Origin of the sequence: Microlunatus elymi, from assembly GCF_007362775.1 — a bacterium.
Classification (GTDB): Bacteria; Actinomycetota; Actinomycetes; order Propionibacteriales; family Propionibacteriaceae; genus Microlunatus; species Microlunatus elymi.
In genome coordinates, this window is the sequence record NZ_CP041692.1 from 4090022 (window position 1) to 4315810 (window position 225789).

228 protein-coding genes, 1 other RNA gene and 6 pseudogenes (2 of these 235 only partly in view) are annotated in these 225789 nt (G+C 66.7%); 103 read left to right on the forward strand and 132 right to left on the reverse strand.

Annotated features, from left to right (window positions below; all coding sequences use genetic code 11):
- A protein-coding gene (istA, locus tag FOE78_RS18415) for an IS21 family transposase (RefSeq protein ID WP_210414660.1) crosses the window boundary here: on the reverse strand, positions 1 to 1077 show its 5' portion. Its footprint begins 618 nt before the window's first position; the window shows 1077 of its 1695 coding nt (coding positions 1-1077); it begins with the start codon at positions 1075 to 1077; the stop codon falls past the left edge of the window.
- Positions 1078 to 1314: 237 nt separating this feature from the next.
- Between istA (FOE78_RS18415) and FOE78_RS18420 the strand changes: the two genes are divergently transcribed.
- Complete coding sequence (locus tag FOE78_RS18420; protein WP_168207584.1) at positions 1315 to 2217, forward strand: phosphotransferase family protein; 903 nt, start codon at positions 1315 to 1317, stop codon at positions 2215 to 2217.
- Between the two features lie 20 nt (positions 2218 to 2237).
- Here FOE78_RS18420 and FOE78_RS18425 read toward each other — a convergent pair whose 3' ends face one another.
- Positions 2238 to 4220: an elongation factor G gene (locus FOE78_RS18425; RefSeq protein ID WP_143987577.1), complete on the reverse strand. Its 1983-nt coding sequence runs from the start codon at positions 4218 to 4220 to the stop codon at positions 2238 to 2240.
- Positions 4221 to 4506: 286 nt separating this feature from the next.
- Here FOE78_RS18425 and FOE78_RS24915 point away from each other — a divergent pair.
- A pseudogene (locus FOE78_RS24915) lies at positions 4507 to 5454 on the forward strand (protein kinase domain-containing protein); the annotation flags it as partial.
- Positions 5455 to 5943: 489 nt separating this feature from the next.
- The gene (locus FOE78_RS24920; RefSeq protein WP_456082855.1) at positions 5944 to 6711 is read left to right on the forward strand and encodes a PASTA domain-containing protein; all 768 of its coding nucleotides are present in this window, start codon (positions 5944 to 5946) and stop codon (positions 6709 to 6711) included.
- Between the two features lie 4 nt (positions 6712 to 6715).
- Here the strand turns inward: FOE78_RS24920 and FOE78_RS18435 are convergent, their stop codons facing one another.
- The 4 genes from FOE78_RS18435 to FOE78_RS18450 are packed head-to-tail and all read right to left on the reverse strand — an operon-like array spanning position 6716 to position 10408.
- Positions 6716 to 7384 carry an MBL fold metallo-hydrolase gene (locus FOE78_RS18435; protein ID WP_143987579.1) on the reverse strand — a complete coding sequence of 223 codons (669 nt, stop codon included), beginning with the start codon at positions 7382 to 7384 and terminating at the stop codon, positions 6716 to 6718.
- 34 nt (positions 7385 to 7418) lie between these two features.
- The gene (locus tag FOE78_RS18440) at positions 7419 to 8771 is read right to left on the reverse strand and encodes a class II 3-deoxy-7-phosphoheptulonate synthase (protein ID WP_143987580.1); all 1353 of its coding nucleotides are present in this window, start codon (positions 8769 to 8771) and stop codon (positions 7419 to 7421) included.
- A gap of 9 nt (positions 8772 to 8780) precedes the next feature.
- Positions 8781 to 9644: a lysophospholipid acyltransferase family protein gene (locus FOE78_RS18445; RefSeq protein ID WP_143987581.1), complete on the reverse strand. Its 864-nt coding sequence runs from the start codon at positions 9642 to 9644 to the stop codon at positions 8781 to 8783.
- A complete protein-coding gene (locus FOE78_RS18450; RefSeq protein ID WP_168207585.1) occupies positions 9644 to 10408 on the reverse strand; it encodes a lysophospholipid acyltransferase family protein in 765 nt (254 codons plus the stop codon). Before FOE78_RS18450 ends, FOE78_RS18445 begins: the two co-directional genes overlap by 1 nt.
- A 108-nt stretch (positions 10409 to 10516) precedes the next feature.
- On the opposite strand from FOE78_RS18450, the gene FOE78_RS18455 reads away from it, so the two are divergent.
- Positions 10517 to 11371: an alpha/beta hydrolase gene (locus tag FOE78_RS18455; protein ID WP_143987583.1), complete on the forward strand. Its 855-nt coding sequence runs from the start codon at positions 10517 to 10519 to the stop codon at positions 11369 to 11371.
- Between the two features lie 262 nt (positions 11372 to 11633).
- Here the strand turns inward: FOE78_RS18455 and FOE78_RS18460 are convergent, their stop codons facing one another.
- Positions 11634 to 12362 carry an SDR family oxidoreductase gene (locus tag FOE78_RS18460; protein WP_143987584.1) on the reverse strand — a complete coding sequence of 243 codons (729 nt, stop codon included), beginning with the start codon at positions 12360 to 12362 and terminating at the stop codon, positions 11634 to 11636.
- Between the two features lie 86 nt (positions 12363 to 12448).
- Entirely contained in the window at positions 12449 to 13081 is a 633-nt protein-coding gene (locus FOE78_RS18465; RefSeq protein WP_143987585.1) for a TetR family transcriptional regulator, read from the reverse strand.
- 94 nt (positions 13082 to 13175) lie between these two features.
- Between FOE78_RS18465 and FOE78_RS18470 the strand changes: the two genes are divergently transcribed.
- The 3 genes from FOE78_RS18470 to FOE78_RS18480 all read left to right on the forward strand — a co-directional run bounded on the left by FOE78_RS18470 (position 13176) and on the right by FOE78_RS18480 (position 16925).
- On the forward strand, positions 13176 to 14816 hold the full coding sequence (locus FOE78_RS18470) for an MFS transporter (protein WP_168207586.1): 1641 nt from the start codon (positions 13176 to 13178) through the stop codon (positions 14814 to 14816).
- A 59-nt stretch (positions 14817 to 14875) separates the two neighbouring features.
- Positions 14876 to 16357 (forward strand): peptide MFS transporter, encoded by a 1482-nt coding sequence (locus FOE78_RS18475; protein WP_143987587.1) that lies wholly within the window; start codon positions 14876 to 14878, stop codon positions 16355 to 16357.
- A gap of 76 nt (positions 16358 to 16433) precedes the next feature.
- Positions 16434 to 16925, forward strand: a complete 492-nt coding sequence (locus FOE78_RS18480; RefSeq protein WP_143987588.1) for a hypothetical protein — start codon at positions 16434 to 16436, stop codon at positions 16923 to 16925.
- A 62-nt stretch (positions 16926 to 16987) separates the two neighbouring features.
- Here the strand turns inward: FOE78_RS18480 and FOE78_RS18485 are convergent, their stop codons facing one another.
- The 4 genes from FOE78_RS18485 to FOE78_RS18500 all read right to left on the reverse strand — a co-directional run bounded on the left by FOE78_RS18485 (position 16988) and on the right by FOE78_RS18500 (position 21941).
- On the reverse strand, positions 16988 to 18154 hold the full coding sequence (locus FOE78_RS18485; protein ID WP_143987589.1) for an ROK family glucokinase: 1167 nt from the start codon (positions 18152 to 18154) through the stop codon (positions 16988 to 16990).
- Positions 18155 to 18300: 146 nt separating this feature from the next.
- Positions 18301 to 19422, reverse strand: coding sequence for a glycosyltransferase family 4 protein (locus tag FOE78_RS18490; protein WP_143987590.1), 1122 nt, complete (start codon positions 19420 to 19422; stop codon positions 18301 to 18303).
- Between the two features lies 1 nt (position 19423).
- Complete coding sequence (locus FOE78_RS18495; protein ID WP_143987591.1) at positions 19424 to 20776, reverse strand: peptidase MA family metallohydrolase; 1353 nt, start codon at positions 20774 to 20776, stop codon at positions 19424 to 19426.
- Positions 20777 to 20792: 16 nt separating this feature from the next.
- Entirely contained in the window at positions 20793 to 21941 is a 1149-nt protein-coding gene (locus FOE78_RS18500; RefSeq protein WP_143987592.1) for a C40 family peptidase, read from the reverse strand.
- A 493-nt stretch (positions 21942 to 22434) separates the two neighbouring features.
- On the opposite strand from FOE78_RS18500, the gene FOE78_RS18505 reads away from it, so the two are divergent.
- Both FOE78_RS18505 and FOE78_RS18510 read left to right on the forward strand, forming a co-directional pair.
- Positions 22435 to 24156 (forward strand): DEDD exonuclease domain-containing protein, encoded by a 1722-nt coding sequence (locus FOE78_RS18505; RefSeq protein WP_143987593.1) that lies wholly within the window; start codon positions 22435 to 22437, stop codon positions 24154 to 24156.
- A gap of 2 nt (positions 24157 to 24158) precedes the next feature.
- Positions 24159 to 25019, forward strand: a complete 861-nt coding sequence (locus FOE78_RS18510) for an aminoglycoside phosphotransferase family protein (protein WP_143987594.1) — start codon at positions 24159 to 24161, stop codon at positions 25017 to 25019.
- 38 nt (positions 25020 to 25057) lie between these two features.
- Here the strand turns inward: FOE78_RS18510 and FOE78_RS18515 are convergent, their stop codons facing one another.
- A complete protein-coding gene (locus tag FOE78_RS18515; protein WP_210414661.1) occupies positions 25058 to 25726 on the reverse strand; it encodes a class I SAM-dependent methyltransferase in 669 nt (222 codons plus the stop codon).
- Positions 25727 to 26020: 294 nt separating this feature from the next.
- Here FOE78_RS18515 and FOE78_RS18520 point away from each other — a divergent pair, with 294 nt between their 5' ends.
- From FOE78_RS18520 to FOE78_RS18530, 3 genes are read left to right on the forward strand one after another with little or no spacing between them, the layout of a single operon-like run.
- Positions 26021 to 26917, forward strand: coding sequence for a phenylalanine 4-monooxygenase (locus FOE78_RS18520; protein ID WP_143987595.1), 897 nt, complete (start codon positions 26021 to 26023; stop codon positions 26915 to 26917).
- A gap of 26 nt (positions 26918 to 26943) precedes the next feature.
- Positions 26944 to 27222 (forward strand): Lrp/AsnC family transcriptional regulator, encoded by a 279-nt coding sequence (locus tag FOE78_RS18525; protein ID WP_143987596.1) that lies wholly within the window; start codon positions 26944 to 26946, stop codon positions 27220 to 27222.
- Between the two features lie 12 nt (positions 27223 to 27234).
- The gene (locus tag FOE78_RS18530) at positions 27235 to 27474 is read left to right on the forward strand and encodes a hypothetical protein (protein WP_143987597.1); all 240 of its coding nucleotides are present in this window, start codon (positions 27235 to 27237) and stop codon (positions 27472 to 27474) included.
- 359 nt (positions 27475 to 27833) lie between these two features.
- On the opposite strand, the gene FOE78_RS18535 is transcribed toward FOE78_RS18530, so the two are convergent.
- Positions 27834 to 28685: a rhomboid family intramembrane serine protease gene (locus FOE78_RS18535; protein ID WP_168207587.1), complete on the reverse strand. Its 852-nt coding sequence runs from the start codon at positions 28683 to 28685 to the stop codon at positions 27834 to 27836.
- A gap of 52 nt (positions 28686 to 28737) precedes the next feature.
- On the reverse strand, positions 28738 to 29271 hold the full coding sequence (locus tag FOE78_RS18540) for a peptidylprolyl isomerase (RefSeq protein WP_210414662.1): 534 nt from the start codon (positions 29269 to 29271) through the stop codon (positions 28738 to 28740).
- Positions 29272 to 29431: 160 nt separating this feature from the next.
- Here FOE78_RS18540 and FOE78_RS18545 point away from each other — a divergent pair, with 160 nt between their 5' ends.
- From FOE78_RS18545 to FOE78_RS18555, 3 genes are all read left to right on the forward strand, one after another.
- Positions 29432 to 30538 carry a sunset domain-containing protein gene (locus tag FOE78_RS18545; protein WP_143987599.1) on the forward strand — a complete coding sequence of 369 codons (1107 nt, stop codon included), beginning with the start codon at positions 29432 to 29434 and terminating at the stop codon, positions 30536 to 30538.
- Positions 30539 to 30745: 207 nt separating this feature from the next.
- Entirely contained in the window at positions 30746 to 31342 is a 597-nt protein-coding gene (locus tag FOE78_RS18550; protein ID WP_143987600.1) for a hypothetical protein, read from the forward strand.
- Positions 31343 to 31430: 88 nt separating this feature from the next.
- Entirely contained in the window at positions 31431 to 32150 is a 720-nt protein-coding gene (locus FOE78_RS18555; protein ID WP_143987601.1) for a prepilin peptidase, read from the forward strand.
- 52 nt (positions 32151 to 32202) lie between these two features.
- Here the strand turns inward: FOE78_RS18555 and FOE78_RS18560 are convergent, their stop codons facing one another.
- Genes FOE78_RS18560 through FOE78_RS18570 form a run of 3 tightly spaced genes read right to left on the reverse strand, consistent with a single transcriptional unit; the run spans position 32203 to position 34183 of the window.
- Entirely contained in the window at positions 32203 to 32649 is a 447-nt protein-coding gene (locus FOE78_RS18560; protein ID WP_210414663.1) for a pilus assembly protein CpaE, read from the reverse strand.
- Positions 32650 to 32692: 43 nt separating this feature from the next.
- The gene (gene trpD, locus FOE78_RS18565; protein ID WP_143987602.1) at positions 32693 to 33736 is read right to left on the reverse strand and encodes an anthranilate phosphoribosyltransferase; all 1044 of its coding nucleotides are present in this window, start codon (positions 33734 to 33736) and stop codon (positions 32693 to 32695) included.
- Between the two features lie 9 nt (positions 33737 to 33745).
- Positions 33746 to 34183: a response regulator transcription factor gene (locus FOE78_RS18570; RefSeq protein ID WP_143987603.1), complete on the reverse strand. Its 438-nt coding sequence runs from the start codon at positions 34181 to 34183 to the stop codon at positions 33746 to 33748.
- A 113-nt stretch (positions 34184 to 34296) separates the two neighbouring features.
- Between FOE78_RS18570 and ctaE the strand changes: the two genes are divergently transcribed.
- From ctaE to FOE78_RS18605, 6 genes are all read left to right on the forward strand, one after another.
- Positions 34297 to 35016: an aa3-type cytochrome oxidase subunit III gene (gene ctaE, locus FOE78_RS18575; protein WP_143987604.1), complete on the forward strand. Its 720-nt coding sequence runs from the start codon at positions 34297 to 34299 to the stop codon at positions 35014 to 35016.
- Positions 35017 to 35105: 89 nt separating this feature from the next.
- Positions 35106 to 35909, forward strand: coding sequence for a cytochrome bc1 complex diheme cytochrome c subunit (gene qcrC / locus FOE78_RS18580; RefSeq protein WP_143987605.1), 804 nt, complete (start codon positions 35106 to 35108; stop codon positions 35907 to 35909).
- On the forward strand, positions 35906 to 37018 hold the full coding sequence (qcrA, locus tag FOE78_RS18585) for a cytochrome bc1 complex Rieske iron-sulfur subunit (protein WP_143987606.1): 1113 nt from the start codon (positions 35906 to 35908) through the stop codon (positions 37016 to 37018). Before qcrC ends, qcrA begins: the two co-directional genes overlap by 4 nt.
- Positions 37018 to 38772, forward strand: coding sequence for a cytochrome bc1 complex cytochrome b subunit (qcrB, locus tag FOE78_RS18590; RefSeq protein ID WP_143987607.1), 1755 nt, complete (start codon positions 37018 to 37020; stop codon positions 38770 to 38772). Before qcrA ends, qcrB begins: the two co-directional genes overlap by 1 nt.
- A gap of 354 nt (positions 38773 to 39126) precedes the next feature.
- Positions 39127 to 40209, forward strand: coding sequence for a hypothetical protein (locus tag FOE78_RS23680; RefSeq protein ID WP_168207588.1), 1083 nt, complete (start codon positions 39127 to 39129; stop codon positions 40207 to 40209).
- 622 nt (positions 40210 to 40831) lie between these two features.
- Entirely contained in the window at positions 40832 to 41185 is a 354-nt protein-coding gene (locus FOE78_RS18605; RefSeq protein WP_143987609.1) for a VOC family protein, read from the forward strand.
- Between the two features lie 64 nt (positions 41186 to 41249).
- On the opposite strand, the gene FOE78_RS18610 is transcribed toward FOE78_RS18605, so the two are convergent.
- From FOE78_RS18610 to FOE78_RS18620, 3 genes are read right to left on the reverse strand one after another with little or no spacing between them, the layout of a single operon-like run.
- Entirely contained in the window at positions 41250 to 42263 is a 1014-nt protein-coding gene (locus tag FOE78_RS18610; RefSeq protein ID WP_143987610.1) for a glutathione S-transferase family protein, read from the reverse strand.
- 24 nt (positions 42264 to 42287) lie between these two features.
- Positions 42288 to 42926, reverse strand: coding sequence for a VC0807 family protein (locus tag FOE78_RS18615; RefSeq protein ID WP_143987611.1), 639 nt, complete (start codon positions 42924 to 42926; stop codon positions 42288 to 42290).
- A 14-nt stretch (positions 42927 to 42940) separates the two neighbouring features.
- Positions 42941 to 44320, reverse strand: coding sequence for a carotenoid oxygenase family protein (locus FOE78_RS18620; RefSeq protein WP_143987612.1), 1380 nt, complete (start codon positions 44318 to 44320; stop codon positions 42941 to 42943).
- A gap of 57 nt (positions 44321 to 44377) precedes the next feature.
- On the opposite strand from FOE78_RS18620, the gene FOE78_RS18625 reads away from it, so the two are divergent.
- The gene (locus tag FOE78_RS18625; RefSeq protein ID WP_143987613.1) at positions 44378 to 44935 is read left to right on the forward strand and encodes a PadR family transcriptional regulator; all 558 of its coding nucleotides are present in this window, start codon (positions 44378 to 44380) and stop codon (positions 44933 to 44935) included.
- Positions 44936 to 44939: 4 nt separating this feature from the next.
- Positions 44940 to 46394, forward strand: a complete 1455-nt coding sequence (locus FOE78_RS18630; RefSeq protein ID WP_168207283.1) for a GuaB1 family IMP dehydrogenase-related protein — start codon at positions 44940 to 44942, stop codon at positions 46392 to 46394.
- A gap of 7 nt (positions 46395 to 46401) precedes the next feature.
- Here FOE78_RS18630 and FOE78_RS18635 read toward each other — a convergent pair whose 3' ends face one another.
- From FOE78_RS18635 to ctaC, 11 genes are all read right to left on the reverse strand, one after another.
- Complete coding sequence (locus FOE78_RS18635; protein ID WP_143987615.1) at positions 46402 to 46896, reverse strand: SRPBCC family protein; 495 nt, start codon at positions 46894 to 46896, stop codon at positions 46402 to 46404.
- Complete coding sequence (locus tag FOE78_RS18640) at positions 46868 to 47224, reverse strand: ArsR/SmtB family transcription factor (RefSeq protein ID WP_143987616.1); 357 nt, start codon at positions 47222 to 47224, stop codon at positions 46868 to 46870. The genes FOE78_RS18635 and FOE78_RS18640 overlap by 29 nt, the downstream gene beginning before the upstream one ends.
- Positions 47225 to 47328: 104 nt before the next feature.
- The gene (locus FOE78_RS18645; protein ID WP_210414664.1) at positions 47329 to 47694 is read right to left on the reverse strand and encodes a type II toxin-antitoxin system VapC family toxin; all 366 of its coding nucleotides are present in this window, start codon (positions 47692 to 47694) and stop codon (positions 47329 to 47331) included.
- A 29-nt stretch (positions 47695 to 47723) separates the two neighbouring features.
- A complete protein-coding gene (locus tag FOE78_RS18650) occupies positions 47724 to 47993 on the reverse strand; it encodes a type II toxin-antitoxin system Phd/YefM family antitoxin (RefSeq protein ID WP_143987618.1) in 270 nt (89 codons plus the stop codon).
- A gap of 72 nt (positions 47994 to 48065) precedes the next feature.
- Positions 48066 to 48341: a DUF2277 domain-containing protein gene (locus tag FOE78_RS18655; RefSeq protein WP_143987619.1), complete on the reverse strand. Its 276-nt coding sequence runs from the start codon at positions 48339 to 48341 to the stop codon at positions 48066 to 48068.
- A 55-nt stretch (positions 48342 to 48396) separates the two neighbouring features.
- Positions 48397 to 49935: a DHA2 family efflux MFS transporter permease subunit gene (locus FOE78_RS18660; protein WP_143987620.1), complete on the reverse strand. Its 1539-nt coding sequence runs from the start codon at positions 49933 to 49935 to the stop codon at positions 48397 to 48399.
- A gap of 125 nt (positions 49936 to 50060) precedes the next feature.
- On the reverse strand, positions 50061 to 51545 hold the full coding sequence (locus FOE78_RS18665; RefSeq protein ID WP_143987621.1) for a DHA2 family efflux MFS transporter permease subunit: 1485 nt from the start codon (positions 51543 to 51545) through the stop codon (positions 50061 to 50063).
- Positions 51518 to 52093, reverse strand: coding sequence for a PadR family transcriptional regulator (locus tag FOE78_RS18670; RefSeq protein ID WP_143987622.1), 576 nt, complete (start codon positions 52091 to 52093; stop codon positions 51518 to 51520). Before FOE78_RS18670 ends, FOE78_RS18665 begins: the two co-directional genes overlap by 28 nt.
- Positions 52094 to 52522: 429 nt before the next feature.
- Positions 52523 to 52918 (reverse strand): cytochrome c oxidase subunit 4, encoded by a 396-nt coding sequence (locus FOE78_RS18675; protein WP_143987623.1) that lies wholly within the window; start codon positions 52916 to 52918, stop codon positions 52523 to 52525.
- Positions 52915 to 54621: an aa3-type cytochrome oxidase subunit I gene (gene ctaD, locus FOE78_RS18680; protein WP_143988926.1), complete on the reverse strand. Its 1707-nt coding sequence runs from the start codon at positions 54619 to 54621 to the stop codon at positions 52915 to 52917. The genes FOE78_RS18675 and ctaD overlap by 4 nt, the downstream gene beginning before the upstream one ends.
- 73 nt (positions 54622 to 54694) lie before the next feature.
- Complete coding sequence (gene ctaC / locus FOE78_RS18685; RefSeq protein ID WP_228265888.1) at positions 54695 to 55525, reverse strand: aa3-type cytochrome oxidase subunit II; 831 nt, start codon at positions 55523 to 55525, stop codon at positions 54695 to 54697.
- A gap of 242 nt (positions 55526 to 55767) precedes the next feature.
- On the opposite strand from ctaC, the gene FOE78_RS18690 reads away from it, so the two are divergent.
- Positions 55768 to 56442, forward strand: coding sequence for a response regulator (locus tag FOE78_RS18690; protein ID WP_143987624.1), 675 nt, complete (start codon positions 55768 to 55770; stop codon positions 56440 to 56442).
- Positions 56443 to 57478: 1036 nt separating this feature from the next.
- Here the strand turns inward: FOE78_RS18690 and erpA are convergent.
- Together erpA and FOE78_RS18700 are read right to left on the reverse strand one after the other, a co-directional pair.
- Positions 57479 to 57838, reverse strand: coding sequence for an iron-sulfur cluster insertion protein ErpA (gene erpA, locus FOE78_RS18695; RefSeq protein WP_143988928.1), 360 nt, complete (start codon positions 57836 to 57838; stop codon positions 57479 to 57481).
- 135 nt (positions 57839 to 57973) lie between these two features.
- Entirely contained in the window at positions 57974 to 59041 is a 1068-nt protein-coding gene (locus FOE78_RS18700; RefSeq protein WP_168207589.1) for a glycerate kinase, read from the reverse strand.
- 63 nt (positions 59042 to 59104) lie between these two features.
- On the opposite strand from FOE78_RS18700, the gene FOE78_RS18705 reads away from it, so the two are divergent.
- Complete coding sequence (locus FOE78_RS18705; RefSeq protein WP_143987626.1) at positions 59105 to 59884, forward strand: SDR family NAD(P)-dependent oxidoreductase; 780 nt, start codon at positions 59105 to 59107, stop codon at positions 59882 to 59884.
- A 2-nt stretch (positions 59885 to 59886) separates the two neighbouring features.
- On the forward strand, positions 59887 to 60789 hold the full coding sequence (locus FOE78_RS18710) for an SMP-30/gluconolactonase/LRE family protein (RefSeq protein ID WP_210414665.1): 903 nt from the start codon (positions 59887 to 59889) through the stop codon (positions 60787 to 60789).
- Positions 60790 to 61044: 255 nt separating this feature from the next.
- Here FOE78_RS18710 and FOE78_RS18715 read toward each other — a convergent pair whose 3' ends face one another.
- From FOE78_RS18715 to FOE78_RS18725, 3 genes are read right to left on the reverse strand one after another with little or no spacing between them, the layout of a single operon-like run.
- Complete coding sequence (locus tag FOE78_RS18715; protein ID WP_143987627.1) at positions 61045 to 62754, reverse strand: IlvD/Edd family dehydratase; 1710 nt, start codon at positions 62752 to 62754, stop codon at positions 61045 to 61047.
- A 59-nt stretch (positions 62755 to 62813) separates the two neighbouring features.
- Positions 62814 to 63098, reverse strand: coding sequence for a PspA-associated protein PspAA (gene pspAA, locus FOE78_RS18720; protein WP_143987628.1), 285 nt, complete (start codon positions 63096 to 63098; stop codon positions 62814 to 62816).
- The gene (locus FOE78_RS18725; RefSeq protein ID WP_143987629.1) at positions 63095 to 63940 is read right to left on the reverse strand and encodes a PspA/IM30 family protein; all 846 of its coding nucleotides are present in this window, start codon (positions 63938 to 63940) and stop codon (positions 63095 to 63097) included. Before FOE78_RS18725 ends, pspAA begins: the two co-directional genes overlap by 4 nt.
- A gap of 249 nt (positions 63941 to 64189) precedes the next feature.
- Here FOE78_RS18725 and FOE78_RS18730 point away from each other — a divergent pair, with 249 nt between their 5' ends.
- From FOE78_RS18730 to FOE78_RS18740, 3 genes are all read left to right on the forward strand, one after another.
- The gene (locus FOE78_RS18730; RefSeq protein WP_168207590.1) at positions 64190 to 64753 is read left to right on the forward strand and encodes a DUF3043 domain-containing protein; all 564 of its coding nucleotides are present in this window, start codon (positions 64190 to 64192) and stop codon (positions 64751 to 64753) included.
- 493 nt (positions 64754 to 65246) lie between these two features.
- Entirely contained in the window at positions 65247 to 66257 is a 1011-nt protein-coding gene (locus FOE78_RS18735; protein ID WP_143987631.1) for an aldo/keto reductase family protein, read from the forward strand.
- Between the two features lie 10 nt (positions 66258 to 66267).
- Positions 66268 to 66483, forward strand: coding sequence for a hypothetical protein (locus FOE78_RS18740; protein WP_143987632.1), 216 nt, complete (start codon positions 66268 to 66270; stop codon positions 66481 to 66483).
- Here the strand turns inward: FOE78_RS18740 and FOE78_RS18745 are convergent.
- Entirely contained in the window at positions 66480 to 67529 is a 1050-nt protein-coding gene (locus FOE78_RS18745; RefSeq protein WP_143987633.1) for an LLM class flavin-dependent oxidoreductase, read from the reverse strand. The genes FOE78_RS18740 and FOE78_RS18745 overlap by 4 nt on opposite strands.
- 194 nt (positions 67530 to 67723) lie before the next feature.
- Here FOE78_RS18745 and FOE78_RS24265 point away from each other — a divergent pair.
- Positions 67724 to 68197, forward strand: a pseudogene (locus tag FOE78_RS24265) (DUF998 domain-containing protein); the annotation flags it as partial.
- A gap of 83 nt (positions 68198 to 68280) precedes the next feature.
- Here FOE78_RS24265 and FOE78_RS18755 read toward each other — a convergent pair.
- Positions 68281 to 69225, reverse strand: coding sequence for an NAD-dependent epimerase/dehydratase family protein (locus tag FOE78_RS18755; protein WP_228265889.1), 945 nt, complete (start codon positions 69223 to 69225; stop codon positions 68281 to 68283).
- A gap of 103 nt (positions 69226 to 69328) precedes the next feature.
- On the opposite strand from FOE78_RS18755, the gene FOE78_RS18760 reads away from it, so the two are divergent.
- Complete coding sequence (locus tag FOE78_RS18760; protein WP_143987635.1) at positions 69329 to 69811, forward strand: NUDIX hydrolase; 483 nt, start codon at positions 69329 to 69331, stop codon at positions 69809 to 69811.
- 235 nt (positions 69812 to 70046) lie between these two features.
- On the opposite strand, the gene gcvT is transcribed toward FOE78_RS18760, so the two are convergent.
- Entirely contained in the window at positions 70047 to 71153 is a 1107-nt protein-coding gene (gene gcvT / locus FOE78_RS18765; protein WP_143987636.1) for a glycine cleavage system aminomethyltransferase GcvT, read from the reverse strand.
- A 55-nt stretch (positions 71154 to 71208) separates the two neighbouring features.
- On the opposite strand from gcvT, the gene FOE78_RS18770 reads away from it, so the two are divergent.
- On the forward strand, positions 71209 to 72714 hold the full coding sequence (locus FOE78_RS18770) for a leucyl aminopeptidase (RefSeq protein ID WP_143987637.1): 1506 nt from the start codon (positions 71209 to 71211) through the stop codon (positions 72712 to 72714).
- Between the two features lie 2 nt (positions 72715 to 72716).
- Here FOE78_RS18770 and FOE78_RS18775 read toward each other — a convergent pair whose 3' ends face one another.
- Positions 72717 to 73070 (reverse strand): hypothetical protein, encoded by a 354-nt coding sequence (locus FOE78_RS18775; protein WP_143987638.1) that lies wholly within the window; start codon positions 73068 to 73070, stop codon positions 72717 to 72719.
- A gap of 47 nt (positions 73071 to 73117) precedes the next feature.
- Between FOE78_RS18775 and lpdA the strand changes: the two genes are divergently transcribed.
- From lpdA to FOE78_RS18805, 6 genes are all read left to right on the forward strand, one after another.
- Positions 73118 to 74518, forward strand: a complete 1401-nt coding sequence (gene lpdA / locus FOE78_RS18780; protein WP_407662596.1) for a dihydrolipoyl dehydrogenase — start codon at positions 73118 to 73120, stop codon at positions 74516 to 74518.
- A gap of 77 nt (positions 74519 to 74595) precedes the next feature.
- A complete protein-coding gene (gene sucB / locus FOE78_RS18785; protein WP_143987640.1) occupies positions 74596 to 76410 on the forward strand; it encodes a 2-oxoglutarate dehydrogenase, E2 component, dihydrolipoamide succinyltransferase in 1815 nt (604 codons plus the stop codon).
- Positions 76411 to 76599: 189 nt separating this feature from the next.
- Positions 76600 to 77505: a TIGR01777 family oxidoreductase gene (locus FOE78_RS18790; RefSeq protein ID WP_143987641.1), complete on the forward strand. Its 906-nt coding sequence runs from the start codon at positions 76600 to 76602 to the stop codon at positions 77503 to 77505.
- Between the two features lie 41 nt (positions 77506 to 77546).
- Positions 77547 to 78278, forward strand: coding sequence for a lipoyl(octanoyl) transferase LipB (lipB, locus tag FOE78_RS18795; protein ID WP_143987642.1), 732 nt, complete (start codon positions 77547 to 77549; stop codon positions 78276 to 78278).
- A 6-nt stretch (positions 78279 to 78284) separates the two neighbouring features.
- Entirely contained in the window at positions 78285 to 79271 is a 987-nt protein-coding gene (locus FOE78_RS18800) for an ABC transporter ATP-binding protein (RefSeq protein ID WP_143987643.1), read from the forward strand.
- The gene (locus tag FOE78_RS18805) at positions 79268 to 80248 is read left to right on the forward strand and encodes an ABC transporter permease subunit (protein WP_143987644.1); all 981 of its coding nucleotides are present in this window, start codon (positions 79268 to 79270) and stop codon (positions 80246 to 80248) included. The genes FOE78_RS18800 and FOE78_RS18805 overlap by 4 nt, the downstream gene beginning before the upstream one ends.
- 17 nt (positions 80249 to 80265) lie before the next feature.
- On the opposite strand, the gene FOE78_RS18810 is transcribed toward FOE78_RS18805, so the two are convergent.
- Complete coding sequence (locus FOE78_RS18810) at positions 80266 to 80730, reverse strand: carboxymuconolactone decarboxylase family protein (protein ID WP_210414666.1); 465 nt, start codon at positions 80728 to 80730, stop codon at positions 80266 to 80268.
- A 105-nt stretch (positions 80731 to 80835) separates the two neighbouring features.
- Here FOE78_RS18810 and FOE78_RS18815 point away from each other — a divergent pair, with 105 nt between their 5' ends.
- Positions 80836 to 81747 (forward strand): sigma-70 family RNA polymerase sigma factor, encoded by a 912-nt coding sequence (locus tag FOE78_RS18815; RefSeq protein WP_143987645.1) that lies wholly within the window; start codon positions 80836 to 80838, stop codon positions 81745 to 81747.
- Positions 81748 to 81752: 5 nt separating this feature from the next.
- On the opposite strand, the gene FOE78_RS18820 is transcribed toward FOE78_RS18815, so the two are convergent.
- On the reverse strand, positions 81753 to 82601 hold the full coding sequence (locus FOE78_RS18820; protein WP_210414667.1) for an alpha/beta fold hydrolase: 849 nt from the start codon (positions 82599 to 82601) through the stop codon (positions 81753 to 81755).
- A 48-nt stretch (positions 82602 to 82649) separates the two neighbouring features.
- On the opposite strand from FOE78_RS18820, the gene FOE78_RS18825 reads away from it, so the two are divergent.
- Positions 82650 to 83084: a MarR family transcriptional regulator gene (locus FOE78_RS18825; protein ID WP_210414668.1), complete on the forward strand. Its 435-nt coding sequence runs from the start codon at positions 82650 to 82652 to the stop codon at positions 83082 to 83084.
- Positions 83085 to 83120: 36 nt separating this feature from the next.
- Here FOE78_RS18825 and FOE78_RS18830 read toward each other — a convergent pair whose 3' ends face one another.
- Genes FOE78_RS18830 through FOE78_RS18840 form a run of 3 tightly spaced genes read right to left on the reverse strand, consistent with a single transcriptional unit; the run spans position 83121 to position 85083 of the window.
- A complete protein-coding gene (locus FOE78_RS18830) occupies positions 83121 to 84143 on the reverse strand; it encodes an ABC transporter substrate-binding protein (protein WP_143987646.1) in 1023 nt (340 codons plus the stop codon).
- A gap of 53 nt (positions 84144 to 84196) precedes the next feature.
- Positions 84197 to 84775, reverse strand: coding sequence for an ATP-binding protein (locus tag FOE78_RS18835; RefSeq protein ID WP_143987647.1), 579 nt, complete (start codon positions 84773 to 84775; stop codon positions 84197 to 84199).
- A gap of 53 nt (positions 84776 to 84828) precedes the next feature.
- Positions 84829 to 85083 (reverse strand): hypothetical protein, encoded by a 255-nt coding sequence (locus tag FOE78_RS18840; RefSeq protein WP_143987648.1) that lies wholly within the window; start codon positions 85081 to 85083, stop codon positions 84829 to 84831.
- A 187-nt stretch (positions 85084 to 85270) separates the two neighbouring features.
- Between FOE78_RS18840 and FOE78_RS18845 the strand changes: the two genes are divergently transcribed.
- From FOE78_RS18845 to FOE78_RS18855, 3 genes are read left to right on the forward strand one after another with little or no spacing between them, the layout of a single operon-like run.
- Positions 85271 to 86041, forward strand: coding sequence for a GNAT family N-acetyltransferase (locus tag FOE78_RS18845; RefSeq protein WP_143987649.1), 771 nt, complete (start codon positions 85271 to 85273; stop codon positions 86039 to 86041).
- A gap of 35 nt (positions 86042 to 86076) precedes the next feature.
- Entirely contained in the window at positions 86077 to 87024 is a 948-nt protein-coding gene (lipA, locus tag FOE78_RS18850) for a lipoyl synthase (RefSeq protein WP_143987650.1), read from the forward strand.
- Positions 87025 to 87029: 5 nt separating this feature from the next.
- On the forward strand, positions 87030 to 87764 hold the full coding sequence (locus tag FOE78_RS18855; RefSeq protein ID WP_143987651.1) for a DUF4191 domain-containing protein: 735 nt from the start codon (positions 87030 to 87032) through the stop codon (positions 87762 to 87764).
- 27 nt (positions 87765 to 87791) lie between these two features.
- Here the strand turns inward: FOE78_RS18855 and FOE78_RS18860 are convergent, their stop codons facing one another.
- The 4 genes from FOE78_RS18860 to FOE78_RS18875 form a co-directional block, all read right to left on the reverse strand.
- On the reverse strand, positions 87792 to 89141 hold the full coding sequence (locus tag FOE78_RS18860) for a hypothetical protein (protein ID WP_143987652.1): 1350 nt from the start codon (positions 89139 to 89141) through the stop codon (positions 87792 to 87794).
- A gap of 63 nt (positions 89142 to 89204) precedes the next feature.
- Positions 89205 to 90986, reverse strand: a complete 1782-nt coding sequence (locus tag FOE78_RS18865; protein WP_143987653.1) for an ABC-F family ATP-binding cassette domain-containing protein — start codon at positions 90984 to 90986, stop codon at positions 89205 to 89207.
- Positions 90949 to 91713, reverse strand: a complete 765-nt coding sequence (locus FOE78_RS18870; protein ID WP_210414669.1) for a polysaccharide deacetylase family protein — start codon at positions 91711 to 91713, stop codon at positions 90949 to 90951. Before FOE78_RS18870 ends, FOE78_RS18865 begins: the two co-directional genes overlap by 38 nt.
- A complete protein-coding gene (locus FOE78_RS18875; RefSeq protein ID WP_168207591.1) occupies positions 91710 to 92630 on the reverse strand; it encodes a glycosyltransferase family 2 protein in 921 nt (306 codons plus the stop codon). Before FOE78_RS18875 ends, FOE78_RS18870 begins: the two co-directional genes overlap by 4 nt.
- A 108-nt stretch (positions 92631 to 92738) precedes the next feature.
- On the opposite strand from FOE78_RS18875, the gene FOE78_RS18880 reads away from it, so the two are divergent.
- Positions 92739 to 94106, forward strand: coding sequence for an FAD-binding oxidoreductase (locus FOE78_RS18880; protein WP_143987655.1), 1368 nt, complete (start codon positions 92739 to 92741; stop codon positions 94104 to 94106).
- Positions 94106 to 95053 (forward strand): glucuronyl esterase domain-containing protein, encoded by a 948-nt coding sequence (locus tag FOE78_RS18885; RefSeq protein ID WP_143987656.1) that lies wholly within the window; start codon positions 94106 to 94108, stop codon positions 95051 to 95053. The genes FOE78_RS18880 and FOE78_RS18885 overlap by 1 nt, the downstream gene beginning before the upstream one ends.
- Positions 95054 to 95149: 96 nt before the next feature.
- On the opposite strand, the gene FOE78_RS23685 is transcribed toward FOE78_RS18885, so the two are convergent.
- Positions 95150 to 95371 (reverse strand): hypothetical protein, encoded by a 222-nt coding sequence (locus FOE78_RS23685; RefSeq protein WP_168207592.1) that lies wholly within the window; start codon positions 95369 to 95371, stop codon positions 95150 to 95152.
- Here FOE78_RS23685 and FOE78_RS18890 point away from each other — a divergent pair.
- Positions 95365 to 95796, forward strand: a complete 432-nt coding sequence (locus tag FOE78_RS18890) for a type II toxin-antitoxin system VapC family toxin (RefSeq protein ID WP_168207593.1) — start codon at positions 95365 to 95367, stop codon at positions 95794 to 95796. The genes FOE78_RS23685 and FOE78_RS18890 overlap by 7 nt on opposite strands.
- Positions 95797 to 95799: 3 nt before the next feature.
- Here FOE78_RS18890 and FOE78_RS18895 read toward each other — a convergent pair whose 3' ends face one another.
- Genes FOE78_RS18895 through FOE78_RS18905 form a run of 3 tightly spaced genes read right to left on the reverse strand, consistent with a single transcriptional unit; the run spans position 95800 to position 98512 of the window.
- Positions 95800 to 96642 carry an ABC transporter permease gene (locus tag FOE78_RS18895; protein WP_168207594.1) on the reverse strand — a complete coding sequence of 281 codons (843 nt, stop codon included), beginning with the start codon at positions 96640 to 96642 and terminating at the stop codon, positions 95800 to 95802.
- Positions 96642 to 97478 carry an ABC transporter permease gene (locus tag FOE78_RS18900; RefSeq protein ID WP_143987659.1) on the reverse strand — a complete coding sequence of 279 codons (837 nt, stop codon included), beginning with the start codon at positions 97476 to 97478 and terminating at the stop codon, positions 96642 to 96644. The genes FOE78_RS18895 and FOE78_RS18900 overlap by 1 nt, the downstream gene beginning before the upstream one ends.
- Entirely contained in the window at positions 97475 to 98512 is a 1038-nt protein-coding gene (locus FOE78_RS18905) for an ABC transporter ATP-binding protein (protein WP_143987660.1), read from the reverse strand. The genes FOE78_RS18900 and FOE78_RS18905 overlap by 4 nt, the downstream gene beginning before the upstream one ends.
- A gap of 361 nt (positions 98513 to 98873) precedes the next feature.
- On the opposite strand from FOE78_RS18905, the gene FOE78_RS18910 reads away from it, so the two are divergent.
- The 4 genes from FOE78_RS18910 to glnA all read left to right on the forward strand — a co-directional run bounded on the left by FOE78_RS18910 (position 98874) and on the right by glnA (position 103009).
- Positions 98874 to 99236, forward strand: coding sequence for a YciI family protein (locus FOE78_RS18910; protein WP_143987661.1), 363 nt, complete (start codon positions 98874 to 98876; stop codon positions 99234 to 99236).
- 47 nt (positions 99237 to 99283) lie between these two features.
- Positions 99284 to 100390 (forward strand): pyridoxal-phosphate-dependent aminotransferase family protein, encoded by a 1107-nt coding sequence (locus tag FOE78_RS18915; RefSeq protein ID WP_143987662.1) that lies wholly within the window; start codon positions 99284 to 99286, stop codon positions 100388 to 100390.
- Positions 100391 to 100427: 37 nt separating this feature from the next.
- Positions 100428 to 101426 (forward strand): aldo/keto reductase, encoded by a 999-nt coding sequence (locus FOE78_RS18920; protein ID WP_228265890.1) that lies wholly within the window; start codon positions 100428 to 100430, stop codon positions 101424 to 101426.
- A gap of 161 nt (positions 101427 to 101587) precedes the next feature.
- A complete protein-coding gene (gene glnA, locus FOE78_RS18925) occupies positions 101588 to 103009 on the forward strand; it encodes a type I glutamate--ammonia ligase (RefSeq protein ID WP_143987663.1) in 1422 nt (473 codons plus the stop codon).
- An 82-nt stretch (positions 103010 to 103091) separates the two neighbouring features.
- On the opposite strand, the gene FOE78_RS18930 is transcribed toward glnA, so the two are convergent.
- The 3 genes from FOE78_RS18930 to FOE78_RS18940 form a co-directional block, all read right to left on the reverse strand.
- A complete protein-coding gene (locus tag FOE78_RS18930) occupies positions 103092 to 103694 on the reverse strand; it encodes an RES family NAD+ phosphorylase (RefSeq protein WP_168207595.1) in 603 nt (200 codons plus the stop codon).
- A gap of 35 nt (positions 103695 to 103729) precedes the next feature.
- On the reverse strand, positions 103730 to 104386 hold the full coding sequence (locus FOE78_RS18935; RefSeq protein WP_143987665.1) for a hypothetical protein: 657 nt from the start codon (positions 104384 to 104386) through the stop codon (positions 103730 to 103732).
- A 146-nt stretch (positions 104387 to 104532) separates the two neighbouring features.
- Complete coding sequence (locus FOE78_RS18940; RefSeq protein WP_143987666.1) at positions 104533 to 105405, reverse strand: dioxygenase family protein; 873 nt, start codon at positions 105403 to 105405, stop codon at positions 104533 to 104535.
- Between the two features lie 96 nt (positions 105406 to 105501).
- Between FOE78_RS18940 and FOE78_RS18945 the strand changes: the two genes are divergently transcribed.
- Complete coding sequence (locus tag FOE78_RS18945) at positions 105502 to 106005, forward strand: MarR family winged helix-turn-helix transcriptional regulator (protein WP_143987667.1); 504 nt, start codon at positions 105502 to 105504, stop codon at positions 106003 to 106005.
- On the opposite strand, the gene FOE78_RS18950 is transcribed toward FOE78_RS18945, so the two are convergent.
- The 5 genes and pseudogenes from FOE78_RS18950 to FOE78_RS18965 all read right to left on the reverse strand — a co-directional run bounded on the left by FOE78_RS18950 (position 105969) and on the right by FOE78_RS18965 (position 109623).
- Complete coding sequence (locus FOE78_RS18950) at positions 105969 to 106244, reverse strand: hypothetical protein (RefSeq protein ID WP_143987668.1); 276 nt, start codon at positions 106242 to 106244, stop codon at positions 105969 to 105971. The genes FOE78_RS18945 and FOE78_RS18950 overlap by 37 nt on opposite strands.
- A gap of 113 nt (positions 106245 to 106357) precedes the next feature.
- Positions 106358 to 107908, reverse strand: coding sequence for an HNH endonuclease signature motif containing protein (locus FOE78_RS18955; RefSeq protein ID WP_143987669.1), 1551 nt, complete (start codon positions 107906 to 107908; stop codon positions 106358 to 106360).
- Between the two features lie 121 nt (positions 107909 to 108029).
- Positions 108030 to 108278, reverse strand: a complete 249-nt coding sequence (locus FOE78_RS24460) for a restriction endonuclease (protein ID WP_266094985.1) — start codon at positions 108276 to 108278, stop codon at positions 108030 to 108032.
- A gap of 31 nt (positions 108279 to 108309) precedes the next feature.
- A pseudogene (locus FOE78_RS24465) lies at positions 108310 to 108465 on the reverse strand (hypothetical protein); the annotation flags it as partial.
- A 57-nt stretch (positions 108466 to 108522) separates the two neighbouring features.
- Positions 108523 to 109623 (reverse strand): type I restriction-modification system subunit M, encoded by a 1101-nt coding sequence (locus FOE78_RS18965; protein ID WP_228265891.1) that lies wholly within the window; start codon positions 109621 to 109623, stop codon positions 108523 to 108525.
- A gap of 194 nt (positions 109624 to 109817) precedes the next feature.
- Here FOE78_RS18965 and FOE78_RS18970 point away from each other — a divergent pair, with 194 nt between their 5' ends.
- Positions 109818 to 110534, forward strand: coding sequence for a hypothetical protein (locus FOE78_RS18970; protein ID WP_143987670.1), 717 nt, complete (start codon positions 109818 to 109820; stop codon positions 110532 to 110534).
- Positions 110535 to 110553: 19 nt separating this feature from the next.
- Here FOE78_RS18970 and FOE78_RS18975 read toward each other — a convergent pair whose 3' ends face one another.
- The 6 genes from FOE78_RS18975 to FOE78_RS19000 form a co-directional block, all read right to left on the reverse strand.
- Positions 110554 to 110916 carry an MmcQ/YjbR family DNA-binding protein gene (locus FOE78_RS18975; RefSeq protein WP_143987671.1) on the reverse strand — a complete coding sequence of 121 codons (363 nt, stop codon included), beginning with the start codon at positions 110914 to 110916 and terminating at the stop codon, positions 110554 to 110556.
- Complete coding sequence (gene solA / locus FOE78_RS18980) at positions 110913 to 112103, reverse strand: N-methyl-L-tryptophan oxidase (protein ID WP_143987672.1); 1191 nt, start codon at positions 112101 to 112103, stop codon at positions 110913 to 110915. The genes FOE78_RS18975 and solA overlap by 4 nt, the downstream gene beginning before the upstream one ends.
- Positions 112096 to 112920 (reverse strand): sugar phosphate isomerase/epimerase family protein, encoded by an 825-nt coding sequence (locus FOE78_RS18985; protein ID WP_143987673.1) that lies wholly within the window; start codon positions 112918 to 112920, stop codon positions 112096 to 112098. The genes solA and FOE78_RS18985 overlap by 8 nt, the downstream gene beginning before the upstream one ends.
- A gap of 42 nt (positions 112921 to 112962) precedes the next feature.
- Complete coding sequence (locus FOE78_RS18990) at positions 112963 to 115167, reverse strand: transglycosylase domain-containing protein (protein WP_143987674.1); 2205 nt, start codon at positions 115165 to 115167, stop codon at positions 112963 to 112965.
- 42 nt (positions 115168 to 115209) lie between these two features.
- Positions 115210 to 117603, reverse strand: coding sequence for a transglycosylase domain-containing protein (locus tag FOE78_RS18995; protein WP_143987675.1), 2394 nt, complete (start codon positions 117601 to 117603; stop codon positions 115210 to 115212).
- A 118-nt stretch (positions 117604 to 117721) separates the two neighbouring features.
- Positions 117722 to 119155 (reverse strand): succinic semialdehyde dehydrogenase, encoded by a 1434-nt coding sequence (locus FOE78_RS19000; RefSeq protein ID WP_143987676.1) that lies wholly within the window; start codon positions 119153 to 119155, stop codon positions 117722 to 117724.
- Between the two features lie 53 nt (positions 119156 to 119208).
- Between FOE78_RS19000 and mshA the strand changes: the two genes are divergently transcribed.
- Positions 119209 to 120435, forward strand: a complete 1227-nt coding sequence (gene mshA / locus FOE78_RS19005) for a D-inositol-3-phosphate glycosyltransferase (protein ID WP_228265892.1) — start codon at positions 119209 to 119211, stop codon at positions 120433 to 120435.
- Here the strand turns inward: mshA and FOE78_RS19010 are convergent.
- From FOE78_RS19010 to FOE78_RS19045, 8 genes are all read right to left on the reverse strand, one after another.
- Positions 120405 to 122276: a glycoside hydrolase family 15 protein gene (locus FOE78_RS19010; RefSeq protein ID WP_143987678.1), complete on the reverse strand. Its 1872-nt coding sequence runs from the start codon at positions 122274 to 122276 to the stop codon at positions 120405 to 120407. The two genes, mshA and FOE78_RS19010, sit on opposite strands and share 31 nt — an antisense overlap.
- Before the next feature lies 1 nt (position 122277).
- A complete protein-coding gene (locus tag FOE78_RS19015) occupies positions 122278 to 125265 on the reverse strand; it encodes a bifunctional [glutamine synthetase] adenylyltransferase/[glutamine synthetase]-adenylyl-L-tyrosine phosphorylase (RefSeq protein ID WP_143987679.1) in 2988 nt (995 codons plus the stop codon).
- Positions 125266 to 126034: 769 nt separating this feature from the next.
- Entirely contained in the window at positions 126035 to 126643 is a 609-nt protein-coding gene (locus tag FOE78_RS19020; RefSeq protein ID WP_143987680.1) for a hypothetical protein, read from the reverse strand.
- Between the two features lie 169 nt (positions 126644 to 126812).
- Positions 126813 to 128081, reverse strand: coding sequence for a phosphoribosylaminoimidazolesuccinocarboxamide synthase (locus tag FOE78_RS19025; protein ID WP_266094986.1), 1269 nt, complete (start codon positions 128079 to 128081; stop codon positions 126813 to 126815).
- A 288-nt stretch (positions 128082 to 128369) separates the two neighbouring features.
- Positions 128370 to 128723: a type II toxin-antitoxin system RelE/ParE family toxin gene (locus tag FOE78_RS19030; protein WP_143987682.1), complete on the reverse strand. Its 354-nt coding sequence runs from the start codon at positions 128721 to 128723 to the stop codon at positions 128370 to 128372.
- Entirely contained in the window at positions 128705 to 128950 is a 246-nt protein-coding gene (locus FOE78_RS19035; protein ID WP_143987683.1) for an addiction module protein, read from the reverse strand. The genes FOE78_RS19030 and FOE78_RS19035 overlap by 19 nt, the downstream gene beginning before the upstream one ends.
- A gap of 221 nt (positions 128951 to 129171) precedes the next feature.
- The gene (locus FOE78_RS19040; RefSeq protein WP_143987684.1) at positions 129172 to 129771 is read right to left on the reverse strand and encodes a dihydrofolate reductase family protein; all 600 of its coding nucleotides are present in this window, start codon (positions 129769 to 129771) and stop codon (positions 129172 to 129174) included.
- Between the two features lie 20 nt (positions 129772 to 129791).
- Complete coding sequence (locus FOE78_RS19045) at positions 129792 to 130181, reverse strand: nuclear transport factor 2 family protein (protein WP_143987685.1); 390 nt, start codon at positions 130179 to 130181, stop codon at positions 129792 to 129794.
- Between the two features lie 96 nt (positions 130182 to 130277).
- Here FOE78_RS19045 and FOE78_RS19050 point away from each other — a divergent pair, with 96 nt between their 5' ends.
- Positions 130278 to 130838, forward strand: coding sequence for a TetR/AcrR family transcriptional regulator (locus FOE78_RS19050; RefSeq protein ID WP_143987686.1), 561 nt, complete (start codon positions 130278 to 130280; stop codon positions 130836 to 130838).
- A 188-nt stretch (positions 130839 to 131026) separates the two neighbouring features.
- On the opposite strand, the gene FOE78_RS19055 is transcribed toward FOE78_RS19050, so the two are convergent.
- The 3 genes and pseudogenes from FOE78_RS19055 to FOE78_RS24475 all read right to left on the reverse strand — a co-directional run.
- Positions 131027 to 133333, reverse strand: coding sequence for an arylsulfatase (locus FOE78_RS19055; RefSeq protein ID WP_143987687.1), 2307 nt, complete (start codon positions 133331 to 133333; stop codon positions 131027 to 131029).
- Between the two features lie 211 nt (positions 133334 to 133544).
- The gene (locus tag FOE78_RS24470) at positions 133545 to 133859 is read right to left on the reverse strand and encodes a helix-turn-helix domain-containing protein (RefSeq protein ID WP_407662667.1); all 315 of its coding nucleotides are present in this window, start codon (positions 133857 to 133859) and stop codon (positions 133545 to 133547) included.
- A pseudogene (locus FOE78_RS24475) lies at positions 133842 to 134203 on the reverse strand (recombinase family protein); the annotation flags it as partial. The pseudogene FOE78_RS24475 and the gene FOE78_RS24470, both read right to left, overlap by 18 nt.
- 185 nt (positions 134204 to 134388) lie before the next feature.
- On the opposite strand from FOE78_RS24475, the gene FOE78_RS19065 reads away from it, so the two are divergent.
- Complete coding sequence (locus FOE78_RS19065; protein WP_143987688.1) at positions 134389 to 134640, forward strand: addiction module protein; 252 nt, start codon at positions 134389 to 134391, stop codon at positions 134638 to 134640.
- Positions 134637 to 134954: a type II toxin-antitoxin system RelE/ParE family toxin gene (locus FOE78_RS19070; RefSeq protein WP_143987689.1), complete on the forward strand. Its 318-nt coding sequence runs from the start codon at positions 134637 to 134639 to the stop codon at positions 134952 to 134954. The genes FOE78_RS19065 and FOE78_RS19070 overlap by 4 nt, the downstream gene beginning before the upstream one ends.
- Before the next feature lie 84 nt (positions 134955 to 135038).
- Here FOE78_RS19070 and FOE78_RS19075 read toward each other — a convergent pair.
- The 3 genes and pseudogenes from FOE78_RS19075 to FOE78_RS19085 all read right to left on the reverse strand — a co-directional run.
- A pseudogene (locus FOE78_RS19075) lies at positions 135039 to 135212 on the reverse strand (ISL3 family transposase); the annotation flags it as partial.
- A gap of 220 nt (positions 135213 to 135432) precedes the next feature.
- A complete protein-coding gene (locus tag FOE78_RS19080) occupies positions 135433 to 135906 on the reverse strand; it encodes a hypothetical protein (RefSeq protein ID WP_143987690.1) in 474 nt (157 codons plus the stop codon).
- A gap of 28 nt (positions 135907 to 135934) precedes the next feature.
- A complete protein-coding gene (locus FOE78_RS19085) occupies positions 135935 to 136555 on the reverse strand; it encodes a hypothetical protein (protein ID WP_143987691.1) in 621 nt (206 codons plus the stop codon).
- Positions 136556 to 137694: 1139 nt separating this feature from the next.
- Here FOE78_RS19085 and FOE78_RS19090 point away from each other — a divergent pair.
- The 3 genes from FOE78_RS19090 (at position 137695) to FOE78_RS19100 (ending at position 139710) form a co-directional block, all read left to right on the forward strand.
- Positions 137695 to 138144 carry a helix-turn-helix domain-containing protein gene (locus FOE78_RS19090; RefSeq protein WP_143987692.1) on the forward strand — a complete coding sequence of 150 codons (450 nt, stop codon included), beginning with the start codon at positions 137695 to 137697 and terminating at the stop codon, positions 138142 to 138144.
- A gap of 17 nt (positions 138145 to 138161) precedes the next feature.
- On the forward strand, positions 138162 to 138896 hold the full coding sequence (locus FOE78_RS19095) for a MerR family transcriptional regulator (protein WP_143987693.1): 735 nt from the start codon (positions 138162 to 138164) through the stop codon (positions 138894 to 138896).
- Between the two features lie 277 nt (positions 138897 to 139173).
- A complete protein-coding gene (locus FOE78_RS19100; RefSeq protein ID WP_228265893.1) occupies positions 139174 to 139710 on the forward strand; it encodes an NUDIX domain-containing protein in 537 nt (178 codons plus the stop codon).
- Positions 139711 to 139857: 147 nt separating this feature from the next.
- Here FOE78_RS19100 and FOE78_RS19105 read toward each other — a convergent pair whose 3' ends face one another.
- The 3 genes and pseudogenes from FOE78_RS19105 to FOE78_RS19110 all read right to left on the reverse strand — a co-directional run bounded on the left by FOE78_RS19105 (position 139858) and on the right by FOE78_RS19110 (position 141771).
- Complete coding sequence (locus FOE78_RS19105) at positions 139858 to 140469, reverse strand: histidine phosphatase family protein (protein WP_228266245.1); 612 nt, start codon at positions 140467 to 140469, stop codon at positions 139858 to 139860.
- Positions 140470 to 140511: 42 nt separating this feature from the next.
- A pseudogene (locus FOE78_RS24280) lies at positions 140512 to 140772 on the reverse strand (ISL3 family transposase); the annotation flags it as partial.
- A 579-nt stretch (positions 140773 to 141351) separates the two neighbouring features.
- Positions 141352 to 141771 (reverse strand): hypothetical protein, encoded by a 420-nt coding sequence (locus FOE78_RS19110; RefSeq protein ID WP_143987695.1) that lies wholly within the window; start codon positions 141769 to 141771, stop codon positions 141352 to 141354.
- A 988-nt stretch (positions 141772 to 142759) separates the two neighbouring features.
- Between FOE78_RS19110 and istA (FOE78_RS19120) the strand changes: the two genes are divergently transcribed.
- The 7 genes from istA (FOE78_RS19120) to FOE78_RS19150 all read left to right on the forward strand — a co-directional run bounded on the left by istA (FOE78_RS19120) (position 142760) and on the right by FOE78_RS19150 (position 148134).
- Complete coding sequence (gene istA / locus FOE78_RS19120) at positions 142760 to 144178, forward strand: IS21 family transposase (RefSeq protein WP_210414671.1); 1419 nt, start codon at positions 142760 to 142762, stop codon at positions 144176 to 144178.
- A gap of 2 nt (positions 144179 to 144180) precedes the next feature.
- Positions 144181 to 144654, forward strand: a complete 474-nt coding sequence (locus FOE78_RS19125; protein WP_143984780.1) for a hypothetical protein — start codon at positions 144181 to 144183, stop codon at positions 144652 to 144654.
- Positions 144651 to 145421: an IS21-like element helper ATPase IstB gene (gene istB, locus FOE78_RS19130; protein ID WP_143984779.1), complete on the forward strand. Its 771-nt coding sequence runs from the start codon at positions 144651 to 144653 to the stop codon at positions 145419 to 145421. The genes FOE78_RS19125 and istB overlap by 4 nt, the downstream gene beginning before the upstream one ends.
- Positions 145422 to 145621: 200 nt before the next feature.
- Positions 145622 to 145873: a type II toxin-antitoxin system Phd/YefM family antitoxin gene (locus FOE78_RS19135; RefSeq protein WP_143987696.1), complete on the forward strand. Its 252-nt coding sequence runs from the start codon at positions 145622 to 145624 to the stop codon at positions 145871 to 145873.
- The gene (locus FOE78_RS19140) at positions 145870 to 146130 is read left to right on the forward strand and encodes a Txe/YoeB family addiction module toxin (RefSeq protein ID WP_143987697.1); all 261 of its coding nucleotides are present in this window, start codon (positions 145870 to 145872) and stop codon (positions 146128 to 146130) included. The genes FOE78_RS19135 and FOE78_RS19140 overlap by 4 nt, the downstream gene beginning before the upstream one ends.
- 320 nt (positions 146131 to 146450) lie before the next feature.
- Positions 146451 to 147020: a PadR family transcriptional regulator gene (locus FOE78_RS19145; protein WP_143987698.1), complete on the forward strand. Its 570-nt coding sequence runs from the start codon at positions 146451 to 146453 to the stop codon at positions 147018 to 147020.
- 19 nt (positions 147021 to 147039) lie between these two features.
- Positions 147040 to 148134, forward strand: a complete 1095-nt coding sequence (locus tag FOE78_RS19150) for an ABC transporter permease (protein ID WP_210414672.1) — start codon at positions 147040 to 147042, stop codon at positions 148132 to 148134.
- Between the two features lie 149 nt (positions 148135 to 148283).
- Here the strand turns inward: FOE78_RS19150 and FOE78_RS19155 are convergent, their stop codons facing one another.
- Positions 148284 to 148703 carry a winged helix-turn-helix transcriptional regulator gene (locus FOE78_RS19155; RefSeq protein ID WP_228265894.1) on the reverse strand — a complete coding sequence of 140 codons (420 nt, stop codon included), beginning with the start codon at positions 148701 to 148703 and terminating at the stop codon, positions 148284 to 148286.
- A 33-nt stretch (positions 148704 to 148736) separates the two neighbouring features.
- Between FOE78_RS19155 and wrbA the strand changes: the two genes are divergently transcribed.
- Both wrbA and FOE78_RS19165 read left to right on the forward strand, forming a co-directional pair.
- Positions 148737 to 149369 carry an NAD(P)H:quinone oxidoreductase gene (gene wrbA, locus FOE78_RS19160; RefSeq protein WP_143987700.1) on the forward strand — a complete coding sequence of 211 codons (633 nt, stop codon included), beginning with the start codon at positions 148737 to 148739 and terminating at the stop codon, positions 149367 to 149369.
- A gap of 607 nt (positions 149370 to 149976) precedes the next feature.
- The gene (locus FOE78_RS19165) at positions 149977 to 150816 is read left to right on the forward strand and encodes an alpha/beta hydrolase (protein ID WP_210414673.1); all 840 of its coding nucleotides are present in this window, start codon (positions 149977 to 149979) and stop codon (positions 150814 to 150816) included.
- 158 nt (positions 150817 to 150974) lie between these two features.
- Here the strand turns inward: FOE78_RS19165 and FOE78_RS19170 are convergent, their stop codons facing one another.
- Positions 150975 to 151415, reverse strand: coding sequence for a MarR family winged helix-turn-helix transcriptional regulator (locus tag FOE78_RS19170; protein WP_143987701.1), 441 nt, complete (start codon positions 151413 to 151415; stop codon positions 150975 to 150977).
- A 70-nt stretch (positions 151416 to 151485) separates the two neighbouring features.
- Here FOE78_RS19170 and FOE78_RS19175 point away from each other — a divergent pair, with 70 nt between their 5' ends.
- The 5 genes from FOE78_RS19175 (at position 151486) to FOE78_RS19195 (ending at position 156469) form a co-directional block, all read left to right on the forward strand.
- Entirely contained in the window at positions 151486 to 153090 is a 1605-nt protein-coding gene (locus FOE78_RS19175) for an FAD-dependent oxidoreductase (protein ID WP_143987702.1), read from the forward strand.
- Positions 153091 to 153435: 345 nt separating this feature from the next.
- Complete coding sequence (locus tag FOE78_RS19180; protein WP_210414674.1) at positions 153436 to 154098, forward strand: cyclase family protein; 663 nt, start codon at positions 153436 to 153438, stop codon at positions 154096 to 154098.
- A 112-nt stretch (positions 154099 to 154210) separates the two neighbouring features.
- Positions 154211 to 154819, forward strand: a complete 609-nt coding sequence (locus FOE78_RS19185; RefSeq protein ID WP_143987704.1) for an NADPH-dependent FMN reductase — start codon at positions 154211 to 154213, stop codon at positions 154817 to 154819.
- Between the two features lie 184 nt (positions 154820 to 155003).
- Positions 155004 to 155639 (forward strand): nuclear transport factor 2 family protein, encoded by a 636-nt coding sequence (locus FOE78_RS19190; RefSeq protein ID WP_168207598.1) that lies wholly within the window; start codon positions 155004 to 155006, stop codon positions 155637 to 155639.
- Between the two features lie 320 nt (positions 155640 to 155959).
- On the forward strand, positions 155960 to 156469 hold the full coding sequence (locus FOE78_RS19195) for a GNAT family N-acetyltransferase (protein ID WP_143987706.1): 510 nt from the start codon (positions 155960 to 155962) through the stop codon (positions 156467 to 156469).
- A gap of 9 nt (positions 156470 to 156478) precedes the next feature.
- Here the strand turns inward: FOE78_RS19195 and FOE78_RS19200 are convergent, their stop codons facing one another.
- Entirely contained in the window at positions 156479 to 157243 is a 765-nt protein-coding gene (locus FOE78_RS19200) for a sulfite exporter TauE/SafE family protein (protein ID WP_143987707.1), read from the reverse strand.
- 94 nt (positions 157244 to 157337) lie between these two features.
- On the opposite strand from FOE78_RS19200, the gene FOE78_RS19205 reads away from it, so the two are divergent.
- The gene (locus FOE78_RS19205) at positions 157338 to 158627 is read left to right on the forward strand and encodes an amidohydrolase family protein (protein ID WP_143987708.1); all 1290 of its coding nucleotides are present in this window, start codon (positions 157338 to 157340) and stop codon (positions 158625 to 158627) included.
- Positions 158624 to 159202: a DUF1097 domain-containing protein gene (locus FOE78_RS19210; protein WP_143987709.1), complete on the forward strand. Its 579-nt coding sequence runs from the start codon at positions 158624 to 158626 to the stop codon at positions 159200 to 159202. Before FOE78_RS19205 ends, FOE78_RS19210 begins: the two co-directional genes overlap by 4 nt.
- A gap of 31 nt (positions 159203 to 159233) precedes the next feature.
- Here FOE78_RS19210 and FOE78_RS19215 read toward each other — a convergent pair whose 3' ends face one another.
- The gene (locus FOE78_RS19215) at positions 159234 to 159902 is read right to left on the reverse strand and encodes a GntR family transcriptional regulator (protein ID WP_168207599.1); all 669 of its coding nucleotides are present in this window, start codon (positions 159900 to 159902) and stop codon (positions 159234 to 159236) included.
- Between the two features lie 132 nt (positions 159903 to 160034).
- Here FOE78_RS19215 and fdrA point away from each other — a divergent pair, with 132 nt between their 5' ends.
- The 5 genes from fdrA to FOE78_RS19240 are packed head-to-tail and all read left to right on the forward strand — an operon-like array spanning position 160035 to position 165782.
- On the forward strand, positions 160035 to 161723 hold the full coding sequence (gene fdrA, locus FOE78_RS19220; RefSeq protein ID WP_266094989.1) for an acyl-CoA synthetase FdrA: 1689 nt from the start codon (positions 160035 to 160037) through the stop codon (positions 161721 to 161723).
- 16 nt (positions 161724 to 161739) lie between these two features.
- Entirely contained in the window at positions 161740 to 163071 is a 1332-nt protein-coding gene (locus FOE78_RS19225) for a YlbE family protein (protein WP_228265895.1), read from the forward strand.
- Positions 163072 to 163090: 19 nt separating this feature from the next.
- Positions 163091 to 163927, forward strand: a complete 837-nt coding sequence (locus FOE78_RS19230; protein WP_143987711.1) for a DUF2877 domain-containing protein — start codon at positions 163091 to 163093, stop codon at positions 163925 to 163927.
- 2 nt (positions 163928 to 163929) lie between these two features.
- Positions 163930 to 164847, forward strand: a complete 918-nt coding sequence (gene arcC / locus FOE78_RS19235) for a carbamate kinase (protein ID WP_143987712.1) — start codon at positions 163930 to 163932, stop codon at positions 164845 to 164847.
- Positions 164847 to 165782 carry a carbamate kinase gene (locus FOE78_RS19240; RefSeq protein WP_143987713.1) on the forward strand — a complete coding sequence of 312 codons (936 nt, stop codon included), beginning with the start codon at positions 164847 to 164849 and terminating at the stop codon, positions 165780 to 165782. The genes arcC and FOE78_RS19240 overlap by 1 nt, the downstream gene beginning before the upstream one ends.
- A gap of 44 nt (positions 165783 to 165826) precedes the next feature.
- Here the strand turns inward: FOE78_RS19240 and FOE78_RS19245 are convergent, their stop codons facing one another.
- From FOE78_RS19245 to FOE78_RS19250, 3 genes are read right to left on the reverse strand one after another with little or no spacing between them, the layout of a single operon-like run.
- The gene (locus FOE78_RS19245) at positions 165827 to 167128 is read right to left on the reverse strand and encodes a chlorohydrolase family protein (protein ID WP_228266246.1); all 1302 of its coding nucleotides are present in this window, start codon (positions 167126 to 167128) and stop codon (positions 165827 to 165829) included.
- Positions 167101 to 167286 (reverse strand): hypothetical protein, encoded by a 186-nt coding sequence (locus FOE78_RS24285; RefSeq protein WP_228265896.1) that lies wholly within the window; start codon positions 167284 to 167286, stop codon positions 167101 to 167103. Before FOE78_RS24285 ends, FOE78_RS19245 begins: the two co-directional genes overlap by 28 nt.
- 52 nt (positions 167287 to 167338) lie before the next feature.
- Complete coding sequence (locus FOE78_RS19250) at positions 167339 to 168529, reverse strand: amidohydrolase (RefSeq protein WP_143987715.1); 1191 nt, start codon at positions 168527 to 168529, stop codon at positions 167339 to 167341.
- 77 nt (positions 168530 to 168606) lie between these two features.
- Here FOE78_RS19250 and FOE78_RS19255 point away from each other — a divergent pair, with 77 nt between their 5' ends.
- Positions 168607 to 169719, forward strand: coding sequence for a ring-opening amidohydrolase (locus FOE78_RS19255; RefSeq protein ID WP_168207600.1), 1113 nt, complete (start codon positions 168607 to 168609; stop codon positions 169717 to 169719).
- Here FOE78_RS19255 and FOE78_RS19260 read toward each other — a convergent pair.
- Both FOE78_RS19260 and FOE78_RS19265 read right to left on the reverse strand, forming a co-directional pair.
- Entirely contained in the window at positions 169712 to 170920 is a 1209-nt protein-coding gene (locus tag FOE78_RS19260; RefSeq protein WP_143987717.1) for an amidohydrolase family protein, read from the reverse strand. The two genes, FOE78_RS19255 and FOE78_RS19260, sit on opposite strands and share 8 nt — an antisense overlap.
- Complete coding sequence (locus FOE78_RS19265) at positions 170917 to 171522, reverse strand: ankyrin repeat domain-containing protein (protein WP_143987718.1); 606 nt, start codon at positions 171520 to 171522, stop codon at positions 170917 to 170919. Before FOE78_RS19265 ends, FOE78_RS19260 begins: the two co-directional genes overlap by 4 nt.
- A gap of 78 nt (positions 171523 to 171600) precedes the next feature.
- On the opposite strand from FOE78_RS19265, the gene FOE78_RS19270 reads away from it, so the two are divergent.
- On the forward strand, positions 171601 to 172158 hold the full coding sequence (locus FOE78_RS19270; RefSeq protein ID WP_143987719.1) for a sterol carrier family protein: 558 nt from the start codon (positions 171601 to 171603) through the stop codon (positions 172156 to 172158).
- On the opposite strand, the gene FOE78_RS19275 is transcribed toward FOE78_RS19270, so the two are convergent.
- From FOE78_RS19275 to hutH, 12 genes are all read right to left on the reverse strand, one after another.
- On the reverse strand, positions 172155 to 172916 hold the full coding sequence (locus FOE78_RS19275) for a L,D-transpeptidase family protein (RefSeq protein WP_228265897.1): 762 nt from the start codon (positions 172914 to 172916) through the stop codon (positions 172155 to 172157). The two genes, FOE78_RS19270 and FOE78_RS19275, sit on opposite strands and share 4 nt — an antisense overlap.
- Before the next feature lie 71 nt (positions 172917 to 172987).
- On the reverse strand, positions 172988 to 173437 hold the full coding sequence (locus tag FOE78_RS19280) for a YybH family protein (RefSeq protein WP_143987720.1): 450 nt from the start codon (positions 173435 to 173437) through the stop codon (positions 172988 to 172990).
- Positions 173438 to 173522: 85 nt separating this feature from the next.
- Positions 173523 to 173957 carry a hypothetical protein gene (locus tag FOE78_RS19285; RefSeq protein WP_143987721.1) on the reverse strand — a complete coding sequence of 145 codons (435 nt, stop codon included), beginning with the start codon at positions 173955 to 173957 and terminating at the stop codon, positions 173523 to 173525.
- Positions 173958 to 174022: 65 nt separating this feature from the next.
- Complete coding sequence (locus FOE78_RS19290; protein WP_143987722.1) at positions 174023 to 175354, reverse strand: glutamine synthetase family protein; 1332 nt, start codon at positions 175352 to 175354, stop codon at positions 174023 to 174025.
- A gap of 204 nt (positions 175355 to 175558) precedes the next feature.
- Entirely contained in the window at positions 175559 to 177067 is a 1509-nt protein-coding gene (zwf, locus tag FOE78_RS19295) for a glucose-6-phosphate dehydrogenase (protein WP_143987723.1), read from the reverse strand.
- Positions 177068 to 177153: 86 nt separating this feature from the next.
- Positions 177154 to 178083: an alkaline phosphatase family protein gene (locus tag FOE78_RS19300; RefSeq protein ID WP_210414675.1), complete on the reverse strand. Its 930-nt coding sequence runs from the start codon at positions 178081 to 178083 to the stop codon at positions 177154 to 177156.
- 99 nt (positions 178084 to 178182) lie between these two features.
- The gene (gene hutI, locus FOE78_RS19305; protein WP_143987724.1) at positions 178183 to 179352 is read right to left on the reverse strand and encodes an imidazolonepropionase; all 1170 of its coding nucleotides are present in this window, start codon (positions 179350 to 179352) and stop codon (positions 178183 to 178185) included.
- The gene (locus tag FOE78_RS19310) at positions 179349 to 180710 is read right to left on the reverse strand and encodes a formimidoylglutamate deiminase (protein ID WP_143987725.1); all 1362 of its coding nucleotides are present in this window, start codon (positions 180708 to 180710) and stop codon (positions 179349 to 179351) included. Before FOE78_RS19310 ends, hutI begins: the two co-directional genes overlap by 4 nt.
- Positions 180707 to 181903 carry an allantoate amidohydrolase gene (locus tag FOE78_RS19315; protein WP_323125698.1) on the reverse strand — a complete coding sequence of 399 codons (1197 nt, stop codon included), beginning with the start codon at positions 181901 to 181903 and terminating at the stop codon, positions 180707 to 180709. The genes FOE78_RS19310 and FOE78_RS19315 overlap by 4 nt, the downstream gene beginning before the upstream one ends.
- 10 nt (positions 181904 to 181913) lie before the next feature.
- Positions 181914 to 183374, reverse strand: coding sequence for a purine-cytosine permease family protein (locus tag FOE78_RS19320; RefSeq protein ID WP_143987726.1), 1461 nt, complete (start codon positions 183372 to 183374; stop codon positions 181914 to 181916).
- A 58-nt stretch (positions 183375 to 183432) separates the two neighbouring features.
- The gene (hutU, locus tag FOE78_RS19325) at positions 183433 to 185091 is read right to left on the reverse strand and encodes a urocanate hydratase (RefSeq protein WP_143987727.1); all 1659 of its coding nucleotides are present in this window, start codon (positions 185089 to 185091) and stop codon (positions 183433 to 183435) included.
- 46 nt (positions 185092 to 185137) lie between these two features.
- Entirely contained in the window at positions 185138 to 186682 is a 1545-nt protein-coding gene (gene hutH, locus FOE78_RS19330; RefSeq protein ID WP_210414676.1) for a histidine ammonia-lyase, read from the reverse strand.
- A 102-nt stretch (positions 186683 to 186784) separates the two neighbouring features.
- On the opposite strand from hutH, the gene FOE78_RS19335 reads away from it, so the two are divergent.
- Together FOE78_RS19335 and FOE78_RS19340 are read left to right on the forward strand one after the other, a co-directional pair.
- Positions 186785 to 187558 carry an IclR family transcriptional regulator gene (locus FOE78_RS19335; RefSeq protein WP_456081880.1) on the forward strand — a complete coding sequence of 258 codons (774 nt, stop codon included), beginning with the start codon at positions 186785 to 186787 and terminating at the stop codon, positions 187556 to 187558.
- Positions 187559 to 187664: 106 nt separating this feature from the next.
- Entirely contained in the window at positions 187665 to 188672 is a 1008-nt protein-coding gene (locus FOE78_RS19340; protein WP_143987730.1) for a DUF2804 domain-containing protein, read from the forward strand.
- An 86-nt stretch (positions 188673 to 188758) separates the two neighbouring features.
- Here FOE78_RS19340 and FOE78_RS19345 read toward each other — a convergent pair whose 3' ends face one another.
- From FOE78_RS19345 to FOE78_RS19370, 6 genes are all read right to left on the reverse strand, one after another.
- A complete protein-coding gene (locus FOE78_RS19345; protein ID WP_143987731.1) occupies positions 188759 to 189697 on the reverse strand; it encodes an acetamidase/formamidase family protein in 939 nt (312 codons plus the stop codon).
- A 5-nt stretch (positions 189698 to 189702) separates the two neighbouring features.
- Positions 189703 to 190743, reverse strand: coding sequence for an APC family permease (locus FOE78_RS19350; RefSeq protein ID WP_210414677.1), 1041 nt, complete (start codon positions 190741 to 190743; stop codon positions 189703 to 189705).
- On the reverse strand, positions 190668 to 191180 hold the full coding sequence (locus FOE78_RS19355) for an alpha/beta fold hydrolase (protein ID WP_143987733.1): 513 nt from the start codon (positions 191178 to 191180) through the stop codon (positions 190668 to 190670). Before FOE78_RS19355 ends, FOE78_RS19350 begins: the two co-directional genes overlap by 76 nt.
- Positions 191181 to 191277: 97 nt before the next feature.
- Complete coding sequence (locus FOE78_RS19360) at positions 191278 to 191934, reverse strand: methionine ABC transporter permease (protein WP_143988945.1); 657 nt, start codon at positions 191932 to 191934, stop codon at positions 191278 to 191280.
- Positions 191935 to 191936: 2 nt separating this feature from the next.
- The gene (locus tag FOE78_RS19365) at positions 191937 to 192959 is read right to left on the reverse strand and encodes a methionine ABC transporter ATP-binding protein (protein WP_143987734.1); all 1023 of its coding nucleotides are present in this window, start codon (positions 192957 to 192959) and stop codon (positions 191937 to 191939) included.
- The gene (locus FOE78_RS19370; protein ID WP_143987735.1) at positions 192959 to 193864 is read right to left on the reverse strand and encodes a MetQ/NlpA family ABC transporter substrate-binding protein; all 906 of its coding nucleotides are present in this window, start codon (positions 193862 to 193864) and stop codon (positions 192959 to 192961) included. The genes FOE78_RS19365 and FOE78_RS19370 overlap by 1 nt, the downstream gene beginning before the upstream one ends.
- Positions 193865 to 194186: 322 nt before the next feature.
- On the opposite strand from FOE78_RS19370, the gene FOE78_RS19375 reads away from it, so the two are divergent.
- The 4 genes from FOE78_RS19375 to FOE78_RS19390 all read left to right on the forward strand — a co-directional run bounded on the left by FOE78_RS19375 (position 194187) and on the right by FOE78_RS19390 (position 197427).
- Complete coding sequence (locus tag FOE78_RS19375) at positions 194187 to 194483, forward strand: MTH1187 family thiamine-binding protein (RefSeq protein WP_143987736.1); 297 nt, start codon at positions 194187 to 194189, stop codon at positions 194481 to 194483.
- A gap of 86 nt (positions 194484 to 194569) precedes the next feature.
- On the forward strand, positions 194570 to 195502 hold the full coding sequence (locus FOE78_RS19380; protein WP_168207601.1) for a DUF2510 domain-containing protein: 933 nt from the start codon (positions 194570 to 194572) through the stop codon (positions 195500 to 195502).
- A 59-nt stretch (positions 195503 to 195561) separates the two neighbouring features.
- Positions 195562 to 196467 carry a DUF2510 domain-containing protein gene (locus FOE78_RS19385; protein WP_143987738.1) on the forward strand — a complete coding sequence of 302 codons (906 nt, stop codon included), beginning with the start codon at positions 195562 to 195564 and terminating at the stop codon, positions 196465 to 196467.
- A 60-nt stretch (positions 196468 to 196527) separates the two neighbouring features.
- Entirely contained in the window at positions 196528 to 197427 is a 900-nt protein-coding gene (locus tag FOE78_RS19390) for a DUF2510 domain-containing protein (protein ID WP_143987739.1), read from the forward strand.
- A 5-nt stretch (positions 197428 to 197432) separates the two neighbouring features.
- On the opposite strand, the gene FOE78_RS19395 is transcribed toward FOE78_RS19390, so the two are convergent.
- Positions 197433 to 197984, reverse strand: coding sequence for a dihydrofolate reductase family protein (locus FOE78_RS19395; RefSeq protein WP_143987740.1), 552 nt, complete (start codon positions 197982 to 197984; stop codon positions 197433 to 197435).
- An 88-nt stretch (positions 197985 to 198072) separates the two neighbouring features.
- Between FOE78_RS19395 and FOE78_RS19400 the strand changes: the two genes are divergently transcribed.
- On the forward strand, positions 198073 to 198522 hold the full coding sequence (locus FOE78_RS19400; RefSeq protein WP_143987741.1) for a winged helix-turn-helix transcriptional regulator: 450 nt from the start codon (positions 198073 to 198075) through the stop codon (positions 198520 to 198522).
- Positions 198523 to 198524: 2 nt separating this feature from the next.
- On the opposite strand, the gene FOE78_RS19405 is transcribed toward FOE78_RS19400, so the two are convergent.
- The 4 genes from FOE78_RS19405 to FOE78_RS19415 form a co-directional block, all read right to left on the reverse strand.
- Positions 198525 to 199688 (reverse strand): epoxide hydrolase family protein, encoded by a 1164-nt coding sequence (locus FOE78_RS19405; protein WP_143987742.1) that lies wholly within the window; start codon positions 199686 to 199688, stop codon positions 198525 to 198527.
- A 63-nt stretch (positions 199689 to 199751) separates the two neighbouring features.
- Positions 199752 to 201656, reverse strand: a complete 1905-nt coding sequence (gene nhaA / locus FOE78_RS19410; RefSeq protein ID WP_143987743.1) for a Na+/H+ antiporter NhaA — start codon at positions 201654 to 201656, stop codon at positions 199752 to 199754.
- Complete coding sequence (locus FOE78_RS24480; RefSeq protein WP_266094990.1) at positions 201656 to 201784, reverse strand: hypothetical protein; 129 nt, start codon at positions 201782 to 201784, stop codon at positions 201656 to 201658. Before FOE78_RS24480 ends, nhaA begins: the two co-directional genes overlap by 1 nt.
- 80 nt (positions 201785 to 201864) lie before the next feature.
- Entirely contained in the window at positions 201865 to 202488 is a 624-nt protein-coding gene (locus tag FOE78_RS19415) for an NADPH-dependent F420 reductase (protein WP_143987744.1), read from the reverse strand.
- Positions 202489 to 202635: 147 nt separating this feature from the next.
- Here FOE78_RS19415 and FOE78_RS19420 point away from each other — a divergent pair, with 147 nt between their 5' ends.
- Positions 202636 to 203280: a TetR/AcrR family transcriptional regulator gene (locus FOE78_RS19420; protein WP_143987745.1), complete on the forward strand. Its 645-nt coding sequence runs from the start codon at positions 202636 to 202638 to the stop codon at positions 203278 to 203280.
- A 112-nt stretch (positions 203281 to 203392) separates the two neighbouring features.
- Here FOE78_RS19420 and FOE78_RS19425 read toward each other — a convergent pair whose 3' ends face one another.
- Together FOE78_RS19425 and FOE78_RS19430 are read right to left on the reverse strand one after the other, a co-directional pair.
- Positions 203393 to 203773: a hypothetical protein gene (locus tag FOE78_RS19425; RefSeq protein WP_143987746.1), complete on the reverse strand. Its 381-nt coding sequence runs from the start codon at positions 203771 to 203773 to the stop codon at positions 203393 to 203395.
- The gene (locus FOE78_RS19430) at positions 203749 to 204225 is read right to left on the reverse strand and encodes a hypothetical protein (RefSeq protein ID WP_143987747.1); all 477 of its coding nucleotides are present in this window, start codon (positions 204223 to 204225) and stop codon (positions 203749 to 203751) included. The genes FOE78_RS19425 and FOE78_RS19430 overlap by 25 nt, the downstream gene beginning before the upstream one ends.
- A gap of 181 nt (positions 204226 to 204406) precedes the next feature.
- Here FOE78_RS19430 and FOE78_RS19435 point away from each other — a divergent pair, with 181 nt between their 5' ends.
- Positions 204407 to 205330, forward strand: a complete 924-nt coding sequence (locus FOE78_RS19435; RefSeq protein ID WP_143987748.1) for an aminoglycoside phosphotransferase family protein — start codon at positions 204407 to 204409, stop codon at positions 205328 to 205330.
- 107 nt (positions 205331 to 205437) lie between these two features.
- Here FOE78_RS19435 and FOE78_RS19440 read toward each other — a convergent pair whose 3' ends face one another.
- Positions 205438 to 205779 carry a MazG nucleotide pyrophosphohydrolase domain-containing protein gene (locus FOE78_RS19440; protein WP_210414678.1) on the reverse strand — a complete coding sequence of 114 codons (342 nt, stop codon included), beginning with the start codon at positions 205777 to 205779 and terminating at the stop codon, positions 205438 to 205440.
- Between the two features lie 150 nt (positions 205780 to 205929).
- Here FOE78_RS19440 and FOE78_RS19445 point away from each other — a divergent pair, with 150 nt between their 5' ends.
- Entirely contained in the window at positions 205930 to 207171 is a 1242-nt protein-coding gene (locus FOE78_RS19445; RefSeq protein WP_168207653.1) for an IS256 family transposase, read from the forward strand.
- Between the two features lie 70 nt (positions 207172 to 207241).
- On the opposite strand, the gene FOE78_RS24600 is transcribed toward FOE78_RS19445, so the two are convergent.
- Both FOE78_RS24600 and FOE78_RS24605 read right to left on the reverse strand, forming a co-directional pair.
- On the reverse strand, positions 207242 to 207688 hold the full coding sequence (locus FOE78_RS24600) for a Clp protease N-terminal domain-containing protein (protein ID WP_143987749.1): 447 nt from the start codon (positions 207686 to 207688) through the stop codon (positions 207242 to 207244).
- 6 nt (positions 207689 to 207694) lie between these two features.
- On the reverse strand, positions 207695 to 207901 hold the full coding sequence (locus tag FOE78_RS24605) for a helix-turn-helix domain-containing protein (RefSeq protein ID WP_143987750.1): 207 nt from the start codon (positions 207899 to 207901) through the stop codon (positions 207695 to 207697).
- A 93-nt stretch (positions 207902 to 207994) separates the two neighbouring features.
- On the opposite strand from FOE78_RS24605, the gene FOE78_RS19460 reads away from it, so the two are divergent.
- Both FOE78_RS19460 and FOE78_RS19465 read left to right on the forward strand, forming a co-directional pair.
- Positions 207995 to 208909 (forward strand): ABC transporter ATP-binding protein, encoded by a 915-nt coding sequence (locus tag FOE78_RS19460; RefSeq protein ID WP_228265899.1) that lies wholly within the window; start codon positions 207995 to 207997, stop codon positions 208907 to 208909.
- Positions 208906 to 209736 (forward strand): ABC transporter permease, encoded by an 831-nt coding sequence (locus FOE78_RS19465; protein ID WP_143987751.1) that lies wholly within the window; start codon positions 208906 to 208908, stop codon positions 209734 to 209736. The genes FOE78_RS19460 and FOE78_RS19465 overlap by 4 nt, the downstream gene beginning before the upstream one ends.
- 63 nt (positions 209737 to 209799) lie before the next feature.
- Here the strand turns inward: FOE78_RS19465 and FOE78_RS19470 are convergent, their stop codons facing one another.
- The 3 genes from FOE78_RS19470 to FOE78_RS19480 are packed head-to-tail and all read right to left on the reverse strand — an operon-like array spanning position 209800 to position 211745.
- Positions 209800 to 210345 (reverse strand): adenylyl-sulfate kinase, encoded by a 546-nt coding sequence (locus FOE78_RS19470; protein WP_143987752.1) that lies wholly within the window; start codon positions 210343 to 210345, stop codon positions 209800 to 209802.
- A 6-nt stretch (positions 210346 to 210351) separates the two neighbouring features.
- A complete protein-coding gene (locus FOE78_RS19475; protein WP_210414680.1) occupies positions 210352 to 210741 on the reverse strand; it encodes an SRPBCC family protein in 390 nt (129 codons plus the stop codon).
- A 56-nt stretch (positions 210742 to 210797) separates the two neighbouring features.
- Positions 210798 to 211745 (reverse strand): helix-turn-helix domain-containing protein, encoded by a 948-nt coding sequence (locus tag FOE78_RS19480; RefSeq protein ID WP_143987753.1) that lies wholly within the window; start codon positions 211743 to 211745, stop codon positions 210798 to 210800.
- 128 nt (positions 211746 to 211873) lie between these two features.
- On the opposite strand from FOE78_RS19480, the gene FOE78_RS19485 reads away from it, so the two are divergent.
- Positions 211874 to 213319 (forward strand): glycoside hydrolase family 5 protein, encoded by a 1446-nt coding sequence (locus FOE78_RS19485; RefSeq protein ID WP_143987754.1) that lies wholly within the window; start codon positions 211874 to 211876, stop codon positions 213317 to 213319.
- On the opposite strand, the gene FOE78_RS19490 is transcribed toward FOE78_RS19485, so the two are convergent.
- Positions 213257 to 213766: a Fur family transcriptional regulator gene (locus FOE78_RS19490; RefSeq protein ID WP_143987755.1), complete on the reverse strand. Its 510-nt coding sequence runs from the start codon at positions 213764 to 213766 to the stop codon at positions 213257 to 213259. The two genes, FOE78_RS19485 and FOE78_RS19490, sit on opposite strands and share 63 nt — an antisense overlap.
- Before the next feature lie 163 nt (positions 213767 to 213929).
- On the opposite strand from FOE78_RS19490, the gene FOE78_RS19495 reads away from it, so the two are divergent.
- The 3 genes from FOE78_RS19495 to FOE78_RS19505 all read left to right on the forward strand — a co-directional run bounded on the left by FOE78_RS19495 (position 213930) and on the right by FOE78_RS19505 (position 216397).
- A complete protein-coding gene (locus tag FOE78_RS19495) occupies positions 213930 to 214133 on the forward strand; it encodes a hypothetical protein (RefSeq protein WP_143987756.1) in 204 nt (67 codons plus the stop codon).
- Between the two features lie 116 nt (positions 214134 to 214249).
- Entirely contained in the window at positions 214250 to 215029 is a 780-nt protein-coding gene (locus FOE78_RS19500; RefSeq protein ID WP_210414681.1) for an SDR family NAD(P)-dependent oxidoreductase, read from the forward strand.
- Positions 215030 to 215038: 9 nt separating this feature from the next.
- Positions 215039 to 216397 carry an MFS transporter gene (locus FOE78_RS19505; RefSeq protein WP_143987757.1) on the forward strand — a complete coding sequence of 453 codons (1359 nt, stop codon included), beginning with the start codon at positions 215039 to 215041 and terminating at the stop codon, positions 216395 to 216397.
- Between the two features lie 9 nt (positions 216398 to 216406).
- Here the strand turns inward: FOE78_RS19505 and FOE78_RS19510 are convergent, their stop codons facing one another.
- A complete protein-coding gene (locus tag FOE78_RS19510; protein WP_143987758.1) occupies positions 216407 to 216598 on the reverse strand; it encodes a hypothetical protein in 192 nt (63 codons plus the stop codon).
- 60 nt (positions 216599 to 216658) lie between these two features.
- Here FOE78_RS19510 and map point away from each other — a divergent pair, with 60 nt between their 5' ends.
- The 3 genes from map to FOE78_RS19525 are packed head-to-tail and all read left to right on the forward strand — an operon-like array spanning position 216659 to position 219467.
- Complete coding sequence (gene map / locus FOE78_RS19515) at positions 216659 to 217510, forward strand: type I methionyl aminopeptidase (protein ID WP_228265900.1); 852 nt, start codon at positions 216659 to 216661, stop codon at positions 217508 to 217510.
- A gap of 44 nt (positions 217511 to 217554) precedes the next feature.
- Positions 217555 to 219075, forward strand: a complete 1521-nt coding sequence (locus FOE78_RS19520) for a SulP family inorganic anion transporter (RefSeq protein WP_143987759.1) — start codon at positions 217555 to 217557, stop codon at positions 219073 to 219075.
- Positions 219072 to 219467 carry a MerR family transcriptional regulator gene (locus FOE78_RS19525; protein WP_143987760.1) on the forward strand — a complete coding sequence of 132 codons (396 nt, stop codon included), beginning with the start codon at positions 219072 to 219074 and terminating at the stop codon, positions 219465 to 219467. Before FOE78_RS19520 ends, FOE78_RS19525 begins: the two co-directional genes overlap by 4 nt.
- 227 nt (positions 219468 to 219694) lie before the next feature.
- On the opposite strand, the gene rnpB is transcribed toward FOE78_RS19525, so the two are convergent.
- An RNA gene (gene rnpB / locus FOE78_RS19530) (RNase P RNA component class A) lies at positions 219695 to 220077 on the reverse strand.
- Between the two features lie 25 nt (positions 220078 to 220102).
- The gene (locus FOE78_RS19535) at positions 220103 to 221050 is read right to left on the reverse strand and encodes a zinc-binding dehydrogenase (RefSeq protein WP_168207603.1); all 948 of its coding nucleotides are present in this window, start codon (positions 221048 to 221050) and stop codon (positions 220103 to 220105) included.
- Positions 221051 to 221156: 106 nt separating this feature from the next.
- Between FOE78_RS19535 and FOE78_RS19540 the strand changes: the two genes are divergently transcribed.
- The gene (locus FOE78_RS19540) at positions 221157 to 222500 is read left to right on the forward strand and encodes an APC family permease (protein ID WP_143987762.1); all 1344 of its coding nucleotides are present in this window, start codon (positions 221157 to 221159) and stop codon (positions 222498 to 222500) included.
- A gap of 35 nt (positions 222501 to 222535) precedes the next feature.
- On the opposite strand, the gene FOE78_RS19545 is transcribed toward FOE78_RS19540, so the two are convergent.
- The gene (locus tag FOE78_RS19545; RefSeq protein WP_210414682.1) at positions 222536 to 223255 is read right to left on the reverse strand and encodes a zinc ribbon domain-containing protein; all 720 of its coding nucleotides are present in this window, start codon (positions 223253 to 223255) and stop codon (positions 222536 to 222538) included.
- Between the two features lie 283 nt (positions 223256 to 223538).
- Here FOE78_RS19545 and FOE78_RS19550 point away from each other — a divergent pair, with 283 nt between their 5' ends.
- Positions 223539 to 224786, forward strand: coding sequence for a multidrug effflux MFS transporter (locus FOE78_RS19550; RefSeq protein WP_143987763.1), 1248 nt, complete (start codon positions 223539 to 223541; stop codon positions 224784 to 224786).
- Positions 224787 to 224795: 9 nt separating this feature from the next.
- Here the strand turns inward: FOE78_RS19550 and FOE78_RS19555 are convergent, their stop codons facing one another.
- Both FOE78_RS19555 and FOE78_RS19560 read right to left on the reverse strand, forming a co-directional pair.
- Complete coding sequence (locus FOE78_RS19555) at positions 224796 to 225374, reverse strand: histidine phosphatase family protein (protein WP_143987764.1); 579 nt, start codon at positions 225372 to 225374, stop codon at positions 224796 to 224798.
- Positions 225371 to 225789, reverse strand: the 3' portion of a protein-coding gene (locus FOE78_RS19560; RefSeq protein ID WP_143987765.1) for an acyltransferase domain-containing protein. It continues 538 nt past the right edge of the window; only the last 419 of its 957 coding nucleotides appear in the window; the start codon falls outside the window, past its right edge; it ends in the stop codon at positions 225371 to 225373. The genes FOE78_RS19555 and FOE78_RS19560 overlap by 4 nt, the downstream gene beginning before the upstream one ends.

The following is a 225789-nucleotide window of genomic DNA, read 5'->3' on the forward strand; positions in this document are numbered from 1 at the left end:
CGGGACGCTATAGAGGGCCTTGGCGACCTGGACGTGCCGGTCCGGGGCCACCTTCGGCCGGGTCCAGGACGGCACGTCGAACGGCGTCACAGGGCGGGCCAGCAGCTTCGGCTGCTCGTCGGCGGTGAACACCTCGGCCGGATGGAGCCGGGTCGTGCCATGGACCCGCATCCCGGCGGTCTCAGCACACCACCGCTCGGCCCGAGCCCGGCAATCGTCCAGGCCGTTGAACGACTCGCCGGCGAAGAAGTTCGAGCGCGCATACTGCACGCACCGCTCGACCCTCGGTTTGTCCTGCGGGCTGCGGACCCGGGCCGGATCGACCACGAACCCGCGGGACTCGGCATACTCCCGGAACGATTCGTTCAACCGCGGATCGGTCGCGTCCGCGCGGTCGACGATGGCCTTCATGTTGTCCGGAATCACCACCGCGAACACGCCGTCGAAGAACTCCCACGCCGCCTCGAACCCGGCAATCACCTCCTGCAATGTTTCACCGAAGGTCGGATAGACGAACATGTGCCGCGAATAGACCGCGGTGAAGATCAACCCCTTCGTCACCCGACGACGAACCTGACCGGAACCATGATCAACTTCGATCATCCCGAGTCGTCCGAAGTCGACCTGCAACTCTGCACCCGGCTCACAATCAGCGACTCGAACCGTGGCCCGCCGACGACCGAAGTCCAACTCACTGGTCGCATACCGATTCAGGGTCCGATACGACACCACCACACCCCGACGACCCAACAAGATGTTGATCTTGGTCAACGTCAGGCCCTGATCCAACCAGGCCTTGAGTTGATCATGATGAACAGCGATCGTCTCCCACGCCTCACCCTTGCCGTTGGGACGCTTGCTACGAACTCCACCGACCACCGCGGTGATCAACTCACTGGTCAGCTGGGACGCGTCCCCGTCACGGTCCAGGCCGTGGGACTGCGCCATCTCCACATACCGGCGGACCGTCTTCCGATCGGTGCCCGACAACCGGGCCACCTCCCGCAGACCGGTACCCGCCAGCCACAATCGCAAGATCTCTCGGATCTCGACCACCGAAACCTCCCGGAAGCTCATAGGGCCAATAGATCGGCCGAACAACCGAGACCCCGGCAGGCGCGCCAACGGTGGTCCCATCACTGGCAAAACCGTCAGCCAGGTGGTCCCATCACTGGCAAACCAGTGGTCCCATCCTCATGGCAAAACCGGCTCCGAAGCGGTCCCTTCCCGCTGGCAACCGACAGCTTTGTCGTCGGCGAGGGGATGCATCAAGTCGGCACCCGCGCCCTCACCAGAGCTGGAACGATGGGACTGATGACAGACCTCGAGCTTGATGAGCGTGCCCGAATCTGGGTCGAATCCCAGACACGGTCGTCGATCGCGGCCGTGACGGAAATGGGCGGCGGCATCACGAACACCAAGTGGAAGGTCCGGCTCAGCCGCGGCGATCCGGTGGTCATCCGTTGGTCCGATCCTGCCGTATGGGCTGAGAAGGGTCGCGATCACGTTCAGCGGGAAGCGGCTGCGTGCAGACTCCTCGCCACCTCCGACGTGCTACTGCCCCGACTCATCGCCACGGACGGGTACGGAGACGTTGCCGGCGCCCCGGCAAACCTGATGACCTGGCAACCCGGCTCGCCCCGACTGGACCCCTTGGGTACGACTGCCGTTCACGAACTCGCACGGCTAGCCGTGGCGATCCACCGCCATCCCGTGCCCGTTCAGGACCGCGCTCCTACCTTCAGCTATCGCTGTCCGGCCTCTCCGGAGGTCCCGGACTGGGCCCGGCGCCCGGCGTTGTGGCGCCGGGCCATCGACATCTGGAAGGCAGGGGCCCCGCCGACACCGTACGGCCTGCTGCACCGAGACTTCCATCTCGGAAACATCCTGTGGGATGGGGACCAGGTCACCGGCGTCGTCGACTGGGCCGAGATGTCGTGGGGACCGGCAGATCTGGACGTCGCCCACATATGCGCCGACTTCGCCATGTTGCACACCCTCGCCGATGCCGACGCGTTCCGAACGAGTTACCAGGCACTCGGCGGCGTGCTGGATCGGGATCTGGACGGCAACCGATTCTGGATCGTCAGCGACATTCTCGGCTTCCTGCCCGACCCGGCCCATATCCTGCCCGGCCTGGCCGGCGCCAGGCCCGACGTCCGTCCCGACGACGTCCGGTTCGGCCTGGAGGAGCTGCTCGAACGCACGCTGTCCTGACGCACTCGGGGCCGCGAAGGTCAGGTCAGCGACTCTTCCGGCAGCTCGCTGTCGCGTTGACGCGCTCGCACCGGCGGACGACCGCTGACCGGCTGATAGGCGTCGAACTGGTACTGCAGAATTCCCTCCCCGCCGGTGAGGTCGGGCAGTTGGTGCTGCAGCTCGTGCAGCCGGGCGGCCACGAGCCGGGCCTCGATGCGTGCCATCATCCCCACCTGCCATTGGCCTATGGGTTGGGCGCGCATCCGTCCGAGGACGGTCTGCAGCGCAGCGGCGTCGGATTCCGGCACCTCGAGCGAGATGCGGAGCACCGGCTCGCACACCTGGGTGCCGGCGAGCCGGAGGGCCTGCCGGCAGACCACCGGCGTCACCTTGCGGTAGTCGCGGGACGTGCTGGTGGGGCCGCGCTTGGACGGCGGTCCGTCGGCGACGCTGTATGCGGTCTCGACCAGCGTGACGATGCAGTCGGTGACGGCCCAGCCGTAGTGTCCGCGCGCAAGAGCGTCCCGGACGTGTCGTTCGATCGCGGAGGCGAACCGCTCGACATCGCCGTACAGATACAACGGCATGTCGAGGGCCGGGGCAGCGACGGCAAAGCGCACCCCACTCCCCGGCTCGCCGGGTTCGATCCGCAGCCCGATGGTCGCCTGGTACGGGTTGCTCGGGGTGTTCAGCCGCTCGACCGCGGTAGCCACTGTCCGCGGCCGCTCGATGTGCAGCACCGCGGCGTCGGCGAAGCGCGCGTCGACCCCGTACTCGTCGGCAAGGGTGGCTTGGAGCACCTCTTGCTGTACCCGGCCGTACAGCGACACGGTGGGGTGACCGGCGGCGTCGACGTGAACGTTGATCAGTGGATCCTGATCGGCCAGTTGCACCAGGGCCGTCCGCAACGCCGGGCCGTCCTCGGGTCGTCGTGCCTCAACGGCGGCCTCGAGCGTCGGCGGCGGGAAGTGCGGTTCGGTCTGCACGGCCAAATCGCCGACCGCGTCGCCGACCCGTACGGCGGCCAGGCCGTAGACCCGACCGATCTCTCCGGGGACGAGCCGATCCGCCGGCCCCCAGCCGTGGGAGCCGTAGGTCTCCACGGCCGACACCTTCCCGCTGCGGCCGCCGGAAAGCTCCAGTCGTTGGCGTGGACGCAACGTGCCCTCGTTCATCCGGAGGTACGCGATCTTGCCTCCCTCCGGGCCGCGCTCGACCTTGAAGACCCGGGCCGATATCGGTGCGTCGATCGCGCCCGCGGCGGTGGGCAGCAACGTCGTCAGCGATCCCAGGAGCTCGCCCACCCCCGCCCCGGTCAGCGCGGAACCGGCGAAGATCGGGTGCAGCACGCCGGCCCGGGTCTGCGCCGCGACGTCGGCGGTCAGATCGCTCTCCGACAGCACCGTGCCGTCGACGTACGCCGCGAGCACGCCGTCATCGTGCTCGGCAAGGGTTGTGGTTGCTCGCTCGGCGAACGCGGGATCGTTCGTCCGGTACGTGGCAAACGACGATGCCCGGGACCCAGCGCTCAGCACGCGCCCCATCGGCAGGACGTCGGGCGTCAGCCGGGCACGGATCTGACCGATCACCCGTTCCAGATCGGCGCCCATCCGGTCGATCTTGTTGACGAACAGCAGCGTCGGCACGCCGAGCCGCTGGAGGGCACCCATGATGATCCGCGTCTGCGGCTGCACGCCCTCGACGGCCGAGATCACCAGGATGGCCCCGTCGAGAATGCCGAGGACGCGTTCGACCTCGGCGATGAAGTCCGGGTGGCCCGGAGTGTCGACGACGTTGATCATCCGGTCTGCCAGGGCAAACGACACCGCCGCCGACTTGATGGTGATGCCCCGGCGCCGTTCCAGGGCGAGGGTGTCGGCACGAGTGGTACCGGAATCGACCGAGCCCGGCTCGTCGATCGCCCCACCGAGATAGAGGAGCTGTTCGGTGAGAGTGGTCTTACCGGCGTCGACGTGGGCGAGAATGCCCAGGTTGAGAAAGCGGACGGGAGCTGGTGGCACGCGGAATCCTTGAAACAGAAGGGGTCGAGAGAAGCTGGCGAAGGACCACGTCCGTTGCTCGCATCGTCAAAGCCTCCTGTTTCGGCATGCCCGTTCCGGGTTGTCGGGCCGTATCGTAAGCACGTCCGCCGTCCGCTGTCAGCACATTTATCGCCACGAGGTCACGGGACGGCCCGGCGCGTTAGGTCTGGATTCGGCTCCGCGCCGCCATACACTCGCACCTGGGTCGACCAGCCGGCCCGGGCCCCTTTCCCGCTACACCCTCGCGGAACAACTTGGAGCAGGCGTGACGATGACGAGTACGAGCGACCCGCTGGTCGGGCACGTACTCGACGGGCGCTACCGGATCGTCGATCGGGTCGCCCGCGGTGGCATGGCCACGGTATATCGGGCCACCGACACCCGCCTGGACCGGATGGTGGCGGTCAAGGTCATGCATCCCGGTCTCGGCGACGACGCCGACTTCGCCCGCAAGTTCGACCGGGAGGCACGGTCCGCGGCTCGGCTGTCACATCCCAACGTGGTCTCGGTCTTCGATCAGGGCAGCGACCTGGACACCGGCTCCGGCTTCGATCACGCCGGTTTCGATCAGGCCGGCTTCCAGACCGGGGGCGGCCGGCCGTACATCGTGATGGAGCTGGTCGGGGGCCGTACCCTGCGTAGCGTCATCTCCCACGAGGCGCCGTTGGCGCCGATCCGGGCGCTGAGCATGATCGAACCGGTGCTCGCCGCCCTGGCCGCCGCGCACGAGGCCGGCCTGGTGCATCGCGACGTCAAGCCGGAGAACGTGCTGATCTCCGACCGCGGGCAGATCAAGGTCGGCGACTTCGGGCTGGCCCGGGCCGTCACCGCGCAGACCTCGACGGCGACCGCGGGACTGCTGATCGGCACCGTCTCGTATCTGCCGCCCGAGCTGGTGACCACCGGCAGGGCCGATGCCCGATCCGATGTCTACAGCGCAGGCGTGGTGCTGTTCGAGATGCTCACCGGCCGCAAGCCGCACACCGGCGAGACCCCGATCCAGGTGGCCTACGCCCACGTACACAAGGACGTGCCGCCGCCGTCCGGCCTGCCCACCGCAGGTCCGATCCCGGACTATGTGGATGCCCTGGTCGCCCGCGCGACCGCCCGCAACCCGGACGCCAGGCCGCACGACGCCAAGGTGATGCTGGCCCAGGTGCGACGGGTGAAGTCCGCGTTGGCGGCCGGGCTGCGCACCGATCCCGAGCTGAGCCAGGATCTGACCGTGCCGCTGCTGGCATTGCGAGAGGACGCCGAACGTGGCCGGCCGGCCGGCGCGAACAACGGCACCGATCCGTACGCGGCCACCACCGCGATTGCCCCGCAGATCGCCGCAGCGATCTCCGAAGAGGGGCTCGGCGCACTGAACGAGCCGTACGCCCGGCCCGCCGGCTTCCAGGAGTACGCCCCCGGCTTTCAGCGGTCCCCGGTCCAGGAGCAGGAGTACACCCCGACCGACATCCGCTTCCTCAGCGGTCCGTCCACGCCGACCCAGCACACCGAGACCAACCTGATGCCGGTGCCGCTGGCCGATCAGGCCGCGGTCAAGCCGGTGCCGCCGCACCGGCCCGTCCATCGCTCCCGGCACCGGGTCCGCGGCTGGATCGCGTTGCTGTTGGTGATCTTGCTGACCGCGGCCGCAGTTGCCGCCGGCTGGTACTACGCCAAGGGCCGGTTCACCAGCGCACCGGCGCTGACCTCGATGTCGAAGCAGCGCGCCGAACAGGTCGCCAGCAAGTCCGGACTGGACGTCAACTTCAGCCAGAGCTATTCCGAGACGGTGCCGAAAGGGACCGTGATCAACACCAGCCCGCGGCCCGGCGCCAAGATCCTGCGCGGCGGCGAGATGACCGTCGTGCTGTCACGCGGTCCCGAGCGTCATCCGATGCCGAAGGTGACCGGGCTCTCCAAGGACGCCGCGGAATCCCTGCTGCAGAAGGGAAAACTCGCCGTCGGCTCGGTCTCCGACAAGTTCAGCGAGAGTGTCGACAAGGGCCTGGTGCTGAGCAGCTCGGCCGAGCCGGGTGATCGGCTCAAGGCCGGCACCAAGATCAACTTGGTGATCTCCGCCGGGCGCAAGCCGATCAAGATCACCAACTACACCGGCCAGAACGCCGAACAGTCCGCGACGGCCCTGAAGGACGCCGGCTTCAAGGTCAAGATCACCAGCGAGCACTCCGCCACCGTGCCGGCGGGCGCAGTGATCAGCCAGTCCCCCGCCGACGGCACCGGCCACTTGAAGGACCGGATCAAGCTGGTGTCCTCCCTCGGCCCGGTGATGGTGACGGTGCCTCAGGTCCGCTCGATGGGCGTGGAGGCAGCCAAGAAAACCCTTCAGGACAAGGGATTCAAGGTTCGTACGACAACGTCGACGATCTTGAACCTGGGCCTGGGGTACGTGGCCTCGTCCGATCCCGGCGCCGGCAAGAGCGTGCCGAAGGGATCGACCATCACCCTGACGCTGGTCTGACGCTTCAGAAGGTGTGGGCCCCGGCTCCGCGAAGATCAACAAGCTCGGTCGGGGTCATCGCGTTGATCCGGCCGATCACCATGGTGCGGCCGATGTCGTTGAGCAGTCCGTCGTGGATCGGGAATCCCCTCGGCGCACCGACCGCGCGGGCGAAGTCGATGCCCTCCTTCATCGCCGCCCACGGGCCGTGCAGCGGAAACGCCAGCACGTCGACATCGTCGGGTGCGTACTCGTACGAGTCGCCGGGGTGGAACAGCGTCGGCTCCCCGTCCGCGGCGATCAGGTAGCCGACGTTGCCGATCCGCGGGACGTCGGCATGGATGATCGCATGCTGTCCACCGACCGCAGTGATCGTCACCGACCCGACCGAAACCGACACACCCGCGGCCAGACCGGACGCACCGGGCAGCTCGGGCATCGGGCCGGACTGGCCTTCCTTGCCTGCCAGCTCGAGCACCGACGGCTCCACGATCACCCGAGCGTTCGGGTTGGCCGCCAGCAGTCCGGGCAGCGCCCGCGGATCGAGATGATCGGCATGCTGATGGGTGACCAGGACCGCGTCCAGATCGGTCAGCCCGTGCCACTGCGCGTCGATGTTTCCCGGATCGATCAGGATCCGCGTGCCCGCGGTTTCCACCAACGTGGCCGAATGTCCAAGGTGCGTGATCTTCACGATGGTCACCTTAACCCCGGCCAACCGACCTTGATCAACTCCGGCTGTTGCGGCTCTGCACCAGTCGCTCAGCAACCTGAAAGGCCAACTCCAGCGACTGATTGCGGTTCAGCCGCGGATCGCACAAGGTCTCGTAGCGGCTGGACAGATCGGCCTCGGCCAGCTCCTGCGCACCGCCGACGCACTCGGTGACGTCGTCGCCGGTGAGCTCGATGTGCATCCCGCCCGGCCACGTACCGAGCTCGTCGTGCACGTCGAAGAAGCCGTTCACCTCGTCGATCACGTCGCTGAACGCGCGGGTCTTGAAACCGTTCGCCGACTCGAACGTGTTGCCGTGCATCGGATCGCAGACCCAGGCCACCTGCCGGCCGCTGGCGGTCACCTTCTCCACCACGTCCGGCAGCAGGTCGCGGATCTTGCCCGCGCCCATCCGGGTGATGAAGGTGATCCGGCCCGGCTGATTGGCCGGATCGATCCGGTCGGCCAACTCCAGCGCGGTGTCGGCGGTGGTGGTCGGGCCGAGCTTGATGCCGACCGGGTTGCTGACGTGCCGCATCAACTCGACATGGGCACCGTCCAGCTGGCGGGTCCGCTCCCCGATCCAGATCAGATGCCCGGACGTGTTGTACGGACGGTGGGTGCGGGAGTCGATCCGGGTCATCGCGTGCTCGTACTCCAGGCTCAACCCCTCGTGGCTGGAGTAGAAGTCGACCGTACGGGTCTGCTCGCTCTCGATCCCGCAGGCCTCGATGAACGCCAGCGCCCGCTCGATCTCGGCGGTCAACTGTTCGTAGCGCACCCCGGCCGGGCTGTTGCGGACGAAGGCGGAATTCCACGAGTGCATGGTCCGCATGTCGGCGAACCCGCCCTTGACGAAGGCGCGCACCAGATTGAGGGTCGCCGAAGAGGCGTTGTAGACGCCGAGCAGCCGCTGCGGATCGTGCCGGCGGGCCTGCTCGGTGAAGTCGAACCCGTTGACCGCGTCACCGCGGTAGGCCGGCAGGGTCACGTCGCCGCGGGTCTCGGTGTCGGAACTGCGCGGCTTGGTGTACTGCCCGGCCATCCGGCCGACCTTGACCACCGGCACCTGCGCGGCGTACGTCAGCACGATCGCCATCGACAGCAGGGTGCGCAGCTTGTTCTGGATGTTGGAGGCGGTGACCCCGGCGAACGTCTCGGCGCAATCGCCGCCCTGCAACAGAAAGGCGTGGCCGGCCGACACCTCGGCCAGCTTGTCGCGCAACTCGTCGCACTCGCCGGCGAAGACCAGCGGAGGCAACCGGCGCAGCTGCCGGACGACGTCGGCCACCTCGTCGGCATCGGCATAGGTGGGCTGCTGAAGAGGTTTCAGCGCGTGCAGATCCTTCAGCGTGGGCAGCTCAGACACGGCGACAGATTAGTCGACAGCGCGGACGCTGGTCGCATAGGCGTCCACATACGTCTGACCGGACAGCTCCATGATCTGGTACATGATCTCGTCGGTGACCGAGCGGAGGATGAATCGGTCGGTGGACAGGCCCTGATAGCGGGCGAAGTCCAGCGGCTTGCCGAACTTGATCGTCGGACTGATCACCCGGGACAGCACCCGGCCCGGTGGTGCGATCAGGTCGGTACCGATCACCGCCGTCGGGATCACCGGCACGCCGGCCTCCAGAGCCAGCCGGGCGACTCCGGTCCGACCTTTGTAGAGCCGGCCGTCATGACTGCGGGTGCCCTCGGGGAAGATGCCGAACAGTTCGCCGCGCTGCAGTACCTTCAGACCGGCCCGCAAGGCACCCTGACTGGCGGCGCCGCCGCTGCGATCGACCGGGACCTGCCCGGTGCCGGAGAAGAAGCGGCGCTGCAGGAAACCTCGTACGCCGGTGCCGGTGAAGTAGTCGGACTTGGCCACGAAGGTGACCCGGCGATCCAGCGCCAGCGGCATGAACATCCAGTCCGCGTACGAGAGATGGTTGCTGGCCAGGATGGCCGGCCCCTCCTCGGGCACGTGCTCCTCGCCCTCGACCTTCGGCCGGAACGACCGCTCGACCACCGGGCCGACCAGGATGTTGCGCAGCAGCCAGTAGAGCACCGCGCCGGCGTTGGACTCCTCGTTCTCCGGCCCGCGCAACTTGTCCGGGACCCGAATGTCGGGCACATGCAGGTCGGGCACGTGCAACTCGGGGACCGAGAACTCGGTCCCCCGGCGACCGGGCAGCCGAATCCGGTGCTTCCGCCCGGTTTCGGGTTCGTCCCGTTCCGGCCGCTGCTGCTCGGGCATCAGGCCGCCTCCGACTCCCTACGCGGAAGCGCCGGAACCGGACGGCCCAAGCCGGGACGGGCCAGCACCGGCGCGGCCACCGGCTGGCCCCGCCGCAGCCCGGCCTTGACCGCCGACACGTACACGTCGACGTAGGTCTGACCGGACAGCTCCATGATCGCGTTCATCATCTCGTCGGTGATCCAGCGGAGAGTATCGCGATCGTTGCCGGCGCCTCGGTAGGCGGAGAAATCCATCGGCTTGCCGATCCGGATCCCGGGTCGGTGCAGTCGCGGGATGCCCAGCCGGTTCTTGTACATCTTCGTGTTCGAGACGGCCACCGGGATCACCGGCGCACCGGTCTGCAGCGCCAGCCGGGCCGCACCCGTACGCCCTTTGTACAGCCGGCCGTCCGGCGACCGGCTGCCCTCCGGGAACATGATCAACACGCCGCCGTCGTGCAGCACGCCGGCGAAGGCGGCCATGTCGTCGGCGCTCTTCTTGCCGCCGGATCGGTCCAGCGGCAGCATCTTGATCGCCCGCAGGAACCACTTGAACACCAGGCCCTTGAAGCCGGCCATCGCGAACAACTCGGCCTTGGGGGTGAACACCAGCCGCCGCTTGAGAATGGCGGGCAGCAGGATGGTCTCGCCCTCGGCGAGATGATTGCCCACCAGGATGGCCGCGCCGGTCTCGGGGATGTTCGACTCCCCTTCGACCCACGGCCGCCACCACGCGCTGAACAGCGGCTGGGCGATCAGTCTTTTCACGATCCAGTAGAACAAGGTTTCCTCCGGCCGACCCACCCGTCTCGGTCGGTCGCAGCAACCATAATGCGCAGCGCCCGAGCACTGAAAGCAGAGCGTCGTACGGCTGCGGATACGCTTCGCAACATGAAACTGCTGCCGCGCCGGAAGACGGTTCTTCCGCAGCCGGCGACGGTTCGCCCCGGCACCGATGCGTACGCGGCCGGGGACGGGAGCATCGGGGTCCTGCTGATCCACGGTTTCACCGGATCACCGGCTTCGATGCGCCCCTGGGCCGAGCAGTTGGCGGCGGCCGGTTATCGGGTACGAGTCCCCCGGCTGCCCGGTCACGGGACCAGCTGGCAGGAGCTCAACCTGACCCGCTGGCAGGACTGGTACGCGACGGTCAAACGCAGCTATGCCGACCTGTCGGTGCAGACGGACAAGATCGTGGTCTGCGGGCTGTCGCTGGGCGGGGCGCTGGCGCTGCGACTCGCGGCCCGACAGCGCGTCCGCGAACGCCGAGCGCTGCATCGATCGCGACGGCCCGGCCGGCCGGCGGAGCAGTCGCCGACACCGCTGGTCGGGCTGTGCCTGGTAAATCCCGCCCTGCACAATGCCGATCCGCGGTTGCCGCTGCTGCCGCTGCTGAAACACCTGACCGGCTCGGTGGCCGGGATCTCGAACGACATCGCCCGGCCGTTCGCCGACGAGTTGGCCTACAACCGGACCCCGCTGCGGGCGTTGGCCTCGATGGTGCAGCTGTGGGATCTGACCATCGCCGGACTGCATCGGGTCGATCAGCCGATCCTGCTTTTCCGCTCCCGACATGATCACGTCGTCGGCCCCACCTCGGCCCGGATCCTGCACGAGCGGGTGTCCAGCACCGACGTCACCGAACACGAACTGCAGAAGAGCTTCCACGTCGCCACCCTGGACTACGACGCGGACTTCATCGTCAGCGAGTCACTCCGCTTCATCCGCCGCGTGACGTCCTCCTAAACCTCCCCTTGCGGCCACCACAGCCGCGCGCAAAACCCACCCCCGCACCCGATACCGGCCGGCCCCGCCACAGCCGCGCGCAAAACCTGCTCCCGAAGCCGATATCTCGCGTGCGGCGGTCGCTTTCGGGTGCGGCAGCTGGGCCGCGCGCAAAACCCACCCTCGCACCCGATACCGGCCGGCCCCGCCACAGCCGCGCGCAAGATCAACTCCCGCACCCGTTATTCGGAGTGCGTGGGTCAGTTTGGGGTGCGGGGATGGCTCAGCGATCCGGTACGGGTCGTGTCTCGCCGACGAGGATCAGCGGGTCGGGACCGGCGGCGAGGGTGGCCCGGACGACCTCGGCGGCGAAGGTGTCGACGCTCGGCAGGTAACCGGCTTCGGCGCGGCGTTGTTCGATCAGTCCTGGACGCGCTCGGTCGAGAAGTTTGGCGGTGATGGTGCCGTCGATCAGATCGCCGCTGACCACCACCAGCGACACGCCGCGTTCGGCGTAGCCGGGCGCCCGTTCCAGCAGCGCATCCTCTCCGGCGCGTTTGCTGGCCGCGACCGGGGCGTACTCGGACAGCGTTTCGCCGGCGCCGTGGAAATGCGCCTCGTGACTGGTGACGAACACGATCCGGCCGCCGGACGTCATTTGTTCGACGGCGAGGTCGGCGAGCCGGACCTGCGCGACACAGTTCAGTTGCGTCGCGTAGTCGGCCGGGGCGTCGCGCTCCAGCCCTCCACTGGCGTTCAGCACGAGTCGGTCGAGTCGGCCGAACTCCCGGACCGTTCGCGCGACCATCGACTCCACAGCTGCCGGTTCGGTCAGGTCGGCACGGATCGCAACCGCCTGACCGCCGGCCGCCCGGATCCGCTCGACGACGCGATCGGCACGGGCCTGCTTGTCGCGGTAGTTGATCACCACGTCCAGGCCCCGCCTGGCCAATCCGACGGCCGTCGCCTCACCGATTCCGCGTGATGCGCCGGTCACCAATGCCACCGTCATACAGGTCCCCTCAGGAGTCAGCAGTCGACGTGGCGTCCCAGGCTAGTGGGGGCTCGTGGTTGATTCCCGAGTCGGGGTTCGGCCGATCAGGGCTCGAGGCCGGTCGGGAATCCGTCCTGGAGCACCTCGACTCCCAGGTGCATCGCATCGAGCAGCGCGGCCCGATCCAGGGCGCCGTCCTCGAGATCGGCGAGAAGCGGGACGACTGCGGCGGCCACGGCAGCCACCAGCATGGCGGCGTACACAGCAGGTCGAGGGTCATCGGCTTCGAGGCCGAGCCGACGACGAATGAATTCTCCTGCGTCCTCGATCGGCCGCAGGGCACCGATCACAGCCGCCGTCACGCCCAGCTCCGGAGTCGTGACGACCAGCCGCATCCGCGCCTGCTCCACCTTCCACTCCTCGGCGGACAGATCGTCGAAGGCCGCCCGCACCGCCGCTTCGTACGCGGCGGCGATCGACAGCTCGGCAGGAGCGGCGGCCAGATGAACGGCCACGACCTCGTCCTGGAGATCGGTCAGCAACGCCGACTCCTTGCTGGGGAAGTAGCGGAAGAAGGTCCGCGGCGAAACGTCGGCGGCGTCGGCGATCTGGTCGATCGTCGTACGAGCAAAGCCGTTCTCGCTCATCAGGCGGATGGCCGCCGCCTGCAAGGCCTGCTGAGTCCTGCGCTTCTTGCGCTCCCGGAGCCCTGTGCTGGTACCTGCCGTGGTCGTCATGTCCTCAGGCTACAGGAATTGCCAGTTGGCATCTTCCGCCACCTGTCATATGCTGTCAGTTGTCAGATGGTGTCTTTTTCGGGAGGGGTTCGAGATGCCTGCGAAGTCGCGATGGCTGGCGCTGGTCGCCTTCAGCTTGTCGATTCTGGTCATCGGACTGGACACCACGGTCCTCTCGGTGGCCCTGCCGACCCTGGCCCGAAAGCTCGACGCAACCCAGTCGGACCTGCAGTGGTTCAGTACGGCGTTCATGCTGACGCTGGCCGGTGGCATGCTGCCGGCCAGCGTGATCGGCGACCGGCTCGGACGCAAGAAGACCCTGGTCGCCGCGCTCATGGTCTTCGGCGGATGCGCCTACTGGTCGGCCCACGTGAGCGGGCCCGGGCAACTCATCGCCGCCCGGGCGATGATGGGCTTCGCGGCGGCACTGATCTCGGTCATCGCGCTCGGCATGATCCCGGCGCTGTTCGCCCCCGAGGAGCGTGGGAAGGCCATCGGGATCATGATGACGGCGACCTTCATCGGGCTACCGATCGGGCCGATCGTCGGTGGGTGGATCCTGACCAACGCCTGGTGGGGCTGGGTCTTCCTGATGAACGTGCCGGTCGCCGGCCTGGCCGCCGTCATGGTGGTCGTGCTGGTGCCGGAGACCAAACCGGACCGGCCGGAGCCGGTCGACATCATCGGCCTGGTGCTCAGCATCGGCGGCCTGGCCGCGGTCTGCTACGGATTCGTCGAGGCCGGCAGCAAGGGCTGGCGGGACCCGGCAACGCTCGGTTGGATCGGCGGCGGAGTCGCCGCGTTGATCATCCTCGCCGGCTGGGAGCAGAGCATGGCGAACACCCGCCAGTTCCCCCTCATTCCGCCGTCGCTGTTTCGGATCCCGGGCTTTGCGGCCGGCACCTTGGTGCCCTGGATCGGTCAGTTCTCCCTGATGGGGCTGCTGTTCATCCTGCCGCTGTACGGGCAGGCCGTCCGAAACGAGGACGCGATGGGCAGCGGAATCAGGCTGCTGCCGCTGATCGGCGGCTTCACCGTGGCGGCGGTGATCGGCGACCGGCTGGCCGGACGGCTCGGCCCGCGGGTGGTCGCGGCCGGCGGCTACCTGATCATGGCGATCGGCGTACTCCTCGGTGCCCGGATGACGGCGACCTCGTCCGATCTCTACCTCACGATCTGGCTGGCGATCGCCGGACTCGGCCTGGGTCTCGGCCTCGTCACCGCCGCCTCGGTGGCGCTCAAGTACATACCGCCGGACCGGTCGACGCAGGCATCGGCGGTCTACCAGGCGCTGCAGAAGACCGGCGGCCCGCTCGGAGCCGCCCTGCTCGGCAGTGCTCTGAGCCAGGCGTACCAGCACCATCTCGTCCTGCCGGCCCGGCTGAGCGCGAGCGCGACGGAAACGATCAAGTCCGGGGTGTTCCAGGGACTGGCCGTCGCCGACCGCGGACCCGGACTCCGTACCACCGTTCGGGACGCGTTCGTCAGCGGGATGACGACGACGCTGTGGATCTGTGTCGGCATCGCCCTCGTCGCCGCTGCGGCGTCGATCGGACTGCTCCCCGGCCGCACGCCCGCTGCCCGACGGGCACGGCAACCCGCGGACGCTGAACGCTCCGCCGGTCCAGATCCGATGCCGGCCTGCGAACCGACGAATCCGCCGGACGAGTCGTCGCCGGAACCGGCCGCCGCAGGCACCGCCGAACTGGCCGGACGGCGATCACCCGCCCCGTGAGCGCCGGCCGACGCCGAGCAAGCTTCCCCACCGGCCTCAGCCGTGGCAACGTGTCGCCCATGAGCGAGCCGACGACAGCCGAGGAACAACGCGATTCCGGCAGCAGCGATCGGGGGTTCTTCGGGCATCCGTGGGGCCTGGCCAACCTGGCCGGCGTGGAGCTCTGGGAGCGGTTCAGCTTCTACGGGATGCAGGGCATCCTCATCTACTACCTCTACTACAGCGTCACCAAGGGCGGCCTGGGGATGCCGCAGGAGGCCGCGACCTCGATCGTCGGCGCGTACGGAGGTCTGGTCTACCTGTCGGCGATTCTCGGGGCCTGGTTCGCCGACCGGATCTTCGGAGCCGAACGGACGCTGACCTACGCCGCGATCCTGATCATGCTCGGGCACATCTCACTGGCCGTCGTGCCCGGCTTCGCCGGCGTCGGCATCGGCCTGATCTGTGTGGCGATCGGCTCCGGCACCCTGAAGACCACCACCAGCTCGGTGCTCGGCGACATGTACGGCCTGAAGGACGATCGCCGCGACGCCGGCTTCTCGATCTACTACATGGGCGTGAACATCGGCGCCCTGGTCGGCCCGCTGGTGACCGGCTGGGTGTGGAAGATGGACGGCTTCCACTGGGGCTTCGGGCTGGCAGCGGTTGGCATGGCGATCGGCCTGACCCAGTATCTGCTGATGCGCCGGCGGACTCTCGGCAACGCCGGCAAGACCGTCAGCAATCCGCTCGATCGGGCCGGAGCGCTCCGCTACGGCCTGGCCGCCGCCGTCGCAGTGGCGCTGATCGTGGTGCTCACGCTGACCGGTGTGATCACCGCGAACCGGTTGTCCGCCATCGTGGTGGTGGTCACCGTCGCCGCCGCGATCATCCTGTTCGCGGTGATGCTGAGCAGCAACCGGATCAGCGGAGTGGAACGACGCCGGGTGATCTCGTTCATCCCGATGTTCATCGCCAGCGCCGCCTTCTGGTCGCTGTTCCAGCAGCAGTTCACCGTGGTCGCGGTGTACTCCGACAAACGGTTGGACCGGTCGCTGTTCGGCTGGCAGATGCCGCCGTCCTGGACCCAGTCGATCGAACCGATCTTCGTGATCGTCTTCGCCGGCGTGTTTGCGGCGATGTGGACCAAGCTGGGGCCGCGACAGCCGTCCTCGCCGATCAAGTTCTCCCTCGGCACCATCATCATGGGGCTGGCGTTCTGGCTCTTCCTGCCGTTCGCCGCCAGCGGCAAGAACGGCACTCCGCTGTTGTGGCTGGTGCTGATCCTGTTCGTCTTCTCGATGGCCGAGTTGTTGCTGTCGCCGGTCGGTCAGTCGCTGTCCACCAAGCTGGCACCGGCGGCGTTCCACAGCCAGATGATCGCCCTGTTCTTCCTGTCGGTGGCGATCGGCAGTTCCGCTGCCGGCGCGTTGGCCGGCCTGTACACCACCGACAACGACGTCGCCTACTTCCTGCCCATCGGCGCGGCCTCGATCGCGGTCGGCATCATCCTGGCCGTGATGAGCAGGTGGATCCGCCGGATGATGGGCGGGGTGCATTAGCTCGGGCCTCCGCGTCGGCATGCATTAGTGCATCGGGGGGTGCCCCGACCCGACCGGGTTTGGCTACGCTGCCGTCATGAGGGATCCGCGCGACGACCGAGGTCCGGATGATCCCCTGCCCGGCGACGGGCCCGACGATCAGGAGATGTACGACCGGGCCTTCGCCGAGTTGATCGAGCAGTTCGAGGTCCTCGCCGACGATCCCCAGCCCGTCGAGGAGGAACCGCTGCCGTCGCCGGTCGAACCGGAAGCGGGGCCGTTGCCGCCGTTCCACTTCCGGCTGGACGACCTCGCACTGCCGGACGACGACGAACCCGCCGACCTGGTGCCGGAGTCCGAGCAGTTCGTACCGCCGAATCCGCCGTGGCCCCGACCGACCGCGCCGCTACTGATCGGCTGGCTCGGTGTCGGGTACGCAATCGTGGCCATGCTGCTGATCGCCTTCGGCGTGCCGCTGCCCCGCTGGGTGGGTTGGCTGGCTGTGCTCGGTTTCGTCGGTGGGTTGGTGCTCCTGCTCAGCCGGCTGCCCCGGCATCGACCACCGGACGACGACGGCGCCCAGCTGTAGCCACACCCCCTGCTCAATCCGGACCCTGCTCAATCCGGACCCTGCTCAATCCGGGAGTTTGCTCAATCCGGACGACGCTGTACGCGTTTGGCGGCTGCCTGCCGCAGGGTGGTCCCTGCTTCACGTCGCTCACGCCGCGGCCTGGCCCGCTTGACCCCACGCCGGCGGCGCGGCCAGAACCCGCCGATCACCCGGCCCGGCGGCTCGATCAGCGAATGCCGGGCCAGATCGGCCGCGCCGATCAGCCCGGCGTCGTTGCGGAAGGTGGCCAACTCGATCCGCGCCTGAGGACGGAAGCCACGTCCGGTCAGGGTTCGCTGGAAGGACTCCTTCGTCGGGATCAGCAGCAGGTCGCCGGCCGCACTCACCCCACCGCCGACCACCACCAGCTCCGGATCCAGCGCCGCCGCCAGGTTGGCGATGCCGACGCCCAGCCAGCGGCCGATGTCGGCCAGCAGTTCACGGGCCAGCGGTTCACCGTTGACCGCAGCGTCGGTGATCGCCGGACCGGTGATCTGATCGGGTCCGCCGACCGCGTCCAGCAGTCCTTGCACCACCGGGGAGCCCGACCGGACCAGCTCCTTGGCGTCGCGCACCAAGGCGTTGCCGGAGGCGTACTGCTCCCAACAGCCACGGTTGCCGCACTCGCACAACTGGCCGCCGGGGACCGCGATCATGTGGCCCCATTCGCCTGCCATTCCGTAGCTGCCGCGGAACAACTGCCCGTTCAGCACCAGTCCGCCGCCGATGCCGGTGCCCAGCGTGATGCAGACCATCACCGAGGCACCCTTCCCGGCCCCGTACCGGTATTCGGCCCAGGCCGCGGCGTTCGCGTCGTTGTCGACGATCAGCGGCAGGTCGATCCGCTGCTCCAGCCGCTGTTTCAACGGCTCCTGCCGCCAGGCCAGGTGCGGCGAGAACCGGACCACGGCCTGGTCGGTGTCGACCCAACCGGCCGCGCCGATGCCGACCGTCTCCACTCGGTGTCGATGCCGGAGCTTGCGCACCACCTCGGCGATCGTGTCCTCGACCGCGACCGCGCTCCGCGACGGGGTCGCCGCAAGTTCGCGTTCGACGATCTCCCCCTGGCCGTTCACGACGCCGGCGGCCACCTTCGTGCCGCCGATGTCGACGCCGATGCTGTACGGGACCGCCGCGGTCGGCAGCGCCTTCGCCGGCGAGCGCGCGGCGCGGGTCGTCGCGCGCGGCGCACGCGCTGCGCGGGCCATCAGCGGGCACCCGCGGGATCGGCGATCAACGCAATCCCCGGCCTGGGAGCGTGCCGAACGATCCGCTCTGGTGCGAGCGTCTTGTTCGACACCCTCCTAGCCAGGTGGAGGTCGCTGCTCGATCGGGTGTTGTCCACCCGGTCACCCTAAGCCGCGTCCAGTCCGAGTGCTGCGCGCACCGTACGGCGTGCCCGGAGCTGTCCGTAACGGTCGGCCACGTGCTTGCGGCCGGCCGCCCCCATCCGCCGGGCCCGATCCGGATCGGCGAGCAGCTCGACGATCCGCTGCGCCAGCTCGTGCGGGTCGTCGGGATCGACCACGAAGCCGGTCTCGCCCTCTCGTACGGTTTCCGGGGCGCCGCCGGAGCGGCCGGCGATCACCGGCAGTCCGCTCGCCGACGCCTCGGCGAACACGATCCCCAGACCTTCCGGATTCAGCCCGGCCAACCGGGTGCGTACCGGCAACGCGAACAGTCGCCCGGTACGCAGCACCCGCGCGACCTGGGTTCGTGGCAGCGAGCCGGTGAAGCGGACCGTTCCGGTCAGCCCGAGTCGACCGGCCAGCCGGCGCAGCGTTCGAGCCTGTGGACCGTCGCCGACCAGCACCAACTCGGGATCCGGTCCGGTCCATCCGCGATCCAGCACCAGCCGCCAGGCTCGCAGCAGCGTGTCGAAACCCTTCTGCCGTACCATCCGGCCGACCGCGACGCAGCGCGGCCGACCATGATCATCAGCGGCGATGGCGGCGGGCCGGAAGAGGTCGAGATCGACCGGCGGAGACAGCATGATCAGCTGCTCTCCCGCCCGCGCCGACAGCGCCGGCCCGATCCGCCGTCGGGTGTAGTCGGAGATCGTCGAGACATGATCAACTTCGTCGGCCATCCGATGCAGCAGGCCGCTGCTTCCGGGCAGACTGGCCCACCAGGTCTCGTGACCGTGACTGATCGCCAGCAGCCGATCGGCACCGGCGGCACGAACCGCCGGCGCCAGCAGGGCCAACGGCGCCATCGCCCCGAAGATCACCGAGTTGATCTTGTGTTCCTTGATCAACTTCGCGGCGAGCCGGGCGATCGTGGGCTGAGGCAGCAACAACGAACCGCTCCTGATCACCGGGAACGGCAGTTCTTGATCATGGACCTGCCAGCCGCGGGTGTGTCGGGTGAGCACGACCACGTTGTCGTCCAGCAGACCGCAGAGATCGAAGACGAAGCCCTCGATGCCGCCGATGGTGGGTGGGAAGTCGTTGGTGATGATCAAGGTCGGCGGCATCTCAGAGTTGCCTTCGCCGAGCCGCAGCGGACAAGTAGTTTCGCCAACCGGCGACGAGTTGATCTTGGTCGATGCCGAACGCCGTACGGGCCGCGGCGTCGATCTGCCCCGAGGCGGAACGGTTCACCGCGGCGTAGAAGGCGAACAGCGCGTCGCTGCCGTAGCGCCGGGCCAGATAGCGGCAGGCCAGCCAGCTCTGCGCGTACACAAGATCAAGATCTTCGGCGCTGCCGGTGAAGTCCCGGTCGGTGGGCAGCTGCCGCGGAGCTCCGGAGTCGGACACCCGTTGCAGCAACGCCCGGGCCGCCGCCTGCTGAGCATCCGGGTAGTCGCGGTAGGCGACGTAATCGGCGAAGCCCTCGATCAGCCAGGTCGGCGCGGCCGAGGTCGGCGACGCGGTGGCCACATGTACCGCCTCGTGGGTCAGCACGATCCGGGCGCCCAGGTCCGGCTGCAGATTGCCCGAGTTGATCATGATCCGGATCGGCGCCGCGGCGGTCTGACTGCCGTCGGGCCAGGAGATCGCGGCCAATGCGGCCTCGGTCCCCTTCTTCACGCCCAGCAGCTGCTCCAGCCGGTTCTCGCTGCTCGGGATGATCACCACCAGCCGGCCGTTCCACCGCCGCCACGGTCCGTCCGGTGCGGACGCGAACTGCACGCTCACATCCCGGGCCGCGCGGTCGGCGCGGCCCAGCCAGGACGTCAGTTCGACCCCCGGACCGCCGATCACGGTCGCGTGTTGATCATGGTCGACCCGGATCGGTTCCAGCCACCAGATCGGCGTCGGCCGGTGACCGCCCGGCGCGTCGGTGACGCCGGCCCAGCGCAGCCCGGTTCCGGTGTCGTCCCCGGCGCCGGTCCGTTTATCCGGGGTGAAGGTCATCCAGACGGTCTGGTCACTGGGCGCCCGGTCCCCCGGCACCTGCCAGCGAAGCTGCACCTCGGCCGCGTACGCGCCCGGACCGAGCAGCGCCCGACGCTGCCGACCCAGTGCTGCGGTTCTTCCGGTGGCTCGCAGCTGCAGCACCGTCGGCGACAACCTGCCCAGATTGGCGAAGATCATCCGTGCGGTGCCGGTGAACTTCGGATCGCGGTCGGTGATCAGCGCGCCGAAGGCCGTCGAATCCTGATCACCGAGGGCGGTCGCCAGCCGATTCAGCAGTCGGTCATCGGCCCGGATCCGATCCGGGTTGCCCGCGACGCCGGTCGACGACGGCCGGCCGTCAGACGGCGAGGCGACCCCGGTCGAGCGCCCGGCCGAGGTCGGCGCGTGCGTCGCCGAGGTGGTCGGGACGGGCGGCGCGGACGGCGTACTGCAGCCGGCGAGGAGGCCGACGAGACCTGCTACCGCCAATCCCCGAAGGGTTCGATCAGCCCGGACGGCGGGCACCGGAGAACGGCATGTAGCTCATCTTGGTGTATTCCACCGATTGGCCGGGACGGGGCGCGTGGATGATGGTGCCGCCGCCGACGTAGATGCCGACGTGGCTGGGCGAGCTGCCGTAGAAGAAGACCAGGTCGCCCGGCTGCAACTGATCCCGGCTGACCGAGACCCCGTCGCCGAACTGCGCCTGAGAGGTGCGGTCGAGCTGCACGCCGACCGACTTCCACGCGGCCAGGGTCAGCCCGGAGCAGTCGTACGAGCCCGGTCCGGTGGCCCCGAACACGTACGGCTTGCCGATCTGTGCCTTGGCGAAGGCCACCACCTGCGCACCCTTGCCCGAGGCCGCCGGAGCGGCTGCGCCCGAAGATCCGCTGGTCGCCGCGGCCGGATCGGCGTTGTTGCTGGTGTTGTTGCTGCTGCGGCTGGTGGCGTTGCCGCCGCGCGTCGCCGTCGTACCGGCATCGGCGGCGGTGGTGGTGGCCGCGTCGGCCGCCTTCTGCGCCTCGTCGGCCTGCCGCTTCTGCTCGGCGGCGATCCGCTGCCGCTCCTCGGCGCTCAGCTTGTCCAGCACCTGCTGGGCCTGATTCACCTTGTCGTCGGCCGCCGTACGCAGCTGCTTGAGCTTCTTCTTGTCCTCGGTCAGCGTGGCCACGTCCGCCTCGGTGGAACGCTGCAGATCGCCGAGGTTGGCCTGCTCGACCTGGTAGTCCTGGAGGGTCACGTTCTGGTTCTGGCTGACCTTCTCCACGGTGGCGATCTGGTTCAGGAAGCCGGTGGCGTCGCGGGTCAGGAACAGCCGCGTCCGGGTGTCCAGCGAGCGGTTCTGGAACTGTGCCAGCGCCACCTTCGACACCTGTTGACGCATCGCGACGACCTTCGCGGACTGCTTCTTCAGGTCAGCCTGCTTCTGCTTCAGCTCGGTCTGGCTCTTGCTCAGCTTCTGCTGCAGCGCCAGGTATTGCTGGTCGGTCGCTTCCGCTTCCTGCTGCAGCTTCTCGACCTGGGCCTTGGCCTGGGAGACGTTCTGCGGTGCGGGATCGGCGGTGGCATCGGGGGCACAGAAGATCACGGCGCCGAGGGCCAGCCCCGACAACGAAACAGCCAGTCCCCGCCGAATCAGCGAGCGTGAGGTCACGCGCAGTCCTTCCAGTTCTCAGGCGCCGAATCCAGCCGTGGGCATGACCGAACGCAGGTCACTGCCCGGCTCCTGTCCATCCTCGGTGCATGACCCCCGTCGCGACCATGGATGTCGGATCCGCGAGCGTCCGGCTGGCAGCCCCTACCACCCGACGTGCCGGACACTAGGGAGCACACTAGGTCACGATTTGGTCACTGGCAATTCCCGGCCCGAAATCCGGTCGTGTGGCAGAGCTCACAGCCCACCGATCGGCCGGCGGATCCCCGATCGGGCGCGGCTTCGACGGCACGTCCAACAGCACCGCGACCACGCACTCCCCGCAACTCGCGCCGTCGTCACGAACCGGGCAGCCGCCGCAATCCATCCTGCTCAACTCACTCATGGGCACAATCTGAACCAGGCCGCCGACAAAACGTCTCCCGCAGCGTCGGGACCGGGCCCGCGCGAGAACCAGGACCGTTTTGTCAGTGCCCGGTTCTACGGTCCTGCCATGACCAGCCGGACCCGGGAGAACTCGCTGCAGGACTCGTTCGCCGACCTCGGCGTGCCCCTGTGGGACACCACCTTCTGCGTGGTCGATCTGGAGACGACCGGTGGCGCCGAGACCGACTCGATCACCGAGATCGGCGCGGTGAAGGTGCGCGGCGGCGAGGTCCTGGGTGAGTTCCAGACGCTGGTCAATCCGCACACCCACATTCCGCCGTTGGTGGCGGTGTTGACCGGGATCACCAACCAGATGGTCGCCTCCGCGCCACCCATCAGTGAGGCGTTGCCGGCCTTCCTGGAGTTCGCCCACGGCACCGTCCTGGTGGCCCACAACGCCCGCTTCGACGTCGGCTTCCTGCGCCGTAATTGCGCCGAGCTCGGCTACCCCTGGCCCAAGTTCGGGATCCTGGACACGGTCGCGCTGGCCCGCCACATCCTGCTCGCCGACGAGGTGCCGGACTGCAAGCTGTCCACGCTGGCCAGACACTTCCACACCACCGCGACCCCCAACCATCGAGCGTTGACCGACGCCCAGGCCACCGTCGACGTGCTGCACGCGTTGATCGAGCGGGTGGGCAATCTCGGCGTCGGGACGTACGAGGAGTTGCGTGAGTTCACCCGCAAGGTGTCGCCCCAACGCCGGTCGAAACGCAGCTGGGCCAAGGAGTTGCCCGAAGCCCCCGGCGTCTACTTCTTCGTCGCCGACGACCAGCTCTCCGGCGACCCCGAAGCCAGGCAGATCCTCTATGTCGGCAAGAGCAGCAACCTGCGCCGCCGTGTCCGCAGCTATTTCACCGCCGCGGAGAAACGGCCGCGGATGGAGGAGATGATCCGGGTCGCCACCGGGGTCGAGGCCTATCCGTGTCAGACCCCGCTGCATGCCGAGGTGACCGAGCTGCGGATGATCGCGACGCACGCACCCCGCTACAACCGCCGCTCCAAATTCCCCGAGCGGCAGCAGTGGATCAAGATCACCACCGACGCCTACCCGCGGCTGTCCCGGGTCGCGCAGGTGAAGGAGGACGGGGCTACCTACTTCGGCCCGTTCAGTCGCCGCCAGCAGACCGACGACGTGATCGACGCGTTGTACGACGCGTTCCCGATCAGGCAATGCACCCAGCGGCTGTCCCCGACCCGGCCGTCTCCCGCATGCGCGCTGGCGGAAATGCATCGCTGCGCTGCTCCCTGCGACGGTTCGATCAGCGTCGAGGGTTACCACGATCTGGTCGAGCAGGTGCGGGACACGCTCACCCGGGACGTTCGCGGAGCGTGTACGGCGCTGCGGCTGCGATTGCGCCGGCTGGTCGCCGAACAACGCTACGAGGAGGCCGAGATCCTGCGCCGTCGGTTGGCCGCACTACTGGATGCCGGCGCCCGTTTTCACCGGGTGTCCAGCCTGGCCGGCTGCCGACAGATTGTCGCCGCCCGCTGGGTGGCGCCGGACTGGCAGATTCACGTCATCCGGCACGGCCGGCTGGCCGCGGCCGGACTGTCCAAACCGGGCGAGGTGCCGCAGGCGGTGGCCAGGGCGCTGATCGCCACCGCCGAGACCGTACCGGCGCCGATCGGCCCGCAGTCCGGGGCGACCGTCGAGGAAACGCTGCGGATCGCCGACTGGATGGAGCAGCCGGGGGTTCGGCTGATCGACATCGACGGCGACTGGGCCTGGCCGTTGCACGGCGTGCTCAGCCACGAACAACTGGTCGGCCATGTCCTCGGAGCCTGAGCGTGGACTGGGCGAGGCTGGCAGGAGGCCCGGTGCTCCCGCCCGCCGATCGATTGCAGGCCGCATTGGATCGGTGGGGCTGTCGCGTCGCCGGCCCCGAACTGCGGGGTGGCATGTCCTCGGTGATCCCGGTGGTTTCGGCGGACGGATCGTCGTTGATGGTGAAGGTCCTCGAGGTCGGGCCGGCGAAGGCCGAGGCGATCGCGCTGCGCGCCTTCCCGCCCGTGGCGGCCGTCCGTTGCTTCGACCATGCCGAGGATCTCGGCGCCCTGCTGCTCGAACGATTGACCGCGACGTCGCTGTCCGGAGTCCCGGCCGACCAGTCCATCACGGTGCAGGCCAGGCTGGCTCGCCAACTCGCGGTGCCAGACCCGGACGGCATCAGCCGGCTTGCCGACGCAGACCTCACCGGGCATTTGCGCCGGCTGCTGCGGCAGTGCCCGTCATTCCTCAGCCACCGGAGTGTCGCCGCTGCCCGGAACACGCTGGACGATCTCCCCCAGGAACCGACCACGTCACTGACCCACGGCGACCTGCACGCGCTCAATGTGCATCAGGACACCGACGGGAATTGGCGAGCACTCGACCCCAGTCCGCTGGTCGGCACCATCGCCTTCGAGAGCCACACCGTCATCGTTGAACGCGATCGGCTCCGGGACGTCATCGAGGCCGGGACGGCCGAGGTGCATCGTCGACTCGCCCTGTTCGCCGAGGTCGCCGAGGTCGATCCGGAGCTGTCCGAGCGGCTGTGTCAGGCTCGAGCGGTCCTGTCGGCGCTGTACGAGCAGGGTCGCGGCAACACCGGGTTGGGTGATGGCCTGCGCTGGATGGCCGAGGCGCTGACACCGGCACGACCGCGGTGACGTGGAAGTTGCCGGCCGAATCTTGGCCTGTATTGGACCTACGGACCCCAGACCAGCGTGTAGCGGAAGAAGAGCCCGCGGCGGATCCGAGCGCCAGGCAGCACCCGGTCGGCGACCTGCTTGATCTCCTCCAGCGTCTCTTTGGGGTCTCTCGCCGGTGCCGTCATACCCACTGGTTCGCGACCGTCGGCGCGAGGATGCAGCAGTAGACCCACCAGCGGGTTGAGCAGCACCGAGAGCGCCGACCACGGTCCGTCGGCACGGGTCTCCCGACTCAGCCCGACGACGACCAGCCGGCCGCCGGGCTTGATCATGATTCGCAGCGAGGACAACGTCTCCTCCAGCGGCAGGTGATGCAGCACCGCCACCAGGGTGACCAGATCCCAGGAGCCCGGCGGCCGCTGGTCGAACGATCCTTCGACGACCCGCACCGTCGGCGATTCGGCGAATCGTCCGAGGGCGATGGCCGCCGTTGCCGAATCGGGTTCCAGCCCGGTCACCTCGTCAACGACACCCGGCAGCCGCGCCAGCAGGTTGCCGGTGCCGCAGCCGACGTCGAGCGCGCGACGCGGTCGTACGGTTCCCAGCCGGCGTGCCTGCCTCGTGATCCACCAGCCGTACGCGTCGTTGTGAGACCAGGGATGTCGAGCGTTCAGACGAGTCCACGGGCGCAGCAACCTCAGACACAACTTCTGCACGTCCGGCACGATCGAACGGTATCGCCCACGGCCGTTCTGCCTCGGTTCCGGCTCGGGCCTTCAAATCGCAAGAAGCACGGCCCACAGGCGCGCCCGCGAAAGTGCCGGGAAGATGGCTCGAAATCGTCGAGTTTCTGGTGCACGTCCCCGGCAGATTCCGACGATGGAGGGTGCGAGATCGGGGTCCCCGACAGGTGCAAGACTGACAGGGACGACTTCCTTCAGGGCCGACCACATCCCGTCGCTCGCCGAGGGCCGTCGTCAGCTGACAAACACCCACGTCAAGCGTCGATGGAGACAGACATGTTCGAAGAAGGGCAGCTGTATTCGCCGGTCACCCGGCAGGCAGACGGTCAGGTCGAGGTGCATCTGGGTGAGAATCACCCGGGATTCAAGGACGAGCACTACCGCGCCCGCCGCAACGAGATCGCCGCGGTGGCCACCGATTGGGATCCTCGCGAACCGGTCCCGCACATTGACTACACCGACGAAGAGAATCGGATCTGGGCCACCGTCTGCACCGAGTTGGCACCCAAGCACGAGCACTACGCGCACAGCGAGTACCTCGCCGCCAAGCAGGCGCTCGGCCTGCCGACCGATCACGTCCCGCAGCTGGAGCAGGTGACCGCGTCGATCAAGCCGCTGACCGGCTGGACCTACATCACCGCGCCCGGCCTGGTCGAGTTGCGCGAGTTCTACTCGTCGCTGGGCGACAAGGTTTTCCACTCCACCCAGTACCTGCGCCATCCGTCCGAGCCGCTCTACACGCCGGAACCGGACATCATCCACGAGGTGATCGGGCATGCCAACCAGTTGGCCAGCCCACGCTTCTCGACGCTCACCGCAGCGGCCGGGCGGGCAGCGCAGCGGCTGCAGACCGAGGACGCGCTGAAGTTCCTGGCCGACGTGTTCTGGTTCTCCCTCGAGTTCGGCGTGATCCACGAGGACGGCCTGCTGAAGGCGTACGGGGCCGGCATCCTCTCCTCCTACGGCGAGATGGACGAATTCCGGCAGATGGAGATCCGCCCGTTGGACATCGGCCAGATGGGCACCCTGAACTACGACATCACGTCCTATCAGCCGATCCTGTTCGCGGCCGACTCGCTGGATCAACTGGACGACGTGGTCGGGGTGTTCTTCGAGACCTGCGACGACGAAACCCCGGACCGGGTGCGCCGAGAGCTGCACCTGACGAGCTGAACGCGTCGGGCCGTAGGATGCGGCCCATGGTGACAGCGATCGTGTTCGTCAAGGCCGAGGTGTCCCGGATCCCGGAGGTGGCCGAGGAGATCGCGGCGCTCCGCGGCGTCAGCGAGGTCTATTCGGTGACCGGGACGATCGACCTGATCGCCATGGTCCGGGTGCACAGCCACGAACAGGTGGCCGAGGTGGTCGCCGACCAGCTGAACAAGGTGCCCGGCGTCACCGGCACCGAGACCCACATCGCCTTCCGGGCCTACTCCAGCCACGATCTGGAAGCCGCCTTCGACCTCGGCACGGCCTGAGCGGCGATCACGATGACGCGGTACGACGCTCAGCCGCCGGTCTCCCGAGCTGCCGCAGCCGACGAGCCCGGGACAGAGGTGGCGCCGGTCGACTGGCAGGCCGACCCGGCGCACTGGTTGCCCGGACGATCGTTGCTGATCGTCGCCGGCGCCGCTCTGCTGGCGTTGATCATCACCGTGGTGATCTGCCTGCTGATGTGGTCAACTCCGGCAATGACCCCGCTTCACATTCCCTCGGTCGCCAAGGCCTGAACGGCTTCCCCGCCGAACCCGCGTCGTCCACCAGCCACCACCCGGCAAACCACGGACACCATCCACCACTACCCCGCCTGCTCAGACCGATCGCAACGCAACCGCGCGCGAAGCCGACCGCCGCACCCGATACCGCCGGGTCCGGGCACAGCCGCGCGCAAGATCTACTCCCGCCGCCGGTATTTGGCGCGCGGCGGTCAGTTTCGGGTGCGGGGATCAATTCGCGGGGCGGTTTCGCGCGCGGCGGTCGATATCGAGTGCGGGTGCGACGAGGGCGATCGACTTCGGGTACGGACAATGATCTTGGCTCGGAGGGTCAGGACATGCCGGATCCGGACTCTCGGCCGCGAACCCAGTACTCAGATCACCCCGTAGTTGATCATGGTCTTGCCGGCGACGGCGATCACGCAGACCGCGACGATCATGATCAAGGCCGCGACCTGGACCTGCGATCGCCGAGCTCGCGGCGCGTACACCAGGGCGACTCCGGTCAGGCCGCCGACCAGGATCCCGCCCACCTGGGCGACCCAGGCCAGGCTTTGGAAGCCGATCACGAAGTTCAGCAGGACCAAGATCACCAGCAGCCCGATGTCGCCGCGGATGTCGTCTCCGTGCCGGTACTTGATCACTCCGTTGGCGGCCAGCAGGCCGATCACCGCGGCCGATGCCCCGCCGACCCCGACCAGTGCGGGCGAGCCGAACACGTACAGCAGGGTCGCGCCGCCGAAGCCCGACAACAGATACAGCACCAGGAAGCGCCAGCCGCCCAGGTAATGCTCCAGCGGCCGGCCGACCAACCAGAGCACGAAGGCGATCATCGCCGTGTTCAACAGCCCGTAGGTGAGGAAGCCGTAGCTGATCAGCCGCCAGAACTGGCCGTTCGAGACGGCCAGATTGCTCATCGCGAACATCCCGGTCAGCAGGTGGCCGGTGAACAGATCGAGCAGGTACGTGCCGATCATGATGCCGATCAGCACCTTGGTGACGATGCCGCCCCGCGGCGACAGTGCACCGCCGAAGACGGTACGGGGTGACCGTACGCTCGCGCGGCCCTTCCGGATGCAATCCGGACACTGGAACCCGACCGAGGCCGGATTCATGCATTCGCCGCAGATCGGCTTGCCGCAGCGCTGACAGCGAATGCCCGTGGACCGATCCGGGTGTCGATAACACGCCTCGAAACTCGGGGCGGTGAACTCCGGCCGGCTCACGGGCACTCCTCTGCTCGCACGGACCGCACTCTACGTGTCGGGTCCAATCTGTTCAGCCGGCGATCTCGGCGCTTTCGATCACGACCGGGTCCTTCGGCAGGTCGTTGAAGCCGGTCGCGGTGGTGGCGATCTTGTCCACCACGTCGCGGCTGGCCTGATCGGCCACCTCACCGAAGATGGTGTGCCGACGGTTCAGGTGCGGAGTCGGGCCGACGGTGATGAAGAACTGCGATCCGTTGGTGCCGGGACCGGCGTTGGCCATCGCCAGCAGGTAGGGCCGGTCGAACTGCAGGTCCGGATGGAATTCGTCGGCGAAGGTGTAGCCGGGGCCGCCGGTGCCGTTGCCGACCGGGTCGCCGCCCTGGATCATGAAGCCGGAGATGACCCGGTGGAAGGTCAGCCCGTCGTAGAAGTTGCCGGTCGTCTTCGCACCGGTCTCCGGGTCGCGGTATTCCTTGGTGCCGCCGGCCAGACCGACGAAGTTGGCGACGGTCTTGGGCGCGTGATTGTCGAAGAGATTGATCGCGATGTCGCCGCGATTGGTGTGCAGCGTCACCTTGCTGACGCCTGCTGTGGATTCGGTCACGGTGAGGATTCCTTCTCGCGTGTCGGGGTACTTTGCCCAGACTGTAACTGCCGGCGTCCGGGGCCCACCGAGGGGCAGCCCGGTAACGCTACGGTGGTTCGCAGATCGCGTCGCCTTGGGAGAAGCCCAACGCCACGCGCAACCGAAAGCTGGAGGAATCGTGACTCGCAAGAAAGACAAGGGCCGCCGCGCAGAGCTCGCCGCCGCCCCCCAGAACTTGCCCGTCGGACCGATGGTGCATCAGGCCGCCGACAAGATCGGCCCGTTGGCACACGAAGCTGCCGAGAAGATCGGGCCGTTGGCCCATCAGGCCGCCGATGTGATCGGGCCGTTCGCCCAGGAGGCGGCCGAGCGGCTCGCTCCCCTGGCCCAGGCCGCCAGTGACCGGGTGCAGCCGTACGCCCAGCAGGCCGTCGACCGGGTTCGCCCGTACGCCGAGCGTGCCGCCGAACGGATCGAGCCGTACGCCCACCAGGCCGCCGAACGGCTCGGCCCGTACGCCGAGACCGCGAAGCGACAGGGTGCGCACGCCGCAGCGGAAGCGGTGGAGAAGTGGGGTCCGGTGCTGGATGAGGCGACCGGCAAGATCCCGCCGGCGATCGAGGTCGCCCGGGAGCGGGTGTACGAGGAAGCGCTGCCGGCCATCGCCGAACGGCTGCACGAGATCGCCGACGCGGACGTGGTCGCCGCTGCCTCGAAGAAGGCCGCCGAGCTGGTGCCGGTGAAGCCGGCGAAGAAGAAGGGCCGATGGGGCAAGCGGTTCGCGATTCTGGCCGGTGTGCTGGCGGCCGGTGGCGTGGCCTACGTCGCGGCCAAGAAGCTGCTCGGCGGTGGTCAGGAGAACGAGTGGGAGGCGGCTCGGCCGGCCACCCCGTACTCGTCGACGACGATCACCGAACCGCAGCCGGGTGCCGCGGCCAAGACCGGCACCGACTCGGTCGCGGCCAGCGCGCACACCGCACCGGAGCCGGACGAGGTCGCCGACGCCGAGCCGGCGACGGAAGCCGACAGCAAGCCGGCCCACGCGGCCGACGAGGTCGAAGCCACTGAGGCCGGAACGGGTGAGGAGTCCGGCACCGAGTCCAAGTACGGCGAAGGTTCCTTCATCGGCTCCGAGCCGCCGGAGGGCTTCACCATCAAGGGCAACGAGCGTTCGATGAAGTACCACGTCAGCGATTCCACCGGCTACGACCGGACCAACGCCGACGTCTGGTTCAACAGCGAATCGGCTGCCCAGGCCGCCGGCTTCAGCAAGGCGCAGCGGTAACCGCGAGTCAACCTCGACAACGACGCTCGACAGCGATGGGGGCCCGGCGCATGGCGCCGGGCCCCTCGTTGTCCGGATCCGTCGGCGACGTCGTACGAGATCGGACAACACCTGTACCGAAACGGCCAACACCTGCTGCTCACAACGGCACCCTTTGCAGGGGCTTTCCCGCAGTAACCGATCACTACCCGGGGAAGCGAGCCATTCATGATGATCAGCCAGTGTCTGCCGGACCACCGGTGCGTGTCGCACGACCGGTGCCTGCGCGACGACCGGGATGCCGAGTTCCTCGAACTGCTCGGGCCCGACTGCGACGATCTCGACACCGATGACGAGATCGACTGGGTCGACGCAGCCCCGTTCCGGGCGCACCTGCGCCGGCTGATCCGCGAGACCGGCGTGGGTTGGCGCACCCTCGCCGCCCTGGCGGAGGTGCCGGCGGCCACGGTCCAGCGGCTGCTGCTCGGCCACCCGGGTCGGCCGATGCGGCAGTTGCATCCGACCATCGCCAAGCGGTTGTTCTATCTCAGCCTCGACGTGGTACGCGACGCAGCGATCGTGCCGATCCGGCCCGCCCGGAGCCGAGCGCTGATCTGCTGGCTCCTCAGCCAGGGTTGGTCGCTCGACGAGCTGTCGCAGCGCGCGGGCCTTCCGGGCGCAGGATTGGCCGAGCTGGCTGACGGCAGGTCGACCAGTTGCACCCAGCTGACCGCAGCGACGGTGCGTGCTGTGGCCCAGCAGCTCAGCGATCGGGCGACGCCGATGACGCCCGCGGCCGGCATGGAGCTGGCGATCGCCGGATGACCGTGTTACCGATGTCGCCGGCCGCCCTCGCGCTGATGTCGCCGTCGCCGATGCCCGTGTTGCCGATCGAGGTCGCTAATGTCAGCGGATGCTGCTGGCATCCCCGGGACCGACCGTGATCGCAGCAGCAGTGATCCTGCTGGCCGCCCTGGCCACGGGCGTCGGCGCTCCGGTTGTGCTGCGCAGACTGCCGGAGCCGGTGCCGCCGCCGGACGCCGACGCACGGGTGCAGCAGGAGTACGCGGCCAAGCCCGGCTACCGGTCGCTGGCCCGGCCGAGATTCATCGGCTGCTGCGTCGCGATGTCGGCGCTGGCGATGATCATCTGCACGACCGCCCGGCCGCCGGCGGATTGGGCCTGCTGGCTGGTGTTCGGCACCGTCGGCGTGCTGCTGGCCGCGATCGATGCCGCCACCAGCTGGCTGCCCAGCCGACTGATCTATCCCGGCTGGCTGGCGATGGCCCTGGCGACCGTGGTCACGGTGGCATTGACCGATCGGCCCCGGATCGACCTCTTCATCACGATCGTCGGCGGTGCGGTGCTCGCCGGCTTGGGCTATCTGCTGCTCTGGTTGGTCACCGCCGGGCGTTCGGTCGCCTTCGGTGACGTACGGCTGATGCCGTTGGTCGGAGCGGTGGCCGGGACCATGGGTTGGCCGGGCCTGTACTGGTCGGTGCTGCTGGGCAGCGTGATCGGCGCGGTGATCGGTATCGGCCGACTGATCGCGCGCCGGCGGGGCCCGTTCCCGTACGCACCGGCACTGGTCGCCGGGCCGTACGCCACGGCTCTGCTGACCGCACTCTTCTGAACAGTTCCGGCGGCCGGAGCTCGATGCGTACGAGACTCGGGCTCAGCCTGCCTCAGGCGACGTCCTGAGTCAGCGGCAGCCGGTCGGTGGGCAGCGACTCGTCCCCGCCGGACAGGTGCAACAGGGCCAACGCGTAGGCGTCGGCGGCAACCGCCATCGCCGCGGTGTGATGCGCTCCGGCGGGACCGTTCACGGTGACCACGTAGCCGTCACCGACCCGGTCCAGGGACAGGAACGCATCGCCGAGCTGCTCCCGCAACTGCTCCTCCGACGGCAGCCAGACCGCGGCGTCGGACTCCACCGAGTCCAACGCCCACTCGGTGGTGCCGTTGAAGTGGAAGTTGGCCTCGCCCTGGTTGTGGATCAGCTCCACCACCATGTCGCTGACGATGAACACGGACTCGGCGATCTCGGCCCGCGGGATGAAGAAGCGGTCGGCGTTCTGCGGCGTCCAATTGACGTGGTCGGTCAGCCGGACGGCAAGTTCGCGGCAGATCATGCGTCCCAGTCTGCCCCGGACTCTTCCATCGACGGCGGCGGGATCAGCCGATCGTGACGGTACGTTCGGCCCAGCGCGCCAGCAGGTCCGCCGCCGCCCCGCTGTCGACGGCCGCCGCGGCCCGATCCAGCCGACCCCGCAGAGTCTCGACCAGGTCGTCGGCCGACCCGGGACCGTCGTAGCCGGCGAGCGCTGCGGCGGCATTCAACAAGACGATGTCGCGTACCGGTCCGCGCTCCCCGGCCAGCAGCCGGCGGGCGATCTCGGCGTTCAGTTCGGGACCGCCGCCGACCAGCTGCGACAGTCCGGCCGGTTCGATGCCGAGCTCGCGCGGATCGAGCAGCGCCTGCTCGATCCTGCCCTCGCCGAACACCCACACTGTCGAGGTGGTCGTGGTGGTCAGTTCATCCAGCCCGTCGGTGCCGTGGAACACCAGACCGCGATCCCCACGGGCGGCGAGCACCTCGGCGGTCAGCCGGGCCATCCGCTGGTCGGCGACCCCGACGGCGTGCCCGACCGGCGCTCCCGGGTTCGTCAGCGGGCCGAGGAAGTTGAAAAACGTGGGCACCCCGAGCTGGCTGCGGGCCACCGCGGCGTTGCGGAACGACGGGTGGTAGTGCCGCGCGAACAGGAAGCCGATGCCGAGTTCGTCGATCACCCGGCTCTGCTCGGCAGGCGCCAGATCGAGCCGGACGCCGAGCGCCTCCAGCACGTCGGCGGCACCGCAGGCCGACGACGCCGAACGGTTGCCGTGCTTGACCACCCGGGCCCCGGCCGCGGCGGCCACGATCGCTGCCATGGTGGAGATGTTGACGGTGTTGGCTCGGTCTCCGCCGGAGCCGACGATGTCGACCGCGGATGCAGGTGTCGTGATCGGCACCGCCCGGGCCAGCATCGCGTCGGCCAGTCCGCCCAACTCGGCGGCGGTCTCACCCTTGCTCCGCAACGCGACCGCGAATCCGGCGATCTGTACGTCGGTGGCCTCACCGGCCAGGATCTGGCCCATCGCCCACGCCGCTGTCTCCTGCGACAGGTCCTCGCCCGCGATCAGCGCGGACAACACCCCGGGCCAGTTAGTGGTTGCCATGCCCGTCGGTCAGGCGACCGAGCGCGGCCGGCCCGCGTGCGATGGATCCAGCCGCTGCCGCAGCAGGTTGGCCACCACGGTGGGCAGGGTGACCGGCTCGATCGGGTGTGGCGCAACCGCCTCGGCCCGCGACCAGGTCGCCAGCCAGGCGTCGTCCGGGCGCCCGGCCAGAATCAACACCGGAGGGCAGTTGAAGGTCTCGTCCTTCAGCTGCCGGCAGACGCCCATGCCGCCGGGACGGGCCTCGCCGTCCAGCACGAACAGATCGATCCCGCCGGCATCGGCCGCCTTCATCACCGCCGGTTGGGTGGCGGCTTCGACGATCCGGACGTCGGGCAGGTCGGCGGCGACCCGGCGGCCGAGCGCGGCCCGGACCTGAGCTCGGATCGTCCGGTCGCTGGCGTACACCAGCACGGTCGCGACCCGGTTCGGAGACTCCTCGGCCATGATCTGCCCACTCTTTCAGTCAGAAGCTATACGCGGTCGGCATCGTATCGCGTACCACGAATCTCAAAACTCGTACCGCCCCCAGATGACCTACAGCGTGTAGTAAGGCAATAATGACCCTCGTGGCGATTCACACTCACGCATCGACGACTCCTGCCCCGAAGCCGCATTCGGCGCTTCACGACCTGCCGGCCTCCCGGCTGCAGGGGCGACCAGGTCGTCCGGACGCGGTCGCGGTGGGCACGATCATCTGGCTGGCGAGCGAGCTGATGTTCTTCGCCGGCCTCTTTGCCGCCTATTTCACGATCAAGAACGTCACCACCTCGGCGGCGCTCAAGGCCGGCCTGACTCCGCTGTGGGAGCAGGGTGCCAGCATGCTGAACGTGCCGTTCGCGATCGCCAACACCACCGTGCTGGTGCTCAGTTCGGTGGCCTGTCAGTGGGGCGTGTTCTGCGCGGAGAAGGGCCGGGTCAGCCGGGTCGGCACGATCTTCAACCCGCTGAACTGGGGCATGCGCGAGTGGTATGTGCTGACGTTCGTGATGGGCGCCTTCTTCGTCGGCGGACAGGTGTACGAATACTCCGGCCTGATCCACGACGGGCTGACGCTGTCCAGCGATCCGTACGGGTCGATCTTCTACCTCGCCACCGGCTTCCACGCGCTGCACGTGACCGGCGGTCTGGTCGCCTTCGTGCTGCTGCTGGGCCGCACCTATCTGGCCCGTACCTTCACCCACGAGCAGGCGGTCAGCGCGATCGCGGTGTCCTACTACTGGCACTTCGTCGACGTGGTCTGGATCGCCTTGTTCGGAGTCATCTACATCCTGCAGTGAGTCGGCTGCCGGGCCCGGAGCGATGAGATAGCCTCGGACCGATAGCCTCCGACGTTACGTAGTAGTTCCGCCGATTGAGAGGGAAGTCCGTGCGATTCCTGTCTTCCAGAAGACGGCACCCGGCAGCGAAGGTGCTGCTTCTGGTGGCCGCGCTCTTCGCCGTTGGGGCGCTGTACGCGGCCGTTGCTCCCACGGAGCAGTCATCGGCCGAACCAGCCACCAGCCAACAGGTCACCGAGGGCAGGGAGTTGTTCAGCGTCAACTGCTCGTCCTGCCACGGGCTGAACGGCGAGGGCACCAGCCAGGGTCCGACGCTGCAGGGCGTCGGCGCGGCTGCGGTCGACTTCCAGGTCTCCACCGGCCGGATGCCGCTGGCCCAGCCCGGCCAGCAGGCGCCGGTCAAGCCGCGTGAGTTCACCGACGACGAGGTTGCCGCACTGGCCGCCTTCGTCGCCACGCTCGGCCCCGGCCCGGCCGTCCCGGACTCGTCCCAGTACTCCACCGAAGGGCTGACCGATGAGCAGATCGCCGAGGGCGGCGAGCTGTTCAGGACCAACTGCTCGGCCTGCCACAACTTCACCGGTCAGGGCGGCGCGCTGCCGGAAGGCAAACACGCCCCGTCGCTGGTCGGCGTCAGCAACAAGCATCTGTACGAGGCGATGCTGACCGGCCCGCAGCAGATGCCGGTCTTCTCCGATGAGGTGCTCACCTCTCAGGACAAGCGCCAGATCATCGCCTACCTGGACGCGCTGCACCAGCGTCCGAACGAGGGCGGCCTGAACCTGGGCAGCATCGGACCGGTCAGCGAGGGCGTTGCCGTCTGGACGATCGGCATCGGCTGCCTGATCGGCTTCGCGGTCTGGATCACGGCACGAGGAGCTCGGGCCCGATGAGTTCACAGGAGGATTCGTTGGAACGCCAACACGAGCACTTGTCCGACGACGGCGGGCAGCTCGTCCCCACCAACCCGGAACTCCCGGTCGACGACCCGGGTGTGGAGGAGCACATTCCGCGCCTGGCCGACGTCGACCAGGCGGCAGCCGACCGAGCCGCCCGCCAGGTCATCTTCATGTACGCGATGGTGCCGGTGATGGCGGTGCTGTTCGTGCTGGCCTACTACCTGATCCCCCGCGACATGGCCGTCGATTTCGGCCCGCTGCATTCCTCGGCCCAGCACGTCGCGATGGGCCTGACGCTCGGCATCGGCATCCTGTTGATCGGCCTCGGCACCCAACAGTGGGCCCGGCAGCTGATGAGCAACCACGAGATCGTCGAGCAGCGGCACGACTCCAGCTCTCCGGAGGACGCCAAGCAGGAGGTGCTGCGGCAGCTGGACGACGGCATCGCCGAGTCGGGTGTGCCGCGCCGCAAGATGCTGCTGATCACCGCGCTCGGTGCGGTCGGCATCCTGGCCGCGCCGGCCCTCGTCCTGCTGACCGACCTGGGCCCGGTCGCCGGACCGAACTACCGCCGGCGGGCGTACGAGACGACGCTGTGGCACGAAGGCGTCCGGCTGGTCAACGACATCACCTACACCCCGGTCAAGGCCTCCGACATGGTGATCGGCCAGCTGGTCAACGGCGCCCCGGAGAACCTGAAGGATCTGCACGGCACCGCGTTCAACAACGCCAAGGCGAAGGCGCCGATCGTGATCGTCCGGATGAATCCGGCCGACATCACCATCCCGGCGGACCGCAAGGACTGGCAGGTCTCCGGCATCCTGGCCTATTCCAAGATCTGCACCCACGTCGGCTGCCCGATCAGCCTGTGGGAGCAGCAGACCCACCACCTGCTGTGCCCGTGCCACCAGTCGACCTTCGACCTGGCCGACGCGGGCAAGGTCGTCTTCGGTCCGGCTGCCCGCGCACTGCCGCAGCTGCCGATCAAGGTGGACGATCAGGGCTACCTGGTGGCCCGCAGCGGGTTCACCGTGCCGGTCGGCCCGAGTTACTTCGAACGTGACTCGCGGCATGATCTCGGCGAGAGCGAGGAGTACCGCTGATGGCAAAGCCAGCTCAGACCCCCGCCGCGGCGCCGACCGAGCAGGCCCAGCAACCGGAGCAACAGCGCGGTCCGGTGATGAAGTTCCTCGGCGGCCCGGCGAAGTGGGCCGACGACCGGACCGGCGTCGGCGGCATCATGGCCGGCCGGATCCCGAACCTGTTCAACCTGCGCAAGGTCTTCCCGGACCACTGGTCGTTCATGCTCGGCGAGATCGCGCTCTACTCGTTCATCGTGCTGCTGCTCACCGGCACCTTCTTGACCCTGTGGTTCAAGCCGTCGATGGGCGAGATCGAGTACAACGGCAGCTACCAGCTGCTCCGCGGGCTGCCGATGTCGGAGGCGTACGCGTCCACCATCGGCATCTCCTTCGACGTCCGCGGCGGCCTGCTGATTCGGCAGATCCACCACTGGGCGGCACTGCTGTTCGTGGCCTCGATGCTGGTGCACGCGATGCGGAACTTCTTCACCGGCGCGTTCCGCAAGCCACGCGAGCTCAACTGGGTGATCGGCGCGACCCTGCTGTTCCTCGGCATGACCGAGGGCTTTCTGGGCTACTCGATCCCCGACGACCTGCTCTCCGGTGTCGGTGTCCGGATCATCTTCGGCGCGATCGAGTCGATCCCGCTGATCGGCACCTACCTGGAGACCTGGTTCCTGGGCGGTGAGTATCCGGGCGACCTGCTGGTGCCGCGGATGTACATGCTGCACATCCTGTTGATACCGGCGGTGATCCTTGCCCTGGTGGGTCTGCACCTGATCCTGATCTTCTACAACAAGCACACCCAGTTCCCGGGCCAGGGACGCAACGAGAAGAACGTGGTCGGCTACCCGTTCTTCCCGGTCTACACCGCGAAGGCCGGCGGCTTCTTCTTCATCGTGTTCGGTGTGATCACGCTGATGTCCGCGCTGATGCAGATCAACCCGGTCTGGGAGGTCGGCCCGTACAACCCGGCCGAGGTGAGCGCAGGCTCGCAGCCGGACTGGTACATCGGCTACCTCGAAGGCGCGCTGCGGATCATGCCCAACTGGGAGTGGCACATCGGTCACACCACGTGGTCCTGGAACATCTTCATCCCGGCCATCATCGGGTTCGTCGCGTTGCCGTTCGCGATCGCGATCTACCCGTTCCTGGAGAAGTGGGTCACCGGCGACGACCGCGAGCATCACATCCTGGACCGGCCGCGGAACGCCGCGAACCGGACCGCGATCGGTGTTGCCGCGATCTCCGTGTACGTGGTGTTGATGATCGCCGGCGCCAACGACATCATCGCCACCCACTTCCACCTGTCCCTGAACGCCATCACCATCGCCATGCGCTGGCTGATCTTCCTGCTGCCGATCGCAACGTTCATGATCACCAAGCGGATCTGCATCGGTCTGCAGCGGGCAGCGTACGAGCGAGTGCTGCACGGCTCCGAGACCGGTGTCATCCACCGGGCCCCGAGCGGTGGCTACTCCGAGCCGCACAAGCAGATCACCCGCGGCGAGGCGTACATGATCACCCAGCACGAGGAGCAGTTGCCGATCACCCCGGGCCCGACCACCGACGAGAACGGTGTCGAGCGCAAAGCGACTCGGAAGGAACGCATCCGGCGGCCGTTCACCCGCTGGTTCTTCGGGCACAACGTGCCCAAGCCGACCCGGCAGGAGATCGAGGATGCCGCCCATCACCACGGCGGCGACCACGAGCAGGAGGGTGACAGCGAGGTGACTTCCGGCCAGCAGGACGAGCTGGAGGGCAGCCGGAACTGAGATTCGGGCAGCAGTCGCAAGGGCGGGCGGAGACTTCGGTCTCCGCCCGCCTTCTGGTTTTGCAGCTTCGGCGTCATCGTCCGACGGTCCCCTGTGCGATTGGTCACCATCGCGCGATATCGGGATGATCACGGGTAGCGATGCGTTGGCACCTGGTACGTGGGGAGCCCGGAGCCGGCGACCCACTGCCGAAACCGACCGATGCAGCGATCCCCAGCGAACGAGATGACTGATCTGAACCGCAGCCCCTCCCCCGACGTCATCGATCGAACGACCCCTGCCCGACCTGATCCGGACGCTCACCGGACCGAGCGCGAGGCTGCCGGTAGTGCCGGCGAACCGAAGAAGCGACGTGTGCTCGATCTGTCGCTCAGTCAGGTGATCGGCGGCGCGCTCGCGGCGATGACCGCGGCCGCGCTCGGTTCCCGGCTGGGCGTGGCCGGTACGCTGATCGGCGCCGCCCTGGCCAGTGTGGTCGCCAGCGTCGCCGGCTCGCTCTACACCTCGGGCATCCGGCACACCCGCGCCGGCGTCGGCAAGGCGATCCAGCACGCCGCTCCGCGGAGCCGGACCGCTCCCCCGCCGAACGCCACGGCACTGAGCCAGCCGACCAAGGTCACGCTGACCGAATCCATCGCCGACTCAGCCGTCATCGGGCGGGCAGCATCGATCACCCTGATCGAGGACGATCCGGAGGCTGCCGATCCGTGGGCTGCCGGCGACCAGGCTGACCGCAGTGAGACCGGCGGCAGCCGGACCGGCGCCGGAGCGGGTGGCCCGGACCGACCGCAGACCGGCGGTGTGGGCAGCCGAAACCGCAAGCGTCTGTTCCGCGGCTCGCTCGTCGGAGCGATCGCCGTCTTCGTGATCGCCCTGGCCGCGATCGCCGGGTACGAACTCATCGTCGGTCACTCCCTCGACGGCCAACCCGGCGGCACCACCGTCGGTCGTGCGGTCTCGGGCGGCTCCTCCGGTCAGCACAAGTCGGACACCTCGAGCGACTCGGACCACAAGAAGTCCGACGACTCGAACTCCACCGGCACCGACGGCAAGAGCGGCTCGACCGATCAGAACGACCAGCAGAAGGACGATCCGTCCGGCGCCGCCACCGGTTCGTCGGATGCTCCGTCCGGCAACCCGTCATCCGACAGCGGCAGCGCTTCGGGCACGCAGAGTTCCGGATCCAACTCGTCGAGCGCCGACACCTCCGGCAACTCGGGCACCGACAGCAACTCCGGCAGTGACAGCAGCGGCGACTCGAGCAACTCCGGTAGCGGCACGGACTCCGGCAGCAGCGGATCCGGGAACACCGATTCCGGCGTCAGCGGCAGCAACAACTCCGGGACCTCGACCGACAACGGATCCGGAAACAACTCCCAGAACTCGCAGTCCGACGCCGGCGGCAACTCCGACTCCGGCACCTCCTCCGGCTCCTGACCTTGGTGATGTCTCCCCGGACCGCTGTCCGGCGCCCGCGGCACCCTCGGATTTCAGGAAGTTCCGGCCGCTCAACGGCGGATATGGGTGCGCAGCCTCCTTGAATGTCCCCGAATGCCACCACTGGCCCCAGCACCCTCGGATTACAGGGGGTTCCGTCCGCACAATCGCTGATATGGGTGCGGAGCCTCCTTGAGTCCCACGAACTGATGCCAGCGGCCCACAGCACGCAGGTTTCCTGGAGGTGTTTGCCGCTCAGGCGCGGACATGGATGCGCAACCTCCTTGAACGCTGCGAACCGACAGCAGAGGCCCAAGACCCTCGGATTTCAGGAGGTTCCGGCCTCACAGTCACGGATATGGGTGCGCAAGCTCCCTGAATGCGCGAACGGGAAGCACCTTGCGGTCCTGCAACTCGGAGTCCCACCAACGGCACCAACAAGCGCAGCACCAGTCAGAACGGATCACTCGCGGACCGGGATTTCAGGAGGGTCCGTCCGCTCGGGCGGCCCGTACGGGTGCCTGAGCTCCTGAAATTGCCGACAGCGCGGTGCTGCGCCGGTGCATGCACCGAGTCGAATATGGAGTCTGTGGCTGTCGGTGGCGGCTGGCAGGCTGCTGGCATGACTCTTTCATTGGGTGCCGTCACCGTTGATTCGAGCGATCCGGAGCCGATCGCCGCTTGGTGGGCCGAACAATTGGGCGCAGAGATCGTGGCCACCAACGACGGTTGGTTCGTCACCGTCAAGGGCGGCGGGCTGCCCGGATTCCTCTCCTTCCAGAAGGTGGCAGAGCCAACACCCGGGAAGAACAAGATCCATCTCGATCTGATGACCGACGGCAACCTGGACGCCACGGCCGACGGCCTGATCGCGGCTGGTGCGCTGCTGGTCGAGAAGCGGTCGATGGGCGACTTCGCGTGGGTGACGCTGGCCGATCCGCAGGGAAACGAATTCTGCGTCGCGTCCGGTCACTGACCGAGGGGCAGCCCGGCCCGCGCCCGATGATGATGCGGAGCAGCGTTGAGTCGCCAGTTCGGACTCAGGCCGGTAGTGGCGTGTGTCCTGCCGGGACGACCTCGGCGGGCACGGGCGGACCGGGCGGCGTGCCGTCGCCGAACGGCCGGCCGCCGAGTTGCTCGCGGTGATGCGGCGTCAGCCAGTTGGACAGGTCGGGGCCCTTCGGCACGATGCCGGTCGGGTTGATGTCGCTGTGTACGACGTAGTAGTGCCGCTTGATCTGGACGAAGTCGATGGTGTCGCCGAAGCCGGGGGTCTGGAACAGGTCCCGGGCATACCCCCACAGCGCCGGCATCTCGTCCAGCTTGTTCCGGTTGCACTTGAAGTGACCGTGGTACACGGGATCGAAGCGGGCCAGCGTGGTGAACAGCCGGACGTCGGCCTCGGTGATCGTGTCGCCGACCAGGTAACGCTGCTCGCTGAGTCGCTCCTCCAGCCAGTCGAGCGCGGTGAAGAGCCGGTCGTAGGCGGAGTCGTACGCCTCCTGCGAGCCGGCGAATCCGCACCGGTAGACGCCGTTGTTGACCTCGGTGAAGACCCGATGCGCCACCTCCTCGATCTCATCCCGCAGCTTGTCCGGATAGAGGTCCGGCGCGCCGTCGCGATGGAAGTCGGTCCACTCGGTCTCGAAGTCGACCGTGATCGTCGGGAAGTCGTTGGTGACCACCGCCTTGGTCGGGATGTCCACGATTGCCGGGACCGTGATCCCCCGCGGATAGTCCGGGTAGCGGGCGAAGTAGGCCTGCTGCAGCCGTTCGTAGCCGAGCACCGGATCGACTCCGCCGGGGTCGAGATCGAAGGTCCAGCTGCGTACGTCGTGTGTCGGCCCGCACAGACCGAGCGAGATCGCATCCTCCAGCCCCAGCAACCGGCGCACGATCAGCGTGCGGTTCGCCCACGGGCAAGCCCGGGCGGCGATCAGCCGATATCGCCCCGCCTGCACCGGCCAACCGTCTCGACCATCCTGGGTGATCCGGTCCCCGATGTAGTTCATGTCCCGGTTGTAGTCCTTGCCGCCCTCGACATAGGAAGCCATGCCGCACAGCTTAGGGCCAGCAGTTCAACTCTCAACCACCGACGGGCTGGCCGCCTCGGCCCGCAGCCGCCGCTGAGCCTTCGCGCTGTCGCGAACGGTCCAGATCACCAGCGTGGTGATCAACACCGGGGTGAAGAACGGCACGATCGGCGCCATCGTGGCCACCGGCAACAGCAGCACCAAGATCAACTTCGCCACGGCCTCGACCAGGAAGGCGATCCCCCACACGACGGTCTGCCGGCGGAAGAGGGCCCGGAATCCGGCATTGGTCGGCCACAGCCGTTGCCACTCCAGCCGCTCCTCGGCCGACGAGGCACCGAACCGCTGAGCGAGATAGAACATCATCGGCTTACCGGCCAGCAGGGTGCTGAGGAAGATCATCCCCGACACCGCGGTGGCGATGGAATCCTTGGCCAGCAGGAATCGCGGACTTCCGGTCAGCACACTCATCACCAGCCCGATGCCGAACGTGGCGATCATGAACAACGAGAAAGCATCCACCTCGTGCCGCCGGATGATCACGTACGCCGCCCGCAGGCCGGCCACGATGGTGCCGATCAGCAGCGCCGCGAAAAGGTCGGCTCCGAGCGCCCGGGCGGTCAAGTACGCGCCGACCGCGAGCCCGGCGTCCAGGAACAGTACCCAGACGATACTCAAGATCATCTTGCGCTCGTTCATCATCGATCCCCCGCGCTGATCCACGATCCATGAAATCCTGCCGGCACCCGGCGTGGCAAGATCACCCGGGCCACCGGCCCGGCCGCCACCGCACCGGCGTCCATGATCAACAACTCCGACCGGCCGCCGTCGGCCGGACTGACGATACTGAGCAGCCATCCCTCGTCCTCGGCGGCATCCGCCCGGCGACCGGGCACGAAGACTGCCTCACCGACGTGATGCGGCTCCTCGAACTGGTGCTCTGTCGTCGCGCCGGAATCGGTGTCGTACTTGATCACACCGCCGTTGCCACTGCCGGAGACCGCGTACAGGTAGCGGCTGGCCCTGCCGACATGATCATCATTGATGCTCGGGAACTCAACATCGCGATCATCCAACTGGGCTTCGGATATCCGCCCGGTCGCTGGGTCGATCAGCCATCGGTGCAACACACTGGACAGACCGGCGTCGGCGACCAGATTGCCGTGTCCGCGGCTACTGCTGCCGCCGATCGCGCCCCACATCATGCTGAACGTCGACTCGGCATAGCGCACCGCGTCCAAGATCAACCGGCCATGATCATCTTCCCGAGCATTGCCGACGTGGAAGACGTAGCAGGGATCGATGTCGAACCACTGCACCGTCGCCGGCGCACCGCGCCCGGCCATTCTGGACATCACCCCGATCCGGGCACCGTAGTTCTCGTCCCAGACGAACGGCATGGTCGGCCGATCCTGCGGCCGGAACACCACCGGCAGATCCAGCCAGATCACGTAGTGCTCGGTGATGGCGAAGTCGTGCATCATGGTCGGCCCCGGCACGTCCACCGGCACCGAGCAGAGCAGCCGTCCGGCCGCGTCGGCGACGTGGAAGGTCAGGTACGGCGCCGTCGCGGAATAGCCGTAGAAGTAGAGCTCACCGGTGACCGGGTCGGTCTTCGGGTGCGCGGTCATCGCGGTACGCAGCCGGCCGCCGAAGTCGTACGGACCGACCGTGTCCAGCTCGCCGGTCACCTCGTACGGCAGCCCACCCTCGCAGAGAGCGAGCAGGGCGCCGCCGTGCTCGATGACGTGGGTGTTGGCGGAGTTGCGGCGCAGGTCGCGGCCGGACGCATCGAGGATCGGCTGCCCGGTCGCGGCCGAATTGTCGACCCAGCGATTGCGATACCAGAGCGCCCGGCCGCTGCTGATACGGACGCCGTGCAGCATCCCGTGGCCGATGAACCAGTGGGCCGCGCGGTCGCCCGGGAGCGGATTCGGACCGTTGCGAAGGTAGCGGCCGTCGAGTTCGGCCGGGATGTTGCCGATCACTTCCAGGTCGTGCGCGTCGATCTCGTCCGGCACCGGCGCAAACACTCCGCCGGTGAACATCGCGGTCGGAGCCGCTTCGGTTGCTGTCATAGGAAGAGACTGACATGTCAGTTTCGACATGTCAAGAGTTTCAGATAGGCTGTGGGCATGTCCTTGCGATTCGCCCTGCTCGGCCTGCTCAACGAACGACCCTGCAGCGGGTACGACCTGACCCGCCGGTTCGAGGAAGGCATCGGGGCCTACGCCTGGCATGCCCAGCACAGCCAGATCTATCCGGAGCTGAAGAAGCTGCTGGCCGACGACCTGATCCGGGTCGCCGAGGAGGGCGCCCGCGGCCGCAAGACGTACGCGATCACCGACCAGGGGGCAGACCTGCTACGGGAGTGGTTGCTGCAACGGCCGACCACCGCCGGCGTTCGCAACGAGTACGTGCTGCGGCTGTTCCTGCTGCCCGCGCTGCCACCGGCCGACGCCGAGCAGGTGCTGCACAAGACGATCGAGTTCGCCGAGGAACAGATCACACTGCTCACCGGTGAGCTGGACGAGATCGCCCGGGTGCATGGCGACACGGTCGGGAACGGCGCGATGGCCGCCCAGTACGGCTTGCGGGTCTATCGCGCGACCATCGACTGGGCCCACTGGGCGATCGCCCGACTGGCCGACGGCGAGCACGGCGCGGACGGTTTGGCGGGCCTGGAACAATAGCCGGGTGAAATTCATCGCCACCCCGCCCGCGTACGACCTGACCTACTCCGACGTGTTCATGGTCCCGCGGCGCTCCGCCGTCGCCTCGCGGCTCGATGTCGACCTGACCAGCACCGACGGCATCGGCACCACGATCCCGCTGGTGGTGGCGAACATGACCGCCGTCTCCGGTCGCCGGATGGCCGAGACGGTCGCCCGCCGCGGCGGGGTCGCGATCATCCCCCAGGACATCCCCACCGACGTCGTCGCCGGCACCGTGGCCAAGATCAAGAACAGCCACCCGGTGTTCGACACCCCGATCTCGGTCACCCCGCACAGCACCGTCGGCGAGTCGATCTCGTTGCTGTCCAAGCGGGCACACGGCGCGGTGGTCGTGGTCGACGACGGCAAACCGGTCGGCCTGGTCGACGAGTCCGACACGATCGGCGTGGACCGCTTCGCCCAGGTGCACGAGGTGATGGGCGACGATCCGCTGATCGTCTCGCCCAGCACCGCTCCGCAGCAGATCTTCGACCTGCTCGCCGAGAAGCACCTGAGCGTCGCACTGGTCTGCGACGACGACCGACTGCTCGGGGTGATGACCCGCAAGCACGCGCTGCGCTCCACCCTCTACCGGCCGGCGATCGACCCATCCGGACGACTTATGGTCGGGGCCGCGGTCGGCATCAACGGCGACGTGGCCGGCCGGGCCGAAGCACTGCTGGCCGACGGCGTGGACGTGCTGGTCGTGGACACCGCGCACGGCCATCAGGACAAGATGATCTCCGCGCTGAAGGCTGTCCGGGAGGCCCGCGACAGGGCCGCCGAGGCGACCGGCCGCCGGGTGCCGCTGGCTGCCGGCAACGTGGTCTCGGCCGACGGCGTACGGGAGTTGATCGAAGCCGGGGCGGACGTGATCAAGGTCGGCGTCGGGCCGGGCGCGATGTGCACCACTCGGATGATGACCGGTGTCGGCCGCCCCCAGTTCAGCGCGGTGCTCGAATGTGCCGAGGCGGCCCGCGAGGCCGGCGCCTCGATCTGGGCCGACGGCGGGGTGCGCTACCCGCGCGATGTCGCGCTCGCGCTGGCCGCCGGCGCGGGCAGCGTGATGATCGGATCCTGGTTCGCCGGCACGTACGAGAGCACCGGCAACCTGATGACCGACGCCGAAGGCCGCGCCTACAAGGAGTCATTCGGGATGGCCTCGGCCCGGGCAGTGAAAATGCGGACCCGTACGTCGTCTGGTTTCGACCGGGCGCGGGCCGGGTTGTTCGAGGAGGGCATCTCGTCCTCCCGGATGTATCTGGATCCCGACCGGCCCAGCGTCGAGGATCTGATCGACCAGATCATCTCCGGCGTCCGCAGCAGTTGCACCTACGCCGGCGCCACCAACCTGGACGAGTTCTACCGGTTCGCCCAGGTCGGTGTGCAGTCCAACTCCGGCTACGAGGAGGGTCGTCCACTGCCGGCCGGCTGGTGATCGCGGTTCACTCTCGCGCGAGCAGCTCGTCCAGCTTGGCGTAGCCCTCGTTGACGCCGACCTCCATCCCGCTGGCCAGCATCCCGGCCTGGGCCTCCATCGAGTCGACCAGGCCGACCGAGGTCAGCAGGGTGCGGCCGCCGGGCAGCTCGGTGAAGGTCAGCGTCTCCAGGCTGACCGCGTCCGGCATGCCTTCCCAGCCCCACGTCTGGACGACCTTGAGCTCGTCGGGCAGCACCTGATGGAAGGAGCCGAAGAAGCCCTGCCGCTCCTCCCCTTCGCCGATCAGGTAGCGGTAGCTGCCGCCGGTCTCGGCCTGCCACCGATCGATCGTCACCTGGTAACGGTTCGGCCCGATCCATTGGGCAAAGATCTCCGGGTCGACGTGGGCCCGGAAGACCAGCTCCGGGGTGGCGTCGAACTCGCGGGTGATCGTGACCTTGGGCAGGTCAGGGTCGGCGATGATCGCCGCCTCACGCACCTCGTTCTTGCTCGTGCTCATGCTGCTTCTCCTTCATCGTGGAGAGAACGGCGTCCAGTCGCTGGTAACGCTCCTCAGCCTGTCGCTGATAGCGCTCGATCCACTTCGTCATCAGGTCGAACACCTCCGCCTCGAGATGCACCGGCCGCCGCTGCGCGTCCCGGGACTGCGTGACCAAGCCGGCGTCGGTCAGCACCTTGATGTGCTTGGAGACCGCCTGCATGGACATCTCGTACGGAGCCGCCAGCTCGCCGACCGTGGCGTCGCCGACCGCGAGCCGCGCAACGATGTCGCGCCGGGTCGGTTCGGCCAGTGCGGCGAAGACCCTCGACAGCTGATCCTGTGCCATCACCGGAGCCTTTCTCAACTAATTGGTTGAGTAACACTTCACCACGACCATGGCGCGTTGTCAACCAACCAGTTGAAAAACGGTCGGGTCACTGCGCCCGATCGTCAGCCGCTCGGGTCGCGCGGACGGAACGTTGGATGACCCGCTGCCCGCGCGGCAGAATCCAACCGATCGTCATAGCTGACGAACGCGGTGAGCCCGTGACGCACCAGTTCGGCGGTAGCCAGATGAATGGCATCGGGACTGCGCAGCACCGGCGCGGCGATCAGTGCGGCACGTTCGAGAACCGGCCGGGTGACCGGAATCAGATCCAACATGCGCAACAGATTCATCGCCTCCGGCAGCCAATCCTCATCGATTCGCCGGGTCGCACGCAGGACCTCAGTCCAGGCAAGTTCGCTGCTCAGCCAATCGACGTCGAGCGGCAACCAGTTCTCCAACGCATCCGAGTCTTGCTCGGTGTGCAGCAACTTCAGCAGCGCCGAACTGTCGAGATAGATCACTGGTCACCGCGTTCAAGGTCGAGCGCCTCCGCAGTGGTCATCCCCGAGGTAGCAGGTCGCCTGCGCACGCGTCCACGCGGCTGCGCGGCCGGTGCCAGTTGCCCAGCACGAATGAGTTCATCGCGGACCGTTTCGGCGACGGTGACTGGAACCAACCGGGCGACGAGCTCCCCTCGATCAGTCACCTCAACTGTCTCCCCCGCCTTGACCAACGCCAGATACCGGGTCGCGTGTTGCCGCAGCTCCCGCACGCCAATACGCTCCATACCAGGGACCGTAGCACTAGATGTGCTACACGAGCGTCCCCGACGACTTCGGTGATTGCGCTCTGGCTATGGCTACCCGGTCCTGGCGTAGCGCTCCGCGGATCGGGCCCGACGCTTGGCCGCCTCCTCCTCACGGTTCTTCGGCGGCGCGGTGGTCACCAGGTCGTCCAGCAGATGCTGGGTCACGTGGGCGATCTCGGCCACCGCGCGATCGAAGGCCTCCTGATTGGCTTTGGAGGGTTTGGTGGTGCCGGCGATCTTGCGGACGTACTGCAGGGCGGCGTCGTGCACCTCCTGCGAGCTCGCGGCCGGCTCAAAGTTGTGCAATTGGCGAATGTTTCGGCACATGGGTCGATCCTAGGATCGAGCGCCGACACCCACCAGGCTCAGGCGGGATCCACGCTCAGCGCCGGCGCTGCAGATGCTTCGGCGCCACCAGGAAGATCGCGCTGACGAAGCCCGCCAACATCACCACGGCCGGCAGCAGCAGGGACTGCCCCATCGCCGTACTGAAGCCGTCGAGCACCTGCGCCGGCATCGATCCGTGGCCGGCCGAGGCGGCCGGTTCGGCGCTGATTCCGCCGGACAACTGCGGCACCAGATCGGCCAGCCTGGAGGTCATCAGCGCTGCGATCCCGGCGCTGCCCAGCACGGCGCCGACCTGACGCGAGTTGTTGAAGACACCCGATCCGGCGCCCGCCTGGGACATCGGCAGGTTGCGGTTGGCGGAGACGCCCAGCGGAGCGAAGATGAACGCATTTCCCAACCCGTACAGGGAGACCGGCAGCAGGATCTGCCAGATCGGGGTGTCCGGGCGCATCACCGCGGCCATCCAGAACAGGCCGACCGAACTGGCCAGCATGCCGAAGCCGGCCAGGTAGCGGGGATGTTTGGTGTCCACCAGCCGGCCGACGATCGGGGCGAAGATCATGCTCAGGATCGCCATCGGGGCGGTCAGCAGCGCCGCTCCGGTGGGATCCAGCCCGCGCACGGTCTGGGCGTACAGCATGAACGGGAGCTGGAAGCCGACCATCACCACCCCGACCGCGGTGATCGCGACATTGGCCAGCGAGAAGTTGCGGTCCTTGAACAGGCTCAGCGGCACCAGCGGCTCGGCGGCACCCTTGGCCTGCCAGCCGACGAAGACCGCCATCACCACGAGCCCACCGATGATCAACAACCAGGCGCGGTAGTCCCAGTTCAGGTGGCTGCCTTCCTGGATGCCGAAGACCAGGCTGAACATGCCGATGGCGCTGAGGATCACGCCGACGACGTCGAAGCGGTGGCTGTGCGTCGGCAGCGACGGAACCCACTTCCAGGCCAGCACGATCCCGACGACGCCGACCGGCAGATTGACGAAGAAGATCCACTGCCAGCCGGGTCCGTCGATCAGCACACCGCCGAGAATCGGGCCGATCAGTCCGGCGATTCCGGCCACTGCACCCCACAGACTGGTCGCCTTGCCACGGCGCTCGGGCGGGAAGATGCGGGTGATCACCGCCATCGTCTGCGGCACCATCATCGCCGCACCGAGGCCCTGGAACACCCGGGCGATGATCAGCATCTCGATGTCGGCGGACAGGCCGCACCACAACGAGGACAGGGTGAAGACCGCCAAGCCGGACAGATACATCCACTTCGGCCCGACCCGGTCGCCGAGTCGGCCGGTGATCAGCAGCGGTACGGCGTAGGCCAGCAGGTAGGCGCTGGTCACCCACACCACGTCGGTCACGCCGGCGTGCAGATCGGTCATCAGCGCCGGCGTCGCGACCGAGACGATGGTGGTGTCGATCATGATCACGAAGAAGCCGATCACCAGCGCGATCATCGCCCGCCAGGGATTGGCGCCACCCGTTGGCGTGCCGAACGCCGCGGCCGGGCTCGCCGGTGCCGCGCTGGCGAGCTCTTCCGAGCGTGGCGCCACGTCGATGGGTCGAGTCATGAATCTCCTTGCGAGGGTCCTGAGCGGACTGGCGGGATGGGTCGTGTGGCGTCGTCGCCCACGACGGCAACAAGCCGCCGGTCAGGAACATTCCTACCCGGCGGCACCGACAGTCGTCTCCGGGTTTATCGGTCTCGGCCGGCCAGGTGCTTGGGCGCCTCGAAGAACAGCGCGGCCACGAAGCCGACCAGGATCACGGCGGCCGGCAGCAGCACCGACTGCGCCATCGCGGTGGCGAAGCCGGCCCGCAGCGGCACCGGCAACACGCCGCCGTAGGAGCCGCCGGTGGCACCCCCGCCCTTCATGGCAGGCAGGTTGGCGGCCAGCCGGGCTTGCATCAGCGCCGCGATCGCGGAACTGCCGAGCACCGAGCCGACCTGGCGGGTGGCGTTGAAGACACCGGATCCGGCACCGGCCTGCGCCATCGGCAGGTTTCGGTTGGCGGTGGTACTGAGCGGGCCGAAGGTGAACGCGGTGCCGATGCCGAGCAGGGTGATCGGCAGCAGCAGTTGCCAGATCGGGGTGTCGGGACCGATCAGCTTCGCGATCCAGAACAGTGCTGCGGCATCGCACAGGGTGCCGAAGCCGGCCAGGTAGCGCGGATGCATCCGGTCGACCATCCGGCCGACGAACGGGGCCAGCACGATGCCGATCACGGCCATCGGCAAGATCAACAACGCCGACTTCGTCGGCGACAGCCCGAGCACGGTCTGCGCGTACAACATCAATGGCAGCGACATCGCGACGATCATGAAACCGACCGTGCTGATGGCGATGTTGGACAGCGAGAAGTTGCGATCGCGGAACAGCGACAGCGGAACCAGCGGCTCGTGCTTGTTGAATCGCTGCCAGACTACGAAACCGATCATCACCAGCACGCCGGCGCCGATCAGCAGCCAGATCCAGCCGTCCCAGTCGTACGTCTCGCCTTCCTGGATGCCGAAGACGATGCAGAACATGCCGGCCGCGCTGAGGATGACACCGAGGATGTCGAAGCGATGGCTGTGCGTCTCCAGCTTCGGCACCAGCCGCCAAGCCAGCACGAAGGCGACCACGCCGACCGGGATGTTGATGAAGAAGATCCATTCCCAGCCGGGTCCGTCGATCAACAATCCACCGGCCACCGGGCCGACCACGTTGGCGATGCCGGCGACCGCGCCCCACAGCGCCATCGCCTTGCCGCGGCGTTCCGGCGGGAAGGTCCTGGTGATCACCGCCATCGTCTGCGGCGTCATCATCGAGGCGCCGAGCCCCTGGAACACCCGGGCGATGATCAACATCTCGATGCCGTTCGACAGCCCGCACCAGAGCGAGGACAGGGTGAAGACGACCAGTCCGACCTGGTAGAGCACCTTCGGCCCGACCCGGTCGCCGAGCCGGCCGGTGATCAGCAGCGGTACGGCGTAGGCCAGCAGGTACGCGCTGGTCACCCAGATCACCGAGTTCACGTCGGCGTCGAGTCCACGCATGATCGCCGGGGTGGCGACCGAGACGATGGTCGAGTCGACCAAGATCATGAAGAAGCCGAGAACCAGCGCCAGCATGGCTGGCCACGGGCTGGCAGGCTGGGCGTGCGCAGGTCTCACGGTCTGCGGCGCGGCGTGGGCCATGGAAGTTCCTTTGTTTGCAAGCGATGAATGGTGTTCGCGATCCAGTCGCGTTCGGCACGGCGCAGTGCGAGCAGATAGTCGACCTCGAGCCAGTGCGCCTCTTGCAACGGGCGGGCCCGAAGCTGCTGGGTGGCCGCCTCGCCCACGGCGATCTCGGAGTCGATGAGTTGCAGATAGCTGGTCAGCAGTTCGATCACCGCCTGAGCGGGCAGGTTGTGCGCCTCGGCCAGTGCCACCGGGAAGCGCGGGTACTCCCGTCCGGGGTCGGCGAGCGTCTTGCGTACCCACTGTTCGAGCGCGGTGTAGCCGTCGTCCGTGATCGCGTACGTGGTGCGTTCGGGCCGGCCGCCCTCGCGCTCGGTCCCGGTCGCCTCGACCAGGCCGTCGCGATCGAGCCGCTCGACGGTGTGGTACAGCGAGCCGGGCCGAACCTTGACCAGCCAGTCGGCCCGTCGCTGCATCAACACCCCGTACGCCTCGTACGGATGCATCGGCCGTTCGGCCAGCAACGCCAGCACCGAAACCGCCAGCGTGGTCAACTCCGCCATCTCACCCCGACCACTCCACCTCAACTACTCCACGTGGAATATACGTGATGGAAGTGCCCGTTGCAACTCGGTCCGCGGCTCTTTCGACTCAGACCGCAAATTGCAGGAGCTCCAGCACCCATAACCGCGCCCGCAGCGACCGCAACCTCCTTGAATCCCAGCACCGGCGGTCCAGGCGCACCGGGCAGCCGGGAGGGGACGGCGTCTGACGGTTGCGTCGGACGTAGTCGGCACGACACGACCACTGACTGCGCACCATCGAGTCACCGCGCCGATCCGAACTTCCCGGGGCCCTCCCCGGAAGCGCAACCTGCAGCACACAAGACCGCGGCCAGCGGCAACCAGACGGACTGAATCAAATCGCACTAGGCAAAACGCAGTCGAGCCGGCGGCCGGGATTTCCCGGCCGCCGGCTCGACTGCGCTTTACCTAGTGCGCGTGCTCGCCCCGGTAGTACTGGTAGATCATGCCGGTCAGGGAGACGACGCCGAGGGCGCCGGCGATGATCACGATCCACCAACCGATCACGATGCCGACCATCACGAAGGCCAGGCTGAGGGCACAGAACAGCGGCCAGATGCTCTGCGGCGGGAAGAAGCCGACCTCGCCGGCTCCCTCGACGATCTCGCCCTCCCGCTTGTCCTCCGGCCGGTCATCGATCCGGCGGGCGATCAGGGCGAGGTAGCCGGTGATCATCAACGACAGGAAGAAGGTCAGGATCAACGCGGCGGTGCCGGTGGTCTCGTGGGTCGTGAACCAGTAGACCGGCGCGACGATCAAGAAGAACGCCGTCAGGATCAAGAAGATCCGCGCTTCAGCCCTCATCGCTGATCATCCTTCCCCGCAGTGTGTTCGACGTTGCCGATCAGCGCGCCGAGCCGGCCCTGATGCTCGCCGGAGTCGAGGAACTCGTTCTCGCCGGCCATGTTGTCCGGGTATTCCTCGAGCGCGATCTCGGGATGATGCAGATCGAAAGCCGGGGATTCGGAACGGATCCGCGGCAGCGAATCGAAGTTGTGCCGCGGCGGCGGGCAGGAGGTCGCCCACTCCAGCGACCGGCCCCAGCCCCACGGGTCGTCGACCTTGACCAGCGGGTTCTTCCGCGACTTCCAGACGTTGTAGATGAACGGCAGCATCGAGGCACCGAGCAGGAACGCACCGAACGACGACACCTGGTTGAGGACCGTGAAGCCCTCGTTCGGCAGGTAGTCGGCGTAGCGCCGCGGCATGCCCTCGACGCCGAGCCAGTGCTGCACCAGGAAGGTGGTGTGGAAGCCGATGAACAACAACCAGAAGTGGATCTTGCCCCACTTCTCGTCCAGCATCCGCCCGGTCAGCTTCGGCCACCAGAAGTAGAAACCACCGAACATCGCGAACACCACCGTGCCGAACACGACGTAGTGGAAGTGCGCGACCACGAAGTACGAGTCCGACAGCTGGAAGTCCAGCGGCGGGCTGGCCAGGATGACGCCGGTCAGTCCACCGAACAGGAAGGTGGTGAGGAAGCCGATCGACCACAACATGGGTGTGTCGAAACTTAGACTGCCGCCCCACATGGTGCCGATCCAGTCGAAGAACTTCACTCCGGTGGGCACTGCGATCAGGAAGGTCATGAAGGAGAAGAACGGCAGGCTGACCGCACCGGTCACGTACATGTGGTGCGCCCACACCGCGACCGACAGGGCCGCGATCGACAGCGTCGCACCGACCAGCGTCATGTAGCCGAACAGCGGTTTGCGGCTGAACACCGGCAGGATCTCGGTGATGATGCCGAAGAACGGCAGGGCGATGATGTAGACCTCGGGATGGCCGAAGAACCAGAACAAGTGCTGCCACAACATCGCCCCGCCGTTGGCGGCATCGAAGATGTGCGCCCCGAACTTCCGGTCCGCCTCCAGCATCAACATCGCCGCGGCCAGGATCGGGAAGGCGATCAGCACCAACAGTGCGGTGATCAGCGTGTTCCAGGTGAAGATCGGCATCCGGAACATGGTCATGCCGGGAGCCCGCATGGTCAGGATGGTGGTGATGAAGTTGACCGAGCCGAGGATCGAGGACAGACCGACCAGGTAGAGGCCGACGATCCACAGGTCGCCGCCGACACCGGGGCTGTTCACCGCGTTGCTCAGCGGCGAGTAGGCGAACCAGCCGAAGCTGGCCGCACCCTCCGGCGACAGGAAGCCCGATACGGTGATCAGGCCGCCGAACAGGAAGAACCAGTACGACAGCATGTTCAGCCGCGGGAACGCGACGTCCGGCGCACCGATCTGCAGCGGCATGATGGCGTTCGCGAACGCGGAGAACAACGGTGTCGCGAACAGCAACAGCATGATCGTGCCGTGCATGGTGAAGAACTGGTTGTACGTCTCATAGCTGAGGAACTGCAGCCCGGGGAAGGCCAGCTCGGCCCGGATCGCCAGCGCCAGCACCCCGCCGAAGGCGAAGAACGCCAGCGACGTGATGAAGTACAGATTGCCGATCATCTTGTGATCGGTGGTGGTCAGCCAGCGCCAGGCAAAGTGGCCCATCGACCGCCGTCGGACATGCGGAACCGTACGGACCGTCGCAGTGCGTTCGGCGGTTCCTTCGAACGTCGTCACGTCAGCGACCCTCCTGCTTCGACTCGGGCCGCTGCGGTACGGCGTCAGGGTTCTGCAAGGTCCTCAACTGACCCGTCTGTCCCTTCGCCTCCAATTCCTTCATGTGGGCGATGAACTCCTGCTTGGAGACGATGTGCACGTTGAACAACATGGCGGAGTGGTAGGTGCCGCACAGCTCGGCGCACTTGCCGGCGAAGACACCCTCCTTGGTCGGCGTCAGATCCAGGCTGTTGTTGCGGCCCGGCACGACGTCCAGCTTCTCGTAGAACGCCGGCACCCAGAAGGAGTGGATCACGTCCACCGACTTCAGGTTGAACCGGACGCTCTCCCCCACCGGCAGATACAGGTTGGCCGGCTGCTCGATGGTGCCGGACTCCCAGGTAGCGGTGCCGACGTCGGGATTGTCGGCTTCCTCGTAGTTGAACGACCAGTTCCACTTCTGCGCGACCACGGTCACCACATGATCGGGATGCTGGACCTTGGCCTGCACCTTGTCCTGGGTGAGCACGGTGAAGTAGAAGAGCACGCCGATCATGATGAACGGCGTCACCGTGTAGAGGATCTCGATCGGCAGGTTGTAGCGATTCTGCCGCGGAACACCCGGCTTGCGCCGCCGGTAGCGGACGACGCACCAGATGATCATGCCCCAGACCAGAAGCCCGACGCCGAAGGCGGCGATCCAGGATCCGATCCAGAGATGATGCGTGTACGGGCTGCGGTCGCTGGCGGCCACCGGAAGACCGAGCCGACCGAGCTGAGCCGTCGTCTCCGCGCTACATCCGGCCAGGCCCAGCGCGCCCAGACCGAGCGACGCCAGGAGCAGGCGCGACACCGTGCGTGGTATCGGCCGCCGGGACAGTATCGGTCGCCGCGGATGCGGGATTCGCGGGCGGGACACAGGTGCCACGTCGACCCTTTCTGGTGCGTACTACTACAGCGTGTCAAAGCTATCAGCACCCTAACGCAGAGCACCCACCGACAGACACCAGGTCGCCACTGTTCGACGAACTCGCCACCATCACGAATCCTCGCGGTTGCTATGCACCCGAAGCTCTCCGGTCGTACGCTCTGGCCATGGTCGACGACCCGTCCCGCATCGTCCGTGTCTTCATCCTGGATGACCACGAGTTGGTCCGCCGGGGCCTGATCGATCTCCTCGGCACCGCCGGCGACCTCAAGGTCGTTGGTCAGGCCGCGACCGCGGCCGAGGCCCGCAATCGGATTCCGGCCGCCCGGCCGGATGTGGCGCTGCTGGATGCACGACTGCCGGACGGTTCCGGGATCGACGTCTGCCGGGACCTGCGATCGGCGATGCCCGACCTGCACTGCCTGATCCTGACCTCGTACGACGATGACGAGGCACTGTTCGCAGCGGTGATGGCCGGCGCGTCCGGCTATCTGTTGAAGCAGATCGGCGGTACCTCGCTGACCGACGCCATCCGGCAGGTGGCACGTGGCGAGTCGCTCCTCGATCCGGCGGTGACCCAGCGGCTGATGACCCGGTTGAAGCAACCGCAGCAGACGCGGGACGACCGGTTCGAGCAACTCACCGAACGCGAGCGGCAGATCCTCGAACTGATCGCGCAGGGGCTGACCAACCGGCAGATCGGCCAGCGGATGTTCCTGGCCGAGAAGACGATCAAGAACTACGTCTCCACTCTGCTGAGCAAACTCGGCATGCAGCGCCGGACCCAGATTGCCGTGTACGGGGCACGGTTGCGGCCCGACCAGGAGCAGCGACGGCCCTGACCGCAACGGGACCGGCGACAGGTCGGGACCTTAGCCCCTGCCCCACCCCAGACGGCCGGACGATGATGAGTGCCGTGATCAATCCGTTGATCACATCCAGCCCCATCCCGGGAGCGGAAATCGGGTAACCGGCTTGAGGTCGACTCGGCGCCGGGCATCCGATGGCCACACCGAAATCCGATATCGGGGGAGTCGGTTCGGTACCGGTCATCGGGATCCCTCAATTGGGTCCCTCATCGAAGACTCCGGGATGGGGCGGATCAATTTCCGTCCGCTGCCTGCCGCTGCCGCTGGCCTTGTTGCCGCGGGTCGCGTTTCCGGGGAGGGCCCCGGACCCCCGCCTTAGTGACGTTGGGTGCCTGACTTACTTCGCGCCCTCCGCTTCGCTGCGGGCACGGTCTCGCGCTGGGGCGCTCGACGGGTCGTTCAATTGCTGTTTTGATTCCGGCCGTCTTCCTGCCGCTGCCGCTGGCCTTGTTGCCGCGGGTCGCGTTTCCGGGGAGGGCCCCGGGACCCCCGGCTTGGTGACGTTAGGTCCCTGACTTACGTCGTGCCCTCCGCTTCGCTCGGGCACGGTCTCGCGCTGGGGGCGCTCGACTGGTCGTTCAATTGCTGTTCTTGGATTGCTGCCCGGGCAGTGGGTGCCTACCTGGATAGCGGCAATCTCGCGACGCGGCAGGAACGTGCCAGAAGGGCCCTGAGCTTGTCGAAGGGCCAGAAACCGCACCAGAACGAACGAACTCCCCGCCTCCATTAGGAGACGAGGAGTTGGTTACTGCGACGTGCGCGATTCCCGGCCCTTCGACAAGCTCAGGGCCCGTTCGCGCAAGTTCGCGCACAACGCAACTCGGCACGAACCAAAACCGCAATTGAATGACCCGTCGAGCGCCCCAGCGCGAGACCGTGTCCGAGCGAAGCGGAGGGCGCGACGTTAGGAGCGCACCCAACGCAACCAAGGCGGGGGCCCGGGGCCCTCCCCGGAACTGAACCTGCAGCACCCAGGCTGGCGGTCAGCGGCACCCAGGCGGACGGAAAATTAATTGAAGCTGTCGCCGCAAGCGCAAGAGCTGGTGGCGTTGGGGTTGTCGATGGTGAAGCCCTGCTTCTCGATCGAGTCCACGAAGTCGATCGTGGCGCCCATCAGGTAGGGGGCGCTCATCCGGTCGGTCACCACGTTGACGCCGCCGTAGGTCTTCACCACGTCGCCGTCGAGGCTGCGCTCGTCGAAGAACAGTTGGTAGCGCAGACCCGAGCAACCGCCGGGCTGAACCGCGACCCGCAGCGCGAGATCGTCGCGACCTTCACTGTCCAGAAGCGCCTTGACCTTGGCCGCGGCTTCCTCCGTGAGGACGATGCCGTCGGCGATGGGGGCCTCGATGGTGGCTTGTTCCGTCATATCTTCCTCCGCAGAAGCGAGCGAGTTGACCGTTGGATGCTGGCCGGTTTCAGTGTAAGCACCCTCTCGGCCGCAGCCAACCACGGCGTGTCCGGCGAGACGACGGCCACTGGGCGCCGGCCGTTGCGAGGACGCTCACCAGCTCCAACTGCGGGCGACCCGATTGACCGTCTGGGCGAGTTCGTCGGCAGACACGTCCGCTACCGACTCGCCGGCGCGTGACTCCCGTACGTGATAGGCCGACTCGACTCCCATCGACCGCATCTCCCGGGACCCGATCACCACCTCACCGGCGATCAGGATCACCGGCACGTTGGCGTGCGCGCCGAGGTCGGCGACCCGAGCCACCACACCCCCACCGCGTTCGGCGAAGTCGAACATGCTGCAGCCAGTGACCAGCAGGTCCGCACCCCGGACCCGCTCCGGCAGCCGGCCCAGTTCGGCGCAGTAGGCCGACCCAGTCGTCACCCGGCCGCCAAGCAGGTCGGCGACGAAACCCAGCCCGCCGCACGCTCCCCAGTCCGCGCTGTCCGGTCGCCCCGGCGCCGCCGCGGCCGTGAACGATTGCAGACTCGCGTCGGTGGCCAGCAACAACTCCGGGTGCCAGCCCTGGTCGCGGCCGAACCGGGAGGTGATGCCGCGCAGCCCGAGCAGCGGCAACCCGACCTGATCGCGGGGGACGACGACGGTCAACCGGCGACGGCCGAGCAACTGTCGTACCGGTCTCAGATCGACCCGGGAGACGCCGTGCAAAGCGGTCACGCCGCCGTCCAGCGGGACGTCGGCGGCTGCCCCGAGCGCGCAGAGCAGGCCGGCTCCGGCGTCATGGGCACGATTGGCGGACACGTCCAGCACGATCTCGGGAGCTCGGTACGGGCTGGCCTCGAGCGCCTCGCGCAGCGCCACCCCGATCGCCTCGGAGGACGCAGCCCGATCGATCCCGAGCTGCGGTTCGCTGGTCTCGGACTCCACCGCGACCACCAACCGTTCGGGCGTGTCGACGACCGTGGTCAGGCCGCCGCCGGAGACCCCGCCGTTGGGTTCGGCTGCCGAGGCATCGGCAACAGCCTGGACGAATCCCAGGCCCGCCTCGCCGATCGGTACGACGTCGACCTCCGCGCCGGACCAGCCCTGCGCCAGGATCTCGCCGGCACCCGCCGAGCTGAGTGAACCGATCTCGTCGGTCGCGATGATCACCCGCATGACGGCCATCCAACCAGGGCGACCCAAGGCGGGCCGGCGGGACCGAGGCATTACGGTTTGCTCATGCCTGAGCCGACACCCCGGTACGCGACCTACCCGAGCCTTCGCGGCAAGCACGCCTTCGTCAGCGGCGGTGCCTCCGGAATCGGCGAGTCCGACGTACGCGAACTGGCAGCTCAGGGCGCCAAGGTGAGCTTCGTCGACCTGGATGTCGAACGCGGCGAGAAGCTGGCTCAGGAGCTCAACGACAGCGGCGCACAGGCACTCTTCCAGCGAGCCGACGTGACCGACATCACCGATTACGTCTCCAAGATCAACAACGCGGCCGAGCAACTCGGCCCGATCACGGTGCTGGTGAACAACGCCGCCAACGACAAGCGCACCCCGTTCGCCGACGTCACGGTCGATCAGTGGGACACCGAGATCGCGGTGAACATCCGGCATCACTTCTTCGCCGCGCAGGCGGTGGCGCCGATGATGCGGGGGGCCGGCGGCGGCTCGATCATCAACATGGGTTCCATCACCGCACACCTGGACTTCCCCAACCTGACCGGCTACGTCGCTTCCAAGGCAGGGATCGAGGGCCTGACGCGTACGCAGGGCCGCGAGTACGGCAAGTGGAACATCCGGGTGAACTGCATCATCCCCGGCTGGATCCTGACCGAGAAACAACTCGAGGTTGTGGCACAGCCCGGTGACATCGAGAAGTTGATCAGCGAAGATCAGAAGATCCCGAACAAGCTGTACGGCGAGGACATCGCCCGGATGGTGCTGTGGCTGGCGGCCGACGACTCCCGCAATTGCACCGGGCAGAAGTGGGTTGTCGACGGCGGCTGGATGTGACCGTGCAGCCGGATCGTCTGACCGCCGAGCAGTTCACCGAGTCGTGCACCGATCATGGCGAGGGGCCGCTGTGGGACGCCCGTTCCCCTCAGCTGGGCGGCAACCGGCTGCTGCTGGTGGACATGATCAAAGGTGACCTGGTCCAGTTGGACGGGTCGGGGAGTCATCGCCGGACCCACGTTGCCGACGTCGCGGCCTGTCTGCGGCATCGCGCGTCCGGCGGCTATGTGCTGGCCACCGAGCACGGCTTTCAGACGCTCGATGATCAACTTGTCCCGGTCGGGCCGGCACTGTCGGCCTTCGGCAATTCGGCGATCAGGATGAACGACGGCGGCTGCGACCCGCAGGGCCGCTTCTATTGCGGCACCATGGCCTACGACGAGACCCCCGGTGCAGGTTCGTTGTATCGGTTGGATCCGGGTGCGCTCGAGGAGGGCGGACCGGTCCCGACCGTGCTGACCGGAGTGACCATCTCCAACGGTCTGCAGTGGAGCGCCGACGGCAGCCTGGTCTTCTACAACGACACCCCGACCCGGCGGATCACCGTCTTCGACTTCGACGCCGATGCCGGTTCCATGATCAACTCGCGGCCGTTCGTCACGCTGCCCGACGACGAGACGGGTGCCCCGGACGGGATGGCGATCGACACCGAGGGCGGCATCTGGATCGCCTTGTGGGGCGGCTCGGCGGTGCACCGCTACGACCCCGCAGGCAAGCTGGACCTGGTGATCGAGTTGCCGGTCAGCAACGTCAGCGCCTGTACCTTCGGCGGCGACGACCTCGGCACCCTCTACATCACCACCTCCCGCCAGGGCCTGTCCGACGATGATCAACCCCAAGCCGGCTCCGTCTTCACCGCCCGCCCGGGCGTCACCGGCGCAGTGCCCTACCCGTTCGCCGGCTGATCCCGTCTTCCCGTTGCCGCCTCGCGGAGCTGCCGGTACGCGAGGAGACGCGCTGTGCCCGGGCAGAAAGCAAGACCTGCAATGAATAGCCCGGCGAGCGCCCCAGCGCGAGCCCGCGCCCGAGCGAAGCGAAGGGCACGACAGAAGATCGACACCCAACGCAACCAAGGCGGGGGCCCGGGGCCCTCCCCGGAAACCCGCCCTGCAGCACCAAAATCAGCAGCAGCGGCACCCAGGCGGACTGAATCAAGACAGTCAATGCGACTCGCGGCCTACTTCAGCGCCGGATCCGCCGGTGAGGAAGTCCAGGTCGACTCCGGTGTCGGCTTGGCCGACGTGATCCACGTAGAGCTTTTCCCAACCACGTAAGGGATGCGCGAGGCTGTTGATCATCTCCGGTTCGGCGCTGCGACGTCGGAGTTCGTCGGCGTCGACCAGCAGTTGCAGTGATCGATTCGGCACGTCGAGCTCGATCAGGTCGCCGTCGCGGACCAGGGCCAGCGGACCACCGGCGGCAGCTTCGGGTGCCACGTGCAGGACGACCGTGCCGTAGGCGGTGCCGCTCATCCGGCCGTCGCAGATCCGCACCAGATCGCGTACGCCTTGGCGCAGCAGCTTCTGCGGGATCGGCATGTTCGCGACCTCCGGCATTCCCGGATAACCCTTCGGGCCACAGCCGCGCAGCACCAGCACCGAGTCGGCGTCGACCTCCAGATCGGGATCGTCCAACCGGGCGCGGCAATCCTCCACCGAGTCGAAGACCACCGCCCGGCCACGATGGACGAGCAGGCCCGGTGTCGCCGCCGCCGGTTTGATGATCGCACCGTCCGGCGCCAGATTTCCTTGCAGCACAGCGATTCCGGCGTGTCCCTGGAGCGGCTGCTCGCGGCTGCTGATCACCCGCTTGTCCCAGATCTGCACCTCGTCGGTCAGGTAGCTGACCAGCGGTTCGCCGGTCACCGTGATCGCGGACGGATCAAGCAGATCCCGGACCTGCCGCAGCACGGCCAGCGGTCCGCCGGCCCGGAACAGGTCCTCCATCAGGTATTCGCCGGCCGGTTGCAGGTTGGTCAGCAGCGGCACATCCTTGCCGATCCGATCGAAGTCCTGCAGATCAAGATCAACACCGAGCCGACCGGCGATCGCGAGCAGATGTACCACGGCGTTGGTGGAGCCGCCGATGGCCGCCAGCGCCACGATCGCGTTGTGGAACGAAGCTTTCGTGATCACCTGGCTCGGCCGGCGGTCTGCCTGGACGAGTTGCACCGCCCATCGACCGGTCTGGTGCGAGGACTCCAGCAGTCGGCTGTCCGGTGCCGGAGTCCCGGCCAACCCGGGCAGGGTCATGCCGAGCGCCTCGGCCATGATCGCCATCGTGGAGGCGGTGCCCATCGTGTTGCAGTGCCCGCGGCTGCGGATCATCGACGATTCCGAGCGCAGGAAGTCCTGCTCGCTCAGGGTGCCCGCCCGGACTTCCTCACTGAGCTTCCAGACGTCGGTGCCGCAGCCCATCGGCCGGCCGCGGAACGTGCCATTGAGCATCGGCCCGCCGGGGATCACCACCGCCGGCAGATCGACCGAGGCTGCTGCCATCAGCAGCGCCGGGATGGTCTTGTCGCAGCCGCCGAGCAACACCAGTCCGTCGATCGGGTTGGCGCGGAACAACTCCTCCATGCTCATCGCGGCGAGATTGCGCCACAGCATCGCGGTCGGCCGGACCAGCGACTCCCCCAGCGACATCACCGGCAGGTTCAGCGGGATACCGCCGGCCTCGTACACACCGTTCTTGACCGACGCGGCCAGTTGATCGAAGTGGGAATTACAGGGCGCCAGATCCGAGGCGGTGTTGGCGATCGCGATCTGTGGCCGGCCGGTGAAGGCGCTGTCCGGCAGCCCCCGCCGCATCCAGGCCCGATGGATGTAGCCGTCCCGGCTTCCCTGCCCGTACCAAGAATCACTCCGCACGCCATCACCCTTGCACAGGGCGATTTCGTACGGAGTGATTGTTGCTGTGGTCCGAAGGATCAGCCCGGCAGCAGGCCCTCGTGCGACTCCTCCAACAGGTCCTTGACCTCGTCCAGCGTCGCATCTGCGGCCGGCAGGATCAGGTCGGAGTCCTGCAACTCGTCGTCCGGCACCGGTGTCCCGGCGGCGATGATCTCTGCGTGCAGCTTGGTCAGCTGGCTCGTCAGGGCATCTTGATCACCGGCCGAAACTGCCTGCTCGATCGAGGCGTCGATGGAGTTCAGGTTGGCCACCGCGCCGTCGTCGACGCGATACTGCCCCTCGCCGAGAATGCGGATGATCATCGGATGTCCCCGTTCGGCTGGGCCGGCTGCGTCGGCTGGGCGGGTTGCGACGGCTGAGCGGGCTGCGCCGCCTGCTGGGTCGGCTCGGCCGCCGGTGCGGCCTGCTGGCCCTCGATCGCCGGAGTCGATGCCGAGCTGCCGCCCGCCAACGCCGCCTTCATCTGAGCCAGCTCGGACTCCACGTCGGAAGTGGAGGCGAGTTGCTCCAGCTCCAGGGTGATGTCGTCCTTGGCCATCCCGGTCGAGTCCTCCAGGGCGCCGCTGGCGATCAGCTCGTCCACCGCGCCGGCCCGAGCCTGCATCTCGGCAGTCTTGTCCTCGGCCCGCTGGATGGCCAGGCCGACGTCGCCCATTTCCTCACCGATGCCGGTGAACGCCTCGTTGATCCGGGTCTGCGCCTCCGCCGCGGAGTAGGTCGCCTTGATCGTCTCCTTGCGGGTCCGGAACGCATCGACCTTGGCCTGCAGCCGCTGGGAGGCGCGGACCAGCTTCTCCTCCTCGCCCTGCAGCTGTGCGTGCTGGGTCTGCAGATCGCCGAGCTGCTGCTGCAGTCCGGACTTGCGGGTCAGCGCCTCCCGGGCGAGATCCTCACGATTCACCTCGAGCGCCTTCTGCGCCTGCTGATTCAACTTGTCGATCTGGGTGTTCAGACCGTTGGCCTGGAGCTCGACCCGCTTCCGGCTGGTGGCCACGTCGGCCACGCCGCGCCGTACCTTCTGCAACAGCTCGAGCTGGCGTTGGTACGAGTAGTCAAGGGTCTCGCGGGGGTCTTCCGCCTTGTCCAGGGCCTTGTCGGCCTTGGCGCGGAAGATCATCGACATCCGCTGGAATATTCCGCTCATCTGTTCTCCGCTGATCCTTCCGAATAGCAACACCGGCATGGCACCTGCCAGGCAACGCTCAGCGCGAGCCCTTGGTGCCGCGCCTCCCGAAGCGGCAGCCGCCGCAGGCACGGCACCCACCCTATGCCCGGTGGGGTAACGCGAGCACGGGTCCGCAGAGGTAGTTTCGTAATTGGGGTGGCCCCCTGACAGAATCGGGGGTCGCGGGCCCTGAACCCTGGGCCGGCAGCAGTACGAGGAAGGCATCCGGTGGCACTGTTTCGGCGGAAAGACTCCGACCCGTTCTCCGAACTCGACGAGCCGGCGATCGACGACTCCGCGCAGGCCACCCCGGGATCGCAGAAGAAGGGTGCGCCGACCCCGACCCGCAAGCAGGCCGAGGCCGCCCGCCGGGAGCGGCTGACCAAGCAGGTCAGCAAGAAGGAAGCGGCCCGGATGCAGCGGGCCGAGCGGGCGCAAGTGATGCGGGCTCGGGACAACACACCGGAGAAGGCGCTGCTGCGTGACTATGTCGACTCCCGCCGCAATCTGGGCGAATTCCTGCTGCCGGGCATGATCGTGATCCTCGGCGCAAGCCTGCTCTACTCCATCGCCCCGAACATCGCGTTGATCGCCACCGTGGTGATGTACCTCTTCATCCTCACCGTGCTGCTCGATTCGTACCTGATGTGGCGTGGTTTCAAGAAGGTGCTGGCCGATCGCCTGCCGCGGTCGAGTTCGCGCGGGTTGCTGATGTACGCGATGAACCGCAGCATCCAGATCCGGCGCTTCCGGATGCCGGCACCGCGAATCAAGCGCGGCGAACCGTACTGAGTTGATTTGGGGCCGAGCCCCCAGGCCCCGCGTTCCTACCGTGTTGCGTTTGGGCTTCGTCCGATCTCCTTGGCGATTCTCGGCGCCGCGGGCGCCTCGAATCACGCTGCCGCTGCACGCTGTCGGGAGTCTTGGGCCTCCCGAAGTCGCGTTGTCACGACTTTCAGCGGTCGCCATGCTCGGCCGCAGCACACAACTCGTGTTGTCACGACTTCCGGCGGACACGGGGGAGCCTCGGGTTGCCCCCATCCCCTTCGATAAGCTCGGGGCCCTTGACGCAAGCTCGCGACGACGCGCGACTACGCAGGGCCTAAGAACTGCAATGAACATCCCGTCGAGCGCCCCGGCGCGAGACCGTGCCCGAGCGAAGCGAAGGGCGCGGCGAAAGAAGGGCACCCAGAGCAACCAAGGCGGGGGTCCGGGGCCCTCCCCGGAAACTAGACCTGCAGCACACAAGACCAGCGGCAGCAGCAACCAGGCGGACGGGAAAAACATGGAGTTTCGCTATCTCGGCAACAGCGGTTTCAAGATCTCGGAGGTCAGCTACGGCAACTGGGTGACCCACGGGTCCCAGGTCGAGGCCGATGCGGCCAAGCTGTGTGTGAACGCGGCGCTGGACGCGGGCATCACCACGTTCGACACCGCCGACGTGTACGCCAACACCGCGGCCGAGACGATCCTCGGTGACGCGCTGGCCGGGCAGCGGCGGGAGAGTCTGGAGATCTTCACCAAGGTCTACAACCCGACCGGGCCCAAGGGGCACAACGACACCGGGCTGTCGCGCAAGCACATCATGGAGGCGATCAACGGATCGCTGAAGCGGCTGCAGACCGACTATGTCGACCTCTACCAGGCCCACCGCTACGACTACGAGACGCCGCTGGAAGAGACCATGCAGGCGTTCGCCGACGTGGTCCGTCAGGGCAAGGCGCTCTACATCGGCGTCAGCGAGTGGACCGCGGACCAGATCCGGGCCGGTCACAAGCTCGCCACCGACCTCGGTTTCCAACTGATCAGCAACCAGCCGCAGTACAGCATGGTCTACCGAGTGATCGAGGCCGAGGTGGTGCCGACCAGCCAGGAGCTGGGCATCAGCCAGGTCGTCTTCTCACCGATCGCCCAAGGCGTACTGACCGGGAAGTACCAGCCGGGTCAGCCGCCGCCGGCCGGGTCGCGGGCAACCGACGAGTCCGGCGGCGCCAACTTCATCCAGCGGCTGATGAAGGACGACCTGCTGGAACGGGTGCAGCAGCTGAAGCCGATCGCCTCCGACGAGGGCTTGTCGATGGCCCAGCTGGCGGTCGCCTGGGTGCTGACGAACGACAACGTGGCCAGCGCGATCACCGGCGGTTCGCGGCCGGAGCAGGTCACCGACAACGCCGCGGCGGCGGGCAAGAAGCTGTCGGCCGAGACGCTGCAGCGGATCGACGAGGTGCTCGGCGACGCGGTCGAACGCGACCCGGCCCGTACGGCTCAGTCCTCGCCGAAGACCCGGCTGGCCTGAGGCGTCGGTCATGAGCTGGCATTGGCAGCCAACCGTCCGGCAAGGGGCCGGCCAGATCGACACTGCCGGATTGGGCCTTGATCAGCACTTCACCGCGCAGGGCGATGCCGAGTCCTGGCTGGGCGAGTCCTACCCCGACCTGATGGCGGCCGGGGTCGAGTCGGTCAGCCTGTACGAGGAAGATCGCCTGGTGTACGGGCCGATGCGGCTGGAGCCGGAGGTCTAGTCGGTCATCGCGTTCGCGAGCAGCCGCAGGGTCTGCTCGCGGGCGGGTGCCCGGACCGAGTCGGTTGCCTGGTAGGCACCGGCGACCGGGTTGATCATCACCTCGTCGACGCCGAATTCCTCGGCCAGCTTGGCGATCCGGCGGGCCGCATCCTCGGGCTCGCCGATCACCCACTTGGTCCGCATCGCGTTGATCAACGGCGCCTGGCTGGTCAGGTAGTCGTCGCGTTCGGCTTCCTCGACGGTGAGCTGCGGCGCCAGCGGTCGGCCCGAGCGCAGACCGGCCATCTGGATCAGTTGCGGCAGCGCCAGCCGTTCGGCCTCGGCGGCGGTCTCGGCCACGGAGACGTTCAGGGTCAGGAAAGTACGCGGCTGGTCCAGCAACTCCGACGGCTGGAAACTGTCTCGATACAGCTGCAGGGCGGCGGCCGTGCCCTGGCCGGAGAAGTGATGGGCGAACACGTACGGGAGTCCGCGCTCGGCGGCCAGTCTCGCGGAGTAGTCGGACGAGCCCAGCAGCCAGATGGTCGGTTCGGCGACCGCCTTCGGCGTCGCGTGCAGCGTGTAGGTGCCGTCCTGCAGCTGCAGTCCGACTCCGGCCGGGCTCATCATTTTGATCAAGTTCTGCACGTTTTCGTCGAACTGCTCGACTCCGCCCTCGGTGCCACCGCCGCCGTAGCGCAGGGCCCAGTTGGTGACCGGGTCGGAGCCCGGCGCCCGGCCGATGCCCAGGTCGATCCGGCCCGGGAACGCGGCCTCCAGCAGGCTGAACTGCTCGGCCACCACCAGCGGCGCGTGGTTGGGCAACATCACGCCGCCGGAACCGACCCGAATCCGATCAGTGGCCGAAGCCAGCAACGCGATCAACACCGGCGGGTTGGTGGACGCGACCGCGGGCATGTTGTGATGCTCGGCCACCCAATAGCGGCGATAGCCGGTCTCGTCGGCGATCCCGGCCAGCGCGGTCGAAGCCTGCAGCGCTTGCGCGGTGGTCTGCCCGGTGCGTACCGGGATGAGGTCGAGGACGGAGAGTTGTGGCCCAGTCACGTGTCCGTGCAACCGGATCGCGGATGCTGGTATTCCGATCACTGCCCGGTAATCCGGATCACAGTCCTGGGGCTGGCCCCACCCGCGGTTGACAAGTCAGCGTGATGGTTCGCGATCACCGATTCCGGGACGGTTGTCGGGTGTCTGAGAACATCCGTCTGGTCGCCGTGCTGTCGGCCATCGCCCTGGTCCCGATGGTCGCCGCGCACGTCCTCGGTGCCGCCACGATCAACCCGTTGATCGATCCGATCAGTTGGTACGCGTTCATCCCGGGCGGCGCGTTCATGATCATGGCCGGCGGATCACTGCTGGCGTTGCTCGGAGTGATCTTGACCGTACGGATGTACCGGGCGCGGCTGGCAACCGGACCCGTCCCCGCGCTGGCCATGATCATCTTCAGCACCTCGCTGATCTTGGTCGGCATCTTCCCCACCAATCCGCCACACACCGACCCGACCGTGGCGGCGACCATCCACCGGGTTGCTGCCGGCAGCGCCTTCGCCGCGCTGCCGTTGGCCGGGCTGAAGATCGCCGCTTCGATCCACGGACCGTGTTCGGCATTGCCGCGGGCCCTGCGCCGGTCGGCGATCGCGCTGGCCGGACTGGTCGGCGCGTTTCTGGCAATCCACATTCCGCTGGCGATCGCCGGCTCGGGCATCGCCGCCTTCGGCTTCCTGGAACGGGCCGGATTCGTGATCATGATCAGCTACCTGTTCCTGCTGGCCGCGACCATCGACCGGGAAGGCGTCAGCTACCCCGCCGAAGCCGATGTCAAGGTCCTGCGGCAGACCTCGTCCCAGGGCGTGGGCGCCAGCCCGAGCTTGGTCTCCGCCTCTGTGGAGTCGACCACGTACGACCGGGTGAAGATATAGCTCATCGCCTCCAGTTGGCGCAGGTCGGCACTGAACCAGCCACCGGCCTTCATGATCAACTTCGGGTACGACCGGACCCGCACCATCGGCTTGCCGGCCAATTCGAGCACGTCGGCCAGCCCTTGGCGCAGGCTCCGCGGCGCGTTCGTCGGCGCGATCCAGACCCGGCCCCAGGAGTCCTCGCGATCGGCTACCGCAACCAAGGTACGGGCGACGTCGAGCACGTCGGTCCAGGAGTGCGGAAGGTGGGGGTTGCCGATCACCATCGCGGACTTGCCCTTCAACGCGGCCGGCACATTGCGGGTCAGGTGACCATGATCACCGACCCCGGCACCGACGTAATCGCTGGCCCTGACCTCGACCGCCTTGATCCGGCCGGCGTCATGCAACGCCTTCGCTTCGGCCCACATTGAGGCACGGATCCGGCCGTTCTTCTCCGTCGCCAGGTCCGGCAGCCCCTCGAACATCCGACCTGACACGGGACCGTAGCCGTACAGGCTGGACGCGGTCACGAACGTCGCACCGTTGGTCTCCGCCGCCTGCAGCATGCTGGCCCACAGTGGCGGCCAGACCTCCTCCCAATTGCCGTAGTGCGGTGGATTGGCGCAGTTGTAGATCACGTCCGCTCCCGCGGTGATCTTGATCAACTGCTCGGCATCGCTGGCGTCGGCCGCGATCCGCTCGACTCCCTCCACCGCCGGTCCGCGGCCGCTGCGAGTCACGCTGACAACCTGGTGCCCGGCCTCCACCAGCAACCTGGCCGTCTCGGTCCCGACCGGTCCTGCCCCCACGATGATGTGCTTGCCCATGTGATCACGTCCCATTCGTCAGTGGTTTGTGAGCGCTGCTCTCTCTAATAAGCATGGCACACATGTGGCGAGCAGAACAAGAGCAGTGCTCACATTTGTTGTTCGGTAGTGTCGGGGCGTGCCCACACCAGAGTTCGTGCTGCAGTTGCGCCGCAAGATCGGCAACGACCTGCTGCTGTTCCCCGGGGTCAAGTCGGTGGTCTTCGATCGGCGGGAGGACCCGAGCCGGGTGTTGCTCGGCAAGCGGTCCGACAACGGCCAGTGGCATCTACCCGCCGGGATGATGGAGCCCGGCGAGCAACCCGCTCCGGCGCTGGTCCGCGAAGTCCTGGAAGAGACCGGGGTGGTGATCGAGATCGACCGGCTGATCAGCGTGCTGACCCTGCCGAGGAGCGCCTACCCCAACGGTGATCAGGTGCAGTTCCTCAGCTGCGCTTTCCGCGCGCACTACGTGTCCGGTGACGCCCGGGTCGCCGACGACGAATCCCTTGAGGTCGGCTGGTACGACCTCGACCGGGCCCGCCGAATGCTCGGGCCGGCGGACCGGGAGTCGATCGAGCTGGCGCTTCCGCTCGAAGGGCCACCGTTCTTCCATCGCTGAACCCTCCAACGGTGATCGACTTCGACAGGTGAGCGCCCCAGTCGGAACGGCTCGTGAGGTCGGACCACGGCGTGCAAACCCCGCTCCTGCTGGAAAGTTGCCGCCTGATCTACGGGCGGACCAGCCCAAAACCCCACCCGTGCTGGAAAGTTGCGGTGAGGATGCGGCCGTTGCTGGTGCCGAGATGTGGCGCTTCGGGGTTCTTCGACAGCTCAGGACCGTGATCGACTGAAGCTCAGGAGTCCTTGACGCCCGGGTGGACGAAGGGCGGCTTGGTGATCACGAAGTCGGTGGCGCGGCCGCGGATGTCGATCCGTACGGTGTTGTTGATCTTGAGCGAAGGGTCCACCAGGGCCAGTGCGATGCCGGTCTTCAGGGTCGGCGAGAAGGTGCCGGAGGTGACCTCCCCGACGGTTTCGCCGTCGGTGTTCAGCACCGTCATGTGCGGGCGCGGGATGCCGCGGCCGACCGCCTTCAGCCCGCGCAGGGTACGGGTCGGGCCGGCCGACTTCTCCGCCTTCAGCGCCTCAGCGCCGAAGAAGGCGTCCTTGCCCCAGCCGACCGCCCAGCCGAGCCGCGCCTGCACCGGGCTGATCTCGGGCGAGATGTCCTGGCCGTGCAGCGGATAGGCCATCTCGGTCCGTAGCGTGTCCCGGGCGCCCAGACCCGCCGGCTGGATCCCGTACGGTTGACCGGCCCCGATGAGTTTGTCCCAGAGCGCACCGGCCACCTCCCTCGGGCAGACCAGCTCGTAACCGCGTTCGCCGGTGTAACCGGTCCGGCAGACGGTGATCGGGATGCCGCCGAAGTCGGCCAGCTCGAACGACATGTAGTCGTGTCCGACCGGAAGTCCGGCAGCCGTCAGCGTCTCGTCGGACCGCGGACCTTGCACCGCCAGTACGGCGAAATCGCTGTGCTGGTTGGTGATCGTGATCGAATCCGGTGCGGCTGCGGCGAGCCGGTCGACCACCGCGGCGGTGTTGGCCGCGTTCGGGATCAGGAACACCTCGTCGTCACTCTTCAGGTATGCGATCAGATCGTCGACCACGCCGCCGTCCTCATTGCAGATCAGCGTGTACTGCGCCTTGCCCGGCGTGATCTTGGTCAGGTCGTTGGTGAGGCAGCGATTCACAAACTCCGCCGCACCCGGACCGGCGACCGTGGCCTTGCCCAGATGGCTGACGTCGAAGATGCCGACCCCGGTCCGGACTGCGGTGTGCTCGGCCACCACCCCGGCTCCGGCGTATTCCAGCGGCATCGACCAACCGCCGAACTCGGCGAACTTGGCCCCCAGCTCGACGTGGCGATCGTTCAACACAGACAGCAGAAGCTCGGCGGACATAGCTCGGAACCTATCTCACACCCGGCGCCGAGAGGGACTCGTATAGCCTGACCGGGTGCCAGCGCCTCGCCTTCCAGAGCTCACCCTGTCCCGTTCACTTCCGCGAACCGCCGAAGTCCTGATCGTGGGCTTCGCCGCGGATACCGTGGTCGGCCTGCCCGACACCGTCGCGAACGCCTTGAGGAAGACGTACGGCGCCGGGCCGGATGAGGTCGCGGCGACCTTCGGTGCGACCTCCAAGCCGCTGAGCACGACGGTGATTCCGGGTGCCGGCAAGGTGACGCTGGTGCTGGTCGGCCTCGGCGACCGGCCGGTCGACGAACTGCCCGCCGGTGAGCTGCGCAGCGCTGCCGGGGCGGCGGCGCGAGTTGCCTCCGGGCTGAAGCACCTGACCGAGGGTCGGCTGGCGATCAGCCTCGACCGGTCCGAGGCAAGGACCGTTCAGGCCGTCGCCGAAGGACTCCTGCTGGGCGCATACAGCTTCCAGCCGATCACCACCGGCGACCCGGCCGACCCCAAGATCAACGAGGTCTCGGTGATCAGCAGGTCCACCGGGAAGGCGCAGCTGGCTGCCCTGGAGGCGGCGGCAATCGTCGCCCGGGCCGTGATCGCCAACCGGGAATGGGTGAACCAGCCGGCCAATCTGCTCTACCCGGAGAGTTTCGCCGAGGAGGCCCGCCGGCACATCGGCAGCCGGAGCAAGATCAACATCGAGATCCTGGACGAGAAGTCCCTGGAGAAGGGCGGCTACGGCGGCATCCTGGCCGTCGGCGGCGGGTCCGAGCGGCCGCCGCGGCTGGTGCGGTTGAGCTACGCGCCGCGCGGCGCCAAGGTGCACCTCGGTTTGGTCGGCAAGGGCATCACCTTCGACTCCGGCGGCCTGGACCTCAAGACCCAGGCCGGCATGTACACGATGAAGTCGGACATGTCCGGCGCCGGCGCGGTCTTCGCCGCGGTGAGGGCGATCGCCGACCTCGGCCTCAAGATCAAGATCACCGCGTACGGATCGCTGGCCGAGAACATGCCGTCCGGTTCGGCCTACCGGCCCTCGGACGTGCTCACCATCTACGGCGGCAAGACGGTGGAGAACGTGAACACCGACGCCGAGGGACGGCTGGTGATGGCCGACGCGCTGGCCCGGTTGAGCGGTGAGGACAAGCCGGATCTGATCATCGACGTGGCCACCCTGACCGGCGCCTGCATCGTCGCACTCGGTGAGCGGACCGTCGGCGTGCTGAGCAATGACGAAGACACCGCGACGGCCGTCCTCGAGGCGGCGCAGGCGGCCGGCGAGCGGTTCTGGCGGTTGCCGATCGTCGACGAATGCCGCGGCTTCCTCGATTCCGAGGTGGCCGATCTGAAGTCCGGCCGTTCCGGTCCCGGTGGTGCGATGACCGCCGCCGCGTTCCTGCGCGAGTTCGTCGGCGAGACGCCGTGGGTCCATCTCGACATCGCCGGCCCGTCGTTCAACGACGGCAAGCCGTACGGCTACATCCCCAGCGGCGGCACCGGCGTCGGCGTCCGGACCCTGATCGATCTGGCCCAGCAGTACGCCGGCTGAACTCAGTCGTGCTCGGTGGTCTGCTGCCGCTGCAGCAGTTTCTGCCGGTGGTTGTAGTCCCGCATCCGTTGCGGGTAGCCGACGACTGCGGCTTCGTAGCCGGGGATCTGCAGGCTCTCGGCGAACGAATGCGCCCACTGCGGTGACGGGACTCGGCGCCGGGTCCATTCGCCGTCGTGGGCGACCAGCAGCAGGGTGGTCTGAGTGACGCTGGTCGGCTGCTCGACGTAGGCCTCGACACCGCGTCGGGTGTGCGCGAACTCGGTCAGGTGCGCGACAGCCGCTTGATCGACCGACTGTGCGCGCGCACCGGGCGCCCGCCGACGTCGGCCGATCCGCTGTTGCCACCACCCCATGCAGTAAGTATGACGAGTCGCGTTCGCCGAATGATTGGATGAGGCTTATGAACTACGACCTGGTGATCTTGGGGGCCGGCAGCGGTGGTTACGCGGCGGCCTTGCGGGGCGCCGAACTGGGGCTGCGGACCGCTCTGGTCGAGGAGGGACTGGTCGGCGGCACCTGCCTGCATCGCGGCTGCATCCCGACGAAGGCGATCCTGCACGCGGCCGAGGTGGCCGACGCGGCCCGCGACGGCAGCCAGTTCGGTGTGCACGCCACCCTGGATCGGGTCGACCTGGCCGAGGTCCGAAGCTACGCCGACGGTGTCGTCGGCCGACTGCACAAGGGCCTGACCGGACTGATCGGCTCACGCAAGATCGACGTGATCGAGGGCCGCGGCAGTCTGGTCGGCGCTGACGGAAATGGCGCCGCGGCCGCCGTACGGGTCGGTGATCGACAACTCAGCGCAGATCATCTGGTGTTGGCCACCGGATCGCTGCCGAGCACGCTGCCGGCGGTCGCCGTCGACGGCGTACGGGTGCTGACCAGCGAGCACGCGTTACGGTTGACCGAGCTGCCGACCTCGGCGATCGTCCTCGGCGGCGGCGTGATCGGGGTCGAGTTCGCCTCGGCCTGGCGTTCGTTCGGGGTCGACGTGACGGTGGTCGAGGCACTCCCCCGACTGGTGCCCAACGAGGATCCGGCCATCTCCAAGACCCTGGAACGGGCCTTCCGCAAACGGAAGATCGGCCTGCTGACCGGCTCGCCGATGCAGGCGGTCAGCACCGATTCGGACCAGCTGACGGTGACGCTGGAGTCCGGGAAGTCGGTCAGCGCCGACGTACTGCTGGTCGCGGTCGGCCGTCGCCCGAACTCGTACGGGATGGGTTTCGAGGAAGCCGGGCTGGAGCTGGATCGCGGCTGGGTCCGTACCGACGACAGACTGGCGACCAACCTGAGGGGCGTGTACGCGGTCGGCGACCTGGTCGCCGGACTCCAGCTGGCGCACCGCGGCTTCGCGCACGGGATCTTCGTCGCCGAGGAGATCGCCGCCGGTCGGGATCCGGGGCTGCACCGCCCGACGGTGGTCGGCGACGAGTCCATCCCCCGGATCACCTACAGCGATCCCGAGATCGCCGCCGTCGGGCTCAGTGAGGAAGCGGCCCGGCAGCGTTTCGGCGACGTCGAAACCTTCACCTACGAGCTCGGCGGGAACGGGCGCTCGCAGATCCTCAAGACCCAGGGCTTCGTCAAGGTGGTGCGCCGTGCGGACGGTCCGGTGGTCGGCATTCACCTCATTGGGGCGCGGGTCGGCGAGCTGATCGGCGAGGCCCAGTTGATCACCAACTGGGAGGCCTACCCGGAGGAGGTGGCGCAGCTGATCCACGCCCATCCGACCCAGGGCGAGGCGCTCGGCGAAGCGCACCTGGCGCTGGCCGGCAAGCCCCTCCACGTGCATACCTGACCCCGCGGACGACCGCCCGGACCGGCGGATAGGCTGACCGGGCAGAGCCACGCATCATCGAGGAGTCGAAGCCGAACATGTCCACCGAGGTCACTCTTCCGGAACTGGGCGAAAGCGTCACCGAAGGCACCGTCAGCCGCTGGCTGAAGCAGGTCGGAGACACCATCGCCGTCGACGAACCGCTGCTGGAGATCTCCACCGACAAGGTGGACACCGAGATCCCGTCGCCGGTCGCCGGCACCCTGCTGGAGATCCGGGCGAACGAGGACGACACGGTCGAGGTCGGCGCCGTGCTGGCAGTGATCGGCGAGGAGAGCGAGAGCTCCGCCGGCGACGGCCAGTCAGCTCCGGCGCCCGAGGCAGAGCAGGAGCCGGAGCAGGAACAGCCCGCACCGGCCGCCGAGTCCGCTCCCGCGCCCGCCCCCGAGTCCGCTCCCACCGCCGAACCGGCACCGTCCGAACAGGCCCCGGCAGCGCAGGCCGGCTCCTCCTCCGCGTCGAACGGTTCGGGCAGCGACGTCACCCTGCCCGAGTTGGGCGAGAGCGTCACCGAGGGCACCGTCAGCCGCTGGCTGAAGCAGGTCGGCGACTCGGTGGCCGTCGACGAACCGCTGCTGGAGATCTCCACCGACAAGGTGGACACCGAGATCCCGTCTCCGGCCGCCGGCACGCTGCTGGAGATCCGGGCCAAGGAGGACGAGACCGTCGAGGTCGGTGCAGTCCTGGCGGTGATCGGCGAAGCGGGTCAGCAGTCCCAGGGCGGCGACCAGCAGCCGGCCCAGCCCGAGCGGGAAGAGCAGCCCGTACAGGAAGAGCAGGCCAAGCAGCAGGAGCAGCCGAAGCAGGAGGCGCAGCCGGAACCGCAGGCCGAGGCAGCGGCGCCCGAGGCACCCGCACCTGCTCCCGCCCCCGCACCGGCACCCCAGCCGGCGAGCGCGCCGGCGCCGCAGACTCAGGCCGACAGCTCCGACGGCGACCGCAACTACGTGACGCCGCTGGTACGCAAGCTGGCTGCCGAGCACGACGTCGACCTGTCCACCCTGAAGGGCACCGGTGTCGGCGGCCGAATCCGCAAGCAGGACGTACTGGCCGCCGCCGAGGCGGCTAAGGCACCGGCAGCCGAGACGCCGGCGGCAGCACCCGCCGCGGCATCGGCTCAGCAGAGCTCGCTGCGCGGGACCACCGAGAAGATGACCCGGCTGCGCAAGATCATCGCCGCCCGGATGGTGGAGTCGCTGCAGACGTCGGCCCAGCTGACCACCGTCGTCGAGGTAGACCTGACGGTGATCTCCCGGCTGCGGGCCAAGGTGAAGGACGACTTCCTGCGCCGCGAAGGCGTCAAGCTGTCGTACCTGCCGTTCTTGATCAAGGGCGCGGTGGACGCGCTCAAGGTGCACCCAAAGCTGAACGCGACCATCGACACCGAGGCCGAGGAGATCCACTACCCGGCCACGGAGAACGTGTCGATCGCGGTGGACACCGACAAGGGCCTGGTGGTGCCGGTGATCAAGGGCGCCGGCGACCTCAGCATCGCCGGGCTGGCCAAGAAGATCGCCGACCTGGCCGACCGCACTCGCAACAACAAGCTGTCCCCCGACGACATCTCCGGCGGCACCTTCACCGTCACCAACACCGGCAGCCGAGGCGCCCTGATCGACACCCCGATCGTCAACCAGCCGCAGGTCGCCATCCTCGGCACCGGCGCGTTGGTGAAGCGGCCGGTGGTGATCACCGACAAGAATCTGGGCGAGACGATCGCGATCCGGGACATGATGTATCTGTCGCTGTCCTACGATCACCGGCTGGTCGACGGCGCCGATGCGGCCCGCTTCCTGGGCACCCTGAAGGAACGGCTGGAGGAAGGCGACTTCGGCTCGGAGTTCGGTCTCTGACATCTGGGGGCCCAGCCCCCAGACCCCCAGGTTCCTACCGGATCGGCTTCCACCGATGGTTAGGTGAGGGGCGGCCCATCGGGCCATCGAGGCCCTCGGGCTCGCTTCCGGGTCATCCGTCCGGATCAGGACGTAGCTGCCCCGGAAGCGCAAGACTGTGCTTAGAGTACGGCCTGAACGGGAGAGACCATGCGGATCCTGATCACCGGCGCATCCGGCTTCCTCGGTACCGCCCTGCGGGTGCGGTTCGCCGAGCAGGGGTACGAGGTGCGCCGGCTGGTCCGCCGGACTCCGGTGTCCTCGACCTCGGAATTCCACTGGGATCCGGCACAGGGCCGGATCAACGCCGACGCGGTCACCGACGTCGACGTGATCATCAACCTGGCCGGTCCGCCGGTGTTCACCCGACCGTGGACCGACAGCCGTCGCCAACTGCTGCGCGACGCCCGGATCGAGGCCACTCGGTTGCTGGCCGAGACCGTGGTCGAACGCTACGCCGGTAGCTCCACCAAGCCGCTCTGGCTGCAGTCCAGCGCTACCGGATGGTACGGCACCCGCTCCGGACCGGAACCGTACGACGAGACCGCACCCGCGGCCGGCGACTTCCTCGGCCGGCTCGCCCACGACTGGGAGGCCGCCACGGAGCAGGCCGCCTCGGCCGGAGTGCCGGTGATCAAGATCCGCAACGGAATGGTTCTTGATCATTCCGGCAGCACCCTGAAGTTGATCAAGCCCGTGTTCAAGCTCGGGCTCGGCGCCTCGCTCGGCGACGGGCACCAGCGGATGACGATCATCAGCCTGCACGACTGGCTGCGTGCCGTGCAGTTCATGATCGACAAGCACCCGCCGGCCGGCCCGTACAACCTGACCATCCCGCAGCCGCCGACCAACGCCGTATTCACCGCCACCCTGGCCCGGTTGCTCGGCAGCAAGGCCCGGCTGACCGCACCGGGGAAGGTGCTGCGAACGGCTCTCGGCGAGTTGGCCGAGCAACTCGTCGGTGATCAGTACGTTGTGCCGACGGCGATCACCGAGCAGGGCTTCCGGTTCGACGGGCCGGACGTGAAACAGACCGTGCAACTGGCGCTCGGCTGAGTCGGCTGCAGACCGTCGCCGGCCTCGGATAGGCTCCGGGCATGAGCGGCAACGTCGCATTCCGCGATCTCGGCCTGGGTTCGGACCTGATCGACTACGTCCAGGCCTGGGATCTGCAACGCAGCATTCACGCCGAGGTGGTGGCCGGTACCGCACCGGACACCGTGCTGCTGTTGGAACATCGAGCCGTCTACACCGCCGGCAAGCGAACCGAGCCGCAGGAACGACCGACCGACGGCGCGCCGGTGGTCGACGTCGACCGCGGCGGCAAGATCACCTGGCACGGACCGGGTCAGCTGGTCGCCTACCCGATCGTCAAACTGCCGGACTCGGTCCGGGTGGTCGACTACGTCCGCCGGCTGGAAGAGGCCATGATCAGGACCTTCGCCGAATTCGGCCTGACCACCGGCCGGGTGGACGGCCGGTCCGGGGTCTGGCTGCCACTCGATGATCAACCCTTCGACGAGTTCAGCACGCCGCGTCCGGAGCGGAAGATCGCGCAGATCGGCATCCGCGTCGCCGCCGACGTGACCATGCACGGCCTGGCGATGAACATCAGCAACGAGGCGACCCCGTTCGAGGCGATCGTGCCCTGCGGCATCACCGATGCCGGGGTGACCAGCCTGGCCGAGGAGTTGGGCGGCGAACAGGTCCCACTGCCCCGGATCGCCGAGGTGCTGCGGCCCCAGCTGGCCGAGTTGCTGAGCTGGCAACCGTACGAGAAGTCGCCGGACATCCGCCGCCCGGCACTGGCCGGCGCCGAGAAGGCATAGGCCAGGGTGGCCGGCGGTCTCGCGGTAGAAGTCCGCGATCTCCGCAAGATCTATCGCACCCGACGCGGCCGCCAGGCGGCCGTGGCCGGACTCGATCTGAGCGTGCCCCGGGGCGGCGTGCACGGCTTCCTCGGTCCGAACGGTGCCGGCAAGACGACCACCATCCGGATGTTGCTCGGGCTGATTGCCGCCGACTCCGGCAGCATCTTGATCTTCGATCATCCGATTCCCAGCGGCATCAACCAGGTGATCAGCCGGGTCGGGGCGATCGTCGAACAGCCGCGCTTCTTCCCCGCCTTCACCGGCCGGAAGAATTTGATCTTGCTCGCACGCGGCATCGGCGCACCGCCGTCCCGGGTCGACCAGGTGCTCGCCGAGGTCGGACTGGGCGATCGCGGCCGCGATCGTTTCGGCAAGTACTCGCTGGGCATGAAGCAGCGGCTGGCAATCGCCGCCACCCTGTTGAAGGATCCCGACTTGTTGATCTTCGACGAGCCGACCAACGGCCTGGATCCGGCCGGCATCCACGAGATCCGCGACACCATGCGCGGGCTGGCCGATCGCGGCAAGACCGTCCTGGTCTCCAGCCACATCCTCAGCGAGGTGGCCCAGATCGCCGACACCGTGTCGATCATCGGCCGGGGCCGGCTACTGGCCGAGGGCACGGTGGCCGAGCTGCTGCGTACCGGCGGTTCGGAATCGGTACGGGTCGGCGTCGCCGACCGACGCCGGGCCGTCGAGTTGCTCACCCGGGCCGGCTACGAGGTCAGCGCCGACGACGGGGGGCTGCTGGTGACGTCGACCGAGCACCTTGAGCCGAGCAAGATCACCGAGCTGCTGGCCCGGTCCGGTCTTTACGTGAACGAGCTGGTGCCGATGCGTGCCGATCTGGAGTCGGTGTTCCTGGAACTCACCACCGATGATCATCTCGGTGCCGCCGATCCGACCGGTGACCGGCCGCAACCGCGCCGCGCACAGGAGGGCCAGCAGTGATCAAACTGTTCGCGGCGGAGTTGGACCGGCTCCGCAGCCGCCGGGTGTTCCTGATCGGCTTGGCGGTGCTTTTCCTTGCCCTGGTTGGGTTTCAGGTCGCCGTCGGCTTCGCGGTGAAGCAGCCGTCGCAGGCCGAGATCGCGCAGGCGCGGACCCAGTTCCAGCAAGCACAGCAGGAATATCGGGACAACAAGGACGAGAACGAGCAAGCGCAGAAGGACTGCGAAAAACAGATGGGTCCCGCGCACGCGTCCGACTGTGCGATCAGCGAGCCCAGCTGGGAGGACTATCGACCGCGGCCGGCCACGTTCGCCGACATGGCCGGCGGTGTGGTGACGGTCAGCGTCATCCTGCCCACGCTGGCGTTCTTGATCATCGGCGCCTCCAGCATCGGCGCCGAATACGGCAGCGGTGCGATCGCCAACTGGCTGAGCTTCATCCCCGACCGGTTGAAGGTGTACGTCAGCAAACTGGGCACGCTGCTGCTGACGGGAGCGATCGTGACGGCGGCCGCAACCGCGTTGAGCCTGGCCAGCACCGCCGTCCTGGTCAAGATCAACTCCGGCTCGGTGACCAAGCTCGGCGACCTGATCGCCGAGGGTGGTCGCGGGCTCTTGATCGTCACCTTCGGCGCGGCCGTCGGCTTCGCGCTGGCGTTGATCTTCCGGCACACCGTGGCCGCGCTCGGGGTGGTGCTCGGCTATCTGGTGGTCGACTTCGTCCTGAACATCCTGATGGGCTCGATCGAGTCGATGCAGAAGCTGAAGCCCTGGCTGGTCGAGAACAACCTGCTCGCGGTGCTGCACAACGGCTACCCGTACTACGACCAGCGCAAGGAAGTGACGTCCGACGGCATCATGTACAACCAGGTCGAGCGGCACCTGTCGCTCGGCCACGGCATCATCTACCTGGCCGTGCTGTTCGTGGCCGCGGTGCTGATCTCGGCTGTGATCTTCCGCCGCCGGGACGTCACCTGATCATGATCTTGACCGGATCACCAGGAGCCGGGTTGCTGGCGGGTGGTGACGTTGATCCGGTTGTACAGGTTGGCGGTGGCGATCCAGACCACCAGCCCGGCGAGCTCCTTCTCCCCGAAGTGTTCGGACGCCTCGTCCCAGATCTTGTCCGGCACCGGGTCGGAGGTGTCGGCCATCCGGGTCATGTGCTCGGCAAGATCAAGAGCTGCTCGCTCGGGAGCGGAGAACAAGGTGGATTCGTGCCAGCCGGCCAGTTGAATCAGCTGCGAGTCGGTCAGTCCCACCGTACGGGCGTTGCGCATGCTGTAGCCCAGGCAGGCGGCGCAGCCGTTGATCTGGCTGACCCGCAGATGGGTGAGCTCCAAGATCTTCGGCGCGACGCCGTACTCCTCGGCACCCTGTCCCAGCGTGATCAACGCCTGCATCGCAGCCTCGGGTACGAGGCCGGCGGGGTTCTTCATCCGAGTCGTCAGTGCGGTCATGATGTCCTTTCAGGTCACACGTGCTTTCAGGTCACACGGGGGCGTTTGCCGCCGTCATCTGAAGTGACGGATCAACCCGAGAGAATGTGACGGAGAATGCCGAACATGTCTGAAGATCAACTCGACGACAGCACCCTGGCCGCCCTGTTCACCGAGCAACGGCCCCGGCTGCGCTCGATCGCGTACCGGATGCTCGGTTCGCACAGCGACGCCGAGGATGCGGTCCAGGAGGCTTGGCTGCGGTTGCAACGCACCGACGCCGACTCGGTGCAGAATCTGGCCGGCTGGCTGACCACCGTGGTGTCGCGGGTGTGTCTTGATCAACTTCGGACACGCCGATCACGGCACGAGGAGCTGGTCGACGAACCGTCGGCCGGAACCGAACAGCAGGCCATGTCCGAGCCGACACCGGAGGATCATTCGGTCGAGGCCGATGCGGTCGGTGCCGCGCTGCTGGTGGTGCTGGACACGCTCGGTCCGACGGAGCGGTTGGCCTTCGTCCTGCATGATCTTTTCGGGCTGCCGTTCGACGAGATCGCGCCGATCGTGGACAAGACGCCGGCGGCGGCGCGGCAGTTGGCGTCGCGGGCGCGGCGCCGGGTGCAGGGCGTCGAGCCGTCCGGCGAACGGGAGCGGCAGCGCGAGGTGGTGGAGGCGTTCCTGGCCGCATCGCGGGAGGGCGACTTCGGCCGATTGCTGCAGTTGCTCGATCCCGAGGTCGAACTGCGCGCCGACCCGCTCGTGGTGACCGAGGCGACCAAGGCAGTGAGCGCCGGACTCGGGGCGCCGCTGCTGACCGAGCAGGCCCACGGCGCGGACGCGGTTGCGCGGGTGTTCGCCGGTCGTGCCCAGGCCGCTCAGCTTGCGCTGATCGACGGCGTTCCCGGCGCGGTCTGGGCACCCGGCGGCACCGTCCGTACGGTGTTCGCGGTGGAGATCCACGACGGCCGGATCCGCCGGGTCGAGGTGATCGGCGATCCCGCCCTGCTGCGCGACCTGGAGGTCGTGTTGAGCTAGTGTCTTCAGGCGATGAGCGTGGACAGCTGGGTGGCGTAGCCGCGCGGGTGGGTCATGTTGCCGTTGTGCCCGCCGGCGAAGACCTCGAGTTCGATGCCGAGCAGGGAGGCCAGTTCATCGGCGCACTTGCGGTCGAAGACATGCGCCGGGGTGGTGTGGCCGGCGGCCGGAACGATACGGACACTGCTGCGTTGCAGGGCGGCCACATCGAGCGAGTCCTCGCGGACGGCGGTGAAGTCGTGGCCGAGGAAGTAGCTGAAATTGGCGGCGCGTTCGGCGGTGAACGCCGGTAGGCGAACTCCTGGCTCGATGGTCTGATCGGCGGGGTTGATGCCTAACGTGCGGGCCATCGGCGCGAGCGCGGCCTGCCAACCTTCGGCATGAAACACCTGCTGGCAGTGCTCGAGTTCGCGCAGCTGGGCCGCCCGGTCGGTGGCGGTGAGAAGCCAGGGCGCCACCGGCTCGTGCGCGATGAAGGTGCCGAGCTGCTCGGGGTGGTCGACCGCCAGATGCAGGCCGATCACCGCCCCGATACTGCAGCCGAGCAGGTGCGCGGGCTCATTGGTGACCGCGGCGAGTAGCCGGTGCGCGTCCTCGGCATGGGTGGCCATGGTGACCGGTCGGGATGGCTCGTCGATCGTGCTGCGGGACAGTCCGCGCCGATCGTAGGTGACGACGGTGAACTCGTCTTCCAGCTGCCGGACGAGGTCCTCGGTCCGGTTGGCATCGCCCTCCCCGCTTTGAGAGATCAGCAGCACGGGCCCGTGGCCGCGGACTTCGTAGTAGAGGTGGGCACCGGGGACCGCAACGGTCGCGGTTTCGATCGTAATCATGAATGAATCGTAATCCATCATTTCTGATACATCAACACTGATGCATCATCCTTGATATAACCTCTAGGCGTGAACGGAGTTCAACTGTTCCTGCTCGGACGCGCCCTCATGAAGATCGGCGAGCAAGCGCTTCCCGAAGTTGGCCACGCCGGCAACCGCACGGTCCTGGTCGTCCTCGCCGACATTCTCGACAACTCCGACAGCACGGTCGGCGAGATTGCTGCACGCACCGGCCTGACGCAGAGCGCGGTGTCGGTGGCGGTGGTCAGACTTCGCGATTCAGGATCCGTTGTAGCCCGCACCGATCCGCGTGATCGTCGCCGGACGCTGCTCCGCCGCGCGGACCACGTCTCCGATCGGGTCGCCGAGGTTCGTGGGCACACCGTCGACGATGCGATCGGCCAAGCTCTCGATACCGACAACGCCGGCGAGATCAGCGATCTCGTACACACCCTGGAGGTGGTGTCTCAACGATTGGGCCTGCAATCGGGCAAGCCGGATTGATCTCATCGACCCGGCGGCTGATCTCGAGGTGCCAGATCAGTTCGGGTACGGCTCCGGCCGGGTGCTCGGGTCACCATCGGTGGCCGCGGCCAGCCGGCGCACGGCGATGTCGAGCAGGTAAGGCAGGCTGAGCGGGGAGTTGAACCCGAGCGCCCCGGCGAAGTCGTCGTCGAAGGCGCCGAGGTCGACGAACCGCCCCTCCTTGACCGGCGGCAACTCCTTGATCAACTTCTTCTGCATCACTGCGGGATCGACGCCCTCGGCGACCAGAACGTCCTTGTTCAGCACGTCCAGCTTCTCGAAGCTCACCTCACCGCCCGTCTCGGGCACGGTGAAGCCGAGGTCAGTCAGCCAGCCGGTCCGGTAGTCGTCGGCACCCAGGCTGTAGCTGCCCTTCCTGGTCAGGCCGAGCGCGAACGCCGCCGTCTTGCCCGCGAACTCTGGATGTTCCTTGCGGGCTTTGGCGAACGCCTGCTCGGTCGCCCCGACCAACTGCCTGGCCTTGGCATCCTGGCCGAGCGCCCTGCCGGTGGTCAGCGTCTGGTCCTGCCAGGTGGTCGCACCCGGCGCGACGTCGCCGGACTGCGCGATCGTCGGCGCAATCGCCGACAACTTCGCATACGCGGCCTTGTCGACGTAGGAGTTGATGCCCAAGATCAGATCCGGATGCAGTTCGGCGACCTTCTCGAAATTGATCTCCTGCGAGCCGACGGTCGGAATCTTCTTACCTCGTACCGATTCCGGCGCCCAAGGCCGGTTCGGCGCGTCGTAGCCGAGGAACCCCCGTACGCCGACCGGCTCGACCCCGAAGGCGAGGGCGAAATCCTGCTCGTTGAAGCCGACGGTCAGCACCCGCTTCGGCTGGGACTTGATCACCGTCTCACCGAACTGATGCTTGATGGTCACCGGGAACGCCGACGACTGCGCTGCCCCGGTCGTTGCCGGCTGGCCCGACTCCCCCGCCGACGACTGACAGCCGGCCACCGCCGCCAGCCCCATGATCATCGCCACCACGACCGCCGCCGACCGCAACAACCCTGCCCTTGTCCCGAAGTTCACGAGGTAAGGCTAACCTAATGCCGTTCGCTCCAGGTGCTCGGTCGGTGCCGTACTCAGCAGGAAAGCTTTGCCACGATCGATTCCACGGCCTGGACGACTTCGTCCGGGTTCATCGCCGAGGTGTCCAGGACGCTCGCCCGCGGGTGAGCGGACCAGGCGTTCCACGCCCACCCGTGACTGCGCCGAACCTGCTCTTCGCTGTACGGGAACAGGCCGCCCGGTAGCCGGCCGGGATCGGCACGGCGCCGCGCAAGCCGGGTCTCCAGACTGGGCAGCAGTACCACGGTGATCGGATCGAGTTGATCAAGGTCGTCCCAGACACCGACCCACTCCGGCGGATCGTCCGCGCTCGCCGGCACCCGGGCGCCGGCGATCACACAGTCGTCGCCGGTCTCGGTGATCATTTCGGCGGTCGCGGCGGCGATCTTGGCCGCAAACCTGTACTGGTTGCTGATCTGGTCCGGATCCTGGTTCAGCCGGGGCCCGAACAGTGTCTTCTGCAGCTGGTCCCAGTCGAGCGGCGACGTCCGCCGGGCACGACGCTCGGCCCACCACACCGCCGTGCTGGTCTTCCCGGCCAACGGAGGTCCGGTGAGCAGAATCGTCTCGCCTCGCGGCGCCGCGGCGGTCACGCCGGCATTCTGCCCAGGTTGGCCTCCGTACGCATCGCATTTACCGCACCGGCTCAGGCTGTGACGTGATCGTGAGGTTGAGCCCGTCGTCCATGATCAACTTCTCCGCGCTCTTCTGCTCGATCGGGTTGGGTTGTGGTTGTCTGCTCGATCGGGCTCGCGACCGGCGGCCGACGATGTTCACGACCCGAGGGTTCCGCGCTACCGGGGCGTAGCAGCCGATCGGTCAACCAACCGACGAGTACGAGGATCGGGAGCATCACGGCGGCGGAGGCGGCCATCAACAGGATCGACTGAAAGGTGCTCATGCAGCCAGCCTCATTCTGAGGCGGCACCCTCCACATTGGGCAACTTCTCTATCTCTGCGAGTCCAGGGACGATGCCTGGGCGATGATCTCGGCTAAGTCGCCGACTAAGGCAGCCTCAGAAGCGTTCTGATGCACTAAGTTCGCTGATCATGAACTTGTTGATCATGATCATGGCACGGTCCGCTGGATGACCGACCTGCTGCAGGTGTACGACGCCGAAGTGCGCGGTTCGTTCCTGAATCGGCTGCCGCCGGGCTGGACCGGCACGTCGGACGGCCCACTGGCCCGTTGCCTCACCGACCGAGGCGGATTCGCGATGTTCGTCGACGACGCGACAGCCTTGTCCGGCGAGGACCTGCGGGGTCTGGTCGACCGGACGTTCGCGTTCTTCCAAGATCAACAACGGCCGTTCGAGTGGAAGACGTTCGATCATGATCGCGATGATCTTCGCCCGTTGCTGATCGAGCGCGGAGCCCGGCCGGGGCCGCACGAGGCGCTGGTGCTCGGCGAGACTGCCCTGCTGGCGACCGACGCCGAGCCACCGGACGGCGTGATCATCCGCGAGGCCCGTCAGCGCACGGATCTCGAGCGGATCGCCGCGATGGAGACCGAGGTCTGGTCCGAGGACTGGAGTTGGCTCGCCGACGACCTCCAGGCGCGGCTGCGGGCCGACGAGCCGATCACCGTCCTGGTGGCCGAGGACGGCGACGACCTGGTCAGCGCGGCCTGGCTGGTGCCGCTTCCCGGCACCCGCGTTGCCGGACTGTGGGGAGGCAGCACGCAGTCCTCCCATCGTGGTCGGGGCATCTACCGTGCGTTGGTCGCCCGCCGCGCCCGGCTCGCTCTCGACCGCGGGTACACGATTCTGCAGGTGGACGCCTCGGACGACAGTCGGCCGATCCTGGAACGGCTCGGCCTGCGCACCGTCGGCGGTACGGTCCCGTACCTCGCCGGGTGAGAGCCACAACCAACGCTCAGAGTAGGGTTGCCCGCGTGACGATCGCACCGGAAGGACGCAAGCTGCTGCGGCTCGAGGTACGCAACTCCGCGACGCCGATCGAGAAGAAACCCTCCTGGATCAAGACCACCGCGAAGATGGGGCCCGAGTATCGCGACCTCAAACGGCTGGTCAAGGACGAGGGCCTGCACACGGTGTGTCAGGAGGCCGGCTGTCCCAACATCTTCGAGTGCTGGGAGGACCGCGAGGCGACGTTCCTGATCGGCGGCGAGCAGTGCACCCGGCGCTGCGACTTCTGCCAGATCGCCACCGGCAAACCGGCCGACTTCGACGCCGGCGAACCACTTCGAGTGGCCGAGTCGGTGCAGAAAATGGGGCTGAAGTACGCCACCGTCACCGGCGTCTGCCGCGACGACCTGCCGGACGAGGGAACCTGGCTCTACGCCGAGACCATCCGCAAGATCCACGAACTCAACCCCGGCGTCGGGGTGGAGATGCTGGCCCCCGACTTCTCCGGCAACCGTGCCTACCTGGAGGAGATCTTCGGCACCCGGCCGGAGGTGTTCGCGCACAACGTCGAGACGGTGCCGCGGATCTTCAAGCGGATCCGACCGGGCTTCCGTTACGAGCGTTCGCTGGACGTGCTGCGCTGGTCCCGGGAGGCCGGCCTGGTCACCAAGACGAACCTGATTCTCGGCATGGGCGAGACTCGGGACGAGATCAGTTCCGCCATGCAGGATCTGTACGACGCCGGTGCCGAGATCCTCACCATTACCCAGTACCTGCGGCCGAGCGCACTGCATCATCCGATCGACCGCTGGGTCACCCCGGACGAATTCGCCGAACTCGAACTCGAGGCGAACGCGATCGGCTACGCCGGCGTGATGAGCGGTCCGCTGGTGCGTTCGTCCTACCGGGCCGGCAGGCTCTATCGTGGGGCGGTCAGTCAGAGAATGATGAAAGTGAACTCCGATCATGGGTGAGATTCATGGCTAAGAAAGAGAAGCCGGCCAAGCCCGCCAAGGATCCCAACGACCCGGCACAGATGGGCCGGATCCGGCAGATCATCGTCGCCTACCAGCGCACCCACGAGTACGACAAGGCGCTGCCGTTCCTGCTGATCGGCTGCTTCGTGGTGCCGATCGCGTTGGGCGTGATCGCCGGCGTGCTGTTCAGCAAGATGCTGATCTCACTGATCATCCTCGGCGTGATGGTCGGCCTGTTGCTGGCGATGATGATGCTGGTCCGCCGGACCAAGGCCGCGACCTACAAACGGTACGCGGGCCAAGCCGGCTCGGCCGAGGTGGCGTTGTCGATGCTGCCGAAGAAGTGGATCTCCACCCCGGCGATCGCCGCCAACCGCCAGCTCGACGCCGTGCACCGGGCCCTCGGCCCGGGCGGGTTGATCCTGATCGGCGAGGGCGAGCCGGGCCGGCTGAAGAACCTGCTGGCCAGCGAGGCCCGCAAGCACGAGAAGGTCGCCTACGGCGTCAAGGTGAAGACCATCGTGATGGGTACCAAGGACGGCCAGGTGCCGCTGGAGAAGCTGGCCGACTACATCCGCAAGCTGCCCAAGGTGTTGGAACCGAACCAGATCACCGAGATCAAGTCCCGGCTGAACGCGCTGGACAAGGCCCGTCCGCAGATGCCGATCCCGAAGGGTCCGATGCCGACCAGCCCGCGGCAGGTCCGCGGAGCCAAGCAGGCGATGCGGGGCCGCTGACACCAGCGGCCAGACCCTCGGCCCGGATCAGTTGCGCTTGCCGGTCACCTTCTGTTTCAGCCCGGACACGACGCGCTTGGCCCGGCGCCGATACGGCTTGGTCCACGCGTCGGCGGTGGTGATTCCGCGGTAGGCGGCGATCCCGGCGATCGTCCGATCGTCCAGGTGACGGGTCGCGCGGATCGCGTTGGCCACCTCGAGCCCCTCGCCGGAGTCGACCATCTTGCGTAGCCGGCCCTTGTACGTGTTGGCGCCCTGCACGCCCTCCGGCGGCTGGTCGAAGAAGGCGCCGCGACCGTCCTCGGCCGACAGCAGACCGGCGATCGCCTCGTACACCGCGTCGGCGGGGATCTGGGTCGGTCGTTCGATCCGGCTCACGGTACGCACCGGGGTGGTCAGCGCCGACAGGTCGCCGATCACCCGGCAGCCGGTCGCGGCCACGGCGTCGGCGTAGGTCTGCGCCTGTGCCAGAGCCTTCTTCGCCGCCCAGGTGGGCAGGGTGAGCGTCGGCTCGTCGGCGGCCGGCCGGCGGTTCTCCTGCATTCGGGCCACCAGCCCGTGCCTCATCAGATCCGCGTACCGGTCCCAGGTCATGCCCTGCTCGCGGAAGATCTTGTTCACCCGCAGCACCAGCTCGGCCTCGGCCGCCGACAGGCTGCGGTTGGCGGCGTACCCGCCCGCGGGCACGGCGCCCAGGATCCCGCGGGGCACGCCGAGCAGGTCCTCGAACGCGTTGGTCAGCTGATCCGGCTTGCGCTTGTCGGCGATCACCACGGTGACGTTGTCGACGCCGGCGATCCGCACCCACCGCTCCACGATCGCGGCCTGGTCGTTGCGCTTGTAGAAGGTCGGGGTGGTCTTCAGCTTCTTCCGGTCGCCGAGAATCGCCTTCAGCCAGGCCCCGTACGGCTTCTGGTAGCCCGCCTTGACGTACTGCTGCCAGCTCGACCCGAGCAGGTCGGCGAACCCGCGCAGGGTGATCACCACATGCGTCTGCGGGCCCAACGCCTCGATGAACCGGCGGGCCTGTTCGTCGGTGGACTCGCAGCCGAATTCGTGACTGATCAGCGACCGCTTGGCCGACGTGTTCTTGACCTCGTGCTCGATCTTGTCCCAGATACCCTTCGCCGGCGTCGACTGACTGTTCTTCCAGCCCAGCGAACGCGCCATCAGCGCCGAGATCGCCTCCCGGTGGTTCAGTGTCTCACCCGGGTAGCAGACCCCGCGCTGCAGCAGCTCCGCGCGGTGGTAGGCCGCGCTGCGCTGCAGCGTGGTCGTCCCGGTCTTGGGAATCCCGATGTGCAGCAGCGTGGTGCCCTCGGGCAGTGCTGCCACCGAGCTCTGGATGACCGGTTCGGCCTGCGGTGCAAAACTCACGGGTGCTGATTCCTCCATTCGGTCTGGCCGTCGGGCAGTTTACTGGCCGCAGCTGAGTGTTCATCAGTCGTCGGCAGCCTCGACCGACAGCTCCAGCCAGCGGTCCTCCAGCTCCCCCTGCTCCGCGCGTACGGAGTTCAGCTCGGCCGAGTGCTCGGCCAGCTTGGTGTAGTCGGCGCTGTCGGCCACCATCGCCGATTCGATCTTCTCGGTTCGGTCCTGCAGCCGCTGCAAACGTCGCTCCAGGGCGGCCAGTTCCTTGCTCACCGCGCGGGACCGGGCCGCCGTGGACTGCCGCGCCGGGGCCTCGGTCGCGGCCGTCGGTGCATCGGCGGCGTCCCGGGCCTGGGCACTGAGCTGCAGATACTGGTCGACACCGCCGGGCAGATGTCGCAGCCGATGATCAAGGATCGCGTACTGCTGATCGGTAACTCGCTCCAGCAGATAACGATCATGGGTGGCGACCAGCAGGGTGCCGGGCCAGCTGTCCAGCAGGTCCTCCATCGCGGCCAGCATGTCGGTGTCAAGATCATTGGTGGGCTCGTCCAGCACCAGCACGTTGGGCTCGTCGAGCAAGATCATCAACAGCTGCAACCGTCGTCGCTGACCGCCGGACAGATCCTTGATCGGCGTTGACAGCAAGGCATTCGGGAAGCCGAGCTGCTCCAGCAACTGACCCGGTGTGAGCTCCTTGCCGCCGGCGACATAGCTGCTCCGCTTGGTCTCCAGCAGCTCCCGGACCCGAAGTTGATCAACGTCGGCCAACTCGGTCAGCTGCTGGCTGAGGGTGGCGATCTTGACCGTCTTGCCCCGTTTGACCCGGCCATGATCGGGATCCAGCAGACCGGTGATCAACTTCAGCAGGGTGGTCTTGCCGGCGCCGTTGGCGCCGAGGATGCCGGACCGCTCCCCCGGGCCGATCCGCCACTCGACGTCGGTCAGCACCGGCTCACCGCCGTAGCCGACCGACACGCCGAGCAGGTCGATCACGTCCTTGCCGAGCCGGGCGGTGGCCAGCTGCTGCAGCTTGACCGAATCCCGGACCGGCGGTTCGTTCTCGATCAGCTGATTGGCGGCCTCGATCCGGAACCGGGGCTTGGCGGTCCGCGCCGGCGCGCCGCGGCGCAGCCAGGCCAACTCCTTGCGCATCAGGTTCTGCCGTTTGGTCTCCGCCTGAGCGGCCAGCCGATCACGCTCGACCCGCTGCAACACGTACGCCGCGTAACCGCCCTCGAACACCTCGACGGTGCCGTCGTGCACCTCCCAGGTGAGGGTGCAGACGGCGTCCAGGAACCAGCGGTCGTGGGTGACCACCACCAGGGCGCCGTCGGCCGAACGCCAACGCTGGTTGAGATGTCGAGCCAGCCAGGACACACCTTCGATATCGAGATGGTTGGTCGGCTCGTCCAGGAACAGCACGTCCTGTTCGCCCACCAGCAGCTCGGCCAGGGCCACCCTGCGGCGCTGACCGCCGCTGAGATCACCGGTGCGGGTGTGCCAGTCCAGATCGCCCAGAAGTCCGCCGAGCACGTCCCGGATCCGCGGGTCGGAGGCCCACTCGTGCTCGGGTCGGTCACCGACCACGGCCCGGGCGATGGTCAGTTCCGGGTCCAGGGTGTCGGCCTGGTCGAGCATGCCGACCCGGATGCCGCCGCGATGCACCACCTCGCCCGAGTCCGGCTCGAGCCGGCCGGACAGAATCCGCAGCAGGGTGGACTTGCCGTCGCCGTTGCGGCCGACCACCCCGATCCGGTCGCCGCTGTTGACCCCGATGGTGAGGTCGGTGAAGACGTGCCGGGTCGGGAAGTCAAGCGCGATCGAGCGGCCGCCGAGCAGATGAACCACCCGGACAGGGTACGGGCAGCAGCTCGTCGACGGTGACGAAGCCGTAGCCCACCTCACGCAGCCGGTCGATCAGCAGGCCGACCGCGGCCACCGTACGGCCGCGAAATCCGCCCCGGTCGTCGAAACCGTCGTGGAAAATGATCATGCTGCCGGGCTCGACCCGACGCTCGGCCTGCCGGGCGATCCGGCGTGAGCTCGGCTGCAGGACCTCCAGCGGATCGCAGAACCGGCCCGACACCACCCGCAGATCGCGGTCGGCGATCCCGGCCAGCAACGCCGGGGTTCGATACAGCCACGGCGGGCGGAAGTGCCGCGGAAGCGTGCCGGTGACGTCGGCGATGATCTGCTGGGTCCGGTCGACGTCGGCCAGGAACTTGTCCGGCCGCAGGTAGTCGTCGAAGCGGTGCCGGTAGCTGTGGTTGCCGATCAGGTGCCCGGCGGCTGCCAACTCCTTGCTGCGTTGCGGGTGCCGTTCGACGCAGCGACCGACCTGGAAGAAGGTCGCCGGCACCTGGCGATCGGCCAGCAACTCGGCCAACGCACCGGTGTACGGATCGTTCGGCCCGTCGTCGAAGGTGAGCGCCACCACCCGGCGGTCGGCCGTCCCGCAGTAGGGAAACGTCCCGGCAGCCTGGGAGGTCTCGGACATCCGCAATCGGTAGCCGAGCCCCAGCCCGGCGGCGCCGGCCAGCGCGGCCGCGGCGGAAATGATCTTGGTCGAACTCATCGGGCGGTGCGGTAGTGATGGCTGACCGCCGCGTGCACGGTGTCCGCGACCCCGTCGGCCAGCATCCGGCCGGGCGGCGTGATGATCATGAACACGGTCAGGACCGCGAGCAGGGCGGCGACCATGGTTCGCGGCCTGGGCCGGACCGGAGAGCGGTCGACGGCGGCGGCCGGACGGTTGGACCGGATCGATCTGCCGGCGGGTCGGATGTCCGGTGCCATCGGCAGCACCGTCCGGCCGACGACCCGATTCAGCAGGTAACCCAGCAGGTAGTAGTAGAGGAAGGTGACGAACGCGCTGTACCAGAAGCCGCGCATCAGCCGCCGAGCCGAGGTGTCGACCAGCAGGGTCGCGTCGAACGCCACTCGGCCGTTGCGCCGCAGCCTGCGCAGTTGATCGAGTTCGTCGCCGCCCTGGGTGAGCCGCAGGTCGTACCCGGTCCAGGCGTCGCGGCGAAACGACAGATTGGCGGCGGACACGTACCAGACCCAGCCGGTGAGTCGATAGCAGAGACCGACCGCGTTGAACAGCAGCACCGGGTAGGCCCGCCCCCACCAGTCGGCGCCGACGAACCGGCACCCGCCGGAGACCGCGACCAGCCGCGGATCGGCCCGGAAGGTCCGGTCGATCCGGCTCAGCCAGTCGACCGGATGGGTGGTGTCGGCGTCGGTAGAGACGACGATCTCGCCGTGCGCCGCCCGAGTGCCCGCATCGCGCGCCTGACAGACCCCGCGCCGTTCCTCGCTGATCACCCGTGCGCCCCAGGTCCGCGCGATCTCGGCCGTCTCGTCGGTGCTCCCGTTGTCGACCACGATCACCTCGTAGTCGCCGGGGAAGTCCTGCCGCTGCAGCCCCCGGAGCGTCGCCGCCAGATAGCCCGCCTCGTTCCGGGCAGGGATCACAATCGAAAACCGCATCGACGATGCGGGTTCCGAACAACGGTCGCTTGGCAGACTCACGCCTCCATGATGGCGTCCGCCGGACCGCTGCGGCTGAGAAACGCCGGAAGGCATAGGTTTGCGTCCATGAGCAGCGCAGCCCTCGACGATTTGATCAATGCTGTGGGGCCGGACGTCGTCACCTGTGATGCGGTGGTGATGGATCGCTATCGGTACGACTGGGCGCACGACGAGCGGGCCGGGATGCCGTTGGCAGTGGTCCGCGCCGAAACCGCCGAGCACGTCCAGGCCGCGGTGCGTTGGGCGGCCGAGCATCGGGTCCCGGTGGTGCCGCGCGGCGCCGGCAGCGGATTGTCCGGCGGCTCCACCGCTGTTGATCATGGTCTGGTGATCAGCACCGAACGGATGCGGGCGATCAGCATCGATCCCGCGGCGCGGGTGGCGATCGTCGAGCCCGGAGCGCTGAACGCGGAGGTGAAGGCCGCCGCCGCCGAGCACGGGCTCTGGTATCCCCCGGACCCGTCCTCGTACGAGATCTGCTCGATCGGCGGCAACCTGGCCACCAACGCCGGCGGGCTGTGTTGCGTGAAGTACGGCGTGACCACCGACTACGTGCTCGGTCTGGACGTGGTGATGGCCGACGGCACCTTGATCAAACTCGGCGGCATCCGAGTCAAGGACGTGGCCGGTCTGTCGCTGACGAAACTGTTCGTCGGCAGCGAAGGCACCCTCGGTGTGATCACCCGCGGCATCCTCAAGCTGGTTCCGAAGCAACCCGACAAGGCGACCCTGGTGGCCACCTTCGCCGATGTCGAGGCGGCGGCCCGCGCGGTGGTCGGGATGTGTGCGCAGATTCGGCCGTCGATGCTGGAGTTGATGGACGGGCTGAGCATCAACATCGTCGAGGACTACCTGCACATGGACCTGGATCGGACCGCAGGCGCGATGCTGATCGCCCAGTCCGATGCACCCGGTGGCGCCCGGGCCTTGGAGATCTCGATCATGGAAAAGGTGTGTGCCGAGCTTGGCGCCAAGGAGTGTTTCGTCACCGAGGATCCGGACGAGGGCGAGTTGTTCGTGGCCGCCCGGCGCGCGGCCTTCCCGGCGATCGAACGGCGCGGATCCCTGCTGCTGGAGGACGTCGGGGTTGCGGTTCCGCTGCTGCCGGAGCTGATCGACGGGGTGGCCAAGATCGCCCAGCAGAACGGGATCGAGATCCCGGTGGTGGCGCACGCCGGCGACGGCAACACCCATCCCAACATCATCTACGACGCTTCTGACCCGGATTCTCGCGCTCGGGCTCACGGCGCGTTCGATCAGGTGATGCAACTGGCCATCTCGCTGGGTGGCACCATCACCGGCGAGCACGGCGTCGGCCGGCTGAAGAAGGACGCGCTGCCGGATCTGCTCGGCCCGGACGTGATGGCGCTCAGTCACAAGATCAAGAACGCGCTCGACCCGGACGGCATCATGAATCCCGGAGCGGTTCTCTGATGATCAACACCAGGCAAGTGATCGACGACTTCGGTCGCCACGTGTACGGGGTGACACCGCGGCTGAAACTCGCGGTCACCTCAAAGGTGCTGGACTATCAAGCCGCGTTCGGTGCCGGCAGCCGCAGCCGGCACGAGTTGACGATCACCGGCGAACGCGGTGAGCATCGGCTGGAATTGCTGCTCTGCTTGCCGAACATCGACCAGTCACCGGTCTTTCTCGGCCTCAACTTCGACGGCAACGACGCGGTGCTGCAGCAGTGGCCGATCGAGCTGTTGATGCGGCGCGGGTATGGCGTGGCGAGTGTGCATGCGAGCGCGATCGAGCCGGACCGCAACGGCGGCGCTGCCGACGGCGTACGTCGGATCCTGGGCATCGGTCCCGACGATGAAGGAGCGCCGGCCACCTGGGGCACCATCGGCGTCTGGGCCTGGGGGCTGTCGCTGATCCGCCGCCAGCTGACCGATTATGCGCACGTACAGCGGGACAAGATCATCGCCGTCGGGCATTCGCGGATGGGTAAGGCAGCACTGTGGGCCGCGGCCCAGGACGAAGGTTTTGCCGCGGTGATCAGCAACGAAGCGGGCTGCAGCGGCGACAGTCTTCATCGGCATCGGGCCGGTGAGGACATTGCCGCGATCACCACGAACTTCCCGTACTGGTTCACGTCCGGCTATGCCGACTACGCCGGCCGGGACGACGAACTGCCGGTCGATCAAGATCAACTTCTGGCCGCGATCGCGCCCCGCCCCGTACACGTCGGCAGTGCTTCGGAGGACGACTGGGCCGATCCGCTCGGCCAGTTCCTGTGCGTCCAGTCGGCGCGCAAGCTGAACGAAGGTCTCGGCCCGGTCGGCTTCCATCTGCGCCCCGGTGACCATGGGTTGCTCACCGAGGACTGGCTGCACTACCTCGCCTTCGCCGACACTCATCTGAGCGGGCCGTAACCCTGCTGGCGTTCAGCAACCTGCGCATAGATGTGCAGGTACGCTGTGGGCCATGAGCACGCTCGAGCGACGAGTCCACCTCTTGCTTGCGCAGGATCAATCGAGCAGGTAGCCGACGTCGCGCGGCGCCGACATACGAGTGTCGGCGCCGTCATTCGCGAGGCCATCGACCTTTCCCTCAACAACGAGGACGCCGCCAAGCAGGCAGCGGCACATCGCATCGTCGAGTGGGCCGACGACAACGACGAGCCCGGCGAGGATTGGGAAGTCGTGAAACGGGACCTGGAGAACGACCTCGCGACTCGTCTGCCGTGACACGTCGATTCGCGGTTGATACCGCTGTCTTCGCTTACGCGCTCGGTGACTCGCACCACTACCGAGAACCTTGCCAAGCTGTCGTCCTTGCTGCCGGGCGAGGAGAGTTCAGCCTGCACGCCAGCTGGGAACTCATTCAGGAGTTGCTATTCCATCGCATGCGAAGGGTTGAGCGCCCGCTGGCAGTTCAGCAGGCAAGGGCGGCGATCGACCTTCTCGAGCTCTATGACGTCGATCGGTCAGTCGTGAACAGATCTATGGAGTTGATCTTGTTCCATCAAGGCATCCTGGGTCGAGACGCACTGCACGCTGCGACCGCGATCGAGCACGGGCTGGCCGTCATGATCAGCCCCGACACCGCATTCGATGGTGTCCCCGGGCTCGAACGAGTCGATCCGATCGATCTCGACCTCGCTGCTGACGACTGATCCTCACGAGCTGGCGCCGCTGTAGCTGCGCAGGCCCGCCAGCCAGTGCAGCCGGGTGATCATCGCCAGCACGCCGAGCAGCAGCACGGCGATGATCAACTCCGGCAGACTGTTGCGGCCACGCAGCGCGTCCACCGGGATCGTGGTCGCCAGGCCGATCGGTACCAGGGAAAGGAAGATCGTCCGGACGGCCGCGGGGTAGAACGCCAGCGGGTAGCGGCCGGCTGTGAGCAGGGTGGCCAGGAACTCCTGCAGCTGACCGGCCGAGGTCAACCAGAACGCGAGATAGCCGAGGTTGACCCAGATCAGCGCGACCGCCGCGCAGCCGAGCACGAACCAGCCGAGGGCGAACAGCACTCCGGCCGGCGACGGGTGCAGGCCTGCCTGCAGCCAGCCGACGATCAACACCGCCAGCCCGCTGAGTGCACCGAGCAACGCGGCCGGTTCGAACCAGCGAAAGGCCGCAAACAGTTGCGCCGGCGCCGGCCTGATCAAGATCAGATCCAGGTCGCCGTTGCGGATGTAGTCGGTCATCTTGGACTGGTTCGGCGTGATCACCGCAGCCAGGAACGCGTTCAGCAGTTGCGCAGCCCCGGTCACCATCAGCACCTCGCCGATGCTCCAGCCGTGCACCTGATCGGTTCGGCCGAAGATCAACAACGCCGGCACGATCGCCACCGCGACCTCCAGTACGCCGACCGCCAGGGTGGTCCAGGCCTGCGCCCGGAACTGCACCTCCCGCCCCAGCGCCTGCCGGACGATCGCCCGGGCGACCCGCCATCCGTATCCGAACCTCAGGGTCCTGAGCTTGTCGAAGCGGTGTCCTGAGCTTGTCGAAACCGACATCACGCACCCACCGCACTGTAAGAACGCAGCCCACGCCGCCACAGCAATGCCGCCCCACCGACGAAGATCAACAACCAGAGCAGTTGCAGCGCGAAGCCGGTCCGCGGAGCACCGCTGGTCCATTGCTGATCGGACAGCAACACCTCCATCGGGAAGGACAGCATGAAGCGGAACGGCTGCAGTTGCGTGATCAACTGCCAGCCCGCCGGCATCAACGCCAACGGCACCACCGCGCCGGACAGCACCGGCACGATCACCGCCGAGACCCGCAGGAATCCCTGCACGTCCTCGAACCAGAAGGCCAACGAACCGATCAACACATCCAGGGTGAAGCGGATCGCAGCGGCCAGCACGACCGCGATCGCGAACGCCAGCCAACGTACGGCCTGATGCGGATAGCCGAGACCGCCGCCGATCCCGGTCAGTTGCAAGATCAACACCGCGGCAGCGACGAACGGCACCAGAAAGATGATCTTGACCAGCTTCTCGCCGATGTTGTTGGCGATCGCGTTGACGAGGGTCGAGGTCGGCCGGACCAGCCATTGGTTGAGTTCGCCGTTGCGGATCGACTCGGCCAGGAAGAACGCTGTCCAGGTCGAGGCGAGCATCTCCACCACCGCGACCAGGACGAAGTAGGTGGTCAGGTACCGGCCGGAGACCGGCAGCGGCGCGCCGGAGGCGAGCACCGCCTGCCAGACCAGCAGCGAGGTGATCGGGATGATCAGATTGCCCAGTTGCATGATCATGAAGTCGCCGCGGTAGACGAAGGTGACGGCGACGTTGAAGCGGAGCAGCCGGGAGAAGAAGCGCAGTTGCCGGCGGGCGGGGCCGGTCATCGGGCCACCCCCGCTGCGAGCCCGTTGCCGAACTGGGGAGACGACAGCACTGCCTGCATGACCTCGTCCAGTTCGGCGTCGCGGACCTCGAGATCGATCAAGGTTCCCCAGCTCGGAGCCAGCGCGAGCAGTCCGGCCAGGGCCTCCCGCTCGGCCTCCAACACCAGCCGTTGCCGATCGGTGTCGTCGATCGGCCGGACTCCCGGCGGCCAGGTTCCGGGTGGTTGGATCGGCCCGGAATAGCTGCACGTCACCCGTTTGCGTGGCCGGGTGGAGCGGACCAGCTGATCCGGGGAGCCGTCGAACTGCAGTCGTCCCCCGTCGATCAGCACCACCCGAGGGCACAGTTGCTCGACGTCGTCCATGTCGTGGCTGGTCAGGATGATCGTGGTGCCGTGCTGGGCACAGGTCTCGGCCAGGAACTGCCGGATCGCCGCCTTCGACACCACATCCAGACCGATCGTCGGCTCGTCCAGGAAGATCACCTCCGGCCGATGCACCAGAGCCAGCATCAGCTCGCACTTCATCCGCTCACCCAGCGACAACTTCCGTACCGGGATGTCGAGATGATCGCCCAACCCGAGCAACTCGGCCAGCTCACCGACGTTGCGACCGAACTCGTCCGGGCTCAGGTCGTACAACGCCTGGTAGAGCTCCAGGTTGGCCATGGTGGACACGTCCCACCACAACATCGTCTTGTTACCCAGCACGATCGCGATCTGCCGGAGGAAGTCGAAGCCGCGCTTGTACGGCTCGTGCCCCAGCACGCGTACGGTGCCGGTGCTCGGCCGCAGCAATCCCGACAGCATCTTCAGGGTGGTGGTCTTGCCCGCGCCGTTGCGGCCGAGCAGGCCGATGAACTCACCGGCGGCGATCTGCAGATCAAGATCAGCAACCGCGATCCGCTCGCCACTTTCGCGGCCGAACAGGTCACGGACCGAGCCGCGCACCCCTGGCCGGGTGCGGTGGAAACGGTAGGTCTTGCCGACGCCGGAGAGCTCGATCGCCGGAAGAGTGGATGGCACAGCAGGCATGAATCAGATTCCTCACGCTCGGACGGAGTGGACACAACCGGCGCCGAACGGGGCCGCCTGCAAGAGGGGCGACGCGGAATCGGACACAATGTGCGAGGTTCAGGTCACGGAACGGCACCGGGATGAGCGGACACGCACATCCGGCGGATCACGCCCGCCCAGCGGGAACGATCCGCGATCCGGAGCCGGTCCGAAGACCTAGTTAGCTCGTGGGAACCACAACACGTCGGCGACGCTAGCACCGGTCCCGGCGACGGCCGAAAGCTTTTTCGAGATTCGTTCGACGCGTTGGTCGATTCGGTCGAACCGACTTCGTGTAGCTGGCAGAAGTCACCACACCCACCCCGAGGAGATGTACGAGATGAAGTTCCTGTTCCTGGTCTGCGCATCCGCCGAAGCAGCGCCGATCGACGAGGATCGCACCACCAAGACCCCCGGCGCACCGCCCGAGTCGGACATCGAGGACTGGGTCGGCCGTCATGACCAAGCCGGCCGGCGGCTGTTCGGCGACCGGCTGGAATCGCAGACCGCGGTCGAGACCGTACGCGTGCGAGGCGGCGAACTGCTGGTCACCGACGGGCCGTATCTGGAGTCCAAGGAATACATCGCCGGTATCGACGTGATCGAGTGCGATTCGATCGAGACCGCTCGGCAGATCGCCGCCGAGCATCCGATGGCCCACCATGCCGGGATCGAGATCCGCCTGTTCTGGAACGGGGACTGAGTACCTCACCCGGTTGAATGTCGGCGGCCGGGGCTAGGGTCGCAGCCATGACCAGTCCCACCCCGACTCCGGACCGGCGACTCTTCGGCCCGGGCCCGTCCAACCCGTACCCGGAAGCCGTCGCCGGACTGAACAGGCCGATCCTCGGCCATCTGGATCCGGACTTCCTGGCGATCATGGACGACACCTGCGCCATGCTCCGCACCGTGTGGGGCACCGAGAATTCGCGGACGTTGCCGCTGTCGGCGACCGGCTCGGCTGGGATGGAGGCTGCCTTCGTCAACACGGTCGGGCCGGGCGACGTCGCGGTGATCGCGGTGAACGGCCTGTTCGGTGAGCGGATGTGCGACGTGGCGGCACGCTGCGGTGCCGATGTGGTTCGAGTTGATCATGATTGGGGTCAACCGATCGACCCGCAGCGGGTCGCCGATGCGCATCCGAGTCCGAAGGTGATCGCGGCCGTGCACGCGGAGACCTCGACCGGAGTCAGGTCCGACATCGCCGCCCTCGGCCGGCTCAAGGGCGACGCGTTGTTGATCACCGATGCGGTGACCTCGATCGGCGGCATCGAGTTGGCCGCCGACGACTGGGGCATCGACGTCGGCTACGCCGGTTCGCAGAAATGTCTCGGCGTGCCGCCGGGGCTGGCGCCGTTCACCATCAACGATCGGGCCTTCGCCCGTCGGATCGAGCATCCACAGTCCTGGTATCTCGATCTCGGTCTGCTCGGCGGCTACGTCGGCGAGGCCAGCGCCAGACATGCCGGACGGACCTATCACCACACCGCACCGACCGGGATGATCGCGAGCCTGCACGACGGTCTGGCACGGATCCTCGCCGAGGGGCTGCCGGCGGTCTGGGCGCGGCATGCCGAGGCGGGCCACATCCTGCAGGACGGTCTGGAGAAGCTCGGCCTGGAACTCTTTGCTGCACAGGGATTCCGGCTGCCCGAACTGACCACGGTGAAGGTGCCCGAGGGTGTCGACTCTGCGGCCGTCCGCTCCGAACTGCTGACCCGCTACAACATCGAGATCGGCGCCGGCGCGGGCGCGTACGCGAGCACGGTCTGGCGGATCGGCCTGATGGGACACAACGCCCGACCCGATGCCGCGTTGTTGATCTTGGCTGCACTGGCCGAGATCCTCGGCCGCTGACCACCCTGCACCATCACCCCGACGTAAGGATCCTGACGTGACCGACGAGACCGTACCGACCCGCACCCTGGGTGAGCTGGCCGTACCTGCTCTGGGATTGGGTTGTATGGGCATGAGCTTCGCCTACGGACCGGTGGACGAGGCCGAAGCAGCCGCCACGCTGAACGCCTCACTCGATGCCGGCTACACCTTCCTGGACACGGCCGACATCTACGGCTCCGGCCACAACGAACGCTTCATCGGCGAGGTGGTCGGCAGCCGACGGGACGAGATCACCCTGGCGACGAAGTTCGGCATCATGATCGGCGCCGACGGCTACCCTTCCGGCGAGGTGAACGGACGACCGGAATACGTCCGTGCCGCGATCGATGCGTCGCTGTCCCGACTCGGATTTGATCATGTCGATCTGTACTACCTGCATCGGCCCGACCTAGAGGTACCGATCGAGGAGACGGTCGGCGCGATGGCCGAGCTGGTGACGGCCGGCAAGGTGCGCTACCTGGGTCTGTCCGAGGCATCCGCCCAGACCGTACGGCGAGCGGCCGCGGTCGCCACGATCACCGCGCTGCAGTCGGAGTGGTCGATCTTCTCCCGCGATATCGAGGTCGACATCGTCCCCACCTGTCGCGAACTGGGAATCGGACTGGTGGCGTACTCCCCGCTCGGCCGCGGGATGCTGACCGGATCGGCGGCAGCCACCACCGACCTGACCGAGAACGACTTCCGGCGTACCCAGCCGCGGTGGCAGGGCGAGAACCTGGACGCCAACCTCGCCCTGGTGGACCGGATCGGGCAGATCGCCGCGGGGATCGGGGCCAAGCCGTCCCAGGTCGCGCTCGCCTGGTTGTTGGCCCGTGGCGGTGACGTGGTCCCGATTCCCGGGACCAAGCGGCGGCGCTACCTGATGGAGAATCTGGACGCTGTCGAACTGACCCTCTCTGACCGTCAGATCGCCGAACTGGACGCGCTCAGTCCCACCGGGGAGCGAACCGGAGACCGGGTCTGGGTGAATCGGGACACACCTGTCGCGGGATGACGGCCCGCGTAACAAGGCTGAAACATCTCTGCAACGGCTGAGCAAACCCGGCGTTCTAGGCTCACCGCGTTCGCGGGCATCACCGAGAGCAATCCGCCCGCCGATAGCCTTATCCAGCACACGGGGTCCGTGGCCCTGCTCAGACGATCACCGGAGGATCCATGTTCTCAAGCGCCGACGAGGTGTTGGCCTACATCAAGGACGAGGGTGTCGAGACCGTCGACATCCGCTTCTGCGACCTGCCCGGCATCATGCAGCACTTCACCGTGCCGGTCAGCTCGTTCGGACCGGAGGTGTTCGAGGACGGTCTGGCCTTCGACGGCTCGTCGATCCGCGGCTTCCAGAAGATTCACGAGTCGGACATGGCGTTGCTGCCGGACCCGACCACGGCGTACCTGGATCCCTTCCGCAAGTCCAAGACCCTGTGTCTGAACTTCTTCGTGCACGACCCGCTGACCAAGGAGCCGTACAGCCGGGACCCGCGCAACATCGCCCGCAAGGCCGAGGCGTACCTCGCCTCGACCGGCATCGGCGACATCGCCAACTTCGCGCCGGAGGCCGAGTTCTACGTCTTCGACGACGTCCGGTTCGAGACCAAGCAGAACACCGGCTACTACGCGATCGACTCCGAGGCCGGCGCCTGGAACACGGGCCGAGTCGAGGACGGCGGCAACCGCGGCTACAAGGTGCGCTACAAGGGCGGCTACTTCCCGGTGCCGCCGGTTGATCACTTCTCCGATCTGCGCGACGACATCGTCCGGCACATCGAGGAGTCCGGGCTGGTCGTCGAGCGGGCTCACCACGAGGTCGGCACCGCGGGTCAGGCGGAGATCAACTTCCGCTTCGACACCCTGTTGAAGAGCGCGGACAACGTGCAGAAGTTCAAGTACCTGGTGAAGAACACCGCCTGGCAGGCCGGTAAGACCGCGACCTTCATGCCGAAGCCGATCTTCGGTGACAACGGTTCGGGCATGCACGTGCACTCGAGTCTGTGGAAGGACGGCGATCCGCTGTTCTACGACGAGACCGGTTATGCGGGTCTGTCGGACATCGCCCGTTGGTACATCGGCGGCATCCTGGAGCACGCGCCGGCGCTGCTCGCTTTCACGAACCCGACCGCGAACTCCTACCATCGGCTGGTGCCCGGCTTCGAGGCGCCGGTCAACCTGGTCTACAGCCAGCGGAACCGTTCGGCCGCGATGCGGATCCCGATCACCGGTACCAACCCGAAGGCCAAGCGGGTCGAGTTCCGTTGCCCCGATCCGTCCGCGAACCCGTACCTGGCGTTCGCCGCGATCCTGCTCGCCGGCATCGACGGCATCCAGAACAAGACCGAGCCGAACGCGCCGGTGGACAAGGACCTGTACGAGTTGCCGCCGGAGGAGCACGCGTCGGTGCCGACGGTTCCCGCTGATCTTGGTTCGGTGCTGGAGGCGCTGGAGGCGGACAACGAGTTCCTCACCGCCGGCGACGTCTTCACCCCGGACCTGATCGAGACCTGGATCGAGCTGAAGCGCGAGGAGATCGACGCGCTGCGGCTGCGCCCGCACCCGCACGAGTTCGAGCTCTACTACGACATCTGAGCTCTTTCGCTGATCGACCAAGATCAACAACGTCCGGGCCGTGATCACTTCGGTGATCACGGCCCGTACGCATCTCGGCGCGTCAGAGCAGTCCGTACCCGACCTTGGTCGCGATCTTCTGCAGCAGGGGAAAGATGGCGGGATCGTTGAGCGGCATCCGGTTCGACGGAAAGGCCGGGAAGGTCTTGCCGGCTCGGCCGAAGAGGACGACGTTGGTGCCGGTCATGCTGGACGGCACGCACAATCCGTCGATCTGGTCACCGAGTGCGGCCACGATGTCTCGCGCCCAGCTCTGACCGTGGGGCGCGGGGCGGGTGATCAACGAAGCCGACGCTCGGTGCCGGATGAGCCAGCTGCTGCGTGGGCCGAGATCGAGCAATTGCAGCGGTCGCATCGGACTCCAGACGGTGATCACCGGAGTGTCCGTGTGCCGGTCGATCATGCGGGTGCTCTGATTGGTCTCCGCGCACGCCGCGGCAAGGGTGGATGCCGTGTACAGCACCCCGTAGCGAGGTGGGTGTTCCTTCGGAGGTCCCGCCGGGTGCGGGTCCCACCGCTGTCCAGCCACCGGTCCGTCGGTGCGCAGGGCGCCGTACGGGATGGGGTGAGCGCTTTGCGTCGGCGCGATTCGCAGCAGCGAGCCGGTCCAGGTTCGTACGTCGGCCGGGGTGAGGGTGAGCGGCACCGGTGGATTGTTGGGCGCCTTCGGGGATCTGCGGCTCACCGGCGCGTCAGTCCGGCTACGAGATCGCAGACAGGATCAGGATCTCCGCCACCGACGAGCCATTCGATCGGTGACGTGTCGTCCAGTTCGGGTTGCGACGTCTGCATGAATCCGGCGATCACCTGCGGATGGACACCGGGCGGAATGTGGGACACGAGCCGGGACAGATTCGGAAGCGGCACGTGCTCGACCTCGGGCACCGCGTCTTCGCCGGGGATGTAGTCGTAGGTCGTGTGTTCGATGAATTGCCACTCCGGAAGGCGCAGTCTGCCGGCTACCCGGACGGCGTAGTAGCGATTCTCCTGAACCCCGCGAGTGATGTTGGAAGTGTCGCGAGCGAGCAATTCTGCCGCCTGTCGGGTGGAGAGCGTGGAGTTCACCAGGTCACGGGCGACCCCGGCGTCGTGAGCGGCGATGCGCGAACCCAACGCGGGGTCGCGCGCCTCACCCGTGACCTGCTTGCGGTCGGCGGCAGAGAGTCCGGACAGCCCAAGAATCTGGTCAAGGTGTTCGGGCGGCGCCGGGGCTACAGCGGGGTGCGGGGCGCGCGTGGGCATCCATTCCGGATGTTCTGCCATGGCGCGCGTGAACTCGGCGACCGAGATGTCGGTTGCGATCGAGTTGAGGAAGTCCTCCGGTGCGGTGCTGACCATGAAACCTACCCTACCGCATGGCTTGCATTGCCCATGCGTGAAGATGCGCTCACTCCGCAGTGATGTCTGCCGCGACCGCGTGTCGTCCGTCCGCGGATTGGGTGACATTCGCACCGACAGCGGTGCGAATGTCACCCAATCTCGCGTCAAACGACCTGGATCGAGCGGATGGAATTGCCGAAGGTGATCCGCTCGATGGCGGCGGTGTTGCGGCTCGGGTCGTCGGCTGCGCCCAGAGTGAGCAACAGCGGGACGAAGTGATCGGCGGTCGGGTGCGCAATCGCCGCACCCGGGGCCTTTGCCTGATAGTCGGTCAGGGCGTCGACGTCGCCGCGGGCCAGCGCGTCGGCGGCCCATTGGTCGAACGCCTTGATGTGACCGAGCAGCTCCGGCCGATCGAACACCGCGAAGCTGTGGGTCATGAAGCCGGAGCCGATCACCAGGATTCCCTCCTGACGTAGCGATCGCAGCCGGTTGCCCAGTTTCAGCAGGGCAACCGGATCCAAGCTGGGCATGCTGAGCTGGACGACGGGCACATCGGCGGCCGGATACATCGCCATCAACGGGATGAAGGCACCATGATCAAGTCCGCGGTCGGTGAACTGGTGCAGCGGGGTCGTGTCGGAAAGCATGCCGGCGACCTGGTGCGCGACCGCGGTCGCGTCGGGAGTCCGGTACTGCAGGGTGTAATAGCGCGGGTGGAAGCCGCCGAAGTCGTAGTACAGCGGCGTTCCCGCCGCGGTGCCGGCGATCGCCAGCGGCGCGTTCTCCCAGTGCGCGGAGACCACCACGATCGCCCGCGGTTTGGGCATCGTCTGGCTCCAGGCGAACAGATCGGCCAACCACTGCGGATCGTCCAGGGTGGGCGGCGCGCCGTGGCTGACGAACAGCGACGGCAGTGGACCGTCCGACGGCTGCCAGACCTTCTGTTCGCGAGCCTGCGGCAACACCCGGGCGAGGAGTTCGTCGTACGCGCCGGCCGGCACCCTGGTGTCGAAGGCGAACGGGTCGGTGATCATCGTGGCTCCTGGTGGATCCGGCCTCAACTTGAGGTTTCAAGTACACGATACCCGCGCAACTTGAATGGTCAAGTTGTGATCGATAGGGTCGTCGCCATGGGCCGACCGGACGACGCAGTGCAGTGGTTGTCGAGTGACGAGCGAGCTGCCTGGCTCGCGGTCACCGCGTTGACGATGAAGCTGCCGAGTGCACTCGATGCCCAACTACAGGCCGACGAGGGGTTGAGTTTCTTCGAGTACATGGTGCTCGCGGTGCTCTCGGAACAGGATGACCGAACACTGCAGATGAGTGTGATCGCGACGGCGACGTCGGCCTCGCTGTCTCGGCTGTCCCACACCATGACGCGCCTCGAGCGACAGGGCTTCGTACGACGCGGCCGGATGCCCGGTGCCGGACGTCGTACCAGCGCGACGCTGACCGATGCCGGATATCGCAAGGTCGTCGAGGCAGCGCCCGGCCACGTCGCCCGGGTCCGCGAACTCGTCATCGACGCGATCTCCCCTGCCCAGCTGAAGACTCTGCGCAAGATCGGCGCCCAGGTGATGGCGCGGATCGACCCCGATCACCCGGGCAACTCCGGTGAGATCGCCTGGGTCTGACGAAGAGCTACACCGACGGGACGATCAAGCGACATCGATGGGGACGGCGTGAGTTTCCTGTCCAGCGCCGCCCATTGCTCCGCCACGGCAAGGAACGTCGACGGGGCGAAGGAAGGCACCTGGTCCGGCAACGGCCCGGGCGCGAATGCCTTGTGGTGCCGCTCGCCGCGCACCGGGTCGCTGCCAGCGATGACAACAAGGCTCCCCGGAGCGTCGTCGAGGAACATGTCCAGGTCCACAATGTGCCTCTAGCGGCACTTGAGTGACATTGTCTGGGCAACCTTGACGCTAACGGGGCTCCGACGACTGCAGTCCTCTCGGTGGCAGTCTCAGCCTCGATCCGGCTGCGAGCTCAGTTGCTACGCTCGGGCGTGGCGGCATGCCAGATCTGGTGGGCGAAGGGTCCTTCACCAAGATCATGTGTGCCGGTCGAGTTGACCAGGAAGACCTTGCCGTGCGGCGCCCGAAACAGGAAGGTTCCGGGCTCGGGTTGTCGGCGATTCCACAAGCCGTGGGTGATCAGGTTGTGTTCGCGCCGGCCCAACGGGGCGAGATTGTCCTCACGAGTCTGCCCAGGAACACCGTCTCGATACGGGTCGCTATGGTCAAGATCAAGACCTTGACCGCGTGATGATGAGAACGGGAAGACGCTGGTCAGCCGCTTCAAGAACATCCGCTCCCGCATCGCCCGCGGCACCTCATACGCATCCACCGGAGTCAGGTCGACGTTCAGGTCGATCACCGGCTTGACGGTGACGTCGCAGCGCCCCAGCCAGTCGGCGACCAGGCTCGACACCACAGGGCCGATGTCCTCCACCCGGGCGACGCCGAGCCCTGACTCCAGGGTCTCCCTGGCGATGTGCACGTACAGCGTGGCGTCGGGACGCATCCGGGCCGGATCCAGCCGACCGATCGCCGCGACCATCGCCCGAGCCAACACCCGATCCTGATCGATCCGCGGGAACCGGACCGGATGATCAACCTCGGCTTGCCTTCCCGGTCCTTCGACAAGCTCAGGACCCTCCGGCTGCATTCCTGGCCCTTCAGTCTCACCCGCAGGACCAAGATCAACACCGGACAGATCCTCGACACCCTCAAGATCGGGATCGAACAGCGACGGCGCGTCATCCTCGGCCAGCAGCCGCAACGCGTGCAACGGATTGGCCAAGATCCCGACCGCCGCAGCCCGCCGCAGATTCTTGGTCCGGGTGTCACCGCGGCCGGCGAGGACGTCGGCGATCCGGTCCACCATCGCCTCGAACCAGATCACGTCCGGCGCGCCGCCCCGCCAGAACAGGGTCTTGGTGCCGTGCTCGACACTCTGGCCGACCCACACGCCCTGCTCGGTCTGGAATTCCTCGGCCAGCTTGGAGATCCGGTCCGCATCGACCTCGATGATCTTGGCTTCCAGCAGCCGCAGCACTTGGGACCAGTCGGAGCGGCCGACGTAGTCGGCCACGGCCTCGTCGGCCAGCAGCGCCTGCGCCAAGGTGAGGTGGTGGGTCTCTTGAGCGATCTTCTGCGCCTGCCAACCGTCGATCTTGTAGCCGACCAGACGAGCCCACAGTCGCGGCAGTCGATGCCGAATGTCCAGGGCGTCGCCGATGAACCGCTGGGTCCGCCCGATCGACCACCCCTTGTGGACGCCGAACTCGGCGACCGCGAACCCCGCCATCTCGGGCGTCCCGTCGCCGCCGGGACGGATCGGCCGATCTCCACCGGCGATTCGCAATTGGTGCGGGTCGATGCTCTCGGCCGGATGCTGATGGGCCCAGTGCACGGCGGTGATCAACTTGTTGTTTCGTCCGGCCCGCTCCTGCAGATCAGCAAGATCGGAACAACGCAGCGCCTCCTCCGGGCTCCCCACCTCGGGGAGCACGAACGCCGCCGCATCGCTGATCATGAAGACCATGCTACGGACGAGGTCTGACACTGCTGCTGGATCGACGTCCAAGATCAGACTCGCGGGGATCTCTTTCTGGTAACGGATTCCGCGAATCACCGTGCAGCCGGCAACGTGCGCCCTACCCGAAGAAGTCCTCGTCGACCTTGACGATCTCGACGGTGCGCTCCACCTGTACGCCGACGCCGTAGCGAATCATCAGTTGGGCCAGCCGCGCGCCGTCGATCAGCACGACCCGCGATGGAACACTCTGGGTGTAGGCGGTCGCGCCGCTGCTGAAGCGGCCGGTGGTGATGAAGACGCCGCGATCGGCCTGCTGCCCGTGCAGCGCGCCGACGAAGCCCGATCTCCGGGCGTTGTACCGCGGCATCGAGCCGATATCGCTTGGCCTGCACGTAAATCCGGTTGAGACCGAGTGCGTCCTGGTCGATGATCCCGTCGATGCCGCCGTCGTCGGACAGTTGAGTACGCGTGCCCTTCCCCTGGGTACCGCCGTAGCCCGTCGCGATCAGCAGATCGACCCACGGCCTGTTCGAAGAACGCCGGCTCTTGATCATGAAGCCGAGTGAGAAGGTCGTCGGCCAGCTCGGCGTGGATGCGTGCGATCCCCTGCTTCACAGGATCGCGGTCGACACTCCTGCATACGGCTTGAACACACCGGATGGCAGCTTGATGATCGCGTCCAGTTTTTGATCTTCGACCAGGACCCTCCGCAATTCCTTGTGTGCCTTGGAAGATCCGAACAGCACACCGTCCGGCACGATCACCGCAGCCCGGCCGCCAGGCTTGAGCAGCTTCAGGACCAGCGCGACGAACAGCAACTCCGTCTTCTTGGTTTTCGCCACCCGCTGCAGGTCCTTCGACGTGGACTCGTAGTCCAGCGAGCCGGCGAACGGAGGATTGGCCAAGATCAACGTGTACTTCTCGGCATCGGTGCTGGCACCCTCGCTCAGTGAGTCGCGGTAGCGGATGTCGGGCGACTCGACACCGTGCATCAGCATGTTCATGCTGCCGATCCGCAACATGGTCGAGTCGAAGTCGTACCCGTGGAACATGCTGGAGTGGAAGTGCTGGCGTTGAGCCGCGTCGTGCAGCACCGACTTGTGGGTGTCGCGGACGTACTCCGAGGCCGCGACCAGGAAGCCCGCCGTGCCGCAGGCCGGATCGCAGATCTCGTCGTCCGGCTGCGGCGCCATCATCTGGACCATCAGCTTGATGATGTGCCGCGGTGTCCGGAACTGCCCGTTCACCCCGGCACTGGCGATCTTGGACAGCAGATACTCGTACAGGTCGCCGTTGGTGTCGCGATTCTCCATCGGGATCGCGTCGATCAGGTCCACCACGCGCGACAGCAGTCCGGCGTTCGGGATGGTGAATCGGGCGCCCTTCATGTGCTCGGAGTAGGTCGAGCCGTCGCCGCCGAGCGATCTGAGGAACGGGAACACGTCGTCACCGACGGTGTGGAACATGACCTCGGGATCCTGGTTCTTCAGCCGTGACCAGCGGAGCTGCTGCTGGTCGGCCGAGAACAGGAGCCGGGCGGGCTGTCCGGTGCGCCGGGCCTTCTTCTCCTCCAATGTCTCCAGGTCGTCGAGCCGACGGATGAACAGCAGGTAGGTGATCTGCTCGATCACCTCGAGTGGATTGGAGATGCCGCCGGACCAGAACGCGTCCCAGACCCGATCGACCTTGTTCTTCAGTTCGCCCGTGATCACGCGGGTCACAATACTGCCGCTCTGCCGAGCGTCGATTCGGCGGATCCAGCTGCCTCGGGACCAAAGTCCCGGGATCGACCGAATCTGCCCGCGTTGCCTGGCGGAGTCGATACGTTCTCGGTTGCCGAGGCCGCCGCTCGTCGGGAGCGACCGCCCCGGCGTTCCATGTCCAGCTCTCCCCGAACGGATTCCTCATGCTTCAGCGCACCCTGCGCAAGATCGCCATCGCGCTCGGCGCCACGACCGCCGGCATCAGCCTGATCGCGGTCAACGTGCCCAGTTCTTCGGCCGCGACGACGTGCACCCTGCAAGGCAGCCTGCCGAGCAAGATCGTGATCAACAAGCGCGACGTGATCGTGCACAGCAAGTTGTCGGGCAGCGGCGACTGCAAGCCGAAGGGCGGCGGATTCTCCTACGCCGCCGCCAATCTTGACGGACCGCAGGGTGCCGAGGACTTCGCGTATTGGGATCGGATCGGCGACAGCGAGCGCTTCGACTTCTGGGCCTACGACATCACGCCGGGTAGCTACACGCTCCGGGACGGCGACGCCTGGGTGTACGACGCCGACTACAACGACGTGCCGGTCAAGTGGAAGGCAACGTCGACCAAGATCAAGTTCGGCAGCCGGGTGATCTCCACCAAGAGCAGCCGCAAACAAGCCAAGGTGACTGTTTCGGCCACCGCACAGCGCTACACCGCCGACGAGAAGTACAAGTCGTACAAGACCAAGGTGTATCTGCAGCGCAAGACCAAGAACGCCAAGTCCTACTCGGCATACAAGACGCTGACCTCCTCTGCCACCGGCAAGATCAGCTACAGCTACAGCACCAAGAAGCAGTACCGCTACCGGTTCGTGATCAAGGACGCGGCATCGGTGTGCGGGTCGACCTCGGCCAGCACCTATCGCTGAACCGGCCGCGTGCGGACAGCTAACGGGCGGGATCGCCAAGCCGGGAACGGATCGCGCGCGGGAGACCCGCGAGAACGAGCTCGTAGGAGTGCGTGATCATCCAGCGGAGATCGTCCTCGTCGACGGTGCCGTCAAGATCAACAGTGTTCCAGTGCCGCTTGTTCTGGTGGTAGCCGGGGCGGACGGCGGGATGGCGGTCCCGCAGTTCCAACGCCAACTCGGGTTCGCACTTGAGGTTGACGCTGCCGGGACTGCCTTCCAGCGACACCAGGGCAAACATCTTGCCGCCGACCTTGAACACCGCGGCACCGTCGCCGAACGGGTAGTCCTCGATCGCCCCCAGCAACGATCCACACAGATCGAGTACGTCGTCGCGGTTCATTCCCGCTCCGCGGAGTGCGCAGGGTCGACGCCGTCCAGGAAACGTCGCGGGTCGAAGAGGCCGATCGGGTGACCGGTGTGGCCGTGCTGAGCCAGATCGGCGAGGATCTCGCCGATCACCGGGACGAATTTGAAACCGTGGCCGGAGAAGCCGGCCGCTATCGAAACTTGATCATGGTCGGGGTGCGCGCCGAGGACGAAGTGCTCGTCGGGCGTCATCGTGTACATGCAGACCTTGGCCTTGATCGGGTCGCCGGTGGCCGGCACCAGGCGCCGCATCCGCTGCTGTACGGAGTTGATCTCGGCTGCGGCGATGGTGCGATCAAGATCATCGGCGGTGGTTTCGATCAAGTTCCCGGCCCGATGCACGCCGATCTTCATCCCGCCGTCGACGCCCTCGTGCATCGGAAATCCGTAGATCTGTTGATCATCGTGGCGTTCCTCGATGTAGACCGGATGATGATCAGCCGCGTAGGCGCGGTGGGGCAGCGCCTCGGTGACCTGCGGTTCGAACCAGTACATCACCTGCCGCTGCACCACCAGCGGCAGTCCGAGGTCGGCCAACAGCACCGGCATCCACGCCCCGGCCGCGAGCACCAGCCGGTCCGCGGCGTAGCTGTCCCGGCGGGTCGTCACCCGTACTCCCCCACCGCGTCCGACCGACCAGCCGAGCACCGGCTCGGCGAAACGCAGGTCCGCGCCTCGGGCACGGGCGAGATCGAGATTGGCGCGGATGGCTGCCTCCGGCCGGACGAAGCCCGCGTTCTGTTCCCAGACCGCCAGCGCATCCTCGGCCGGCGCGAAGGTCGGAAATCCCGTCCGGATCGCGGACGCGTCCAGCACCTCGTGCGGCAGCCCCCACTTCTGCGCAGCAGCCAGAGCACCGGTGAAGATCGGCCCGTCCGCGTTGCCGATGTAGAGACCGCCACAGAGGGTGATCAAGTTGATCTTGGACTCTTCCTGCAGCCGACGCCAACCCGCGTAAGCGGAACGCAACAACGGCACGTAGTCGGCGCCCTCGAAGTAGGACTGCCGGATGATCCGCGACGCGCCGTGCCCGGAACCTTGATCATGGGCCGGCCAGAACGCCTCCAGACCGAGCACCCGGACGCCTCGGCCGGCCAGTTCGTTGGCAGCGGCGGCACCCATCGAGCCCAGCCCGACGACGATCACGTCGGGATCAGGCATAGACAGACCTCACGATGCCGTACGCCTGGTCGAGCTTGCCCCACTCGTCGGGGTCCGGCCCGTCGTACACCATGGCCAGCGGACCGCCGTAGCCGGCGTCACGCAGCACACCGAGACTGCGCCGGTAATCGGCCTCGTCGATGACGCCCGACGCGTCCGTGCTGACCTTGGCCTGGCAGCTTTCCGCCCGGGCTGCGACCGCCGCAAGCTCGTCGTACTTGCCGTCGCCCTTCCAGTTGCCGAGGTCGATCAGGAATCCGATCCGCCCCGCGGTCCGGTCCAGGATCTCGTTCACCGACGCCGCGTCCGGCATCATCGCCAGCCAGTTCTCGATCATGATCCTGGTGCCCGGGTGCCGGTCGGCGAGTTGAACCAGCCGTTCGACGCTGGATCGCAGGGCGTCCGGTCCCGGCGGCTGTTTGCCGGCCGGCACCCGCACCCGGTCGACGCCGAACTGCTCGGCCGTGTCGATCCAGCCCGACAGCCAGTCCCGCTGCTGGTCCCCGTCGACCGGATCGGCCAGATCACCCTCGTCGATCAACAGGCACTCGACCGCGACGCCGGCGTCGTCGAAGGCAGACCGCAACTCGCCCAGATAGCCGACTTCCCTGCTGGGCAAGTAGAAGTGGCACAGCTGCACGCTGTCGTAGCCGTGCCGGGCGAGTTCGGCCGGCAGGTCCAGCAACGACAGGCCGCCACCGCCGCCCTCCGGCAGCTGCCCCAACGGCATCGAGCCCGGCGCGACGTACCGGCCGAGCGTGCGGAACAGCGACCAGGAGTGCAGGGATTTCGCGGTGGAATCGGCATTTGGGTTCATGGTGCACTCCCGGTACGAAGGGTCGGTTGACTCCCCCGAACGCTACCGGTGATTGCCGCCGCCGCTGTTGAAGCCGTTGCCGTTGCCGAAGGTGCTGGTGCCGTTGCCAAGGGTGTTGGTGCCGTTGCCACTGTCGGCCCCGCCGACGAGCTTCTGCGGCGCCGGATCGAACTTCTCCACCGGCAAGGATTTCAAATAGTGATTCATCGTCGGTCGCCACAGATCATGGCCTGCGTCGCCGCCGCCGGTGCCGCTGAGCACCACGCCGGTCGACGGCACCGTGTAGTCCTGAAGCCCGTTGCTGCGATAACTCGCCGGCTTGTCACTGCGGAACGGCTTGCGGCTGGTGTCCTCGCTGATCATGGACACCGCCTCCGCGTTTGGGGTGTAGCCGTTGAACCAGACCGCGGCATTGCTGTCGATGGTGCCGGTCTTGCCTGCCTCCGGACGTTGATCAGCGGTTCGCGCGGGCGTGCCGGTCCCGGTGTCGATCACGTGCGACAGCAGATCGTTGACGGTGTCGGCGATCCCGGAGCTGATCACCCGGTGACAGCCCGCGTCCGGCGGTGTCAGGTTCTTGCCATCGGGAGTGTTGATCTGATCGACGATCACCGGTGTGCATCCGATCCCGCCGGCGGCGAAGGTCGCATAGGCGCCGGCCATCGACAGCGGGCTCACCTCCGCGGTTCCCAACGTCAGCGACGGTTTGTCGTCGTACGAGGTGATCGGCGCGCCCTTCGTGTTGCTCTGCACGCCCAGCCGGTCGGCCATCTTCACCACGTTGCACATGCCGGTGTCCAGCTCCAGCTGGACGAAGTAGTTGTTCACCGAATACTCGGCGGCCTTGATCATGTTCATGTTGCCGTTCACGCCGGTGGAGTTGTCGACCGTCCACTTGCCGATGGTCGATTTCCCGTTGCAGGTGGAGAATTTGGTGCCGCTGTAGTCCCGGCTGGCCGGCGCATCGAGCCGTGTCGACAGCGGCAACCCCTTCTCCAGCGCTGCGGCGGCGGTGATCGCCTTGAAGGTGGAGCCGGGCTGAAAGCCGGTCGAACCGCCGAGGTCCGCCGACGCCGAATAGTTGTAGTAGGTCTGACCGTCGCCGCTGCCCATCTCGGACCGATTCTGCGCCAGCGCGGTGATCTTGCCGGTGCCCGGTTCGACGATGTCGGTGACTGCGATCAACGGGTCGGTGCCACTGATGATCTTGTCGATCGCTTGCTGGGCAGCGTTCTGGGCGTCGACGTCGATGGTGGTCCGGATCGTCAAGCCGCCACGGTCCAGCGTGTGCTGGCGTTGCCGGATCGTGCTGCCCAGGCTCGGCAACTGCAGCAGCGTACGTTCGGCGTAGTCGCAGACGAACGGATAGGTCGACGCGGAGCAGCCGCTGGTGATGCCGACCACCGCAGCTTGATCAAATCCGGTGGCCTGTGCTGCCCGTTCGGCCTTTGCGGTGATCATCTTCAGCTCGGCCATCCGGCTGAGCACGTAGTCGCGTCGGTCAAGCGCGGCTTGTGGGTGCTGCACCGGGTCGTAGCCGTCCGGGCTTTGCACCAGCCCGGCCAGCAACGCCGCCTCGGGCAGGGTCAGTTGTGCCGCGGTGGTGCCGAAGTAGTGCTCGGCGGCTGCCTGGACCCCGTACGCTCCGTCGCCGAAGTAGGCGATGTTCAGATACCGCTCGAGGATCTGGTTCTTCGTCAGGTGCTGCTCGACCGACAAGGCGTAACGCAGTTCGGTGATCTTGCGCTGGTAGCTGTCGTCGGTGGCTTCCCTCACCGCGGCTTGATCATCGGACAGTTCGGCGTCGTTGACCAGCACCTGCTTGACGTACTGCTGGGTCAGCGTCGATCCGCCCTGCACCGTCGATCCGTGCGCCAGGTTGGCCAGAAACGCCCGGATCGTGCTCTTCAGATCGATCGCGCCGTGGGAGTAGAACTTGTTGTCCTCGGCCGCCAGGATCGCCTGCCGCATCACCGGCGCGATCTTGTCCAGCGACACGTACGTGCGGTTCTGGTCGTAGAAGTAGCCGATCACCTGCCCGTCGGCCGCGAGCAGGGTGGACCGCTGCGCCTGGGTGGTGTCGGTGAGCTTGGTGGGAAACTCGGCGAGCTCGGACTGCGCCGCTCGGCTGCCCACACCGGCCAGCGCGAGCACCGGCACGGCCAGCCCGGCCACCAGGCATCCGGCCACAACCGAGACCAGCAGGAACCACAGTGCGCTGCGACCGCGCTTGCCTGGTGACGCCATGCCTTCTGAGATTAGACGCGGGTGGCTATGGTCCCGCTGTGATCACCGGTGCTGATCACGCTTCTTCGCCCGATCAGCGGGCTTCTTGGTGTGATCATCGGGCTTCTTCTCAGGCCCGGTTGAGAAAACGGCCTTCACGGTGCCGTACTGGGCGATCTTGCCGCTGCTCGGCGAGAAGCCGATCAGCTTGCCCTTGGGCACGCTGTCGCTCGCCTTCTCCTCCCGCGTCACGGTCAGGCCGGAGTCCTTCAGCTTCTTGATCGCCTCGTCGGTCTTCAGCCCGGTCAGGTCCGGGAAATCGACCTGCTTGCCGTGCACGTACGCGTCCGGCACGTCGGCGAAAGCGGTGGCCGGCTTGTCCGCCAGGTAGGCGGTCACGGCCGGTTTCCAGATGCCCGGTCCGGCGTCGCCGCCACCCGAGCCGCTGAGGAAGGTGTGGGTCGACGGCACCGTGAAGCCCTTCAACCCGGAGCTGCGATAGCCCGGTTTCGCCTTGTTGAACGGCGCCATCGTGCTGTCGATGGAGATCATCGCCGCACCGGCGATCTCGGGGGTGTAGCCGGCGAACCAGACCGCCGCGTTGCTGTCGATGGTGCCGGTCTTGCCTGCCTGCGGCCGATGATCATCAAGCCTGGCCCTCGGTGCCGAACCACCGTCGACCACCCCGGTGAGCAGCTTGTTCACCGCGGCCGCGACGTCGGCGGAGATCACCCGTTTGCAGTTCGCGCTCGGCGCCGCGATCTGCTTGCCGGCGGCGGTGGTGATCTTGGAAATGATGATCGGATCGCAGTGGATGCCGCCGGAGGCGAAGGTCGCGTACGCCTCGGCCATCGACAGCGGGCTGACCTCGACGGTGCCCAGGGTGAACGAGGGCTTGTCGTCGTAGGAGGTGATCGGCGCACTCTGCACACTGCTCTGGGCGCCGACCTCGGCCGCCATCCGGGTCACGTCGCACATCCCGGTGGCCAACTCGAGCTGGACGAAGTACGTGTTCACCGACCAGGCAGCGGCCTTGGCCATGTCCATCTCACCGCTGCGGCCGGTCGAGTTGCTGACCTTCCAGTCGCCGGCGATCGAGGTCCGCCGTTCGCACGAGTCGAAGTGGGCGCCGCCGAAGTTCATCGTCTTCTTCGCGTCGAACTTCTTCGCGATCGGGATGCCCTTCTGCAGCGCCGCCGCGGCGGTGAACGCCTTGAAGGTCGACCCGGCCTGGAACCCCTGGCCACCGCCCATCGACTGCGGCACCGAGTAGTTGTAGTAGGTCTCGCCCAACTTGGCGTCCTTGCCCATCACCGGCCGGCTCTGCGCCATCGCCACGATCAGCCCGGTGCCCGGCTGGATCATGTCCATGGTGGAGATCAGCGGATCGGTCGCCCCGATCATCTTGCTGACCGAGCGCTGGGCCATGTCCTGGGTCTTCGGATCGATCGCGGTCTGCACCGTCAGACCGCCGCGGTCGATCGTCTTCTCCCGATCCTGCACCGTCTCGCCCAGGCTCGGATCGTTCAGCAGCGATCGGCGGACGTAGTCGCAGAGGAACGGGTAACGGGTGTCGATGCAGCCGTTGCGGACGTGCTGCACCTGCTTGGCGTCGAAGCCGGTCTTGATCGTCGCCTGGGCCTGCTGCGGTGTGATCTCGCCCAGCTCGGCCATCCGGCTGAGCACCTGATTACGCCGATCCAGACCGGCCTGGGGGTGCTGCACCGGGTTGTCGGAGTCCGGGCTCTGCACCAGCCCGGCCAGCATCGCCGCCTGCGGCAGGGTCAGCTTGGCCGCGGTGGTGCCGAAGTAGTGCCGGGCCGCCGCCTCGACCCCGTACGCACCGTCGCCGAAGTAGGCCAGGTTGAGGTAGCGCTCCAGGATCTGGTCCTTGGACAGCTTCTGCTCCAACGCGATCGCGTATCGCAGCTCGGTGATCTTGCGCTGGTACGTGGTCTCCTGGGCGTCCTTCACGGCCTGCTCGTCGCCGGCCAGGGTGGCCTCGTTGACCAGCACCATCTTCACGTACTGCTGGGTGATGCTGGATCCGCCCTGGACCGTGCCGCCGGCGGCGTGGTTGGTGACGAAGGCGCGCAGGGTGCCCTTCGGGTCGAACGCGCCGTGCTGGTAGAACCGGTGGTCCTCGATGGACAGCAGCGCCGACCGCATCACCGGCGCGATCTTGCTCAGCGGGACGTAGATCCGGTTCTCGTCGTAGAAGTAGGCGAGCATGTTGCCGTTGACGTCCAGCACCTTGCTGCGCTGCGGCTGCGGCGGCGTGGTCAGGTTGGTCGGGATCTTGGTCAACTGGTCGTTCGCGGCCCGGGCGCCGACGCCGGACGCTGCCGCGAACGGGATCGCGAGCCCGGCGACCAGCAACCCGCAGAGCGCGCTGACGACGACGAAGAGAGCTCCGGCACCGGTGACGGCGCCGACTCGCTTCAGTCCGCTGGGCATAGGGGCGAGGTTACGTGAATTGCTTCACGTAGTCATCGTGAGCACGCTGCCTTGAGCCTTTGCTCAGCCGAAATGGAGCAGCGCCTTCGCTGGGACGAAATCGAGCCCGAGCTATTGCTCAGCGAATGCGTAGCTTGCGCATCACCCGCAGGCCGCCGAGGACCAGGTTGACGAACTGCTCGCGACTGAGCCCGGCGACCGGGTCGAAGCCGAGCAGGTGGTGCTGGCTGGAGATGGTCTGCGGTTCGGTGTATTGCATCAGTCCGGGGATGCCGTGCCGCCGGCCCAGTCCGGACTGCTTGCGGCCGCCGACCGGGGACGCCGAGGCGTAACCGGAGGCGTACCCCTCGTTGATGTTGACCATGCCGGCCTCGATCCGTTCGGCGATCGACCGGGCCCGGGCGACGTTGCCGCCGAAGACCGCCGCGTTCAGCCCGTACGCACTGTCATTGGCCAGCCGGACCGCCTCGGCGTCGTTGCCGAAGCCGGTCACGGTGACCACCGGGCCGAACACCTCCTCGGTGCTGATCTCGGCGTCCGGGGCGGCTCCGGTGAGAATCGTCGGCTCGTAGAAGTACGGGCCGATGTCCGGCCGGGCGCGGCCGCCGGTCACCACCCGGGCGCCGTCGGCGACCGCCCGTCCGACCATGCCGGTGACCCGATCGAGTTGGGCCGCCGACTGCAGCGAGCCGACGTCGGCGGTGTAGTCCAGTCCGCGGCCGAGCCGCAGGTCCTTGGTCGCGGCCACGAACCGGCGCAGGAACTCCGATTGCACACTGCGGTCGACGTAGATCCGTTCGATCCCGATGCATAGTTGCCCGGCGTTCCCGAAACAGGCCCGCAACGCCGCGGTCACGGTCCGATCCAGGTCGGCGTCGTCCAGCACGATCATCGGGTTCTTGCCGCCGAGCTCCAGGCTGCAGCCGATCAGCCGCTGCGCACAGCGCTCGGCGATCTCGCGGCCGGCCCGGGTGGAGCCGGTGAAACTGACGAAGTCGGCGCCGTCGATCAGCGCGGTGCCCAACTCGTCCGGGTCGGCCACCACGGTCTGCCACAGCTCGGGCCGCAGCCCGGCCTCGATCGCGTAGTCGCGCAACAACAGCGACGACCGCGGCGTCTTCGTGTCCGGCTTGTGCACGACGGTGTTGCCGGCGAGCAGCGCCGGCACCACATCGGCGGCCAGGGCCAGCGGGTAGTTCCACGGGGTGATCACGGCGACCACGCCGCGCGGCCGGGCGTACTCGTGAGTCTTGGTCAGGATCGGCATCGCGCCGGGCCGGCGCCGGGTCCGCAGCAACCCGGGCGCCCTGCGGGCGTAGAAGAGGATCGAGGCGACCGTGTCCATCAGCTCCTCGGCGGCGTGTCCGCGGGCCTTGCCGGTCTCCTGCTGGATCACGTCCAGGACCTGTTCGCGCCGATCCAGCAGCATCGCACTCAGGGCCAGGAACGGTTCGGCCCGGCGTTTCGGATCGGTCGCCGCCCAGCCCGGCTGGGCCTGGCGTGCCGCGGTGAACGCCCGCTCGGCGGCGGCCGTCGTTTCGGTCTCGATCATGATCTGAACCTACCCGTCGGCTGGCGCCGGACCTGAGGACGGACAATACCGGGGTGAGAGTCGCCATGATCAGCATGCACACCTCACCCCTGGACACTCCCGGCGTCGGGGATGCCGGCGGGTTGAACGTGTACGTGGCTGAGCTCGCGCACCGGCTCGGCTCCCGCGGTGTCGAGGTGGACGTGTTCACCCGCCGCCGGGATGCCGACGTGCCCGAGCGGATCCGGATCAGCGACGAGGTCAGCGTGCTGCAGGTGACGGCCGGCCCGGCCGCGGAGGTGGCCAAGGAGGAGTTGCCCGGCCTGACCGGTGATTTCGCCGCCGAGCTGGCACGGCGCTGGGGCGAGCGGGACTACGACCTGGTGCATTCGCATTACTGGCTGTCCGGGATGGCCGGGATGATCATGGCCTCGGCCCGCGAGCTGCCGCTGGTGCACACCATGCACACGATGGCCCGGGTGAAGAACCTCAACCGAGCCGACGATCATCTGACCGAGCCGGACGTGCGGGAACACGGTGAGTCCGAGATCGTCCGCCGGGCCACCGTGCTGACTGCCAACACGCAGGACGAGGCGGACGAGCTGATCCGGCACTACGACGCCGTCCAAGATCAACTCGCGATCGTGCCGCCCGGAGTTGATCTTGAGATCTTCCATCCCTGCGACCAGATCCAGTCGCGAGAACGGTACGACGTCGATCTCGACGCCAAGATCATCTTGTTCGTCGGCCGGCTGCAGCCGTTGAAGGCGCCGGATGTGCTGATCGACGCGGTAGCCGAGATCCTGCGCCGCCGGCCGGAGCTTCGTGATCAACTTCGGTTGATCATCATCGGCAGCCCGAGCGGTCCGCAGAGCACCTGGGCCGACGCGTTGCCGGACGCCATCGCCGATCACGGTCTGACCGATCAGATCATCGTCCGGCCGCACTCGCCTCGGGCCGAACTCTTCCGCTGGTACTGCGTTGCCGACGTGGTCGGCGTGCCGTCCTACAACGAATCGTTCGGCCTGGTCGCGTTGGAGGCGCAGGCCTGCGGACGGCCGGTGGTGGCCACCGATGTCGGCGGCCTGCGGCACGCAGTCCGCGCCGGCGAGACCGGGCTGCTGGTGGACGGCCACGATCCGGTCCGCTGGGCGGACGCGCTGGAGTCGCTGCTGGACAGCCCGGCCCGCGCCCGCGAACTGGGTGCCGCCGGAGCCCTGCACGCGGCCGGCTTCAGCTGGGACAACACCGCGGCCGCCAGCCTGGCCGCCTACTCGCGCGCCTTGCGCCGCCGCGACTGACCTCGTACGCCGCCGGTGCCCTCGATCGCGTCCGCAGCCCGGACCAACGCCAGATGCGACAGGGCCTGCGGTGTGTTGCCGGCCTGCCGGTCGGCTGCGGTGTCGTACTCCTCCGACAGCAGACCAAGATCATTACTGAACGACAACAGCCGATCCATCAGCTTCTCCGCGTCCTGTTTGCGGCCGCTGCGCGCGTACTGCTCGACCAACCAGAAGGAGCAGGCCAGGAACGGCGCCTCCCCCGGCGTCAACCCGTCCACCGTCTCGCCCGATCCCTGCTCCACTTCGAGATCGGTGCGGTAGCGCAACAACAGACCGTCGGCCAGCAACTCGTCCTCGATCGCCGCCACGGTGCCAAGCATCCGCGGATCGTCCGGCTCGCAGAAGCCGACCTGCGGCAGTTGCAGCAGGGAGGCGTCGACGCCGCGGGAACCGTAGTACTGCGTGTAGGTGTTGCGTTCGACGTCGAAGCCGTTGGTCTCGATCTCCTCGCGCAGTTGATCACGAAGCTGCTCCCAGCGATCCGCCGGGCCGTCCAACCCGAACTCGCGGACCGCCTTCACCGCCCGGTCCAGCGCGGCCCAGATCATCACCCGGGAGTGGACGAAATACTGCGACTGGCCGCGGACCTCCCAGATCCCGCTGTCCTTGCGTTGCCAGGTCGCCTCCACCCGATCCAGCAGGGCCCGCTGCAACGGCCAGCTGAAATGATCATCAGCTAGGCCGGCCCGGCGGGCCGCGTCCAGGGCGACCATCACCTCACCCATCACGTCGCCCTGATACTGATCCACGGCACCGTTGCCGATCCGGACCGGTCGAGAGCCGGCGTAGCCGGGAAGATGATCAAGCTCACGCTCCTCCAGCTCGCGTTCGCCGGCCAACCCGTACATGATCTGGACGTCCTCCGGATCGCCGGCGACCGCACGCAGCAGCCAGAGTCGCCAGTGCTCGACCTCCTCGGCGTATCCGTGTTGCAGCAAGGCTTCCAGCGTCAGGGATGCGTCCCGCAGCCAGCAGAATCGGTAGTCCCAGTTGCGTTCGCCGCCGAACCGCTCCGGCAGCGAGGTGGTCGCGGCGGCGACGATGCCGCCGGTCTCGCGTTCGGTCAGCGCCCGCAGCACCAACAGCGAACGGTGCACCTGCTCGGCGTACGGTCCACTGACCTCGCACCGGCTGGCCCAGTACTGCCACCAGATCGTGGTCTGCTCGATCGCCTGATCGACGTCGATCGGCTCGGGCCGCGGCTGGTAGGACCGGTAGGACTGCAACACCAGATCGGTGCCTTGGCCGGCGGTCAGTTCGAACTCTCCGGCATGCCGGTGACCGTGATGGCTGCGGTCGGCGCGAGGAAGGTGCGCACCGCGGATCACCAGCGCCGACGGGCCGGCGATCGCCAGCAGGATCGCCTCCCCGGCCTGGTGCTCACGCCGTACCCACGGCAACACCTTGCCGTAGTTGAACCTGATCACCAGCTGCTGCCGCATCGTCACCGTGCCCTCGATGCAGCGCACCCGACGGATCACCGTCGGCTGATGATCGGCCGACATCAGATCGACCACCTGCACCACCCCGGTCTCGGTCCGGTAGGTGGTTTCCAGTACGAAGGTGTCGGGCAGATAGCGGCGGGTCAGTTCGAGGATCCGGCCGGTCGGCGCCAGCTGCCAGTAGCCGTGGTCGTCGGTTCCGAGCATCCGGGCGAACACCGACGGGGAATCGAACCGGGGCAGGCACAACCAGTCGATGCTGCCGGTCCGGTTGACCAGTGCCGCGCTGCGGCAGTCACCGATCAGCGCGTAGTCCTCGATCGCCCGATGATCGTCGTGGTCGCCCCATGCGTCCATGTCAGCTCTCCTGCCAGAAGACGGCGTCGGTGACCCGGCGGGCCCGGCGCGCGATTCGTTGATATTCGGCCACCAGATGCGATCCTTCGCCGCCGGACCGGCCCATCAGCTGGGCTACCGCGGACAGCTCCCGGGGATCGGTCGGGAAGGTGTCCGAACTCCTGCCGCGGACCAGCATGATCTGGTTGCGGATGCGGCTGGCCATCAGCCACGCCTGCCGCAGCCATCGTGCCTGCTGATCGCCGATCAGGCCGTGCCGGGCGGCCACCTCCAGCGCCTCGATGGTCCGGCTGGTCCGCAGCTCGGGCACGGTGCCGGCGTGCTGCAACTGCAACAGCTGAACCGTCCACTCCACGTCCGTCAGGCCGCCGGGGCCGAGCTTGAGGTGCTTGGACGGATCGGTGCCGCGAGGCAACCGCTCGGCCTCCATCCGGGCCTTCAACCGGCGGATCTCGGTCACCTGGGTCGCGGTCAGCCCGTCGGCGGGCCAGCGCAGCGGGTCGATGACGTCGACCAGCTCCCGGCCGAGTTCCAGATCACCGGCCAACGGCTCGGCCCGGATCAGCGCCTGCATCTCCCAGGTCGACGACCAGCGTTGGTAGTAGGTGCGGTACGCGGCCAGCGTCCGGATCAGCGGGCCGCCCTTGCCTTCGGGTCGCAGGTCGGTGTCGATCACCAGCGCCGGATCGGCGCCGGGCAACGACAACAGCCGGCGCAACTCGGTGATCACCGCGGGCGCGACCTTGGCCTGGTCGTCGGACCGGTCGGATTCGGCGCGGTCGGATTCGGCGCGGTCGGACAACACGAACATGGCATCGGCATCCGAGCCGTAGCTCAGCTCCCGGCCGCCCCAGCGGCCCATCGCGATCACCGAGATGGTGGACTCCGGATCGGCGCCGGCTGCCTCTCGGACCACCGCGAGCGCGGTGTGGACGGTCGCCGAGGCGAGATCGGTCAGCGCCTCGCCGATCTGCAGCACGTCGCTGAGTCCGAGCAGATCGCCGGCCGCGATCCGGAAGAGTTCGCGGCGCCGGATCGCCCGGATCGCTTCCACCGCAGCGGTCGGGCTGTTCTGCCGCCCGGCCGCCGCCGACATCTCCGCTCGCAGCTTCTCGAAGTTGCGCGGGATCAGTTCATGATCATCGGCGAGCATCTGCACGCTCTGCGGTGCCCGCTGCAGCAGGCTGACCGCGTACCGACTGGAGGCGAGGATGCGGGCGAATCGCTCGGCCATCGCACTCTCGTCCCGCAGCGCCCGCAGATACCAAGGGGTGGTGCCGAGTGCGTCGGAGGTCTGCCGGAAGGCCAGCAGACCATGATCAGGATTGGGCCCGTCGGCGAACCAGCCGAGCATCGCGGGCAGCAACTGCCGCTGGATCTCCGCGCGCCGGCTGACCCCGTTGGAGAGCGCCTCGATGTGCCGCAGCGCGGCCTTCGGATCCTCATAACCCAAGCCCTGCAGGCGATCCTGGGCCGCCTCGGTGGTCAGCCGGACCTCGGCCGAGGAGATGCTGGCCACGGCGTCCAGCACCGGTGAGTAGAACAGCCGCCGGTGCAGCATCCGGACCCGATTGGCGGTCGACCGCCAGGTGCTCAACAGTCCGTCCACCGGGCTGCTGTAATGCAGCGAGCGTCCGATCCGCCGAAGATCATCTTCTGCCGTCGGCAACACATGAGTACGACGCAGCCGGTTCAGCTGGATCCGATGTTCCAACGAGCGCAGGAATTGGTAGGCCAGGCCGAAGCCCTTGCCGTCCTCGCGGCCGACGTAGCCGTAGTCGATCAACGCCTGCAGGGCCTCCAGGGTTGACGCCGACCGCAGCCGGACGTCGGCTCGGCCGTGCACCAACTGCAACAGCTGGACGGAGAACTCGACGTCGCGCAGACCGCCCGGACCGAGCTTGAGCTCGCGGTCGGCGATGTTCTGCGGGATGTGTTCGATCACCCGCATCCGCATCGCCCGGGCGTCGGCGATGAAGTGATCACGCTCGGCCACCTCCCACACCATCGGCGTGATCATCTGCACGAACTCCGTACCAAGATCACGATCACCGGCCACCGGCCGGGCCTTCAACATGGCTTGGAATTCCCAGGTCTTGGCCCACTTCTGGTAGTAGCCGCGATGGCTGGCCAGGGTGCGTACGAGCGGACCGGCCTTGCCCTCGGGTCGCAGCCCGGCGTCCAACTCCCAGATGGTGCCGGCCGCGGTGTGGGCCGAGCAGATCCGGGACAGTTCGGCGGCGAGTTGGGTGGCGATGGTGATCGCCTCGTCGATGCCGACCGACTCGTCGGCCGGTTCGGCGACGTACAACACGTCCACATCGCTGACATAGTTGAGTTCCTGGGCACCGCACTTGCCCAAGCCGATCACCGCCAGCCGGCAGCGAGCCGCGCGTTCGGGGCCGATCACCCGCCGGGCCAACGCCAGGCCGGCCTCCAGCGTCGCATCGGCCAGGTCGGACAGCTCGGCGGCGATCTGGGGCATCAGTTCGATCGGTTCCGGCGCGACAAGATCACGAGCGGCGATGCGCAGCAGCGCGCCGCGGTAGCCGATCCGCAGCCGATCACCGAGCTGGTCGATCGGCGGTTCGCTGGCCACCGGAATCTGGTCTTCGGGTCGGGCGCCGACCGCGGCCAGCATCTCGGCGCGCAGTTGATCAGCCGGCGTCCTGGTGCCGTCGCCGGTCAGCCGGTCGAGGTGTTGCGGATGCGCCAGCAGGTGTTGCTGCAGGGCCGAGCTGCCGCCCAGGACCAAGATCAACCGGCGGGCCAGCTCGGGCTCGATCAGAAGCCGATCCAGCAGCCCCGGCAGCTCGTCGGCGAGCCGATCCAGGCCGAGCAGACCATGATCAGGATCGGCGGAGTCGCTGACCAGCTCGAGCAGCGGCAGGTGTTCGTTGCCCCAGCCCGCCAGCCGAGCGGCGGCGGTTGCCGAATCGGTGAAGCCGCGTCTGGCCAGCGCCCCCTGAGTGATCTGCAGCGTCTCCACACCGCGATATTAGGGGGCGGCGGGTGGGCGGCGAGCACCGCACGGCGTCGGTCTGCTGAAACCTGGATGTCGGCCAGGTCATGCAGGAGTGGGTGGCCAGCAGCGAAGCTCGGCCCGGTCAGTCACCGCTTCGCGAAACTGCTGTTGCAGAAGACGCTCGCCGGCCGGACGACGCCAACCATCGACCGCTGATGTCCGCTCCGGGCAGGATCACCGGGCACCGAGGTGAGGCAGTCCGGGTGTCCGCAGAGGATCCGTGAACCAGGCACGGAACCAGGGAGCGTAGCTCCCGTGAGCCGTGCCTGAGTTGACGTCGATCCGTGCCTCTCACCCGACGTCCGCCTGAGGGTCTCGCCCCGTTCTCCACCTTGGCTGTTTTGACGGCTTGAGAACTGCTCGGGAGGGGCCAAAGACCTTGGCTCAGTCCGAGGGCCCGCGATGCCCCTCGTGCGCGCGTTGTCCGGCGTCGATCCCTGAGATCGAGGCACCAGATCGCGAAAATCGCAATCCGCCGGTGATTCTGACCATCTGGCGCCTCATATTCAGGTTTCCGGACCCGCCAACGTCCCCGGGCTCGAGGTGCATCGGGACGTTGGTGTCCGCCCGGAAGTCGTTCGCAGATCGACGTCACCAGCCGCGTCCGAGAGAGGTCCCTCGCGGGGGACGATCACCGGACAGCTTCATCGGGCACCCAGCTCGATCGAGCGCGCCTCGGGTGCCCGCAACGGATCGACTACCGGGCACCGGGCGGTGTTCCCGGGCGGGCGCATCAGGGCGCGATCTGCTTCACGATCTCACCGGCCGCATCCAGGAACTCGACTCCAGCCGAACCATCCTCACCCACGCGCAGCCGAAGCCTGGGACGTCCTTGCCCGTCGCACAAGTTCAAAACCGAGTCGCCCTCCTCGGTACCGGCAAACAAACGTCGCGACCCGAAGTGTCCTGGAGGGAACTGCGAGGTTGCCTCTTCCTGCTGCTCCGGCGTTAGGTCGGGCAGCCGATCCAGCACCGGCAAATCGTCAACAAGGGACCGATCGAGCGGACGATCGTTCACCACCAGCCCGGCGCTCTGCCGCCCATCTTCGGTCACTCCACGGACCTGAACGATCTGATCCTGCTCATACCCATCGAAGGTCAGACTCCCAGCCGAGCTGCCCTCCTGGCCGTTGAAGATCAGCCCGCCGTTCTCGGTCTCTTCATCGTTGAAGAACACCATCCCGGCGTACGGCCGATGGTGGGGATGCTCCTCCCCTCGCATGATCAGACCCGGCAATCGGTCGGCGCTGGCGATCACGCATCGCAGACGACCGTCCGGTTCGCGAATGTTGATGCGCTGTACATCGATCTCGCCAAGGTCGGCATGTTCTCGATCACTCATGAAGGTCATCATGCCGCCCGGACGGGACCGTGCTGTTCCAGCCCTCACAACGCCGACCCGACATCCTCCTGCAGAACGTGCACCGCCCTTGCAGACGATGATCTTCACCCCGCGCCGGAAGGATCCTTGACCGGGCACTTGGCGTATGTCGAGGCCTGCGTGGGCTCTGTCATCCTCCAAGGACTTTGGCCACTCGCTCGGTCGCGGTGAGTTCTGAGGCCTGGAAGGGCTGCTGGGTCAGCTCCTCGGCGAGAAGGATGTAGCGGGTTGCTGTCGCGATGCCGACGTCGTCGGTCAGGATGGGTGGTTCTCCTTCGCCGCGGAACCCTTGCTCTACCAGCCACTCTCGCAATGGCTCCTTGTCGAGTGCTCGCTGGTCCTCGCTGTTTCGGAACAGCTCGTCGTAGGTGCCTGCATACCAGTAGCGCGAACTGTCGGGGGTGTGAACCTCGTCGATGAGCACAATCTCGTCACCGAGCAATCCCAGCTCGTACTTGGTGTCAACCAGGATCAATCCATGTTGAGCGGCGATCTCTGTTCCCCGGGCGAACAGCCGGAAGCAAATATCGGCGCAACGATCGAACAGGTCCGCAGTCACCAGACCGGCAGCGATCGCGTCGGCGCGGCTGAGGTTGCGATCACGCAGCTCAAGCTTCGTCGACGGGGTCAGCATCGGGGCCGGCAACCGCTCGTCCTTACGAAGGCCGTCCGGCAGTGGGTTGCCCGCAATGTTGCGCGCACCCGCCTCGTAATTGACCCACAACGAAGTCTTCGTGACGCCCGTGATGTAGCCCCGGACGACGAACTCCAGCGGTATCGGAGTGCACTCACGGACCCGCCAGACATTGGGGTCGGGGACCTCGAGGAGGTGATTGGAGACGATATCGGCGGTGGCGTCGAACCAGTAGTTGGCGATCGCGTTCAGGATCTGCCCCTTGAACGGGATCGTCCCCACGTGCCGGTCGAACGCCGACAATCTGTCGGTGGTCACGATGGTGCGAACATCGCCGTCGACGTAGCTGTCACGAACCTTTCCCTCGTGGCGGACACCAATGTGGCCGAACTCGGTCCGGTCGAGCGTGCCGCGCAGTTCCCTCGCGAACCTCTCACCGGTCAGCATCGGCGCTCCCTCATCGACCCGCAGCGATGACTCCACGGCATCCTCTCTTTCGATCATCCGGTCCATTGCGTCCACCTGTGCAGCTGCCCGACGGGCTGCCTGACTCAAACGTCGACGGTGCTCGATCAGCCGCGCCCGCCGGATCGCTCGATCGGTGGAGTCGACGATGGCGGCGACCTCCTCCAGCGGCATCCCGACGTCCCGCAAGACAGCCAGCGTGCGTGCCCGCGGCAGCTGCCGCAGCCGGTACCGGCGGTAGCCGGTCCGATCATCAACTTCAGCCGGCACGAGCAGCCCGACCTGGTGGTAGTGCCGCAACGTCTCAACCGTCAGTCCCGACAAGTGCGCGAACGCGCCGATTCCAATACATTCGCCAGGGGGCCACAACCGCTACCGTCCCACCCTCGGCCGCCCGAGAGTCAACTTTGCGACCCGCCACAGCCAGTCGATCTCGGTCGTAGCCGCTTGCTCCCGAACGCGATCGCCTGCCCCGCAACGGATCCCGATTCGGGCACGCCGGTGACCTTGTCTGGTACCCGGTGATCACGCGGCGGGGTCCCTTCACCGGGCAGTTCGACAGCCGGTCCGTGAGCGGGCGGAGAGCGGTTAGACGCCGTCCGTCTCGGCCGAATCGGATCGGAGCCAGTTTTCCCAGTCTTGTCCTCCGTGAAACACGCCGAGGATATTGATCACGACCTTGCCCGAAGAGTCATCGACCTCGTAGGCGATCGTCGTCCGCTTCCGGAAGGTCGTCGTGTGTATCCCGGCGCGGACGTCGGGTCGGATCCGACCGGCTCGTGGGAACATCGGGATGCTTTCGCAATGATCCATGACCGCCGAAACGAAGCTGCGGGCCACAGCAGCGGACCCGTTCTCAGTGATCCACTGATCAAGCTCATCCAGTTGTTGCAAAGCCTCCGGCGTGTAGTGGACCCGGCCCGTCATGAACGGGCGGCCCACTTCGCTTCGAAGTGCGCCCGGACATCCTCAGCCGGGATCGCGCGTGACGGATCAGCCTTCAACCGGTCGTAGGCCGCCGCAGCCTCGGATTGAAGCCACTCCTCTGCTGCACGGTCAGCCACCGCATCAGGTTCGACCGACTCCAGCAGTCGCAACGCGACATCCTTACGCACCGCAGGAGGCAGCGACATCCCTGCCTCGTAGAACTCCGATGCGCTCAACGACATGGAGTCATTCTACGACGACGACCTGACGGGCAACTGCCCCGAAGATGTCAGCCAATGTCACCACCACCAGACCGCATTCAGGCAGCGGCCGTCCCGCATGGGATCCCGACCCGGGCACTCACTTTGTTCAGGTCCACGCTGACGCCGTCGGGGCGATCACTGGGCGGCTCAACTTCTGGGCTCGGGAGGAATCGCGGGCGGCAGTCCCAGGCCGCCACCGATCAGCGGCGTTTCACGGCGTAGGTGACTCGCATGGCGCCGTTGTCGAAAGTGTTGACGCCGATCAACTGCAGGTGCGTACGCCCGACCAGGTTGTCGAACAGTCGCCTACCCTCGTGCACGACGGTCGGGTGGATGATCAGCTGGAATTCGTCAACCAGCTTGGCGTTGATCAGGGACTGAACCAGGGTCGGGCTGCCGAAGGTCATGATCTCGCCGCCGGCCGACCTCTTCAGTCTCTTGATCTGCGTCTGGAGGTCGTCGCCGGTGAGCTGGGTCACCGGTTCGAACCTGCCCCAGGCCAGATCCGCCAACGGTTCGCCACTGACGATGATCTTCCTGGTGGTGTTGATCTTCTCGGCAAGACGGGAGGTTGTATCGGCCTGCCCGGATTGTTTGAAGTTCGGCCATTTCCGGACCAGGTCCTCATAGGTGGCGCGTCCCACAAGGATGGCATCGACGTCGGCCAACGACGCCAAGAACGCCTCGAGCGACTCGGCAACGGGGGCACTTCCCCACTTCCACTCCGTCTCGTCGCCTGTCGGCGGGCCAGTGACAACTCCATTGACGGTGCTGTTGATGGAGACGGTGAGCTTACGCATGGTCGTCCTCGAATCCGATCTCACTGTGCAGCCAAGGGAATTGGTTGCTCGCCGGGCGTCTTGCTGTACCCCAGCGCTTCGACGACCACGCCGTCGGCGACGCGCATCACATTGACACCGCGCACATAATCACCCTCGCCGGTGCCGAATCGGTATCGCCACAGAATCGTGCCGTGGCCCTCACCGGCATCGATCCGTTCGGGTTCGAACTGCGTTGTCCGATCACTGGCCAGCGCCTGCCAGAACGCGAGGCAGGCATCGCGGCCTTCGTACCGGCCGCCATCCGGCGCCGGCTGCACACTCTCCATCACACAGTCGGCGCCCACCAGATCGGCGAGCAAGGCGGGATCGTGATCGACAAATGCTTGATTGAAGCGGCTGATGACCGCCCCAGTGTCTGGACCTGACATGGTTCAACCCTTCATGGACCTGATAGACCGGTTGGTCTATCCCCGGGAGATAGTAGACCACTTGATCTACCTCCGCAAGCGATGCATGCTGGGGCCATGAACGTTGCCGGGCCGGGTCCACGTGAACGTCTGCTCGAAGCCGCGGAGCGGCTGACCTACACGGCGGGTGCCAACGTCGGCGTGGGCGCTCTGCTCAAGGAGGCCAACGTGGCCAGACGATCGCTCTACCAACACTTCGGCGGCAAGGACGCACTGATCGCCGAACTGCTCCGGGACACAGCACGGAAAGACCTGGACGCGTACCGATCGGCAATGGAATCGGCGGGCGACGATCCACAGGCCAGAGTGCTAGCGATCTTCGACTACCTGGACGAGGTGGTCAGTTCCCCGGGATTTCGGGGCTGCCGCTACCTCGGCACCGATCTTGCTCTCGCCGGCCCCGACCACCCCGCGCACCGGGTCACCCGTGACTACCGCCGCGGCCTCCACGACCTCGTCCAACACGAGATGCAGCGACTCGCCCATCCCGACCCCGCCGACGCCGCCGAGCAGATCCTGCTGCTCATCGAAGGCACACTGGCCACCGGCGCAACGCGCCCGACTGCGCGGCCGGCCCAGACCGCCCGCCGGATCACCAACACCCTGCTCGACAAATAAACCCGCAACCCTTCAGACCCGAAACGTGTCCGGCCCGGATCCTTCACCGGGCTGTTCGTGTCAACCGCTGGTGGTTGACCGTCCCAAACGTTTCCGCTGGGAAGCCAGCACCGAGTCCGGATGCCGATTGGAATCGACATCTGTGACTGGGCTGGGCTCGGTGCTGGTTCCTGTGGGCTGGGGCCGGGCTATGCCGCTGGCTCGAGGTCGATCGTCACCTTCTCGATCCCACCCGTGAACGCGAACGGGAGGGTGTAGTTGAAGTCGACTGGCGATCCGACGTCCATTCCGATGTCGAGCCCTTCTCCGAGTGAGAGTTGGGCGGGCACCGTCCGTTCCAAACGTCCCTCGGCGACGACGTCGCCGTCGACCGAGAGCGTCACCGCGCCGCCCTTGGCGATACCGCCGCCGTCGTAGACGAAGTCCACGACGATCTGTCTGGTGCCGGCCGCGATGGCCTCCTCCGCGACGAAGGTGGGCCGCTCGAGGGCGAGGAAGTTGTAGACGAAGGTCGGCTTGCCGTCTTTCAGGTAGAGCCCGTAGCCGCCCTCGAGACCACCGTGGGTCACGATCATGCCCTCCGCGCCGCCCTCGGGGATCTCGACATCTGCGGTGATGCGCCACGACTTGTTGAGCATCGGCAGGCACGCCGCGTCAGGCAGGCCGACCATGCCTGGGTAGTAGGTGGCGCTCCTGCGTCCGCCGATGAGACTCGGACGTCCCATGGCCTCGGAATTGAACCGTTCGGTCGCGCGCCAGTCGAGCGGCAGCACCTGGTATTTCGACGCCTCGGCCCACCACAGGTCTTGTAGCTGGCGGAGCTTCTCTGGGTGCTCGGCTGCGAGGTCCTTTGCCTGCGAGAAGTCCTTCTCGACGTCGTAGAGTTCCCAGACCGCGGCGTCGGGATCCCAGTTCTGTCGGTTCGGGTTCCACGGGACGAAACTCGGGGCGGAGGCCATCCAGCCGTCGTGATACAGCCCACGGTTGGCAGCCAGCTCGAAGTACTGGGTGCGGCGGGTCTCGGGGGCGTCGGCATCGAGCAGCGCCTGCGCGAAGCTGTGCCCCTCAATGGGCTTCTGGGCGACGCCGTTCAGAGAGTCGGGCGGAGTGATGCCGCACACCTCATAGAGCGTCGGCACGATGTCGATGACGTGCAAGAACTGCTCACGCAGTCCGCCACGGTCTGTGATGCGGTCCGGCCACGAGATGATCATCGGATTACGGGTGCCTCCGAAGTGAGACGCCACCTGCTTCGTCCACTGGAACGGTGCGTTCATCGCGTGCGCCCACGACGCCGGGAAGTGGTTGAAGTGCTTGGGCCCGCCGAGCTCGTCGATCGCGAGCAGGTTGTCCTCCCAATGCTCGCTGATGCCGTTGAAGAAGAGGTTCTCGCACAGCGACCCCTCGAGCCCGCCCTCGGCGCTGGATCCGTTGTCGCCCGCGATGTAGACGATGATCGTGTTATCGGCGTCGGGAAGCTGCTTGACCGTGTCAATCACGCGCCCGATGTGATGGTCGACATGGGCGCCGTACGCCGCGAAAACCTCCATCATCCGCGCGTACAGCCGACGCTGATCGTCGTTCAACTCCTCCCAGGAAGGCAGACCCTCGGAGCGCTCGGTGAGCTCGGTGTCAGCGGGGACCACGCCGAGCGCCTTCTGCCGCTGGAGCGTCTGCTCGCGGTAGACATCCCACCCCTCGTCGAACTGCCCGCGGAACTTCTCGATCCACTCCGGCGAGACGTGATGAGGTGCATGCGTCGCTCCGGTCGCGAGATACAGGAAATAGGGCCTATCGGGCGCGATCGACTTCGCGCGACGCACCCAATCGATCGCGTGATCGGCGAGATCCTCGGTCAAGTGGTACTCGGGATCGCTCGAGGCGGGAACGAGGTCGCGGTTCTCGAAGAGGACAGGATTCCAGTGATTCATGTCGCCCGCGTTGAACCCGTAGAAGTAGTCGAACCCGAGCCCGTTCGCCCAACGATCGAACGGTCCCACCTGGCTCGTCTCCCACGGCGGCGTGTTGTGGTTCTTACCCACCCACGCCGTCATATACCCGTTCTGCCGCAGGACCTCCCCGATCGTGCCGCAACTCTTGGGCAACACACACGTGTAGCCGTCGTAACCCGTGGCGACCTCGGTGATGCCCGCGAACGAGGCCGAATGGTGGTTGCGCCCCGTCATGAGAGCGGCTCGCGTCGGCGAGCACAACGCGGTCGTGTGGAAGCGGTTGAACGCAATGCCCTCCTCGCGCAGGCGGTCCATCGTGGGCGACGGCACCCCGCCCCCGAACGTCGAGAACTGACCGAACCCCGCATCGTCGAGCAGCACAAGCACGATGTTGGGGGCACCCTCCGGCGGACTCACCGGCTGCGGGAAGGTCGCCGGATCGGAGTCCTGGAAGGTGCGACCGACCTGCCCGGCATACCTGAAGTCAGGACGGGGAAGAGTCGACGGAGTCGACGGGGCAGCGAACGCGGACACATCGGACATGAGTCTCCTTAGCTCAGGCGGTGGGACGTAGTCCAGCAGATCCGCTGCCGCCGCGTCCAGACATCTACGACTGCAATCCGCAGCACCACGGATACAAGTAAGGGCTTCAGCGACTGCCCGCAAGGCGTTCCATGACGGATATCGCTGAAGGCCGCCCGGAGCCCGCCCCTTGCCGGGCAGTAGTCCGGGCGGCCCCAGCGGGCACCACCGGTCACACAGCAACGATCGTCTCGGAAGCTCGATCCAGCTCCGCCACGGCTTCCCGATCGTCATCGCCGACCGTTGATCCCGCCACTCTCGCCAGGGCCCGGCGCTGTGCCCTATAAACGGTCGACCGCGCAACACCGAACAACTCGGCCACCTCACCGGTGCTGTACCGGCCCGAGTTCATCAACTCGACCAGATGGGCCTCCTGCCGAACACTCAACTTCGGCAGCTTTCCGCGCAGATGCCCCTTCGCTTTCGCGACCCGCATCCCCTCCACGGTACGCATCCGGATCAGATCGGCTTCGAACTCAGCGACCATGGCCAACACGTTGAACAACAGCCGACCGATCGCATCAGTGGGGTCGTAGACCGAACCACCCAGACTCAACCGGACACCAGCCGACGTCAACTCCTCCCCGATCGCCCGAGCATCCGGCACCGACCTGGCCAACCGGTCCAGCTTCGCACCACCAACGTGTCACCAGACCGACACGCCGCCATCGCCTGCCGCAGACCCGGCCGATCCCGGTTCGTGCCAGTCAAGCCATGATCAACATAGATCCGATCCATACCGACACCCAGACGTTGCAGCGCCTCACGCTGAACCGTCAGATCCTGATCCTCGGTCGACACCCGCGCATAGCCGACCAGCAATTCCGTCATCACTCAGCCCTCCTGAGCAAACCCCGGGCCTTTTCCCCGAGGAGCAACACGATGCTGCTCAACCCATCGAAGCCTCGATCCGGCCACAACAGACCGGACGGATCGCCACCAGACGGCTTTGGCGGTCGATGGATCCTGGATTACGGCAGTAGTCAAGGGACGGTGCCCGCTCGTACACTTGGACCATGACGGCACGGCTGGCGGACTACGTCGAAGCAGGTTACGAGCTCACTCCCGATGAGCGACTCGAAGCAGCCAGGATGCTGCGGCTCAGCGTGGATCAAGACACCGACGGCAATCAGACCGAGATCGATGCAGCCTGGGACGACGTCATCGACCGGCGCGTGGCCAGTGTCATCGACGGCACGGCCACGCTCGTCGACGGTCCCGCAAGCCTCGCCCAGATCCGCGCTGAGCTTGCCACGCGCCGCAAGTGACCTACCGATGGAGCCAGCTCGACGAAGCCCGTACCGAGCTCCGTGAGGCCGCCAGCTTCCTCGAGGATGAGCGCGAAGGTTGGGGAGACCGATTCATCGATGCAGTCGAGGCTGCGATCGCGTCGATCGTGGAATCACCACACACCTGGGCCCTTCACCGCGGCAAGGCGCGGACCCCTCCGGTGCACACTCGCAGCGTCGCGGGCTTCCGCTACGACATCAAGTACCTCGTCCACGGCGAAGAGGTCGTGATCATCGCCTACGCCCACGAACGCCGCCGCCCCGAATACTGGGCACGCCGTGTGACCAGCTGAGCGAAGTCGGCCTCTCACACGCCCATCGTCGGCCGGGCGCCGCCGAGGTCCGGACGAACGCCCGGTGATCAGGCCAGGCAGTTAGTCCCGCGGCGAGCCCTGGCAGCCGCAGCGGTGGCACCAGTCGTCCGGCTCGACGAACTTGCAGGCCAGCACGGCACGGTCACGTTCAAGGCGCTGCCCGGTGACACAAAGACCGAGTTCGTCCAGGCGGCAGAACGTGGTCAGGGCGGGGCACGCGAAAGTAGGGTCAGACAAGTCGAGGTCTTCCGGGCGGGTCGTGTAGGAACTTCCATCTTCGGAAGACCTCGACCTCTACCCCGCGACCGCCGCGCCGGGATCTACACCGTCAACTGCGAAGAGCCGGTAATGCCGTCCAGGCGGAACGGCCAGCCAGCGCCCAAGATCAAACACAGGTCGATGTCCATCGGCGCCGCCACTACCGTCTCGGCCAGTATCGGATTCTGGACGCGCTGTTCTAAGCGGGGGGCTCGCTCCTCACCAGACCAGCCGCATCCACTGGTGCCTTGTGCGACGCCGCGAGGGGCACAACTGCCAGGCCAGCGGCCAAAGCCAAAGTCGAAGCGTCGAGCGCACTCGTTCGGATGATGCCTAACAAGCTTCCACCTGATTCCGCGGGAATCCTCACCTGCGGGAACTCGGAGGTGAGCAAGAAGACAATCACAACCGCAAGGAGCAGCCCTGAGGCCGTCCAGAGCGCCAACCTTCGTTCACTGGCGCGAAATCGTGATGATGCTCGCAGCAGTCCCCAGAACACAATGGCGACCCAGAAGAACACGCCGATCATCTGAAACACAGCCGCTTTCGGCTGGGTCACTGCGACCAGATCCAGCTTCCACGACAGCACACCGCCCGATTCGACCGCGCTTGCCAAGATCAGCAGATACCCTGCGATCGGCAGGTAAGCAACGACGCCAACGATCGCTACCACTACCGATCGCGCCCACCTCGACACCGGCCTAATGCTCCAAGCCGCTCAGCACGATATCTGTCCCATCGTTACGCGATATTGTGATGTCCCCAAGTTCCTTGGCTGTTTGTTCATCCATGACCACCAAGCTGCCGCCGTTGAGCACCTCAACCCGTGGTTCAGTGCCACTTTGGCCGAGTTTGGATGACCGTCGCTCGATGGCAGCCTTCACAGCAGAGGCATCGGTGCCAGCAGGCAACAGGTGGGACACCACACCATTGCGCGATGAGCCAGCCACCATGAGGGATGACCCACTGCTGTAGAACTGTTGGGGGGTAAGGCAATTTGCTGCGCTGACCCCTTCCCTGCCCATAGTGATGCTACAAATGTCGCCCAGTGCATCCTCGCTGACCCAGTGGAATCCCAAGCGAGATTCGGCGAGGAGCCTGACAGTTCCCGGGTCGAGGCTCGCATCGTCGATCAATGGCTGCACGGTGTCAGGCAACGCGTCACCGGCAGACTGCGCGCGCGCGAGTTCAGGTACGAGACTTTGCGCGTCGAGTGAGTGGACTTTGTCGCCTGTCCCAGCCGTCAGCATTGCAATACCAACAGCAGATGCGGCGACCGCAGTGCACACCTTGATCCCAAGTCCTGACTTCATCATGGTCATCTCGTCGCCCTCAGTGTTCCGCGTAACAGTTCATGGCAGCCTTCCCGCTCAATGAGCTTGCCCAAAAGCATCCATTGTGTGCGGTTGCGGGTGGATGGCTCAGATAGGTGTATCCGGGCGCCGTACCTATGGCTTCCCCGTAAATGGTGTATCCACCACCCGATCCCGATTCACTGATGACATGTATGAACACCTTGATTCCAAGGTCAACTCCGGCGCGACCTCCACGTAGTCCGGACATCTGGGCACTGTTGTGCTGCACGTAGGCCGCCGTTTTACCATTGAAGTAGTGGGTTTCTGCGGCTGCGGCCGGTTGGACGAATCCGCCGACCAACACAGCAGAGCCTGCAACGCTCAGGGCAAGCGCGCGTCTAGCTGATCGGCGCGTGGCTGAAATCTGCACTTCCGGGCTGGGACTGAGGTTCTCCATGGCGTCTCCCGAAAGTTTGATGAGGTTCGCGCGAATCGACTTACATCACTCAGCCAGATCATCTGTCAACTCCAGTCTGAGCGATCTGATCCACTGCATACCGTCTAAGATTCCACTAAGGAGTATCTTTACCTGTTTCTCGGCTACCTTGTCAAGGAGGTTCCGAAAAGTGCAGAGGCCGGATGGCGTCGTCTGCCAGGACCCGACGTTAGAAGCTGAAACCTGGGAAGTAGTCGGGGCTGCCGGGGCGTTGGTGCTCGATCACGGGCACTGGTGCGAGTTGCTCGCGTGGCAGCCATGCTTGGATGATCCGCCCGTCTTCTACCGGTAACACGACGTATTCCAACCACGTGAATGCGTCCGTAGGTCGCCCCCTTGCGGGCATCGGAGCCGGGCGGGGCAAACGGCCACCTGCCCACACCGCAGCCCAGAGCGACGGCTCCCGTCCCGGTGGTGGAACGGTCATCGGTGCAGTGGTCTCACACCCTGCGAATTGTTTTGAGGTCGACACGCCACCGTCCAGGTAACGGCAGATAGTCCTTGACCCTCGGGTGTCCTGAGAGTCGATGCTGATGTTATGTGGGACGAAATTGATGACGATTGGGCGGGGCAACTAGGTACCGCGGGGGATTGGACTACGACTGCCATTCGTCGCCACGACGGGCTGAGCCGCAGGGCCGGCACCGAGCCTGACTGTGAGGATGCGGTTGTGACGACGATCGACCGGTTGTCGGCAGAGTTCGCGGCACGGCAGGAGGTCCTTGAGAAGTCCCTGACGATCCGGCAGGCGTCCGCCCTCCTGGGCATTTCTCCTCAATCTTTGCGTGAGCGTGCGGCCAGGGGCCGTTCATTGCTGGCGCTGAAGGCCGGTCGGGAGTGGCGCCTGCCAGCGTGGCAGTTCGATGCGAACTGCAGCGGGGGTGTGCTTCCAGATCTGGGCAGGCTGTCAGAGATATTCCCGGGTGGCGTTGTCGCGCTGACCCGGTGGGTGTGCCGGCAGTGTGAGGAGTTGGGTGGTTCGTCGCCGGTCGATGTTCTCCTGGCTGGCCGATCGGAGATAGTGCTCCAGCTGGCCCGCGAGCGACGCATTGCTGACCAGCTGGCGCGCGGTAGAGACATCGGAGCGTTGTCGGCTGTGCTTGACCCTCGGGCGTCCTGAGGGTCGATGCTGATGTCATGCGGGATGAACTCATGACGATCGGGTCGTTCTCAATGTTGAGCGGATTGTCGATAGCCACACTTCGCCACTACGACGAGATCGGCCTTCTGCGGCCGGCCGAGGTCGACGTGCAGTCGAGCTATCGGCTGTACGCCCGCGACCAGGTCGATGTTGGACGGCGGGTGCGGCTTCTGCGGGAGGCTGGTCTGTCTACCGACCAGATCGCGAGGATCCTTGCCGGCGATGACAGTGAATTCCGTGCAGTTCTGGCTGAGCGACGGGCTGCGCTGGAGCAGCGGACGTTGCAGATCCAGACGCTTCTTGATCAACTCTTGCAGGCCAACAGGGACGGGACGTCGCCTTCGATGCAGTCAGCAGCAGACTTTCGGTTGACCGCGGTCAACATCGGCGTCAACTCCGAAACCGCCCTAGAGACTGCACGCCGATTCTGGGGGGACGTGCTTGGGACCGAACTCGATGACTGGGGCAACGGAGCCCAGCAGGTCGTCCTGGGCCAGGGCGACAACATCGGCTTTCTGAACATCAGTATTCGGTCGTCTGAGGAGGCCCGCCACACTGACGCTGCGGCCTTCGGTCTGGGTGTTCCCGGCCTGGACGACACCCACCAGCGAGCGCTCACTGCGGGCGCAACTGAGCAGTACCCGCCCACCGACGGGATCAGTGAGCCACGCCACTCCTTGATCATCGATCCAGTCGGCAACCGGGTGGTCCTGTGGGAAAGCGAACGGTAGGCCGGCGTGAGCGATGAACGATCACGACCTCCGCGCCCTCGCCGCAGCTCGGCTCGCAGACATCTACCGCGAAGCCGACGAACGACGTTTGGCGCGCCTTGATCGGCGTCCTCAACGCCGTGCCAAGACTCCAACAGCGCGGCGTCGACTGATTACCGGCGACCGTTCGTTGCCGGCTGATGACGGCTCGTTCGATGGTGGGGCTTCATCCACCGATGTTGATCAAGTCCGCCGCGGCGGATCATCTATGTTGCTCTCAAAACCGAGGAGGCTGTAAATGAACAATGAATCTTCAGACGGCTGGACCCGCGCAGCGATGGTGGTCGGCGGGGTCATCCGACGTGATGACACCATCCTGCTGGTTCACGAACACACCTTGGGTGGCGAGGGGCCCGATCAGTGGGTGCTACCTGGTGGACGTCTGGAAAGGGGCGAGTTGCTCGACGCGGCGGTCAAGCGTGAAGTCGAGGAGGAAACTGGACTGACGGTCATCTCGGTCGGTTCCCTAGCGTTCGGCAGCCAGCACTACGCACCGGGACGCGATCAGCCTCTTCTCTTCCTGGCCTTCAATGTTGTCGTCGACCCCGTCTCTGGTGACCGGTTTGAGCCGAACGACCCTGACGACTTGATCATCGAGGCACGGTTCGTCCCCATTCGCGATGCAATCGATCTAGTCCTTCAGGCAGGCGTCACTCCAGGGTCGCAGTCAACCTCTGACTTTCTTCGCCAAGACGGCAACGCCGATCCATCGATCTGGCTCTGGGATTTGAACCAGTCCACGGATCGGCCTCTCTCCCAGGTGCCAATCCGCTGAAGGGACTGCGCGTTCAGCGGCCCGCCGCGTGGTGACCGGGCACCAGACTTCACCAACTGAGGTCCCGAATGGGGATCCCGTCCGGACGGGCCGGCCGACGATGTTGACCATCGAAACCGCCTGCCGCCGGCTCGTGTTCGGACGTTCCTATGACGCCGTGCGGGGAAGGATGGCCCAACCGTCCTGGCGGTGTTCGATTGGGAAGCAGGCGCCGCCGGGGATGTCGTGTTCGAGGTTCTCGGGGATGCCGTCGGTGGGGAGGCCGGTGTTTCCAGGGGCGATGCTGCCGAGGGTAGCGATAATCGCGCCGCCATGCATGACCACGAGCACCGTTTTGCCTGTGTGGGCACGGACGAGGTCATCGAGGACCGGCCGGATCCGCTGCGCGATCTCCTGGCCGCTCTCACCCCCGAGGATGCGGGGTGCCAGATCGCCGTCAAGCCAGGCCAACAGCGCCATTCCGAGGGATCGCACGTCGTAGGGTTCGTCGCCGGCCTGGTACTCGTGCAGTCCGGCACGTACGTCGATGGGAAGCCGGAGGATATCTGCTGCGATTTTCGCGGTCTGTGTTGCGCGGGATAGGTCGGAGCAGACGATCGCGCCGATCTCTCGGTTTTGCAGTTGATCACCGAGAGCACGCGCTTGTGATCGTCCGAGTTCGGTGAGGATGCCGCCGGTGGCATCGTCTCCGTTGTCGCTCGAATACGTTGCTTCGCCGTGCCGGGCAAGGATGATGCGGGTGCGCTCTTGGGTGATCACCTCGGCATCGTACGGGCGGTGGTCGGCCCCGGCTGCCGAAGTGCCCGGTGCAGGATACCGACCGACCCTGACTTCCAACGTGGTGGGCCGCCACCCCAGCGGCTCGTGCGCTAGCCGCCGCACCACACTGTCGCGGGCAATGCCCTGACAGCCGCAGCGGTGACACCAATCATCAGCATCGACGACCCGGCAGGCAAGCTCGGCCCGGCCGGCTTCGAGCCGCTGACCGACGACCTGAAGCCCGAGCGCGTCGAGCCGGCAGAACGTGGTCAGATCAGGGCACTGGAAGGTAGCGTTGTGCAACGTCGGGGTCTTTCCGATGGGCCGGTGTGAGAACCTCCATCATCGAAAGACCCCGACACCCACCAGCTCACCGACGCGCCGCCACTCGAGCGCGTTTGATCACATCCCAGCTACACCCTCAACTGCGAAGAGCCCCTTACACGCGTGTCACCAGCGGTCTGCTTGACTATCCACAGTGGGAAGTCTCGGATGAGTAGGCAACTGACGAGTCCGCGAAATTGGTGCCGAGGAGAGCGCGAGCTGTCCCTCGCGCGAGCGAAGAGCTTTCCAGCCGTCCGGTCTCATGACGTGTATGGGAAGTACGATATCTTGTAAGCTGGCCCTAACGCGTCTGCCAGGAGTTGCCGAAGGGACTCACCTTCCCGGTTCCACTCCTCGCGTGAGGAATCACTTGGCCACCCGCATTTTGAAGCGAGTTCATCAAAGGTTTCCGCCCAGCGTCTGAGCTTGGTGCGAAGTTCCTCGGGCAGCGGAACATCTTCCAGCCTGACCATCGTTCCAGGTTTGCCATCGATCGAGGTCCACAACGGGTCGGCATAATAGTCGGCTCGAAGGATGAGGAGGTGGCGCTCCATGCATCTACGCCTTACGTGCGAGTGAGTATGCCGTGATGATCCCCTTCGGTGCGCCGTCAGAATAGTGGGACGTTTCGAAGATCACGATGAAGCCTGCATAGTCGTACTTGATGGCCGTGCCCTGCGGGTTTTGTGTGCCGTACTCGAGGGTATTGATGATCGCGTTGTTGATCTGGTCGTTGAACCCATCGGCGCGGCCCTCGTCGATATGCTTGTATCCATACGATGACGTTCCGCATCGAAGATCAACGACACGCCCGCTGCCATCGACGTAGTCTTCGACGGTGTATGTCGACGGCTGCCCAGAGCACTGTGAGTCAAAGATTCCTAGCGGTGATACGCCGCTGGTATGGATTGGCGCCGCGTCCGTTGAAGTAACGAGAGAGAGAATGCTAGCGACTACAAGAATGACTTGAGCAAACATGAATGGCTCCTTTGCCATGTGCGAACCGCAGTAGATGCGATTCCGGCATAGCATGGATCACTCATCATGGCAAGTCTTCCGGTGACGAGTAATTGGCAAGACCTGTGGATGGGTGTGTTCATGCGGCTTGTTGATTGCCTCCTTGTTGATCTTGGTCGTCGGGTCGTTCGACGAGTTTGCCGTTCGACCAGCGGCCCTGGCCCAGGGCTGCCCGTGAGCGGGGCGTGCCGGGCACCATCCGGGCAGGCCCTCGTCGGGCACTCAATTGAGCGCACCTCAGCGTGCCCGGACCCGATCCGCTTGCAGGCGGTGTGCCCGACCGATTCCGTAGGCTGCACGGGTGAAGACTCTGGAGGTTCGGCGGCATTCGTTGACCAAGAAGGGGCTGTCGCGTGAGCGTGGTCGTTGCTGTCGGCCGAGGGTGTGCATGCTGCGCGCGTTGTTGGTGACACGTTGCCTGACTTCGGTTTCGTGCTGACCGGGCCTGACCGGAGGCACATCGAGACCGCGGTCGCAATGGGCTACGCGGTCGATGAAATCGTCGACTGGCCCTCTGGATACGTCGAGGGTGTCGTTGAACACCATGATCAATGGCGGTGGGATCAACCGTTCGTCCGGTACCAGGAGCTGTTACAGACCAGTTCAGCGCTTCGGGAGGTATCGGAGATCCATCTGGGGCATTGGCGTCGTGCGCTTGATCAGGTTCGCGAGGGCGAGGCTGCGTTGGTGGTTGCATCCGGCGGGTCGATCGAGCCGGTGCTGGTCGCAGCGGTCGCGGCCGGTGATCTGGGCGGATGGGGATCAGCGTTTCACCAGCTCGACGGGGCAACGTTGACGTTCGATGTCCGCGTACGACCTCACATGTCGTTCTCCGTACGACCTGACGTGTAGGTCGGTCTCGGCGAGTTGAGTCCCTGCTCGCCTTGAGTTGGGTCACCCTTCGGTTCGTCAACTGCCAAGTAGACGAGTCCGAAGGGTGACTTGCTCCATGATCCTGGATACGGAGTCCTGGATGAATGTCCGTCGTTTCCGCGCCTTGCATGTTGCCGGCGCGAGCTTTGCCGAGATCGCCCGTGAGTGCGGGGTGGATTGGCGCACGGTGAAGAGGTATCTGATCGAGGACGCTGCCTCGGTCCCACCGACACCACCGCCCCGGGCCGGGACGCAGCCGAGGGTGATCGCCCCGTTCATCGGGGTGGTCGAGGCCTGGCTGCGTGCCGATGTCGGGTTGAAGGGCACGGTGATCCATGAGCGGCTGGTGGCCGAGCACGGGTTCACCGGGTCGTATCAGCGGGTGAAGATGTTCCTGGCCGAGGCCCGGCCCCGGATCGCCGCCGAGCTGGCCCAGACCGATGAGAACCCGTTGATCGGGTTCCATCGCCGGTTCGAGGTCGTGCCGGGTGCGCAGGCCCAGGTCGATTGGGGCGATGAGGGTGATCTGCTGGCCCATGTCGGGATCGGCCATGTGTATTCGTTCCACATGACCTTGTCCCATTCCCGGGACCCGTTCTGCTGTTTCACCACCAGCATGGATTTGGCCACGTTCTTCGACTGCCATCGGCGCGCGTTCGCCCATTTCGGCGGGGTGCCGGGTGCGATCGTCTATGACCGGACCAAGACCGTGGTCAAACGCCATGTCGCGCCCGGGCTGGCGGTGCCGGTGCACCCGGAAGCGGCCGCGTTCGCCGATCATTACGGGTTCGTCATCGACGTTCTGGCCGCCTACCGACCCACCGGTAAGGGCCGGGTCGAACGCCAGGTCAACATCGTGCGTGAACACGTGGTCGCCGGCCGCTGGTTCGACTCGATCCAGGAGTTGGACGGCGCCTTCGATGCCTGGCTACCGATCCGACGTGGGCAGGTCCACCGCACCCACGGTCAGGTCATCGCCGTTCGCGCGATCGGCGATCGGGCCGCCCTGTTGCCGTTGCCGGACCGGCCATATCTGGTTTGCGATCGGTATCTGCGTCGAGTCGGTAAGGACGCCCTGGTCTCCTTTGAGGCCAGCTTCTACTCCGTGCCCGCCAGCCGGGTCCGGCCCGGTGGGCAGGTCGAGGTGGCCGTGAACGCCGACACCGTGACCATCAGCGCGCTCGCCGTTGATGGTGGCGGCTGGCTGGCGACCCACCAACGGGCCCGCCGACGGGGCTCGTGGATCGTCGATGAGACCCATTGGGCCGGGCTGCCCGACGGTCACACCCGGGCCATCTGTCTCGACCCTCCACCGGCACCACGCTCCAGAACCGGTCCGGCCGAGCCAAGTCCGTTGACCGCGCTGCTGGCCAGCCATCACGCCGCCGGCCAGCCGGTCGCTGTCCGGCCGCTGTCGGACTACCAGACCGCCGCCCAGACCAACCCCGCCGCCCAGACGAACCCCGCCGCCGGATCCCACACCGCCAGGAGCTGACCATGATCAACAACAGGAACAAGATCAACAACGACGAGAGCATGATCAACAACGACATGATCAACAGCACGAACAGCAGCAGCGGTAAGGTTTGCGGCCCACCCAACTCCGTGTCGTCGATCCAGGGTCTGCCCGGACACAGCCTGGACCCGAGCCCGACACCAGCAGCTGCCGGGGTGGAGCTGAGCCAGTACACCGCCGCCACGTTGGCCGAGCTGCTCGGCCTGTGTGAGGAATTCCTCCGCACCGCCGGCCCGGCCGTCCATGCCGAACTTCGCCGATACCTCACCGGCCAGACCCCACCGGCCGACCCGGGCTGGCTGATCGACATGCTCGGCTTCCACCAACTCCACCTGCACCAGCGGATCAAGGCCACAACCCCCAGCCCACGCGACAACTGGCACACCGACCCCGACCACGACCGGATCATCCCGGTCACCGCTGCCCAGGCCCGCACCGGGGTGGTGGCCCGGTGAACAGCCTGACCAGCGACCGGATCCGTGACCACGCCACCAAACTCGGACTGACCCACCTGACCGAATCGATCGGCCCACTGGTCGACCGCGCCGAGCAAGCCCAACTGGGCTACCTCGACTTCATCGACCTGCTCCTGGGAGAAGAAGTCGGCCTGCGCGAGGGCCGCAGGTTCCGCAACGCCCTACGCCTGTCCGGCCTGCCCCACCACAAAACCCTCGACGACTTCGACTTCGCCTTCCAACCCGACCTCGACGTCCGCAAGGTCCGCGACCTGGCCACCCTGGAGTTCGCCCGCACCAAATCCAATGTGGTCCTCCTCGGCCCACCCGGCGTCGGGAAAACCATGATCGCCGTCGCCCTCGCGGTCGCCGCCTGCCAAGCCGGGTTCTCCATCTACTTCACCACCCTGGACGACCTGGTCCGCAAACTCCGCGCCGCCGACACCACCGGCCGGTTCAACCGCCAACTCGCCACCTACCTCCGACCCGCGGTCCTGATCGTCGACGAAGTCGGCTACCTCCCCCTGGACCGGGCCGAAGCCAACATGGTCTTCCAACTCGTCTCCCGCCGCTACGAACGCGGCTCCATGATCATCACCTCGAACAAGGCCTTCACCGAATGGGGCAGCGTCCTGGGCGACGACGTCCTAGCCACCGCCATCCTCGACCGACTCCTACACCACTGCGACGTCATCAACATCAACGGACCCTCCTACCGACTCAAAGACCGCTTCAACCTCACCACCGGAGGAGAAACCATGCCATGATCACCATGCCGAGACCGACACGTCAGGTCGTACCCCATGCAACATGTGAGGTAGTACGCCGACACTGGTCACCCCTTCTGCCTTTGCTACACCGGCGAGTAGCAGAGCCAGCTGGGCAGGTGCCCCGTGATGGATCCGTTGCGGACGCGAGCAGAGATCGCGAGTGGTACGCTATCGAGTACCACTCGGAGGAGGACATCATGGTCGCTATCACTGCAACTGATGCTCGCAAGGGTCTGTTCGGCATCATTCAGGAGGTGAATGATGACCACACCGCCGTCGAGGTCGTCTCGCGGCACGGCAACGCAGTCATCATGTCCAAGGACGACTACGACGCGATGACCGAGACCACCTACCTGTTGCGGAACGCCGCCAACGCAGAACGACTGCTTGAGGCGATCGAGCGTGCCCGGCGCGGCGAGTTCGAGCAGCATGATCTGCTTGAAGCGTGACCCGCGCACTGGCCTTCGACCCGAATGGGTGGGAGGACTACCTGTACTGGCAGACCCAGGACCGCAAGACACTCAAACGGATCAATCAACTCATCGCCGACGTGCTGCGGGACCCGTTCGCTGGCATCGGTAAGCCAGAGCCGCTGAAGCACGTCCTGACGGGCGCATGGTCACGCCGGATCGACGAAGCCAATCGCCTCGTCTACTACGTCACCGAGGAACACATCGTGATCTTGCAGGCTCGGGATCATTACTGACGACATCGTCATCGACAGTGCCGACGGCAAACCGTTCCTCCGCGAAGTCCCCCAACAAGCGGCCCTCGCCGCGTGATCACCGGGCACCAAGCCGGCTGGGGAACCTGCCCGGTGAGGGATCCTGCACCGGGCACCTCTGGTTTTACAGGCGCTCCGCTGTTGCTGGTGCTTACCGGCCTGCATGTGACCGTGCCACAGGGATGTTTCCAGGGTGGAGGTGGGTGAAGAAGCACGTTTCCACACGTTCTGTACCGCCGCCCGCATGGGTTCGCCACGACTCTGGATTTTGTTACCTGCAATAGTCATGCAAGACTATTCGTGTGTCATCGATCAGGCTGTTCATTCTCGACGCGTTCGAGCGCTACGGGGCGATGCACGGCTATGAGTTGAAGCGGATCGTTGAGCGTGAGCGGATCGACCAGTGGACCGATATATCGGTCAGCGCGATCTACGGCGCTCTCAGACGGGTCGCGTCCGACGGGCTGCTCACTGCCGAGCAGGTGGAGCGCGAGGGCAAGAGGCCGACCCGTCAGGTGTTCGCCCTGACCGAGGCGGGACGACTGGCCCTGGCCGAGTTGCGTCGCACGGAACTGGAAACGGTGATGGTGAACGCAGATCCGTTCGATCTCGCGCTGACGCACAGCGACCCGGCCCGGCTCGACGAGCTACCCGCGACGATCCAGGGTCGACTGGCACGGTTGCGGGTTCTGCTGTCGTCGCGTCAGCAGTTCAGTGATTGGGCCGGGCCGCATATCAGCCTTGCCAAGGCTCACGCGCTGTGTCACCGGGAGTTTCTGTTGCGCGCGGAGATCGCCTGGCATGAGCAACTCCTCGACGCCGCGGACGACATCATCGGCGACGAGCGATCCCGAAACGAAACCCACCAGTAGCCAGAAAGGCCAAGAATCCATGTCCCACATCGGCGGCGAGCCGAATCACTCCGCTGATCACCGTGAAAGTCCTCATCACGTCGAAGACGACTATTCCCGGCCGCCTCGCGGGTCGGCCACGGCGAAGCTGGTCACGATCCCGACGCTGACCGGTCTGGTGATCGGCATCCTGTTCGTCACGGTCTTCCTGGCGGCCTTCCATGCTCCCGAACCGCACAACTTGCCGGTCGGGATCGTGGGCGCCGCGCAGCAGGTGAAGGCGGTCGAACAAGCGCTGGACCAGAACGCGCCCGGACAGATCGAGTTCACCACTTACGACTCGGCCGCCGAGGCACGCAATGCGATCGAGCACCGCACGACCTTCGGTGCCTACGTCATGGCCGAAGACGGCCGGACAGCCCAGCTGCTCTACGCCGGTGCGAACGGCCCCAGTGTCACCGGCACTCTTGAGGGCATCTTCGGTGGGATAGCCCAGCACTCCCACGCCACTCTGACGACCCGGGACGTCGTGCCCGCTTCCAGCGGGGACACCCGGGGGCTTGGGATCTTCTACGCCGGCTTCGGCATCGTGCTCGGTGCGTTCCTGTTCGGCTTGATCTCGACACAGATGGGGCGCGCCCTCCAGCTGCGCTGGCGTCTGCTCAGTCTGGCGATGTTCTCCGTTGTCGGAGGCGCGGCGGTCGCGCTCATTGGCGGCAGTACCGGCTTCAACGTGCTGCCGGGCAATCTCGCGGCGAACATGTCAGTCATCGTCCTGCTCGCGGCCGCAGTAAGCGCGGGAACCCTGCTGTTCCTGCGGATCGGCGGGCCGGCCGGCACGCTGCTGGCTTCGCTCGTGATGCTGATCCTCGGCAACGCCACCAGCGGCGGCGTGATGCCGGCCGCCTACCTGCCCGACTGGCTGCGCCCGCTTGCGGACATCCTGCCCGCGGGCCTGGGACTGCGCGCGTTGTTCGGCGAGTCCTACTTCAACAACGACGGATTTGTCAGCGGCCTCATCCTGCTCGCCGTCTGGGTGGTCGCCAGCCTCGGGATCGTCTCCGCAGTGGACTTCCTCTCGGATCGACGCAAGGCCCGCGCTCTCCGCTCGGCTTCGCTCGCCCCGGCGGCATAGCGACTGCCTCGAGGCGGTCGGACAATCGGTCCGGCCGCCTCATCGGGCACGCCGCCTTGCCAGGACCATGCGCCCTGGGCGGGGTCTAGCTACGGCGCTGATTCGCAATGCCGCACTCGGGGCCGCCGGCGGTGTTCAACGGTGATGGCTCAGGAGGATGGGGCTTCGGTGAAGTTGGCCATGTTGTCGATGGCCCAGGTCCGGATAGCGGCGATCGGTACGGCCAGGCTCCGTCCGAGGTCGGTCAGGCAGTACTCAACGCGTGGGGGAACTTCGGCATAGACCGTGCGGGTGACCAATCCGTCGCGTTCCATTGCCCGCAGGGTCTGGGTGAGGACTTTCGGGGTAATCCCGCCGACGGCGTCACGCAGTTGGCTGAACCGGTGGGTGCCGGACTCGAGGATGCCCACGATCAGCACCGTCCACCGGTCACCGATGCGGTCAAGTGCGAGTCGACCAGGGCAGCCGGGATCGTAGATGTCGCCGCCGCAGCACTCAGTATCCACGGGGAAAGTATGCCACGTTGAAGTCACCAGTATCCGATCGATACGATCAGGATTCATCGGCATTCGCTCAGCCGAAACCCGACGCAGGAGAGTCCTATGACCGCCAAGATCGCCGTGATCTACTACAGCTCGACCGGCACCGTGCACGCCCTCGCGCAGGCCCTCGCCGACGGCGCATCCGCGACAGGTGCCGAGGTCCGGGTGCGTCGAGTGGCCGAACTCGCACCCCCGTCTGCGATCGACGCTAACCCGGCGTGGCGCGCCCATCTCGACGAGGTTGCCGCTAGGGTGCCCGAGGCGAGCCTGGATGATCTGCGGTGGGCCAACGGGTACGCCTTCGGAACTCCGACCCGGTTCGGCACCCCGACCGCCCAACTCAAGCAGTTCATCGACCAGACCGGACCGTTGTGGCAGCAAGGAGTGCTCGCCGATAAGCCGGTCACCTCCTTCACCGCCTCCCTCAACGCCCACGGCGGGCAGGAATCGACCATCCTGGCGTTGAACAACGTCTTCTACCACTGGGGCTGCTTGATCGTCCCGCCCGGCTACACCGACCCGGCCCTCTCCGCTGCCGGCGGCAACCCGTACGGCACCTCGCACTTCACCGGATTCTCGGGTCAACGTCCCGGCGAAGAAATCCTTGCCGCCGCCCATTACCAGGGCCGCCGTCTGGCCACCTTCGCCGCAGCCCTGGCAGCTGAGCAGGTCGGCGAGCCCGCTGCGGATTGAACTCTCCCACTCACCGGCTTTGGACGAGCACCTGATCCAGGTGACCTTGTAACGCGGACTGGTCGTCGAGCGTCCCGGTCAGTCCGCCAGCCACTGCTGCGTCCGGGCGTAGAGGCAGCGACCTCCTCAGGACGGTCGTCGCCCATGTCGTCGTTGGACGGCTCAACCCCATCTGCGCCAGGCTCCAGGCAAGCAACCAGTAGGAGGGGCGATACGGCGTCAGCTGTTCGGCCGGGATTCTCGATGACCTGACCCGGCCCGGCCGGCGTGAGCGTCGCGTACTCGCAGATAGGGTCCAACGAGAGGATCCGCCACTCGCCTTGGCGGCTCGACCCGGTAGTTCAGCCGGACACACGAGTTGATGTTGCCGGGCACGCCGGACACCGCGATCCCGGACCACATCAACGCTGACACTTCGACGTGTGCTTTATCGCCCGGGCCCGCACGGCCGGCGCGAACATGCGGTGCACGGCCGTGTGCCCCTGCTCTGCCTGCTTCTGTGAACCGGCCACGAAACCTGCCCCGTCTCCTTCATATACCAGGACAGACGAACCGTAGGGACGTGACCGGGTACCTGTCGTGGCGTGATGAATGGAAGGATTCTTGCATGGCGATGATGCATCAGGTCACGGTTCCCGGTGGACAACTTGCAGTCGAGGTGCATGCGGGCGACACCGCGCCCGTACTGGCCATTCACGGAGTCAGCAGCAACGCGAGGTTGTGGAACTGGCTGCGGGCCGAGGATCCCGGAATCGCTGTTGTCGCTCCTGATCTGCGGGGCCGGGCCGGCAGCGTATCCGTTGGGATGCCGAGTTCGCTGGCCAGGCACGCCTCTGACCTGGTCGCGGTCCTGGATCATCTCGAACTGGATCGGGCCACGGTGTGCGGCATGTCGATGGGCGGATTCGTCGCGGTAGAACTCGCCAACAGCTATCCCGATCGCGTTGCCGGACTGGTCTTGATCGACGGTGGCTTCCCGATGCCCAACCCCGGGCTGTCGCCGGAGATGATCAGGGCCGCGTTCGCTGCTCAGGCATCCCGGGCAGATCAGTACTTCGCCGACGGCGCGGCGTACCGGGACTACTTCTTGTCGGGTCCGACGCTGCTCGATGGCGACGACCCACTGCTGCTGGACTATCTCGAACATGATCTTGCTGATCACCGGGTCCGGCTGGATGCCGAGGTGATGCTCGCCGATGCAAGCGAAACCCTGCTGACCCCGCCGGACTGGACCAAGATCATCCAGCCGACCCGGCTGGTATACGCCGAGTGGAGCGTCGGTGCGGACTCCGCGCCGGCCTACACCCCGGAGAAGATCGCCGAATATGCCAAGCAGTTGTCCTGGCTGCAGCATAGCGAGCTGATCCCCGGCGCGGATCACGCCGCGACGATCATGACCCGTCGTGGCGCGGCGGTGGTCGCTGACAACCTCCGCGCCATCCTCTGAGTTGCCTTCCCGGGGTGCAGCGCAATTTCGTGAGGGAGAGGACGTCGAGCTGGTAGCGGTCTGAGTAGTGTCATTCCACTCTCGATCTGCCGGGCCGGTGTTGATCGTGGTCGATATGGCATCGGTACTGCATTGTGTCGTGGGCGGCTCGCCGGTTCTCATCGTGGCCAGGTTCGCGTCAGGGTGTGGCGTAGGTCCGCGACGACCTCGGGTCCCAGTTGACAGCCGAGGGCTTGTTCCAGGTCACGGAGAATCCCCATCGCTACGTCGCGACGCCGGCAACCTGCGGCGGTCAGTTCGATGAGGGTGCTGCGCGGAAATCCTGGTCCTGGCGTGCTGGTCAGGAGACCTTCGTCGACGAGTTGGGTGACGGCGCGGTGCATGGTCTGACGGGTGACACCGGCGCGGCGGGCCAGTTCGGCGATGCTCAGCGCGGTGCCGGGGTCCAGGTGCGCGAGCACGGTGGCGTGGGCCGGGGTGATGGGGTCCACGCCGGCGGCGTCCAGGCGCTCCAGGAATTCGTCGGTGAACCAGCGGACTCCTCGTTGCAGGAGCGCGAGGAGTGGCAGGTCCGCGTCGGGGCGTTCCTCTGCACCCATTGATTCCGCTCCTCTCCGGTGAAACACTCGCTGTGTCAGCATAGCTAACGCAGCAGAAGGAGTTCGTTCCATGGCGTATGACGTTGATGTTTTGGTCGCGGGGGCCGGCCCGGTCGGTCTGATGGCGGCCACGCAATTGGCCCGTTCGGGTGTTTCGGTCCGTCTGGTGGACGCGGCCCCCGGTCCGGCTACCACCAGCCGCGCGTTGGGGGCCCATGCCCGCAGCCTGGAGATCTACGATCAGCTCGGGATCCTGGGCGAGATCGCACCCCACGGAACGAGGATCAACGCGTTCATCCGCCACGAGACCGACCGGGCCAACCGGCTCGATTTCAGCTTCGCCGGGCTGCCGACCCGGTTTCCGTTCATGTTCAACATCGATCAGGTGATCATCGAACGCGTGCTGCGCGGACATGCCGCCGCAGTCGGAGTCGCACCGCAGTGGGGCACCCGGCTGGACTCGTTCGAACACGACGACGAGGCGGTCACGGCCGTGTTGCGCCGTGGTGACGGCTCCGCAGCAGTGCCGGAGACGGTGCGGGCGCGGTACCTGTGGGGCTGCGACGGTGGTCACTCGACTGTTCGCAAGACTCTCCAGCTCCCGTTGGAAGGTGAACCCGCCCACACCTGGCTGATCGCCGATGCCATCACCCACACCGATGTGGACCGCGACGGCGTGCATTGGCTGTTCCCGGCCGGTGGCGCACTGATGCTGTTCCCGTTCCCCGAGCCGGGCAAGTGGCGGCTGCTGGACACCAGCGGCGAAGGAGACACCGAACACCCCGAGCAGATCGCCCGCCAGTTCAGCACCAAGCTGTCCCAGGCCCTGGGACGCGACACCGTGGTGGAAACACCGAGCTGGACGTCGAAATTCACCATCCAGCAGCGCGCGGTCCCCTCAATGCACGTCGGGCGGTGTTTCGTCTCCGGGGATGCCGCCCATGTCCACTCCCCGGCCTCGGGTCAGGGCCTCAACACCGGCATCCAGGATGCCTACAATCTGGCCTGGAAACTGGCCATGGTCCTGCACGGCGACGCCGACGCCACGCTGCTGGACACCTATGATGCCGAACGCGTTCCGATCGGACAGGCTCTGCTCGCCTCGACCAGCGAGCTGATGGACACCGTCATGGTCGACGACACCAACGGCGACACCCCGAATTCCCCGGACTCCTATCGCGGCTTCCAGCGCGAACTCATCCGAAACATGTCGGGACTGGCCATCGCCTACCCCGACAGCCCGCTGACCGTAACCGGCGACAGCCCAGAGGAGGGGTCAGGTGACGGTCCGCAACCCGGCCAGCGGCTCACCCAGGTCTGGGCTGACGATGCTCAGTCACCCGGCTGGACGATCCTGCGCGCGGCACTGAGAACCCCCACCTGGCACCTCCTCGTCTTCACCGGCGACACGCACGCCACAGACCAAGACCACCTCGCCGCGGAAGCCGCATCCCTACCGTTCTGGCTGGACACGGTCACGATCAGCCAGCGCCGCCGGGTCGGAGATGATCACAGTGTGTGGGATCCTGACGGCCGGGTTCACGCCACGCTCGCCGCGAGCGACGGCCACTGGATTCTGATCCGTCCCGACGGCTACCTCAGCGCTCGCGGCACCGGCGACCCCAGCCTCCGCGCCGCCCTGGACCGGTTGACCAGCCTGCACACCCACCAGTGAGCACATTCGGGGACCAACCCGAAAGCGCAGCATGTTGCACGGTGTGGAAACGGTCGCGGCGGTGGACACCAATGCGCCGTCGCCGCAGTACCACACCGCGCCGACCATCGACGAACAGGAAAGAAGACTCCGATTATCGAGAACAATCTGCCGACCAATTGGGGACGTTGGGGTGACGCCGACCAGATCGGCACCCTCAACCTCATCGACGACCAAGCCCGCGCACGCGCCGCCGCCGAGGTCCGCGACGCGACCTCGATCAGCCTGGCCCGTCCCACCAACCCCACGCCGCTCACCACCGGACTCACACCCGTGGGGAGCCCGGCAACGGTCCCGGCACCCGTCATGCAGGTGGTGAACTTCAACGGAACCCAGCCGATCGCCATCACCGACTCCCTGTTCGTCAACACCCACAACGCCGCACTGACACACCTCGACGCGCTCTCCCACATGCCCGTCGGCAACCAGGTCTATCCCGGCGTTCCGCTGGCAGACGCGGTCACACCGACCGGCATACGCCACGCGTCAGCCGACCACGCCGCAGCGGGCATCCTCACCCGCGGAGTCCTCCTCGACCTGGCCCCCGACCGCGGCAGCCTCGACGCCGGCCACCACGTCAACGCAACAGACCTCGACGCGGCACTCGACCGAGCCGGCACCTCGGTGCACCTCGGCGACGCGATCGTCGTCCGCGGCGGCTGGAACGTCAACCAGCCCATCACCCAACCCGTCCCCGGACTCGACCTGACCGCCGTGGACTGGATCGACGCGCACGGTGCCGCCCTCTACATCGGCGACATCAGCGACGCCCGCCCCCCGACCTTTCCGATGCCAATGCACCAGGTCGCACTGGCACGACTCGGCCTGCCCCTGGTCGACGCCGCCCACCTCGACAACCTCGCCGACCACTGCACCCGCCTGCACCGTTGGAGCTTCATGCTCGTCCTCGCACCACCCCGCATCACCGGCACCACAGGACTCCCAGTCAACCCGCTCGCAATCTTCTGACGTGCCCGGCGCTGAGGTGGAGAACAGTCAGTGAAGCAAGTGCAGCCGCGGCGCCGGCCTGCAGCCCTGCTCGACCAGCAACCACGAAGTTCGAGAACGGAGATAGACAGCCATGAGCAATTCCAGGCCCCTCCTGCAGGTGATCATTGCCAGCACCCGCCCGGGCCGCATCGGTGCCGCCTTCGGACACTGGCTCGCAGACCTGGCCCGCGAACACGCCAGATTCGAGGTGGAAACGATCGACCTCGCCGAGGTGAACCTCCCGTTCATGGACGAACCGAACCACCCGAAGTTTCGTAACTACCAGCACCAGCACACCAAGGACTGGAGCGCGATAGTGGATCGCGCCGACGCATACGTATTCGTCACACCCGAATACAACTACGGCTACAACGCCGTCCTGAAAAACTCCCTCGACTTCCTGAACCAGGAATGGGCCGACAAAGCCGTCACCTTCCTCAGCTATGGCGGCATCGCCGCAGGCACCCGGGCCGTGCAGCAACTCAAACAGGTCGTCACCACGCTGAAAATGGTGCCGATCTTCGATTCCGTCAACGTGGCCTTCGCCCCAACGAAACTCACCGACAACGGCACCGTAGCGCCCGACCGCCAAATGAACGATGCAGCCGTCCAGACGCTTGACGAGCTGCTCCACGTGACCCAGCTCCTCCGACCACACCATCGCACCGACGCCCCCCAAGCCGACGGCGACGCGGCCTGACCAAAATAGCGAGACCCTCACCCAACCCATGCCCGTCAGACGATGCCTGCGCCCTCGGCAACCTCAGCCCGTCAGGCTGATACCTGAGGTGTCGCGGAGCACGATTGCAGTCAGATCAAGGGGCGAAACGCTCCGCGCGCGGTGTGGTTGGATGAGGGGGACCCGCGATGAGATGAGGCAGCGAATGACCACTGACGATCGTTCCCGTCCCGCAGAGGACCCACAATCCTTCAGCAACGTTGATGATGTCACCCGGATCACTCAGCTAGTCCTTCGCGAACGCCAGGGTCGCGACCGAGGGTGGTGGGACCAGATGACCGACACGTACTGGCCGGACTCGAAGGTCCGCCTCTCATGGTATGACGGCGACGGGCCGGGATTCGTCGCCGGTTCACAGAAGCAGACTGAGCACGGAGATACCGCCGTGCATCATATGTTCGCCCCAGTCGTGAACGTTCGGGGCAGTAAGGCCCACGTCGAGGTGTCGGCCTCGACGTGGTCAACTCTTGAGGTGCATGGCAGCCCCGTCTACGTCAATGCCGGTATCCGACTTAATTATCGCGTCGAGCGGCGCCAAGGGGAATGGCGAATTCTCTCCCTGGATCCCATCTATGAGTACTCAACCCTGACACCGGCCCTACCAGGCCAAGCGATCGAGATTCCCGCCGACGAACTGGCCCAGTATCGGACGTCGTACGCTGCGCTGGCCTGGAGCCTGGCCCAACTCGGCGTTCCTCCGTCCAACGACGACATGGGCGACGACCGCCCCGATGAAGTCGCCGCCTTCTACGCCCAGATCCACGAATGGCTGGACAACTGATCCGCGGTGCGCGGTAGGTCACACTGCGGCGAGGGCGGACCCGAGTTCACGGTCGGTCGCTGTCGTCGCCACGGCGCGCGTCCTCTCGCCGACCTGCTCACGATCCAAACCGATCATCGCGACATCGTTGACAACGTGCCCGGTGAGCGTTCCCTCAACGGGCCGACCGAAACCCTCGTGACCAGCGGAATCACCGGCGCCTGCCAAACCCGCCCGGCTCCGATGCCCGCAAGGGTACGTTATACAGACGCATTCACGTGGTCTGGATAGGTCGTGTTACCGGTATTGCCTGCGGCGCGGGCGGGCGGCAGGCTGTCGTGGTGACCGACACCGAAGACGATGCGATCCGACTCGAGCTGCTGGCGATGCGGCATGCAGAGCGGCTGGAGCGATTCGAGCGGGACAACCGGGAGTTCTTCGCGAGTCGGATCAGCGATCGCGGCGACGACTACTTCCAACACTTCGAGCAGCTGCTGGCCGACCGGGTGGCCGAGAACGAGTCCGGCAACTCGCTGTTCCTCGTCCTGGTCACCGCCGGCGGGCGGATCGCCGGCCGGGTCAACCTCAGCGACATCGACGATCCCGCGCGGACCGAGTTGGGATTCCGGGTGGCCTCGGATCTGCAGGGGCGGGGCATCGCCACCCGCGGGGTGCTCGCGGCCCTCGAGGTCGCGCGGGGCCGTGGCGTCAGTACGGTCGGCGCACGCGTCGCGGTCGACAACCCCGGATCTCGTACGGTGCTGGAGCGTTGCGGCTTTGCCGCGGTCGGGCCGGTCGAGGCGCCGGCCGGCTCACCTCGTACCTTCGTCGGCTATCGACTGTCACTGTGAGGAAACCGCTCAGGAGCCGATCGGGTGCACAGCCAGGATCGCCATCACGACCGCCATCACCAGGCCGAAAACGACGATGAAGATCTTGAACACCTTGGCCGGGGCGCGGCGGGCGAGCCAGGCGCCGACCAGGGCACCGAAGATCGAACCGAGCGCGACACAACCGGCCCATTCCCACTCGACCTTGCCGACGAACACGAAGTAGACGGCCGCGACGATGTTCACCAGGCACTGCAACAGGTTCTTCACCGCGTTCTGCACCTGGATGCCTTCGGCCAGGAACAGTCCGAGCACGGCCAGCAAGATCACGCCCTGGGCGGCCGAGAAGTAGCCGCCGTAGATCCCAGCGCCGAAAACGCAAGCCAGCAAGGGCAACCAGCGGGTCCCGTCGACCGGCTTCATCGACTTGATGATCTTGTTCTGAAAGGCCACCAGCAGAGCTGCGGCCAAGATCAACACCGGTACGACGAGCTGGAACGCCCGAGCCGGCAGCACGGTCAACAGGCTGGCACCGATCAGCGCGCCGATCACCGAGGCGATGCCGAGCTTCAGCAGCAGCGGACGGATCTGGGCCAACTCGCGGCGGTAGCCGACGACACCGGCCACCGAACCGGGCACCAGGCCGACGGTGTTGGCGATGTTCGCGCTGATCGGCGGGACTCCGAGGAGCACCATCACCGGATAGCTGATCAACGACCCCGAGCCGACGATCGTGTTGATCGCGCCGGCACCGAAGCCGGCCGCCATGGTCGCCAGCGCATCCCACAGAGTCATTGATTGCATCCCCTTCCGGGCAGACCACCACTAGCCAAGCCCAATTCGGCATGGTATACCAGACCGGATATAGATCAGACGAAGGAGAGCTGCGGTGCCAGACCTGGTGCTCCACAACGCCGTACTGCCGGGGCTGCCCGGCCCTCGTACGGTGTCCATCGAAGACGGCCGGATCCAGCGGATCACGGCCGAACATGCAGGCGGGGATCGGCCCCGCGAGGCGGACCGGACCAGTGGTCCGCTGCGGACGATCGACGTCGGCGGGCGGGCCGTGCTGCCGTCCTTTGTCGAGCCGCATCTCCATCTGGACAAGGCATTGCTGGATGCCCGGCTGCCCAATCTCGAAGGCACGCTGGCCGGTGCGATCAAGGTCACCGGTGCGTTGAAGGCGGAGTTCACCGTCGACGACTGCATCGACCGGGCTCGTACGGTGCTCGATCTCGCCATCGCCAACGGCACCGGCACGATCCGGTCCCATCCCGATGTCGACCCGATCGCCCATCTGGTCGGTGTCGACGCGATGCTCGCCCTGCGGGAGGAGTACCGCGATCGGATCGACCTGCAGATCGTCGCCTTCCCGCAGGAAGGGATCATCAAGGCGCCCGAATCGCTCGCCCTGATGGAAGAGGCTTTGCGTAAGGGTGCCGACGTGGTCGGCGGCTGTACGTACAACGAGCCGTCGTTGGAAGAGTGCCACGAGCACATCGACGAGGTCTTCGACCTGGCCGAGAAGTACGACGTGCCGGTGGACATGCACTGCGATTTCGCCGTCGACGACAGCGATCCGCGGTATGCGCTGGTCGAGCACATCGCCGATGTCGCCATCGCTCGGGGCATGCAGGGACGGGTCACCCTCGGTCACATGACCTCGCTCGCCTCTCTGTCCGGCCAGCATCGGATCCAGGTCTGGGACAAGATCCGTCAGGCCGGCATCAACATCGTCGTCCTTCCGTTCACCGACATGCATCTGAATGGCCGTGACGATGATCACAACGTCCGGCGGGGGGTCGCACCGGTCACGTTGATGTGGGACGTCGGCGTCAGCGTCGGCCTGTCCAGCAACAATGTTCGCAACGCGTTCACCCCGTTCGGCAACGCCGACATCCTCGACGTGGCGCTGTTCCTGGCCCAGGTCGGGCACATGGGATCGCCGTCGCACTTCCAGCGCCTGCTCGACACCGTCACCCATCGCAACGCCGAGATCATCGGCATCGACGAGGGCTACGGGGTGCAGGTCGGCGACCGTGCCGACCTGGTCGTGCTGGACAATCCGGATCCCGTCGATGCACTACTGTCGCGGTCGGTCCGATCGTTCGTGATCAAGGGCGGCAGGGTCGTCGCCGAAACCACCAAGTCCACCACTCTTCACCAGGATCACCCATGACCGTCAAGCCCCGGATCGGAACCAAGCCTCGGATCCCAGCCGAGATCAGCGCATCGATTCTCGCCGCCACCACCGCCTTCATCGGCGGTGGCGTCCTGCACCTGCCCGTCTGGGGCATCTTCATCAGCTGGGCGGCCACCCACCTGGCCGGCGGTCCGCGCTTGTCGATCATGAAACGGTTGTGGGTCGCGATGCCTGCCGGGTCGACCTTCGCGTTGATCGTGATCTTGCTCGACAAGCAGTTCGGTACCATCCTCGGCGATGGCTACTGGGCCACCTGCGGTGTGCTGGCCGTGATCATCTTCGTGGTGAACTCGGCGCTGATGTACACCGGCCGGACCAAGCTGTTCTCCCTGGTGCCGGGCATGTTCATGGGCTTCGCATCGATGTTCGCCACCACCTTCGGTGGCTTCGGTCCGGATCCGCAGAACGTCTTCGTCTGCTGGATCGCCACCATCGCGATGAACTTCCTCGGCCCGATCTACTCCTGGATCCGGGTTCGGGTCTCGCCCGAGCGTGACGAGGTCGCGCACCTGCGGGATCTGTCCATTAAGGCTGACGAATCAGCCAGCTGATCGATCAAGATCAACAAGTACGGGGCGGGCGCTACTCGGCGTCCGCCCCGTCCTCGTCGGTGAACATCGCCAACGACCGCTCCCGGGTCCTGATCACGTGCCGACGGGCCAGAATCCCTGCCCACTCGACGTCCTGTTCCTCGATCGCGGCCAACTGCTCAGCATGATCACGCAGCAGATCGGCATCGTGGCCGACGATGGTGGTGCGGAACAAGCGGCGGATGGTCAGACTCAGCGGTTCCATGATCACCTGCAGCCGGCGGTGATGACTCGCCCGTGCCAGGGCCGCATGGAATTCGGCGTTGGAGCGTGACCCGGTCGGCGCATCGAAACAGGCCGCCGCCTCGGATGCGTTGTTGATCGCCGCGCGCAACTGCGCAAGATCATCTTCGGTACGCGCCCGCGCCGCCGCCGCCGCGATGGCCGGCTCCAGCGCCTCCCGGACGTCGAATAACTCGGCCACGTCACGGCGAGTCAACTTCCGTACGAAGGCACCCGACCGGGGCTTGACCGTGATCAGACCCTGCGCGGCCAGCGTCAGGATCGCTTCCCGGACCGGGACCCGGGACACCCCGAGCTCCTCCGACAGGTGGCGCTCGTGGATCCGTTCGCCGGCCCGCAACTCCCCGTCGATGATCCGTTCGCTGATCTGCGAGGTCACCCGGTCGCGCAGAGAGGGGGTCTGATCTTCTGTGAGCACTGGTTCAGCGTACGACCTCGGCCTTTGCGCCACCCGGCGGATTGTGCTGAGCCCGCCAGCTCTGGTATACCAGAATGCGTGACGGCCGCGGCCACCCGGCGGATTCAGATGGAGGCGCCAATGTTGAAAATCGTGATCAAGCCCAATCAGTACTCCGACTCCGTGTCGTTGATGCTGCTGAGCAAGAAGTTGACCGACCTGGACGGAGTCGATCAGGTCTCCGTGATGATGGGCAGCCCGGCCAACCGGGAGATCCTGGCAGCGACCGGTTTCGACGGTCCGGAACTGGAACAGGCCGGCCCCGGCGACCTCGTGGTCGGCGTCATCGCCCAGTCCGACGAGGCCGTCGAGAATGTCCTCGGCCGGATCGACGAGGAACTCAGCGCCCAGAGCGCGAGCCGTCGTTCTACCGGTATCCAGGGCGTCCGCTCGCTGAGCCGGGCGCTCACCAAATCCCCCGACGCCGAGCTCGCACTCGTGTCGATTCCCGGTGATCATGTCGCCGGCCAGGTGGACGCTCTGCTGGACGCCAATCTGGACGTGATGATCTTCTCCGACAACGTCACCATCGACGACGAGGTCCGGCTGAAGACCAAGGCCCGCGACCGTGGCCTGATGGTGATGGGCCCGGACTGCGGCACCTCGTCGCTCGGCGGGATCCCGCTGGCCTTCGCCAACTCCACTCGCAAGGGTTCGATCGGCATCGTCGGCGCCTCCGGCACCGGCACCCAGGAAGTGATGATCCAGATCGATCGACTCGGTGGCGGCATCAGCCACGCGATCGGCCTGGGTGGTCGCGATCTGAGCTCCGAGGTCGGCGGAATCACTTGTCTGCAAGCGATGTCGGCCCTGGACGCTGATCTGAACACCGACACCATCGTGATCGTGACCAAGCCGCCGGCAGCCGAGGTCCGCGCCCGGGTCGAGCAGGCCGCGGCCCAGCTCAGCAAGCCCGTGGTCGCGCTCTTCCTCGGTGAGCGTCCGCAGACCGACCGCGCCGGCAACATTCACTTCGCCTGGACCCTGGACGAGGCCGCGGCCAAGGCCGTCGAACTGACCGGCACCGCCGGCTTCGCGCCGGCAACCGGCCAGCGCAATCTGGTCGGGCTCTACACCGGCGGCACTCTGGCCTCCGAGGCGGCGATGCTGGTCCGCGACTCCTTCGACCTGCCGGCGTTGGATCCGCACCATCCCAACGGGATGATCCTCGACCACGACGGCTTCCAGGTCATCGACCTGGGCGACGACGTCTACACCCGCGGCCGGCCGCATCCGATGATCGACCCGTCCTCGCGGACCGATCACATGCCGCAGGTCTTCGACGATCCGGCCACCGCGGTGGTACTGCTCGACCTGGTGCTCGGCTACGGCGCCACCGACGATCCGGCTGGTGCGGTTGCCGTACCGATCCGGGAGGGCCTGGAGCGTGCCCAGGCCGCAGGCCGCGCGATCAAGGTCGTGGCATCGATCTGCGGCACCGACCGGGATGCGCAGAATCTGCAACAGCAGAAGGACATCCTGACCGAGGCCGGTGTCACCGTGCTGGCCTCCAATGCGGCCGCCGTACGGCATGCGATCTCCTTGATCGAATCGGCTCGGGCCGGTCATGCCGATGCCGTCGCTGACGCTGATCAGCAGCCGGTGCCGGCCCGGATCGCCGATCTGCTGGACGGTCCGCCCAAGATCATCAACGTCGGGTTGCGTTCGTTCGCGACCGACCTCGCCGATGCCGGAGCCGCCGTCACCCAGTACGACTGGTCGCCGATCGCCGGTGGCGATCCCCGCCTTGCCCGGCTCGTCAGCCTGCTCGCCAATCGTTAAGTAGAAGGACAAACTCGTGACCACCTCCACAAACGCTTCTGTCAACACGACCGAGACCCAGGCTCCTGACGATCGGCACGAGATCGACTCCGCCAACGCCGAAGTCGTCGCCGCCATGACGGCCGGCCAGCCGGTGCTCGTCGACGTCGTCACCGCTCGTACGGTGATCGGCGTCCTGGACGAGCAGACCCCGACCCTGCTGCACGCCGGTCCCCCGGTCGACTTCGCCGACATGCCCGCCCCGATGCAGGCCTCCTGCGTCGGCGCCGCCTTCTTCGAGGGCTGGGCCGCCGACGAGGCCGCCGCGCGTGAGTTCATCGCCAGCAAGGTTCGCTTCGTTCCCTGTCACCACGTCGATGCGGTGGGCCCGATGGGCGGCATCACCAGCGCGAACATGGCCGTCGTGGTGGTGGAGAACCGTGCCAGCGAGAACCCGACCGAGTGGAATCGCGCGTACGCGACCATGAACGAGGGCATCGGCAAGGTGCTGCGGTTCGGCGCCTTCGACTCCGAGGTCGTCGATCGGCTGCACTGGATGGCCAAGGTGCTCGGCCCGTCGCTGTCGGCCGCATTGGCCAGCACCGACGAGGGCTACCCACTGATGCCGGTGATCGCCCGCGCGATCGCTATGGGCGACGAATTCCATCAGCGCAACATCGCCTCCTCGGCGATCTTCGCCAAGGATTTCGCGCCGTTGTTGATCAAGGCCCGTCTGGGCACCGAGCAACTGGCCGGGGTGACCGACTTCCTCGGTCGTACCGATCAGTTCTTCCTCAACCTGGCCATGGCTTCCTGCAAGGCGATCATGGACGCCGCCCGCAAGATCACCAAGGGCTCGATCGTCACCGCGATGACCCGGAACGGGCACGAATTCGGTATCCGGGTCTCCGGACTCGGCGATCGCTGGTTCACCGCTCCGGTGAACACCCCGGAAGGCCTCTTCTTCACCGGCTACTCCCAGGATCAGGCTTGCCCGGACATGGGCGACAGCGCGATCACCGAGACCTTCGGCCTGGGTGGCATGTCGATGATCGCCGCCCCGGCGGTGACCCGGTTCGTCGGTGCCGGCGGCCTCGGCGATGCACAGGCGATCAGCGAGGAGATGGCCGAGATCGTCTTCGGCCACAACGCGATGTTGTCCATCCCGACCTGGGACTTCCAGGGCACGCCGACCGGTATCGACATCCGCAAGGTGGTGGAGACCTCGATCACGCCGATCATCAACACCGGCATCGCTTCGCTGGAGCCGGGGGTCGGGCAGATCGGCGCCGGCACTGTCCGCGCGCCGCTGGGCTGTTTCACCAAGGCTCTGGAAGCATTGGCCGAAACCTACGGCGTGGACGCCTGAACAGCTCACCGCTGTGCCGATGATCAGTCCATCCCCGGCGCCGATCATGGCGCTGGAAGTCACCGACCCGGTCCGGGCCGCCCTGGCAGACCGCCGCGGCCCGGACCAGATTCTCGGCCGATACCGGACCGGACTGAACCTGCTGGTCGATGAGCTCGTCGTGTACGCCTCGGCGGGCCCGATCTCTTCACCGGCAGGGATTCGTGTCGATGCGGCCACCTTGGCTCGACTGCTGGACGGACCGGATCTGGTCGCCGGCATCGACACCTCGGCGGCGGTCGTGGTGGAGACCAAGCTGGCTGCGTGGGGGACGGATCCGGAGCAGGTCGGCCGGATCTGCCGAGCGGCCGTGCCGGCCCTGGCGAAGAGCTGGTTCACCGACACCCCGGAGGAACTGTCGGCCCGATCGGCGATCGGGCTGCTGTGCAAGGCGATCCACCACCGGGACCAAGATCAAATCCCGACCCGACTCCGCACGCTGCTCGGCCGGGGAATCGGGCTGACACCGTCCGGGGACGACGCCGTCGTCGGCATACTCGCCGCAGCGATCGGCGCCGGTGAATTCGACGACGGCACCTGGTGCAGCTTTCGTTCGCTGCTCAGCAAGGAGGGTGCTCGGCTGACCACCAAGGTCTCGCTCAGCACCTTGAACTGTGCCGTGGACGGTCAGGTATCGCCGGCCCTGCGCCAGTTGATCATGACCGCGGCCGGCCCGCGAGCTGATGTGAACGAGGAGGTCGTCACCGCCGTGGCTGCCCACGGACACACCTCCGGTTGCGACGCCCTCTACGGCGTCGTCACCTACTGGCAAGAACTGTTCGGACCGAACGCCAACCCCGTACCGACAAGGAGTTGATCATGCGCGTCGTCGTCGCCCTCGGGGGCAATGCGATCTCTCGCCGCGGTGAGGAAATGACCGTCGACAACCAGCGCCGCAATCTGCGCGAGGCCAGTCGCAGTCTGGCCCAGGTGGCCGAAGACCAGGAGCTGGTGATCACCCACGGCAACGGTCCGCAGGTGGGACTGCTGGCACTGCGCGATGCCTCGTACACCCAGACCGCGGGCTATCCGCTGGACGTGCTCGGCGCCGAGACGCAGGGCATGATCGGCTATCTGATCGAGATCGAGTTGCGCAATGCGATGACCTACGGGCACAAGCTGACCACCATCCTCACCCTGGTCGTGGTCGATCCCGACGATCCGGCGTTCGGCGCACCGACCAAGTTCGTCGGGCCGGTCTACACGGCCGAGGAGGCCGAGAAACTGGCCGCCGAGAAGGGCTGGACGTTCGCCCAGGACGGTGACGCACCGCGCCGGGTGGTCGCCTCGCCGGTCCCCCAGCGGCTGGTCCAGATCGACTCGGTCAAGTCACTGCTGCGGGCCGGCCACGTGGTGGTCTCGGCCGGTGGCGGCGGGATCCCCGTTGCCGTCGATGCCGAGGGACATATCGTCGGTGTCGAGGCAGTCGTCGACAAGGACGCTTCCTCGGCCGTGCTGGCCGAATCGATCGAGGCGGACGTGCTGGTGATGGCCACCGACGCCGATGCGGTCTTCGTCGACTGGGGTACGCCACAGGCCCGTCCGCTGATCAAGATCGACACCAAAGAACTGGCCGGCTACGACTTCCCGGCCGGTTCGATGGGCCCGAAGGTCGACGCGGCGATCCGCTTCGTCGAGGCGACCGGCGGCCGAGCCGTGATCGGACGACTCAGTGACCTTGATCAACTTCTTGCCGGGACCGCCGGCACCACCGTGATTCCCTTTGGAGGCAAGTGATGCGAGTTGTCGTAGCACTCGGCGGCAATGCGCTGGCTCGGCGTGGTGAGCCGATGACCGCGGACCGGCTGCGAGCCAACGTCCGGGCGACCTGTCAGGCGTTGGCCGGGTTGGCCCGCGAACACGAGCTGGTGATCACCCACGGCAACGGGCCGCAGGTCGGCCTGCTGGCGTTGCAGAATCTCGCCTACTCCGATGTCGCGGCCTACCCGTTGGACATCCTCGGCGCCGAGACCCAGGGCATGATCGGGTACGTCATCCAGCAGGAGTTGTCCAATGCGCTGGCCGGCGAGCGTGAGGTGGCCGGGGTGCTCACCACCACGGTGGTCAGCGAGGACGATCCGGCCTTCGATCGACCGACCAAGTTGATCGGCCCGCAGTACTCGGCGCAGGATGCGGCCGAGGCCGCAGCCGAATACCGCTGGACGATCGCTCGGGACGGCAAGCTGTTCCGGCGGGTGGTGCCCTCCCCCGATCCGATCCGGATCGTGCAGGCTCCGTTGGTCCAACTGCTGCTGGAAAGTGGGCGTCTGGTCGTCTGCGTCGGTGGTGGCGGCGTACCGGTGAAGACCAGTGGCGGCCGGGAGATCGGCATGCAAGCCGTGGTGGACAAGGACCTCGCCAGCGCAGCGCTGGCCGCGGAGCTGCAGGCCGACACGTTGATCATGCTCACCGATGGCGACTACGTCAGCGAGAACTGGGGAACCCCGCAGCAGCGCGACATCCTCACCGCGACCCCGGAGGCCATCTCCGAGCTGCGCTTCGCCGAAGGCTCGATGCAGCCGAAGGTCGATGCCGCCATCCGGGTCGCAAAGGCCGGTGGCCGCGCGCTGATCGGCCCGCTCGATCGACTGGACGACCTGCTCGCCCGCAAGATCGGCACCGAGATCAAGCCCGGCGTCCCGGACGGCATCGTCTTCGTCAACGGGGCGTAGCGCACCAGGCCCAAAGTTGCCCCGTGCGCGCTGCCGGATCCCGGTCAGCGTAGCGGGAAGCTCGGGGGCTGCAGCTCCTCGATTCTGCGGTGGGCGTAGTCGGACAGCGTGTGATGGGCGATGTAGTCGTCGAGGAACTCCTGCGCCCGGCCGAGATAGCTCGAGTCGTCGACCGTGATGATCTTGCTGTCCTCGACGACGGTTCGACCGGCCACCACCACCCTGCTGATGTCCCGGCCGTCGCCGTTCATGATCAAGGTACGGATCGGGTCGGCGTGCGGGCCGACATGACTCGCGGCCAGATCGAGGACGAAGTAGTCCGCCTGCGCGCCGACCGCCAGCCGACCAAGATCATCTCGGCCAAGAGCTTCGGCCGGATCCAGAGTCGCCGACCGGAAGAGGTCCGCCGGAGCGGCCGCGGTCCGGTCGCCGGTGATCGTCTTCATCATGATCATCGCCATGTCCATCGCCTTGATCAGGTTCGGCGGGGCCGAATCCGTGCCCAACACGATCCGTACCCCCGCGTCACGGTAGGAGTCGTACGTGTGCAGGCAGCCTCCGTAGTGTCCGGTCGGGATCGGGCAGAAGATCACCGCGGTGCCCGCGTCGGCGAGCAGTGCGATGTCGTCGCCGGTGCCGTACTTTGCCGGCATCAGCGGGTGGCCGGGCACCGTCCAGGCATGCGGGATGAACGTCTTGGGTGCGAGAAACCCAAGATCGGCAAGGTACGGAAGCGGCCGGCGACCGGTCGCTTCGACGATCCTCTCGACTTCGAACAATCCCTGCGCGGCGTGCAATCTGACCGGTACGCCCAGCTCGTCTGCGGCCTGCCGGGTCAGCCTCAGCGTCCGTTCCGTCTGAGTCTCGATCCTGGCCGGCAACAATGCGCCGCGGATCAGCCCAGCGGCGGTCCCGTCGTAGTCCTGGACGAATCGAACGGCCTCGTCCAGCCCGGCCAGGCCCTGCAATTCGTCGTGGTGCAGCAACATCCGTCGGCCATCGGTGTACGGCACCGCCGTCCGATAGCTCGGCCCGAAGTAGGCCCGGATGCCGAGCGCGGTCACCGCCTCGGCGGTGTCGGCCAGATCGCGGTAGTCCTCGCACCACTGTTTGTACGTCTCCGCCGCGATCGGCATCATCGTGGTGATCCCGTTGCGGATCAGCTGGGAGATCGCGAACTCGCGTCGAAAGCGCTCTTGCTCCCGCTCGAACACCGGACCATGATCACGAAGATATTCCTGTGACCACACCAGGCCGAGCCGACGGCCGGCGTCGGGCCACGAATCGAAGAGCGCATGATCGATGTCGGCCAGCGCGTTCAGGTCGATGAAGCCCGGGCAGACGATCGCGTTGCCGGCGTCGAACTCCGCGTCGACGTGACCCGGGTATCCCCGCCCACGTGGATGATCCGATCGTCGTCGTGGACGAGTTCGGCGTCCGGCAGGATGCAGTGATCAGCGTCGGCATAGCCGATCACGTACGCTGCGCGGATTTTCGTGATCATGGTCGACTCCGCTGGTAACGATCGGCAGTCCCGTATACCATTTGGATCCCGATCATCCCAGGTACTCTCCGGCCCGAGCAACGATCCGTCCGGCCTTGATCACCGTACGGTCGACGGGCAGCGCGACGATTGGCTCGACCGGCGTCTGGCCGGGCATCAGCACCAGGTCGGCGCTGCAGCCCGGTGCGATGCCGAAGTCGGCGACGTTCATGATCGTGGCCCCACCCACACTGATCAGGTCGTACACGGTGTCCAGCTCCTCGTCGGTGGACAGGCCGTTGCGCCAGGCAAGCTGGTAACCCTTGAACAGCATGTCCGACCGGTTCATCGGTCCCCATGAGTCGAGGGCCCCGTCGCACCCCGAACCGATCGTCAGCCCGGCCGCGCGGGCCAGCCGCAGCGGCGGCTTCGGATCACCGCTGGGCGCGTTGGTGGTGATCGCGATACCGGCTTCGACCATGCCGTCGATCAGTCGTCGCGCGGACACCTCGTCGACACCGCCGAGGAAGTCGGGATGGCTGATCACGACCTTCCCGGCGAGCCCGGTCGCGCGGGTCCGCTCGATGATCAACTCCGCTGAGAAGGCACCGAGGGCACCGGCCTCGTGCAGATGAACGTCGACCCCAGCACCATGCTTGACCGCGAGATCGAACAACAGATCAAGGTGTTTCACCGGATTCCGCTCAAGCATGCAGGGGTCGATACCGCCGATGATGTCCGCACCCTCGCCCAGGGCCGCATCGAGCAACTCTTCGGTGCCGGGGCGGGTCGCAACTCCACTCTGCGGGAACGCGATGATCTGCATGGTCAATGCAGCTGCGTACCGTTCCCGGACCGCGATCATCGCCTCCAGCCCGCGCAGGCCGGCATCGGTGTCGATGTCGACGAAGGCGCGGGTGTGCGTCGCCCCGTTGCCGATCATGACCTCGGCGTTGCGACCGATCTGTCGCTCGTAGACCCAGTCCGGCGACCGCCGCAGATCACGCTCGTCGGCAACCATCCGTTGCAGCCCTCGGCCCGGCTCGCGGTGATACCAGTCCATGCCCAGCAGAGACTTGTCCAAGTGCGAGTGCGCGTCGACGAACCCCGGCACCAGCACCTTCCCGGTTCCGTCGAGGACCTCGATCCCGGGCGGCGCGATCAGCCCCGCTCCGATCGACTCGATCCTGGAGTTCATGATCAACACGTCACCGCGCCGGTGTCCGCGTGGCAGCACGTTCTTGATCAACAAGTCGTTCGGCATCTTCACTCCTTGCTGGTTCGACAGCTTCTGAGCGACAAATGGTATACAGTTTTTGCCGTTCGGATAGAGGAGAACCGATGGTTGCAGAGACGCAGATCGATGCCGTGCGGGTGCCGATGGCGCACACCGGTGACGTCTGTGAGCTGGACCTGCTGCTGACCGACGGCCGACTACACCCCGACGACGTGATCGCGGTGACCGGAAAGGTCGAGGACTCGAACACCGGCGGCAACAGCCGGGTGGACGCCGACCATGCCGTACGACGCTTCCTGGCCGAGCGCGGAACCAGATCCGAACCTGAGATCGGCACGATCCCGATGGTTTTCACCACCGGTGGCGTCGGCATTCTCACCCCGCATCTGGTGGTGTACAGCCGTAGCCGAGCCGAGCCGGCTCCCGACGGGGGTCCGCGGCTTGCGGTCGGCACGGCCCGTTCGGCGCGGATGCTGCCGCAGTGGACCGGCACCGCTCGGGTGATCGAAGCGAACGCCGATGCCGTCCGCGCCGCCGCCGACGACGCCGGGCTGCTCCCCGAGCAGACGGAATACGTTGTGGGTAAGGCATATCACCCGTCCCAGCAGGCTCTCGCCGCCGCGCGAGCCGCCGGGAAGGACATCGACGCGCTCGATGACGACACGCTGTTTCGCAAGACCAGCGGCAGCGCGGCACTCGGCGTCGCGGTCGCGACGCACGAACTGGCATTGCCGAGCGGCAATCAGGTCGGCGTCGAACCGGGGCTGTGGTCCGGTCGGGCCTGCATCTCGGCCAACGCGTGGGAACCGGTCGGCGGCAACGGACCGGACACCCAGCTGATCCTGATGGGCAACCGCCCCGGCGCCGGCGGCCGGTTGCGGGTCGGACGCGCTGTGATCGGTGATCTGCTCGACGTGGACGCGCTGCCGCGGGCGCTGCGCCGGGCAGGGCTCGAGGTCGGGCCGGGGCCGCTCACCGCCGACCAGCGGGCTCGGGTGATCGCCGTCTACGTCAAGATCGGTCTGCCTCCGGACGGACTGCTGCGTGGCCGGCGGCAGGTGATCGAAAGTCCGTCGTACTCGGGCGAGGTCAAGATTGCAGCCGGTGCCATGTTCGCCGGCTGGCTGCAGGACACGATGATCTATCTCTCCGGTTCGGCCAGCCACCAGGGCCCGCCGGGCGGCGGCACCCTGGCTGTGATCGTCGACGTCAGCTGACCCGGACCCCGCGGCGAAAGACCCGTTCGCGGGAGGACCGGCGGGCGACTGCCTCAGCGGTGCAGGAAGCCCGTACCAGCAGGAAACTGGCCCGATCACCGACCGACGGCCAGGCTCGCCGGCCGTCCACCGACCATCGGGCCGGCTCGCCGGCGCCGAACAGCAGCGACTGCGCGAGCCGGCGTTCGTCGGACCAGCCGAAACGCTGCGCGAGCATCCACACCTGCTCCAGAATGTCGCCCTGACCGAACGGAGTGAGGATGTCGGTGATGCTGTCACTGCCGAGAGAAACCGCAACCCCGGCAGCAGAAAGGGCCGGAATCGGGATCACCGGACCGCCGACGGCCATGGTGGTGCCGACCGCCATGCGGGCGTCCGCAAGCCGCTCGGCCGCTGCCGCGACGGTTCCCGGGTCGGCGTTGGCCAGCGCGTTGGCGTTGCTCAGCGACACCCGACCCTGCCAGCCGGCGTCGATCGTGTAGTCGATCACCCGGTCGAGCTCGAACAGGCCGAGGGTGCCCGGATCGTGCAGGTGCAGGTCGACACCGACGTCGTACTCCACCGCCAGGTCGAAGATCGTTTCCAACGTCCGTTCGACGTTGCGCTCGCGGGATCCCGGATCCAGACCGCCGACCACCGAGGCACCCGCCCGCAGAGCCTGGGCCAGCAGCGGTTTGATCTTTCCGTCCTGCAGCCCGTGTTGCGGATACGCGACGACCTCGGTGCCGACATCGCCGCGGCCACGTACGACCTCCAGCACACGCTCCACGTTGCGAGTGCCGATCACATGGTCAACATTGCAGTGCGCGACCACCTCGGTCGTGCCGTTGGAGATCAGCAGGTCGAGAATCGCGTTGCTACGAACGGGAATCGCCTCCGACATCTCCGGCAGCAGCCGCTCCTCCTCGGCCAGCCAGAATCGGCCCGGAACGGGGGCCCGCCACGCTCCACCGTAGAAGGTCTTGTCCAGATGCACGTGGGTGTCCCGCAGCGACGGGAGTAGCAGCAGCCCGTCGGCGTCGACGATCGCCTCGGACGGTGGTGCCGAGTCGCCGATCCGGATCTCTGCGAAGGAACCGTCGACGATCTTGATCGCACTCGGGCTCGCCTCGGTCCTGGCGCCATCCTCCGTGTCGATGATCGCGGTCTCGACCAGGACATTGTCCAACCAGACAACGCGTTCTGGTACGACGTCGGTCATTGGGCGCCGGCCTGACGCAACCGGTCGGCGACGGTGGCAGGGCCGCGTTGTTCGGCATGCTGGAGCGGGGTGACGCCGTCGCCGTCGGGCAGGTTCGGGTCCGCGCCGGCCGTGAGCAGGATGTCGACGACCTGCTGATGCCGGGTCCCTCCCGTACCGAGAATGATCGCCTCCAGCAGGGCGGTCCAGCCGAGCCGGTTGACATGATCAAGATCGAGATCCAGGTCGACCACTCTGCGGACGTAGTCCACGTGCCCACGCTCGCTGGCAGGGATGATCGAGATCCCGCCGTACCGGTTGACCAGAGTGAAGTCCGGATTCCCCGGCAGCAATGACTCGACCATCGCCACACCGCCGGTCACCCCGGTCACCAACCAGGCGGTGTCGTGTCGATCGTCGACGGTGTTGGGATCGGCGCCGGCGGCAACCAGCACCCGGGCCACCTCGACCCGGTCCTGCGCGGCGGCCAACAGCAACGGCGTGCGGCCGTGGTCGTCGCGAGCCTCGAGTGCCGCGCCGTTCCGGAGGGCGTTCTGGACGCGATCGACATTGCCGGTCGCGGCTGCGGCCAGCAGTTCTTCGTCAACGGTCGGCGAGGTCATGGCCCTCCATCACCATTGCTGGGATGCCGCGCGGATCCGACGCACCCTACCGGGAAAGTCCCTGAGTAGGTTGTTCGTGTGGCTGCACGATCGGGATTGAGTCCCCGGGACACGAGCGCGCTGGTCGCCTTTGCCGAATTCGTCACCGGCCGGGCAGCCGAGGGCATCGGCCAGATCGACGACCGGGCAGCCGAGCTGGCGGCCGGACTGCTCGGCGAACTCACCCCGCCACCGGGCAAGCTGTCCGATTCGCTCCGGGTCCGGATCGTCGAGCTGGTCGATGCCGTCGACGAGCACAATGGGCGCTGCCCGGATGATCAACTGGAGATTCCCCGGCAGCCGCTGGCCATCGCCTGCCGATCATTGTGCGGCTGGCTGGAGCGGCGCCATCCCGGCCGCAGCGTCGAGGTCCGGGTGCCTCCGTACGCGGCGGTGCAGTGTGGCATCGGACCGCAGGGTCCCACGCACACCCGTGGCACCCCGCCGAACGTCGTCGAGACCGAGCCGCTGGTCTTCCTCCGACTGGCCACCGGTCGGCTGGATTGGCAACGGGCCAAGGCCGCCAGGCAGATCGCGGCCAGCGGGCAGCGCGCCGATCTGTCCGAGGCGCTGCCGATCCACCGGACCCGCCGCTAGCTCGTGATCACGATCTTGTCGCCGCTGCGCAGGTAGGCCAATGCGATCCGCATGTTCTTCCGGCTGACCGCGACGCAGCCCGCGGTCGCGCCCTTTCCCTTCACGTGCAGGAAAATCCCGGCGCCGCGGTAGCGGACGGCGTGCGGTGGCCGGTTGTAGTTGATCACCATCGCGAAGTCGTACTGGCCCGGGTAGTCGGTCAGCCGCTCGCTGCTGTTCTTGTTGGAGGCGGGCAGCCAGTAGCGGAATCCGCCGGACTTCTTGTTCCGCAGGGTGTTGTAGTGGCTGCTCTGGTTGTCCTCGACCCAGTAGTCGCCGGACTTGACGCGGTGGTAGCTCACCCACGATCCGGGATCGGCCTTGAGCCCGAACGCCGTGGTGATCGTGTAGGTGCCGCGCGGCGTCGTCCCGGTGCCCTGCTTGCGTTGGGTGCCGGCCACCGTGCCGCCGTAGCCGACCCTGCTCTTGGTGGCCAGGAACATCCGCTGGAACGAGCACTTCTTGCCGTTGATCCGGACGTAGAACCCGGTGTTGGCGTAGGTCTTTGACTTCTGGTTCACCACGATCACCGTGCGCTGCTTGGCGCCGACCGTGGTCCTTACGCCGTTCAGCTTGGGTGTGCAGCGTTTCCAACCCTTGCCGTACTTGCTGGAGCCGGCGGAGATGTCGGCCGCCTCGGCCGTCGGCACCCCGATCCCGGCGCAGACCAGCGCGACGCCGGCCAGTCCGGTGAGCATGATCAACAACAGTCTGCGCATGGCGATCTCCCTCGGTCGCGGGCCCCGAACCGCTCAGCACGCTACCGCACGACGCCGCGAGCCGTCGAAGGTCAGGGCTCGAGGTCGGTGACTCCTTGACCGGTCGCGATGTCGAACGGGACCGACGCCTGATCGTGGGTGATCAGCCAGTCACCGTCGATTTTCTGGAAGCAGAAGGTGGCGCGGACCCACATGCCGTCGGTCGGGATGCCGTTCTGGAGGGTGCCGCTGAGTCGGCCGAAGCCGTGGCCGAAAGCGACCTGGTCGCCGACGGTGACCGCCAGGTCGCGGACCTCGTACGAGATGTCGGCGAAGATCGCGAACGCCCGCTGCCAGTTCTTGAGTTTGGCGTCCAGGCCGACGTGCTGGAGCGGCGGTTCGACGTCGAAGGAGACCACCTCCGGGGCGTACACCTGCTTGAGGACCTCGAGGTCCTTGTCCCTGATGCCGTCGATGATCATGCCGATTCGGTCCCGGATCCGTCCCTCGTCGGTCTCGTGTTGCTTTGTCAGCGTCGTCATCCCTGATCCCTCCCGCGGCGGTGCCGGTCGGACCGCCTACGGGTGTGACGGAGCAGCTGGTCAGGGTGTGACGACAGCGAGCTGGTCAGTCGCCGCCGGCTGACGGCTCCTCGGGGCGCCCGTCCTCGCCACGCTCGATCAGGACGCCGATCATCTCGGCGATCTGTGCCATGCCGGCCGCGGTCTGATCGAGACGTGCTCGCATCTCTGCGAATCCCCGGTCCACCTGCTCGAAGCGCCGGTCCACCTGCTCGAAGCGCCGGTCCACCTGCTCGAAGCGCCGGTCCATTTCCGAGCGAAGGTCGGCGATCTCCGCATGCACCGCCACGAACCCAGCAGCGGTCTGCTCGCCGAGCGCGCTGATCGCCGCGCGGTTCGCACCAGCCAGCACCGCGAGATCCGACACCTCGTGGTCCTGCGCCGCCGCCAGATGCCGGGCTGCCCGCGCGTCTTCGGCGACGATCTTGATCTTGTCTTCCAGTATCGACACGCGCTCTTCCAGGTCCCCGTTCTCCGCCATACGGGGAGACTAACCCGGCTCCGGCGCGCCCACGCCCGAGTTATCCACAGCTTCGGAGCAAGATGTCAGAGCACCGGCAGCAACCGCTCCAACTCGAACGGGGTGACCTGGCGGAGGTGGTCGGCGAACTCCTGCTTCTTGTTCCGCAGGAAGAAGTCGAAGACGTGATCACCGAGGGTCTCGGCGACCAGGTCGGAGTCCTCCATCACCCGGATCGCCTCGTCCAGATTCTGCGGCAGCGGCTTGATCCCCATCGCCCGCCGTTCCCGCTCGGTCAGCGACCAGACGTCGTCCTCGGCACCCGCCGGCATCTCGTACTCGCCGTTGATGCCGGCCAACCCGGCGGACAGGATCAGCGCGAACGCCAGGTACGGGTTGACGCCGGAGTCCAGCGATCGCAGCTCGATCCGGGTCGAGTTCGGCTTGCCGGCGGTCGGCACCCGGACCAGCGCGGAACGATTGTTGCGGCCCCAGCAGATGTAGGTCGGCGCCTCGCCGCCACTGGCCAACCGGCGGTACGAGTTGACCCACTGATTGGTGACCGCGGCGATCTCGGCGGCGTGCGCGAGCAGGCCGGCGATGAAGTGCCGGGCGACCTTGGACAGGTGATTCTCCGCAGTGGCGTCGTAGAACGCGTTGTTGTCACCCTCGAACAGGGACATGTGGGTGTGCATCGCCGAGCCCGGATACTCGGTGAACGGCTTCGGCATGAAAGAGGCCTGCAGACCTTGGGACAGCGCGACCTCCTTGACCACCACCCGGAAGGTCATGATGTTGTCGGCCATGCTCAACGCGTCGGCGTAGCGCAGGTCGATCTCCTGCTGGCCGGGCGCGCCTTCGTGATGGGAGAACTCCACCGAGATCCCCATCTGCTCCAGCATGGTGATCGCCTCGCGACGGAAATCGCTGCCGATGCTCTGCGGGGTGTGGTCGAAGTAGCCGCTGCTGTCGACCGGGATCGGCCGTTCCCCGGGCCGACTCTCCCCCTTGAACAGGAAGAACTCCACCTCCGGATGGGTGTAGAAGGTGAACCCGAGATCACCGGCCTTCTTCAGCGCCCGCTTCAGCACGTACCGCGGGTCGGCGTAGGAGGGCGAACCGTCCGGCATCTTGATGTCGCAGAACATCCGTGCGGTGGCCGGGCTCTGATTGCGCCACGGCAGCACCTGGAAGGTGGACGGATCCGGACGCGCGACCATGTCGGCCTCGTACACCCGGGCGAAGCCCTCGATCGCCGAACCGTCGAAGCCGATGCCCTCCTCGAAGGCGCCCTCCAACTCGGCCGGTGCGATCGCCACCGACTTGAGGAACCCCAACACGTCGGCGAACCAGAGCCGTACGAACCGTACGTCGCGCTCCTCGACCGCCCGAAGCACGAACTCGGTCTGCTTGTCCATGAGGCTGAGTCTGCCTGGTGTGAGTAACGCTCACGTAACCGCCCCACTCCCCCAAACGTCGAGCCGTCACGTCGAACGTTTGAAGCGGCAATGAACTACCAGTCGAGCGCCCCAGCGCGAGACCGCCACCGGAGCGAAGCGGAGGCGGCGGCGCGAGTCGTGCGCATCGGTGACCGCGGCGGGGGTCCGGGGGGTCGCCCCCGGCTATTTACTCGCCTTATGCTCGCGCCAGGTCCGCTCGAACGGCAGCCGCCAGGCGTGCGGGGCGATCAGTTGGTGGATCGCGTTCGGGCCCCAGGATCCCTGCGGGTACGGCTTGACCGGGGGCGGCATCTTCAGCAGCCACTCCGAGCGTTCCCACAGCGCCTCGATGCCCTCGGCGGTGGTGAACAGGGTGTGATCGCCGCGCATCGCGTCCAGCAACAACCGCTCGTACGCCTCCAGCACGTCCGCGGCACGATCGGTCTCGTCGGTGGAGAACTGCATGCTCAGCTTGTCCAGCCGCATCCCCGGGCCGGGACGCTTGCCGTAGAAGGACAGCGACACCTTGGACTCGTCGGCCAGGTCGAAGGTCAGATGGTCCGGCCCCTGGGAGCCCACTCCGGAGCCCCCGGGGAACATCGACTTCGGCGCCTCCTTGAAGGCGATCGAGATGATCCGCTGGCCCTCCGCCAATCGCTTGCCGGTACGCAGGTAGAACGGCACCCCGGCCCAGCGCCAGTTGTCGATGCCCACCTTGAGGGCGATGAAGGTCTCGGTCTCGGAGTCCCGGGCGACACCCTCCTCCTGCCGGTAGCCCATGTACTGACCGCGGACGACCTGGGCCGGATCGATCATCTCCAGCGACCGAAAGACCTTGTTCTTCTCCTCGCTGATCGCCCGCGACTCCAACGCGGTCGGGCTCTCCATCGCGACGAACGCGAGCACCTGGAACAGGTGGGTGACCACCATGTCCTTGTACGCCCCGGTCGCCTCGTAGAAGTTGGCGCGCCGATCCAGCCCGAGGGTCTCGGGAATGTCGATCTGTACGTGGTCGATGAAGTTGCGATTCCAGATCGGCTCGAACAGCCCGTTGGCGAAGCGGAAGGCGAGAATGTTCAGCGCCGCTTCCTTGCCCAGGAAGTGATCGATCCGGAAGATCTGATCCTCGTCGAAGGTCTCGTGCACCTGGTTGTTGAGCTTGATCGCACTGGCCAGGTCGGTGCCGAACGGCTTCTCCATGATCACCCGGGACCGCTCCACCAGGTCGGCGTCGCGCAAGGTGTTGATCACGATCGGCGCAGCGGCCGGCGGCACGCTCATGTAATGGATCCGCTGTGCCGGGCCGCCGAGCCGTTCCTCGGCCGCCTTGACCGCAGCGGCCAGCCCTTCGGCACCGGCCGAGGTCGGCACATAGGTCAGTTTCTCGGCGAACCGGAACCACTGATCACGCTCCAGCTGCCGGTGGCTGAATTCACGGATGGCCTGGGAGGCGAACTTCCGGAACTCCTCGTCGGTCATGTCCTCCAGCGACGTACCGACCACCTCCATGTCGGGCACCAGCTCCGACAGGGACAAGTGCGCCAGCCCGGGCAGCAGCTTGCGCCGGGCCAGATCGCCGGTGGCGCCGAAGAGCACGATCACATGCGGCGCGACCGGTTGGTCCTCACGCAGCGACGGATGAGATCCGGGTGCCGGGTAGGCGATGGTCTGGACTTGCGTGGGATCACTCACGGGTCCGATGCTGCCACTTGAGCCGCTGTTTGTCTTCCGCGGGTCTGGCCGCGCCGGAGCGGTCGTCCGGGCGTGACTCGGCAGGTCTAGGCCTGCCAGCAGGTCAAGGGTGCCGCCTGCTTCGCGTGCCCCAACGGGGCCAGCGCGTACATGTCCTCCAGCGTCCGCAGCACGTCGTAGTGGTCGATCGGCTGACCGTAGACGCCGGGCCGGACCATCGGGCCGACCAGGATCGTCGGGATGTGATTGACCGGGGTGTCACGGTCCTCGTCGAAGGTCACGATCAGCAGGCTGTTGTGCGTCCGGGCCCAGTTCACAAAGCGCGGCAGCACCCGGCTAGCCCAGGCGTCACCGGACGAGATCGGGCAGGAGTGCATCGAGTGGCACAGGCTCGGGATCAGGAACGAGACCGTCGGCAGCTTCGACAGGTCGGCCGGCAGAGCGTTGAACGGGCGGTTCACGCTCGCCGGGATGTTGCTGAAGTCGATCCAGGGTGTACGAGCGAGGGTGTCACGCTGCAACCGGCTGCAACTGGTGTGTCCGGCCGGCGGCCGGTCCGATGTCGGCAGGTCCTCCGTGTAGCCGGAGAACGTGTGGCCGGCGTTGAGCAGCTGCCGGACGAGGTTGGGCCGCGGGCCGAGATGATCGGGACACTTGTCGTTCTTCACACCCTGGGTCGATCCCGACAGCAGCGCCACATAGTTCGGCTGGCTCGGATGGGTGACGCCGTGGCTGTGGTCGTAGGACGCGCCCATCCGGGCCAGTGAATTGAGGTACGGGGCCGATCGACGCCCGATGATCTGGGACTCGCCCTGATTCTCGAACATCACCACGACCACGTGATCGGGGCTGGGGACGACCTGGCCCGGCTTCGGCACAGCGGGCCGACCGGAAGCGCTGCGAACGACCGAGTGCGCGGGCGTCTCGTGCACCACGGCGAACCAGACCAGGATCAGCGCGAACACCGCGACCACCACCGGCCGGAACCACCGCGGACGCCCCAGGATCGTACGCATGATGCAGTCCCCCTCCCCACGCTCCTACTACACAAACTGTAGTAACCGCGTGTGGCCGGGCTCAGCCCCGACTCAATGCCGCGAAGTCAACGACCCGAATCAGGTGATCTTGATCGGGTGCGTGACCGGCACCCCGACCCGGTACGGCAGATGCAGATAGCTCGGTGCGTCCAGCACGATCAACTCCGGCCGGCAGCCGACGCCGACCCGGCCGATGTCTTCCCGCCGCACGGACTTCGCGGCGCCGACTGTCGCCGCCCGGATCGCCTGCTCGGTGGTCAAACCGCACTCGCGGACGGCCAGAGCGATCATCAGCGGCATCGAACTGGAGTTGCAGGTGCCGGGGTTGCAGTCGGTGGCCAGCGCGATCGTGACGCCTGCATCGATCAGGGCACCGGCGTCGGGATAGGGCGAATGCGTGCAGAATTCCACCCCGGGCAGCAAAGTAGCGACCGTGTCCGAGCCGGCCAGCAGGTCGATGTCGGCCCGGGTCAGATAGGTGCAGTGATCAACACTGGCCGCGCCCAACTCGACCGCCAACCGCACACCGGGCCCCGGACCGAGCTGATTGCCGTGCACCCGGGGCAGCAGCCCGGCCGCGATCCCGGCCTGCAGGATCCGCCGGGATTGGTCCTCGGTGAACGCGTGCGGGCTGTGCGGTTCGCAGAACACGTCGATCCAGCGCGCGTACGGAGCACAAGCCGCAAGCATCTCTCCGGTCACCAGCTCCACGTAGGCGCTCCGGTCTCCGCGGGCCTCCGGTGGCACCACATGACCGCCGAGGAAGGTCGTCTCGGCGGTGAACTCCGCAGCGATCCGCAGCATCCGCTGCTCGTCGGCGACGGACAGTCCGTAGCCGCTCTTGATCTCCACCGTCCCCGTCCCCTGGGCGCGAAGCTCGCGGATCCGCTGTGCCAGCAGGGATCTGAGCTCGTCGTCGCTCGCCGAGCGGGTGGCCTCGACGGTGACCGCGATGCCGCCGCCGTCGTAGGGGGTGCCCGCCATCCGAGCGGCGAACTCCGCGGAGCGATCACCGGCGTAGACCAGGTGGGTATGGCTGTCGACGAAGGCCGGCAGCACGCACCGGCCCTGCACGTCGATCCGCCGATCTGCCTCCGGCGCCCGTCCGGCCGGGCCGACCCAGGCGATCTGCTCGTCGTCGACGATCATCGCCGCGTTGTTGATCAGGCCCAGCTGACCGGTGGCGAGTTCATGATCAGGATCGTTGGTGATCAGTTCCCCGATGCCGGTGATCACGGTACTGCTCACGGCTGCCTCCACAGGGGTTCGATCGCGTCGGCGAGCAGCCGGCCGACGTCGCCGAGCCGATGCCGATGATCATCGACCACGACCATCCCGCCGGTGATCACGGTGTGCACGTCGGACGCGGTCGCGGCCATGATCAACTGGCCCGGCTCGGCGCCGGCGGTGCGGATCGAATCGGTTCGGACCGCGACCAGGTCGGCCCGACTGCCGACCTCGAGCCGGCCGGCGTCGGGCCAGCCGATGCTGTCGTGCGCGGTGGCGGCCTTGATCAACTCCGCCGGGATGAAGCGACCGCGGTGTCCGGTGGCGAGTCGTTCGTGCAGTTCCAGTGCGCGGGCCTCGGCGAAGAAGTCGATCATGGCGTGCTGGTCGGTGCCGAGGCTGAGCGGCGCGCCGGCATCGGCCAATGCCCGGGCCGGGCCGATACCGTCGGCCAGATCGGCCTCGGTGGACGGGCAGAAGCAGGCCGTCGTACGGGTCCGGCCGAGTTCGGCGACGTCGGCAGCCTCCAGGTGGGTCGCGTGCACCGCGGTGGTGCGCCGGCCCAGGGCGTCGGCCTCGGCCAGCAGCGCGGTCGGGGTCATACCGTAGAAGTCCTTGCAGGCTTGGTTTTCTGCCGGTTGTTCGGACAGGTGAACGTGCAGCGGCCGGTCGGCTGCGGCGGACGCGACCGTATGCAGTTGATCACGCGGCACGGCGCGTACGGAGTGGATCGCGGCACCGATCCGCGTGTTGTCGTCCGGCGTCAGCTTGGACGTGCGGGCGGCCCAGGCGTCCGCGTCGCCGTCGCCGAATCTCAACTGCGGACCTGACAGTGCTTGGTGGCCCTGGCCGGTGAGTCCGCCCGCCAGGTAGCAGGTGTCCAACAGGGTCAGCCGGATGCCCGCCTCGGCAGCGGCCTGTCGCAGTGCGGCCGCCATCGCATTCGGATCCGTGTAGGGCGAGCCGTCCGGATTGTGATGCAGGTAGTGGAATTCGCCGACCGCGGTGATGCCGGACAGGGCCATCTCGGCGTAGGTGGCTCGGGCCAGCCGCAGATACGAGTCCGGATCGAGTCGGGCGGCCACCTCGTACATCGCCGTCCGCCAGGTCCAGAAGTTCTCCACCCCACCGGCGGATCCTTGCCCGAGCGGTGTCCTGAGCTTGTCGAAGGGCTGATGGGTACGACCGCGCAGCGCCCGGTGAAAGGCATGGCTGTGGCAGTTGGCGAAACCGGGGAACAGCACGCCCGGCAGGCGATGCGCACTGCCCGGTTCGGCCCCGGTGATGATCTTGGTCCAGCGTCCGTCCTGTTCGGTGAGCAGCACGTTGTCGGCCGGGCCGGTCGGAAGACACGCGTGCTCGGCCCAGTAGTCGGTCATCCGGTCAGCCCCCTGATCACCGTGGTGAGGGCGGCGACGCCGGCGTGGCAGTCCTGCGGACTGGCGTACTCGCGGGGCGAGTGGGAGATGCCGGTGGGGTTGCAGACGAACAGCATGGTGGCCGGGATCCCTGCGGTGGCAAGGATTCCAGCGTCGTGCCCGGCGCCGGTGCCGAGCATCGGGACGTGCCCGCCGAGCAGTTCCCTGACTCGCCCGGTGAGCCCGGGATCGAAGCTGGTGGTCGCCGTCCAGGACTCCTCACCGACGGTGCCGCCAAGACCGTTCACCACCCGGGAGATCTCCGCCACGGCCGCGCGCACGTTGCGTTCGTCCGGCCCTCGAGCATCGAGCCAGCAGACCACCCGGGACGGAATCGCGTTCACCCCACCGGGCTCGACCCGGACCTTGCCGACCGTGGCCACGCAGTCGTGTGCTTCGGCGCTCTGCCGGGCGGCTTCGACGGCAACGGCGCAGGAAAGCATGGCGTCGCGGCGATCCTCCAGCCGGGTGGTGCCGGCATGGTTGGCCTCCCCCGGCAGCTCCAGCCGCCAGCGGCCGTGCGGCCAGATGCCGGTGCCGACGGCGACCGCGGCGTCCCGGTCGATCAAGCCTCGGCCCTGTTCGACATGCAGCTCGACGAAGCCGGCGATCCGCCGCAGGGTTGCCGGGTCCCGGCCGATGTCGACGGCTCGGCCGGCCGCTCGCATCGCCTCGGCCATGCTGATTCCGTCGGCGTCGGTCAGCCCCAGGGCGCGTTCGGCCGACATCGCCCCGGTGATCACCCGGGAGCCGGCGCAGGCGACGCCGAATCGGGCTCCTTCCTCGTCGGCGAAGTTGACCACGCCGATCGGCCGGGCCGGCCGGAATCCCTCACGCTGCAAGCGATCGACGGCCGCCAGTGCACTGATCACACCCAGTGGTCCGTCGTAGGCGCCGCCGTCGGGGACCGAGTCCAGGTGGGAGCCGGAGACGATGCCGGGCATGCCGTCCGGATCACCCCACCAGGCCCACTGATTGCCCAGCCGGTCCTCGGTCAGTTCCAGTCGCCGAGATCTGCACTCGGCGGCGAACCAGTCCCGCAGCAACGCGTCCTCGGGTGTCCAGGCGTAGCGGCGATAGCCGCCGGTGTGCTCGTTGCGCCCGATCGGCAGTAGCTCGGACCACATCCGGTCGAATTGGTCGGTCATGATCATCGCGGCGCGCTCAGCCCTGCAGGTCGGGCGCCGCGGCCTCCTCTGCTGTGTCGGTGGTCGTCGGGCGGTCGAAGGGGATCAGCCGATCGGGTGGACTGCTGGTGCGCTTGGCCCACGGGTAGTAGACGGCCGCGGTCAGCAACAGCCCTACCAGCCAGGAAATGTCGGCACCGCCCAGCGCCTTGGTGATCGGACCGGTGTAGAGCGACTGCGCCAGGAACGGAATCTGCGCCAGTACGCCGACGGCGTAGCTGATCAACGCGGTGGCGTTCCAGGATCCGTAGCGGCCGTGCCGGTCGTAGAGCGCCGGGATGTCCACCCGTTCCTTGGAGACCAAGTAGTAGTCGACCAGGTTGATCGCACTCCACGGTGTGAAGACCATCAGCAACAGCAGCACGAAATTCTTGAAGTTGCTCAGGAAATCTGCGCTGGCGACCAACGCGATGATCACCGATACGGCCAGGAAGCAGAACACGCAGATCATCCGGACAGCCGGGCTGACCCGGTCCCGCTTCAGGAATGCGGTGGCCGTGGTCAGGATCGTCATCGAACCTCCGTACGCGTTCAGTGTGTTGACGGTCAACTTGCCGATCACGATCACCAGATAGATGATCAACGCGATCGCGGCCGGTCCGGCCAGGGTGCCGATGAAACCGACCTGGCTGTCCAGGAAGGTGCTGTTGGGCACCGAGGCGATCAGCGCGCCCAAGGACATCGACCACATCGAACCGATCACGCTGCCGGCGAAGGTGGCGCCGAAAGTCTTCCGCTCCGGCGTATCGGCCGGCAGGTAGCGGGAGTAGTCGGCCACGTACGGGCCGTAGGTCAGCTGCCAGCCGGCGCCGAGCGAGATCGCCAGCAGGAAGCTGACGATGTCGAAGTGCGGGTTGCCGAGCAGGGTGTGCGCACCCTCGTCGACGAAGATCTTGATCGTCAGGTAGAGGAAGCCGAGGATCCCCAGCACGGTGGCGATCCGTCCCAGAGCGTGGATCCAGCGATAGCCGAACGCGGCCACCACGAACGTCAGCGCACCGAAGATCACAATCCCGATCGCCGGGGCGGAGACATGCAGGATGGCGTTGATCGCCTGGCCGGACAGCACGGTACCGGTGGCGGCGAAGCCGAGGTACATGATGATCACCAGAATCAACGGGATGCCGGCACCGAGCACGCCGAACTGGGCCCGGCTGCTGATCATCTGCGGCAGCCCGAGCCGCGGACCCTGGGCCGAATGCAGTGCCATCACCGCACCGCCGGCCAGGTTGCCGATCAGCAGTCCGACGATCGCCCAGATCGCGTGCGCGCCGAACACCACCGCGAGTGCCCCGTCGACCACCGCGGTGACCTGCATGTTGGCGCCGAACCACAGGGTGAACTGATTGAACGGTCTGCCGTGCCGTTCGCTCGCCGGCACCGGATCGATCGTGCGCCGCTCGATCCCGCGGATTTCTGTACTGCTGGTTGTCGTCATCGATCAACCTTCCTGTCGAAGATCCCTCACCTGGTCCCTGAGCCTGTCGAAGAACCTTTCAATTCCCTTCCTGCATAGGGATCCGTACATGTTGCTCGGCCGCCGTCTGCTCGGCGATCTCGTAGCCGGCGTCGACGTGCCGGATGATGCCCATGCCCGGATCGTTGGTGAGCACCCGTTCCAGTTTCTGCGCGGCCAGCTCGGTGCCGTCGGCCACGCTGACTTGACCGGCGTGGATGGAGCGGCCGATGCCGACGCCGCCGCCGTGATGGATGGACACCCAGGTGGCGCCGGAGGCCGTGTTGATCAAGGCGTTCAGCAGCGGCCAGTCGGCGATCGCGTCGGAACCGTCGATCATGCCTTCGGTCTCCCGATAGGGCGATGCCACCGAGCCGGTGTCCAGATGATCACGGCCGATCACGATCGGCGCGCTGATCTTGCCGGAGCGAACCAGTTCGTTGAAGGCCAGACCGGCCTTGTCGCGTTCCCCCTGGCCGAGCCAGCAGATCCTGGCCGGCAGCCCCTGGAAGGCGATCTTCTCCTGTGCGCCCTTGATCCAGGTGTGCAGCCGCTCGTTGTCCGGGAACAGGTCGAGCACCGCCTTGTCGGTGACGGCGATGTCCTGGGGGTCGCCGGACAGTGCAGCCCACCGGAACGGGCCCTTGCCCTGACAGAACAGCGGCCGGATGTAGGCGGGCACGAAGCCGGGGAATTCGAAGGCTCGGTCGTAGCCGCCCTTGCGGGCCTCGTCCCGGATCGAGTTGCCGTAGTCGAACACCTCCGCGCCGTGATCTTGGAACTCGACCATCGCCTTGACATGTTTGGCCATCGAGGCCCGGGCCCGGTCGGTGAACTCCTCGGGCTTGGCGTCGGCGTAGTCCTGCCAGTCGTCAAGATCAACATCTTCGGGCAGGTAGCTCAACGGGTCGTGAGCACTGGTCTGGTCGGTGACGATGTCGATCTCCACGCCGCGGAGCAGCAACTCACCGAAGATCGTCGCCGCGTTGCCGACCACACCGATCGAGGTGGCGCGCTTGTCCTGCTTGGCCCGAGTCGCCTTGTCCACCGCATCGTCAAGATCATCGGCGACCTCGTCCAGGTAGCGGTGCTCGACCCGGCGACGCAGCCGGGATTCGTCCACGTCCACGATCAGACAGACACCACCGTTCAGGGTGACGGCCAGCGGCTGCGCGCCACCCATCCCGCCGCAGCCGCCGGTCAACGTCAGGGTGCCGGCCAGCGTGCCGCCAAACCGCTTGTCCGCCACGGCGGCGAAGGTCTCGTACGTGCCCTGGACGATGCCCTGGGTGCCGATGTAGATCCACGACCCGGCGGTCATCTGGCCGTACATGGTCAGCCCGAGCTTCTCCAGCCGGCGGAACTCCGGCCAGGTCGCCCAGTCGCCGACCAGGTTGGAGTTGGCGATCAGCACCCGCGGCGCCCACTCGTGGGTCCGCATCACGCCGACCGGCCGGCCGGACTGCACCAGCATGGTTTCGTCCGGGGCCAGCGTGGTGAGGGTCCTGATCATCGCGTCGAAGGACTTCCAGTCCCGAGCAGCACGACCGGTGCCGCCGTACACGACAAGATCATCGGGCCTCTCGGCCACCTCGGGATCGAGGTTGTTCTGCAGCATCCGCAGTGGTGCCTCGGTGCTCCAACTCCGTGCCGTCAACGTGGTGCCGCGCGGAGCGCGGACCAGGCGTGCGCCTTCCATGATCATCTTCCTTTCCACAGAGGGTCCTGCGCTTGTCGAAGAACCGCTAACCCAACTCACCGACAACCCCCTGTGCCGCCGCAACCGCACGACCCTCGGCAACCACCGACACCGCCGCCTCGATCTCCGGCGCCAGGAACCGATCCGGTCCGGGACCCTGGGTGTGCTTGCGCAGTTCGCTGATCACCGCTCGACTGGCGGGAGAGGGGTCCAGCGGTGCCCGTAGTTCGAGACCTCGAGCGGCGGTGAGCAACTCGATCGCCAGCACTCGGGTCAGCCCGTCGATCGCGCGCCGCAGCTTGCGGGCCGCCGACCACCCCATGGAGACGTGATCTTCCTGCATCGCGCTGCTCGGGATCGAGTCTGCCGATGCGGGGTTGGCCAGCCGCTTCAGCTCGGACACGATCGCCGCCTGGGTGTACTGCGCGATCATGTGCCCGGAGTCGACTCCGGGATCGTCGGCCAGGAAGGGCGGCAGGCCGTTGCTGCGTGCCTTGTCCAGGAACCGATCCGTACGACGTTCGCTCATGCTGGCCACATCGGCGGTCACGATCGCCAAGAAGTCCAGCACATAGGCGATCGGGGCGCCGTGGAAGTTGCCGTTGGACTCGACCCGACCGTCGTCGGTGACCACCGGATTGTCGATCGCCGAGGCGAGTTCGCGCAGAGCAACGGTCTCGGCATGATCAACAGTGTCCCGAGCGGCGCCGTTGACCTGCGGCGCACAACGCAACGAATAGGCATCCTGCACCCGTGTGCAGGCTGCCGGATCGCGGTGGGACTCGCGGATCGGACTGTCGGCCATCAGCCGGCGCAGGTTGCCGGCGCTGATCGACTGGCCCGGGTGCGGCCGCAGCCGCTGAAGATCATCGGCGAAGACGTCGTCGGTGCCGAGGAGCCCCTCGACACTCATCGAGGTGGCGAGGTCGGCGGTGATCAACAACCGCCGCAGGTCGGTGATGGCCAAGATCAACATCCCGAGCATGCCGTCGGTGCCGTTGATGAGTGCCAGCCCTTCTTTCTCCACCAGCTCGACCGGCTCGATGCCGTACTCGGGCAGCGCGTCGGCGGTGTGGCGGCGTACGCCGTAGCGATCCCGCAGCTCGCCCTCGCCCATGATCGCCAACGCGCAATGCGCGAGCGGAGCAAGATCACCGGAGCAGCCGAGCGATCCGTACTCGTGCACGACCGGGGTGAGTCCGGCGTTCAGCAGCGCGGCATAGGTGTCGGCGATCACCGGGCGGACACCGGTGTGCCCGGTCGCCAGGGTGGACAACCGCAGCAGCATCAGCGCCCGGACCACCTCCGTCTCCACCTCCGGCCCGGAGCCGGCGGCGTGGGAGCGGATCAGACTGCGCTGGAGCTGGGTCCGGGACTCGGCCGGGATGTGCCGGGTGGCCAGCGCGCCGAAGCCGGTGGAGACGCCGTAGTGCGGGATGGTGTCGGCCGCGAGGCCTTGGACCACGGCCCGGCTGGCCGCCATCGCCGACCGCGCGGAGTCGCTCAACCGAACGGCTGCCTGATGCCGCGCGACGGCGACCACGTCATCGAAACTGACCGGTCCGGTACCGATCTCCACCTCAATTGCCATGGAGGTATTACATCCACGCCGCAGCATCCGCCGGCACCCCTGACGCGGCATACCTGTCTGGGATCTGAGACGTCACGCGCTCGACCAGGCAGAATGCTCGGTGTGACCAACGTGCCCGCCGCGACCCAGGCGCTGGCCGTGCTGCAACTGCTGGCGCGGCACGCCGACCCGTTGCCTGCCGTCACGATCGCCCGCGAACTGGACCTGCCGCGGTCCTCGACCTACCACCTGCTGGCGGTGCTGCGTGAGGCCGGCTTCGTCAGCCATCTCGGCGAAGATCGGCGTTGGGGACTCGGCATCGCCGCGTACGAGTTGGGTTCGGCCTACTCGCGGCAGGCCCCGCTGCAGCGGATCGCCCGGCCGGTGCTGCGGCAGCTGGTGGACACCACCACGCACACCGCACATCTGGTGATCCTGCACGGCAACGACGTGCTCTACGTGATCGAGGAACGAGCACCGCGCCGGCCGTCGCTGGTGACCGACGTCGGCGTCCGGCTGCCGGCACAGCTGACCGCATCCGGTTTGGCGATCCTGGCCGCGTTACCGGCACCCCAGGTGCGGGCGCTGTTCAGCGATCGCGCCGATTTCGTCGTCCGGCACGGTGGCGGGCCGCGATCCCTGACCGCGCTGCGTTCGGAGCTGGCGCAAGTCCGCCGCCGTGGCTACGCCAGTGAACAGGGCTCGGTCACGCCAGGGCTGTCCTCGGTCGGTGCCGCGGTCCATGATCACACCGGACATCCGGTGGCGGGGCTCGCCGTCACCTATCCCTACGACTCGCTCGGCCCCCACGAGCACGAGCGGATGGTTGCCGCCGTCCTGTCCTCGGCGGAGGACCTGAGCAGAAGGCTGGGTCACCGCGGCGAACTTGCTCGATAAACGGGCTGCATTCGGGCGAAGGGGAACCGCAGTTTCGTCGAGCAAGTCCGCGATCGGGTGACCGTAGCTAGGCTGCCGCCATCGGGTCTCGGAGGGGGTCACCCAGATGGCGTTGCGAGAACTGACCGAGCCGGCGTCATTGACGTTGCCGAACGGTCGCTTGAACCGTGATGCCGTCGGCTGGGCCCGGCGGCCGCTGCTGAACACCGACGGCATCGGCCGCGACGGCCGCCGGTTCTTCGGCCGGAACAAGCGCTGGGAGTACTGGTGCATCACCACACCGACCCACATCATGGCCCTGACCGTGTCCAGCGTCGATTACGCCGCCGTACACGAGATGTGGGTGTTCGAGCGGGACTCCGGACGTAGTCGGGACACGGCGGTGACGCTGATCCCGGCCCGCGGCGTACGGCTGCCCGGGACCATGGCCCGTGGGCCGGCACGGGGTCGGGCACGGTCGCTGCAGATCCTGATCGACGAGACGCCGACCGGGACCCGACTTCGGGCCGAGTCGGCAGGAGCATCCTTCGACGTGGTGGCCGAGCTGCCCGATGATCATGAACGGCTGGCCGTGGTGGTGCCGTGGAGCGACACCCGCTTTCAGTACACGGTCAAGGATGTCGCCCGGCCGGCGCGCGGATCGGTGACCGTCGACGGTCGCACCAGCGACGTGCCCGCGGGCGAGTCCTGGGCGGTACTCGATCATGGTCGAGGGCGTTGGCCGTACGACATCCGCTGGAACTGGGGCGCCGGTTCGGGTCGTACCGATTCTCACGTGATCGGCATCCAACTCGGCGGCCAGTGGACCGACGGCACCGGCTCGACCGAGAACGCGATCTTGATCGACGACCGGCTGCACTACATCGACGAGCCGGTGGACTGGGACTTCGACCGGACCGCCTGGCGCCGGCCCTGGCGGATCACCGGCGGCGGCCTGGACGCGACCTTCGAACCCTTCCACGACAAGGTTTCCCGCACCAACCTGCTGGTCCTGTCCTCGTCCACCGATCAGTACTTCGGTCACTGGTCCGGCACCTTCGCCGCCGCAGATCGCGAACCGGTCTCGTTCTCCGGCATCCTCGGCTGGGTCGAGGACGTCCACAACCGCTGGTGAGATCCGCTGCCCAGCTGCGTCTGAGCCGCAGAACCGAAGGTACGCGACGAAAGAGCCTGAACGTCAGCGGATCCTCTGCGCTTTCGTCACGCGAGCCGACTGGAACCCAAGTAGGACTTGGCGATCCGAGCCAGGGTGACCTGGCCCGTGGCCCGGAACGGATGCAGCGGATCGGGCGCCAGGGAGCCGGTCGGACCGCCGAGTTCGGTGTGCGCAACCGCGCTCATCACCGTGTACGCGTCCTCGCGGGTGAACCCGTACTCGTCGACCAGCGCCGCAAAGAGATCTTCGTAGGCGTGATCGATCGACACCTGCACCGGGTCGCCCAGACCGACGCACACCAGCTCGTCGGGGGTCTCAACGCGAGGCGCACGTAGCCGGCGACCGGTGATCACGTCGACGCTGATCATGGCCCGGCCGGCGATCTCAATCGCCACGAAGGAAGATTCGCCGCGACTCATCACCGCATGCAGGTCGCCGATCGACAGCAATGCACCTGGCACCTCAACCGGCAGGTAGACCGTTGAGCCGGGTCGCGCATCGGTCAGGTCCATGTTGCCGCCGGTCGGATAGCTGGGCATCACCGTTGACATCTCGCCCGACGCCGGAGCGACTCCGATGCAGCCGATCATCGGCGCGGTCGGACAGCTGAGCCGATCGGTCAGCTGCACGACGCCGTCGGAGACCGGCACTCGACGGACGTACCACTCCTCGCCCATCGGCGCGGCCAGCGCACCGGCGCCGGGGATGTAGACCGACCAGCCGTACTCGCTCAGCTCGATGTCGTGGATGGTCACCGCCAGCACATCCCCGGGCCGTGCGTCCTCGACGTACACCGGGCCGGTGACCGGGTTGAGCGTCGCGGTGATCCTGCTCAGGTCTCGCAGTTCCTCCATCTGAGCGTACGCGTCGTCGTCGGTCTCGAAGCCGATCACCTCACCGGTACCCGGCCGGATGCTCAACACCGGCTCGATCTCCGCCGAGAAGCCGGCCCTCGACCGATCCTTGGTCAGAAGCTGAGTCATGATCATCACTCCTTGCTGGATGCTTCGATCGAGTCGGCGCGGTGCTCGGGCAGGATGCCGATCCCTCGCCGGGTGTAGTAGATCAGCACGCCGATGCCGATGATCAACCAGGCGATGCCGCCGATCTTCGCCGCGGGTTCGGCGTTCCAGAGCACGAACCCGATGATGCAGAAGCCGATGATCGGCACCACCCAGTGCAGCAGGATGTTGGACGAACGGCGGCGTACTCCGAAGAAGATCATCACCGACAGATGCAGCAGCAGGAACGAGGTCAACGCGCCGAAATTGACCAGGCTGCTGATCAAACCGATCTGGCCCACGAAGAAGAGCCCGAGCACCAAAGTAATGCCGGCGACCAGCAGGATCGCCCGTTCCGGCACTCGGTTCTTGGCGTTGATGTGCGACAGAAAGCGCGGTAACTGGCCGTCTCGGCTCATCGAGAACAGCAGCCGGGAGGTGGCGCTCTGCGCAGCAACAGCGTTGGCGATACCCACCGCAAGCGCGTTCATCGCCAGAAACGCCACCTGCCAGGCGTGGCTGGAGACCCGCCCGACGATGTCGAAGAACGCGTTGCCTGCTTGGTCTTCCGGGAAGGAGGTTGTGTTCGGCACGAGCATCCCGGCCAGCCAGGTCTGGGAGATGAAGAAGATCGCCACCACGACCAGACCGCCGATCATCGCCACCCCGGCAGACTTGTGCCCGCTCTTGCTCTCCTCCGCCAGCGTTGCGATGCCGTCGAAGCCGAGGAACGACAGTACGGCGATGGAGAGCGCGGTGGCCACCAGCGGGGCGCTGAAGTATTCCTTGTTGAACAACGGCGTGGTGGTGAAGGTGGCGCCGTCGATGCCCTTGGCGATCGCCGTGATGGCCATGATCACGAAGATGATGATGAAGATCACCTCGGCGGCCAGGAACAGCCGGTTGACCACGGCGGTGAAGGAAATGCCGATGTAGTTGATCGCCGTGTTGATCAACAGGAAGACGATGATCCACGCCCACTTCGGCACCGCCGGGAAGATGCCCGACATCGACTCGGCCGCGAACACGTACAGCAGGGTCGGGACCAGCAGGTAGTCCAGCCGGTCGGATCGGACAGCACCACCTCGGGCGCGAGCATGCCGCCCCAGGACTGTCCGAGCAGGTGGAAACGATCCCCGACGCCGAGATGGTCGACGACGGCTCGCAGTTCGTCGACGAAGAGTTGCACTGTCCAGAAGTCGGCCGGCGCCTCGGGCAAGTGGGTGCTCTCGCCACAGCCGAGTTGGTCGTAATGGATCACTGCCCTGCCCTGGTTCGCCAGGTTGGCCATCATCAGGGTGTAGTTGTGTGCCGCGCCCGGGCCGCCGTGCAGCACAACCAGCGGAGCCCGCTCCGATCGATGATCAAGGTCGCCGGTGACGCGATACCAGGTCCGATGGCCGCGGAACGGCACCGTCCCTGTCCTGCTCGGATCGGGGAAACGTGGATCTCGGGTCTGGACCATGCAACCACCTCGGGGGCGCGATCAGGCTCCGTCGCGGAGCTGCCGGAGCACTGAGCCCACCCTAGGGGAATGAGCGCGACCGAGGCCGGTGATTCGGCTATCGGTGCAGCACCTTCTTGGCCAACACGTTACCGAGCAACTGGGCACCCTGGACGATCACGATCATGATTAGCACGGTCACCCAGGTGACGGCCCAGTTGAACTGCTGATAGCCGTACGTGATGGCGAAGTCGCCGAGACCGCCGCCGCCGATGTAGCCGGCCATTGCGGACATGTCGACGATGCCGATGAACATGAAGGTGTAGCCGAGGATCAGCGGCGCCAGCGCCTCCGGAATCACCACCGAGAAGAGGATCCGCAGCCGGCTCGCGCCCATCGATCGGGCCGCCTCGACCACGCCGGGATCGACGGCGACCAGGTTCTGCTCGACGATCCGGCCGATCGCCACCGCGGCCATCAACGACATCGGGAACACCGCCGCCCGGACTCCGATGGTGGTGCCGATCGCAGCCAGCGTCAGCGGTCCGATCGCGGTGATGAAGATGATGAACGGGATCGGCCGGACGATGTTCACCACCACATTGAGAATGGTGAAGATGATCTTGTTCTGGGCCAGGTTTCCCGGCCGGGTCGCATATAGCGCGGTGCCGATGATCAAGCCGCCGATGCCGCCGGCGAACAAGGTGATCACCACCATGATCACGGTCTGCCGGAAGGCAGTCCCCAACTGCGGCAGCAGCGTTGTCCAGTCCATGATCAGCGGCTCCCGACCGGCCACTCGGTGACCGTGGTGATCTCGGCCAGCGACGAGACCGTCTCCCGGATCGCGTCCGCCTCCCCGGTCAACTCGAAGGTCAGGGATCCCAACGGACGTTCGGCGATCTCGGAAATCCCGCCGTAGATCACCGCACTGTGCACCCGCGGGTCGCGCAGCCGGTCGAAGATCGCCGCGCGCTGATCGATCACGCCGACCGTGACGATGGTGCCGCCGTGATCACCACGCAATCGCTCGATCACCGCGGGATCCGGCAGATCATGCAGCACCGACTGCACGAACCGCCGAGTCGCCGTCGCGCGTGGTCGGGCGAAGACGTCGAACACGTCGCCCTGCTCGACGATCCGGCCCTGCTCCATCACCACCACCCGATCGCAGATCGAGCGCACCACGTCCATCTCGTGGGTGATCACCACAATGGTGGTACCAAGATCACGATTGATCCGCCGCAACAGGTCCAGCACGTCGGCGGTGGTCTCCGGATCCAGGGCGCTGGTCGCCTCGTCGGCCAGCAGCAGCTTGGGTCGGGTGGCCAATGCCCGGGCAATGCCGACCCGTTGCTTCTGACCGCCGGACAGCTGACTGGGGTACGCGCCCGCCCGGGCCGACAGTCCGACGAAGTCCAGCAGCTCAGCCACCCGGGCCTCGCGTTCCGCCCGGCCGAGCCCGGCCAACTTCAACGGATAGCCGACATTGCCGGCCACCGTACGGGAGGCGAAGAGATTAAACTGCTGGAAGATCATCCCGACCTCCGCGCGGACCCGGTTGAGTTCCCGCTCCGACAACTTTCCAAGATCAACATCGTCCAGCAGCACCGACCCCGAGGTCGGCCGTTCCAGCGCGTTGATCAACCGCACCAAAGTGGACTTGCCGGCTCCGGAGTAGCCGATCACGCCGGTGATCTCGCCGGAGTTGATCTCCAGATCGACGTTGTCCACGGCTCGCACCGCCGTCGGACGGTCGAACTGTTTACTCACTCCGGCGAGCCGCACCAGCGCCGGCATCAGCGGTTGGCCTTGATCTGATCTTCGATGGTGGTCAGCGTGGTCTGCAGATCCGACTCGGAGTTGGTCTTGAAGGTGCCGTCGGTGCCGAGGTCCTTCTTTACCGCAGCGACCACCTCGGGATCGTGATACAGCTTGGCCAGCTTGAGATAGGTCGGATTGTTCTTGTCCGCGGCCCGGGCCACGAAGGCGTTGATGTAGGGCTTGAACTCCGGCGCGTTGGCGTCGTCGGTGTAGATGATCTGATCCTTGGTCAACTTCGCCGCGGTGGCGTAGTTGTTGTTGACGATGGCCGCATCGACGCTGGCCAGGCTGGCGGCGGTCTGGCTGGCGTTGACCGGCACCACCGTCACCTTGCTGGATGCCTCGACATCGGCCGGCGTGGACAGCGAGTTGCCGCCGTCCTTCAGCGTGATCAACTTCGCCGCCTGCAACACCAGCAGGGCCCGAGCCTGATTGGTCGGATCGTTCGGAATCGCGACCTTGCCGCCGGCCGGGATCTGATCGACTGCGCTGTGCTTCTTGGAGTAGAGCGGCAGCGGGTAGACCGCCGTCGCACCGATCGGCACCAGGTCCTGATTGGACTGCACGTTGTAGTCGGCGAGGTACTGCAGATGCTGGAATTCGTTCAGGTCCAGCTGCTTCTGCGCCAGCGCAGGGTTGGGTTGGTTGTAGTCGGAGAAGTTCACCAGCTCGACCTTGATGCCTTCCTGCTGGGCCTTCTGCTTGTACGTCTGCCAGTACGGCTCCGCGCCGTCGGTGACGCCGATCTTGACCGTCTGGTTGGCGTCGCCCGCCTGGGAGCCGGTGTCGGAGCCGCAGGCGGCGGCGAACAACAAGGCCGCGGAGGCTGCGAAAACGCCGAGAACTCGCGGCAACCGGCGTACGAGATCGCTTGTGGACATGGGATTCCTTTCTGTCCTGCCGCGCGGCTGGGCGCACGACCAGGGCCGGTCGGTACGCGAATCGCTGCGTACGAACCGGATTGGGATGAGGAGGGTGGACTGTCGGTGAGCCGGGCTCACCAGAAGATCAACAGGGCTGGGGTTTCAAGCAGCCGGGGAATCAGCGGCAACAACGCATGGCGCGCCGCAGATCGCGGCCGCCGGGCATTCGGAGCTGTTGCGTAGTCACCCGGACACCGTACGTGGCGATCCGTGGGACGCCAGTTGATCATCCGGATAGCAAGATGCGCATCCACCATTCGGACAGCCGTATGGTGAGGCCATGATCATCGCCTTCAGCATCTCCCCCTCGGCACCCGACGAGACCGGCTCGGTTTCTGCCGCCGTCGCCGAGGTCGTCCGCATCGTCCGTGACTCCGGTCTGCCCAACGAGACCAATGCGATGTTCACCAACCTCGAGGGCGAATGGGACGAGGTGATGGCCGTCGTCAAGCAGGCCGTGGACGCGGTCGCCGCACGTTCGCCGCGAGTCAGTCTGGTCCTGAAAGCAGACATCCGGCCGGGCTACACCGGCCAGCTCACTGCCAAGGTGGAACGGGTCGAGGAACGCCTGCGCTGACGGCGTTCCCGCTCCCTCGGTGATCTAAGGTTCTGCCACGAATCACCCGATTGGCAGGTCGCAGCTGGTTGAGCCGAGGAGCACACGTGGCAGACAGTGGTTGGTATCCCGACCCGAGCGGGATACCCGGCCGCTATCGGTACTGGGACGGGCAGCAGTGGTCCCCGGCGACCAGTGCCGATCCGTCCGCTCCGCCGCCGGGCGCGAATCCACAGCCCCGACGGGGGCGCGGCGGAGCGCTGATCGCGGCTCTTGCCGCGGTACTGGTGCTCGCGGTGATCGTGACGCTGGCGGTCCGATCGTTCGGAACCGGCCGGGACTCGGTCCGCGATGATCCCCATCCGCCGCCGCCAACGGCCAGCGGCTGGGACGACTCGAGCCCGCTGCCGACCGCATCACCGACCCCGACCAGAACGCCCTCGCCCAGCCCGTCCGAGCATGATCCCGGCGACGACGCGTCGGTCCGTCCGCCGGGCCAGGTTGCCTGTGCCGACGGCAATCCGTCGGCTCACGAGCTGCACCCCGGCGACGGCCGGATCCACGGCGGCCGGTTGTCGATCGCCCAACCCGGCGGCAGCTGGGTCCGCGACGACGGGTACGCGGCCGGGCTCAGCTACGCCTGGGACGTCAGCGGCGCCTCCGACACCGTCGAGACCTACTGGTGGGCGATGCTCGCGGTCGGCGCGTTGCACGCCACCGACGGGTTCAAACACCCCAAGCAGGCGGCCGAAGCGCTGATGCAATGCACCGCGACGTCGGGCTACTACCAACATCGCACCGGGGTGAAAACCCTGTCCAGCAAGAGATTCACGCTGGCCGGACACTCCGGCTGGGCGATCCGCTCCGAGATCCGGGTGGACGATCCGCGGGTGCATGCCGAGGGCGACGTGGTAGAGGTGATCGTGCTCGACACCGGGGACGCCGGCCGGTTGTCGTTCTTCGCCGGATTCGTCCCGATCGGTGACGCGGCCAGAATCGACACGCTGGACAACACCATCGCCGGACTGCGGGTCGACTGATCAATTGCATGGCCGGATTACTGTCTGGTCACAGACAGAACTGCGGCCGAGGGTGATGCATGGCGATGACCGGGTGGTATCCGGATCCGGGCGGTATGCCCGGGCGCTATCGCTATTGGGACGGCGAATCCTGGTCCGAGGCCACCACCGACGACCCGGCCGATCCGCCACCCGGCACCGGCGGTCCGTTGCCGCCGCGGGAGGACAGCCACCATCCCGGTCGCGCCGTCGGCATCGCGGCTCTGGTGCTGGTCGTGGTCGTGGTCAGCGTGGTGTTGATCATGCGTCGTACCGACGACGTCGGCAGTCTTGATCTCGATCCGGCGTCCGCGCCGTCGACCAGCGGCTGGCAGAGCGCCGGGACGGCTACCGGCTCGAGCACCGCTCCGTCCGCTCCCCGGACCGCCGACGGGTCGTCGGCTACCGCCGGCACCTGCCCGGCCGGCCAGCCGGCCGATCTTGCTCTGCATCCGCAGGACGGCAGGATCCACGGCGGACGGTTGTCGATGGCACCGGTACCGGGCTATTCGGATCCCGAACCGGAGTACATGCTCAGCTGGATGTGGGACACCCAGGGGGTGAACCAGACCACCGAGCCGGGCTGGCAGTCGATCTTCGCCGTCGGCGAGGTACGTCGTACGGCGGGGTTCTCCACCACCGAGGAAGCCGCGCACAGTTCGCTCGGTTGCGCCATCCGTACCGACTGGTATCTGAACTACACCGGCCGCAAGGACATCCGGGACGCGGCGATCACGGTCGACGGGCATCCCGGCTGGATCGTGACCGCCGAGATCCACGACGACACCCCGCAGATCCGGGTTGCCGGTGATCAACTCACCTTCGTGGTGGTCGACGACGGCCGGCAGGATGCATTCTCGGTGTGGTGTGGCATGGTCCCGTTGGGTGATCAACAGCGGCTGGCGCTGGACCAGAAGGTTTTGTCCGGGCTGAAAGTGGGCGGCTGACGGCCGAGTCCGCGCGTGTCCTGGCCGGATCCGGCGTCCGCGCTGGCTACGTTGACCGTTATGGCCGAGCCCGGGTGGTACCCCGATCCCTCAGCCTCCCCCGGCCGGTTCCGCTATTGGGACGGTGAGCGGTGGGCGGCCGAGTCGGTCGCCGACCCGAATCGCCGGCGGCGGATCATCGTGATCGGCAGCGTGCTCGCGCTGGCCGTGGTGATCATGGGCGCGTTGGTGATCATCTTCCGTCCCGACCACAATCCCGTCGGTACGCCGCCGCCGGTGATCGCCAGCGGTCCGTCCAGGTCCTCGACGGCCGGCTCACCGACACCCGGTTCCCGTACCACGTCGACAGCTTCCGACGCCGCGTCGCCGACCTCGGCCGGCTCGACCCCGACGGCGAAACCGCCGGTCACCCGGTGCCCGGACGGCGAACCGACCAGGACCGTCGACCACCCCTCGGACGGCCGAGTGCACGGCGGAGCGCTCTCCTTCCAGCCGATCTCCGGGTCCGGCTTCGGCAAGCCGGACGTTCTTGATCATTTCGGCTGGTGGTACGACGAACACGGCCAGCAGGCGAAGATCACCGACGACGACACCGGATCGGTCTGGCCGCAATGGATCGCCGTCGGCACGGTCGCCATCCAGCCGGGATTCCAAACCCCACAACAAGCAGCCGAGCTCTCGACCCGGTGCGCGATCAGCGCCGGCGACTACCGCGGCTACACCGACAGCAAGACGATCAGCAGTGCCAAGATCACCATCGACGGCCAGGACGCGTGGAAGACGATCACCGAGGTCAGCGTTGCAGGGCGGGCGATGAAGGGCGACCAGATCACCGTGATCGTCGTCAACGCCGGACCGCCCGGCTCCTATTCGATCTTCCTCGGCACCGCCCCGATCGGCGACCCCGACCGGACCAAGATCATCTCCACCGCGGTCTCCGGACTCCGCGTCGACGGCTGACCTGTCTATTTCTTGATCGCGTAGCGCAGGTGGGTGACGCCGGCTCCGGGCACGACCTCGAGGGGCGAAAGCTTGACGTGCTGGGTCAACGGCGCGAAGAACGGTCGGCCCGAGCCGAGCAGCACCGGCACTTGATGCAGGATCACCTCGTCGACGAGGCCCGCGTCGATCGCCGACGCGAGCGTGACGCCGCCCTGGATCCCGACGTCCTTGCCGCCGGCGAGTTCACGAGCCCGCTCGAGTGCGGACTCGACGTTGCCGGCGAAGCTCTGCCGGTCCGAGTCGACGTACTCGGCAGGCTGGGGGCGATGACTGACGACCACCATCGGAGCCGTGGGATGAGGACTCCCGCCCCCGAAGCCCTCACAGTCGTCGTAGGTCGTACGGCCGGTGACCACCGCACCGACCCGGTCGGCGAGCGCCGTGAAGTAGGCGGAGTTGTGTGGGTCGCTGTACCAGTCGAACAGCGTGCCGCCGTCGCCCAGGCCGCGACCCGGCCCGGGGTCGCGGCCGGTGATGAAGCCGTCGACGGACACGGCCAATGCGGCGAAGATCATGATCCACTCCTTCGGGGTTCCTTGAAGAGACCCCAAGACCGTAGCACACCGAGTTTCCCCAGGGAACCCCGAGAGGTAGGGTCGAGCCATGCAAAGGACCCAGTTCGGTACGGCGGCGTGCTCCATCGCGCGCACCTTGGACGTCATCGGTGAGCCGTGGTCGCCGCTGATCCTGCGGGACGTCTGGGTCGGGATGCACCGCTTCGACCAACTCCAGGCCGACCTCGGCATCTCGCGCAAGGTGCTCACCCAACGGCTCAACCATCTGGTCGAGCAAGGGATCCTCGAGCGCCGCGCGTACGACGCGCGCCCCCGGTTCGACTACCACCTCACCACGAAGGGGGCCGACCTGGTCGAGATGCTCATGGTGATGGTGCGCTGGGGCGACCGGTGGCTCGCCGGACCCGACGGTCCGCCTGTCCTCTACCGCCACCACGCCTGCGGCGAGATCGCACACGTCGACCCGCGCTGCAGCCACTGCGGCGAGCCGATGCATCCGAACGACGTCGACCTGATCCCCGGCCCGGGCGCACACTGACGCTACGAGCGGAGGCTCCTTAGCCCAGTGCGGATTTCGCTGATCAGGATCTCGGGTTGCTCGAGAGCTGCGAAGTGTCCGCCTTTGCCCGCTTCGCCATAGTGAATCAGGTTGGAGTAGGTGTCTTCGATCCAGCTTCGTGGCAGTCGTGGGATGTCGCGCGGGAACACAGTGACCGCGACCGGCAGCGTGAGCTTTGGGCCAGCTAGGCTGCCCGAACTGTTCTCCCAGTAGATGCGGCCGGACGACGCGGCACTGTTTGTGAACCAGTGCAGCGAGATTGCGTCGAGCATGTCATCAGTGTTGAGCGCGTACTCGGCGAGCCCGTTGTTGTCCGTCTTGGATTGAAACTTTTCGTAGATCCAGGCGGCCTGGCCGGCCGGAGAGTCTGCCAGGGCGAATCCGACGGTCTCCGGCTTCGTCGCCTGGAGGTGGTTTGATCCGCCGAGATTGCCGGTGTAGAGGGCGAGGGTGTCCACGGCGTAGCGTTCTTCGGGTGACAGCGTTTCAGGGATTTGTGCGGGGAAGGCGTACTGAGTGTTCAAGTGAATCCCGAGAAGGCCGACAGGCCGCATCGCCCCGAGGGCGGAGGTTACGACGGCACCCCAATCACCGCCTTGCGCGGCCCAGTTCTCATAGCCGAGACGCCTCATGAGGTCCACCCATGCGGTTGCGATACGTGACACGGTCCACCCGGTCTCGGTCGGCTTTTGGGAAAACCCGAATCCAGGCAGCGACGGAATGACGACGTCGAATGAGTCTTCGGCCGCTCCTCCGAACGCCACCGGGTCAGTGAGTGGGCCAATGAGTTGCAGGAACTCGACGATCGAGCCGGGCCAACCGTGCGTCAAAATCAGCGGCATAGACTTCGGATTCTTCGACTTAACGTGGATGAAGTGAATGTCCAACCCATCGATCGCCGTCACGAACTGAGGAAAGCGGTTGAGCTCTCGTTCGAATCGGCGCCAATCGTATTCTCGCCCCCAGTAGTCGATCAGCGATTTGGCATTCTCCAAGCGGACACCTTGCGTCCAATCGGGGACAGTTTCCGCGTTCGGCCATCGCGTTCTGGCAAGTCGTAACTTCAGGTCCTCGATCTCGGAGTCCGAGATCGCGACGGTGAATGGGCGGATAGAGGTTGTAGGCGCGGGTGCCGATGAGGTCATTGTCTTGCTCTCCTGAACTTTCGGTTCGGGTGTGGCTTCCGGAGCGACTACGCGGCTCCGAATTCAGGGCATCCCTGCCGCCTGCCTGCGATGCTTCCGGGCTTGCAGTTGGGCTTGTGCCGTGGTGATGGCCGCCGCGAGGGTCACCCGGTCGTAGCTGCCGTAATGACGGGCGCCGTTGATGAAGAAGGTCGGCGTGCCAGTGGCGCCGCTCAGATCCGCCGACTCGACATCCTGGGCGACCCGGGCCTGGTGAGTGTGGTCCGACAGCTCGCGGTCGAATCGATCGACGTCGAGCCCGAGCTGGCGGGCATGCCGGAGCAGATCGTCGGGCGTGAGCTGATTCTGTTGGGCCAACAGCAGATCGTGCATTTCCCAGAATTTTCCCTGCGTTGCGGCGGCTTCGGTGGCTTCGGCGGCCAGCAGTGCATCGGGGTGCACATCGGTCAGTGGGAGATGACGCCAGACGAATCGCACATCCTCCTCGGCCAGCAAAGAACGAGCAATGGATTCCGCCTGGCCGCAGTGCGGGCATTGGAAGTCACCGAATTCGATCACCGTGATCGCGGCGTCGACCGGACCGCGGACGTGGTCCAGCTCGACGTCGACGGCCGGTACCAAGTCCTGAACGACACTGGCATCCCCGATCAGGGTCCGTGCTCGACGCTGTGCCGGCAGTAGGCCGATCATCCGATAGATCAGCCAGGTGAGGAGCGCGGCCATCGCTGCCGCGCTGAGCACACCGAGCTTCGCCTCGGCCAATTCCATACCGCTGAAGGCACGGTCGGCGATCAGGAGGGCAACGGTGAGACCGATACCGGCCAGCGTTCCGCTGCCGAGGACGCCGCCCCAGCCGATCGGTGGCTGCGCCCGGCCCTTGCTCAGTCGCGTGACCAGGAAGGATCCACCGAACACGCCGACCGGCTTGCCGATCACATAACCGGCCAGGATGCCGAGGGTGAGTGGACTGGTGTACGCCTGGCGCAGGAAGCCAGGGCTCAAGGCGATGCCGGCGTTGGCCAGGGCGAAGACCGGAACGATCAGGTAGCTGGTCCATGGGTGGAACCGCGCCTGGAGCCGCTCGTTCGGCGACAGGGTGGTGGTCAGGCTGAGGCTGGCCGAGCGGGCAAGATCGGGGGTGGGTTGTTCACGGAATTGTCTGACCAGCCGGGTCGCTTGCTCCAGGCGGTTGCGTTCGGGGGTGTAGGCCGAGGCGGACAGGCCGGTCAATAGGCCGGCAACGACAGGATCGACGCCGCTGTTCAGCAGCGCGGCCCAGAGCAGAAAGCCCAGTAATCCCGGCAGCCACCGCGGCCCAAGGTGTAAGGCCGTGCTGAGTAGGAGCAGGCCGAAGGCGACCGCGGCGGCGATCAGGTTCGGCACTTGGATGTCGTTGCTGTAGACGAACGTGATCACCAGCAGGGAGGCGAGATCGTCGACCACGAAGATGGTGAGCAAGAAGACCCTTACGCGTTGGGGTGCGCCGCGGCCGACAATGTTGAGTAGTCCGAGCGCCAACGCGGTGTCGCTGGACATCGTGACGCCCCACCCTTGGCCGGCCGGGGTGGCGGCGTTGGCTGCCAGGAAGATGAGGATCGGGATCGCCATCCCGACCAGGGCCGCCAGGAAGGGAAGTATCACTCGCCGACGTTCGCGAAGGTCACCGAGGTCGAACTCGCGCCGGGCCTCGAGCCCGACGACGAGGAAGAACAGCGTCATCGCTCCGTCATTGACCCAGGTCCGCAGATCGTGGGCGACGCTGAGGTCACCGACGCTGATGCCGAGCCGGGTCTGCCACAACGCGTCGTACGACCCTTGGGCGGCGTTGGCCCAGACGAGTGCCAAGACGACTGCTCCCAGCAGCACGCCGCCGCTGCCAGACTCGGTTTGCAGGAACGCACGCAGCGGCGAACCGCGCCGACGCCTCCACAGGCTCTGCGCGGTCGAGTCGGTCGCCGTCGTTGCCATCAGCCACGACTGCTGTCAGGACACATCTGGGCCCGTCGGAGGATCCCCTGCCAGGACGCCGCAACCAGCCAGCTGGCGACGAAGACCGCCTGGGCGACCAGTCCGAGCCGCACGTATGAGTTGCTCATCGACAACGCTCCTTCAGGGTTGTAGCCGAGGTTCTGAGCAGTGTTTGCTCAGGACGGGTTGCTGTTTGACCGTGGGCGACTCAGCCGGTGAATTCGTCGACGCCGAGGGCGAAGTCCCAGTGGCCGACCCCGTTGTTGGCGAGGCTGACGGTGAGCAGGCCCATTCCTTCCAGCCAGTGCGCCATCTTCAGACCACCGGCGTCCACGGGGCGCAGCCCGAGGCTCTCGATGAATGCCGACACGTCCGCTTTGGCCTGCGCGTTGTCGCCGGCGATGAAGACGTTCGGCCGGCCCTCCTCCAAGACGTTGCGGAAGATCGTGTTGAACGCCTTCACCACGCTGGCGTCGGCCGGGGCCACGTTGGCGGCTTCCTGCGCAACAGAGGTCTCCTCGCCGTAGGCCAGTCCGTCGAACGTGGCGTTGAAAGGGTTGCTGATGTCGACGATGACTTTGCCCGCGAGGGCGTCTGCGTACTCGACGACCACGGGCACGACAGCGTCGTACACCAAGGCGGTGATCACGATGTCGCCGGCCGGGACCGCGCCCCACTCGCCGGTCGTCGCGCTGCCGCCCAGCGCCTTGGCCAGGTCTTCGGTCTTGGACTGATCGCGGCCCATGACCTCGACGCTGTTGCCGCCGGCCACCGCCAGCATGCCGATCGCGCGGGCCATGTTCCCCGTACCGATAAGGGTGATGCTGCTCATGAGGTTGCTCTCTTCCCACTGGAGTGATGAGGAATCCGAAACAGCTCGGCCCTTAAGAACACCGGTCTGTGTACGTAACGTATCCGTGATGGGCCACCAGCGCAAGCTAAGTACACCGATCGGTACCGACTGTTTTATGCTGAGGTCATGACCGAGTTGGAGAAGGGCCCGTTGGGCCAGCGCCGCGGCAGAGGCGCACGCGAACGCATCCTCAGCGCATCCCAGCAGCTGTTCCGCGATCAGGGCATCACTCGCACCGGCATGGACCAACTCTGCGCCGTGGCCCAGGTGTCCAAGCGCACCGCCTACCAGCACTTCGCCAACAAGGACGAACTCGTCGCGGAGTACCTACGCCACTTCAATCCCGACAGAACCATGCCCGGCGCGTTCGAACGCACCGACCTCTCACCTCGCGAACGACTCCTCGCCGCCTTCGAACTGCCCCCATCCACGCCGCTATGCCCCTACCTCGCGGCGGCCGTCGAACTCCACGACCCCGAACATCCCGCGTCCCAGTACGCGCGCGACTACAAGATCGCCGTCGCCGCGCGATTCACCGAAACCGCCCGCGAAGCCGGCGCCACCAACCCCGAGCAACTCGGCGAACAACTCGCCCTGCTCCTGGACGGCGCCTCGGTCCGCACCCGAGTCCTCAACAGTGATTCCTTCCCCACCGCCGCCGCCATCGCCGCCGTCCTCATCGACAACGCCATCCCCAAGCCATCCGCACAGCAGCCCACCGGTGACCACAGAACCACTGGATCAACGCCGGCTCCGGTGGAAGGCCAATGACAGCTGGTCTCCCATCTCCGCGCCGGCAGCCGGGCACCCAGGCTGAGCCTGCAATCGTGCGCCCTCAACCGATCCCGTTCCGGGCGGTCCGCGCACCGGGTACGGCGGTCAATCAACGTCGACAGTTCAGACTGTCATAGATCGTCGATGTGTCGACCTTGGGCAGCTCAGACGCAACGATCCGAACCGTATCCGCAAGCAAGGCGTGCAAGCCCGGTGCTCCTTGAGCAGGACCCGTACCCAACGCCGCGAACAGTCGGTCACCGAAGTCAGCCGGTGCACGAGTGAAGCGATCAGCCAGCTGCCGTGACCACTTGAACGGCGGATGCTCGATATAGATCCGGTTGACGGCACACAGTGTGCCGAGGAGCACGTCGGTGACATCAGAGCAGGCACGATGCAGCATGGCCAGGTCGTCGCGCTCGACCAGCGCCGGCCAAAGCCGCCAATGCCTGAGCCGATCCGGGGTCAGGAAACCGGCAGCGGTGACCACCGCCAGACCGCGCGGGTAGGTTCCGGCGCTGCGCCAGTCTGCGACCCGCGCTTCGCCGTAGAGAACACTTCACCTTCCTGGATTGCCGACATCCGCATCTGACGGACCAAGTACAGGTCGCGCGGTGCGGCAAGCGAGGCGATCCAGCGATCGACCTCGTCGGCCGCGAATCCGCTCACGGTCACGTCGACCCCGAGAACCCGAACGTCCTCGGACCACTCGCCATCGTCGGCGTCGTAGGGCCACAGGCTCGTGACGTCGCCCTTCAATGCCGAGGCTGGGGCCTTTCGCTGGGCATCTGACGGCTGCCTCTGCCAATCGATATCGAGCTCGACATCGGAGACCTCATCGCCCCTGCCACGGCCGAGTGAACCTCCCAGCACCACCGCTGACACGTTCCCCATGGCGACGTACCGGTCGGCCAATCGTCGCGCGACATGTCGTTTGTCCACCAGGCGAACCTATCCACCTGAAGAGATCCAACCGCCCACGGCGGATCTCGATCAGCGCGGCCGAGGATCCGAGTCTGGTCTCCGGAGATCAGACGGCTGGCGCCCATGAACGTACGGCGCATTAGGATCGGCACGGAATTCTGTTTGCGGACGCGCAGACCCATCTGGGCAACATGCCTCAGTGGCCGTAACGACGTTCCTGGACGACCTATCCCTCGACGGCATGCTTGCAGCGATCGCCAACGAACCCGCCGCAGGCACACTTGATGTATCTGCAGCGATCCGGCGCGAGGGCTGGGAGAGCGTCGTCCTCGAAACACCAGACTGGATCATCCGGTTCCCACGCCATCACGACACTGCCAGGTTCGAAACCGAACTCGCCGTCCTGACCCATATCCGCGGACGCCTTCCGGTCCAGACACCCGACGTGGTCTGGACCGGCGACCACACCTTCTGCATGGCCTACCCCAAGATCACCGGCACCGACTTCAACCCACGCCAATGGCATACCGCAACCGCAGCGGAACGCCGGCGACTCATCGGCTCACTCGCCGACCTACTCAACACCTGGCCGGATGCGTTCACTACCGCCGACATCCTGCAACTGGGCATCTCTTCAATCGGCGGGACTCCCTACAAAGAACAATTAGCCTCAACACTGGCCAACTTCCCTGCAGCGATACACCCCAGCATCGAGAAGCTGCTGACCATCTACAGCGACCTTTACGACCAAGAACTGGCAGCGACCGGTGAGCGCGTGCTGCATGGCGACTTCCACCTGGGCAACATGGTGCTCGACGGGCCTTGCGGAGCCGTGACCGGGCTCTGGGACTTCTCCTGCGTTTCGACCGGCGCACTCACCTGGGACCTGCACTATCTCGCCGGCGAGGTCAGCGCCCCAGCCGACGACCCTGCGCCACCAGGGTCCGGACCACACCTGGACCTCCTACGCGGCGTGCTCGACCGGCTGTCAAACGTCAGCACCTCACCCGAAACGATCCTTCTGCTCTCTGATCTGATGCAGTGCGCCGAATGGATCGGCGACCACGATCCGCAGGCGTCGCTCCTCTGGCAGCGCTGGCTCAAGCAACTCCAAACCCGATAAGCCGATCGCCAGCAGCCCATCCAGCGGCAGCCACCAAAACACGGTCACGCCTGATCACCCGAATGGTATCGGTCACCGGCACAGCTGCTGGATCAGCGTCGCGGGACTCAGGCCCATTGACGCCTGGCGTTGATCTGCTCCTTGGCACGAATCGCTTCGGCGAGGTCGATGTCGAGGCGATTCGCAATGGTCGCCAGGACGATGAGGATGTCAGCCATCTCGTGGGCAGGATTCTCCTGGTGCGCAGCCACAACATCCATGCTGACGCCGGTTGTCTTGCGGACCGACCTGAACAGCTCGCCTACCTCCTCACCGAGCAACAGACACTTTTGAAGAACGCTGTCGCCAGTGAACCCACGATCCTGCTCGAGCTTCTTCACGTAGTCCTGGAACTGAGCGAACGTCATGGATCCCGCCGTCAGCGACGGCCCTCCGTCATTGATACCCACGCTGAGTGACCTTACTGACGGCACATCTGACCACGCCCGCGATCGGTTCCACGACGGGACTGTAATTTTAACGGTGTAACTCCTGAGACGAAGGAGACACCTGTGACTGACGTGACGAGTAGGGATGTGGCTGCTGCTGACGGGCAGGAGCTGTCGGCCAGCGATCAGCAGCTGGTGCGCGAGCTGACCGATCGGGCCCGGGCCAACGGGTTGCAGCTGACCGGTCAGGGCGGCTTGCTGGGCCGGCTGACGAAGATGATCGTCGAGGGCGCCCTGGAGGGTGAGATGGATGATCACCTGGGGTATGCCAAGCATGATCCGGTCGGCCGGGACGGCGGTAACTCCCGCAACGGCTACCGGGCCAAGACGCTGTTGACCGAAGCCGGGCCGGTTGATGTTTCGGTGCCGCGGGACCGGGACGGCAGTTTCGAGCCGACGATCGTGGCGAAGCGGCAGCGGCGACTGTCTGGGGTGGAGGACCTAGTGATCTCGCTGTCGGCGAAGGGACTCACGACCGGGGAGATTTCGGCGCACCTCGCCGAGGTGTATGGGGCGGAGGTGTCGAAACAGACGATCTCGACGATCACCGACCGGGTGATGGAGGGGCTGGCCGCCTGGCAGTCTCGTCCGTTGGACCCGGTGTATGCGGTGCTGTTCATCGACGCGATCCAGGTCAAGATCCGGGAGGGTGAGGTCTGCAACCGGCCGATCTACCTGGCCCTGGGTGTCACCGCCGACGGTGAGCGTGACGTGCTCGGCCTGTGGGCCGGTGAGCACGGCGACGGGGAAGGTGCCAAGTACTGGCTGCGAGTGCTGACCGAGATCAAGAATCGTGGCACCAACGATGTGTGCATGCTGGTCTGCGACGGGCTGACCGGACTCCCTGACGCGGTGTCGGCGGTGTGGGACAAGACGATCGTGCAGACCTGCATCGTGCATCTGCTGCGGAACTCGTTCAAATACGCCTCGAAGAAGGACTGGGGGTCGGTCGCCAAGGACCTGAAACCGGTGTATACCGCCGCCTCCGAGGCCGAAGCGCTGGACCGGTTCGCCGACTTCAGCTCCAAGTGGGAGAAGCGTTACCCGGCGATCATCCGGCTGTGGACCAACGCTTGGGCAGAGTTCGTCCCATTCCTGCAGTTCGACCGCGAAATCCGCACCGTGATCTGCACGACGAATGCGATCGAGTCGATCAACGCCCGACTCCGGCGAGCGGTCAATGCCCGCGGTCATTTCCCCACCGAGCAGGCAGCGCTGAAGTGCCTGTACCTGGCGATCATGAGTCTCGATCCGACCGGCCGAGGACGCAAACGCTGGACCAACCGATGGAAGGCAGCACTCAACGCCTTCGACATCACCTTCGACGGACGCCTATCCGCCGGACGCAACTAACAAGATCAAAAATCAGTTACACCGAAAACTTGACAGACCCTCCACGACGGTGAGTTGCGGGTGCGTGACGTCACTGGGGAGTCGCGGAGTTCCTGTGCGGGCGCATGGCTTCCAGGAGTTCTGCGGCGGGATCGGGCTTTCGACGCTCAAGGAGTGCTGCCATGAGATGCCTGGGCTCGGCGGTTCGTACGCGTTCGGTTGCCGCGAGGTCCACGGCTCGGGCGATTACTGCCCGCAGGCCGGAAGTGAGTGGTGCGTGACCGGAGACGCGACGGACGATCGGGCCGGGAAGCTGGGCGAGGTTGAGGCCGATGCCGGCAAGTGCCTGCCGGTCGAGATCTTGTGCCGTTGCGCGGGCATGCTCGACGTCCACGCCGAGACTGCCGGCGATGGCCGAGTCATGAAGGAGTCCGAGCAGCAGGTGGTTCGTCCCGATCCGTCGGTCTCCTTGGCGAGCGGCCTCCTCGGCGGCGTTCGAGAGGGCGGCTTTGGCGGACTTGGACATCGGTCCGAACATGTTGGTCTACTTCCCGTATTTGGCGTGGATCGCCTGTCGGGACACCCCGAGCGCGTCTCCGATCTGCTCCCACGACCAGCCCTGTTCCCTGGCCAGACGGACCTGATGGACCTCGACCTGTTCGGCCAGTCGGCGGAGCGCGCCGACCGCCCGCAGGCCAATTGCGGGATCGGTGGAACGGATCCGATCGTTCAGACCATCACTGTCGACCACGCTGTCAGTCTGGCTTGACAGAGGCCCGACTGTCAAGCCAGACTGACACGCGAAAGGGCGTCAGTCTGGCCTGACAGGCCACAGGAGATTCTATTGATCAACAAGCAGCCGGTCGTCCGGGTAGGCAACCTCCGGATGCGGTACGGAAACCGCGATGTGCTCGCCGGTGTGAGCTTCGATGTGCACTCGGGCGAGACGCTGGTGATCCTGGGGCCGAACGGTGCAGGAAAGACGACCACGATCGAGATCCTCGAAGGATTCCGCCGGCGCTCATCAGGTGAAGTCCGCGTGCTGGGCGTGGATCCAGACCACGCAGACGAGGGTTGGCGGGCCGACATCGGCGTCGTGCTGCAGTCCTGGCGTGACCACGGCAAGTGGCGAGTCGGGGAGTTTCTCGCCTATCAGGGTTCGTACTACACCCCCTTCTCCTCAGCCTCGACCCGACGGCCGTGGCCGGTCCATGACCTCCTTGAGGCAGTGGGACTGGCCGATCAGATCAACACTCCGATCGGGCGACTGTCCGGAGGTCAGCGCCGGCGGCTCGATATCGCCGTCGGGCTGGTCGGGCGTCCGGCGCTGATCCTCCTGGACGAGCCCACGGCAGGGCTGGACCCGGAGGCGCGCTCGGAGTTCCATCGCATCATCCACACGGCCGGCACTCGGTCGGACACAACAGTCCTGCTCACCACCCACGACCTCGACGAGGCCGAGATACTGGCCAGTCGGGTCCTGATCCTGGCCGGCGGCTCGATCATCGCCGATGGCACCCCGCAGGAACTTGCCCGCCAGATCGCGGGAACCGACGAGGTGCGATGGACCGAGAACGGAGTCCCGCACGCCCGCTCAGTTGCCGAGTCCACCGGCTTCGTACGGGAACTCTTCCGTCAGAACGGGAACGCCATCGCCGACCTCGAGGTGCATCGCGCATCCCTGGAGGACGCCTATTTCGCTCTCGTACGCGAAGCCGAGGCAACCCGTACCGAACCAGTCGAACCGAACGCAGCATGACCACGATCGCCGCTCGGTCGGGCATTCGTGCCGGCCTCATCGAGCTACGCCAAAGCTTCACCGGGACAGCGCTCATCGGACAACTCTTCTGGCCCGTCGCCACCCTCGTCACCATCTGGCTGCTTCGCCGCCTACAAGTGGCAGGCACCGGCCTTGGACCGCTGATCCTGCCCAGCACGGTAGGGATGTTCGTCGCTCTTGGCATGCTGCTGACCGCCCAGCAACTCGCGGCCGACCGCGAGGATGGCACCCTGCTGCGCGCCAAGGCGACCCCCAACGGGATCCGCGGCTATCTCATCGGCAAGTTCGCCAACGTATCCGCAACCGTGCTCGCCTACCTGATCATCCTGCTGCTACCCGGCGCTCTGATCATCGGAGGCCTTTCAATCACCCCCAGCAGATTGCTGACCCTGTCCTGGGTGCTCGCCCTCGGACTCATCGCGACCCAGGCCATCGGCGCCGTCTTGGGCGCCCTCGTCCAAAGTTCACGAAGCGCCGGAATTCTGTCCCTCCCCCTGATCGGGCTGATTGCCATCTCGGGCATCTTCTACCCCATCACCGCCCTGCCCGCCTGGATCCAAACCATCGGCCAGATCTTCCCTGTCTACTGGCTCGGCCTCGGCATGCGCTCCGCCCTGCTCCCCGGGGCCGCGAACGCCATCGAAATCGGCTCGACGTGGAGACACCTTCAGACCGCGGCCGTTCTCGGTGCCTGGACAGTTGCCGGCCTGGCCATTGCGCCCATCGTCCTGCGACGCATGGCGCGAAAGGAATCCGGATCACGCGTTGCACAACAACGCGAACGCCTCCAGGGGCGGGTCGGTTAGCGGTCACCCCGCAAGGAGATATCGCCACAGTGCACCACTGCGCCGCAAGGAATCGCTGTGCGATCACGTGTGAAGTGAGCGAGCAGACTGAATGTCCGCAGTCAGCCTCCGCACGCATTGATCCAGCGACAGCTGGCTCGCGTCGAGAAGCACATCGGCGGAGATTCGGGCCTTTTCCAGCGACCATTCTCGGTAACGCTCGGCAAGCCAGTCGCGATCGCGAGACGATCCTCGGGTTGGGTCCGCCTGCGCACGTGGCAGCGCAGCTTCGAACGGGGTCGTCATGGCCACCGTGATCATCGCAGCGGCCGGGGGTACGTGGTCGAGCAGGAGCGACACCTCGTCCTGACTCGATATCCCCTCAGCAATGACGCAGGTCAGATCAGCACGAGCCCACGCTCCAGCGACCATCGCAAAGATGCGTGCCGCGGTGTCCCAGCTCGGCAGGGACGGAAGAGCCATCTCGGCAATCTGGTCAAGCTCGACCAGAGCCACACGTTCGCCTTCCCGCCGCAACTCTTCGCTGAGTGCACCCGCGACCGTGCTCTTACCTGACGCCTGTGGTCCAGTGAAGGCAACGAACGCCATCGGCAGCGCATCCAACGTCACCGCAAGTTACTCCATGATCGACTTGAGGGACTCCAGGTCGACCAGGACCGCGGCGCAGTCGTTGTCGAAGTCCTCCTGGCTGGTGTCGCGACGACGGACACTGAAGATCACTTCGCTGCTGCCGCCGCTGGCGACCACCCGCATCGGGTTGTACGTCCTGGTGCCGTCGGGCGTGATCACGTCATGATCAAGAACGCCGAATTCGTTCCTGGGCGCGAACACGATCTCGATCCGGCCCATCGGTGAGTCGGCGACGACTTGACCGTCCTCGATCCGGATGCCGGAGGCGAGACCGGCTGCCCAGTGCGGCAGGTTGTTCGGATCGGACGCGTAGTCGTACACCTCGGCGACCGGACGATCGATGAACACGCTGACGTGTCTGGATTGCTGCTGCATGACCAGCATTCTCATCCGACTCGGCCCTGTGACGCCAGCGTGCCTGCCGGTGATGATCAGTTCATCTTCCGGCTGATCCGGCCCGCATCGGACCCGTGACCGCCGACGAAGGTCATCGGATCGCCGGCACCGAGATCATCCACGCCGGCGGTCTCCAGCGCGCCGATCGCCAGCGTCCGGCGTACGGCGGAGAAGGTCAGCACGTGCGCGAGCACGCCGGCATAGCTGAAGGTCTGCGGCGGTTCGCAGGTCGCGTCGATGAACGTCTCCGCTGCCCGCCCCTCGGCAAAGATCTGCTCCATCAGCGTACGGAATGCCGGGCCGACCCGATCGAGCCGTGCCCGCAGCCCCGCGGGGCTGTTGTCGGACGGGTATTCGATCTCGGTCGCGTGATCGAACACGGCCAGCCACATCTCCAGCTGGGAGACCAGCCGAGTGACGACCGATCGTAGGGTCGGATCGGCGTCGATGCCCTCGACCGACAACTCGATCGGCCGGTCCAGAACCTCGGGTTCGACACCGGCCAGCCGATCGACGATCTCGCCGGTGAGCCAGAGATGATGATCAAGCATCCGCAGTAGAACGTCCATGGTCGTTCTCCCTTCAGTGGCCGGGAGGCGTAGTGCTCCCGGCGGGTGGAAATGGATACCGCTCGGCGCCGGCAGTCCGGCCGCCGCGTTCGGCAGCCGACGGAACTGAGACGGCGAACACCCGTAAGCCCGTACGAAGGCCCGGGTGAAGGCCTCCGGCGCCTCGTAGCCGGCGTCGAAAGCGATGTCGATGACCGCGACCGAACCGGTACTCAGCTGATGCGCCGCCCGCTCCAGCAACACCCGTCGGCGGAATCGCCCGGGCGGTTCGCCCAAGGCGGCCGCTGCCAGCCGGTCGAAGTGGAATCGGGACAGGTGGGCGCGTCGGGCCAGCGCGTCGCCGTCGGTTCCGGGTTCGTCGAGACTCTGCTCGACCAACTCCAGGATCTCGGCCAGCCGGTCCGTTGCGGTCATGTCTCGATCGTCACACCGGCCGCTGCGTTTGTCCTGACAGTTCTTGCGCATCCACGGATCCGTTCCACGCCAGACGCGGGACGCATCTCGGCGTGGACCGGCGACGGGATCGATTACGATCCGCGGTGATGAGACTGCATCGCGAGGGGTCCCTGTTCCGTGACGAACACGGACGGCAGCGGATCCTGCACGGCGTCAACCTGGTGGCCAAGGGGGAACGATCGGCCCGTGGCGCGGACGCATTCGCCGGCAACTGGACCGCAGCCGATCTGGCCGATCTGGCCGCTCGCGGGTTGACCGTGATCCGGCTGGGAGTGATCTGGGCTGCGGTGGAACCGCAGCCGTCGCAGTACGACGAGACCTACCTGGGTTGGCTTTCCGAGCAACTGGACCTGTGCGCCGCGGCCGGACTGTCGGTGCTGCTGGATGCGCATCAGGATCTCTACTCGCAGTCCTTCGGCGACGGCGCCCCGGACTGGGCGACACTGACCGAGCATCGGTTCGACCCTTCAGGGCTGTGGAGCGACGGCTACCTGACCAGCCCTGCCGTCCAGCAGGCGCTGGACGGATTCTGGACCAATCAGCAGGCGGCCGACGGCATCGGCGTCGGTGATCATTTCGCCGCGATGTGGGCGATGCTGGCAGGGCGCTTCGGCAACCACCCGGCGGTCATCGGCTACGACCTGTTGAACGAACCGACGCCGGGTCGGCAGGCGCCGATGATCTTCGGCGCGATGATTTCCGCACTCGCCGAGGAGGTCGGCATGTCGGCCGACCAGCTCGCCGCCGACTTCGCCGATCCGTCGCTGCGGGTCGAACGGCTGAGCCTGCTGGACGACCGCGAGCGGCACTACCGGATCGGCGATCAGGTCGCCGGTCTGCTCGCCGACTTCGAGACGACCATGATCAGTCCGATGATGGCGCGCGTTGTCGCCGCGATCCGAGAAGTTGATCACGAGAAGCTGATCATGCGCGAGCACAGCTACTTCGCCAACAGCGGCGTACCCGCAGGGATACAGCCGCCTCCGACCGCGACGTGGGCGTACTCTCCGCACGGCTACGACCTGACCGTCGACATCGACCCACCGGCGTCCAGCAATCGCCGGGCGGAAACGATCTTCCTGCGTGCACGTGAGACCCAACGACAGCTCGACGTGCCGGTGCTGGTCGGCGAATGGGGTGCCTTCGGCGGTGCTGCCGGGATCGAAGATCACGGACGATTCCTGCTCGATCTGTTCGACCGCTGGCAGTGGAGTTGGACCTACTGGTGTTGGGAACCGGACTTCGCCAGCACCGAGGCAGCGGCCGTGCTGACCAGACCGCGACCGCTCGCCTTCGCCGGCACCGCCGAGTCGTACGCGGTCGACGATGATCATTTCGCTGCGACCTGGCAGGGCGCCGACCTGGACGCACCGACCCTGTTCTGGTTGCCGGCCGGCTGGGCCGACGCGCGGGTCGAGCTACGCCGCGACGGTCAGCCGACCCGCCCGGACCAACTGGGCCGGGAAGGATCACTGGTGCAGGTCGCGCCCGGACGCGGCACCTTCGAACTGAGGGTCGACTGCGGCCGCTGAGCTGACCGACCGAGCAACGCAGTCGGGGCAAAGACCCCAGTAGGTGACCTCGGCCTCGTCGACCACGAATCCGTACGTCTGCTGCGGTACGGCGCAGGGCATCGAGCCGACCGCGCAGGGCACGTCGACGATCGCACCGCAGCTGCGGCAGACGATGTGATGGTGGTTGTCGCCGGCGTTGATCTCGAACAGCATCGACGACCCGGCGGGTTCGATCCGGCGCAGGATCTGGTGTTCGGTGAGAGTGTTCAGCGCGTCGTAGACGGCCTGGGTGGAAACGGTGCCGATCTTGGCCCGGACCCGGTCCGACACCTGGTCGGCGGCCAGGTGGGAGTTGTCCCGCACCGCATCGAGCACGGCCAACCGCGGCTGGGTGACGCGCAGGCCGGCTTGGCGCAGCCGCTCGCGCCAGTCGTCCTGCGCAGCCGGAGCCTCGGTAACGGTCATGCCGACGATTCAAGCACCTTGTCTGGAATGACTCAAGAAATGACCGCGCGGCGCGCTCTCGCCGACCAAAGTCCCGTCTTCTCAACCGAAGCTGAGCCGGGGCACATACCTCGGCCAGGCTTCGTTGATCGGATGAGGTCAGCGCGCTGACACTGGGGGCATCATGAGCATCGGACACCACTTGGGCCGGCGGATCTTCGCCGATCGCCGTCGTCATCGGCTGCTGCGGCGGGTCCCGAGCGAACGCGAACGCAGCTGCCCGGCCTGCGGCGGCGACGGCATCATCCGGGAGGACTCGCACGACGGTTCGGGACGGACGTCGGTCTGGCGCACCTGCCCGGTCTGCGATCGCGGCGACCAGGCGTAACCGGTCCAGCCCCCACTCTGCGGTCCTTCGGCGCGGCTGCACTTCCATCGCGAAGTGCAGCCGTTACGCTGCCCGGTGTCCGTCTGCAGCGACGAATACTCACCGTGGAGTTGCCCATGTCTGTACGCGATCTGTTCGATCTGACCGATCGGAAGGCACTGGTCGTCGGTGCCGGCAGCGGCCTCGGCCGGGCATCGGCGATCGGTTTGGCCGACTTCGGTGCGGCGGTGATCGCCGCCGATCTGGACGCGGCGGCTGCCGACGAGACGGCCAAGATCATCGCCGCCGCCGGCAACACCGCATCGTCGATGGTGTTGGACGTCACCGACACCGCGGCGGCCAACGCGGCCGCGACCGAACACCCGGACACCGAGATCCTGGTGGTGACGCCGGGCTACAACGTACGCCGCCGGTTGCTGGACACCACCGACCTCGACTTCGATCGGGTGATCGACATCAACCTCAAGGGCAGCTACCGGCTGATGCGCGCCTTCGGCGCCACCATGGCCGCCCGCGGCAAGGGCTCGATCATCACCTTCGCCAGCTTCCGAGCCCAGGTGATCGAACCCGGCCAGGGACTGTACGCGGCCACCAAGGCCGGCGTCGTGCAACTGACCAAGACGATGGCCGCCGAACTCGGCCCGGCCGGTGTACGCGTCAACGCCGTCCTGCCGGGTACCTTCGAGACGCCGCTGACCGCGCAGATCAAGTCCGATCACGACTGGTGGGGCGCGTACGAGCAGAAGTCGATCTTGAAACGATGGGCGCAACCGGAGGAGATCGCCGGCGCGATCGTCTTCCTGGCCAGCGATGCGTCCAGCTATGTGACGGGATCGACGCAACTGGTCGACGGCGGCTGGACCGCCGCCGACGGCCGCTTCGAACCGACCGTTTAGGAGGTCACGATGTCGGACTCCGATGCGACCCAGAGCCGGACGACCGACGAGGCCGACGGCGCCCTGCGCAAGCGGGTCTTGAAGAAGGTCGCCTGGCGACTGTCGCCGTTCCTCGGCCTGCTGTACTTCATCAACTACCTCGACCGGACCAACATCGCCTTCGCCGCCCCGCACGGGATGAACGAGGCACTCGGCCTGACCAAGGCGATGTTCGGGCTGGCCCCCGGGCTCTTCTTCATCGGCTACTTGATCTTGGAAGTGCCGTCTAACCTGATGTTGCACAAGGTCGGCGCCCGTCGTTGGATCGCCCGGATCATGGTGTCCTGGGGCATCGTCGCCTCCGCGATCGCGTTCGTGCCCAACGCCGGAACCCTTTACCTGCTGCGATTCCTGCTCGGTATCGCCGAAGCCGGCTTCTTCCCCGGCATCATCCTCTACCTGACCTTCTGGTTCCCGAAGAACGAACGCGCCAAGGCGGTTGCGCTGTTCATGCTGGCCGTGCCGCTGTCCAGCGTGATCGGCTCGCCGCTGTCGGCAGCGCTGATCTCGGCCGGCCACCAGGTGCTGTTCGGGCTGGACGGCTGGCGATTCATGTTCCTGGTCGAGGGGATTCCGGCGATCATCGTCGGCGTCATCTGCTGGTGGTATCTGACCGATCGGCCGCGCGACGCCAAATGGCTGGAGCCGGCGGAGCGGGACTGGCTGCAGCACGAGATGGACACCGAGGACGCGGCCACCTCGAACACGTACCACTATCCGTTGAAGAAGGCGCTGACCAATCCGCGGATCCTGGCGCTGGCCTTCGTCTACTTCGGCGTGGTGTACGGCCTGTACGCGGTCGGCTTCTTCCTGCCGACCATCGTGGCCGGCTTCGAGCAGACCTTCCACACCGACTACACGGTCTTCCAACAAGGCCTGATTGTGGCCATCCCGTACGTGTTCGGTTGCTTTGCGATGTTCTTCTGGGCCCGGCACGGCGACCGGACCCGAGAACGCGTGTGGCACATGGCCATCCCGGCGATCATCGGCGGCATCGCGATCCCGATCGCGCTGTATCTTCAGTCGCCGTTCACCACGATGATCGCGGTGACGATCTGCGCGATGGGCATCTGTGCGGCGCTGCCGAGCTTCTGGCCCTTGCCGACCACGTTCCTGACCGGCGCAGCCGCAGCCGGCGGGATCGCGTTGATCAACGCACTCGGCAACCTGGCCGGGTTCGCCGGCCCGTACATCACCGGTTGGCTGACCGACCTGACCGGCAGCGAACGCGCCGGACTCTGGGTGGTCGGTGCGGTGATGGTCGCGGCCGGCATCGTCGCCGTGCTGCTGCGAGCAGCCCCGAAACCGGACGAGCAGGCGTTGCCCTGAGACGCGGGGTCAGGACTCCTTGGTGCCGTTCCATTCGGCGTCTTCTTCGTCCCACTGCTCGTTGCGCTCGGCGACCTTCGCCAACGCCTGCTCGGCCTCCTCGCGTGTCGCGTACGGGCCGAACCGGTTGACGGCGCGGCAGCCGTCCTTGGTCTCGACCGTGTTGTGGGTCAGGCAGTAGTACCACTGAGTGTCGGCCATCTCTCCTCCTGGTAGGTCGGGCGGTCTTCAACGTAGCGCCAACGCATAGGATCGGGCTCCGTGAATCCCGTCAAGCCGTACGACATCTCCCCCATGCGCAGCGTCCCGGACGACATCCCGCGTCCGGAGTACGTCGGCCAGGACGGGCCGCAGCCGTACACCGGCTCGCACGTGCAGTCCGCGGAGACGATCGAGAAGATGCGGGTCGCCGGCCGGATCGCGGCCCAGGCGATGCGGGCAGCGTCCGAGGTGATCGCGCCCGGCGTGATCACCGACGAGATCGACCGGGTCGGCCACGAATTCCTGATGGATCATCACGCCTACCCGTCCACGCTGGGCTATCGCGGCTTCCCGAAGTCGCTGTGCACGTCGGTCAACGAGGTCATCTGCCACGGCATCCCGGACGCTCGGCCGCTGGACGACGGCGACATCGTCAAGATCGACCTGACCGCGTACGTCGACGGCGTGCACGGCGACAACTGCGCCACCTACTTCTGCGGCGATGTGGACGACGAGGGCCGGCAGCTGACGGCGGTCACCTACGAGGCGATGATGCGCGGGATCAAGGCGATCAAGCCGGGCCGGCAGGTGAACGTGATCGGCCGGGTGATCGAGAAGTACGCGGCCCGCTTCGGCTACAGCTCGGTGCGGGACTACACCGGCCACGGGGTGCACTCGACCTTCCACTCCGGCCTGGTGATCCCGCACTATGACGAGCCGGGCTACGACACCGTGATCGAGCCCGGGATGACGTTCACCGTCGAACCGATGATCACCACCGGCGGCTTCGACTGGCACCAGTGGGACGACGGCTGGACCGTGGTCACCGCCGACGGCTCCCGCTGCGCCCAGTTCGAGCACACCATCGCGGTCACCGCCGACGGCGCGGAGATCCTCACCCAGCCGGAGTGATCCGATGACAACTCTCCCCTAACGTGAGGGTAGAGTTCCCGCCCATGTCTCTGGCCTCTCCCGGCGAATTCGACTCCGTCCCGACTCCGGCCCAGGATCCGTACAGCGTCCGGGCCGCCTTCCGCTCGCTGACGCGGATGCGGATCGAGATCCTGGGCGGGCTGGTGGTCGCGCTCGCGCTGATCCCGGAGGCGATCTCGTTCTCGATCATCGCCGGGGTCGATCCGCGGATCGGCCTGTTCGCCTCGTTCACCATGGCCGTGACGATCTCGATCACCGGCGGTCGGCGGGCAATGATCTCGGCGGCAACCGGTTCGGTGGCGCTGGTGATCGCCCCGATCACCCGCAAGTACGGCCTGGACTATCTGGTCGTCACGGTGTTGATGGCCGGCGTGTTCCAGATCATCCTGGCGCTGCTCGGCGTCGCCAAACTGATGCGATTCATCCCGCGCAGCGTGATGATCGGCTTCGTCAACGCGCTGGCGATCTTGATCTTCATCGCGCAGCTGCCGCACCTGGTCCATCAGCCGTGGATCGTCTACCCGTTGATCGCTGCGGGCATCGCGATCATCGTCGGCTTCCCGAAACTGACCACGGTGGTGCCGGCACCGCTGATCGCGATCATCGTGCTGACGATCTTGGTCGTCGCGACCGGCCTGGACATCCCGAACGTCGGCGACGAGGGCCGGCTGCCGGACAGTCTGCCGGGGGTGTTCATCCCGAACGTTCCGTTGACCTTCCAGACGCTGAAGATCGTTGCACCGTACGCGTTCGGGATGGCGCTGGTCGCCCTGCTGGAGTCACTGATGACGGCCAAGCTGGTCGACGACGTCACCGATACGCACTCCAACAAGAGCCGGGAGGCGTTCGGCCAGGGCGTGGCCAACATCGTCACCGGCATCTTCGGTGGGATGGGCGGCTGCGCGATGATCGGGCAGACCATGATCAACGTCAAGCAGTCCGGATCCCGGACGAGGATCTCCACCTTCCTGGCCGGCGTCTTCCTGTTGATCTTGGTCGTCGCGCTGAACGACATCGTCGCGATCATCCCGATGGCCGCGCTGACGGCGGTGATGATCATGGTCTCGGTCGGCACCTTCGACTGGCACAGCATTCGTCCGCGGACGATCCGGCGGATGCCGATCAGCGTCACCGTGATCATGGTCGCCACGGTGGTGCCGACGGTGATCACCAACAATCTCGCGGTCGGCGTGGTGATCGGCGTGATCGTGGCGATGCTCTTCTTCGTCACCCGGGTCGCGCACTTCACCCAGGTGGTCGACGTTGCGCATCCCGATGACGAGACCCGGGTGTACGCGGTGAAGGGCCTGCTGTTCTTCGCCTCCAGCAACGATCTGGTCTACCAGTTCGACTACGCCGGCGACCCGCAGAACGTGATCATCGACCTGTCCGAGGCGCAGATCTACGACACCTCGACGGTGGCCGCCCTGGACGCGATCGAGCAGAAGTACCGGCAGAAGCACAAGTTCGTGGAGATCGTCGGCATGAACGAGCCCAGCAGGCGCTGGCACCGCCTGTCCGGCAAGCTCGGTGCGGCGAAATGACCAGCGAGCGGCTGATGTCCATCGGCGCGGTCGCCGAGCAGACCGGGCTGTCGATCCGGACCCTGCGGCACTACGACGACGTCGGTCTGGTGCCGCCGTCGGCCCGCAGCGACGGCGGCTTCCGGCTCTACACCCCGACCGATGTCGATCGGTTGATCACCATCCGCCGGATGAAGCCGTTGGGTTTCACCCTGGACGAGATGCGTCAGGTGCTGGCATCGCTGGCCTGCTTGGACGATCCGGCCGCGAGCACCGGAGACCGGGATCACGCCTCCGAGGTGATCGCCGATTACCACCAGCGGGCCGAGGACAGCTGCCGCAAGCTCCGCCGACAGCTGGATTACGCCGAGGAGCTGACTCGGTTGCTGGCCCGGCATGCACGAGGATCGTGAGCCGAGTGAAGGGTCGGACCTGATGGAGCTCAGCTGCTCCACGTATCCCCCGATGTCCCCCAAGCGTCGGAGTCCCCATCAGGTCCGGTGATCATCTTCGCACCGGGATCGACGCGACGCGGCGCGATCCGACCGATCCAGTTCTGTATTTCTTCGGCCGTGACCGCCGATCCGCAAGGTCAATCGATTGGGTCGTGGATCCCTTACCAGGCAGGAGAACGAGGGAAAGGGCGAGCCGGCCGGTAAGCCGGATTCTGTCCCGTCGCAAGGACGGTGGCGATCATCCATCTGCGACCGCCGTTGCCGGCGGCCTGGTGCGATCTACCCGGAGACTCGGGCGAGCAGCCCTCGAACATCTCCGCGGGAGCGAACTCCCTTCTTGATCTTGCTCCGGGTGGGGTTTGCCGAGCCGCTCCAGTCACCTGGAACGCTGGTGGTCTCTTACACCACCGTTTCACCCTTACCCGAATGCTCTTGCGAACTTCGGGCGGTTTGCTTTCTGTGGCACTGTCCCGCGGGTCACCCCGGGTGGGTGTTACCCACCACCCTGCTCTGTGGAGTCCGGACTTTCCTCGACACCGCCAGGTGCCGCGATCGCCTGGCCGACTCGCCCAGACCTGGCAGTCTAGCCAGGGCTACGGCGCCAGCAGCAATCGACCGCGTACGCCGCCGGCCCGCAGCCGGTCGTGGGCCTCGGCGACCTGTTCGAAGCGGTACTGCTCGGCCACCCGGGCGGTCAGCCGGCCGGCCCGCCAGTCCGCGACGATCGCGGCCAGGTCGTCGGCATCGGCCCGAACACTGACCTTATGCACCTTCGCGCCGGGGATCGTCGGCACCGCAGCGTCGTTGACCGCGACGAAGCTGCCGCCCTCAACCAGCGCCCCGGTGATCTTGTCGACCAGTATCGCGGCGTCGATGATCACGTCGGCTCCGTCGGGAACGACCGCCCGAACCGCCGCAGCCGGGTCGTCGGCCGCCACCGGATCGATCGCCACGAACTCCGCCGCGCCGAGACACCGGACCAACTCCTCATCGGCCGGCCGCGCAACGCCGATCATCCGATAACCGAGGCGGCTGCCGATCTCGACGGCGAACGCGCCGACGGCGCCGGCCGCACCGGTGACCACCACCGCGTCGCCGGATTGGGCGCCGGCCAGGCGCAACGGTTGCCGGGCGGTGCTGGCGTTGGCGGGCAGCGTTGCCGCGGCCAGCAAGTCGGCGCCGTCCGGCAACGCAGCGACAGCGTGGGTGTCGAGCACCACGTACTCGCTCTGCGCGCCGATCGGGGTGATGAACTTGTCCACCAGGCCGATCACCGGGCGTCCGATTTCGAACACGGTGACGCCGGCGCCGACCGCACTGACGACGCCGGCCAGATCCCAGCCGAGGCCGACCTGATCGGGCAGTGCGGGCACGCCTAACCTGCGGACGATGGCGGGATCGGCGGTGACGAGGGCGACCGGGTTGACCCCGGCTGCGGACAACTTGACCTGGACCTGCCCTGCTTCCGGCAGCGGAACCGGGACGTCCGCGACGGACACGTTGGGCCGGTCGGTGACGGTGGACGAGACAACTGCTCGCATGATCATTTCCTTTCGACTGCCCATGGACGCAATCTTGGCCGCCCGGATCGCGTACGACGAGACGCACTGACGTCGGATTTCGACCGATCTGATTGGATCAACAGCTATGGCGACCGAGTCCGCGCCCGTGACGTTGCGACGATCGCTGTCGATCCGGGATCTGATCGTCTACGGGCTGCTGTTCATCGGCCCGACCGCGCCGATGGGCACGTTCGGTGTGCTCGACGCCAAGAGCAACGGTGCGGTCGCGTTGGTGTTCGTGATCGCGACCGTCGCGATGGGCTTCACCGCCTGGTCGTACGCCCGGATGTCGTCGGCGGTGCCGCAGGCCGGATCGGTGTACGCCTACGCCAACGCAGGCCTGGGCCGTACTCCGGGATTCCTGGCCGGTTGGATGATCGGCCTGGACTATCTGTTCATCCCCTCGCTGGCCGCGCTCTTCACCGGCATCGCCGGGCACAAACTGCTGCCCGGCATTCCGGTCTGGGTGCTGACCCTGGCCGGGGTGGTGTTGATCACCGTGCTCAATCTGGCTGGGGTGAAACCGGCCGCCATCATCGGATTGATCATGCTCTCGATCGAGATCGTGATCTTGGCGATCTTCATCGTCGGCGCGGTGATCCTGCTGATCCACCAGGGTCCGACCCGCGGTTGGCTGAGCCCGTTGACCGGCGACGGCGGGTTCACCCTGACCGGTGTCTTCGCGGCTGTTTCCGTTGCCGTGTTGGCTTTTCTCGGCTTCGACGCGATCGCCACCTTCGCCGAGGAGAACACCGGTTCATCCGCGCAGGTCGGTCGTGCGCTCGCGTTCTGCCTGATCCTGGCCGGCGCCCTGTTCGTCGTGCAGACCTATCTGGCCGACCTGTTGATCACCCAGACGCCGGACCAGTTGAAGGCAGATCCCGAGGCTCAGGGCACCGCCTTCTACACCATGTTGGACAGCGCCATCGGCGGCTGGTTCTCATCGGTCGTGACCGCGGTCCGGTCGATCGGGCCGGTCTTCTCCGCGCTGGTCGCCCAGGCCGCCGTCAGTCGACTGATGTACGGGATGGCTCGCGGCGGCCGGCTGCCGACGGCACTGGCCCGGCTGGATCCGCGCCGGCACACACCGCGGAACGCGATCCTGGTCTCGGCGATCAGCACCATCGTGGTCGCCATGCTGGCGGCGACCGCCGCCAACGGCCTGGACGTGCTGTCCTCGATGGTGACCGTCGGTGCGCTGACCGCGTTCGGCTTCCTGCACGCCTCGGTGATCGGCTACTGGGTGGTCGGCAACCGGACCGAGCGGCGCGTGCAGCACGTCGTGATCCCCGTGGTCGGCGGCCTGATCGTCGTGGTCACACTCGTACTCGCCAGCCCGCTCGCACTGCTGATCGGCGCCGTCTGGTTCGTCATCGGCGTCGTCATCATCCTGATCCAGCGCCGCCCAAACCGAGTTGTCAGTCGCTAGTTTGCCTATAGCCAATCCACCGACTGACAAGTCGGCTAGAGGCCGCTGTTGATGGTGCGGATCAGGATGCGGCCGCACTCCTCGCAGCGCAGCACGTCGTCCTCGGCGGCAGCGGCGAAGGTACGCAGGTCGGCGGCGTTCACCTCCAGCTGACAGCCGGTGCACCGGCGATTGCGCAGTTCGGCGGCGCCCACCCCGCCGTGGCCGGCGCGCAGCTTGTCGTAGCTGGCGAGCAACGGCTGCGGCAGGTCCACCGTCACCGCGTCCCGGCGGGTGGACTGGTCGGCGAGCTGGCTGTCCAGGCCGGCCACCAGGTCATCGCGGCGCGCGGCCACCTCCTTGGTCCGCTCGGCCAGTTCTGCGTCCTGGGCGGCCAACTTGTCGCGGTCGGCGACCGCCGCCTCCAACTGCTCCATCAGCTCCAGTTCGGCGTCCTCCAAGTCGCTGATTCGTCGGCCCAGATGCTGGATCTCGTCGACCAGCGAGGACAGTGCCTTGGCGTCCGGCACCGACCCGTTGTCGACCCGTTCCTGGTTGCGCCGCCGCCGCTCCCGGACCGGCTCCAGGTCGGCCTCGGCCTGACGTTGCGCGATCTCCAGATCGGAGACCCTGGTCTCGGCCTCCACCAGCGCAGCGGACGCCTTCTCCCGCTCCGCCTCCAGCTTGGCCAGTTGGGCGTGTTCGGGCAGATTGGCCCGGCGATGCCGCAGCTGGGCCATCGCCGTGTCGACCGCCTGCAGGTCCAGCAATCGCAACTGGACCGCGTGATCGGCTTTGATGAGTCCGCCCTCCCCAAGGTTGTGCCGTGCCCTAGATCTGTTCGCGTCACCCTATTCGTCCCGGTGGACACTACGCCGACCGGTTCGACGCAGAGGGCTTCGGTGGTGCATCATTCTGCTACCGGATCGGTGGAATGTCCCCGGCCGGTCGTCGGTTCTCCTCCGACGACTCCGGCACCCGGAAACCCAACCTGCAAGACCCTTCTCGGCACTGTGGCCGAAACCCTCCGTACGTCCACCGCTGTTGAGAAGGACCGTCATGTCCAGCACCACTGCGCCCTCGACCGCGCCCGCGTTCGGTGACCGCTTCGTCGGCCGCAAGTACGTCCAACTGGTGCTGCTGCTGGGCGCGCTGACGGCGATCGGCCCGCTCACCGTCGACACCTACCTGCCGGCGCTGCCCGCGCTGTCAGCCGAACTGCACGCCGGCGACGCGAGCGCTCAGTTGACCATGACCGGGCTGCTCGCCGGTCTCGGCCTGGGCCAGTTGATCATCGGCCCGCTGTCGGACTCGGTCGGCCGGCGCAAGCCGTTGATCTTCGGCCTGCTCGGCCACGCACTGATGTCGCTGCTCTGCACGCTGGCGCCCAGCATCACGATGTTGATCATCGCCCGTACGGTGCAGGGCCTGGCCGGCGCTGCGGTTGCGGTGGTGGCGATGGCGATCGTCCGCGATCTCTTCGTCGGGCTGAAGGCGGCCCAACTGCTGTCCCGGTTGGTGCTCGTCACCGGGGTGTCGCCGATCCTGGCGCCGAGCATCGGCAGCGCACTGCTGGCCTGGACCGACTGGCAGGGCATCTTCGTGGTGCTGGCCGGGATCGCGTTGACCGCCATGATCATCGCCGTCGTCGCGTTGCCGGAGACGCTGCCGGCAACGCGGCGTACCCCGGCCGAGCCGATCCGCTGGCTGCAGTCCTATGCCGGGCTGTTCGGCGACCGGCTCTATCTGATCATGGTCGCGGTGACCGCGCTGATGTTCGCGGCGCTGTTCGCCTACGTTGCCGGTTCGCCGTTCGTGTTGCAGGACGTCTACGGATTGTCGCCGGCCGCGTACGGTGTGGTGTTCGCCATCAACGCCGTCGGACTGATCGTGATGACCCAGCTGAATCCCTTGCTGGTAAAGCGATTCGGACCCGAACGGGTGCTCACCGGTGCCGTGATCACCGGAGTCGCGGCCTCGGTGACGATGTTGATCACCTCGATCGCCGGCGCCGGGCTGATCGGTTTCATCGTGCCGATCTTCGTGTTGCTGGCGGCTTGTGGCGTGTCCTCGCCGAATTCGTCGGCGATCGCGCTGTCCCGGCACGGCGAGGCCGCCGGTACCGCGGCGGCGTTGCTCGGCTCGGCCCAGTTCGTGATCGGCGGCTTCGCCACGCCCTTGGTCGGCGCCTTGAACAACGGCACCGCCGTCCCGCTGGCCGGCCTGATGATCTTCGCCACCGGGCTGGCGTTCGGCCTGCTGTTACCGGTCCGGGCTCGCCACCGCCGGCGTCAGTTGGTCGGCTGAGCAGGACCTTCAGCCGACGGGAGCGTTCCACTGCTGCAGCGCGGGTTTGCCCTTCTCCCAACCCAGGATGGAGATCGTCGCGGTGTGCAGCGGGAAGTGATCACCGCGAATCAGGCTCACGCCGAGCCAGCAGAGCGTGAGCACCCGGAGCGAATGTCCGTGGGCGAAGACGATCGCCCGGTCCACCCCGGAGGCACGGACCTTGTCCACCACCCGGGTCAGTCGGTCGGCGACCTGCTCGGGCGACTCACCGCCCGGACAGCCGTCCCGCCACAGCATCCAACCGGGGTTGAACTCCTCGATCTGTTCACTGGTCAGGCCCTCGTACTCGCCGTAGTTCCATTCGGCCAGTTCCGGGTCGACGACGGGCTCGTCGTCGCCGGTGAAGCCGGCCAACCGGGCCGTCTCGCGGGACCGCTCCCGCGGGCTGGCCAAGATCAATCCGAACGAGCTCGGGTCCAGGTGCCCGTTCAGCGCCGATGCCTGCCGCCGACCCTCGTCGGTCAACGGCAGATCGGTGATCGACGTGTGCCGGCCGTCCCGGCTCCACTCGGTCTCACCGTGCCGGATCACGTACAGATCGGTCATGCCTGCCCTACTTCGACCTGAGCTGTCCGCGCCGGTTCGACCGGCGGAAATTGATCTTGGTCGATCACGCCGTGCCAGCAGTACCAGTGGCCGCCGTCGGCCAGCTTCGCCACGATCTCCCGCTGCAGCGTGGTGTCCTGCGGCAGGCTTTCATGATCAACTTCGCCCCGCCTGCGGAAGACGAAGAAGATGGCATCGCCGTCGGCCTGGTGCCCTTCGCCGCGGAGCTGCCACAACTGCTGGAACCGGACCATGTTCGACGTACCGGGCAGCACCTCGACCAGCTGCGGATCCAGCAGCCAGGAGTTGCAGTGGAACAACCGGGTCGGGTAATCACCGAAGTGCCGGGCGAAGAAGATCCGGGCCCGGCCGAACGAGTCCGCGACGGCCTCGGGGGTCAGCGGGCCCGACTCCG

Bases quoted from the DNA above. Each gene is read 5' to 3' on its own strand.
- FOE78_RS19285 (WP_143987721.1), bottom strand. From the start codon at position 173,957: ATGGCGGAGAACGGGGACCTGGAAGAGCGCGTGTCGATACTGGAAGAC.
- FOE78_RS19095 (WP_143987693.1), top strand. From the start codon at position 138,162: ATGCGGGATGAACTCATGACGATCGGGTCGTTCTCAATGTTGAGCGGA.
- nhaA (WP_143987743.1), bottom strand. From the start codon at position 201,656: ATGGCAACGACGGCGACCGACTCGACCGCGCAGAGCCTGTGGAGGCGT.
- FOE78_RS18570 (WP_143987603.1), bottom strand. From the start codon at position 34,183: ATGGCCGAGGAGTCTCCGAACCGGGTCGCGACCGTGCTGGTGTACGCC.
- FOE78_RS19170 (WP_143987701.1), bottom strand. From the start codon at position 151,415: ATGGGTGCAGAGGAACGCCCCGACGCGGACCTGCCACTCCTCGCGCTC.
- qcrB (WP_143987607.1), top strand. From the start codon at position 37,018: ATGGCAAAGCCAGCTCAGACCCCCGCCGCGGCGCCGACCGAGCAGGCC.
- FOE78_RS19135 (WP_143987696.1), top strand. From the start codon at position 145,622: ATGGTCGCTATCACTGCAACTGATGCTCGCAAGGGTCTGTTCGGCATC.
- FOE78_RS18520 (WP_143987595.1), top strand. From the start codon at position 26,021: ATGTTCGAAGAAGGGCAGCTGTATTCGCCGGTCACCCGGCAGGCAGAC.
- FOE78_RS19535 (WP_168207603.1), bottom strand. From the start codon at position 221,050: ATGCGAGCAGTTGTCTCGTCCACCGTCACCGACCGGCCCAACGTGTCC.
- FOE78_RS19490 (WP_143987755.1), bottom strand. From the start codon at position 213,766: ATGACCGTTACCGAGGCTCCGGCTGCGCAGGACGACTGGCGCGAGCGG.
- FOE78_RS18700 (WP_168207589.1), bottom strand. From the start codon at position 59,041: ATGCGGGTGATCATCGCGACCGACGAGATCGGTTCACTCAGCTCGGCG.
- FOE78_RS18955 (WP_143987669.1), bottom strand. From the start codon at position 107,908: ATGATCAGCGATGCGGCGGCGTTCGTGCTCCCCGAGGTGGGGAGCCCG.
- erpA (WP_143988928.1), bottom strand. From the start codon at position 57,838: ATGACGGAACAAGCCACCATCGAGGCCCCCATCGCCGACGGCATCGTC.
- pspAA (WP_143987628.1), bottom strand. From the start codon at position 63,098: ATGATCATCCGCATTCTCGGCGAGGGGCAGTATCGCGTCGACGACGGC.
- FOE78_RS19185 (WP_143987704.1), top strand. From the start codon at position 154,211: ATGAGCAATTCCAGGCCCCTCCTGCAGGTGATCATTGCCAGCACCCGC.
- gcvT (WP_143987636.1), bottom strand. From the start codon at position 71,153: ATGTCCGCCGAGCTTCTGCTGTCTGTGTTGAACGATCGCCACGTCGAG.
- FOE78_RS18910 (WP_143987661.1), top strand. From the start codon at position 98,874: ATGAAGTTCCTGTTCCTGGTCTGCGCATCCGCCGAAGCAGCGCCGATC.
- FOE78_RS18995 (WP_143987675.1), bottom strand. From the start codon at position 117,603: ATGCCCAGCGGACTGAAGCGAGTCGGCGCCGTCACCGGTGCCGGAGCT.
- FOE78_RS19050 (WP_143987686.1), top strand. From the start codon at position 130,278: ATGAACGTTGCCGGGCCGGGTCCACGTGAACGTCTGCTCGAAGCCGCG.
- FOE78_RS18675 (WP_143987623.1), bottom strand. From the start codon at position 52,918: ATGAGGGCTGAAGCGCGGATCTTCTTGATCCTGACGGCGTTCTTCTTG.
- FOE78_RS24470 (WP_407662667.1), bottom strand. From the start codon at position 133,859: ATGGTCGCTGAGTTCGAAGCCGATCTGATCCGGATGCGTACCGTGGAG.
- FOE78_RS24600 (WP_143987749.1), bottom strand. From the start codon at position 207,688: ATGTTCGGACCGATGTCCAAGTCCGCCAAAGCCGCCCTCTCGAACGCC.
- FOE78_RS19355 (WP_143987733.1), bottom strand. From the start codon at position 191,180: ATGGTCCAGACCCGAGATCCACGTTTCCCCGATCCGAGCAGGACAGGG.
- FOE78_RS24285 (WP_228265896.1), bottom strand. From the start codon at position 167,286: ATGATCACGAAAATCCGCGCAGCGTACGTGATCGGCTATGCCGACGCT.
- FOE78_RS18945 (WP_143987667.1), top strand. From the start codon at position 105,502: ATGGGCCGACCGGACGACGCAGTGCAGTGGTTGTCGAGTGACGAGCGA.
- FOE78_RS19550 (WP_143987763.1), top strand. From the start codon at position 223,539: ATGTCCAGCACCACTGCGCCCTCGACCGCGCCCGCGTTCGGTGACCGC.
- FOE78_RS19520 (WP_143987759.1), top strand. From the start codon at position 217,555: ATGTCTCTGGCCTCTCCCGGCGAATTCGACTCCGTCCCGACTCCGGCC.
- FOE78_RS18895 (WP_168207594.1), bottom strand. From the start codon at position 96,642: ATGTCGGTTTCGACAAGCTCAGGACACCGCTTCGACAAGCTCAGGACC.
- FOE78_RS19200 (WP_143987707.1), bottom strand. From the start codon at position 157,243: ATGACTCTGTGGGATGCGCTGGCGACCATGGCGGCCGGCTTCGGTGCC.
- FOE78_RS19500 (WP_210414681.1), top strand. From the start codon at position 214,250: ATGTCTGTACGCGATCTGTTCGATCTGACCGATCGGAAGGCACTGGTC.
- FOE78_RS19260 (WP_143987717.1), bottom strand. From the start codon at position 170,920: ATGACCGACGTCGTACCAGAACGCGTTGTCTGGTTGGACAATGTCCTG.
- FOE78_RS19045 (WP_143987685.1), bottom strand. From the start codon at position 130,181: ATGTCAGGTCCAGACACTGGGGCGGTCATCAGCCGCTTCAATCAAGCA.
- lipB (WP_143987642.1), top strand. From the start codon at position 77,547: ATGAGCGGCAACGTCGCATTCCGCGATCTCGGCCTGGGTTCGGACCTG.
- FOE78_RS18840 (WP_143987648.1), bottom strand. From the start codon at position 85,083: ATGAGCACCTTTCAGTCGATCCTGTTGATGGCCGCCTCCGCCGCCGTG.
- FOE78_RS19165 (WP_210414673.1), top strand. From the start codon at position 149,977: ATGGCGATGATGCATCAGGTCACGGTTCCCGGTGGACAACTTGCAGTC.
- FOE78_RS19400 (WP_143987741.1), top strand. From the start codon at position 198,073: ATGCAAAGGACCCAGTTCGGTACGGCGGCGTGCTCCATCGCGCGCACC.
- FOE78_RS19230 (WP_143987711.1), top strand. From the start codon at position 163,091: ATGATCAGTCCATCCCCGGCGCCGATCATGGCGCTGGAAGTCACCGAC.
- FOE78_RS18660 (WP_143987620.1), bottom strand. From the start codon at position 49,935: ATGACTCGACCCATCGACGTGGCGCCACGCTCGGAAGAGCTCGCCAGC.
- FOE78_RS18465 (WP_143987585.1), bottom strand. From the start codon at position 13,081: ATGACGACCACGGCAGGTACCAGCACAGGGCTCCGGGAGCGCAAGAAG.
- hutU (WP_143987727.1), bottom strand. From the start codon at position 185,091: ATGGAAGGCGCACGCCTGGTCCGCGCTCCGCGCGGCACCACGTTGACG.
- FOE78_RS18455 (WP_143987583.1), top strand. From the start codon at position 10,517: ATGAAACTGCTGCCGCGCCGGAAGACGGTTCTTCCGCAGCCGGCGACG.
- FOE78_RS19250 (WP_143987715.1), bottom strand. From the start codon at position 168,529: ATGCCGAACGACTTGTTGATCAAGAACGTGCTGCCACGCGGACACCGG.
- FOE78_RS18615 (WP_143987611.1), bottom strand. From the start codon at position 42,926: ATGATCTTGAGTATCGTCTGGGTACTGTTCCTGGACGCCGGGCTCGCG.
- FOE78_RS19320 (WP_143987726.1), bottom strand. From the start codon at position 183,374: ATGACGACAACCAGCAGTACAGAAATCCGCGGGATCGAGCGGCGCACG.
- FOE78_RS24920 (WP_456082855.1), top strand. From the start codon at position 5,944: ATGTCGAAGCAGCGCGCCGAACAGGTCGCCAGCAAGTCCGGACTGGAC.
- FOE78_RS18625 (WP_143987613.1), top strand. From the start codon at position 44,378: ATGTCCTTGCGATTCGCCCTGCTCGGCCTGCTCAACGAACGACCCTGC.
- FOE78_RS18480 (WP_143987588.1), top strand. From the start codon at position 16,434: ATGAGGGATCCGCGCGACGACCGAGGTCCGGATGATCCCCTGCCCGGC.
- FOE78_RS18810 (WP_210414666.1), bottom strand. From the start codon at position 80,730: ATGACCGCACTGACGACTCGGATGAAGAACCCCGCCGGCCTCGTACCC.
- FOE78_RS18490 (WP_143987590.1), bottom strand. From the start codon at position 19,422: ATGCCGCCGACCTTGATCATCACCAACGACTTCCCACCCACCATCGGC.
- FOE78_RS19405 (WP_143987742.1), bottom strand. From the start codon at position 199,688: ATGACCTCATCGGCACCCGCGCCTACAACCTCTATCCGCCCATTCACC.
- FOE78_RS18970 (WP_143987670.1), top strand. From the start codon at position 109,818: ATGCTTCAGCGCACCCTGCGCAAGATCGCCATCGCGCTCGGCGCCACG.
- FOE78_RS19240 (WP_143987713.1), top strand. From the start codon at position 164,847: ATGCGAGTTGTCGTAGCACTCGGCGGCAATGCGCTGGCTCGGCGTGGT.
- FOE78_RS19085 (WP_143987691.1), bottom strand. From the start codon at position 136,555: ATGACCATGATGAAGTCAGGACTTGGGATCAAGGTGTGCACTGCGGTC.
- FOE78_RS19290 (WP_143987722.1), bottom strand. From the start codon at position 175,354: ATGGACAAGCAGACCGAGTTCGTGCTTCGGGCGGTCGAGGAGCGCGAC.
- FOE78_RS18555 (WP_143987601.1), top strand. From the start codon at position 31,431: ATGCTGCTGGCATCCCCGGGACCGACCGTGATCGCAGCAGCAGTGATC.
- FOE78_RS19475 (WP_210414680.1), bottom strand. From the start codon at position 210,741: ATGCAGCAGCAATCCAGACACGTCAGCGTGTTCATCGATCGTCCGGTC.
- FOE78_RS19480 (WP_143987753.1), bottom strand. From the start codon at position 211,745: ATGACCGCAACGGACCGGCTGGCCGAGATCCTGGAGTTGGTCGAGCAG.
- FOE78_RS18740 (WP_143987632.1), top strand. From the start codon at position 66,268: ATGAGCTGGCATTGGCAGCCAACCGTCCGGCAAGGGGCCGGCCAGATC.
- FOE78_RS19010 (WP_143987678.1), bottom strand. From the start codon at position 122,276: ATGGACGCATGGGGCGACCACGACGATCATCGGGCGATCGAGGACTAC.
- FOE78_RS19485 (WP_143987754.1), top strand. From the start codon at position 211,874: ATGAGACTGCATCGCGAGGGGTCCCTGTTCCGTGACGAACACGGACGG.
- FOE78_RS19315 (WP_323125698.1), bottom strand. From the start codon at position 181,903: ATGATCATGACCGACCAATTCGACCGGATGTGGTCCGAGCTACTGCCG.
- FOE78_RS19370 (WP_143987735.1), bottom strand. From the start codon at position 193,864: ATGTCCACAAGCGATCTCGTACGCCGGTTGCCGCGAGTTCTCGGCGTT.
- FOE78_RS19040 (WP_143987684.1), bottom strand. From the start codon at position 129,771: ATGCGTAAGCTCACCGTCTCCATCAACAGCACCGTCAATGGAGTTGTC.
- hutH (WP_210414676.1), bottom strand. From the start codon at position 186,682: ATGGCAATTGAGGTGGAGATCGGTACCGGACCGGTCAGTTTCGATGAC.
- lpdA (WP_407662596.1), top strand. From the start codon at position 73,118: ATGAACTACGACCTGGTGATCTTGGGGGCCGGCAGCGGTGGTTACGCG.
- FOE78_RS18460 (WP_143987584.1), bottom strand. From the start codon at position 12,362: ATGACGGTGGCATTGGTGACCGGCGCATCACGCGGAATCGGTGAGGCG.
- FOE78_RS18905 (WP_143987660.1), bottom strand. From the start codon at position 98,512: ATGCCTGCTGTGCCATCCACTCTTCCGGCGATCGAGCTCTCCGGCGTC.
- FOE78_RS19395 (WP_143987740.1), bottom strand. From the start codon at position 197,984: ATGATCTTCGCCGCATTGGCCGTGTCCGTCGACGGCTTCATCACCGGC.
- FOE78_RS18475 (WP_143987587.1), top strand. From the start codon at position 14,876: ATGAGCGAGCCGACGACAGCCGAGGAACAACGCGATTCCGGCAGCAGC.
- FOE78_RS19000 (WP_143987676.1), bottom strand. From the start codon at position 119,155: ATGATCGAGACCGAAACGACGGCCGCCGCCGAGCGGGCGTTCACCGCG.
- FOE78_RS19280 (WP_143987720.1), bottom strand. From the start codon at position 173,437: ATGACGACGCTGACAAAGCAACACGAGACCGACGAGGGACGGATCCGG.
- FOE78_RS19255 (WP_168207600.1), top strand. From the start codon at position 168,607: ATGGTTGCAGAGACGCAGATCGATGCCGTGCGGGTGCCGATGGCGCAC.
- FOE78_RS19155 (WP_228265894.1), bottom strand. From the start codon at position 148,703: ATGCCGATGAATCCTGATCGTATCGATCGGATACTGGTGACTTCAACG.
- FOE78_RS19110 (WP_143987695.1), bottom strand. From the start codon at position 141,771: ATGTTTGCTCAAGTCATTCTTGTAGTCGCTAGCATTCTCTCTCTCGTT.
- FOE78_RS18975 (WP_143987671.1), bottom strand. From the start codon at position 110,916: ATGAACCGCGACGACGTACTCGATCTGTGTGGATCGTTGCTGGGGGCG.
- FOE78_RS19365 (WP_143987734.1), bottom strand. From the start codon at position 192,959: ATGCCGGCGCTGGTGCGGCTCGCCGGAGTGAGTAAACAGTTCGACCGT.
- FOE78_RS18870 (WP_210414669.1), bottom strand. From the start codon at position 91,713: ATGAGTTCGACCAAGATCATTTCCGCCGCGGCCGCGCTGGCCGGCGCC.
- FOE78_RS24460 (WP_266094985.1), bottom strand. From the start codon at position 108,278: ATGCCGCGGTACAACGCCCGGAGATCGGGCTTCGTCGGCGCGCTGCAC.
- FOE78_RS18605 (WP_143987609.1), top strand. From the start codon at position 40,832: ATGACTCTTTCATTGGGTGCCGTCACCGTTGATTCGAGCGATCCGGAG.
- FOE78_RS18530 (WP_143987597.1), top strand. From the start codon at position 27,235: ATGACGCGGTACGACGCTCAGCCGCCGGTCTCCCGAGCTGCCGCAGCC.
- qcrA (WP_143987606.1), top strand. From the start codon at position 35,906: ATGAGTTCACAGGAGGATTCGTTGGAACGCCAACACGAGCACTTGTCC.
- FOE78_RS18735 (WP_143987631.1), top strand. From the start codon at position 65,247: ATGGAGTTTCGCTATCTCGGCAACAGCGGTTTCAAGATCTCGGAGGTC.
- FOE78_RS18775 (WP_143987638.1), bottom strand. From the start codon at position 73,070: ATGGGGTGGTGGCAACAGCGGATCGGCCGACGTCGGCGGGCGCCCGGT.
- FOE78_RS18620 (WP_143987612.1), bottom strand. From the start codon at position 44,320: ATGACAGCAACCGAAGCGGCTCCGACCGCGATGTTCACCGGCGGAGTG.
- FOE78_RS19035 (WP_143987683.1), bottom strand. From the start codon at position 128,950: ATGTCGTTGAGCGCATCGGAGTTCTACGAGGCAGGGATGTCGCTGCCT.
- FOE78_RS19525 (WP_143987760.1), top strand. From the start codon at position 219,072: ATGACCAGCGAGCGGCTGATGTCCATCGGCGCGGTCGCCGAGCAGACC.
- FOE78_RS19100 (WP_228265893.1), top strand. From the start codon at position 139,174: ATGAACAATGAATCTTCAGACGGCTGGACCCGCGCAGCGATGGTGGTC.
- FOE78_RS18935 (WP_143987665.1), bottom strand. From the start codon at position 104,386: ATGGTCAGCACCGCACCGGAGGACTTCCTCAACTCGATCGCAACCGAC.
- FOE78_RS19180 (WP_210414674.1), top strand. From the start codon at position 153,436: ATGCAGGTGGTGAACTTCAACGGAACCCAGCCGATCGCCATCACCGAC.
- FOE78_RS19265 (WP_143987718.1), bottom strand. From the start codon at position 171,522: ATGACCTCGCCGACCGTTGACGAAGAACTGCTGGCCGCAGCCGCGACC.
- wrbA (WP_143987700.1), top strand. From the start codon at position 148,737: ATGACCGCCAAGATCGCCGTGATCTACTACAGCTCGACCGGCACCGTG.
- FOE78_RS18725 (WP_143987629.1), bottom strand. From the start codon at position 63,940: ATGAGCGGAATATTCCAGCGGATGTCGATGATCTTCCGCGCCAAGGCC.
- FOE78_RS18665 (WP_143987621.1), bottom strand. From the start codon at position 51,545: ATGGCCCACGCCGCGCCGCAGACCGTGAGACCTGCGCACGCCCAGCCT.
- FOE78_RS19190 (WP_168207598.1), top strand. From the start codon at position 155,004: ATGACCACTGACGATCGTTCCCGTCCCGCAGAGGACCCACAATCCTTC.
- FOE78_RS18420 (WP_168207584.1), top strand. From the start codon at position 1,315: ATGACAGACCTCGAGCTTGATGAGCGTGCCCGAATCTGGGTCGAATCC.
- FOE78_RS18550 (WP_143987600.1), top strand. From the start codon at position 30,746: ATGATGATCAGCCAGTGTCTGCCGGACCACCGGTGCGTGTCGCACGAC.
- FOE78_RS18470 (WP_168207586.1), top strand. From the start codon at position 13,176: ATGCCTGCGAAGTCGCGATGGCTGGCGCTGGTCGCCTTCAGCTTGTCG.
- FOE78_RS19340 (WP_143987730.1), top strand. From the start codon at position 187,665: ATGGCGTTGCGAGAACTGACCGAGCCGGCGTCATTGACGTTGCCGAAC.
- FOE78_RS19065 (WP_143987688.1), top strand. From the start codon at position 134,389: ATGACGGCACGGCTGGCGGACTACGTCGAAGCAGGTTACGAGCTCACT.
- FOE78_RS18655 (WP_143987619.1), bottom strand. From the start codon at position 48,341: ATGTGCCGAAACATTCGCCAATTGCACAACTTTGAGCCGGCCGCGAGC.
- FOE78_RS18755 (WP_228265889.1), bottom strand. From the start codon at position 69,225: ATGGGACGTGATCACATGGGCAAGCACATCATCGTGGGGGCAGGACCG.
- FOE78_RS19210 (WP_143987709.1), top strand. From the start codon at position 158,624: ATGACCGTCAAGCCCCGGATCGGAACCAAGCCTCGGATCCCAGCCGAG.
- FOE78_RS18815 (WP_143987645.1), top strand. From the start codon at position 80,836: ATGTCTGAAGATCAACTCGACGACAGCACCCTGGCCGCCCTGTTCACC.
- FOE78_RS19505 (WP_143987757.1), top strand. From the start codon at position 215,039: ATGTCGGACTCCGATGCGACCCAGAGCCGGACGACCGACGAGGCCGAC.
- FOE78_RS18705 (WP_143987626.1), top strand. From the start codon at position 59,105: ATGCCTGAGCCGACACCCCGGTACGCGACCTACCCGAGCCTTCGCGGC.
- FOE78_RS19420 (WP_143987745.1), top strand. From the start codon at position 202,636: ATGACCGAGTTGGAGAAGGGCCCGTTGGGCCAGCGCCGCGGCAGAGGC.
- FOE78_RS18485 (WP_143987589.1), bottom strand. From the start codon at position 18,154: ATGGCCCGCGCAGCGCGTGCGCCGCGCGCGACGACCCGCGCCGCGCGC.
- FOE78_RS19390 (WP_143987739.1), top strand. From the start codon at position 196,528: ATGGCCGAGCCCGGGTGGTACCCCGATCCCTCAGCCTCCCCCGGCCGG.
- FOE78_RS19275 (WP_228265897.1), bottom strand. From the start codon at position 172,916: ATGCGCAGACTGTTGTTGATCATGCTCACCGGACTGGCCGGCGTCGCG.
- FOE78_RS19385 (WP_143987738.1), top strand. From the start codon at position 195,562: ATGGCGATGACCGGGTGGTATCCGGATCCGGGCGGTATGCCCGGGCGC.
- FOE78_RS24480 (WP_266094990.1), bottom strand. From the start codon at position 201,784: ATGAGCAACTCATACGTGCGGCTCGGACTGGTCGCCCAGGCGGTCTTC.
- FOE78_RS18445 (WP_143987581.1), bottom strand. From the start codon at position 9,644: ATGCCCGAGCAGCAGCGGCCGGAACGGGACGAACCCGAAACCGGGCGG.
- FOE78_RS18900 (WP_143987659.1), bottom strand. From the start codon at position 97,478: ATGACCGGCCCCGCCCGCCGGCAACTGCGCTTCTTCTCCCGGCTGCTC.
- FOE78_RS18880 (WP_143987655.1), top strand. From the start codon at position 92,739: ATGAGCAGCGCAGCCCTCGACGATTTGATCAATGCTGTGGGGCCGGAC.
- FOE78_RS19415 (WP_143987744.1), bottom strand. From the start codon at position 202,488: ATGAGCAGCATCACCCTTATCGGTACGGGGAACATGGCCCGCGCGATC.
- ctaE (WP_143987604.1), top strand. From the start codon at position 34,297: ATGACCCTCGTGGCGATTCACACTCACGCATCGACGACTCCTGCCCCG.
- FOE78_RS19555 (WP_143987764.1), bottom strand. From the start codon at position 225,374: ATGACCGATCTGTACGTGATCCGGCACGGTGAGACCGAGTGGAGCCGG.
- FOE78_RS19150 (WP_210414672.1), top strand. From the start codon at position 147,040: ATGTCCCACATCGGCGGCGAGCCGAATCACTCCGCTGATCACCGTGAA.
- FOE78_RS18915 (WP_143987662.1), top strand. From the start codon at position 99,284: ATGACCAGTCCCACCCCGACTCCGGACCGGCGACTCTTCGGCCCGGGC.
- glnA (WP_143987663.1), top strand. From the start codon at position 101,588: ATGTTCTCAAGCGCCGACGAGGTGTTGGCCTACATCAAGGACGAGGGT.
- FOE78_RS18940 (WP_143987666.1), bottom strand. From the start codon at position 105,405: ATGATCACCGACCCGTTCGCCTTCGACACCAGGGTGCCGGCCGGCGCG.
- FOE78_RS19360 (WP_143988945.1), bottom strand. From the start codon at position 191,934: ATGGACTGGACAACGCTGCTGCCGCAGTTGGGGACTGCCTTCCGGCAG.
- FOE78_RS19345 (WP_143987731.1), bottom strand. From the start codon at position 189,697: ATGACTCAGCTTCTGACCAAGGATCGGTCGAGGGCCGGCTTCTCGGCG.
- FOE78_RS18885 (WP_143987656.1), top strand. From the start codon at position 94,106: ATGATCAACACCAGGCAAGTGATCGACGACTTCGGTCGCCACGTGTAC.
- FOE78_RS19510 (WP_143987758.1), bottom strand. From the start codon at position 216,598: ATGGCCGACACTCAGTGGTACTACTGCCTGACCCACAACACGGTCGAG.
- FOE78_RS18610 (WP_143987610.1), bottom strand. From the start codon at position 42,263: ATGGCTTCCTATGTCGAGGGCGGCAAGGACTACAACCGGGACATGAAC.
- FOE78_RS18985 (WP_143987673.1), bottom strand. From the start codon at position 112,920: ATGAACCCAAATGCCGATTCCACCGCGAAATCCCTGCACTCCTGGTCG.
- ctaD (WP_143988926.1), bottom strand. From the start codon at position 54,621: ATGGGCCACTTTGCCTGGCGCTGGCTGACCACCACCGATCACAAGATG.
- FOE78_RS18875 (WP_168207591.1), bottom strand. From the start codon at position 92,630: ATGCGGTTTTCGATTGTGATCCCTGCCCGGAACGAGGCGGGCTATCTG.
- FOE78_RS18640 (WP_143987616.1), bottom strand. From the start codon at position 47,224: ATGGCACAGGATCAGCTGTCGAGGGTCTTCGCCGCACTGGCCGAACCG.
- FOE78_RS19300 (WP_210414675.1), bottom strand. From the start codon at position 178,083: ATGCGTACGATCCTGGGGCGTCCGCGGTGGTTCCGGCCGGTGGTGGTC.
- FOE78_RS18990 (WP_143987674.1), bottom strand. From the start codon at position 115,167: ATGGCGTCACCAGGCAAGCGCGGTCGCAGCGCACTGTGGTTCCTGCTG.
- FOE78_RS19465 (WP_143987751.1), top strand. From the start codon at position 208,906: ATGACCACGATCGCCGCTCGGTCGGGCATTCGTGCCGGCCTCATCGAG.
- FOE78_RS18790 (WP_143987641.1), top strand. From the start codon at position 76,600: ATGCGGATCCTGATCACCGGCGCATCCGGCTTCCTCGGTACCGCCCTG.
- FOE78_RS18635 (WP_143987615.1), bottom strand. From the start codon at position 46,896: ATGAGCACGAGCAAGAACGAGGTGCGTGAGGCGGCGATCATCGCCGAC.
- istA (WP_210414671.1), top strand. From the start codon at position 142,760: ATGATCCTGGATACGGAGTCCTGGATGAATGTCCGTCGTTTCCGCGCC.
- FOE78_RS18855 (WP_143987651.1), top strand. From the start codon at position 87,030: ATGGCTAAGAAAGAGAAGCCGGCCAAGCCCGCCAAGGATCCCAACGAC.
- FOE78_RS19125 (WP_143984780.1), top strand. From the start codon at position 144,181: ATGATCAACAACAGGAACAAGATCAACAACGACGAGAGCATGATCAAC.
- sucB (WP_143987640.1), top strand. From the start codon at position 74,596: ATGTCCACCGAGGTCACTCTTCCGGAACTGGGCGAAAGCGTCACCGAA.
- FOE78_RS19310 (WP_143987725.1), bottom strand. From the start codon at position 180,710: ATGACCGACTACTGGGCCGAGCACGCGTGTCTTCCGACCGGCCCGGCC.
- FOE78_RS18820 (WP_210414667.1), bottom strand. From the start codon at position 82,601: ATGATGGATTACGATTCATTCATGATTACGATCGAAACCGCGACCGTT.
- FOE78_RS18505 (WP_143987593.1), top strand. From the start codon at position 22,435: ATGACCAGCCGGACCCGGGAGAACTCGCTGCAGGACTCGTTCGCCGAC.
- solA (WP_143987672.1), bottom strand. From the start codon at position 112,103: ATGCCTGATCCCGACGTGATCGTCGTCGGGCTGGGCTCGATGGGTGCC.
- FOE78_RS19055 (WP_143987687.1), bottom strand. From the start codon at position 133,333: ATGTCCGATGTGTCCGCGTTCGCTGCCCCGTCGACTCCGTCGACTCTT.
- FOE78_RS19495 (WP_143987756.1), top strand. From the start codon at position 213,930: ATGAGCATCGGACACCACTTGGGCCGGCGGATCTTCGCCGATCGCCGT.
- FOE78_RS18670 (WP_143987622.1), bottom strand. From the start codon at position 52,093: ATGGCGGAGTTGACCACGCTGGCGGTTTCGGTGCTGGCGTTGCTGGCC.
- FOE78_RS18650 (WP_143987618.1), bottom strand. From the start codon at position 47,993: ATGGAGCGTATTGGCGTGCGGGAGCTGCGGCAACACGCGACCCGGTAT.
- FOE78_RS19540 (WP_143987762.1), top strand. From the start codon at position 221,157: ATGGCGACCGAGTCCGCGCCCGTGACGTTGCGACGATCGCTGTCGATC.
- FOE78_RS19375 (WP_143987736.1), top strand. From the start codon at position 194,187: ATGATCATCGCCTTCAGCATCTCCCCCTCGGCACCCGACGAGACCGGC.
- FOE78_RS18845 (WP_143987649.1), top strand. From the start codon at position 85,271: ATGACCGACCTGCTGCAGGTGTACGACGCCGAAGTGCGCGGTTCGTTC.
- FOE78_RS19020 (WP_143987680.1), bottom strand. From the start codon at position 126,643: ATGAGTGATCGAGAACATGCCGACCTTGGCGAGATCGATGTACAGCGC.
- trpD (WP_143987602.1), bottom strand. From the start codon at position 33,736: ATGGCAACCACTAACTGGCCCGGGGTGTTGTCCGCGCTGATCGCGGGC.
- FOE78_RS18560 (WP_210414663.1), bottom strand. From the start codon at position 32,649: ATGATCTGCCGCGAACTTGCCGTCCGGCTGACCGACCACGTCAATTGG.
- FOE78_RS18690 (WP_143987624.1), top strand. From the start codon at position 55,768: ATGGTCGACGACCCGTCCCGCATCGTCCGTGTCTTCATCCTGGATGAC.
- FOE78_RS18525 (WP_143987596.1), top strand. From the start codon at position 26,944: ATGGTGACAGCGATCGTGTTCGTCAAGGCCGAGGTGTCCCGGATCCCG.
- arcC (WP_143987712.1), top strand. From the start codon at position 163,930: ATGCGCGTCGTCGTCGCCCTCGGGGGCAATGCGATCTCTCGCCGCGGT.
- FOE78_RS19175 (WP_143987702.1), top strand. From the start codon at position 151,486: ATGGCGTATGACGTTGATGTTTTGGTCGCGGGGGCCGGCCCGGTCGGT.